Source organism: Stenotrophomonas sp. SORGH_AS_0282, assembly GCF_030818125.1.
Taxonomy (GTDB): Bacteria; Pseudomonadota; Gammaproteobacteria; order Xanthomonadales; family Xanthomonadaceae; genus Stenotrophomonas; species Stenotrophomonas rhizophila_A.
Map to the genome: position 1 here is coordinate 173,923 of NZ_JAUTAB010000001.1, position 230,686 is coordinate 404,608.

Genomic DNA, 230,686 nt, shown 5'->3' on the forward strand with positions numbered 1-230,686 from the left:
TCCCGACGTTTTCCCCCAACCAAGGGACCCGTCAGACAGCGCGACCGATTCCGAGGCCGCCCCCAGCCGCCTGCGTTAGGATGTCCGCCTGCCGTCGCCGGACCCTTCCATGCGCCACTTTGTTGCCTCGCTCGCCCTCATGCTCGCCTCGACCACCATCGCCCACGCCGAAAAGCTCACCCTGGATGCCATCACCGGCCCGCTGCCGCTGTCCGGCCCGACCCTGATGAAGCCCAAGGTGGCGCCGGATGGCTCGCGCGTGAGCTTCCTGCGCGGCAAGGAGGCCGACCGCAACCAGCTGGACCTGTGGGCGTATGACATCGCCAGCGGCCAGACCCGCCTGCTGGTCGATTCGAAGGTGGTGCTGCCCGGCGATGAAACCCTGAGCGATGCCGAAAAGGCCCGCCGCGAGCGCCAGCGCATTGCCGCCATGACCGGCATCGTGGATTACCAGTGGTCGCCCGACGCGCGCACCCTGCTGTTCCCGCTGGGCGGCGAACTGTATCTGTACGACCTGGACAAGCAGGGCAAGGCCGCGGTGCGCCAGCTCACCCACGGCGAGGGCTTCGCCACCGATGCCAAGCTGTCGCCCAAGGGCGGCTTCGTCAGCTTCGTGCGCGACCGCAACCTGTGGGTGATCGACCTGGCCAGCGGTCGCCAACTGCAGCTCACCCGCGATGGCAGCGAGACCATCGGCAACGGCGTGGCCGAATTCGTCGCCGACGAGGAAATGGACCGCCACACCGGTTACTGGTGGGCGCCGGACGACTCGGCCATCGCCTTCGCCCGGATCGACGAATCGCCGGTGCCGGTGCAGAAGCGCTATGAGATGTACGCCGACCGCACCGAGATGATCGAACAGCGCTACCCGGCCGCTGGCGACCACAACGTCACCGTCAAGCTGGGCGTGATCGCCCCGCGCGCCGATGCCGCCGCGCGCTGGGTCGATCTGGGCCGCAACGCGGACATCTACCTGGCCCGCGTCGATTGGCGCGACCCGCAGCACCTCACCTTCCAGCGCCAGTCGCGCGACCAGAAGACCCTGGAACTGATCCAGGCCGACCTGGAAAGCGGCAAGCAGCGCACCCTGGTCACTGAAACGTCGCCGACCTGGGTGCCGCTGCACAACAGCCTGCATTTCCTCAAGCAGGGCGGTTTCCTGTGGTCGTCCGAGCGCAGCGGTTTCCAGCACCTGTACCGCGTGTCCGATGACGGCAAGACCGTGACCGCACTCACCAGCGGCAACTGGCCGGTGGACGAACTGCTGGCCGTGGACGAAGACGCCGGCAAGGTCTACTTCCGCGCCGGGGTGGATTCCTCGCGCGAAAGCCAGCTCTACGCCGTGCCGCTGCAGGGCGGGGCGCTGCAGCGCCTGTCCAGCGAACCGGGCATGCACAGCGCCAGTTTCGCGAAGAACGCCAGCGTGTACGTGGACAGCTGGTCCAACACCACCACGCCGCCGCAGATCGCGCTGCACCGCGCCAATGGCGAAAAGATCGCCACGCTGGTGGAGAACAACCTGGAAGATCCCAGCCACCCGTACGCGCGCTACCTGGATGCGCAGCGCCCGGTGGAGTTCGGCACCCTCACCGCGGCCGACGGCCGCACCGCGCTGAACTACAGCCTGATCAAGCCCGCTGGCTTCGACCCGGCCAAGCGCTATCCGGTGGTGGTGTACGTGTATGGCGGCCCGGCCAGCCAGACCGTCACCGACAGCTGGCCCGGCCGTGGCGACCACCTGTTCAACCAGTACCTGGCCCAGCAGGGCTATCTGGTGTTCTCGCTGGACAACCGCGGCACCCCGCGCCGTGGCCGCGATTTCGGCGGTGCGCTGTACGGCGTGCAGGGCACGGTCGAAGTGGCCGACCAGCTCAAGGGCGTGGAATGGCTCAAGCAGCAGCCGTGGGTGGACCCGGCGCGCATCGGCGTACAGGGCTGGTCCAACGGCGGCTACATGACCCTGATGCTGCTGGCCAAGGCGTCGGACCAGTACGCCTGCGGCGTGGCCGGCGCGCCGGTTACCGACTGGGGCCTGTACGACACCCATTACACCGAACGCTACATGGACCTGCCGGCGCGCAACGCCAAGGGCTATGAAGAAGCGCGGGTGCTGGCCCACATCGACGGCCTGCGCTCGCGCCTGCTGCTGATCCACGGCATGGCCGACGACAACGTGCTGTTCACCAATTCCACCGAATTGATGAGCGCGCTGCAGAAGCGTGGCCAGCCCTTTGAGTTGATGACCTACCCGGGCGCCAAGCACGGCCTGTCCGGCAGCAACGCGCTGCACCGCTACCGCCTGGCCGAGGATTTCCTGGGCCGCTGCCTCAAGCCGTAACGCACGCTTCCGGGAGCCCCACCTGGCGCCGTCCGTGCCGGTGGGGCGCGGGCGGGGGCCCGCCGGGCGGCGGCCATGACCTCCGGCCGATTGCCGCTGCCTCCCCGAGTGCGTAGGGTCGCAGGCACCCGCTCACTGGAGTCCTGCATGAAGCCGCTTGCCCTTGCCGTCGCGTTGGCCCTTTCCGTCCCCGCCGCGCTCAGTGCGCCGCCGGCCTTCGCTGCCGCTCCTGCCGCCACCAAGGCCCCGGCCAGTGCGGCCTGGGTGACCCGCAGCAACGAGCTGGCGCAGATCCTGCTCGATGCGCAGGGACCGTTCCAGCCGGAAGAGACCGGCTTCTTCGGCGTGCCCGGCTACGACGACAAGGTGGCCGATTTCGGGCCGGACAACGCCAAGCGCTACCGCGCCGCGATGGCCAAGGCGCGCGACCAGCTCAAGGCCAAGCTGGCCACCGAGCGCGACCCGAACGTGCGCCAGGACCTGGCGATCATGATCGCCGCCGCCGACGAGAACATCGAAGGCAGCGAACTCAACGAAAAGTACCTGCTGCCGTGGAGCGACACCCCGCAGACGGTGTTCAGCGGCATCAACCTGCTGCTGTCCGACCAGGTGCCGGCCGAGCGCCGCGCCAAGGCGCTGGACCGCCTGAAGGCGTATGCCGGCCTGGCCCCGGGCACCACCGCCATCACCACGCTGTCGCGCCAGCGCTATGAAGAGCGCCTGGCCGACAAGACCCTGCTGCAGCCGACGAAGATCGAGGTCGAGCAGTCGCTGGCCAACGTCGATACCTACATCACCGGCATCGAAAAGCTGTTCGACAAGTACAAGGTCGCCGGCGCCGACGAGGCGCTGAAGACCATCGCCACCCAGCTGCGCGAGTACCGCGACTGGACGAAGAGCGAGGTGCTGCCCAAGGCGCGCGCCGATGCGCGCCTGCCCGAGCCGCTGTACGCCTTCCAGCTCAAGCGCGTGGGCATCGACATCGACCCCAAGCTGCTGATGCAGCGGGCGCAGCTGGAGTTCATGGAAACCCGTTCGGCGATGCGCCAGCTGGCGCCGCTGGTGGTGAAGGCCAAGGGCCTGAAGGTGGCCGACCCGACCGACCCGGTGGCCGTGATCCGCGCGCTGAAGGGTGACAAGATCGCCAACGACCAGCTGGAACACCACTACCGCGGCGTGATCGATGCGATCGACCCGATCATCCGCGCCCAGAAGATCGTGGACGTGCCGCAGCGCCCGATGCAGATGCGGCTGGGCTCGGCCGCCGAAAGCGCTGCCTCGCCGGCCCCGCACTTCCTGCCGGCGCCGCTGGTGGGCAACACCGGCCAGCAGGGCACCTTCGTGTTGCCGCTGGGCAACCCGGCCGCCGGCGACAAGGCCGCGCAGTATGACGACTTCAACTTCGGCTCGGCCGCGTGGACGCTGAGCGCGCACGAAGGTCGCCCGGGCCATGAGCTGCAGTTCACCGCGATGGTGGAGCGCGGCGTGTCGCTGGCGCGCACGATGTTCGCGTTCAATTCGGTCAACGTGGAAGGCTGGGCGCTGTATGCCGAAGCCGAAATGGTGCCGTATGAGCCACTGGACGGGCAGTTGATCGCCCTGCAGTTCCGCCTGCTGCGCGCCGCGCGCGCGATGCTTGATCCGATGCTCAACCTGGGGCTTATCGACCGGGCCAAGGCCGAGCGCGTGCTGATCGACGAAGTGGGCCTGTCGCAGGCCATGGCCACCCAGGAACTGGACCGTTACATGGTGCGGTCGCCGGGCCAGGCGGGCAGCTACTTCTACGGCTACACCCGGATCCTGGAACTGCGCATGCAGACCGAACTGGCGCTGGGCGCGAAGTTCGACCGCCTGGCCTTCAACAACTTCCTGCTCGACCAGGGCCTGCTCCCGCCGGACCAGCTGGCCAAGGCGGTCAACGAGGTCTTCATCCCGCGGTACACGGCAAAGTAATCAACTCCGCGTGGGCCACGACCAACGGTCGTGGCCTACCGACCATTCGAACCGACCATTCGAACCGACCATTCGATCGGCTATCGGGTAGGTCACGACCGTTGGTCGTGACCCGCTTTCACCGGGTCGGCGTGATCGTCTGCACCGGCAGGCGCTCCGCCGGTGGCGGGTTGGGAACCCAGATTGCCACGCCGGCCGCGCGCTTCTGCGTGGTCGGAATGCCGATGCCCACGCCGCCGCCACTGTGCGAACCGTAGCTGCCGCCGCCTACGGACAGGCCGCCGCCTGAGCTGCTGGACTCCACGCCCATCAGGATCACCCCGTTGGCGCCGAGCGCGGCCGCTTCCTTCTTCAGCCGCATCACCGCCGCATCGGTCTGGCCTTGGGTGCCGAAGCCTGCCGCGCTGGTGGACTCCAACTGGGCGATTTCAATCGAACCCGGCGGTGGAGTGGAATAGATCTGCACCAGCGCCGGATCGGTGGGTGCACGGGTCTGGCCCAGCATCACCTTGGAAGTGCTGGCGCAGCCGGTCACGGCCAGCAGCACGCCGAGCAGCGGAAGGAGTCGAATGTTCATGGGTTCACCCTTGTTCGGCCTGGTCGGCCTGCGCCTGGATCATCCGGGCCGGCCACTGAATCGGCGCCAACCCCGTTCTGGCGAACGTTAACACCGCCGGGGTGAGCCTGCCGCATCCCGGTCTTGCCGCCGCCATCACGCGCCACTGGCGCGGGGGTCGCTACGCTGCCGCCAGCATTTTCAGGTTAGGGGAGCGGGGCATGGGATTGATCAGTTTGTTGTGGGGCGTGGTAGCCCTGTTGTGGATGATCCTCGCCCTGATCCCGCTGCTGGGCTGGGGCAACTGGTTCCTGATCCCGTTCGCCGCAGTCGGTGCGGTCATCGGCGCGCTCGGCATCCTGTTCACCCACCCGACCAAACGCGGCCGCGCGTGGACCGGCCTGCTGCTCAACGCGGTCGTGGTGGTGGTGGGCATCGTCCGCCTGTCCATCGGCGGCGGGATCGTCTGACTGCGACACCCCGTCGCACCTGCCGGGATGTCGCATCCGAGGGCGTAGAATGACCGCCCCATGATCATTCGTCCCCGCCCACACGGCTGGCAGCTGCTGTACATCCTGCGCGGCTCCATCGTGCCTGCCATCGCGCCCAAGGTGGCCGCCATCTTCGTGCTGGCCGTCGCGGTGGCCACCTTCGCCGAACTGGCCCACCCGCCGGGCATCGAGCGCGTGTCGGTGGCGCCGTTCACGCTGCTGGGCCTGGTGCTGTCCATCTTCCTGAGCTTCCGCAACAACGCCTGCTTCGACCGCTGGTGGGAAGGGCGCAAGCTGTGGGGCCAGCTCATCTATGAATCGCGCAGCCTGGCGCGGCTGTGCAGCACGCTGCTGGCCGGACAGCCGGCGCGCGCCGACCGCATCTGCCGCCTGGCCATCGCCTTCGCACATGCACTGGCCGCACGCCTGCGCGGGCAGGACGCCGCGCTGGCCGGGCTGCCCTGGGTAACCGAGGCCGACCGCGAGCGCTACGCGCAACGCCAGAACGTGCCGGACCAGCTGCTGGCGATGATCGCGGTGGAAACCACCGCCGCGCTGCATGCCGGCGAGATCGACAGCATCCTGTATGCCCAGTTCGAAACCCGCCTGCATGCGTTGTCCAGCATCCAGGCCGGCTGCGAGCGCATCCTGCTGACCCCGCTGCCGTTCGCCTACACCCTGCTGCTGCACCGCTGCGCGTGGATGTTCTGCGTGCTGCTGCCGTTCGGCCTGGCCAGTTCGCTGGGCTGGGCCACCCCAGTGGTGTCGGCGGTGCTGGCCTATGCCTTCTTCGGGCTGGACCAGTTGGGCGAGGAAATGGAAGAACCGTTCGGGCTGGAACCCAACGACCTGCCGCTGGATGCGATGGTCCGCACCATCGAAATCGACCTGCTCGACAGCCTGGGCGTGCGCCCGCTGCCGGAACCCCTGCAACCGCAGCGCTACCTGCTGCAGTAACCGAATACCGTCTGGAGCATCCCATGGCCCACCCCGACTATCGCCCCCGCCGCATGCGCCACGACGAGTTCTCGCGCCGGCTGATGCGCGAAAACACGCTGACCACCGACGACCTGATCTACCCGGTGTTCGTGCACGAGCTGGCCGGCCGAGCGCCGGTCGCTTCGATGCCGGGCGTGGAACGGCTGTCGATCGATGAGCTGCTGAAGGTGGCCGAGGAAGCCTTGGAACTTGGCATCCCGGTGATCGACCTGTTCCCGGTGATCGACCCGGCCGGCAAGAGCCTGGATGCGGCCGCCGCGTGGGACGAGAACGGCCTGGCACAGCGGGCGATCCGCGCGCTGAAATCGCGCTTCCCCGAGCTGGGGGTGATGACCGACGTAGCGCTGGATCCGTACACCACCCACGGCCAGGACGGAATCATCGACGACAAGGGCTACGTGCTCAACGACATCACCGTGGCCGCGCTGGTCAAGCAGTCGCTGTCGCACGCCGAAGCCGGCGTGGACATCATTTCGCCGTCGGACATGATGGACGGCCGCATCGGCGCGATCCGCCGCGCGCTGGACGCCCAGAACCACGTCAACGTGCGCATCATGGCGTACTCGGCGAAGTATGCCTCGGCGTTCTACGGCCCGTTCCGCGACGCGGTGGGCAGCTCGGCCAGCCTCGGCAAGGCCGACAAGAAGACCTACCAGATGGACCCGGCCAACGGCGACGAGGCCATGCGCGAAATCGCGCTGGACCTGGAGGAAGGCGCGGACATGGTGATGGTCAAGCCGGGCATGCCCTACCTGGACCTGGTGCGCCGGGTGAAGCAGCAGTTCGGCGTGCCGACGTTCGCGTACCAGGTCAGTGGCGAGTACGCGATGATGAAAGCGGCCTTCGCCAACGGCTGGCTGGACGAACGCGCCTGCGTGCTGGAGTCGCTGATCGGCTTCAAGCGGGCCGGTGCCGATGGCGTGCTGACCTATTTCGCACCGCAGGTGGCGCGTTGGCTGCGCGAACGCTGACAATACGCGTCAACACGCAGACAGGAGCAGGATGATGCAGACGATGGGATGGGTGCAGTGGCTGACCTGGGGCACCGGCGTGCTGGTGTTCGCGGTGGTGATCGGCCTGGTCATCCGTGGCGTGCTGCGTGCCGCCCGCCGCGCGCCCGAGCAACCCTCGGCCGCCGCCCGCCTGGCCCGCGAAGCCAACCTGCCGCCGGCCGTGCAGGCCCAGCTGGCTGCGCTGAACCAGCGCAAGGACAACGGCGAGATCAGCGAAACCGAGTACGAAGAGCAGCGCGCCGCCTTGCTGCGCGCGTACTGAAGGAAAAGCGTACCGACCAACGGTCGGTACCTACCATCCTTACCCGCAGCCAGCCACCGCTGGTGTGCGCAACCTGTACAGATCCAACCCGCCGGCCTTCGGCGACTTTGCCTGCCCAGCCACCACCATCTCGCTGGGCTTGGACGCATCCACCACCGGCGCACCGGTCTGCCCGTCGGCGGTATTGAACGACAACGCCAGCGGCACCGCCGCCGCGCCGTAGTCGCAGCCCACCTGCCACACCTGCGAATGCCCACCCGCCACGCGGGTGAACACAAGCGCCCCGCCATTGCCCAGCCAATCGCCGCCCAGCTCGTCGGCCGCGCTGTTGAGCGGCGCCGGCAACGGTGTTGCCGCGTTGAACCCGCGGCCCTGCGCGGTCGCCACGAACAGGTCGAACCCGCCCTGGGTGCCCTTGCCATTGCGGGCGAACAGCAGCACCTGCCCATCCGCACGCACCGCCGGGCGGCGCTCGTCGGCGGCCGTGTTGACCGTCACCGGCATCGCCAGCACGGTGCCGAAGCTGCCGTCCTCGCGGATCATCACCCCATACAGGTCGAACCCACCGCGCCCGCTGCCGCCGTTGGAGGCGAAGTACAGCCAGGCCCCGTCGTGGCTGAAGAACGGATCCACCTCATCCCCGGCAGTGTTGAACGCCAGCGGCGCCGGGTCCTGCCAGCGCCCGTCGCGCAGCGTGGCCTGCCACAGGTCCCAGCCGCCGGCTCCGCCGGGCCGGTCGCTGGCCCAGATGATGCGCTTGCCATCCGGCGCGATGGTCGCCTGGGCCTCGTTGGCCTTGGTCGACACCACCCCCATGCCTTCAATGCCGAACTCGGAAAGCGCCATCGCGCCCGGTGCGGAGAGTAAACTCAGGCTCAGCGCGAGCAGAGACAAGGGAGTGCGCATAGTCGCTTCCATTGGGGTTTGCGTTTCAATCCAGGCCCGGAGTTTAAGACACCCATGACCGCCCGTTACGCCGTATTCGGCCAGCCCATCGCCCACTCGCAGTCGCCGCACATCCATGCCGCGTTCGCCCGCCAGGAAGGCATCGCGCTGGATTACCGCGCCATTGAAGCGGCACCGGCCGATTTCCCGGGGGCGCTGGAGGCGTTCGCCGCCGACGGTGGCGTCGGTGCCAATGTCACCGCGCCGCTGAAGGAAATCGCCTTCGGTCTGTGCAAGACCTTTACCTCCCGCGCCATGCTGGCCCAGTCGGTCAACACGCTGCTGCGCAAGGGTGACGGCTGGCACGGCGACACCACCGATGGCGTGGGCCTGGTGCGCGACCTCACCGACCGCCACAGCCTGGACCTGCGCGGCCGCCGCGTGCTGCTGCTGGGTGCCGGTGGTTCGGCGCGCAGCGTAGCCCCGGCGCTGCTGGATGCCGGCATCCGCGAACTGGTGGTGGTCAACCGTACGCCCGAGCGTGCCGACGAGCTGAGCGATGCGATCGGCGAGCCCGGCCGCGTGCTGACACAGTACTGGGACCGCATGGACGAACTCGGCGACTTCGAGCTGATCGTCAACGCCACCTCTGCGGGCCGTGATCGCAATGAAGAGTTCAAGCTGCCGCTGTCACTGGTCAACAGCATGACCACCGCCGTGGACCTGAACTATGGCGAGGCCTCCTTCGCGTTCCTGGCCTGGGCCCGCGCGGCACAGTGCCGCAACATCGTCGACGGCCTTGGCATGCTGGTCGAGCAGGCCGCCACCAGCTTCCAGCAATGGCACGAAGTGCGCCCGGAAACCGATCCGGTCTACGCCGAACTGCGCGCCCGCAACGCCCTGGCAGGTGAAGAGTGAGCAGCAGCATGGACCTGCTGCTCAGCCTGCTGGGCATGGCCGCGATGCGCCTGCCGGTGCTGATCGCGCTGGCGGTGTCGCTGGTGTGGGTGGTGGATACCCCGCGCGGCGCCATCCGCAGTGTCGCCCTGTGGGCGCTGGGCCTGCTGCTGGCCGGCACCCTGGGCGGGCTGGCGCTGAACATCGTCCCGACCTGGCTGGTCCAGACCGGCGACTACGGCAACGTGCAGATGCTGTCGTACTGGCTGCGCGGCGGCCACTTCGCGCTGGGCCTGGTGGATGCCCTGGCCACGGTGCTGCTGGTGTGGGCGATGACCCGAGCGCTGCGCAACCGCGCCACCCCGGCCGCCTGACCGGGCGACCCCGGTCACGGAACTGAACCGGCGCGGAAAAATCCGCGCCGGGCACGGGCCCCGGGCATGAGAAAATACCCGCCTGATCCAGGCAGGACCCCCGGCGTGACCGAAAAAGTTGAAGCCCCGCGCGCGCTGAACGACGAGCTCAAGACCGTCATCCGCGATGCCTACGCCAAGCTGCAGGCCAATACCCCCGGCTTCAGCACGCGGCGTTCGCAGAGCCAGATGATCGGCGTGGTTTCGCGTGCGCTGTCGCAGAGCGGCGGGGTAGGGGTGGTCGAGGCGCCCACCGGCGTGGGTAAGAGCCTGGGTTACCTCACCGCCGGCGTGCCGATTGCGCTGGCCACGAAGAAAAAGCTGGTGATCAGCACCGGCACCGTGGCGCTGCAGTCGCAGCTGGTCGAGCGCGACATCCCGAACTTCCTCAAGGCCACCGGCCTGGAGGCCACCGTGGCGCTGGCCAAGGGCCGCACCCGCTACCTGTGCACGCGCAATGCCGCCGAAGCGCATGGCGATGGCGCGCAGGAAGGCATGTTCGAGGACGAACAGCCGCTGTTCGACCGCCCGCTGGCGCCGATTGAAATGGACCTGGCGCAGAAGCTGAGCAAGGACTTCGTCGAAGGCCGCTGGAATGGCGACCTGGACAACGCGCCAGATACCATCAGCCCCTCGCTGCGCTCGCGCATCACCACCCCGGCGTCGGGCTGCGCGGGCCGCAAGTGCGCCTACTCGGCGCAGTGTGCGGTGCTGCGCGCACGCAACACCGTGCGTGATGCGCAGATCGTGGTGACCAACCACGCGTTGCTGCTGTCGGCGCTCTCCATTGGCGAAAGCGACAACGGCCAGCCGCTGATCGCCCCTCCCTCGGACATGCTGCTGGTGCTCGACGAAGGCCACCACATCGGCAACGTAGCCATCGACCAGGGCTCGGCCAGCCTGGCCCTGGATGAGATGGCCAAGCGCACCGGCCGCCTGCAGATCCTGATCGCCGCCGCCTACCGCGCGGTGGACAAGGACAAGCTGGGCAACCTGCTGCCCAACGAAGCCATCGACGTGGCCGCGCGGGTCAGCAAGCAGCTGCGCGCGTTCCGCGACGTGATCGACCGCAGCTGGCAACCGGACCCGACCGCGCAGGAACCGATGTGGCGCGCGCCGAACGGGCGCCTGCCGGATATCTGGATGGCCGACATCGAGGCGCTGGCCGACGATACCCGCGCGCTGTTCAACTGGGCCCACGCCGCGCAGTCGCAGGTGGCCAAGGGCAAGCCCGAAGATGCCGCGCGCGAGCGCCTGCAGCGCACGCTCGGCATGGCGCTGGAAATGATCGAACAGCAGCACAACCTGTGGACCGCCTGGCGCCGCGAGGACAAGGAAGGCCAGCCGCCGTTCGCGCGCTGGGTGACGCTGTCGCGCGATGGCGACCTGATCCTGCACGGCTCGCCCGTGTCGGCCGCCAACGTGCTGCGCAAGCTGTTGTGGGATGAAGTGGATTCAGTGGTGATGACCTCGGCCACGCTCACCGGCGGTGGCGATTTCCAGGCGCTGGCGATCGACAACGGCATTCCCAACGACGCCGAGATGGTCTCGCTGGCTTCCCCGTTCGACCTGCCCAACCAGGCCGAGCTGATCGTGCCCAACTTCCCGGTCACCCCGGACGACCGCGACCGGCACCCGAAGGAAGTAGCCAAGTACCTGGTAAAGGAACTGGACTGGAGCAAGGGCAGCATCGTGCTGTTCACCTCGCGCTGGAAGATGGAGAAGGTGGCCGAGCTGATGCCGGCCGCGCAGCGCAAGCAGGTGCTGGTGCAGGGTGAGACCGCCAAACAGAAGATGATCGACGAGCACCTGCGGCGCACCTCGGCAGGCGAGGGGTCGGTGCTGTTCGGGCTGAACTCGTTCGGCGAAGGCCTCGATCTGCCTGGCGAAGCCTGCACCACGGTGGTGATCACCCAGGTACCGTTCGCGGTGCCGACCGATCCGCAGACCTCCACGTTGAGCGAATGGTTCGAGAGCCGTGGGTTGAACGCCTTCAACCTGATCGCCATCCCGCACGCGCTGCGCACGCTGACCCAGTTCGCCGGTCGTCTGATCCGCACCTCCACCGACACCGGCCGCGTCATCATCCTCGACTCGCGGCTGATCAGCCGCCGTTACGGCAAGCGCATCATCGATGCGTTGCCGCCGTTCAAGCGGGTCATCGGCTGACGAGCACGCTCTACGTGCGTCGCATCGGCAGCCGCTGCCCATCGCTCAGGCTGCGCCACAGCCACTCCGCCGGGCCGAAGTAATACCGTCGCAGCCACCAGGCACTCAGCCACACCTGCAGCGGAAACACGATGGCCGCTACCAGCAGTACCGGCCACAGGCCGTGCGAGGGCCCGATACCGAGCCCGAATCCGGCAAACAGCGGCACGCACACCAGGCTCTGCAGCAGGTAGTTGCTCAACGTCATGCGCCCGGCCGGCACCAGCACGCGCAACCCGCGCTCGGCCCACGGCCGCAGGTACAGCAGCGCGAATCCGCAGGCGATGGCGATGCCCAGCGCCAGCGGTGCCACCCGGTAGCTCACCCGCAGCAGATAGCCCGGTACCCCATCGCGCAGCAGCGGCCATTGCGCCTTCAGCGCGGGCGCAGCGGCCTCGATGCACAGGAACACCACCCCAACCACCGCGCCGCCGACGCACAGGCCCCACAGCAGCGACAGGTGCTGTTCGGGCCGCTGCAACAGCCCCCGGCGCCCCGCCCAGTAGCCCAGCAGGAAGCGGCCCAGCACGAACAGCAGCAGGGCCCAGTTGGTCAGCCGCACCCAGCCGCCCAGCACCAGGTTCTGCCACCACGCCTGCCAGAGCGTGCCGCTGGACAGCGCATCCAGCGCATTCCCATACATCTGCGTGCGCGGCGTCAGCGTCAGCACCCACTCGCGCATCCACGGCGACAGCAGCGGTGGCAGGAACAGCGCCGCCACCAGGCCGGCCACCAGCAACCCGCGGTTGCCCAGGTGCCGGAACAGCGGCAGCAGCAGGCCGACGACGGCATAGGTCAGCAGGATGTCGCCCCACCACAGCACCGTGGCATGCAGCAGCCCGATCAGGGCCAACGCCCCCATCCGGCGCAGATGCGGAACCAGCCCGGGCTGTCTCTCCATCTGCATGGCAAAGCCCATGCCGAACAGCAGCGAGAAGATCGTCACCGCCTTCATATCCAGCAGCCACCCCATCCCGGTGCGCACCACATGATCCAGCGTGGCACTCCGCAGCGCCTGCTGCGCGGCCTCATCCAGCAAGGCATCCAGCGAATAGAACCGCAGGTTGACCAGGAACACGCCCAGCAGCGCGAAGCCGCGCAGCGCATCGATCAGCGGTTGGCGCGGGGGTCGCGGCGGCGCATCGGTCAACAATTGGCGGGGTGGCCCCATGGCGTAGAGCCACGCCATGCGTGGCTGCGTATCAACAGGCACCCAGTAGAGCCGGGCCCAGCCCGGCTGTCCAGCTACAGCTTGCCCAGATCCCGCACCGCGCCCTTGTCCGCGCTGGTCGCCAACAACGCATAGGCCTTGAGCGCCCCGGTCACCTTGCGCGGACGCGCCTCCCGTGGCTTCCACCCCAACGCATCCTGCTCCGCACGCCGCGTCGCCAAGGTAGCGGCATCCACCAGCACATCAATCCGCCGCGCCGGAATATCGATCCGGATCCGGTCGCCATCCCGCACCAATCCAATCGTGCCGCCCGCCGCCGCTTCCGGTGACGCATGCCCGATCGACAGCCCGGACGTACCACCCGAGAACCGCCCATCGGTCAGCAGCGCACACTGTTTGCCCAGTCCCTTCGATTTCAGGTAGCTGGTCGGGTACAGCATCTCCTGCATGCCAGGCCCGCCACGCGGGCCCTCATAGCGGATCACCACCACGTCGCCGGCCCGCACCTCGTCGGCCAGGATGCCCTGCACGGCCGCGTCCTGGCTTTCGAACACCTTCGCATTGCCCTCGAACACGTGGATGGACTCATCCACGCCGGCGGTCTTCACCACGCAGCCATCCTCGGCCAGGTTGCCGCGCAGCACCGCCAGCCCACCTTCGGCCGAATACGCGTTTGCTACATCGCGGATACACCCCTCGGCGCGGTCCAGGTCCAACGAAGGCCAGCGCGTCGCCTGGCTGAAAGCCACCTGGGTCGGAATGCCGGCCGGGCCGGCACTGAAGAATTCATGCACGCCCGCATCGTCGGTCACCGCTACATCCCAGCGCGCAATGGCATCGGCCAGGGTGCGGCTGTGCACGGTCGGCACATCTACATGCAGCAGCCCGCCGCGTGCCAGTGACCCGAGGATTGCGAACACGCCACCGGCGCGGTGCACATCCTCCATGTGGTACTTCGGCGTATTCGGCGCCACCTTGCACAACTGCGGCACCCGTCGCGACAGCGCGTCGATGGCGTGCAGGTCGAAGTCCACCTCCGCTTCCTGCGCGGCCGCCAGCAGATGCAGGATGGTGTTGGTGGAACCGCCCATGGCGATATCCAGCGTCATCGCATTCTCGAATGCCGCACGCGTGGCGATCCCGCGCGGCAGCGCGCTGGCATCTTCGCCGCCATACCAGCGGTGGCACAGCTCCACCACCAGCCGACCGGCACGGCGGAACAGCTGCTCGCGGTCGGCGTGGGTGGCCAGGGTCGACCCGTTGCCTGGCAGCGACAGGCCCAGCGCTTCGGTCAGGCAGTTCATCGAGTTCGCGGTGAACATGCCCGAACACGACCCGCAGGTAGGACAGGCGCTGCGTTCGTACTCGGCCACCTTTTCATCGGAGGCGCTGGCATCGGCGGCGATCACCATTGCATCCACCAGGTCCAGCTTGTGCTCGGCCAGCCGGGTCTTGCCCGCTTCCATCGGCCCACCGGAAACGAACACCACCGGGATGTTCAACCGCAGGGCGGCCATCAGCATGCCGGGGGTGATCTTGTCGCAGTTGGAAATGCACACCAGCGCATCGGCGCAGTGCGCGTTGACCATGTACTCCACCGAGTCGGCGATGATCTCGCGGCTGGGCAGCGAATACAGCATGCCGTCGTGGCCCATGGCGATGCCGTCATCCACCGCGATGGTGTTGAACTCCTTGGCCACCCCGCCGACCTGTTCGATCTCGCGCGCCACCAATTGGCCCAGGTCCTTGAGGTGCACGTGGCCGGGCACGAACTGGGTAAATGAATTGGCGATGGCGATGATCGGCTTGTGGAAGTCCGCATCGGTCATGCCGGTGGCGCGCCACAGGGCGCGGGCGCCGGCCATGTTGCGGCCGGCGGTGGAGGTACGGGAGCGGTATTCAGGCATGGGGGCTGGCAGGATCTGGCGGGCCGTGGGGGCGCGTTGCTACTCGATTCTGCCCAAAAATTCCGGTTGCTGTTGCAACCGTCCGGACGGGCGATCCTGAAACGCCGTTCATCTTTTTCACTTTGCCGGTTTTGGTTGTTGGCGGCGATCAGGCATGATTGAGGCGATAACCGTACACAGGGGGCATGCCGCCATGAAACGTTCCAGGACCACCGCACTGCTGCTGATGAGCGCCGCGCCGCTGCTGTTCACCGCGTGCCAGAAGGATGAGGCCGTGCAGGTGCAGGAGGGGCTGTACACCTCGGTGCAGGCCTGTACCGACGCCACCGGTGACCCGTCCGCCTGCCGCACGGCGTTCGCCGAAGCGCAGAAGCAGTCCGCTGATGCGGCCCCCAAGTACGCCTCGCGTGCCGAATGCGAAGCCGAGTACAACGCCGAGCAGTGCGTGGAACAGAAGACCTCCACCGGCCATTCGTTCATCGGCCCGATGATGATGGGCTTCTTCATGTCGCAGATGCTCAGCAACCGTGGCGGCGCCGGCCTGGCGCAGGCCCCGGCGGCCAGCCCGGCCTACCAGGACAAGGCCAAGGGCTGGGCGCGCCCGGCCCCGGGCGGCAGCGGCGGCCTCAACACCGCCAGCGGCATCGGCGCCGGCAAGGCGGGCCTCGCCCCGGTGAACGCCACCCCGAACCGCGCCGTCACCGCCAGTCGTGGCGGCTTTGGCAACACCAGCAGCAGCCGCAGCAGCTACGGCGGTTGATGCAATGAAGCGTGTGCGAATCGACGAGCGCAGCCAGTGGCGCGCGCGTGCCGCCGAGTCCGGTTTCCGCTTCCACACCATCGACGGCCTGCCGTACTGGGATGAAACCGCGTACTACGCCTTCACCCTGCGCCAGATCGAGCAGGAGATCGAAGACCCCAGCGCCGAGCTGCATGCGATGGCGATGGAACTGGTGGACGAGGTGGTGCGCAGCGAACAGCTGATGGACCAGCTGGCGATTCCGCCCGCGTTCCGCGACTGGATCGCCAACAGCTGGCGCCGCGGCGAACCGCACCTGTACGGCCGGTTGGACTTCGCCTATGACGGCACCGGTCCGGCCAAGCTCTACGAGCTCAATTACGACACGCCGACCTCGCTGTTCGAGGCCTCGTTCTTCCAATGGCAGTGGCTGGAAGACCAGCGCAACCAGAATCGCCTGCCGCCGCACGCCGACCAGTTCAACGCCATCCACGAGGCGCTGGTGGAGCGCTTCGGGCAGCTGTCGGCGCAGTTGCCGCCGCCACTGTACTTCAGTGCCGTGGGCAGTTCCGAAGAAGACCAGGGCACCGTGGCCTACCTGCGCGACTGCGCGGCCCAGGCCGGGCTGCGTGGCGAGGCGATCGCAATCGAAGACATCGGCCTGTCCGAAGACGGGCGCTTCACCGCGCTCGACGACACGGTGATCGGCAGCCTGTTCAAGCTGTACCCGCTGGAAGACCTGATGACCGAATCGTTCGGGCAGGCGCTGCCCACCTCGGGCGTGCAGCTGCTGGAACCCGCGTGGAAGGCGATCCTGAGCAACAAGGGCGTGCTGCCGCTGCTGTGGCAGCGCCACCGTGGCCACCCGAACCTGCTGGCGGCCGAGTTCGATGACGGCAGCGCGCTGCCGGCCGGCTGGGTGCGCAAGCCGCTGTTCTCGCGCGAAGGTGCCAACGTGGCCATGCATCTGGCCGACGGCAGCTGGCAGGAGAGCGAAGGTCCGTACAACGGCCCGGCGATCCGCCAGGCCGCGCATCCGCTCACGTCGTTCGACGGCGGTTACCCGCTGATCGGCAGCTGGATCGTGGGCGACCAGGCCTGTGGCATGGGCATCCGCGAAGATGACAGCCGGATCACCCGCGACAGCGCCCGGTTCGTCCCGCACGCCATCATCGACGAAGCACCAACGCGGATTTACGTCTGATGGGTTACCGGCGTCACGACCAACGGTCGTGACCTACCGGCGAAGCGGCCGTTTGCCGGATCAAACCGGCGCTGCGGCCGGTCCGGCCGACCGCACCAAACCCCGCCGGTAGGTATCGACCGTTGGTCGATACGTGCCTACAGCAACCCATCACGCTTGACGGCGAGGTAGCGCTCCACCAGCGCCCCGGGCAGCGCATCGGCCGTCACGTCCAGGACCATCACCCGGTGGCTGCGCAGTGCTTCATGTGCATCGTTGCGCTGCTGCAGGTAGCGCGCGATGGCGCCGGCCTGGGTCGCATCCTGCAGCGTCTCCACTTCCTGCTCCAGCGCCACGTCCAGCTCGCGCTCGCGCAGGCTGGCCACGCACACGAGGTGCTGTCGCTGCAGCAGGCGCACCGCCACCAGGAGGTCTTCGATGTCCTCATCGCGCACGTTGGTGACCAGCATCACCAGCGAGCGCCGGCGCTGGCGCACGCTCAGCTCGGTGGCGGCAGCCAGGTAATCAGTTGCCACCGGCTGCGCCTGCAGGTCGTAGCTGGCGCGCAGCAGCGCATCGATCGCGCCCATGCCGCGCTGTGGTGCCACCCAGCGGCTCTCGCCACCGGTGGCGAACAGGCCCACGCCATCGCCCTGGCGCAGCGCCAGGTAGGACACCACCAGCGCCGCGTTGAGCACATGGTCGAAGTGCGACAGCCCGCCTTCGCTGGCCATCATGCGGCGGCCGGTGTCGATCATCAGCACCAGCTGCTGGTTCTTTTCATCCTGGTACTCACGCGAGATCAGCTTGCGTGCGCGCGAGGTGGCTTTCCAGTCGATCTGGCGCAGGCTGTCGCCGATGCGGTATTCGCGCATCTGGTGGAAATCGGTACCCTCGCCACGGCGGCGCTTGAGGTGCGCACCGACCAGGCGCGAGGCCTGTTCGGCACTGAACAACGCGAAGCGGGTGAGCGGGGCGAAGTTGGGGTACACGCGCACGGTCAGCGCCGGCGGCAGCAGGCGGCGCTGGCGCCACATCCGCCACGGTGAATGCAGGCGCAGGTGCACGCCGTCGAACACGAAGCGGCCGCGCGCGGTCGGGGTCAACGTGTACTCCACGCTGCTGGCCACCAGCGGCTTGAGCGTCAACGCACGCGGCAGGCCCTGCAGCGACCACGCTCCCGGCACCAGGTCGAACACCTCCACGCGCTGGCGGCGGCTGGATTCGAAGCGCAGCGTGGTGCGCCGCTCGACGTTCAACGCCAGCGCCTCCGGCAGTTCGCGCTGCACCGTGGGCGAGGGCTGTGCGCGCAGCCGCAGCAGATCCACCAGTGCCAGCACCGCGATCGCCGCTGCGGACGCCCACCACGCCGACACCGGCAGCAGCCCGAACGCCACCGGCAGCCCGAGCAGCGCCCAGCCGACCAGCAGTATCAGCAGCAGCGGGCCTGGCCTCATTTGCGCGGCGCTTCCACCTTGGCCAGCAACGCGGTCAACGCATCGTCGGCCGACTGGCCTTCGATCTGCAGTTCCGGGGCCAGCGCAATACGGTGGCGCAGTGCCGGACGGGCGATCTCGCGCACGTCATCGGGGGTGACGAAGTCGCGGCCGGCCAGCACCGCCTGCGCACGCGCCGCACGCACCAGCGCGATGCTGCCGCGCGGGCCGGCGCCGAGCGCGATGCCCGGGAACTGGCGGGTGGCCGCCACGATGCGCACCGCGTAGTCCACCACTTCCGGATCCACCGTGATCGCCGCGGTCGCCTGCTGCAATGCGATCACCTCGGCGGCGTTGAGCACGCGCGGTACCTGCGACAGGTCAAAGTCGGCCGCGCTGCGGCCGGTGGTGATTGCATCCACCATCCGCTTCTCATCCTCCAGCGCCGGGTAATCGATGATGACCTTGAGCAGGAACCGGTCCAGCTGGGCTTCGGGAAGCGGGTAGGTGCCTTCCTGTTCAACCGGGTTCTGCGTGGCCAGCGCCAGGAACGGCGGGGTCAGTGCGAACGACTTGCCTTCGATGGTGACCTGGCCTTCCTGCATCACTTCCAGCAGGGCCGACTGGGTCTTGGCCGGGGCGCGGTTGATTTCATCGGCCAGCAGCAGGTTGGTGAATACCGGGCCGCGGCGGATCTTGAAGCTTTCCGACTTCGGGTCGTACACGGCGTGGCCGCTGACGTCGCTGGGCATCAGGTCCGGGGTGAACTGCACGCGGCCGTAGTCCAGCTCCAGTGCCTGCGCCAGGGCGCGCACCAGCAGGGTCTTGCCCAGCCCGGGCACGCCTTCGATCAGCACATGGCCACCGGCCAGCAGCGCGATCAGGATCTGGTCGAGCACCTCGGGCTGGCCGATGAAGGCGCGGCCGACGGCGTCGCGCACGGCATCGACGCGTTCAACCAGGCTCTGCCCGGTCAGCACGGGCGGGGACAACGGCGGCGGAGCGGAGTGGTCGGTCATAGCAGGTTTCTCATCTGGATCAGCAGGCGGATGCGCTCACGCAGGGCCACCACATCCTTCGATGGCGGCACCTGCAAAGCGGTCTGGACACGGGAATGCGGCCACTGCAGCAGGCTGGCGATGGCGTGCACCTGCGCCTCGCCGCTGAGCGCGGCAGCGGTGGGTGCGCGCCGCCGCAGCCGGGCCAGGAAGGCGCGGCGGGTGGCGTCGTACAACAGCGGTGCCTTGCCATAGCGCAGCAGGTGCTCGCCGCTGGCACGAACGTGTTCCAGCAGCGAGCGGCGCTCGGTGGCCGGGGCCGGCAGCAGGCTGCCCAGCCGCTGCGCGCGCTGCCACAGCCATGCCAGCAGGGCCAGCAGCAAGGGCACCCACACCGGCCAGCCCTGGTAGAAGATGCGTGACCACAGCGTGGGCGGGCGCGAGCCGTAGATCAGCCACACCGTGCCTTCGGCGTAGTTCGGGTCGAGCACGTGGCGGGTCAGGTCGCGGTGCGCGAGGTCGTGCAGGCCGTCGGCCAGGCTGCCCTTGGGATCCTCGGCGTCGAAGATCCTCGGCGTGCCCTTGAGGAACTCCATGTCCGACAGCACGTCCACGCTGCCTTCGCCCTTGCGCAGCCGCGCGAACACCAGCCCTTCGTCATCGCCCCATTCGCGCGCCACGCGGATGCCGTCGGGCACGTCCACGCCGAAACGGCGGCCACTGCAGAACTCGGAATGGCCGGGGTCGTCGGCAATGTGGAAGGCCTTGCAGTTGCTCTCGTAGTACCCGGTATCCACGCCCAGCGCGTCCAGCAGTGGCCCCTGCGCGGCGTCTTCGTCCTTGAACGGCGGCGGCGTGCGCAGCAGCAGGTGGCCGCCGCGTTCCACCCACGCCAGCAGCGCCTGCGCGGTGGGGGCGGGCACATCGGCGGTGTCCTGCAGCAACAGCACGGTATCGGCCGGCTTGAGCTGCATGCGCGGAAGGTCGAGGCGCGGGCTGGAATGCACGGTGATGCCGTCGGCACGCAGCGCCTGGCCCAGCACGTACAGCGGGTTGTAGCTGGCCTCGCCCTGCGGCGGCAGGCGCTCGGTATGGACCACGCGTTCATGGCTGCGCAGGAACAGGATCGCCAATGGCACGCCCACCACCAGCAGCACGCCCAGCACCACCAACCAGCGCAGACGGGCACTCATGCGCGCCACCGGAACTGGGTCTGCAGGGTGGTGGCCAGATCGTCGAACTCGTCCGGCTCGGGCAGGCGGCCGGCGTACGCGGCGTACTGCCAGACCCGCACGATGCGGGCGAACAGGGTGCGGTCAGCCTCGACCGGCATGCGCCGCGACGCGCGCAGGCACTGTGCTTCGGTCGCGCCCGGTGGCAGCACCACCTCGGCGCGTTCGCTCATCGATTCCACGCTGGCCCGGTACAGCAGCGCCAGCGCCTGGCGCGGCCGGCCCTGCTGCCACAGGTCGCGTGCGCGCGCGGCCGGATCTGGCGGAATCACCTCGGGCAGTTCCACCGCTTCCTCGACCACCGGATCGGTGGCCTTGCGCCGCCTCGCGCCGGTGCCGCGCAGCCAGCGCAGCCACCACGGCGCGGTGGCGATCAGCCCCAGCACCAGCAGGCCGACCAGGCCCCACAGGATCCATTCGGCAATCTGCGCGGGCAGGCGCGGGCCGCGCCCGAGCGGATTGCGGTTGTTGTCCGCATCGTCCTTCTTCTTGTTCTTCTCGGCCTCGCTCAGGGTGCGCTCCCAGCGTTTCACTTCGCGGGTGGGCGCCACCAGGGGATCTTCGTACGCGCGCTGCACGGCCTGGCGGAAGCCGGCGGTGTCGGGCGTGCCACCGAAGATCACGGACGGGGTGTTCGACGGATCGTCGGCGGGCACTGCGTCAGACGCTTCTTCTTCCTCATCCCCAGCATCGTCATCCATGCCAGTGGGTGCAGCGCAGCTCGGCGCCTGCGCAGGTTCTTCCGCATGCAGCCCACCCATCGGCCAGCACAGCACCAGCGCCAGTACCAGCAGCGGCGCGGCCCGCTGCAGCCGATCACGCATGCGCCGGAACGCGATCTCCACGTCCCAGGCTTCCATTTCCGTTCGGCGATTGAGATACAGCGCGAAGCCGGCGCCGGCGTAGAACGGCCCGATCAGCGTGGCGGCGAGCCAGAACAGCGCATTCACCCCCAGCTGTGCCCACGCCGGCATGGTTTCGCTGACCATTTCCCACGCTGTGCGCCAGGAATCGGACAGCAGCTCCAGCGGCACGAACAGGAAGATCGCCGCGATGCAGCCGCTGACAATCACCAGCTCGAACACCATGCACATCAGGGTGAGCAGCACGGCATGCCCGAACGTGCCGCTGAGCACGGCGCGGCGGCGCACGCTGCGCTGCGAGGCATCGCTGCCTTCCAGCAGGTTCACCGGCAGCAGCAGCGAGCGGAACGGGCTGAAGCGGCGCCAGCCCAGGTAGCCCCAGAAACCGCTCCAGCCCCACTGTCGCTGCGCGCGCAGGGTCTGCAACGGACGTGGTTCGTCGCCGAACACGCCGCGCGAGATCACATACAGCGCGATCCGGTCCGATATCGGCTTGAGCCACCACATCAGCAGCCAGGCCCAGCCGAACGCATCGGCCCACCATGCAGCGGCATTGATCACGGTGAACAACGGCAGCGACACCGCGATCAGCGGCAGCCAGATCGCCCGCGCGTGCCGGCGCACCAAGGCGGTGCCCAGCTCCATCGCTTCCCATTCGGAGCGCGCGCGCAGGGCGACGTTGAGCTGGTCAATCCGCATGACCGCTCCCGCGCCCACCGCGCCACAGCCACACGAACACCAGCGTCCACAGCACCGCAGCCATGCTGTACTTGCCCCAGGCCGGGATCGCGGCGATGGACGACCAGAACGCTTCGATGAAGGCGGCGATCAGCAGCATCGCGGCGATGCCCAGGCAGAGTTTTGCACCAATCACCCCGCCCTCGACGAGTGCATCGATGCGCCTGCGCCGGCCGGGCGCCAGCAGCTTCATGCCCAGCTGCAGGCCGGCACCGCCGGCGATGACGATCGCGGTGAGCTCGAACGCGCCATGGCCGCAGACGAAACGCCAGAACGGGTCGCCATGGCCGATGTGCTGCAGGTGGCCGGCCGCCGCACCGATGGTGAGCCCGTTGAACAGCAGCACCAGCACCGTGCCCAGGCCGGCCAGCAGCCCGCTGGCGAACGTACGCAGGCCGATGCTGATGTTGTTCATGATGTAGTAGCCGAACATCATCCAGTCCGTGCCGCTGTCGCGGCCCAGGTTCGGCGAGGCCGGGTTGTACATGCGCTCCAGCGAGGCGATCGCGCCGTTGTCCATCAGCATGTGGATCACGTCCGGGTGCCACTGGATCACCGCGAAGCTGCCCACCAGCGGCAGCACGAACAGCGCGGTGGCCACCCACATGCTGCGCGCCTGGCTGCGCACCAGCTGCGGGAAATCGGCCAGCAGGAATTCCAGCGCGCGGCGCCAGCGCGGCGGCGGCGTGCGGTACAGCAGGCCATGGCCCTGCTGCATCAGCAGCTGCAGGCGTGCCACCAGCTGCGGGCTGTAGCCGCGCTTGCGCGCAAGCGCGAGCTGCTGGCACAGCCGGCGGTAGTGCTGTGGAATGTCTTCATCGTTGAGCGCGGACGCATCGGGCGAACGGCCCGCATGCCGCGGCCGGTCGCCGCGCAGCGCCAGCCAACGTTCCAGCGCCTGCCATTCGGCCTGGTAGCGGGCAACGAACTGTTCCTGCCTCATCGGCGCCCCAGCAGCCAGTTGGCCATGGCATACAGGCGCAGCACTCCCACCTGGCCCTGGCCACCGCTGATTGGCGCGGCCACTGCGGCGAGCTCCTGCTGGCGGGGGCCGGACAGGCGCGGCGCGCGTTCGGCGAAGGCAATGATCGCCGCCTGTTCGGCCGGCTGCAGCGGCTGCGGCGGGGCCAGCACGGTATCGATGGCCACGCTGGCCGACCACGGCCGGCCGCTGTCATGCACCACCACGGTGCCGGCCACCAGGTCGCCCAGGCGCCGGCCATTGCGGTCGAACAGGCTCGACAGCAGCCCCAGCGCATAGCCGAACGGCAGCATGTCCACGGTGCGCAGCAGGTTGCGGGTGATGGAGGCCATCCAGCCGATCGGCGCGCCGTCCTGGGCCACCACGCGCAGGCTCATCACCCGCTTGCCCAGGGTGCGGCCCCAGCAGGCCTCCTGCACGATGGTGTACGCCCACATCAGCAGGAACATCAGGCCCAGGTAGAGGCCCTGGCCGAATTCGCCCAGCAGGGTGAGCGGAATGCTCAGCAGCATCAGCGCCGCCACGCGGATCATGAAGTCGATGGCCCAGGCCAGCGCACGCGGCACCGGCCCGGCCGCCGGCAGGTGCAGCGGCACGCCTTCGGGCGTGATCACTTCACGGTAGGTGTCCAGCATGGGTGCGCTCATGCGCACGCGTCCCTCCGGACGGCTGCCAACGGCATGCGGTTCTCGACTGCTTCCTGGGTCGGAGACCGACTTTACCGTGTGCGGGGTCACATCCCCAAGTACTTGTCCTTCAACCGCACGTAGTGGTCGGCCGAGTAATGCAGCGACTCGATCTCCTGGTCGCTGAGCGTACGCACCGGTCGGGCCGGGTTGCCCACCCACAACTCCCCTTCGCCCACCAACTTGCCCGGCCCGATCACCGCACCGGCGCCGACGAAGCTGTGCCGGCTCACGGTGGCGCCATCGAGGATGCACGCCCCCATCCCGATCAGGCTGTACTCGCCGATCGTGCAGGCATGGATGATGGTGCCGTGGCCGACGGTGACGCCCTCACCGATCAGTGTCGGGTAGCCGCCCTTGTTGTAGGGGCTGTGGTGGCTGACATGGATGATGGTGCCATCCTGGATGTTGCTGCGCGCGCCGATCCGCACATGGTTGACGTCGCCGCGGATCACCGTGCCCGGCCACACCGACACATCGTCCCCGAGCACCACGTCACCGATGATCGTGCAGCCCGGGTCGATCCAGGCGCGCTCGCCAACGACGGGGAAGGTATCGAGGAAGGGACGAAGGGGGGACATGGTGACGCTCCACGAGGCAGGCCACCATGATACCGCCGTGGTTACGCCACCCGGCTGCGCCGGGCGCGTTCCAGGTGCACCAGCAGCAGCGAGATCGCCGCCGGGGTCATGCCCGGGATGCGCTGGGCCTGGCCGATGGTCTGCGGGCGTACCCGCTCCAGCTTCTGCTGCACTTCGGCCGACAACCCGCGCACGCCGGTGTAATCGAACGCCGCATCGATGGCGGTGTTCTCATGGCGCTGCTGGCGTTCGATCTCCTCGCGCTGGCGGTCCAGGTAGCCGGCGTACTTCACCCCGATCTCGACCTGCTCGGCCACCTTCGCATCCGCCACGCCTGGGCCCAGCGAGGGCACCTGCATCAGCTTGGCGTAATCCAGTTCCGGGCGCTTGATCAGGTCCAGCACATTGGTTTCGCGGCTGACCGCCACGCCCAGCGCGGCTTCCACTTCGCGGCCCAGCGCGTTGGCCGGGGTCGCCCACAGTGCACGCAGGCGCGCCGATTCCTGCGCCACCGCCTCCTGCTTGACCTGGAAGGCGGCCCAGCGCCGGTCGTCGACCACGCCCAGCCCACGGCCGATGCCGGTCAGGCGCACGTCGGCGTTGTCTTCGCGCAGCTGCAGCCGGTACTCGGCGCGGCTGGTGAACATGCGGTACGGCTCGGTGGTGCCATGGGTGATCAGGTCATCCACCAGCACGCCCAGGTAGGCCTCGTCGCGGCGCGGGCACCAGCCGGCCTCGTCGCGCACGCGGCGGGCGGCGTTGAGGCCGGCCAGCAGGCCCTGCGCGGCCGCCTCTTCATAGCCGGTGGTGCCGTTGATCTGCCCGGCGAAGAACAGCCCGGACACCGACTTGGTTTCCAGCGTGTTGTTCAACCCGCGCGGGTCGAAGAAGTCGTACTCGATGGCGTAGCCCGGCCGCGTGATGTGCGCGTTCTCGAAGCCACGGATGCTGCGCACCAGCGCCAGCTGCACATCGAACGGCAGCGAGGTGGAAATGCCGTTGGGGTAGATCTCCACCACGTCCAGCCCTTCGGGCTCGACGAAGATCTGGTGGCTGGCCTTCTCGGCAAAGCGCACCACCTTGTCTTCGATGGACGGGCAGTAGCGCGGGCCGATGCCTTCGATCTGGCCGCTGTACAGCGGCGAGCGGTGCAGCGCGCTGCGGATGATCTCGTGGGTGTGCTCGCTGGTGTGGGTGATCCAGCAGCTCACCTGCGGCGGGTGCTCGGCCACGCTGCCCAGGAAGGACATCACCGGGCGCGGGTCGTCGCCGGGCTGCTCGTCCATCACGCTGTAGTCCAGCGAGCGGCCATCGATGCGCGGCGGGGTGCCGGTCTTGAGCCGGTCGATCGCGAACGGGCGCTCGCGCAGGCGCGCGGCCAGCGTGGTGGCCGGCGGGTCGCCCATGCGGCCGGCGGCGTACTGGGTCTGGCCGACATGGATCTTACCGGCCAGGAAGGTGCCGGCGGTAAGCACCACGGCCGGGGCGTTGAACTGCAGCCCGGTCTGGGTGATCACGCCACGCACGGCGTCACCTTCGATGACCAGGTCATCCACGGCGGCCTGGAACACGGTCAGGTTGGGCTGCGCCTCGACCATCGCCCGGATGGCCATCCGGTACAGGTTGCGGTCGGCCTGGCAGCGGGTCGCGCGCACGGCCGGGCCCTTGGAGGCATTGAGCGTGCGCCACTGGATGCCGGCGCGGTCGGCGGCATGCGCCATGGCGCCGCCCAGGGCGTCGATTTCCTTGACCAGATGACCCTTGCCGATCCCGCCGATGGCCGGGTTGCAGCTCATCGCGCCGATGGTTTCCACGTTGTGGGTCAGCAGCAGGGTGCGTACGCCGCTGCGGGCAGCTGCCAGCGCGGCTTCGGTGCCGGCATGGCCGCCGCCGATCACGATGACGTCGTAGCCGTAGAAAGAATCGGTCATGGGGTGCTCAAGGGCAGGGCCGGTACGGCCCGGAACCGCCCTGGGACAGGGCGCGGTGGTCATTTTAGCGCCGTTCGCGCCGGGTCCGTGAACGGGGGCCTGCAAAAAAATTCGCAATCAACCCTAAAGTTGGCACGTTCTCTGCAGATAACCCAATAGCACCCAGGATGGCAGGCGCCGAAAGGCGCTACGGATCGGAATTGGAACAGGGGCCGATCCATGCGCATCCCGGGGAAGCAGAAGGGCCGGCAGTCGGGGGACTGTCGGCCCTGTTTTTTATCCCCATAGAACAAAAGGCCCCGCCATTGGCGGGGCCTTCTGCGTTGTAGGTGCCGACATCCGACAGGGCCGGAACAGGGGGGATCCAGATGTTCCTGTCGGATATCGACATAGAGCTCAATGTGACGCCGTATGTCGTTTTTGTCACTTTTCGACCGAGGCCGTCACTGCCCGGCTAGATTGACCTGCCAGGCAGGTGAAAATCAAGCGGTCTTAGTTCTCATGTGTGCGCTGGTTGAACTTATTCATATTTCGCCAGGGAGAGCCATTGCTGCGCTGGGCCGGCTGGCTGGGTCGGGACTGCGGCGCGCTCACCGGACGCTGTTGCTGCTGCGATTGGGGGCGCTGCTGCGGCGGGCGGTCCGGACGCGGTGGGCGCCCCACCGAATCCATGTTCCGCCACGGCGAACCGCCGTTGTAAGGCGGGCGCGGTCGGTCCGGCGGGCGCACCTGGCCACCATTGCCGTTGCCCGGGCGGGGCGGCGGGCGGTGATTGTGCGGCGGGCGGTAGTTCGGGTACGGCCGGTAGATCGGGTAGTTGCTGTAACCACCGTAGCCGCCATAACCGTAATAGCCACCGCCACCGTAGTAGCCGCTGCCATAGCCGTATGGGTAGCCGGCCGGGTAGCGGTACTCCACCGACGGCGCGCCGTGGTAGTAACCGTTGCCACCACCACCGCCGCCCACGTAGTCGTAAGTCGCGCAGCCAGACAGCGTCAGCAACAGGCTGCCGGCAAGCATGAGGCGCATTTTCATGGAAGGGTCCCCCTGGGGTATGGCCCAGCTTCAGGCCGCCGCATTGAATCGGCCCTTAACTTTGCCCAGGCCGGATGAACGGTTGCCATCGTGGCACGTTAATCTTGTGTCATGACCGATTCATCCTTGCCCTGCGTCGATGACCTTTTGGCCGCCGCCGCGCGCATCGCGCCGCATGCCAGCGTCACCCCGGTGCTGCAGTCGCAGGTGCTGGGCGCGTTGAGCGGGGCTCGGCTGGCGTTCAAGGCCGAGCATCTGCAGCGCGGCGGTGCCTTCAAGTTCCGCGGCGCCTGCAACGCGGTCTGGGCGCTGCCCGAGGCCGTCGCCGCACGCGGGGTGGTCACCCATTCGTCGGGCAACCACGGTGCGGCGCTGGCGCTCGCCGCGCGCACCCGTGGCATTGCCTGCCATGTGGTGGTGCCGGAAGGCGCGGTAGCGGCCAAGCTGGCCAACATCGTGCGTCATGGCGCCACCCTGTGGCGCTGCGACTCGACCATCGCCGCGCGCGAGGCGATGTGCGCCCAGGTCGAGGCCGAGACCGGCGCCACCCTGGTCCATCCCTATGCCGATTCCCACGTCATTGCCGGGCAGGGCACGGCGGCGCTGGAGCTGCTGGGCAGCCACGGTCCGTTCGATACGCTGGTGGTCCCGGTGGGCGGCGGTGGCCTGGCGGCTGGAACCCGGCTGGCGCTGCAGGCGGTGAGTCCGGTCACGCGGCTGGTACTGGCCGAACCGGAGGGCGCCGCCGATACGGCCCGTTCGCTGCACGCCGGCGAGCGCCGGCTGGACTTCACCCCCGACACGATCTGCGATGGCCTGCGAGGCACGCTCGGCGCGCCGAACTTCGCGCTGCTGCAGGGCGCGGCCGAGGTGATCACCGTGGACGATGCGGCCACCGTCGCGGCCATGCGCCTGCTGTGGCAGGTGCTCAAGCAGGTGGTGGAACCGTCCTCGGCGATTGCGCTGGCCGCGATCCTGTCCCAGCCCGCGCGGTTTGCCGGGCAGCGGGTGGGCGTGGTGCTGTCCGGCGGCAACGTCGACCTGGACGCCCTGCCCTGGGCCGCAGCATGACCCGGCGCGCACGGGTCGGGCTGGTGGGCTGGCTGTGGCGGCTGTGCATGCTGTTGGCGGCCTGGCTGCTGTGTGTCACCGCGTGGATCGTCTGGGTCGGTGAGCGCGACCAGGCGGCCAAGGCCGATGCGATCATCGTGCTGGGCGCGGCGGCCTACGACGCCAAGCCGTCGCCGGTGTTCGAAGAGCGCATCCGGCATGGGCTGGATCTGTACCGCCAGGGCTACGCGCCATTGCTGATCTTCACCGGCGGCTACGGCGGCACCGGCGCGCGCTTTTCCGAATCGCAGGTCGCGCGCCGTTACGCCTTGAAACAGGGCGTGCCGGACGACGCGATCCTGATTGAAACCGCCTCGCGCACCACCCGCCAGAACCTGGCCGAAGCGCGGCTGTTGATGGACCAGCACAAGCTGCACCGGGTGATCATCGTCAGCGACCCGCTGCACATGGCGCGCGCGCTGCGCCTGGCCCGCGAACTGGGCATCGATGCACTGGCCTCGTCAACGCCGAGCACGCGGTTCCGCAGCTTCCACACCAGCTGGAAGTTCCTGGCGCAGGAAATCTATTTCTTCCATCGGGACATGTTCCCGTCCGCGAACGGTTCCTGACCGATATTTCTGGTTGGTCAGGTGGTCTTGCGCCGGATCGGAATCGCCGACACGGGGACGCTGGCCACATCCTGCCCGCGCTCGCGGATCGGCGCGCCCGCATCCGGCGCCCACGCGTGCGCGTAAATCACTTCCCAGCTGCTGGGCAGCGTGCCGTCCTCGCGACGCAGCGGTTCATAGGCGGCGCGCGCTGCAGCGAACCTGCCGCGCCCGGTCAACGTATGCCGGCGATCCTGGCGTGCATTGGTTGCGCCAATGGCGCGCAGCTCGCGCATCAGTGCATCCATGTCGGAATAGGTGAGCGTGAACAGGTCGCGGTCCAGCACCGGGTCGCGGAAGCCGGACATCATCAGCGCGTCGCCGAACTGCGCAATCGGCGGGAACCGGCTCACGTGCGAGGTGTCATCGGCGCTGGCGAACGCGTCGCGCAGCTCGATCAGCGTTTCCGGGCCGAACGTGGAACACACCAGCAGCCCGCCCGGCTTGAGCACGCGGCGGAAACCGGCGAACACCGCGGGCAGGTCCTCCACCCACTGCAGGCACAGGTTGCTGTAGATCACATCCACGCTCTGATCGCGCAGAGGCAACGCCTGCGCATCACCGCACACCCGGGTGAAGGGCTTCCACCAGCCGGCCTGCTTCTTCGCTTCGCGCAGCATCGGCTCGGCCATGTCCAGCGCGATCACCTGCGCCTTGGGCCAGCGCTTCTTCATCGCCGCACTGGCGTGGCCGGTGCCGCTGCCCACGTCCAGCACCACCTCCGGCTGCCGGCTTTCGAGATAGTCCAGCGATTCGAGCAGCCGCTTCTCCACCTCGCGCTGCAGGGCAGCGGCGGCGTCGTAACTGCTGGCGGCGCGCGAAAACGCGCGGCGGACGTGCTGGGGATCAAAGCTGGCGGTCATGTAAGGCTCACTATGCGGTAGCGCACGACCGTTGGTCGTGCGCCGGAAACTCAGAACGTACCGGGGTAAGCCCCGCCATCAATCAACAGGTTCTGCCCGGTGATGTAACCCGACTGCGCACTGCACAGGAACGCGCACGCCGCGCCGAACTCATCGGCGGTGCCGAAGCGCCCGGCCGGAATGTGGGTGCGCTTGCGCTCGGCGATCTGCCCCGCATCCACGCCCTGCTGCTGCGCCATGTAGGCAAAGTTGCCGCGCAGCCGGTCGGTGTCGAACTGGCCGGGCAGCAGGTTGTTGAGCGTGACGTTGTGGGCCACGGTGCGGCGCGCCAGCCCGGCGACGAAGCCGGTCAGGCCCGAGCGCGCGCCATTGGACAGGCCCAGGATGTCGATGGGTGCCTTCACCGACGAGGAGGTGATGTTGACCACGCGCCCGAAGCCACGTTCGATCATGCCATCCACGGTGGCACGGATCAGCGCGATCGGCGCCAGCATGTTCGCGTCCAGCGCAGCGATCCAGTCCTCGCGCTCGAACTGGCGGAAGTCGCCCGCCGGCGGCCCACCGGCGTTGTTGACCAGGATGTCCACCTGCGGGCAGGCGGCCAGCGCCGCCGCGCGGCCGGCCTCGGTGGTGACATCGGCGACCACCGTGATTACTTTGCCGGCACCCGGCAGCGCCCGGAGTTCTTCACCGGCGTGGGCGAGGGCTTCCTCACCGCGGGCGGCGATCACCACGTTCACGCCCTCGCGCGCCAGCGCGCGGGCGCAGCCCAGTCCCAGGCCTTTGCTGGCAGCGCAGACGAGGGCCCAGCGGCCGGCGATTCCAAGGTCCATGCATCAGTTCCGTAGTGGGGGACAGGCGTACATGATCGGCGATGCGCGCGCGGGTGGGTCAGGAAAGCGAGGCAACGAAGTGTTGCAGCTGCGCCGCCACCTCGTCGGTGTGGCCTAGGAACGGCGCGTGTCCGCCATGGGCCACTACATGCACGCTGGAACGCGGTGCGAGCGCGGCAGCGGCCTGCATCGCCCGCGCCGACACCAGCCGGTCGCGTTGACCGGCCAACCACAGGCTGGGCACGGGCAGGCGGGGCAGGGCGCCACGCAGGTCAGCGCTTTCCAGCAGGCGAAGGCCTTCCTGCAGGGCACGCGGGGCGGGCTCACCGCGCGCTACCAGCGCCGCGCGCAGGCTGCGCAGTTCCTGCCGGGCGTGTTCGGAGCCCATCGCATCCAGGGCCAGGAAGCGCTCCAGCGTGCCGCGATAGTCCTGCGCCAGGTCCTGGCCGAACTGTTCGAAGACCGCAGTTTCCACTGCGTATGGCCAGTCCTCGCCACGCACGAAGCGCGGTGTGGCCGCGATCATCGCCAGCCCACGCACCTTGGGCAGCGTGGCCGCCGCATGCAGCGCGAACAGCCCACCCAGCGACCAACCACACCACACGGCCGGCGGGGTCGCGGCGGCAATCGCACCGACCACGAACGGCAGGCGCAGCGGGGTGGCATCGTCGCGGCTGTTGCCGTGCCCGGGCAGGTCGACCAGATGCAGCTCGAACTGCGCCGACAACCGCTCCACCAGCGGCGCGAACACACCGCCATGCAGGGCCCAGCCGTGGATCAGTACCAGCGCCGGCCCGCTGCCGACCACCTCGATATGCATGCTCACACCCAACCGCCGTGCATCACGCGCTCAGCGCATCCAGTGCCTGCTGGCGCAGCACCTGGTCGCGTGCGTGGGCGATGGCATCGGTGAGCGCACGTACTTCCGGCACCGTGTGCAGCGCCGACAGGGTCACGCGCAGGCGTGCCTTGCCCTCGGGCACGGTCGGCGGACGGATCGCGCTGACCAGGAAACCAGCCGCTTCAAGCGCGGCCGACAGGCCCATCACGGTCGACTCGGCCCCGCACAGCAGCGGCTGGATCGGCGTATCGGAGGGCATCAGTTCCAGCCCATGCTGGCGCGCGCCGGCACGGAACACGCCGACCAGTTCGGCCAGCTTCTCGCGGCGCCAGTCGTCGCGGCGGGCCAGCTTCACGGCGGCCAATGCCGCCGCCGCCTGCGCCGGCGGCACCGCCGTGGTGTAGATGTAGGGGCGTGCGGTTTCGGCCAGGTGTTGGATCATCGCCTCGTCGCCCACCACCAGCGCGCCGCTGCCACCCAAGGCCTTGCCCAGCGTGACCAGCTGCAGCGGCACATCGGCCACGCCCAGCCCGGCGTCGGCCACGCAGCCGCGGCCGTGCTCGCCGATCACGCCCACGCCGTGTGCGTCGTCCACGTACAACACCGCTTCCTGCATGCGCGCCACCAGCGAGAGTGAGCGCAGCGGGGCGATGTCGCCATCCATGCTGAAGACACCATCGGTGACCAGCATCGCCGCGCCGTCGGGCGCGTGCTTGAGCTGGCGCAGCGCGCCTTCGGTATCGAGGTGCGGGTAGCGGCGCAGGCGGCAGCCGGCCAGGCGCGTGGCATCGAGCAGGCTGGCGTGGTTGAGCCGGTCCTGCACGCACACATCGTCTTCTTCGCTGAGCAGTGCCTGCTGCACCGCCAGGTTGGCGGCAAAGCCGCTGCCAAACAGCAGCGCACGCGGGTAGCCCAACCAGTCGGCCACTTCCTGTTCCAGCGCTTCATGCAGCGCATGATGGCCGCAGATCAGGTGTGAAGCGCCCGCCCCGGCACCTTCGCGCGCGGCGGCATCCTGCAGCGCGCTGACCACGCCGAATTGCTGGGACAGGCCCAGATAATCATTGCTGCAGAAGCCGGTGAGCCACTGGCCATTGACCTCCAGGCGCACGCCATCGCGCCGGGTTACCGTGCGGCGCACGCGGATACGGCCCTGCGCTTCGCGAAGCTTGCGCTGGGACTGGATGCGGTCGTGCAGGTCGGTACGGGCCATGGTCGTCAATGTCATGGGCAGGCAGGGCAGCTAGCGTACCCGGTTGCCGGGCGCTGCGCTGCACCGCCCGGGGCAGGGCTCAGGCCGCTTGTCCGCAACCACCGCCACAGGTGATGTCGGCATGCACGGTGCCGGGGTGGTCATGCCCGGCCGCATCCACCTGCACCGCCATCGGGCGCAGACCCAGCCGGCTGAACAGGGCCAGGTCGCGCTCGGTATCCGGGTTGCCGGTGGTCAGCAGTTTTTCGCCGTAAAAGATCGAGTTGGCCCCGGCCAGGAAGCACAGCGCCTGCAGCTCATCGCTCATTGCTTCGCGCCCGGCCGACAGCCGCACCATTGCCCTGGGCATCACGATGCGGGCCACCGCGATCATCCGCACGAACTCGAACGCGTCCAGTTCGGCACTCCCATGCAGCGGCGTGCCGGCCACCTGCACCAGCCGGTTGATCGGCACCGAATCGGGGTGCGCCGGCAGGTTGGCCAGCGCCAGCAGCAGCCCGGCGCGGTGCGCGCGGGTTTCGCCCATGCCGACGATGCCGCCGCAGCAGGTCTTCAGCCCGGCCTCGCGCACGTGTTCGAGCGTATCCAGCCGGTCCTGGTACTGGCGGGTGTGGATGATCGAGTCGTAGTAATCCGGCGCGGTGTCCAGGTTGTGGTTGTAGTAGTCCAGCCCGGCCTCGCGCAGCGCCACGGCCTGCGCGCCGTCGAGCATGCCCAGCGTGGCGCAGGTTTCCAGCCCCAGTGCCTTCACCTCGCGGATCATCGCCGCCACCTTGGGGATGTCGCGGTCCTTGGGCGACCGCCACGCCGCGCCCATGCAGAACCGCGACGCCCCGGCCGCCTTGGCCTGGCGGGCCTTGGCGACCACGTCGTCGGTGGCCATCAGCTTCTGTGCGCTCACCCCGGTGTCGTAGCGCTGCGCCTGCGGGCAATACGCGCAGTCCTCCGGGCAGCCGCCGGTCTTGACCGAGAGCAGGGTCGAGACCTGCACCTCGGTGGGATCAAAGTGCTCCCGGTGCACGCCCGCCGCCCGGTGCAGCAGCTCCGGGAAGGGCAGCTCGAACAGCGCCAGCAGCTCCTGGGGGTGCCAGTCGTGGCGGATGACAGAAGCCATGGGAGTGTCCTGACAGATTGGGGAGCGAAGGGGCGGCAGTCTGGTGAGGTTGAAGGAGGCTGTCAACCATATGGACTTTCGCAAAGTTTACGATCTGCTGGGCTGGTTGGGGCATCACTGCCTGCCGCTGCGCTGTCTGGTCTGCGCCAATCCGGGAAATGATGGGCTGGATCTGTGTGCCGCCTGCTACGCCGAGCTTCCGTGGAACGACCATGCCTGCCCGCTGTGCGCGCTGCCGCTGCCGCCGGATGAACCGGCCAAGGTGTGCGGTGGCTGCCTGGCCGAGCCGCCGCGGCAGGCCGGGGCGGCGGCGACCTTCCTGTACGCGCCGCCGATCGACCGGCTGGTGCTGCGCTTCAAGTTCCACCAGGACCTGGCCGCAGGGCGGCTGCTCTCGCAGCTGATGCTGCACGCCGTGCCGGACTTCGCGGAGTACCCGCTGCTGCCAATGCCGCTGCATGGGCGCCGCCTTCGCGAGCGGGGCTACGACCAGGCCCGGGAACTGGCCCGCCCGTTGGCGCGGGAGCTCCAGTTGCCGCTCTGGACCGGGCTGTGCCGCAGCCGGGCGACCCTGGCCCAGTCCACGCTGGACGCGGACGCACGTCGCCAGAACCTCAAAGGCGCCTTCGCCGTGCGGGCCACCCCGCCGTCCCGGCTGACCCTCGTGGACGATGTGATGACCACCGGCGCCACCCTGGACGCGGCCGTGAGGGCGCTGCGCCGGTCTGGCCTGCAGGAGGCCACGCTGTGGGTCTGCGCCCGGGCGCCGTGACACCTTGCCATGGCCTGCACAGGGGCTGGGCCTAGCATCGCGGTTGACTCTCCTCCCAGGAACACCGTCATGAGCCAGGCTCCGGAACTGCGCACTACGTCGCTGTTGTCGCTGGTGGGCCGCAGCTGGTGGGTGGTGCTGCTGTATGGCTTGATTGCGATCGGCTTCGGCCTGATCGCCATCGTCCGGCCGCTGTCCGCCGCCGCCGGGCTGGCCTGGGCCATCGGCGTGATGGCGCTGGTGGAAGGCCTGGTCAGCCTGTTCGCGGTATTCAGCGGCAACAGCGGTGCGCCGCGCGGCTGGGCACTGGTCTACGCGCTGGCCTCGATCGGTTTTGGCGCGCTGGCAGTGATCAACCCCCTGGTGACGGCCAAGGTGCTGGTGCTGCTGCTGGCGATCTGGCTGATCCTGGCCGGTGTGTACCGCATCGTGTTCGCCATCCGCGTACGCAGGCAGATAGAAGGCGAATGGCTGCTGATCGTCAGCGGCCTGCTGGCCATCGTGCTGGGCGTCATGATGTTCGGCAACCCGCTCGGCGGGGTGGCGGTGACCACGCTGTGGATCGGCATCGGCAGCCTGATCTACGGCGTACTGCAGGTCGTGGTGGCGTTCCGGCTCAGGAAGTTGCGCTGACGGCTCCGGTTCGGGCCACAATGCTTCAAACAATGGGAGTACGGCAATGCGCAACGGATGGCGATGGAGCCTGGCGGCAGCGAGCCTGCTGCTGGTCACGGCATGCAACCAGCACAACGGCGCGGCGTTGAACCCTGCAGCGCAGGGCAACCCGCCGCTCGCCGATGTACGCATCGAAATGCGCCCGGTCGCGGAGGTCGGCGAGCCGGGCGTCGAGGTCCGCTTCGCACACGGGGAGACCGTCAAGCTGGCCAACCCGCCCGTGTTCACGACCGGCGCAATTGCCAGCGTGCGCCAAGTGGTCAACGAGGACGGAAAGGCCAACGTGTACTACGCGTTCACCGACGCCGCCGCGCCCCGCATCCACAGCGCCACCGAGCGCCTGGTCGGACGGACGATGGTGCTCACCGTCGATGGCGAACCGATCTCCCGGGCGAACCTCAGCGGCCCCTTCGGCGAGAGCATGATGACCTCGGGCCTTGAGGCGGACGAAGCCACCGCGCTGGTTACCCGGATCACCGGGCGACCGTAGCGCTGTCTAGCGGAACCGCGCTTCGATCTCCTCCAGCGTCTTGCCCTTGGTTTCCGGCAGCAGGAACGCGGCCACCAGGAAGTACAGCAGCGTGCAGCCGGCCCAGAAGAAGAACATGCTGGCGTAGCCGTGGTGGCCCACCGTGGGCAGGAAGATCGCCGCGATCACCGTGGATACGAACTGGTTGATCAGCAGCGCGATGCTCATGCCGTTGGAGCGGATGCGGGTAGGCATCAGCTCCGACAGCGCAAGCCACACGCAGACGCCCGGGCCCACCGCGAAGAACGCCACGAACAGCAGGATGCAGCCGGCCACCAGCCAGCCGTGCGTGGGCGAGGGCACCGGGCCGATGACCGCGCGCTCGATCACCAGCGGTGCCTGGACGGCGGCGGCCGGATCCGGGAACGGGTTGAGGTTGAGGCGGCGGAAGAACGCGCCGATCACGCTGTCAGCCGACACCGCGTCTTCGCGGCGGATCTGCAGCGTGGCGTCGATGGGGTTGTCGCTGCGCAGCGAACGCACGTTGCTGAAGCCGCCGTAGGCGTAGGACACCGTGAGCTGCAGCGGCTGACCGTCGGCGTTGCCATCCAGCCGCCGCCACTGCGCGGCATCCATTGGCAGTGACAGCGACTGCCCATACACCTGCTGCTGTAGCGCGGGCTGTACATCCAACCGCCCGTGTTCGCTGCGAACGAACAGCAGCGCGGCGCCCAGCAGCGCGATGGTGATGCCGCCGGTGCCCAGCATCAACAGGAACTTGCGGCCTTTGCGATCCACCAGCACCAGCGCGACGATGGTCATCAGCGCATTGAGCAGCTTGATGGAGACATCGGCCCAGTTGGCCACCGCGCCGGGCAGCCCCGCCTGGTGGAGGATGTTCACCGCATAGGCCAGTACCGAGTTGATGCCGGTCGCCTGGGTGAAGGCCAGCACCAGGCAGGCCAGCACGAAGGGCCACACATAGCGGCGGCTCAGCAGCGGATCGCGCCTGGCCGGGCTGCCATCGCTGGCCGGTGCATCGGGCGCCTGCATGCGCGCCAGCGTGGCTTCCACCTCCGCCGGCGCCACCGTGCGCTGCAGGGCGCTGCGTGCTTTCTCAATGCGGCCGCGCCGCACCAGCCAACGGGGCGATTCGCTGATCAGCAACGCGCCGCCGGTGAACACCAACCCGGGCAGCAGGCAACTCCAGAAGATGGTGCGCCAGGCGTGATCCTTCACCGCGAACAACATGCGCTGCTGCTCCTCGCCCGGCAGGTGGCGCACGGCGGCAGTGGCGGCGTCCACGCTGTGGGCGTGATACAGCCCGATCACCGCCGCCAGTACCAGTCCGATGGTGAGCAGCAGCTGGAACATCGCCGCGCCACGCCCGCGTCGTTCGGGACTCAACACTTCGGCGAGGTACAGCGGCACCACCACGCCGATCAGGCCGCCGCTGATGCCCTGCAGCAGGCGCCCCATCAACAGCGGTCCATAGCCTTCGGACAGCGCCATCACCGGAATGCTGGCGGTGAACAGCACGCCGGCCAGCACCATCGCGCCGCGCCGGCCGATCAGGTCGGCCACGGCGCCGGCAAACAGCGAGGACAGCACGCTGCCCAGCAGCACCGCAGCCACCACGAAGCCAAGCTGCTGGGTGGTCAGGTGCCAGCTGGCGGTGGCCGTGGCCTCGAGGTAAGGCAGGGCGCCGGCGATGATGCCGATGTCGATGCCGTAGAGCAGGCCGCCCATGCCGCCGATGAAGAGCAGATAGCGCACCGGCCAACGCGGCGCATTGGCGGAAGCGGGCACGGGCATCACGGCGGAAGCGTCGTTCATGGTGCGGTCCTGTCTACGTTGGAACGCGCCGCACGGGGCGCGGAATCACTCAGTCAAGCGTGATGCGTTCGCCTTCCACCACTACCTGCTGCACGCGCAGGTCATGGTCGAGCACGACCAGGTCCGCCCACGCGCCCGGTTGCAGGCGGCCGCGGTCATCCAGGCCCAGATAGTCGGCGGGGTAGCGTGAAACGCGGTTGGATGCGTCATCCAACGCCAGACCCAGCGCAACCAGGTTGCGCAGTGCCTGGTCCATGGTCAGCGCGCTGCCGGCCAGCGAGCCGCTTTCCAGGCGCACGCAGCCCAGGCACTTGTGCACGCGCTGCACGCCCAGCGCGTATTCGCCATCGGGCATGCCGGTGGCCGCGGTGGCGTCGGTCACGCAGTACAGGCGCGGAATCGCGCGCAGCGCGGTGCGGATCGCGCCGGGGTGCACGTGCTGGAGGTCGGGAATGAGTTCGGCGTACTCGGCATGCGCCAGCGCCGCCGTGGCGATGCCGGGGTGGTAGTGGTCCACGCCGGTCATGCCGTTGAACAGATGGGTGAAGCCGGCGGCACCTGCCTCCAGCGCGGCCACGCCCTGCTCGTAACTGCCTGCGCTGTGTCCCAGCTGCACGCGGATTCCGAGCGCGTTCAATGCGGGGATCAATGCAAGGTGCTGGCCGATTTCCGGTGCCAGGGTCAGCACCTTGATCGGTGCGATGGCGTGCAGGCGGCGCACATCCTCCAGCGTGGCTTCCACCACCAGCGGCGGCTGCGCACCCAGGCGCTCGGCGCTGATGAACGGACCTTCCAGATGCACGCCCAGCACGCGCGCCATGCCGCTATCACGCTGGGAAATCGCGATGGACAGGCCCTGCAGCGCACGCACGATGTCGCCTGCCTCGGCGGTCATGGTGGTGCCCAGCAGCGCGGTGGTGCCATGCCGCGCGTGCGCGCGTGCCACCGTCTGCGCGGTATTTCCGCCCTGCATGATGTCCACCCCGGCACCGCCATGCACATGCAGGTCGATGAAGCCTGGCAGGATCAGCGGCACCTCGTCATCGCCACGCGGGTCAGCGTGGTCGCTGCTGATCGACACGATGCGCTGGTCAAAGGCGATGTCGCCGCGCACCCACCCGGACGGGGTCAGGATGCGGCCATGCAGGGTGGAAACCGGGTTCAAGGCGGCGACTCGGCAATGATCACTTCGATGCCCAGCTTCTGCAGCCCTTCCAGGTACTCCGCATCGATGCTGGCATCGGTGATGATGGTATGGACCTGGTCCAGGCGGGCGATGCGGTGCAGGCTGACGTGGCCGAACTTGGAGGCGTCGGTGAGCACCACCACGCGCCGTGCGCGCTCCACCATGCGGTGGTTGAGGCGGGCCTCGGCTTCATGGTGGGTGGTGAGCCCGAACTGCAGGTCCAGCCCGTCCACGCCCAGGAACAGGGTGTCGAAGCTGTAGGTATTGAGGCTGGCCTCGGCCTGGCTGCCCTGCAGCGACAGTGACTGCTTGCGCAGCAGGCCCCCGGTGAGCAGCAGTTCCACGCCCGGTGCATTGGCCAGCTCCCAGGCGATGTTCAGCCCGTTGGTCATCACCGTCACGTCGCGGTGTTCGCGCAGGTGGCGCGCCAGCGTCATGGTGGTGGAACCCGAATCGATGATGATGTTGTCGCCGGCGCGCACCAGCCGCGCGGCATGCGCGCCGATGCTGTCTTTCAGCGGCAGGTTCAGCGTGTCCTTTTCATGGATGTCCTGCTCCAGCGGTGGCTTGCGCACCAGGTTGGCGCCGCCGTGGGTACGCGTGGCCAGGCCCTGCGCTTCGATGTGGGTCAGGTCGGCGCGAATGGTCACTGCCGAAACGCCGAAGCGCTCCACCAGTTCGCTGACCTGCACGTTGCCGTGTTCGACCAGCAACTGCAGGATCTGTTGGCGGCGCTGCCGTGTGTTGCGCATGGGCGATTCCATTCGGAAGGAAAGCCGAAGCTTACCGTTCCGAAAGCTCCGTGGCAGAAAAAGCTTCGTTATCCGCGCCGAACGCATTGCGAGCGCAAGCCCGGGCGTATTCCGCCAGGCGCAGCCCCACCTTGTGCCGGATCAGCGCCAGCGGTTCGGCCGCCAGCTCACCGGCCTGCACCGCGCGCAGCTGTTCGGGCAGGTACTGGCTGAGCAGCATGAGCGGGGGGGCATGGCGGGTGAGGTTGTCGACCAGGGTGGCCAGCGCGGCCTGCACGGCCGGTTCGCCCCAGTAGTAGCGGCTGCGGTCGCTCAGCGAATAGGCGCGCAGCAGGCGCTGTTCGTGCGCGTCGCCCTGGTAGTAGCTGGCCCAGCTGGACGGCTTGTCGAGCATGCAGCGGTCCAGGACCTCGATGATCCGTGACGCTTCCTCACCGGGAAGGAGCTCGCGTTCGATCATCGCCAGCGCGAACACCGCCTCGCGGAACGCGTAGGTCGCCGCCGGGCCCACCTTGAGGATGGCGAAGTGGTCGCGCACCAGCGCATGCAGGCCGGCTTCGGTCTGGTAATCGGTGGAATGGGCTTCGAACACGATGCGCGGCTGGGTTTCCACGAACGCCGAGAGCTCGCGGGCGGCGGCCGGGTCGTAGTGGTGCACGCTGCTGTGGTCGAAATCCACGCCGGGCTGCACCACCATGGCGATCACCCGCTCCCAGGCCGGCACCAGGTCCGGTGCGGAAAATGCCTCGCGGTGAATCGCCAGCGTGACGGCGGCAGCGGTGGGCGTGGTCACGGCCAAGCCACCTTCCAGGGAGGCTTCGCCACCGGGAACAGGCACTTCGGTACCGATCACGTAGACCGGTGGCGGCAGCCCGTTCTCCGCGGCCGTGCGTTCGGCAATGCGCGCCAGTTCGGCCGAGCGCGCGGCCACGACCGCATCCGGCAGCGGGGTCGGGTCATCGGCGCAGGACATGCTGCAGTCCAGGTGGATCTTGTGGAAGCCGGCGGCCACGTAGGCGGCAACCAGGGTGCGCGCGTTGGCCATCGCGACGTCGGCCGGCCCCTTCTGCCAGGCGTTCGGGCCGAGATGGTCGCCGCCCAGGATCAGCCGCTCCGCCGGGAAGCCCTGGCTGCGCGCCAGCTGCAGCACGTAATCGCGGTACTGCGGCGGGGTCATGCCGGTGTAGCCGCCGAACTGGTCCACCTGGTTGGAGGTAGCTTCGATCAGCAGCACGGTGTCGTGTTCGCGCGCGACCTGCATGGCGGCCAGCAGCACCTGCTCGTTGCTGCAGCACACGCTGTACAGGCCAACGGGCTGGCCCTGGCGATGGGCGGCGATCAACGATTGGACGGCAGACATGGCAACACTCCCGGTGCAGCGGAACGGAAAGAAGGGATTCAGGGCGCGGGATGGTGCTGGCGCGCCAGCAGCGCCGCGCCGCGTGCACCGCCGGCATCGCCGAAGGCTGGCGGCAGGATCGGCGGCACGCGCACCCCGTTGAACAGGTAGGGCGCAATGGCGGCAGGCAGGTCGCGGTACAGCTGCTCCAGTTTCGACAGCCCGCCCCCCAGCACGATCACGTGCGGGTCCAGCGCCAGGATCAGGCTGGCGAAGCTGTAGCCGAGAAGGTCGCGGTGGATGGCCAGTGCCTGCAGCGCGATCGGATCGCCGGCCTGCGCCTGCTCCACCACGGCGGTGGCGTCGCAGGCCAGGCCGCCATGGCGTTCGTGGATCATCGCCAGGCCGCTGCCGGAGACATAGCGCTCCAGGCAGCCGCGCAGGCCACAGCCGCAGTCCAGCAGCGGCAGGTCATGGCGCAGCTGCAGCGTGGCCGGCAGGCTCCAGTGGCCCCACTCACCGGCAATGCCGTTGTTGCCCGCGACGAGCTTTCCGTCCAGGCAGTAGCCACCGCCCGCGCCGGTGCCCAGGATCACCCCGAACATGCTGGGGTAGCCGGCGGCGGCGCCGTCGTGCGCTTCGGACAGGGCGAAACACTGCAGGTCGTTACCCAGTGCCAGCGGGCGCTGCAACCGTGCTTCCAGGTCATGCCCCACCGTGTGGCCGCTCAACGCGGGCACGTTGGCGCTCAACTGGCGGCCGCTGTCCCGATCGCGCACACCGGGCAGGCCCAGCCCTACCGCGACGGCATGCGTGCCAACGGCTGCATCGGCGTCATCCACCAGCTGGCCGACCGCCGCCACGAAGGCGGCGTAGTCATTCGTGGGCGTCGCCACGCGCTGGCGATAATGCACGTTCAACGCAGCGTCGCAGGCCACCAGTTCAATCTTGGTGCCGCCGATATCGATGCCGTACCAGGTCTGCATGCGCTGCTCAGCCATGGTCGTGGATCGTCACGCCCTGCACCACGCGGTTGACCGTGCCATCCGGGAACGGGTTGTCCGGGGTCAGGCCGAGCGCGGCCGAACGCTGCAGCGCGAAGCACTGCGCCATCACCAGCCACAGCGGGGCCAGCCACGGATCGGGCAGGGCAGGTACCTGCAGCAGGAAATCGCCGTCGGCACTGTCGCTGCCGGCCGGGCCGACCGAGATCACGCGGGCGGCGATGCCATCGCGGCGCAGCTCTTCCAGCAGGTCCTGCTCGTAGCGTCGCGCCAGCGGCTGCGCGCTGCGCAGCACCACCACCAGCGTGGTGCCGTTGAGCGTGGATTTCGGCCCGTGGCGGAACCCGAGCGGGGTGTTGGCCAGCGCCAGCACCCGGCCGGCAGTGAGTTCCAGCACTTTCAGCGCCGCTTCGCGCGCGGTCGCTTCGAGCGGGCCACTGCCCAGGTAGATCACCCGCGAGATATCGGTGCGCGCGAGCGCTGCTACCGGGGCGTCCCAGTTGCTTACCGCCTGCGTACCGCGCTCGGCCAGGGTGCGCAGGCGCGCGATGCGCTCGGCCCACGGCGCGCCATCGAACACACTCAACGCGGCCAGCAGCATGCAGCTCAGGCTGCTGGTCATGGCAAAGGCGCGGTCGCAGCTGGCCGGCGGCATCAGCAGCGACAGCGTGTCGCTGCGGCCTTGGCCGCGCTGTGCCAACGCGCCATCGGCATTGCAGGTGATGTCCAGGAAGCGCGCGTCGTCCACCTGCGCCCGCACCAGGTCCACCGCCGCCACGCTTTCCGGGCTGGAGCCGCTGCGCCCGAACGACACCAGCAGGGTCGGGCGGTCGCGCTGCAGGTACAGCGCCGGGTGGGTGAGCAGGCTGGTGGTGTGGATGGCACGGACGTCCGCCGGCCACTGCGCATTGATCTGGTCGGCGACCATCTCGGCGATGAAGCCCGAACTGCCGGCGCCGGTGAAGATGACCCGCTGGCCCGGCTGGCGCAGCGCGTCACCCAGGAACGCATCGATGCGCTCGCGGGCGACCTCCAGCACGTCGGCCAATGCCGACCACAGGGCGGGTTGCTGCGCGATCTCTTCTGCGGTTTGCGCGCCACCCAGGCGCTGCCAGGCGGGCATATCGGGGAGCAGAGTGACGTCCATTCGCTATTCCTGTTGGGCGACCGCACGATCAGCGTTTTCTTTCGAAATGTCAAATATCGAAAGATTAAAATAAGATATTCGGGTCACAGTCTTCACTATCGATGTCGGTTCTTGCGCAATTGATCGCGTCTATCTGCGCGGACTGCAACGAAAAAATTAGCGCATTCAGCTGGCAGAAGGAAAGTGGTGCTTTGCATCATCTTTCGTTTTGATAGAATTCCTAATCTTTTTTCTTTTCAATTTCTTGACATCTTTCGATAGCCTGCCCCATAGTCGGCCGCACTGGTTTCGGACACCCGCCGAACGCGGGCTTTGGGGGCGAAGTGGTTACCCGTTGTCGACGCACCGTACTGGCCATCTCTCTTCTGTCACTGCTGGCGGCCACACCGGCGCTGGCAGCGCCGGTGGGCAACCTGAGCGCACTACGTGCCGAGCCGGCCGCGTCGGCCACTGCCTGGACGCTGACCACCGATAACGGCATGACCGTGCGCGTGGACCTGCTGCGCCCCGACCTGCTGCGCGTGCAGGCCAGCCGCACCGGCAAACTGCTGCCGGCCGGCGACAAGGCCGCCCCCATCGTGCTGCCGCAGGCCACTGCGGCCGTGCCATTCCAGCTGGAAGAAGACGGCAACGAGGTGCGCATCTGCACCGACGCGCTGGTGCTGCACATCCAGCGCCACCCGCTGCGCCTGGCACTGGACCGGCGCGAGGCCGGCAAGGACGTGCCGCTGTGGCGCGAACTGCAGCCGCTGGACCTGGATACCGCACAGAGCGTGCAGGTGCTGAGCAGCCAGGCCGACGAACAGTTCGTCGGCGGTGGCCAGCAGAACGGACGCTTCGCTTTCAAGGGGCGTGAGCTGGAGGTGTCGTATTCCGGTGGCTGGGAAGAGGGCGACCGCCCCAACCCGGCGCCGATGCTGCTCAGCTCGCGCGGATGGGGCATGCTGCGCAACACCTGGAGCGATGGCAGCTACGATCTGCGCCAGGCCGACCAGGCCACGCTGCTGCACCGCGAAGACCGCTTCGACGCCTACTACTTCGTCGGCGCCGGCCTGCCCGCGCTGCTGGACCGCTACACCGCACTGACCGGGCGCGCCGCATTGCTGCCGCGCTGGGCGTTCTCGTACGGCGATGCCGACTGCTACAACGATGGCGACAACATCAAGAAGCCCGGCAGCGTGCCCGAAGGCTGGAGCGATGGCCCCACCGGCACCACCCCGGACGTGGTCGAAAGCGTGGCAAAACAGTACCGCGAACACGACATGCCCGGCGGCTGGATCCTGCCCAACGACGGCTACGGCTGCGGCTACAAGGCCCTGCCGGAAACGGTGAAGGGGCTGGCTGGCTACGGCTTCAAGACCGGGCTGTGGACCGAGAACGGCGTGGACAAGATCGCCTGGGAAGTGGGCACCGCCGGCAGCCGCGTGCAGAAGCTGGACGTGGCCTGGACCGGCAAGGGCTACCAGTTCGCGATGGATGCCAACCAGTCCGCGTTCAACGGCATCCTGCACAACTCCGATTCGCGCCCGTTCCTGTGGACGGTGATGGGCTGGGCCGGCATCCAGCGCTATGCGGTCGCCTGGACCGGCGACCAGAGCAGCAGTTGGGATTACATCCGCTGGCACATTCCCACCCTGGTCGGATCGGGCCTTTCGGGCATGGCCTACGCCAGTGGCGATGTGGATGCGATCTTCGGCGGCAGCGCCGAAACCTTCACCCGCGACCTGCAGTGGAAGAGCTTCACCCCGGTGCTGATGGGCATGTCGGGCTGGTCGGGCAGTGCGCGCAAGCACCCGTGGTGGTTCGACGAGCCCTACCGCAGCGTCAACCGCGATTACCTCAAGCTGAAAATGCGCATGACCCCGTACGTGTACGGGCTGGCACACGACGCGGCGACGACCGGCGCGCCGATCCTGCGCGCGCTGATGTGGGACTACCCGCAGGACCCCAACGCCTGGAACGAAACCTGGAAGTACCAGTTCCTGCTCGGCCGCGACCTGCTCGTGGCGCCGGTGTACCGCAGCCAGGCCGCCAGCCGTGGCTGGCGCCGCGACATCCACCTGCCGCAGGGCCGCTGGATCGATTACTGGGATGGCCGCGCGCTGCTGGCCGGTGCGGAAGGCCGTCAGCTGGACCGCCCGGTCGATCTGGCAACAATCCCCGTGTTCGTGCGGGCCGGTGCCATCGTGCCGATGTATCCGGAGATGCTGTACGACGGCCAGAAACCGCTGGATGAGGTCACCTTCGACCTCTACCCGCAGGGCAGCTCGCAGTACACGCTGTACGAAGACGACGGCAACACGCGCCGCTACGAGAAGGGCGAATCCAGCCAGCAGCAGGTCACCATGCAGGCCCCGGCGCAGGGCAGTGGCCGGGTGCAGGTGAACATCGATGGCGTGCGCGGTCAGTACCAGGGGCAGCTGGCACAGCGCCGCTACGCGCTGCGCCTACTGAGCCGGCAGAAGCCGGCAGCGGTAAGTCTTGATGGCCGCGCGCTGCCGATGCTCACAGATGCCGCCGCGTGGCAGGCCGCGCCGGAAGGCTGGTACTTCGATGCAGGTGAACGCCGTGGCACCGTGCATGTGCGTACCGTACCCACCGATATCCGCCAGCCGCTGGCCTTCCAGCTCGATATCGCGCAGGCACCGGCAGCTGCCGATGATGTGTTCCCCGCCGCACCGGTGTTGGGCCGCGCATTGCCGGCCGACAGCCTGCTGGTGGTCAACCGCCCGGCGGAAGAGCGCGGCTACGAACTGGAAAAGGCATTTGACGACGACCCGGCCACCTGGTTCCGCACCGTGCGCAACCAGGCCGTGCGCACCGGCGCCCACGAATGGGTGATCGGCTTCGGCGAGCGCCGCCTGATCGACGGCATCGCACTGGCACCCCGCAATGACCAGCACTGGAAGAGCGGGCAGATCCGCGACTACGAGATCTACCTGGCCGACACCAATGGCGAATGGGGCGAGCCGATCAAGCGCGGCCGCCTGGCGCTGAAGCAGGACCTGCAGCAGATCGACTTCCCCGCCCGTGCCGGCCGCCTGCTGCGCTTCCGCGTGCTCAGCGTGCAGAACCCGGACGGTGATGTGGCCGCTGGCAGCGACCCGATGGTCACTGCGGCGCAGGGCAACGTCGCGCGTGCGGTGGATGCACTGCAACCGCGTGATGTCGGTCCGATCACCCTGTCCACGTTCCAGATCCTGGAACACCAGGTTGCAGAGCGCCCGGCGCAGCAGCGCTACCTGTCCGAACTGACCTTGCCGGCCGCGGCCAACGCACAGGTGCGCGCCGACCTCGCCTTCCAGGGCGGGCAACCCATGCGCATGAACGGCCTGCTGTTCCGCCGAGGCTTGGGCGTGGGCCCAGCCAGCCGCATCGACCTGCAGCTGCAGGGTCAGTGGCGCCTGCTGCGCGCGGACCTGGGCATCGACGATGCGTGCCGCAGCGCCGGCGGCATGCAGTTCCAAGTCTGGGGCGATGACCGCCTGCTCTACGACAGCGGCTTGGTGAAGGCACCGGGCGTGGTCAAGCCCGAACTGGATATCCGTGGCCTGCAGCGCCTGAGCCTGCGCACGCTGGGCGCACAAGGCACGCAGCCCGCACAGGTGTGTGGCAACTGGGCCAACGCCGCACTGATCGGACAGGAGGGCGATACCGCCACCATCGTGTCGCCGTAACCCAGGGACGTACCGAAAAACAGAATTCCCCACCGTTTCCCGACTACGGCCCGCCGGCCGTGGTGAGGGTGACTGTTGCCCGAAAAAACCCACCCAGGCAGCCCCACGCTGCGGAATGCACAAGGAGCCAAAGATGTTGAACGAACGCCATCGCCATCGCCGCATCCCCGCTACACCCTTGTCCGTCGCGCTGGGGCTTGCCCTGGCCGTCACCGGTCCGGCGTTTGCCCAGGACGACGACACGGCCGTTGATGCCAAGGCAAAAGCCAACGCCACCGAACTTGCGCGCGTGCAGGTCACCGGCTCCAACATCCGCCGCAGCGATGTGGAAACCTCCTCGCCGGTGCAGGTGATCAGCAAGCAGGACATCGAGAACATGGGCGCGCGCACGCTGCTGCAGGTGCTCGACAACCTGCCCGCCGCGCGCCCGGGCCAGCAGGATTCGCGCTCGCTGTTCACCGGTTCCGACGGCGCTTCGCAGGCGAACCTGCGCGGCCTCGGCGCGCAGGGCACGCTGGTGCTGCTCAACGGCCGGCGGCTGTCGTACTACGGTGCGCCGGCCGGCTTCCAGACCCAGTTCGTCAACATCGACGCCATTCCGGCCGCTGCCATCGAACGCATGGAAGTGCTGACCGACGGCGCCTCGGCCGTGTACGGCACCGACGCCGTGGCCGGCGTGATCAACGTGATCACCAAGCGCTCCTACCAGGGCGCGGAGATCAACATCACTGCCGACAAGTCCTCGCGCATCGATTCCTACGGCGAGCAGCAGGGCAGCATCACTGCCGGCTTCGGCGACCTCGACGAAGACCGCTACAACGTCTACGCCTCGGTGAACCTGTATCGCCGCAACGCGATTCCGATCAGCGACTTCTACGACAAGCGGCCCAGCCAGTTCTACGTCAACAACCCCAATTACATCAGCAACTTCCGCCTTGGCGTCGGCAGCCGACCGGGTGAGTTCAACCCGGGCACCTACTTCGCGTTCGATCCGGTGACCAACGCGCGCCGCCAGGAAGCGGCGCCCGGCTGCACCACTCCCATCACCCAGGCCGCCGGCACGAGCTGCGCGTGGGAACAATGGATGAACCGCGAAGTCGATGCGGGTGCAAAGACCGAGCGCGCCACGGCGTACATCAGCTCGCACTTCCTGATCGGCGACAGCACCGAAGCTTTCGCCGAGGTCACTTACACCGACATCGACCTGACTGCCAACGGTGGTACGCCCTCTGCCTACAACACCACGACCGGCAATCCGTCCAGTTGGTACTCGCGCAACACCGGCAACGTGGTCAACCAGTTCCGCACCCCGTATCTGGGACCGAACAACGTCTACAACCTGGCCAGCCCGGAACTGAAGGCGCTCATGGGCGGCGTGGTGGGCCTGAACTACCTGATGCAGGATGTAGGCGATGGCCACTTCGGCCAGCGCAACACCGACCAGAGCTACCGGGTGCTCGCCGGCCTGCGCGGTGCCCTGGGCGACGACTGGAACTGGGAAACCGCGTTCGCCACCGCCGGAAGCCATTCGGTCACCTACCAGACCGTCAACGTGAACCTGGAAGGCTTCGAGCGCGCGTTTGGACCCTACACCATCGACCCGGGCACCGGCCGGGTGATCATCTCCGACAATCCGGCCTACCAGTTCGGCGTCATCAGTGACGCCAACGCCAAGCTGATCCGCGAGGCCTACCCCACCTTCGACATCCAGTCGTGGACGCGCCTGCATACGTTGGACGGCAAGATCGAAGGCCCGCTCTTCAGCATGCCGGCCGGCGACGTGCGCGCCGCGTTCGGCTTCAATGCCACCCGCGAAACCTTCTACACCCCGGGCAACGAAGACGCCGCCAACGGCCTGATCACCCAGCAGGGTGGTTCGTGGTTCGACGGCAAGCGCAACACCTACGCGCTGTTTGCCGAAGCCGTGGCCCCGCTCACCGACAAACTGGAACTGGATGCCGCGCTGCGCGTGGACAAGTACCCCAACTTCAGCGCCAACCTGGCCCCGAAGATCGGCCTGAAGTACCAGGTGCTGCCGCAACTGCTGCTGCGCGGCACCTATTCCGAAGGCTTCCGCGCACCCAGCCTGGCCGAAGCGGGCACCGGCGGCGTGTTCGCCCAGCTCGGTGGCTTCGAGGACGACATCCGCTGCGATGAAACCAATGCCATCGCCAACCTGCTGCGCCAGTCCAACCGCCCGGGCGACGTGGACCTAGGCAACTCGCTGCTCAACGCCGACTGCAGCCGTACCGTGGCGCGCATGACCCAGCCCAACCAGGACCTGAAGCCGGAGAAGGCCAAGATATCCACGCTGGGTTTCGTCTATGAGCCGGCGAGCTGGATGTCGATCTCGGCCGACTACTGGTTCATCTACCGCCGCAACGAGATCGCCGCGCCGGACTACAGCAAGGAACAGGACATCCTGTCGATGACCCGCAACCCAATCAGCGACTCTGATCGGGCGGCCGAGGCTGCGCTTGCGCAGATGTGCGCCGACCCGGCCAGCGGCGTGAGCTGCCCGGGCGCGTTGCCCGGCTACAGCGTGGGCAACGTGGCCGCCGTGGTGGGCCAGTACAAGAACCAGGGCCGCACCCTGGTGGACGGTTTCGACATCGACGCGCGCGGTCGCTTCATGCTCGGTGAGTGGGGCGCGCTGAACATCGGCGTGGCCGCCACCATCGCGCGCCGCAAGGAGGCCTACATCGACGACACCGATCGCTGGTACTACGGCAACACCATCGGTTACTACGGCAACCCGCGCATGCGTGCCACGTTCAACGCGGACTGGTCCTACAAGCAGGTCACCACCAGCTTCTTCGTCAACTATGTGGGCGGCACCAAGTGGGCGTGGGACCGCGTCGATGCCGAAGACAACAACCCGGACACCTGCACCGCCGGCTCGCTGCCGGTGAATCCGGCCCAGTGCGATGGCGTGCCGTCGTGGTGGACCGCCAACCTGAGCGTGGGCTGGCGCCCGGATGACCACTGGAGCCTGGGCTTCACGGTCAAGAATCTGTTCAACCGCCTGCCGTTCTACGACCCGAACAGTTTCCTGGGTGACTCCAGTGACTATGCCAGCATCTTCGGCCGCAGCTACAGTCTGCAGGTCGGCTACAAGTTCTGATTGTTCCAGCGCGCCGGTCCCGGCCGGCGCGCTTCCAAAGGGAGTAACGTTTCATGAAGCGTAGGGAATTCATTGCCGCCGGTGCGGCCCTGGCCGCCACCAGCCTGCTGCCGGAAACGCCGGCCTGGGCACGCGGGCGCACGCTGCGCCTGGGCCTGATCGGCACCGGCATGCGCGGCCAGGTGCTGCTGAAGGAGCTGGTCCGCCGCGACGACGTTGAAGTGGTCGCGCTGTGCGACATTGAACCGATCATGCTCAAGCGCGGCATGGACATGGTGGCCAAGGCCGGCAGGAAGGCGCCAACCGCCTACGGCCAGGACGGCGACCGCAACGCGTGGAAACGCCTGCTCGAACAGCGCGGCCTGGATGGCGTGATCATCGCCACGCCGTGGGAGTATCACGCCCCGATGGCGATTGCCGCCATGCAGGCCAAAATCGCGGTGGGTTGTGAAGTGGTCGCCGGCATCACCCTGCAGGACCACTGGGACGTCCTCAAGACCCAGCTTTCCACGGGCACCCCGTACATGCTGCTGGAGAACGTCTGCTACCGCCGCGACGTGATGGCGACCCTGCAGATGGTGCGCAACGGCCTGTTCGGTGAACTGGTGCACCTGCAGGCCGGCTACCAGCACGACCTGCGCGGGGTGAAGTTCAACTCCGGCGATCCCGCCCAGCCGTATGACAGCGGCGTGGAATTCGGCCCGCACGCGTGGTCCGAAGCGCGCTGGCGCACCCAGCATTCGGTGGACCGCAACGGCGAGCTGTACCCCAGCCACGGCATCGGCCCGTGCGCCATGTATACCGGCATCAACCGCGGAAACCGTTTCACCCATATCAACGCGTTCGCCAGCAAGGCGCGCGGCCTGCACGAATACACCTTGGCCAAGAGTGGCGGCACCACCCACCCCAGCACCAAGGTGAACTTCAAACTGGGTGACATCGTCACCACCACGCTGGCGTGCGAGAACGGCGAAACCATCCTGCTGCAGCACGACACCTCGTTGCCGCGCCCTTACTCGATGGGCTTCCGCGTGCAGGGCACCAAGGGGTTGTGGATGGACGTGAACCAGTCCATCCACATCGAAGGCCGCAGCCCGCCGCACAAGTGGGAAGCGTTCAAGGCCTACCAGGACCAGTACGAACACCCGCTGTGGAAGCAGCACGCCGACACCGCAGCCAGCGCGGGCCACGGCGGCATGGACTGGTTCGTGATCCACGCCTTCGTCGAAGCCCTGAAGGCCAAGGCCCCGATGCCGATCGACATCTACGACGCCATCACCTGGAGCGCGATCACCCCGCTGTCGGAGCAGTCCATCGCCAACAGCTTCCAGACCCTGGAGTTCCCGGACTTCACCGCAGGCCTGTGGAAGCAGCGCAAGCCGATCTTTGCGTTTGACGGGACCTACTGACGGGAAAGCAAAGAAGATGGTGCGCCCGGAGGGATTCGAACCCCCGACCAATGGCTTCGGAAGCCACTACTCTATCCGGCTGAGCTACGGGCGCATCTTTTAGAACCGCCGCACCACCGGCGGGCCGGGGCGGGCATCGCAGCGCCATGAGGCGGTGCGGGACGGGCATTCTATCCGTAAACGCGGCGCAGGTCTGCCCCCTTGGACGAAACAGCGCTTCCGGCGCCGGGGCGGGGGCCTTGGCGGTATCCTTTACGCATGGCTTACGAACGTTTTGACGCCCCCGCGGGCGCACCGCCCTCGCGCTGGGGCCAGTACTGGAAACTGATGCGCGCCGATCGCCCGATCGGCACCCTGCTGCTGCTGTGGCCCACCTGGTGGGCGCTGTGGCTGGCCGCCGGCGGGCTGCCGCCGCTGTGGATCCTGTTCGTGTTCACCGCCGGGGTATGGCTGACGCGTTCGGCCGGCTGTGTGATCAACGACTACGCCGACCGCTGGCTGGACCCGCACGTGAAGCGCACCAAGGACCGCCCCCTGGCCAGCGGCCGGGTGTCCGGCCGCGAGGCGCTGCTGCTGTTCGCCGGGCTGATGCTGGTCGCCTTCGCGCTGGTGCTGACCCTGAACGCGCTGACCATCGGCATGAGCTTCATCGGCATCTTCCTGGCCGCCAGCTACCCCTACCTCAAGCGCTACACCCACTTGCCGCAGGTGTACCTGGGCATGGCGTTCGGCTGGGGCATCCCGATGGCGTTCGCCGCCATCCAGGGCGAAGTGCCGGTGATCGGCTGGCTGCTGTATGGCGCCAACATCCTGTGGTCCACCGCGTACGACACCTGGTACGCCATGGTCGATCGCGACGACGACCTGAAGATGGGCTCGCATTCCACCGCCATCCTGTTCGGGGATCTGGACCTGGTCATCCAGGGAATCCTGTACACGCTGTTCCTCGGCACGATGGCGCTGGTGGGCGTGCGCGGCGGGCTGGGTCTTTACTACTGGCTGGGCGTGGCGGTGGCTGCCGGGCTGATTGCGTACGAATTCTGGATCGCGCGAAAGCGTGAGCGCGACCCCTGCTTCAAGGCGTTCCTGCACAACAACTGGGTGGGCGCGGCGTTGTTTGCGGGGATCGCAGCAGCGTTGGCTGCTGCCTGAGAGCCCCCCGACCAACGGTCGGGTGCTACCCGATCCGTGCGCGCTGGCGCCTGCCGGTAGGTCACGACCGTTGGTCGTGACGCCGCGGTCCGGCCGCGTTCGTGACATCGGGTTGCTACCAATAGGTGACTGACAGCCTTGTCCCCCTCCCGCACACTGCCTCCAATGAACCTGGGAGGGTAGGCATGGCCAGCACCACATCAGCGCCGGCACGGGACGGCTGGATGGCACGCGCAGCGCTGCGGTCGGCGGCCTGGGCGGAAAAATGGTTCCCCGACGCGTATGTGTTCGCGGTGCTCGGCGTGGTGATCGTGGCCGTGGCCGCCATGGGCTTCGGCGCCACCCCGCAGGCCACCGCCAAAGCGTTCGGCGACGGCTTCTGGAGCCTGATTCCCTTCACCATGCAGATGGCCTTCGTGGTCATCGGCGGATATGCCGTGGCCACCGCCCCGGTGGTGGCGCGCTTCATCGAACTGCTGGCGCGGGTGCCGCGCACCGGCCGGGGCGCGGTGGTGTACGTCGGCCTGATCAGCATGCTGGCCTCGCTGCTGAGCTGGGGCTTTTCGCTGGTGTTCGGCGGGCTGCTGGTACGTGCACTGGCGCGCCGCCAGGAACTGCAGATGGATTACCGCGCCGCCGGCGCCTCGGCCTACCTGGGCCTGGGCGCGGTGTGGGCGATGGGCCTGAGTTCCTCGGCCGCCCAGCTGCAGGCCAACCCGGCCAGCATGCCGCCCGGCCTGGTGGAAATCACCGGGGTGCTGCCTTTCACCGAAACCATCTTCCTGTGGCAGTCCATCGCGCTTACCGCCGCGTTGATCCTGGTCTCGCTGCTGATCGCGTGGCTGACCGCCCCCGGCCCAGCCACCGCACGCACCGCCAGCGATTTCGCCGGGGCCGCGCAGGCCGAACCGGAACCGCTGCCGCCGCGCACGCGCGCCGGCGAATGGCTGGAGTACAGCCCGCTGTTGACCGTGCTGCTGTCGCTGCTGGCCTTCGGCTGGTTGTTCAGCGAATTCGCCAGCAAGCCGGTGGTGACCGCCATCGCCAACCTCAACACCTACAACTTCCTGTTTATTTCGCTGGGCCTGCTGCTGCACTGGCGACCGCGCAGCTTTCTCAACGCGGTAGCCAAGGCCGTGCCCAGCACCACCGGGGTGCTGATCCAGTTCCCGCTGTACGGCGGCATCGCGATGATCCTCACCCATGCCGTTGGCAGTGGCGGAGAAACGTTGGCGCATCGACTCTCCACCGTGTTCGTGCACATCGCCACCACCGACACCTTCGCGCTGGTGATGGGCATCTATTCGGCGGTGCTGGGCTTCTTCGTGCCCTCCGGTGGCGGCAAGTGGATCATCGAAGCGCCCTACGTGATGCAGGCGGCCAACGAACTGCATGCGCACCTGGGCTGGGCCGTACAGGTCTACAACGCCGCCGAAGCCCTGCCCAACCTGATCAACCCGTTCTGGATGCTGCCGCTGCTGGGCGTGTTGGGGCTGAAGGCGCGGGATATTGTCGGCTTCACCTTCATCCAGTTGCTGGTCCACATCCCGCTGGTGCTGGGCCTGCTGTGGCTGCTTGGCATGACCCTGACCTACGTGCCCCCTGTCATGCCGTGACACGGCCAATGCGGTCCGCACAGCACCACCGCGTGCACCACGGCCGCCAGCTGCGGGTCCCGCAGGTGGCCGCGCAGCATCTGCTCCAGCCGGTCCCGAACGTACGCATCGAACTGGTGCAGCGGTTGTTGCTGCCCGATGGCGACCAACGCGTCGATCCGGCGACCCAGCTGCTCGTACATTTCCGCGTTCAGCGTGGTGTCGAACAGGCTGCGCAGCACCAACAGGCCGCGCGAGGACGGCGCCTCCGTGTCACTGGCCTGCAGTGGGTTCTCCAGCGCTGGCTCCAGCGCCTGCAACGCGGCAAACCGCGCCTGTGCGGTGCCGAAATCCACCAGCACCTGGCGCAACGTGGTGCGGCCACGTTCCACGGCATCAGCGTCCAGCCCACCTGCCTCCAGGCGCTGGCGCAGGCGGGTGTACAGCTGGTTGGCGCTCTGCGCCGCCGTTGGTTCGACCGGCTCGAGGGGACCCAGCAGCTGGTAATCGATCGGCTGCTCACACACTTGCGCGGCCTGCTCGCGCGCCCAGTGGCGCACCCTTCGGTCTTCGGCGTTGAAACGATCGTCCTCCAGTGCCAGCCGGCTCACCGCATCGCGCAGTAGTGAGAACCGGTGCAGCAGGGCGCGGTACTGTCCGCCCAGCAGCGATGGCTTGCCGGTCAGTGCGGTCTCGGCCGAGATGGCCACCTGCAGCCGCTGCCCGAATGCAGTGACCCGGCCATGCAGCAGGTCGCGCCGGTGCCGGTGCAGGTCGATGTCATCACCATGCGGGCCGATGTCCCAGTCGGGCACGAGGTAATCACGACAGGCGTGGAAGTCCTCGGCGGCATCGGCCGGCAGCAGGCTGTGCAGGCGTTGGCGCTGTATGCCCAATGCCGGATGATTGTCCTGCACCGGTAGCGGCAGCCACTCGGGTGGTGCTGCCGCCGGGCGGTCGTCGGTGTGGAAATCCACCAGCATCGCGGTGCGCTTGTCGGGATGCGGCGCGTTGATCATGCCCACCGCGCGCAGCCGCTCTGGTGCAGTGAGGGCGCGATCCACATACAGCACGGCCCATCGCGCATCCTGGGTTGCCGGCAGCTCACCATGCACGATCACCAGTTCCACCTCCGGCGGGATGCGCTCCGAGCCGCGGTCCATGGGCAGGCCGCGGTTGTCGAAGCCCGCCACATGGGTCTTCAACCGCCCATCCACCGCGAGCGCGCGCTGGTAGTCCAACGCCTGGTGGACCGTTCTCACCAGAAGCGTGGCGCGCAGGCCGCGTTCCGCCAGCCGGACCAGATCGTGGAAATGCTGGCTGATGGCGGTGGCGACCTGGGCCACGCGTCGGGAGGGCGAATCCCCCTCGGGCTTCGGGCCGACGTCGCGCCATGCCTGCACCACCACGCCATCGGCGACGGCATGCTCGGGCGGATACTCGTACAGCCTCGGGCCAGGGTCCAGACCGGACACCGGTGCGGTAACCGGTGCGGCCACCAGCGTCAGCCAGGTCGCCTGCGGCAGGCAACGGCGCAGACGACGCAGAAGGACGGGATCGCTGTCCCAGAAATCGGCATCCACCAGCAGCACGATGTCGTCCTCGGTGGCGGCCATTTCATCATCGGCGCCGGGCAGCCTGGTCCTGCGCGCCCAACCACGCAGGATGCGCAGCGGCACCTCATGCAGCGAGGGACCCCTGCCGGCCAGGAACTCGGTGAGCTGGTCAGCAGGCAGTGGACCAGGCCGCTGGCGCCGGTCCTCGGGGGGCGGTGTGAGCCGGGTCAGTGGCTGCAGCACGCGAATCGGCCTGAACGCCGCATCGGCACGCATGGCCTGCAACAGCCACTGCCGCGTCCGCTGCAGCCCGCTGCCGGTTGCCAGGCACAGCTGCCCGCCGGTACGACGGCCGCTGGCGTCGCGGGTGCTTAGTGCCTGCAGCGCACACTGCACCGCAAAGAACTGGTGGGACCGGACCAGACAGCGTCGGCCACTTCGGCCCTCTCGCAGGAAATGCCGTATCAGCTGCAGGAACCGGGGCGGCGACAGCACGCCATGCAGCAGTTCGGCATGCGTGGCCCACGGTGGGTCCAGCGGGACATCGGAGAAGGGCAACGCGGCATCGCGCAGATGGGTCTGCGCGGCCGGGCTCCAGCCATGCTCCCGCCATTTCACCCACGCATGTGAAGGGGTGCCAACAGCGGCATGGCGGCCGCCACGACGGTCCAGGCTCAGCAGCAGCTGCGCGTGCTGCACCGGCGGATTGATCGGCATGCTGCCCAGGCCGCGCAACAGGTGCCGGATGCCATCCTCCACGGTTCCCCATCGCTTGTACGCATCGCGCTCCACGCAGGCCAGCACCACCAGGGGAATGCCGTTGACGTAACCGACCAGCTCGCGAACGTGGCCGTCGGACGGATCTCCGGGCGCTGCCAAGCGCAGGTCGGTACGCATCGCGTCAGCGACATCCCAATGGTTGCGTTGCACATGCTCCCAATCAATCAACGGAACCGGGACCGAGGTCCGGCACCCATTGGGCAATTCCAGTTCGGTATGAACGCCGTGGACCAGCAGCCGGTGCACAGCGCTGCTCGACGCTACCCAATCCAGGCTGTGGCAGCACGTTTCGGCCTCGGCAATGATCCGGTCGAATGAAGTGGGCGAAAGCGCCACGCGCTCGCCTTCCCACTCGTACCGATAGCGACGCAGCCACGGCAGCAGCCGCTTCTCCAGCAATGCGCTGTGATGTTCGCCGCGTAACGCCGCCACCGCACCCTCATCAAGAGGGTTCCAGCCCAGCCGCCGCAGCCAACCCAGTACGGAATCACGCACACCGAACCTGCTGTGGGGGGTGTTCATGCGTGCCCTCCATCGGGTGAGCGGAAGGCAAGCACGCAGGTGGCGTCGAATTTCTGGCGAATGATGTTCATGGCAACAGTGTGGCGATCGGAAGCCGTCGCCGCTGTGTGCATCATTCCGTTTCATGCGTTCGGCGAGCGCGGCGCGTAACGCATTCTCGATGCATATTCCAATCGAGATAGCTTCGGTCAATTGATGAGAGGTTGAAGCGGCGGCGTCAGGTCAAATCCGACAGTTCCCGCTCCAGCGCATCCAGCTCGGCATTCAACGCCGCCTGGAGGGCCACGAACCGCGCGGACAGCTCGGCGCGCTGCGCGCGCAATGTCGCAAGATCCGCAGCGGGGCAGCGGGCCACCGGCTGCACGTAGCGAGCAACACTCAGGTTACCGGCATTGCGGGCCAGCTCCTCGGAACTGGCCAGATACGCCACGCCGGGTACGGTTCTGCGCTCGCTGCAGAGGCGGTGCAGGGTGCGCGCCGCCTGATCACCGAGGCGCGGGCCGCGCTTCCCACGCGTCGCAAGGCCGCGCGCATCCACAAACAGCACGGCGTCCTGCCGGCGCACCTTGCGCAACACCAGCAACGCGGTCGCAACCGACGCACCGGCGAACAGCCGGTCAGGCAGGCCGATCACCATGTCCACCAGGTTCGCGTCCAACCAGCACTGCCGGATGCGCGCTTCCTCGCCATCGCGGAACAGCACGCCATGCGGCACCACGATCGCCATGCGCCCACGTACCGGTTCCAGCGTGGCCAACATGTGCTGGATGAGCGCGGTGTGCGCCCACTGCCGGGAGGGGACGCCCTGCAGGAAGCGGAAGTAGGGGTCGTGGCTGGCCTGCGCTGGCGCCCACTTCAGCGAAAGCGGCGGGCACGCCAGTGCCACATGGAAGCGCTGCAGCTCGCCGTCCTGCAGCAGCGGTTCCTCCAGCGGGTCGCGGACAAAGAGGCGCGGGGTGTCCGTGCCCTGCAGCAGCAGGCGCAGCCGAGCGACCGCGCACTGCATGGCGTCCGCCTCCTGGCCATACAGTGGGTAGCGGGCCGGGCCTGCCGGGCCAATCGAACTTTCCTCATCGCGCATCTAGCTGGCCGCTGCCCGCAGGACGGCCCCCTGCCGGCAGCTGGGATCGTAGACCGCCTCATCCGCGCAGGGGTGGGTGAGCGCAGCCATCAGCCAACTCACCCCTGCGGGCACCTGCGCGGGAAGCAGGGCGTCCACCGCGTCGCCAACGTCCGGACGGGGTACCCCGCGCTGCTGGCGGAAGTCCAATGCCGGCAGTGCAAGCCGCTCCAGCACCTGCAGCAGCACGGCATCGCGCACCAGCGGGTCGTCGGGCAGCGCATCTTCCAGCTTCAACGTCGGGAACAGGCCACCCAGCTTGCGCGGATTGGCCAGGGTGAACACCCGCAGCGCGTTCATCACCCTCAGGCCATTGCCTTCCGCATGGCGTTGCCGGAACAGCGTGTCGAAGCGGGCCTGGAGCGGAACGCTGTAAGGCACGCAGCGCGGCGGCTCGCCCGGCGAGTACGGAATGTCGGGGTTGCCGTAGTACGTGGCGTCGCTGGCCACTTTCAGCAACAGCAACGAGAGGATCAGGCAGGTATCGGCGTCGGGCCGTTTGCCCCCATCGAGCGCGTCGCGGGCGTGGACGAGGGCGGCGAGCGTGGCGGGAACATCTGGCCGCAGCCGGCACGTGACATTGGTTCGAGGAGCAGGAAGGTCAGAACTGTGGATCGTGTGGGTCATGGCCGCGTACAGATTGAGAGCGGACACCAACAGTATGTCCACGGTTCGGATATCCAAAATTCAGATAATCAGCGGAAGCCCTTACGCACGCGGTCATCGTGGCCGCTCGTCCAGAATGTGCGCCGCATAGCGGGCAACCTCCTGATGCCTTGCGGCGATCATCTGCTCGCAGTGAAGCTTCTCAAGCTGCGCTGCCCGCGCGATGGACACGATGCGTTGCTGGAGGAGCAGGGGCGGCAGCTGCACGCGCAACTCCTCGATGGCTGCCTTGCGGAGGCTCTGCTGACGTGATCCCGCAGATTGCCGGCGCAGGTACTCCTGTGCGCCTTCCTGGTTGAGCTGCCACGCGAGGAAGGCGGGCATGATCCGTTCGTGGTCGCTCACACGGATGACATACAGGTGGGGGCTGCAGACCGTGTCGGCGGGTGGGTTGCACAGCAGCACCGCGAGTGGATGGGCGCCGCGTGCGGCGAGCAGGACGTCGCCCTCCTGGACCCAGTCCGGCGCCTTACGCGGGTGCAGCCGCGTACGCAGCAGATCGCACGGATCGTGCACGCCCGATGCGCTCAGGTTCTTCAACTGGATCACGCGGACCGGCCCATCCGGGAAGGCGGTGATTGCACCCCGGAACGGATGTCCCTGGCGGATGCTGGCGATGTCCGAGAGCTTCGTACTGCGACGATGATTGTTCATGGGGCGAACCATGCGCGGCAGGAATTCGCACGTCAAATGTGCGTTTTGCACCATTCGGAATGATGCAGCGGGACCCCTGAAAAGTGATACCTGCACCGCAAACTTCCAGAGGCGCAGCGTTTGATTCCACGCATATGGGTAGGCCGGATCAATCGCGAAAAACAGGTTGCGCACATCATCGCGTCTGGGGTCGTCGCAACGGCCCACATTCATCGTGCTGACTACGCTTTCCTCCACGTCGGGAATATCAGGATTCCGTCTTCGCATAAGCAATGTGGTGGCGGCAGAAAGCATTGAAATACAAGCGGATTCCCGCAGTCCACGCGCGCGGATTGACAAGTCCGTCTGCAAATTGCCACATGGTTTTAACGAGCCGCTGCACACGATTGCCTCGACCGCGGCATACCGCTCGCGGCATCCGGAGACCCGTCATGGCCCAGCAGCGCAATCAGAGTTCCCAGAACCAGCGTGGTGAGCAGCAGGAGCGCGGACGCGAGCAGCAGCAGCAACAGCAGCAGGAACAGCAGCAGCGCAACCAGAATCAGCAGCAGGGCTGGAAGGACGAGGAAGAGTGACGGCTGGCTGTACTGCCGAACCATAAGGGCCCCGCTTCGGCGGGGCCTTTCTATTGCGCGTCAGCGAGTGCAGCGCCGGCCATCAGTTCATCCTCCACCGCGGAGAACCGCTGCAGGTCGAACGTATCCAGCCGCATCGCCTGCGCGGCCGTGGAGAACGCCAGCGTCGCCAGCACCCGCTCGGGGTGCTGTGCCCACGGCGGTACATAGCGTGGCGCTGCAATCAGCCCACTCTCGCGGTAGGGCGCCAAGGTCACCAGGTCGCCCAGATCAACCCGCCCACAGAACAGCAGCCGCAGCGTATCGCCCCGGTTCTCATGCAGGGCGCGCTTGATGAAGGCGGTCACCAGCAGCAGCCCTTCCAGGTAGGCGCCATCCTTGGTGAAGCACACCCGCCCGCGTACGTCGCCGCCCCGGAAGATGCGGGCCGCGCTGCGGTAGCTGTCCACCTCCGATTGCCCGGCAGCGAGGAACGCGCGGAACACCTCGATGAAGTCCGCGCCCTCCAGGGCTTCCTGCAACCGCACCACCCGCAATGCCAGCCGGCGCAGGCGGTTGATGTCCATCGCCCCGGTGATGATCTCCGAGAACGTGGCCAGCCCCTCCTGCGTGCGCGTGGTGCGGGGCGCACCCGCGCCGAGGCAGCGCAGCCACGGCTGGTGCTTGCCGTTGAGCAGGGTGGCCGAGTGGATGAAGGCCTCATGCTCGACCAGCTGGTCCAGATCCAGCTGCGAGAACAACGCATCGGCGCGCAGGCGGATCACCTTGCTGCCGGCGGCGGCCTTGGAGGCCAGCTCGGTATCCAGCACCACTTTCACTTCGTCGTCGGTGAAGAACGGCTCGATGCGCTGGCGCAGCAGCACGGAGAAGTCCGGCGCTGGAATGTCGTACTGGATGCGCGGCACGTACTGCGAGCCGATCAGCTGGTCGGTGATGGCCAGCATCTGCGCGGCCGACTGCGCGGTGGTGGTGGTCTGCGAGCGGTACCGGGTGCTGGGCTGGCCGTACAGCAGCGTGGAGCACGCGGTGAAGCGGGGGTTGCCGATGTTGGCCAGCATGCTGGCGGCCACGCGGTAGCTCCACGCGGTGCGGTACAGCCAGTCGCCCACGGGATGGCCTCGGTCCAGGTGCTGCAGGATGTCGTCCAGCGCCGCAATGGTGTCGGTGTGGTCAACCGGCTGGGTCGGCGGGGCCGGCATCTCCGGCGCTCCGGCGCGCCAGGAGGCCAGGAAGCGGGTTTCCATCTCGATCGGCCACGCCAGCCCGGACAGCACGCGGATCCTGTTGCCAAGCTTGGCCAGCCGCGCATCCACTTCCAGTAAAGGCGCAAGCGCAGGGTCCGCCTGGGTGGGGTCGGGGCAGGAGGGGGACGTGACCTTTTCCACGGCGGTACCCTGGCTTGAGCACCCTCCCACTGTGTTGGGAGCGGAATGCCCCGGCAACCGCGCTTCTACCTGCCGGAAGGCAGCAAATGTACTGGGCGCAGGTGAATGGGGCGATCAGGCTGGCGCACGCGCGCGCAGGTGCCAGCCCTGCGCGGGGTCGTCCAGCGCGCCCGCCGCCACGTCGCCCAGCGTCACCACGATGCCCCGTGCGTTGGGCAGCACCTTCTCCTCCGGAAACCAGCGGCGGGTGGCATCCACCACGATCAGCAGGCCCTCGTCATCGCCCAGCGCAGCGAAGTGCGGCACGGGTGGGCTGAGGTAGCCCAGCCCGAATGCCGCTTCGGCGCGGGCAGACAGCGCGGCCACGTCGGCCGTAGGCAGCCCGACCTCGCTCACGCAGGTCAGCTCGCTGCCGTGGAACGCCCCGACCCGCCCGGACGCAGGCAGCCGGCGCCGCCCGATCAGTTCCAGGATCAGCCCATCGGGGCCATCGAAGTAGATGGATTCCGACTCCCAGCGCCCGCCAAAGGTGAAGTGCGCCTCGCCCTTGGCATTGCGCTGCAGAGGCGTGCGCGCCAGCAGCCAGGCGGTGGAGGCCTCGAAACGATCCGCCGGCACATTGAAGGCCAGATGCACGCCGCCGATCGGGTCGCTGCCTGCCGGGCGCAGTTGCACGCCGGTCCAGCCGATCCGCACCACGTCGTCCTGCACCGGCAGCTGCAGCACTTCTGCGAAGTAGGCGCTCACCTGTGCAACGTCGGAAACGGGAAGCTGGAGCGTATGGATGCGCATGGAACCAGGCACCGAAAGGAGGAGGTGATGTCAAAAGGCTGACATCGCCGGTTGGGAGAATGGATCCTTGGCCCTTACAATGTGATGAGCTTCACGTTAACTACGTGCGTTTCATCACGCATGTCGTCACCGCCCGGGTCCGTGGGCGGGATGTGAACGCCATGGCATTGGCGCGCAGCTATCCTACGCCCCCCGGCGTAGTGTGATGCGCGCCACGACACGAATCAGGAGGATCCGTTGTCCCATCATCGTCCCATGACGCTGCTCGCCCTGTCGCTGAGCATCCTGCTGGCCGCGTGCAAGCCCGACGCCGCCCCGACCGCTCCGGCGGATGCCACCACACCCGTCGCCGCAGCACCTGCTGCCGCCCCGGCCGCCGCACCCGCCACTGCCGAGCCCACGGCACCGGCCACTGCCGCCGATGCCTCCGCCACCTGCGAACTGGCCGACTTCGATGCGTTCCTGCCGGAGTTCGGCAAGAAGATCGCCCTGCAGGAGAAGTCGGTAGCCGACCCGCTGTTGAGCGAACGCTACGACACCGAAGGGCAGGGCGAGCCCACTCTGGTCACCGAGAAGGTCGCGCTCAGCGAGGTCACCTGGCCGGTCATGCCCAACCCCTCGGGCCTGAAGGCCGTGGGCCGCGAGATGCAGGTAACCAAAGAGGCCGATGGCAGCATGAAGGTGCTGATCCGCACGCCCGATACCAGCAACCAGCAGTCGTACTACTTCGCCCAGCGCCCGTGCTGGCAGCTGGTGCGCATGGCCGATGAGTCGATCTGATCCAGGGAGCGGGTGATGTCCACACTGCGTTTCGTTCCGACTGCCGCACTGGTGCTGTTGATGGCCGCGTGCAATGCACCCACCGGGGAGCGCGGCACCGCCGCCACTCCGGAAACCGCCGCCGCGCCTGCGGTCGCAGCGGCGACTACCCCTTCACCCACACCGCAGGAAGAGAAAGGCATGCACAAGGAATGCCCAGGTGCCACGCTGCACCTGACCGCGTTGCCGACCAAGGACGGCGACACCACCCGCACCCGCCTGGAGATCGAAAAGGACGGCCAGCGCCGTACCATCGAGACCCCGGCAGAGCTGGGTGACTACACCGCTGTTGGCCTGGCCTGCGCTGAAGACAAGCAGGGCGCTTCGTATTTCGTGGTGCAGTACGGCGAACTGCCGTTCGGCTGCGCGTTCTGCGAATGGTTCACGCTGTACGACGCCGATGGCAGGCAGCTGACCCACAACACCCCGCCCCTGCGCGGCGAAGCCGATGCGCAGTCGCCCAACAACGACGAGTATTCGCAGCTGATCGCCAAGCTCGGCATCACTCACCCGGAGGTGGACTACATCGAAGACTGAGCAGTACATCGACAAGACGTCGATGCGCGTTGCCCGGACACGATGTCCGGTAGGTATCGACCGTTGGTCGATACACCCCTTTAAGGAAAGCCCCTTTCTCATAGAATGGATAGCACAGACATGCCTAATGACATCTACACCAACATGGTGCAGCCGCCTGGCGCGGCATACCGCAGCAACCAGATCGAATCGTGGAGCCACTACCGCGAACCGATCGACGAAAGCCGCGCGCTGCACGGCCAATCGCGCCGCTGGGGCGATGCCTCCCCCGAAGTACAGTCGCGCGTGATCGACTCGCTGATCGAGTCCTCGCGCGAAGCCGGCCTGACCCCGCGCGAAACCGCGTATGTGCTGGCCATCGCCCGCGTCGAATCCGGCTTCAACCCGGATGCCGCCGCCGGCACCACCTCGGCCTCCGGCCTGGGCCAGTTCATCGACCGCACCGGCAAGCACTACGGCCTGAACAACGCCAACCGCTTCGACGTCGACGCGCAGTCCGACGCGCTGGTGGCGCACTTCGTCGACAACCGCAACCTGGCACGCGACCGTGGCCAGGGCGAAGACTACATCTACAAGTACCACCACGATGGCCCGACCAAGGACTACGGCGGCCTCGGCCTGTCGCAGCGCAAGGTCGCGCCGCATCTGGATGAGTACGAACAGTTCGTCAACCAGCGCCTGAGCCAGACCCAGGCGCAGGCTCCGGCCCAGCAGCATGCCGTTGCGGGCGCCGCCGCTGCCGTGGCCGGCGCTGCTGCGGTTGGCGCCGCCGCCACCCAGGTGCGCTCCTACGAGCACACCATGCAGGTGATGCTGCCGCCGCAGAACGGCGTCAAGCCGCACATCACCGGCCACTTCGGTGAGCACCGTGGCGAGAAGAGCCATGGCGGCAGCGACTTCAACTACGTCGGTGGCCAGACCGGCCGCAACCTGCAGCACCCGACCATCCACGCGCCGATCGCCGGCACCGTGACCTCGGTGGGCGGCAAGTACGGCACGGTGATGATCCAGGACGCGCAGGGCAACTCGCACCAGATCCTGCACATGCAGGACACCAAGGTGAAGGTCGGGCAGCACGTGGAGCCGGGCGACCCGATCGGCACCATGGGCGGCCGCGGCCCGCAGGGCGCCAACCAGTACGCCCAGCACGTGCACTACCAGATGAAGGATCCGGCCGGGAAGCTGATCAACCCGGAGACCTACTGGAACAAGGGCATCCAGCAGGAAGCGGGCAAGCACGGGCATGCGCACGACCATGACCACGCGCCGGCCGGCACCCTGCGCAAGGGCGACCGCAGCGATGAAGTGACCAAGCTGCAGGAAGAGCTGAACCGCCTGGGGGTGCGCGATGCCAACGGCAACCGCCTTTCCGAAGACGGCAAGTTCGGCGACAACACCCGTGAAGCGGTGCAGGCCTTCCAGAAGCAGCAGGGCCTGAAGGACGACGGCATCGTGGGCCGGGAGACCTTCGGCAAGCTGGCCGCCACCCAGGCGCAGGGGGCGGAAACCCGCACCGCCACTGGCCCGCAGCTGGGCGAGAAGGGACACGCGGACACGCCGCTGCACAACGCGATCCGTGGCCAGCTGCCGGCCGCCATCTCCAACGAAGCGGCGGCCAACGTCACCCTGCAGGCCAAGCAGGCCGGCATTGATTCGCCGGAGAAGCTGCAGAGCGTGACCGTGCAGGACGGCAAGGCGTTCGTGATGGGCACCACCCCGGGCTACCGCACCGCGGTGGACCTGAGCGAGGCGCCGTCGCTGGAGCACACCAACGCCCAGCTGCAAAGCAACAACGCCAGCCAGCAGCAACAGGTGCAGGAAGAGCAGCAGAAGGTGGCGATGGGCCGCTGAGCCCGCCGTCGATCTGCGCAACAGCGTGTGTGGTATGGAGGCCAGCCGGGGCAACCCGGCTGGCCTTTTCTTTGCCGGGGCGCCCCTGGCTTAAACTACCCTGCGGCTGCATCGCAGCGTTTCTGGCAGTGAACGAGGTTGATCGAGATGGAGATGGGACGCCGCCAGCCGGCCATTGAACTGGTGGCCATCGATATGGATGGCACGCTGCTGGACCCGGCGCACAAGCTCACCCCGCGCGTGAAGCAGGCCATCGCCCGCGCACGGGCGCAGGGTGTGCGGATCGTGTTGACCAGCGGGCGACCGGTGTCCGGCCTTGCCCCGTTCCTGGAGGAACTGGACATCAATGGCGCGGACGACTACTGCATCGCCTGCAATGGCGGGCTGGTCACCCGCGTTGCCAGTGGCGAGGTGGTGGTGGAATACCCGCTCAGCTTCGCTGATTTCCTGTTCTGCGAGCAGGTGGCGCGCGAGCTGGGCGTGCACTTCCAGGCGCTGGATGGCGAACGGCTGTACACGCCCAACCGCGACATCAGCATCTACACCGTGGCCGATTCGCACCTGTCACGCGTGCCGTTGTCCTATCGCAGCGTGGAAGAAATGGACCCGGCGATGTCCTTCATCAAACTGATGATGGTCGACGAACCGCAGGTCCTGGACGCTGTCATCCCGCGCCTGCCATCGGCGCTGACCGAACGCTTCGCCGTGCTCAAGAGCGCGGCGTTCTTCCTCGAAGTGTTCGACCACCGCGCTGGCAAGGGCCCAAGCCTGCAGAAGCTGGCCGAGCACCTGGGCATCGACCGCATGCAGGTGATGGCCATCGGCGACCAGGAAAACGACCTGACCATGCTTCAGTACGCCGGCACCAGCGTGGCGATGGGCAACGCGGTGGACATCGTCAAGTCGACCGCGCTGCATCAGACCACCACCAATTCCGAAGACGGCGTGGCCCGGGCAATCGAGCGTTTCGTGCTGGGTGACTAGAGCAGTGGCGGTCCTTCAATGTCAATGATGAATCAAACCGCAAATCGATGAAGATCGAAGTCGGCACGAGCTTGCCGTCGGCTCGTGCTCTGGGTGAACTGGTCGAAGTACGCGGAGCGCCCAAACGGCCGCCGACATCATTCCCTTCTTTCTGAGGATCAATTGTGCATGTAGGAACATTGAGATCAGTCATCGTGGCGATTGCATTACTTTCCGTAACGGCACAGGTAGAGGCCAAGAACGCTAAGATTGACCTCGTGTCAAAGGTGTTCCGTGAGGGCGAGTACACCCCCCATGTCTATCTTGAATCTGACATTCTTCGCCGTTACGGCGAAGGAGACTTGACCACGGACAATGCGGGCTTGCTGCGCCGCAGATACTGGGATCCATCCACCGAGTGGGAGATAGTGATCGTATCCAACCCTGACATTGGGCCGAAATACCGAACTATTGATGAGATTCGGGTGTCACCGGTCCTTACAGGAAAGCAGGCACCCAGCATTACCGAGAGCTTGAAGGGACTGAAGCTGAAAGGGGTTGGAATAGGCGATCCGGCATCGTCCGCAGAGAGCGCTACTCGTCGCTACGGCCAGACACACAGATCCAAAGAGAGACTCGGCCGGTTTGATGTCGAGCGCATCTGCGGCTACCTCGATGGCACTAGCATCTGCTTCGATATTCGAGAAGAGAAAGTAGTCGCAATGGCGGTGGGCGCTGGTCCTTGACATGGAAAGCCATACTCCCACCAATGCTGTGAGGCATCACTGAGCTGACCGCGCAAGGCCAGCCCCGGAGCCGGATTCCAAAGACGGCGTGGCCTTGGCCATCGAGCGTTTCGTGCTACGGGATCAAGCGCCGCGCGCACCATTACCCTGCTGCGCAACATAAGCCTCCCACAGCGCGGCCAGGTCTTCGCCGGTGTGCGCCTTCCACAACGCCGGCGTATAGGTGCCCTTGCGCAGCGCCGCATCCAGCGCCTTCACCAACCCCGGATGCCCGGCTTCGCTCCACTTCAGGAACGCACCGGTAACGCGGTAGCCGGTGTCCACCTTGTGCTCCGGCTTGACCTGCGAAGGCAGCGCCCAGCCGCCAGCAGCGTTGTCCACGCCGTAATGGTCGCGGGCATAGTCGGCGATGCCCTCTACCAACCATGACGGCGCCTGTTCGCTGGCATAGCCCGGGTAGCCCTGCACGATGTGCATGGCCTCATGGGTTACCAGGTCGGTGTCGTTGGGATGTTTCTCCAACCAGCGCGGGTTGATGGTGATGGTGGCCGACTTCTCCTTCTCACCTACATACGCAACCCCGTCGTACGACGGGTCCATGACGATACGCACGCTGGACGGCGCAGCGGGATGGTAATCGCGGCGTTCGCGCGGATACGTGGCGAAGAAGGTGGCGATGATGCGGTCGCGCACGGCAGCAACCGTTGATCCGCTCTGGTCCTGGTAAGTCAGGGTGACGCCATCGCGCGTCTGTTGGATTTCCGCGGCGTGTGCGGCGGGAAACGCGAGGGTTGCAGCAACGACAGGGACGATCAGGCAACGGCGCAGACGCATACGCGGCACTCCAGGACGTGATGGGCAACCGCGCTGATCCTGCAACACGGCAGCGGCCGCCCGCAAGTGCCATTTCGTTCGATCTAAGCGCTTGGAAATGGTTTCATTTCAAATTGTTGACAATTCATTTAGATCGATCTAGAAAAGCTGCACCCCACGCCCCACGGAAGCCCCTGCACCCCCAACTCTCCTGCGCCGATGCGGTGCCGGGAGACCTTGTACTGGAGATCTGCAAGATGAAGCGCACGTTGCTGTCGTTGCTGGTGTCATCCGTACTGCTCCACCCCCTGGCCGCACAGGCACAGGCGTCCCCCTCCGACGAAGAAGGCGCCACGCCGGCTACCCGTCAGCTGGATACGGTGAACGTCACCGGCTCGCTGATTCCCCGCGCGCAGATCGAAGGGCCTTCGCCGGTGACCACCATCACGGCCGAGGAAATCGAGGCACAGGGCTTCACCACGGTGTTCGATGCGCTGCGCTCGCTGCCGATGGCCAACGGCTCGGTGCAGGACTCGCAGGGCACCGGCTTCTACACCCCGGGCGCAAAGACCGTCAGCCTGTTCGGGCTGGACCCGAGCTACACGCTCACCCTGCTCAACGGGCGGCCGCTCAACAGCTATCCGCTTGCCTACAACGGCAACACCAGCATCGTGGACATCGCCAACATTCCGCTGGGCATGGTGGAACGCATCGACGTGCTCACCGGTGGGCAGTCGTCGGTGTACGGCTCGTCGGCCGTGGCGGGCGTGATCAACATCGTGCTGAAGGACAAGGTGGAGGGCACCCACTTCCGCTACCGCGCTGGCGGCTACAGCGATGGCGGCGGCTCCAGCCAGCGCTTCATCTTCAGCAGCGGCCATTCCTTCGGCAACCTGGACCTCAGCTACGGGCTGGAATACACCAAGCAGAAGCCCATCTTCGCTTCCGACCGCAGCTACATCGACAGCGTCAACGACAGCCCGACCGGGCCGCAGGACCCCTCGCGTACCTTCCTGCGCATGCAGATGTCCCCCAACGGCTACATCGACCCCGGCCAGGCCACCTGCGCCCCCCTGTCCTACCTGTTCGGTGGCAGCACCACCTACGCGCATCGCAACGCGGCCGGCACCGGCTACTACTGCGGCAGCCCGGACAACGTCGGCACCGCCACGCTCTACAACAAGAGCGAGGACGTCAACGCCACCACCTTCCTGCGCTACCACCTCAGCGAAACCACCGAGCTGTACTCGGACATTCTCTTCAGCTTCGGCCGGCCCACCTATTCCGGGGGAAGCCCGTTCTGGAACAAGACCTTCTACAACCAGACCACTGGAAACTATGAGCAGTGGCAGCGCATCTACGCGCCCGAAGAAGTCGGCATGGACGCGAAGGACCAGCGCGTCTATACCCGCTCGTGGAACATCACCGCCGGCGCACGCGGCGGGCTGGGCGACACCGGCTTCGATTACGACGTTTACGTGAACCGCTCCAGCACCGACGTCACCCGCAAGTCCACCGACTTCCTGGCCAGGGGCGGTATTGACGATTATTACCTTGGCCCGCAGCTGGGCACGGTCAACGGCTACGAAGCCTATGCGCCGAACCTGGACGTGCTGTACCAGCCCCTCACCCGCGCGCAGTACGACCAGTTCAGCGGCACCAACCGCGCCGCGTCTTCGGCGTCGCGTACCGGTGTGACCGCGCTGGTGACCAATACGTCGTTGTTCGGCCTGCCGGCGGGCGATGTCGGCTTTGCGATGATCCTGCAGGGCACCCGCGAGAAGTTCTTCAACCAGTCGGCCGATCCCAATGCCGCCGTGCTGTTCCGTGGCCAGACCGCAGGGACCTCGGCCGAAGGCCAGCGTGACCTCTATGCGGTGGGCGCCGAACTTCAGGTGCCGATCTTCGACACGTTCAGCGCGAACTTGTCGGGGCGCTATGACAAGTACTCCCTGCAGGGCGGCGGTGGCAACGGCAAGGCGACCTGGAAGCTCGGCCTGGAATATCGCCCGATCGATTCCCTGCTGCTGCGTGGCAGCTATGCCACCGCCTTCCGCTCGCCGGACATGTTCTACCTGTATTCGCGCGAGAGCAGCGGCTACACCACCAACGTGGACACCTTCCTGTGCCGCAGCGCAGGCTACACCTCCGAAAACTTCGACGAGTGCCCGCAGGCATCGCTGTCGGTGCTGTCCTCCAGCACCGGCAACCGCGACCTCAAGGACATCACGGCGGAAACCTTCACCTATGGCGTGGTCTGGTCGGCGCTGGACAATGCCCTGAACCTGTCGCTGGACTACAACTCGGTGAAGATCGAGAACGAAGTGTCCATCCTGGGCACCGACAGCATCCTCGCCACCGAGGCCAACTGCCGCCTGGGGACGTCCGAGAATGGCGATGTGGCATTCGACATCAACTCGCCAACCTGTCGCCAGGTCCTGGCCCAGGTGCAGCGCCTGCCGGCCACCGACCCGCTCAATCCCAACGGCGTATCCAAGGTCTTCTCGTATCCGATCAACCTGGCCAAGCAGCGCCAGACCGGCATCCAGGCATCGGGCGACTACCGCTGGAGCGCCGGGCGCGCTGGTGATTTCGGCGTGACCGCAGGCTACTACCGGCCGCTGAAGCACGAACTGCAGCAGCAGGAAGGCGACCCGGTCTACGACATGCTCTGCTGTGGCTATTCCAACGAGCTGCAGTACCGCGCAACGCTGGGCGTGAACTGGAACATCGGTGCCTTCAGCACCAACGTGTACGGCGTGCGCAATGCCCGGACCTGGAATGCCACCGGCGAGGAACGCAACATCGGCCCGTGGACGACCTGGAACGCCACGCTCAACTACCGCATCAACAAGCTGGCCAGCGTGCTGCTCACGGCCAACAACCTCACCAACGAGCGGCCGCCGGTGGACAGCACCAACGGCAACTGGCCGTACTACGACCAGGGCGTCTACAACGCCTTCGGCCGTTCGATGTTCGTCGAGCTGTCGCTGGACTTCCAGTAAGCAGGAGCGGATCCAACCCTGCCGCCAAGGTATCGCGACGGCACACGCGCCGCGCGCCACTGGCGGTAGGGTTGGTTCCCAAACAACCGCCGACAACGGCGCAACCCCCGGTAACGCATGACCAGCAACGGAGCAGAACCCCCCACCACCTGAACGCCAACACCATTCCAAAGGCTGCTTTGAAAGTACTTGCATGGCCCGGGCGGGACGCGCCCTACACCCTGCTCTGATGCGGCAGTAGCAGCGTTGATCGGGTGGAGCAGTACGTGTCGGCAATTGCAGGAAGTTGGATAGCCCACAGGGAGGTGTGGGGCAACGCGTTGAGTACCACGGCACGGCGCTTGGCCCATTCCCTGGCGCACCGTGGCCGGCATTCGGAGGTAGTGGAGCGACCCGGCGCTGGCCTTGCACTGGCCACCGTATCGGCGCTCGATGAAGCACGCTGCCTGGCCTCCAGCCCGGATGGCCGATACCTCGTGGCCACCGGCGGATCCGGCGTGGCAGCAGGTCCCACCTCTGCGTCGCGGTCCATTGCCAACCTGCTTGCGTCGGTGGGCGTCGTTGATGCCCTGCGCCGCGTGCAGGAGCCGGTGAGCGTGGCCATCTGGGACGAGCGCGCTCGAACGCTGACCCTGGCCCGGGATCGCATGGGCCAATCCGATCTTTACTTCATGCGCACCCGCTTCGGGCTGGTCTTCTCCTCCGAGCTGAAGACGCTCCGGCAGGAAAGCGACGGGTGCCTGGAGGTTGCTCCGCACGCGGTCGCCCAGCTGTTCCGCCATGGATACATCCCGGCACCGCTGACAGCCTATCGTGGCATCTACAAACTGCCCGCCGGCGCCTTGCGGGTGTTCCACCTGCCCGACGTGCCCGAACACGATGCAGCCTGCGATGCGGCAGGCTCATTCGAACCTTACTGGGCCCTCCGTCAGGAAGCAGAAGCGCAGATCGCCTCGCGCGGGCGGGCAACGCTGAGCGGTTCAGTGGACAGGGTGGTCGCCAGCCTGGAACGTGCCGTCTGCGCGTCACGTGCCGGCGCTACGGCAACCCTGCTGTCCGGTGGCGTCGATTCGAGCCTGATTGCAGCGTTGCTGCAGCGACGCAGCGCAGACGCCGTGGAGACGATTTCCGTCGGCTTCGATGTGTCGGGCCATGACGAATCGGAGTGGGCCGCCGACGTGGCCAGGTTGCTCGGCACCCGACACACACGCCTGCTCATGGACGACGCGAATGCGATCCGCCTGGTCGAGATGATGCCCCGCGTCTTCTGCGAGCCCTATGCCGACTCGTCCGCCATTCCAACACTGCTTGCGGCGGAGGCGGCCGGCGCATCGTGCAGCACGATCCTCACTGGCGATGGCGGCGATGAGCTCTTCTTTGGCCACGGGTCGTACGTGAAGGCGCTGCGGAACCATGGGCTGGTCCGGCACCTGCCCGGGCCACTACGCAACGCGTGCAGGGCCTATGCCTCGCGTGCGCCGGAACGAGCGCGGCTGGGCGGCATTGCGGCGCTGATCGCGGAAGCCACGTCGGGATCCCTTGCCGAAACCTATCTGGCGCGTGTCTCGCGCTGGCGTGATCCGTCGCGTGTGCTGAAGGCGGCGACTGAACCGCCGCATCCGTTCCTGGACACTACCCTGCATCCCGCCGGCCACCCGGGTGAGCTGCTGCTCTACCTGGATCAGACCAACGAGCTGAGCGAGGGGCTGATGACCAAGTCGGACCGTGCGTTCGGCGCATTCGGTGTACAGGCGAGAAGCCCCTTCCTCGACCATGAGGTGCTGTGCGCGGCATGGGGCACTCCGTTCGAGCACAAGCTGCACCGTGGCGAGACCAAGGCTGTGCTGAAGCGCGCGCTTGAGCGCTTCCTTCCCGAGCACCACACCCGGCGCCCGAAGAAGGGCTTTGGTGCCCCGGTGGCACAGTGGCTCAACGGGCCACTGCGGGACTGGGCCGAGGAACTGCTGGACCCGGTTGCCATGCGCAACCGCGGCATCCTCGATGAGCGGGTTGTGTCGGCACTATGGAAATCGTTCCTCGGCGGCAACCGGAAGTACCACACCCACCTCTGGCCGGTGCTGATGTTCCAGGCATGGGACCGGGAGTGGAACGGGAAAGACGGGCGATGACCGCGCAGGCACGCACTGCGAAGGCCGTGAAGCGGCCATGGCGGCCAAGGTGGTGCGTGGCAGCACTGTACCGTCGGCTCCGCAGGCGCTTCCGAAAGGTGCCGGGCCTCAACGAAGGGTTCGTCATCAAGGATTGAGGTCGATGGTGAATCAGCCCGCTCCGCCCCGGTCGACCTGCCGGTACCCGATGGCCTCGGCCAGATGGGCGGTGGTGATTTTGTCGCAACTGGCCAGGTCCGCCACCGTGCGCGCCACGCGCAGGATGCGGTGCATCGAGCGGGCCGAGAGCTGCAGCTGTTCCACGGCTGTTTCCAGCAGGTGCTGGTCGTTGTCCTCCAGGCGGCAGTGCGCATCCAGCTCGGAAGGCAGGAGTTGTGCGTTGGCCTTGCCGCTGCGCTCGAGCTGGACGTTGCGCGCCATGACCACGCGACTGCGTACCGTAGCGCTGTCTTCGCCGCACGGTGCATCGCTGCGCAGCTCACCCGGCTCCAGCCTTGGCACCACCACATGCAGGTCGATGCGGTCCAGCAACGGCCCGGAGATTCGCCCGCGGTAGCGCTGGATGGCATCGCCGCTGCAGCGGCAGCGACCGCTGCGGTCGCCGGCCCAGCCGCACGGGCAGGGATTCATCGCCGCCACCAGCTGGAAGCGTGAGGGGAAGGCGTGGGTGCGTGCGGCGCGGGCCACCATGACCGTTCCCGATTCCAGCGGTTCGCGTAGTACTTCGAGGGTGTGCCGGCTCCATTCGGGCAGCTCATCCAGAAACAGCACGCCGTTGTGCGCCAGCGAGATCTCACCGGGCCGGGGATACGAGCCGCCGCCGACCAGCGACACGGCGCTGGCGGTGTGGTGGGGCGCGCGGTACGGGCGGTGACGCCAGCGGGCGGTGTCGATGCCAGCCCCACTGCACGAGGCGATGGTGGCCGTTTCCAGCGCTTCGGCTTCGCTGGCATCGGGCAGGATGCCGGGCAGGCGCGAGGCCAGCAGGGTCTTTCCGCAGCCTGGTGTGCCGAGCAACAACAGGTGGTGCCCACCAGCAGCGGCCACTTCCAGTGCGCGGCGCGCCTGCTGCTGGCCACGCACGTCGCGCAGGTCGGGCACCGCCAGCGTGATCACCGGCGCCGGCACGGCCCGTGGCAGCGAGCGGCTTTCCAGCGAGGCGCACACCTCCAACAAGGTGCGGGCTACGCGGACATCCGCATGCTGGGCGAGCGCCGCCTCGGTGCCGTTGGCGCTGGCGACAATCAGTGTCCGGCCCAGCTCCGCTGCCGCGATGGCCGCGGGCAGTGCACCGTCCACGCCACGCAGCTCGCCGGTCAGGGCGAGCTCGCCCAGGAATTCGTAGTTGGCCAGCAGCTGTCGGTCGATCTGGTCGCTGGCCGCAAGAATGCCCAGCGCGATGGCGAGGTCGAAGCGGCCGCCTTCCTTGGGCAGGTCGGCCGGTGCCAGGTTGATCAGGATGCGCCGCTGCGGGTATTCGAACTGGGCACAGACCAGCGCGGCGCGCACCCGGTCGCGCGACTCGCGCACTGCCGCTTCGGGCAGGCCGACGATCTGGGTATGCGGCAAACCGCCGGAGAGGAGGACTTCGATCCGGACCGCGGGCGCGTGGACGCCGGCGCGGGCACGGCTGTGCACCAGCGCCAGGCTCATCGGGTTTCCTTTTTACGGGGCCGGGCGCTCGGCCCGCGGTTGGGCGGCGGCTTCCAGCGCGGCCACGGTCTTCTCCAGCGCTTCCAGCTTCTCGCGGGTGCGCAGCAGCACGGCGCGCTGTACGTCGAATTCTTCGCGGGTCACCAGGTCCAGCTTGCCCAGGCCGGCCTGGAGCGCGCTCTTGAAGGTGGCCTGCAGTTCTTCGCGCGACTGGCGCAGCCCCGGTGGGACCATGTCGCTCAGGCGGCGCGCCAGATCATCGAGTTGGTTGAGGTCAATCATGGGGTCTCCGCGTGTGGGGAAATTCTCGGCGTGGCAGGCCGCAACCACCATCAGGCGGGCCAGGCTTCACGGGTAAGGATAATCCGCACTGCAGGGAGCGGTGCGAAGCGGGTGCATCGCGTTCACCGGGGGACAGGCGTTATCCTCTGCCGCGAAGACAGGAGCCAACAGATGAAGATGGTCATGGCGGTGCTCAAGCCGTTCAAACTGGATGACGTGCGCGAAGCGCTGGCCGAACGGGGTGTCACCGGGATCACGGTGACCGAGGTCAAGGGTTTCGGGCGCCAGAAGGGGCACACCGAGCTGTACCGGGGCGCCGAGTACGTGGTGGATTTCCTGCCGAAGGTGAAGATCGAGGTGGCAGTCACCGACGGTCAGGTCGACGAGGTGGTGGAAGCCATCGTCAAGGCCGCCGGCACCGGCAAGATCGGCGACGGCAAGGTGTTCGTCTACGACCTGGGCAGCGTGGTGCGGATCCGCACCGGCGAACTGGACGCCGACGCGCTTTAACCCTTGAACCACCGGTAGAAACGCTTCCAGGCCACCCGCACGCTGGCCACCCAGCGCGGGTCGGCCACCTGGGCCGCTTCGGCGGCGCTGGGGCGGGTGCCGGTCAGGCGCTGGCGCATCTTCAGCAGGTTCTTGCGGTCGCTGCGGCGCAGCTGCCGCGATACCGGGTGCACCGGCAGCCAGCGCGGGCTGCGCCAGGCCGAGGTGAAATCCACCAGCACGGGCACGTTTCCGTTCACCATCACGTTGGTGCCGTGCAGGTCGTTATGGGTGATGCCGGCCGCGTGCAGGCGCTCGAGCGCGAACTGCAGCTGCTCGAACACTTCGATGCCCACCGACTGGGCCGCGCTCAGGGTCTGCCCGGGAATGAACTCCATGCCCAGTGCGAGGCCACCGATGGTGCCGAGCAGGGCCGGCGCGTGCTTCCAGCCGGCCAGGCGCTGCAGGATGCGCGCTTCGCGACGGACCAGCAGGCGCGCAATGGGCGACAGCGGGGTGCCGCGATAGCGGGTGTAGTCCTTGACCACGGCCGGCTGCCCGTTGAGGCAGGTGCGGTAGACATCGGGTTCAAGCAGGCGTTCGCCGCGCTTGAGCAGCTCGGCGGGGGCGGTGTCGTCGACACACGAAGCAACGATTGTATTCATGACGTTCTGGGGCGACCCGGCGGTCGGCGCAAAGCGTCAGGCGTACCGGTGCTGCTGAATGGGGGAGGGTGATGATTTCGTTAATTTTAGTACTCGCGAGTACACCAAACCACCCTTTGTCGGAAAAATGTCATAACCGGGGGTGGAACAGTTTGTCGCGTTCACGCGGCGCGCAGCGCCTGGTTCCATGGATAAACATTCAAAATCAATGACTTGCATATGGCTGCCCGCTGCCTGAGACGATGCCTCGTTCCCACGGCCGTAATGAGGCGCTTCGACAGGTGGGCATGAACGTCCCGTCCGACCGGCTTGACCGGGACAGAAAGGGTGCGGACCATAGCGGTGTTGAACACGGCCTGCGCGGCAGCACCGCACCTGACGGCACGTCTCCGCCGCGCCCGGCTCTCCCCCTCTTTTGGCCCGTATGGGCGTCCGGCAGCGGCCGGTGGATGCTTGATGATCAAGATTATTGTGGTGGCCCTGTTCGTGGCATGCGTGCTGTACGTGCACTACCGCGGCAAGGTACGCGCGCGCTGGTCGCGCCAGCTGCTCGACCATTCCAGCTTCATGGCCCCGATCAACGTGGTCATGTACTTTTTCTCGAAGGTGCCGACCACGCCGTTCCTGGATCCGGGCCAGTCGTTCCCGCAGCTGCAGCCGCTGCGCGACAACTGGCAGATGATCCGCGATGAGGCGCTGGCGCTGCGCGATGCGGAAAAGATCGCCGCGTCGAGCAGTTACAACGATGCGGGCTTCAACTCGTTCTTCCGCCGCGGCTGGAAGCGCTTCTACCTGAAGTGGTACGGCCCGTCGCACCCGTCGGCGAAGCAGCTGTGCCCGAAGACCACCGCGTTGCTGGAGTCGATCCCGGACGTGCGCGCGGCGATGTTCGCCCAGTTGCCGCCGGGCAGCGAGCTGCGCCCGCACCGCGACCCGTTCGCCGGTTCGCTGCGCCTGCACCTGGGCCTGGCCACGCCGAACGATGACCGCTGCTACATCGAGGTGGACGGCATCCGCAAGAGCTGGCGCGATGGCGAGTGGATGATGTTCGACGAAACCTACATCCACCACGCGCACAACGAGACCGATGCGGACCGGGTGATCCTGTTCTGCGACATCGCCCGCCCGCTGCGATTCGGCCTGCCGGGCCTGTTCAACCGCGCGGTGGCATCGACGCTGCTGGCCGGCGGCGCCTCGCCGAACTTCCCCGGCGACCCTACCGGCGGAGTGAACAAGGCCTTCGGTGGCCTGTACAAGGTGCGGCTGAAGGCCAAGGCGCTGCGCGCCAAGAGCGCGTTCGCCTACCACGCGATCAAGTGGGGGTTGGTGCTGCTGGTGATTGCGGGAATCTGGGCCCTTTGAGGCCTGTATCGACCAACGGTCGATACCTGCCGGAATGAAAAACCCGCGCTGGCGACAGCGCGGGTTTTTTTCTCTTCCTGCGGTTCGATCAGCCCTTCAGTGCAGCCTGCACGAACGGCGGGGTGACCAGCACGCCGGTGTGCAGCGCGGCGGTGTAGTACAGGGTGTCGAAGCTCTTCGAGGCCGAATCGGACTGGCGGAAGTCGAAGCTGCTCTTGCCCTTGCGCGCCAGGGTCACGCTCCACCAGCCGGTGGGGTAGCACGGCTGCGGGAACGGCAGGGTCTTGAACGACTGGAAGCCGGCCTTGCCCATCTCGGTGCGCATTTCGTTGATCAGGTCCAGCTGCATCAGCGGCGATTCGGACTGCTGCACCAGGATGCCGTCTTCCTTCAGCGCCTTGAAGCAGCTCTCGTAGAAGGCCTTGTTGAACAGGCCCTCACCCGGGCCGACCGGATCGGTGGAATCGACGATCACCACGTCCACGCTGCCGGCCGGGCAGTTGGCCATGTAGGCCACGCCGTCGTCGAACATCAGTTCGGCGCGCGGGTCATCGTTGGAGTCGCACAGTTCCGGGAAGTGCTTCTCGGCCATGCGGGTGACCTGCTCGTCGATGTCGCACTGGGTCACGCTCTCCACGCCCGGGTGCTTGAGCACCTCGCGCAGGGTGCCGCAGTCGCCGCCGCCGATGATCACCACGCGCTTGGGGGCGGCGTGGGTGAACAGCACCGGGTGGCTGATCATCTCGTGATAGAAGAAGTTGTCCTTGCTGGTCAACATGATGGCGCCATCGATGGTCATCAGGTTGCCCCAGTCGGTGGTGGCGAAGATCTCGATCTTCTGGAACGGCGACTGCACTTCATCCAGCTTGCCCTTCAGGCGGTAGCCGATGGCCGAGCCGGTGCGCTCGAAATGCTCGATGTACCAGTTGTTGTTGTCAGTCATGGGATAACGGTCCTGTTCGGAGGGGGATGGAGCCGGGCAGGCCCGTTCAGGTTTCAACCTGGGCACGGGCGCGGGCGCGCATGATAACGGAGCTGTCGCCATATAGGCGTTATCATGCACCCCCTTTTTTACCAACCAGGCCGACTGCAATGACCGATTGGTCCCTCGACCAAGCCCGCAAGACCTACTCGATTCCGCATTGGGCGGATGGCTACTTCGACGTGGATCAGGCAGGACACATGGTGGTGAGACCGACTGGCCAGGACGGCCCGGTGGTGTCCCTGCCCAAGGTGGTGGACGCCGCGCGCGCGGCCGGGGCCAAGCTGCCGCTGCTGGTGCGCTTCCCGGACATCCTGGGCCAGCGCCTGGGCAAGCTGCAGGCCGCCTTCGGCCAGGCCCAGGCCGACTGGGACTACGCCGGCGGCTATACGGCGGTGTACCCGATCAAGGTCAACCAGCACCGTGGCGTGGCCGGCACCCTCGCCAGCCACCACGGTGAAGGCTTTGGCCTGGAAGCAGGCAGCAAGCCGGAGCTGATGGCGGTGCTGGCGCTGTCGCGTCCGGGCGGGCTGATCGTCTGCAACGGCTACAAGGACCGCGAGTACATCCGCCTGGCCCTGATCGGCCGCAAGCTTGGCCTGCAGACCTTCATCGTCATCGAAAAGCCCTCCGAGCTGAAGCTGGTGCTGGAGGAGGCCAAGGCCCTGGACGTGAAGCCGGGCCTGGGCGTGCGCATGCGCCTGGCCTCGCTGGGCGCGGGCAAGTGGCAGAACAGCGGCGGCGACAAGGCCAAGTTCGGCCTGTCCCCGCGCCAGCTGCTGGACCTGTGGAAGGCGCTGCGCGACACCGAGTACGCCGACTGCCTGAGCCTGCTGCACTTCCACATGGGCTCGCAGATCTCCAACGTGCGCGACATCGCCAACGGCATGCGCGAAGCCACCCGCTACTTCGTGGAGCTGTCGCGCCTGGGCGCGAAGATCACCCACGTGGACGTGGGCGGCGGGCTGGGCGTGGATTACGAAGGCACCCGTTCGCGCAGCTTCTGCTCGATCAACTACGGGCTGGATTCGTATGCTGGCAACATCGTGCAGCCGCTGGCCAATGCCTGCGAAGAGCACGGCCTGACCCCGCCGCGGATCGTCACCGAGTGCGGCCGCGCGATGACCGCGCACCACGCGGTGCTGATCGCCAACGTGTCCGAGGTCGAAGAAGCGCAGGAAGGCCGCGTGCCTGACCAGCACGACGACGAGCCAGCCGCGATCCGCCACCTGCGCGAAATCCATGACGACCTGGACCAGCGCCCGGCGGTGGAGCTGTTCCAGGAAGCGCAGCATTTCCATGCCGAAGGCCTGTCCAGCTATGCGCTGGGCCAGATCGACCTGCCGCAGCGGGCGCGCATCGATGACCTGTTCTACGCCATCGCCCATGCCGTGCGTGCACGCCTGAGCTATGACGAGAAGAGCCACCGCCCGGCACTGGATGAGTTGAACGAGCGGCTGGTGGACAAGTACTTCGTCAACTTCAGCGTGTTCGAGTCGATTCCCGATGCCTGGGCGATCGACCAGGTGTTCCCGATCGTACCGATCGAGCGCCTGGACGAGCAGCCGCAGCGCCGCGGCATCATCGCCGACATGACCTGCGATTCGGACGGCATGGTCAAGACCTATGTCGAGAACGAGAGCCTGGATACCTCGCTGCCGCTGCATGCGGTACGGCCGGGCGAAAGCTACCGTATCGGCTTCTTCATGGTCGGTGCCTACCAGGAAATCCTGGGCGACATCCACAACCTGTTCGGCGATACCGACGCGGTCGAAGTGCGGGCCGACGCCGATGGTTACGCGATCACCCAGCAGCGGCGCGGCGACACCACCGATGTGATGCTGGACTACGTGGGCTACAGCCTGGCCGACCTGCGCGCCAGCTATGCCGAGCGGGTGGCGGCGGCCAGACTGTCGCCGGAACGCGCGCAGGAGCTGTCCGAGGCGCTGGAGGCGGGCCTGACCGGCTACACCTACCTGTCCGACGAGCCGCTGCTCTGATCGGCGCGCGCCGCGTGAAGGCGCATGGCGCGGCTGTTCGATGAGCAGCCGCGCTCTTTTCCATCTGTTCCTGCACGCGGCCGTGCCGGCCCTGCTGGCGTGGATGTTCTGGCGCAAGCGGTTCCTGTCGGCCTGGGCGCTGCTGCTGCTGGGCTGGATCATCGACCTGGACCATCTGCTGGCAGACCCGATCTATGCGCCGAACCGCTGCAGCATCGGTTTCCATCCGTTGCATACCGCCCCGGCCATCGCGGTGTATGCGGGACTGTGTGTACCGAAGAAGACGCGGCTGTTTGGAATCGGGTTGATCATCCACATCGTGCTGGATGCAATCGATTGTTGGTGGATGCACTCAGCCCGGTAGCGCTCAACCCGATAACGCTCAGCCCGGTAGTGCCGACTGTTAGTCGGCCGCCGCGCGAAGCGCGGGATCCGGGCGTTGGTTGTCTGTCGCCAAAGGCAGCCGACTAACAGTCGGCGCTACCCGTCGGGCCGCCAACCCGCTTGCAACGTCAACATCGCCCGTCGGGCCGCCAACCCGCTGGCAACGTCAACATCACCCGTCGGGTCGTCAACCCGCTGGCAACGTCAACATCACCCGTCGGGCCGCCAACCCGCTCGCAACATCAACATCGACCGTCGGGTCGTCAACCCGCTGGCAACGTCAACATCGCCTGCAACCCCGGCGCGCCATTGCGCAGCACCAGGCTGCCGCCGTAACTCTCGGCAATGTCCGCCACGATCGCCAGGCCCAGGCCGCTGCCGGGCGAGCGCTGGTCCAGTCGTACGCCGCGGCCGAGCACGCGCTCCAGATCGGCGTCCGGCAGGCCACTGCCATCGTCGCTGACCTCGATGCGCAGGCGGTTTCCAGCGTGCGCTACCGTAACCTCCACCCGCTGCGCGGCCCACTTGCCTGCGTTGTCGAGCAGGTTGCCCAGCATCTCTTCCAGGTCCTCGCGTGCACCGGCGAACACGCCGACCGCTTCCGCGTCGCAGGCGAACACCACTTCGCGCTCGGCATAAACACGCTGCATCAGCGAACACAGCGCCGAGATGACCGGTGCCACCGGGGTGCGCTGCTGGTGATCGGCGGCGACACCCACGGCAAGATAGCGGTCGATGCTGGTCTGCATCCGTGCGGTTTCGCTGCGCAGCGTGCTGCGCCAGTCTGCGCCGTCGCCCGCCGCCTCGGTGGTCAGCACCGTGAGGGGGGTCTTCAACGCATGCGCCAGGTCTTCAGCACTGCGCCGTGCACGCAGCACCATGCGGCCGTGGTGGTCCAGCAGCGCATTGAGCTCGCCGGCCAACGGCGCGACTTCCTTCACCAGGCCCTGCTGCGGAAACCGCACGTTCTCGCCATTACGCACCTGCTCGGCGATGCGCCCCAGTTCCGCGAGAGGACGCAGCCCGTAATGCACCTGGGTGACCAGCACCGCGAACCACAGCGCGATCAGCACGATCAGCGCCAGCGCGGTGCGTTGGCGGAACGCCGTCACCTGCGCGTCGAGCTGGCTGCGGTCGGTGGCCACCACCACCTGCAACGGGGTGCCTGCGCGGGGCAGGGTGACCTGCTGGGCCAGCGCACGCAGCGGCTGCTGCAGCGGGCCGGTGATGTCGAACGCTTGGGCCGGCCCGGTGCGCAGCGTGGCCGGCACCGCGAGCGTCTCATCCCACAGCGAGCGCGATTGCCCAAGCGCGAGGCCCTGCGCGTCCTGCAGCTGCCAGTAGGCGCCGGAGAACACGCGGCGGTAGTGTTCGTCGCCCAGCTCGCCGCGCACCTGCATGCCTCCCTGGGCATCGGTTTCCACCAGCGCAAGCACCGCGATCAGGTCCTTGCCCAACTGCTGGTCCATCGCGGTACGCGCTGAACGCTCGTACATGGCACCCAGCCACCACGTGGCCAATGCCGAAACCAGCACCATGCCCAGGCCACCGGCCAGCAGCAGGCGGCTGCGCAGCGAGCGGGTGTTCATGGCTGCGCCGACAGCCGGAAGCCCTGGCCGCGATGGGTATGGATGAGGGTACTGCCGAGTTTGCGGCGGATGCGCCCGATCAACACATCCAGCGTGTTGGAATCCGGGTCGAACCCCGCCTCGTACACGTGCTCACCCAGGCGCGAGCGGCTTATCACCACGTCCGGGTGGTGCATGAAGTAGCTCAGGATGCGGTGTTCCTGCGGGCTCAACGGCAGCAGCACGCCGTCCAGTTCGAAGCGGCCGGCGTTGACGTCCAGGCGCAGCGGTCCGCATTGCAGGCGCGGGCTGGCGTGGCCGGCGCTGCGGCGGATCAACGCGCGCAGCCGCAGCAGCAGTTCTTCGGGCTGGAACGGTTTGGTCAGGAAGTCATCGGCGCCCGCGTCGAAGCCGGCCAGCTTGTCGTGCCAGCGCGTGCGTGCGGTCAACACCAGCACCGGGAAATCGCGCCCAGCCTCGCGCCAGCGCTCGATCACGCTCAGGCCGTCCAGGCCGGGCAGGCCAAGGTCGACGATCGCCGCGGCGATGTCCTCCACCTGGCCCTGGTACTCCGCATCGATGCCCTCGCTGCTGTGGACCACCACGTAGCCGGCATCCTCGAGCAGCAGCTGAAGCTGGCTGGCGAGCAGGGCATCGTCCTCGGCAAGCAGGAGTCGCATCAGTCCTCTTCCATCTTGAGCAGGCGGCCGCTGGTCGCATCATAGTCCAGCTCCATCACCACACCATTGGCACCGAGGATCTCGATCTCGTACCTGCCGTCATCCAGCTCCACCTCCAGCAGCTGGCCGGGATAGCGGCGCAGGGCGTCCTGGACCACGGACTTCAGGGGCACGTAGCGACCCTGCTCGACCGCCTGGCGCACGGCCTGCTGCTGGCGCGCGCCGCCATCGAGGACCCGCATGGGGTCCTGCGCGGTGGCGGTCAACAGCAGGGGAAGCAGCAACGACAGGGCGGTCATGGCAAGCCGGTCAGGAAAAGGGCTGCCTACGGTATACGCGGGGCGCTTAAACGTTTCCTGACAGGCGGGCTCATGCTTCGCTTAAGTGCGCTTGCCAGACTGGCGGCGCCGGGATGGTCCGGTGCCTCTTTCAGGAACTCCCCCCATGAACAAGCTGATCCTTGCCGCCGCCCTGGCGACGGCCTTCACCACCGCCCCGGCCTTCGCTGCCGATCTGTCCGCTGCCGACGTGCAGGCCAAGCTGCGCGCTGCCGGTTACACCCAGGTGCACGAACTGGAGCGCGACGACGGCGTGTGGGAAGCCGATGTCACCCGTGCCGACGGCAGTGTCGACGATGTGATCATCGACCCGGCCACGGGCGAGATCTTCGACCCGCGTGATGGCCGCGCCGTGCTCGATGCCGGGAAGATCCTCACCCTGGCCGGCAAGGCCGGGCTGACCCACATCGAATCGGTGGAGCGTGACGGCGCCACCTGGACGCTGGAAGCACGCAACGCCCGCAACCAGCGCGTGGACGTTCGCATGAGCGGTCACGATGGCCGGGTGCTGAGCAGCCGCCGCGACGGCTGGTTCGACTGAGCCTCGCCTGCAAGACACAGAATGCAGACGGCCGGGTTTCCCCGGCCGTGGTGGCGTTGCGTGGGCAGCCGGTTACCAGCCCACCGGACCGGGACCAGCGGCGTCCCAGTAGCCGCGGCCGTACCCGTAACCGCCCCCATACGGTCCATAGAAGCCAGGGCCCTTGCCCTCGCTGATCTGGATGTTGAGGTTCATGTTGCGGGTCTTGCCGTCGTCGTTGGTGTAATTCTTGTTGAGGTTCAACTCGGCCGCGTTGTAGTGCGTGTTGCCAAAGCCCTTGGCGTAGCCGATGCCGGTGGTGATGCTGCCGTTGACCCGCAGCTTGTCGTCGGCGATCTCGGCGATGCCGTTGCCCGCGCCATCGCGCGGGAGCGCGCGGCGGCCGCTCTTGTCGCCATAGAAGGTGCCGGGCGGGTCACCGCGCAGGGTGGGATCGTTGAGGTACTGCATTGGCTTCTGCGGCACCGACAGGTCCAGATCGGTCGCCGACTGCGGGCCGGTGGCACCGGCAGCGGACTGCGCCAGCGCGACACCAGGGGCCAACAGGCACAGCAGCAGGGAAAGCGGGCGGATCATGGGAAGCTCCGGGGCAGGCAAGGCGGCCGACAGCGCTGACGCTAGCAGCCGTTGCTTGAATGATGCCTGTCGTGGCCCTGCATGCAAGGGGAACCATCGTGGGAACGGTGGGTCGCCGCATTCAACCCAGCCGTTCAAACCCGAACAGGCCCGCCAGCGGGTGCTTTCGGCGCTCGATCCGGGCCCGCAGCAGGCCCGCGCCGATCATCGAGTAGGTGATGCCGTTGCCGCCGTAGGCCATCGCGAACAGCACCCGGGGCCCCCATTGCGGGTGCGGGCCGAAGAACGGAAGTCCGTCTTCGGTTTCGGCAAAGGTGCCGCCCCAGGAGAACGCCGGCTGCAGCGGCAGGTGCGGGAACAGCCTGGCCACCTGCTTGAGCAGGGTGCCGGTCTTGCCGGCCACCCGGCTGTCGCGCCGCGCCGGGATATCCACTGCGTCGTCCTCACCGCCGACCAGCAGCCGGTGGTCGCCGGTGCTGCGCATGTACAGGTAGGGCCGCGCGGACTCCCACACCATGGTGTCCACCAGTGGGCCGAGTGCCGCCGCATCGATCGGGTCGGTGATGAAGGCGTAGCTGCTGCGGTTGCGGGCCACCTTCTGCTTCAGCCAGCGCTGGCCGGCATAGCCGGTGGCCAGCACCACGTGGCGCGCACGGATGCGCAGGCCCTCGGGTGTGGTAGCGGTCACCCCGCGCGCGGTGGGCTGCAGCGTGTGCAACACGGTGCGGTCGTGCACCGCGCAGCCGGCCTTGGCCAGCCGCATCAGCAGGCGGTAGGTGAGCTGGTAGGGGTCCACGCGCGCCGCCAGCGCGCTGAGGATCGCCCCCGGCGCGGCGATGCCATATTCCGCACGGACGGCGTCGGCATCCAGCCAGCGCACGTCGAAACCATGTTTGTGGCGCAGCGCGTACTCGTCCTGCAGGGGCGAACGGTGGCGGCGCTTGCTGGCGTAGTAGAGGCTCTGCATGGGGTGGCAATCCACCCCGCGGAAACCGGCGGCCACCTCGCGCAGCGCCGGGATCGCCTCGGCGCAGGCGCGGTAGGCCAGCACCGCATCGCGCTCTCCGTACTGCTTGGCCAGGTCGACCAGGTGCGTATCGATTTCGTACTGCAGCAGTGCGGTGCTGGCGGCGGTACTGCCCCAGCCGATGTCGCGCTGCTCGACCAGCACCACGTCGTGGCCGTGCGCGCACAGCTCGTTGGCGATCAGCGCGCCGCTGATGCCGCCGCCCACCACCAGCACGTCGCAGCTTCGGTCCTCGCGCAGCGGTGGGAAGGCGTGCATCAGCCCGTTGCTGACCGCCCAGAAGGGATACCCGCTTTTGAGGTCCATTGGCGATCAGGCAGTCGGGTGGCCGGTCTGCGGGGTGTGGATCAGCGGGGTCAGGTCGAAGCCCTGCTGTCGAGCCTGCGCCAGGTAATGCTCCTGGGTGGTGGCATCCAGGTGCGGCTCGCGTGCCAGCAGCCACAGGTACTTGCGGTCCGGGCTGCCGACCAGCGCCACGCTGTAGTCCGGGGCGACCTGGATGATCCAGTAGTCGCCCTTGGTGAACGGAAGCCAGCGCAGCCCCTTGGGCAGGAAGGTGACCTGCAGCCGGGCGGGATCCTTGTCTACCGGGCAGGCCTCGCCTACGGCTTCTTCGATCTCACCGTCCACGCGGCATTTGTTGACCACGGCCACGTGGCCATCGTCGTTGAGGGTGTAGTTCGCCGTTACATCGGTACAGTCGACCGGCTCGTGGCTCATGGGCAGGCGGGCGATTTCGTACCAGGTGCCCAGGTAGCGCGGCAGCTTGAGGTCGGCAACGGTCTTCAGGTCGGGGTGGCTGGTCATGTGGGCATCGTCGAAGCGGTGGTGGCCAACATGCCCCGGCCGCCGCCATGGCGGAGTGAAGCCGCGACGCGCGCTGGAACGGTACGTTGTGGCGGCGTCATGCCGGGCGCGGCGCCGCGGCGCTATGCTGGCCCGGACCCGTTCAATGGAGGTGCGGATGTACCAGGTGATCCTGCTCAAGAGCGACAGCGGCTTCGCCCGCGCACAGTGGGAAACGGTGGACGATGTGGTGGACCACGAGGGCGTGAGCTACTCGCTGCGGGCCGGACCGCGCCAACCGCTGCCGACCGACCATGCGTGGGACGAGATCGCGGTGTATGCGCCGGAGGAGATCAGCGAGGAAGAGTTCCAGGACTGGTATGCGGCCCTGCAGCCGCAGGTCGAGGAACTGCGCCTGAAGTACTGAGTTGCATACCCGATGTGAACGAGGCCCGGTTTATAGTCCCCGCCAAGTCCGCGTGAACCCTGGGTGCTGGTTTGTCCTTCCGTCATCGTTTCCCCCTGCTGCGGCCGCTGGCCGGTCTGTTGTTGTTCACCTGGCTGTGCCTGGCCCCCGGGGCTTGGGCGCAGGCGCCTGACGATCCGGCGGCCGAGGCCAAGACCCAGCTCAACCAGGCCGACAAAGAGCTCAAGGCGATCCGTACCGCATTGCCGGACGCGGAGACCCGCGAGACGCTCACGCCGTTGTTCGAACGGGCCATGGCCGTGCAGCGCGATGCCGACGATGCGCAGGCCGCCCTGCAGCCGGAGCTGGACCAGCTCGATACCCGCCTGACCCAGTTGGGCACGGTGCCGGAAGGCACCGTGGAAGCGCGCGAAGTGGCCCAGCAGCGCAGGTCGCTGACCCAGCAGCGTGCCGATATCGCCGCTGCCGTTGCGCGGGCCAAGCTGCTCGCGGTGGATGCCAAGCAGCTGGGCGCGGATATCGAGAAAATGCGCGTCACCCAGCTCAGCGAGGACCTGGCCCGAAAGGTCAACTCACCGCTGTCGCCCTCGCTGTGGCGCAAATTCGCCCGTGACGTGCCGGCCGACCTGCAGGAGCTGGGGCAGATTTACCGGCAGGCCGAAACCACGGCCCGCAAGGCGATCGCGCAGCATGGCTGGACCGCGCCGCTGACCGGCCTGGCAGTGGCGCTGCTGCTGTTCTTCCCGCTGCGCCTGTGGCTGCGTGCGGCCGGGCGCCGCTATGCGCAGTCCGAGCGGGCCCCGGACGGTCGCCTGCGCCGCTCCGGCCTGGCGGTGTGGCTGCTGGTGGTGGGCACGATGCTGCCGGGCTTGGCCTGCGTGGTGTTCTTCGGCGCGCTGGATGCCATCGGAGCGATTCCACCGCGGCTGGAAAAAGTGGTGTTCAGCATCCAGGTGGCCACCTATATCGCGGCTTTCATCACCGCGCTGAGTGCGGCGCTGCTGGTGCCCAAGCGCCCGTCGTGGCGCCTGCTCAACCTGGATGACGCCGCCGCGTGGCGCCTGCGCAAGTACGCGTGGGGCGCCGCCGCGCTGACCTGGATCAGCATCGTGCTGATGGCGCTCAACCGCGCCGCGCGCACCAGTGCAATCACCACGGTGGCGGTGGACGGGCTGATCGCCATCACCTACATGGCGCTCATCATCGCCATCCTGGTCTCGCTGGCGCGCCTGCACCGGCGCCAGACCGACGAGGCGGAGGCAAAACTCGAAGCACAGGCGCAATCGGACGGCAAGGCCAAGGGCCCGCCGCGTCGCAGCGGCTGGATCGTGGTCGCCCGGCTGGCCGGGCACATCGTGGTGGCCGCTGCGGTGATCGCCACGCTGCTGGGCTACCTCAACCTGGCGCTGTTCGTGGCCCAGCAGCTGGTCTGGGGCGCGGTGGTGCTGCTGGCGGCGTCGCTGCTGATGAAGTTCGCCGACGATCTGGCCACGTGGCTGCTGTGCCCGACCAGCAGCGTCGGCCGCACCGTGCTGCTGACCACCGGGCTGAGCGAATCGCGGGTGGTGCAGGCCGGCGTGCTGCTCTCGGCCGGGCTGCGCATCTGCGTGATCCTGCTTGCGGTGATGGCACTGACGGCGCCGTTGGGCAATCTCAGCGCGCTGTATGGCGGACTGGACACCTTGTCCAAGGGCATCAGCCTCGGCGACAACCTGGTGCTCAAGCCCAGCAGCGTGCTGTACGCGGTGCTGGCCTTCCTGCTGGTGTGGGCGGTGATGCAAGCGTTCCAGCGCTGGCTCACCGACACCTACCTGCCCAAGACCGAGCTGGATGCGGGCGCGCGCAATTCGATCAGCACCGTGACCCGCTACCTGGGCATCATCGCAGCGGTGCTGTGGAGCCTGACCGCGCTCGGCATCGGCTTCGAAAAACTGGCGCTGGTCGTGAGCGCGCTGTCGGTGGGTATTGGTTTCGGCCTGCAGGCGATCACCCAGAACTTCGTCTCCGGGCTGATCCTGCTGGCCGAGCGACCGGTGAAGATCGGTGACTGGGTGAAGCTCGGTGACCAGGAAGGCGACATCAGGCGCATCAACGTGCGTTCCACCGAGATCCAGGTGGGCGACAAATCCACGCTGATCGTGCCCAACTCCGAACTGATCACCAAGACCATCCGCAACATGACGATGGGCAACGCGCAGGGGCGCATCCAGATCCAGTTCACCGTGCCGCTCAGTACCGATGTGGCGATGGTGCGGCAGACCCTGCTGGATGCATACACCGACCATGTGGGCGTACTGGCCGACCCGGCGCCGTCGGTGTTCATCGATTCCATTGCCAACGGCCAGGTGGCGATCAACAGCTTCGCCTATACCTCCGGCCCGCGCGCGGTGTATGGGGTGCGCAGCGACCTGTACTTCACGATGCTGCAGAAGTTTGCCGCCGCCGGTATCGCGCTGTCGTCGCCGACCGACATCCACCTGGTGCGCGATCCGGCCCCGCCCCAGGCACCGTGATGCCACGCCGCAGCCCGCCTCATGGGCGGGCCGCGGGCACGCCCAGGGGGCCCTGATCGGGCAGCAGGACGACGGGAGGCTGCAGCGGTGCCAGCTCGTCGCCGTCGTCTTCGTCGGACGCTTTGGGTCCCTGTTTGATCGGTTTGAGCGCCTTGCCGGGTGAGACATGCGGGGTACGCGGGCTGCCGCCGACCTTGATCAGCATGCCAGCGGCACCGCCGCCTTCGCCCAGCCGCTCCTGCAGCGCCGGGCCATACAGGGTGAGCGTGGCCGGGTCGACCAGGTGCAGGGTGCGGCTGCCGCTGGCCACCGGCGGCGGGGACACCATGGCGCCGGGAATGCCGTCCACCGTGCGTACCTTGATCTCGTACAGCGGCGATGCCAGCGAGCTGCCTTCCTTGGCAATGGCCATGCCTTCGCGCATGGCCCAGCGCACGCCCGCAGCGCGTGCCGGGGGGCGGTTGGGGTCCAGGAACGACCACAGGAAGCGCAGGTTGCCGCGCGCAGTGCGTTGCACGACGCTGACGCCCACCCGCACCAGTGCCACGCTGCCCGCGGCAGGATTGAGTGCATCCAGCGTGCCCCGGCCCAGCACCCGCGACAGCTCCGCGAAGCGCGGCATCGTCATCTTCAGGCCGGGCCGCATCAGCACCTTGGCCACGCCGCCGATCACCGGCCCGACCACGATGATCCATTCGAGGTACAACCCGAAGGCGGCCATCGCGAATTCGTTGCGGTTCTTCGAGGAGATGCGGCGCACGTTTTCGACGAACGGCACGACGAAGTCCACTGTCTTCAGCCACAGCGGCGCGTCTTCCAGGTGGTCCTCGAAACTGGTGGGTGCCCAGCCTTCGCGACGGAAGGCAGCAGCGTCCAGCCAGAAAAACCCCTCCTGCACCGGGTGGACCAGGGCATGGAACGGCGAGCGCGGCGCGCTGCCGCCGCCCAGCGGCGGCGCCAGCAGCGGCTCGACGATCACGTCCGAGGAGCGCCCCGCTTCCGGTGCCCTGTCCGAGGCGTAGGCGTCCCAGTCCACCGGCAACGAGGTGCCACGACGCACCTGCACCGTGGCGACGTTGCCGCTGCGCAGCCGCACCTTGCGGTTCTGCAGCGCACCGCCGAGCGGCAGCGCGCCCTCCAGCTGCAGGGGAAGTATCCGGCTCTGCAGCGGGAACAGCTGGAAGTGGCGCGGCTGCCCCGCCAGCATCAGCGTGTACACCACGCCGAAACGGCCCCGGTAGGGATCGGTGTCGTTGCGGGTTTCCTGCCCGGCCTCCAGCTCCGGTTCGTGGGTGCGCAGGGTGAACACCTGCACATCTCCGCGCAGGAGGGCCGCGCGTTCTTCCTCGGGGCGCTGGTACAACGCCTCCTCGATCAGCACCCCGTAGCCGCGTCGGGCCTTGCGGAAGTAAGCATCGAAGCGCTTCTGGTAACGCGCGTTGATATCAGCCAGCCGGGCCAGGCCCGGCTTCATACGCGCGTAAGCGGTCTGCAGCGCCGCTTCGTAGCGGGGGTTGCCCTGGGCCTGGTTGAGCGGGGAGTCGGGAACGAAGGTGCGGCACGGCCGCCACGCCGCGGCCCCGCCGCGCAGTACACCGGCCGCGACGATTTCATGGAACGGGAAGCTGCGTCCGAAATGGTTGTCGTCATTGCACAGGCGGAACTCCGTGGAGTTCCACGGCTCGTCGGCGAGCACCCCAGGGAAGCGTGGGAATACCCGGCGGATTTCGGCTTCCACCAGCGGCATGCGGTATGGCAGCGGCGCCAGTACATCGCCTATGGCCTGTTCGATGTCGCTCACCCGCTGGTCGAACGCACGCAGCGCGGCCTCGATGCGTGCGCTCGGCGACAGCGGCGAGGAAAGCGCGGCGTGCTGTTCCAGTTGCCGGTACACATACCAGTCCAGCGTGGGCAGGCGGCGTGCGTCGAGGGTCAGCTGCCTGACCACGTCGGGTATCGCGCCGTCCCCGGCAAGCTCGGCCGAGAGGGTGATCAGCTCACTGAACCGCATCTGCTGCGAGAGGCCGCGACGCAGGCGCTCGGCCAGGTGCACGCCACTGACGAAGTTGATCGAAGCGATGGTGTTTCCATACACCAGGTTGGCGGGCACGTCGTCGGCCAGCAGCTCCGGCGCGTGGTCCTGCAGGGCCAGCGTGCCTGCCATGTCCAGAAGCGAGGCGGGAATGCGGCCCATGCTTCGCAGGTAGTCGTGGAAATCGAGCCGTATCTGGGCAAAGGTGCGCCCCCAGTTGGGGTACTTGTGCAGGCGGTAGCCCAGCAGCACGCGCGCATCGCGATCCGACGGCGGCCCCAGGTCGAGCACGATCGCCACGCGTGTCAGGCTGGCCAGCAGCGTCGGCGAGGTCGGTGCCCCATGGCTACCCGTGTACCAGCCCAGGTCCCGCAGCAACGCCGCCTGCAGGGCGAGCGCACGCGGGGTGCGGGCCATGGCGGCCAGGTAGTGGCTGGCGCGGTGCAACTGGTCCACGGCCATCTCGCCCTGCTGCAGCAGGGGCCGGGCCAGGTACTCCAGCAGGGTCTGTTCGCCAGGCGCGCGCTGGGCGAGGAATCGGGTGGTGGTTTGCCTTACCTGATCCAGGTCGGCTGCGTCCAACGCGTCCGCCGCGTGCAGCAGGTCGGCGCGCATGCCCAGCCTCAGTTCGCCGAGCAGGCGTTCCACGCATCGCGCAGGGCCATCAAGGTGGCCGGCCTCGCGTGGCCCACAGCCACCATGGACGGCAAGTATGTCGGAGACGTTGGCCCGGCCATCGGAACGGACCACGCCGCCCAGCTGGCTGGCCACCTCGCGCAGTGCGCCCCAGGGTGCGACGGGCAGCGCGTCCAGTGCCTGGGTCTGGTTGAACAGGTGCAGCGTACCTGCCGCGTCCTGCACCCGCAGGGATCCGTCCGCATCCACCGACATCCACCGTGGAGCGAGACGCTCGCGTTGGAGCAGTTCGAGCGTCGCCGGGTCCGCGATGAGGCGCGCGAACGCCGGCAGGGCCGCCTGCAGCGTGGTCGCCGTGGCGGTGCCCAGCGCAGGGCGATGGACGACCGTGGCCGCATCGGCGCGCCGCGCAAGCAAGCGGCCCAGGTCCTGGAGTTCGTTGCTGGCCTGCCGCCACGGCGGCAGGGGGCCGGCGCGGCGCTGCCAGCTTGCGTGGACACGGGCGATGGCCTCCAGCAGCTGCGCCTGGGTGCACGCTACCGGGGCTGGGCACGGCAGCTGGGCAGGCGCGGGAAGCGCGCCATGGAACTGCAGCGCGTTGATCAGGGGCACGGCTGTGCCGGGAGAGAAGCGTCCCAGGCGATCTGTGATCCGGTACAAAGCGTCGAGCTGGTCCAACAGCAGCCCGGGTAGCGGGTCGGTCAGGCCGTCGGCGATCACCACGCTGCGCCCGGAGCCACGCACGCGGGCGGTGATGCCGTCGGCGCCAACGCGCAGGGAATGGAACGTCGCATTGGCCTGTCGCATCGCCAGCCACACCCCGGGTTGCTCGAACACCTGCTGCAGCCGTCGCTGCCCGGCCTGCCATGCGGCATGCAGTGGCGACCCGTCGGCGGGTACCAGGCCCTGGTGCGCGAGCGCGTCGTCCCATGTCGCCGGTGCGCTGTCGAAGCGCTCCCACAACCGATCCAGCAGGCGCTGGTGATCCTGCTGTGGCGGGGAGTCGCTGCGGTCGTCCCACTCGACCTCCAGCCGCGCGCCTGCGGGGACGCCTGGACGCGCGGGTGCGAGCTGCCGGTCGAGCGCGGCCAGGCACTCGTCGAACTGCGCATCGTCCATCGGCACCGCAGGCAGCGGCGCGGCGTAGTAGGCCAGCATTTCCGGCACCCGAAGCCGACCGTCCGAGCGCACCGGCGCGTGCAGCAGCGTGGCGATGCCGCGCAGCATCGTGTCGAGCGGGGCCAGCACTGCCGGTGGCTGGCCGGCCTCGAACAACGTCGCCATGCGCGTGCCCGGGAGGGCACGGGCGCGCACCGGGCCGTGCGCGGGATACTCCAGCTGGGTGGGATCCACATGGTGATGCCAGCACAGCGCGATCACCTCCGGGTGCTGCGACAGCTGCAGCAGCAGGCTGCGTGCCAGCGCGGCGTTGTGGCCCAGGTGTGAGCGGGGATCCGGTCGCCAGCTGGACCATGTGGGTTCCATGCCGCGGATCGGGATCGCCTGCAGCGCGTGGACCTGCTGCTTCAGCCGCAACAGCGTGCTGGTTTCGTTGGTCGCGCGGATGTGTCCGTCCGGCTGCTGCTGCAGGCGGTGCTCAAGGCGCTGGATGAGCGGATCGAGCAGGGCGGGCGCGTACTCGGCTTCGTGCATGTCCTGGTCGAGATAGAAGCCCAGTGCACAGGCCAGGCGCGCGCTGACGGCGTTGTCGAAGCAGCCGCCCGCCTCGCGCACGGTGCGCTGCAGGTCGTTCAACATCGTATTGGTGGGAGGGGACCAGAGGATGCGCTCTGGCGCATCCGGCTGCCCATGCAGCACGACCCGCATGCCGGAGGTGGCACGCGTTCCGCTCAGGCTGCCATTGGCGACCACGAGCGAAGAAGGAGGCGTGCGTTCGTCATACAGGGTCTGCAGGAAATCGTCCTGCCGGTAAAGCCACATCAACTGCTGGCGGACCGCGCGCACGGCCAACGCAAACGGCGAGCCCTCGACGGGTGCGAACGCGCGCTCCGGGAGGATCGCGGTCCCGGCCGCCGAAGCGGTATCGCGCAGCGTCCATAGCGCCTCCAGCAGCATTGCCTGGTCCTGCAGGCCTGCATCGTCGCGTAGCCCGGTGTTGGACCCGCTCGACGCGGGGCGGGAGTGCGCAACCGCGCGTGGCGTCGTGTCCGCCGTCGCGACGGCAGGCGACGGATTCCGCGACCATGCCAACAGGCCGCCCCCCAGTGCCGCCGCCGCCAGCGTACCGAGGACGGCCACCGTGCGTCGCTGCGGGTGCGCAGCGGCGATGGCAGGAAGCACCGCCGCCGCAGCGACCGCAACCGGCAGGGTCGGTGCCAGCAGGCGCGTGGTGTCCGCCCGCGACGCGGCAGCGCGCTCGGGCTGTATCGCCGCCGCCGGTGGCGCCAGCGCCGTGGCGTCAGCCACGGGCGTACAGAGACGACGTGCGCCGGTGCCGAGCAGGTCGAGCTGTTCCAGCACGGCTGGAAGCGTGGCAATCCGTTGCCCGGTGCGCGTGCCGGGCCGGTCGCCCGGGCGCTGCTGGAACCACAGTGCCCACGCGGTAGCGAGCAGCGCCAGGCGCAGGGGCGAGGCGGGCAACTGCAGCCGAGCGTGGAGGGACGCGTGCGCGGCATCGGCCTGCTGCAGCAGTGCCTCCAGCCAAGCGGGAAACGCCGCGATCAACGGCTCCACCCAGGCACCGCCGCGCAACGTCGGCAGCGGAAGCTGGCTGAGCCAGCACAGCCAGGGCAGCGCGGTTCCTTCCTGCAGCAGGCGGGGCAGCGCACTGGCCTGCTGGGTCCAGGCCAGCAGCTGGGCGCCCTGCGGCCCGAGTGCCAGGTTGGCGATGCCGTGCAGGGCGATGCCCGCAGCACGCCGGCACTGCAGGCGGCCCAGGCCGCTGACGATGGCAGCGACCACCTGCGTGCATTCCCGGGTGCCACGCATCCTGCGCAGGCGAGGGTGCGGCTTGCCAACCGGCCATGGCCTGCAACAGCGCAGGCCGGCGCGCTGCCACGGGTGTGTCCCGTACGGCCTGCGCAAGGTGCGCAGCAAGCTCATCCGGCGTTGCGTCGACCAGCAGGGCCAGCAGACGGGCCTCCAGCAGGGCGAGCTCCGACGGCAACAGTGGGCATCGGCGCAGGAGCCGCGTCAACGTGTGCGGCAGCGGGGCATCCGGTCGGCAGCGATCCGTCGCAGGGTGCGATGTCGTGTTGTACAGCTGGACGGGAACGCAGCGGTGCTGCGTTGCGTCCGGTGCGCCGGCGGCAGCGAAGGTCGCGGTCGCCAGGCGACCTGCGGCCTGCAATGGCAGCAGAATGAGGGCCTCCCCGGATCGACATCGGCCGGCGCACGATTGTGCCGACCTGACTGGACCCGCGGTGTGCGTGGCATCGCAGAATCAGGCAGCCGAGAGGTCCGCGCTGCCGCGATCAGCCGCGGTTGCCGCGACGTGACGGGATCAGCGCGAAGTTGTCCACGGCCAGCTTCTCCGCGTGGTTCAACCACGCGCGGATCTCCAGATCATCCACTTCATGGTCCAGGCCGAACGGAACGCTGATACGCCCTTCCGCATCGGGCTGCACCCACTGCTGGGCCACCACCACCTTGCGCTTGGACGACACCGCTTCGATCCAGAAGCCGCGATCAGGCGACTGTTTGGCGACGAACTGCAGCATGTACTGGCCGGCACGGGTGCGACGGCCCTTCTGCGTGATCATGTGTGCCTGGCGGATGCTCGGGCGCGGGCCGTTGAACGGGTCCAGCGGTGCATCGACGGCGAAGCCCTCGCGCAGCTGGTCGTCGCGGTAGAGCTTGATGCCCTTGTCGCGGTTGACCAGCATGGCGCACCAGTCGCCATCGGCCGAACCGTCTTCGAAGGCGGTGCAGCGGTCCACGTAGGCCAGCGTATTGTCCGGATCGGCCAGGTCGAACTGCTTGGACGTGTTTTCCAGATAGACCGATTTCAGGTCCCATTGCTTGTCGTATTCGAGCAGCACCGGCGGTTGCACATGCTGCAGGCCGATCACCACCTGGTTCTCTTCGTCGATACGCAGCTGGCGGGTCTTGTCGCCCAGCCACAGCGAGCGCGAGAAGGCCAGGTAGCGCGGGAAGTCCCTGCCGTCATCGCGGAACACCGCCGCGCTGGCGCTGGCGGGGCGCTCGGGCTGCAGCAGCGAGCGGCCAAACCCGATTTCGCCGATCTCCGGCTCGATCAGGCTGAGCAGCGTGGCGCCCGAATCCAGCGTGGAGCCGTGCTGCGCGTCCAGCTGGCGCGGGGCGATATCCTTGCCCAGGAACAGCAGCATGTTTTCGCGTTTCTGCTTGGCCAGGATGTGGCTCAGGTCGTTGGGCATGGCCAGGTGGTCGGATGCGATCACGATCAAGGTGTCGTCGCCGTACGGGCTGGCCTGGATGCGGTCGACCAGCTTGGAAATCAGCCCATCGGTGCACTTGAGCGCATTGAGCAGGCCAATATCGCCGTAGTCGCTCGCGTAGCGGGTTCGCTTGCACGCCACCGGCAGGTGCCCGGCAGGGTGGTGGGTATCCATCGTCAGCGTGGTCAGCATGAACGGCTGGCCAGCCTTGGACAGCTGCATGAAGCGGTCATACGCCTTGTCCAGCAGCACATCGTCATGCACGCCCCAGGTGGAGAAGTGCGACCGCGCGATCTTCTGCTGCTTGAACCAGGCCAGGTCGTCCACCGCGTCGAAGCCGTGCGTGGCCAGGAACTGGCCCTTGCCGGCGAAGAGGCCATTGGCACCGCCCATGTAATGGTTGGTGTAGCCCTGCTGCTTGAGGTAATCACCCAGGCACACCGCTTCCGGAAGGAAGCTGCCCATGCGGTCCATGCTGTTCTCATCGCCCTGCGCGGTGGTCAGCGGTACGCCGCACATCGACGACACCAGCCCGGCGATGGTCCAGCCACCGCCTTCGGCCGAGACCAGTCCGCGCACATCCAGCGCCTGGCCGGCAAGGCGGTTGAGGTTCGGCATCAGGCCGGGGAAGGTGGCTTCATCCAGATAGGTGCGTTCCAGGCTTTCGCCGTAGATCCACACGATGTTGCGTGGCTTGCGCAGCGGCTGCTGCGGCACACGGTATTCGGGCGCCACCATGCTGTAGTCCACCGGCCGCATCTGCTGGTACAGGCGCTGGCCGTCGCGGTACAGCGGGCTCACGCCGATCGCCAGCACCCACACCGCGAGGAAACCGGCGAACACGCCCCGACCATGCGCGGTGTGGTGCCAACGCTTGATGCGTGGAGTGAGAAGGGGCAGCAGTGACAGCAGCGCCAGCGCGATGAAGCCGGCGATGTAACCCTTGAAGTCCGAGACGCCGGCGCCTTCCATGTCGGCGCCCAGGTGGTACAGCGTTGCCGCATTCAGGCCATCGCCGGAGAGTTTGTTGATCAACCACCATGCACTGAGCGCCAGCAGCAGCAGCGACATCAGACCTGCCTTCCACCATGCCCAGCGACCTGAAGCGAGCAGCAACCAGGTGAGCAGCAACAGCGACAGCAGCAGGATCCAGAGCATGGGCATCATCGGCAGCGGAGACAGGTGCGATCGGCTGCCCAAACACACCCACATGACAGGCCGATGACCCGATCATGCCTGCACGAACCTGACTGAAATGTTTGTTGGAAACACGCTGTTCGCGCCTACACCGCATTGCATTGGAAAGGGTAAAACGCACGTGAAGACGGCACGCTTTCGCGTGCCGTCCTCATCACCTGGCATGGGCGCGCTGGCGTCTACCGATGCCCGCGTTCTTCCCTTGAACGTGCGCGCCGATCAAACAGCAATGCACTGAGGATGATGCCCAGGCCAAGGAATACACCGATCAGCATCAACGTGAATGCGATGGCCGGATACCCGAACAGGTGCCACCCGGTATCGACCTTCATCATCATCGCTGCAGCAAGAATCAAGGCTGCAGTGACAATGCCCGCCGACACGCGGTTGGCGATCTTCTGCAGGTTTTCCATCAGCCGGGATTCTTCCAGCCCGGTCACTTTCATCTGCAGGCGGTTCTCGGCCAGCAGCGCGAGGATGTCCGACATCTTGCGCGGGCCCTCGCGAAGCAGCTGCTGCACTTCCATTGCTTCACTGGCCAGGTTGGCGGCCGACAGCGACTTCTTCAGGCGCGCACGCATGACGTGCTGCAGTTGGCGCTCGACGATGCGGCGCGTATCCAGGTCCGGCGACAGCAGCCGGCACACCGTCTCCAGATTCAGCAGCGCCTTGCCCAGCAGGCTCAGCTCCGGCGGCGTGCGCAGCCCGCTGGCGGTGGCGATGCGTACCAGATCCAGCACCACGCGGCCTTCCGAGAACGTGCCGCTGGCGGCATAGCGCGCGATGACCTGGCCGGTTTCGCGCAGGTAGCGCTCTTCGTCGAAGGCTTCCAGTCGCGTGCTGATGCCGATGATCTCGTCGGCCACTTCTTCGCCGCGCCCGTCCACGGCGGCGAACAGCAGTTTCAACAGCCGCTCGCGCAGGCGCGGCGGCATGTGCGCCACCATGCCCAGGTCGAAGATTGCCAACCGGCCTTCGGGTGTGACCCGCAGGTTGCCCGGATGGGGATCGGCATGGATCTCACCATGCACGAAGATCTGGTCGATATAGCCACGGATCAGCGCCGCCGCCAGCGGTGCCATCGGCTCTTCGGTGCGGCGCACGTCGGGAATCATGTCCACGCGCACGCCCTGCGCCAGCTCCATGGTCAGCACGCGGTGGCTGCAGTAATCCCAGATCGGCTGCGGCACCCACAGCGGCTTGAACGGGCGCAGGTGCTGGCCGAAGCGCTGCAGGTTCTCGGCTTCGGCCTGGTAGTCCAGTTCCTGCATGAGCGTCTTGGCGAACTCGTTCAGCCAGTCGCGCAGGCGTACCCGGCGTCCCACCTGGGTGAGGTGGTCGGCGGCCAATGCGAAGCTGCGCAGTACTTCCAGGTCCGAGCGCAGCTGCGCTGCCACTTCCGGCTTCTGTACCTTTACTGCCACTTCGCGCCCATCATGCAGCTGCGCGCGGTGCACCTGCGCGATGGACGCGCAGCCCAGCGGCACCGGGTCGAAGCTGGAAAACAGCTTGGACACCGGCGCGCCCAGCTCCTGTTCGATGATGGTGTAGATGCGCTCGACCGGGATCGGCGCGACCTTCTCCTGCATCCGCTCCAGCGCGGTGGCGAATTCCACCGGCACCATGTCCGGGCGGGTGGAGAGCATCTGGCCGAGCTTGACGAAGGTCGGGCCGAGCGATTCCAGGTCGGTGACGAACTGCTCGGGGTTGCCCTCCGGCGGCAGGTCGTGGACCGCGCGCGAATCCAGGTTCATCCCGGAAAACACCCCGGAATGGCGGTAGCGCAGCAGCAGGCGCAGGATCTGGCTGCGGCGGTTCATGCCTTTGACCAGCGACGGCGAGCCGGGAACAACGGGCGTGGTATTCAAGCAGGGCTCCGGGGCAGGACAGATCGGCAGTGTCGCTGCAGGGCGGTGGTGGGGCGGTGAATCCGGCCGATCTTCCACGAACGTGCCCGGATCGGTCAGAATCGGCGCCACCCTCTGATTTCTGGATTGCCATGGCCGGTGCCAGCCTGTTTGCGTTGCTCGACGATATTGCCGCCCTGCTGGACGACGTTTCGATATTGACCAAGGTGGCGGCCAAGAAGACCGCCGGCGTGCTGGGCGACGACCTGGCGCTGAACGCGCAGCAGGTGACCGGGGTCAATGCCAACCGGGAACTGCCGGTGGTGTGGGCGGTGGCCAAGGGCTCGCTGGTGAACAAGGCGATCCTGGTGCCGGCGGCGCTGGCGATCAGCGCGCTGGAAGCCTGGCTCAAGGGCAAGGGCTTCCCGATCCCGATCGTGGTGCCGTTGATGATGATCGGTGGCGCGTTCCTCTGCTACGAAGGCGTGGAAAAGCTGGCGCACCGTTTCCTGCATTCGCAGGAGGAAGACGAGCAGCAGAAGGCGGCGCGGCTCAAGGCGCTGGCCGACGAGAAGGTCGACATGGTGGCGTGGGAGAAGGACAAGGTGAAGGGGGCGATCCGCACCGACTTCATCCTGTCGGCCGAGATCATCGTGTTGTCGCTGGGCGTGGTATCGGCGGCGCCGTTCCTCAACCAGGTCACCGCGCTGGTGGTGATCGCGCTGGGCATGACGGTGTTCGTCTACGGGCTGGTGGCCGGCATCGTGAAATTGGACGACGCGGGCCTGTATCTGTCGAAGAAAGGCGGCGCGCTGGCCGCGTTCGGTCGCGGCCTGCTGGTGTCCGCGCCGTGGCTGATGAAGTTCCTCTCGGTGGCCGGCACCCTGGCCATGTTCCTGGTCGGCGGTGGCATCCTGGTGCACAACGTGCCGGCGGTGCATCACCTCGTGCTGGGCATCGCCGGCAAGGTCGCGCCGTGGGGCTGGCTGGTGGAGGCGGGCGCGAACCTGGTAGTGGGTGTGGTGGCCGGTGCGATCGTGCTGGCGGCGGTGACCGCGTTCCAGAAGATGCGTGGGAAGACGCCGGCGCATTGACCACGCAACACAATGACACCCCAACGGTACCATCGGTCCACGGTCACCGGTCACCATCCAGTTGCGTGGTGGTATTCACCCAGCCTGGACGCGGTTCTTGCCTACGCGTTTGGCCGCATACAGCGCCGCGTCCGCGCGCTTCAAGAGGGCCTCGCCGGTTTCGCCGGGCTGCCACTGGCTCAGGCCCGCGCTGAAATGCACCAGCACCCGGTGCCCGTCGAGCTCCACCGGCCGCTGCGCCAGCGAGCGCTGCAGGCGCAGCACGGTGGACATGCTGTCGGCGCCCGGGGTTTCCGGCATCAGCAGCACGAACTCGTCACCACCGATACGCGCAATGGTGTCGGTACTGCGTAGCAGCAGCTGGCAGACCGTGACCAGGTGGCGCAGGATCGCGTCGCCACCGGGATGCCCGTAGCTGCTGTTGGTCTGGTGGAAATCGTCCAGGTCCAGCAGCGCCAGCGCCAGCGGATGTGAGTGCCGCTCCGCGCGGGCCAGCTCACGTTCCAGCAGCTCGTCAAAGCCGCGCCGGTTTAGCGCGCCGGTCAGCGGATCGGTGCGCACCAGCCCGGACACATCGCGCAGTTCCTGTTCGAGTTCGGCAATGCGTGCCTCGGCCTGCTCGACCTCGCGGCGCGCGTTGCCCAGATGGTCGCGCGCCTGCAAGGCCTGCTCCTGCACACGCCCGGTGTCCTGCAGCACGTCCTGCAGCAGCTGGTTGAGATCGGCGATGCTGCGCGCCTCCTTCAGCGCGAGCGCATAGCTGCTGATCCGGTCGTGGTACTCGCCGGTGCTGACCGCCATGCCGTCCAGGCGTTCGATGAAGCCGCCCATCAGGCTCTTCATGGCCGCCTTGGATTCGACGATGCCCTGCTTGAGCAGGCCCTGCTTGTAGATCACCTCGCGCAGGTTGGCGCGCGCCTGTTCGACCGAGTCGCGGTCCAGTGGCCCGCTGATCAGCGCGCGCACCGCATGCACCTGGCCGTGCAGCCAGCTGCTGTCGTCGAGCAGCTCGCCAATGTTGTCCAGCAGCAGGTCGAACAGGCTCAGCAGCAGTTCCTGCTGCTCCTGCCAGCCATCACTGCGCACCCCGATCTGGTGGGTCAGTTCGCGCAGCCGCAGCTCCAGGGGCTGCAGTGGCTGGCCGGGATGCCATTGGCGCAGGTCGGCGGCCAGCTGCACCGGCTCGTCCTTCAGCTCGGGCATGTTCTGCAGCAGGCTGGCCACGGTCACGCCCAGCGTCAGGCGCAGCAGCTCGCGCAGGCGCAGGCTGTCGGGCTGGCCGTCGGGGCTGTCCTGTTCGATGGTGCGGATGTACTTGTCGATCAGCTGGCGCATGGCGCGGCCATAACTGACCCAGTCGGCACTGCGCTGCGCCGACTGCAGGCGCAGGCCCATGTCACCCAGCTCGCCGGGCAGGGTGGACATGCCGTGGGCGAACGCTTCTAGCAGTGGTTCGGGCTGGTCGGCCCCGGCGAACAGGCGCTGCAGCATCGCGCTGCCTCCGCCCTTGAGCGCGGGGGCGTCCGCTGCCGCGCCGGCCGCGCTGTCTTTCGCCTGCCGGCGCAACAGCAGCCGACCCACGGCGGTGCCGGGGCTGGGGCTGGGAAGAGCGTCCTGCGGGTCCTTCATGCGGCGGGTCCTGGTGGGTCACCGGCTGCGGGCGCCGGACGGGGGGAGACGTTGGAACAGTATCGGCGGCGGTGTCGCGGGCTTGAACCCGGCGCTGTGCCACGATGGTAGGGAATCGGACGGCAGGAGTATGCGATGAAGGTGATGCTGGTGGGCGCGACCGGGCTGGTCGGCGGGCAGGTGCTGCAACACCTCCTGGACGACGGGCGCTGCGACGCGGTGGTGGCGCCGACACGGCGTGCGCTGGGGATATCCAGCCCCGCGCTGCTCAACCCGGTGGTGGACTTCGAGCAGCTGCCGCTGGATGCGGACTGGTGGGCGGTGGACGCGGTGATCTGCGCCTTGGGCAGCACGATCCGGCAGGCCGGCAGCCGCGAGGTGTTTGCCCGGATCGACCATGACTACCCGCTCCAGGTGGCGACGCATGCGCGGGCACGTGGCGCGCATGCCTTCGTGTTGAATTCGGCGATGGGGGCGGACCCGGGCTCGCGGATCTTCTACAACCAGGTGAAAGGAAGGCTGGAGCAGGACCTGCGCGGTCTCGGCTACCCGTCGCTGACCCTGGTGCGACCGGGGCTGATCGGCGGCGAGCGCAGCGAACGCCGCTCCGGCGAGCACCTGGCCAGCCTGGTACTGGGCGCGCTGGGGCCGGTGCTGCCCCGCGCATGGCGGATCAATCCCGCCGAGCGCATCGCCGCTGCGATGGTCGAAGCGGCACTGCAACCACAGCCTGGCGTCCATGTGGTCGGATCCGCCCAACTGGCGTGATCCGCCATGCGCGAAAACGATGACGTCCACCCTGGGGTGGCCGTCATCGCATCAGACACATCCGGGCGGATGGATCAGTTCGCCAGGGCCAGGTCGTCCAGCATCGCGCGCAGGAAGCGCGCCGCTTCACCGCCGGTGGCAGCGCGGTGGTCGAACGTGACCGACAGCGGGATCACCTTGTGCGCTTCCACACCGCCCATCACCGGGGTCATCTGGTGGCGGGCGCGCCCGGCACCGACGATGGCCACGCACGGCGGCACCACGACCGGGGTCGCGTAGCGGCCGGCGAACATGCCGAAGTTGGACAGCGAGATGGTGTAACCGCTCAGCTCGGAGGCCGCGATCGAACGCGCTTCCACCTGCTCGCGCAGGCGGTTCACGCCTTCGCGGATGCCACGCGCATCCAGCACGTCGGCATTGCGCAGGGCGGGCACGAACAGGCCATCGTCGGTGTCCACCGCGATGCCCACGTCCACGTGCGCATGCAGGGTGCGGGTCAGCGCATCGCCATCGAACCAGGCATTGAGCGCCGGCACCTTCTGGCAGCCGACGACGATTGCGCGCACCAGGCGGGCGGTGACGTCGTTACCCGGCACCCAGGCGTGGATGTCGGCATCGTCGTTCAGCGTGGTCGGCACGACCTTGCTGTGCGCGTCGGCCATCACCCGCGCCATGTTGCGGCGCACGCCCTTCAGCGGTTCCGGCTGGCCCTTGGCCACCACGCCCGGCGGCTGGGTGCGCATCGGCTTGCCCGCAGCCGACAACGGGGCGCGGGCATCGGCAGCGCGGGAGACCGGTGCGGCAGCGGCCACCGGAGCAGCGGCTGCAACAGGTGCAGCGGCCGCTGCCGCCGGCGCGGCGCCGACCTTGGCGCTGCCGTCGGCGGCGGCCTGCTTGACGTCGGCCATGGTCACCGCGCCATCGGCACCGGTGGCGCGCACGCGGCCCAGGTCCACGCCCAGCTTGCGCGCGGTGGCACGCACCGCCGGCACGGCCTTGACCCCGCCGACCGCCACCGCCTGTTCGGCGTGCACGGCATTGGAGCTCTGCATCGCGCCGACCACGGTGCCCGCGTCATCGCGCTCGGCGCCGGGCTTGGCGATCTCGCCACCCTCATCGGACGCCACCACCTTGTCCGGCTGGGCCGGGGCGGGCTGGCCGGTGCTCGGCGTGGCCGCCGGGGCAGCGTGGCCATGGCTGTGGCCGGTGTCCTGGCCATCGGCGCGCTGCGGCAGGTTCGGGTCCAGTTCGAACTGGGCCAGCACGCTGCCGGTGGGAATGATGTCGCCGGCGCCGCCGGCCAGCTTCAGCACCTTGCCGGAGAACGGCGAGGGCACTTCAACCACGGCCTTGGCGGTCTCCATGGAGACCAGCGGCTCGTCGAGCGTGATCACGTCGCCTTCCTTGACGAACCACTCGACGATGGTGGCGTCGGGCAGGCCTTCGCCGAGGTCGGGCAGGTGGAAATTCTTGTTCTCACTCATGTGCAGTTCTCTTCCAGCAGTTCGAGATCGCGGGCCGGCAGCCAGCCCGTCGCGCCGTTCGCGCGTTCGGACCACCACCAGCCGCCGTGTTCATGATGCAGCTTGACCATTTCACCGCTGTCCACGTCCAGTTCGCGGGCGTCATAGTCGCGCAGGGCCTCTGCGCGGCCATCGTCCAGCAACTGCAACCACGCCACCGGTGCCCAGCCGGCACGCCCGTCATCGGTGCGTACCCAGGCAAACGCCGGCCATTCCTCGTCACGAACACCCAGTTCGACGATCTGGCCGGTGCGGAACCGGAGCGGGTTGGGGTACTGGCTGCGGTACGGGCCCAGAAGTCTGGCCCGCATGTCAGCCCGCCGCCACCGCGCGTTTGGCCGCGCTCACGATCCGGTCCACGCTGGGCAGGTACTTCATTTCCAGGCGGAACAGCGGAATGTGGGTGTCGTAGCCGGTGACACGTTCGACCGGTGCCAGCAGGTCGTACAGCGATTCCTCGGCCAGGCGCGCGGCGATCTCCGCGCCGAAGCCCGCGGTCTTGGGGGCCTCCTGCACGATCACGCAGCGGCCGGTCTTGGCCACCGATTCGGCGATGGTGGCGAAGTCGAGCGGGCGCAGCGTGGCCACGTCGATCACTTCGGCACTGATGCCTTCGCCGGCCAGCTTGTCGGCAGCTTCCAGTGCTTCCTTCACCTGCGCGCCCCAGGTCACCAGGGTCACGTCGGTGCCGTCGCGCAGCACGAAGCAGACGTCCAGCGGCAGCGCTTCGCCATCGTTGACCACCACTTCCTTGTACTGGCGGTAGATGCGCTTGGGTTCCATGTAGATCACCGGATCCGGTTCGCGGATCGCGGCCAGCAGCAGGCCATAGGCGCGCTGCGGCGAGGACGGCAGCACCACGCGCAGGCCCGGCACGTTGGTGAAGATCGCCTCGTTGGCTTCGCTGTGGTGTTCCGGCGCGCGGATGCCGCCGCCCCACGGCACGCGCAGCACCATCGGGCAGTGCAGGCGGCCACGGGTGCGGTAACGCAGGCGCGCGGCGTGGCAGATGATGTGGTCCACCATCGGGTACATGAAGCCATCGAACTGGGCTTCGGCCACCGGCTTCATGCCCTGCGCGGCCAGGCCGATGGTCAGGCCGGCGATGGTGGTTTCGTCCAGCGGGGTGTCCAGGATGCGGTCGGCGCCGAAGCGCTGCTGCAGGCCGGCGGTGGCGCGGAACACGCCGCCGTTGACGCCGACGTCCTCACCCAGCACCAGCACCGATTTGTCGTGTTCCAGCTCCCACGCCAGCGCCTGGGTGATGGCTTCGATGAGGGTGATGGGCGTGGTGGTCATGCTTTCTTCTCCGCGCGCGATGGCAGCGCTGTCGGCGGCGTTGGTCTGCGCGCCGGGCGCGCCGTTCTTGATCTCATCCATGGCGCTGCTCCAAAGCAATCGCCTGTGCGCGCTGGGCCAGCAGGTCCTGCGGCGGATCGGCATACAGGAAGTCGAACATCGCCTCGACGGGCTGCACCGGGGTGTTGAGGTACAGGTTCACCTCTTCATCCACGCGCTTGCCGCACTCCACGGTCCAGGCCTGTTCCTCTTCCTCGCTCCACACGCCGGCACCGATCAGGTACTTGCGCAGGCGCAGCATCGGCTCGCGCTGCCAGGCATCCTTGACCTCGGCATCGTCGCGGTAGCGGCGCGCGTCATCGGCGGTGGTGTGGTCGGACAGGCGGTAGGTCATCAGTTCCAGCACGGTGCCGCCATCGCCGGCCAGCGCGCGCTCGCGCGCCTGCAGCATGGCGGCCATCACCGCGATCAGGTCGTTGCCGTCCACCTGCAGGCAGTGCAGGCCACCGGCCAGGCCCTTCTGCGCCAGCGTTTCGGCACCGGTCTGGGCCGAACGCGGAACCGAGATGGCCCAGCCGTTGTTGACGATGCACAGGATCAGCGGGAGCTTGTAGGCACCGGCCGAGTTCAGTGCGGCATAGAAGTCGGTCTTGGAGCTGCCACCGTCACCGCAGACAGCCACGGCGATCTGCTTTTCCTGGTTGAGCTTGAACTTCAGCGCCGCGCCGGCGGCGTGCAGGCACTGGGTGGAAATCGGCACGCAGAACGGGAAGTCCTTGGCCGCGTTGCCGCCGTAGTCGTTGCCACGCTCGTCGCCGCCCCAGTACATCAGGACGTCGCGCGGGCGCACGCCACGCATGAACATCGCGCCGTACTCGCGGTAGGACGGGGCAAACACGTCGTCCTTCTGCATGGAAGCGCCGATGCCGACATGCGCGGCTTCGTGGCCCAGGCAGGCGGCGTAGGTGCCCAGCTTGCCGGTGCGCTGCAACGCGATCGACTTGCCGTCGAACACGCGCACGAACAGCATCTGCTTGAACATCGGCAGCAGCGCGCGCGGGTCGCGCAGGGCTTCGGGCAGGTCATCGCGGACGAGCGTGCCGTCCGTGTCCAGGTACTGCAGGTATTCGATCTTGAACTCAGCGGCAACCGTCATTGCGTACTGCACCTTCGACAGGAAGTTACAAATGATATGAATTGCCATGTTAAGGAAGGCGTACGAAAAAGCCGTCCTGCGGCGCAGCAACTGTCCCGGGGGACATCGGCCCGGTATACCCCATCAGGGGCCCGGAAGGCCAATGGCTTCAACGTATTCAGTTGTATCAACGGGGCATGAGCGGACCGTGCCGGAGGGGGGTCGGGGGCAGGGCCCCACCGGCCTGCCGCGCAGAATCCGGTCCCCGCCCGCCCACCACACGCCTGCGCATGGCATGCACCCCCCGCAGGTGCAGGCGGTGCGCTACCCTTTTGGCCCCCTCCAGCGGCCCCCGCCATGTCTGTCGACAAGAACCAACGCGACCTTGAAGCCGGTATCCACACCGACCTGGAGGGGCGCCTGACCTACGGCGGCTACCTGCGGCTGGACCAGCTGCTCTCGGCGCAGCAGCCGCTGTCCAACCCGCCGCACCACGACGAGATGCTCTTCATCATCCAGCACCAGACCTCGGAGCTGTGGCTGAAGCTGCTGGGGCATGAGCTGCGTGCGGCGATCGGGTTCCTGCAGCGCGACCAGGTCTGGCAGTGCCAGAAGGTGCTGGCGCGCAGCAAGCTGGTGTGCTGCGCCAGCTGACCGAACAGTGGTCGGTGCTGGAAACGCTGACCCCGTCGGAATACATGGGCTTCCGCGACGTGCTGGGCCCGTCGTCGGGGTTCCAGTCGCTGCAGTACCGCTACATCGAGTTCCTGCTGGGCAACAAGAACGCGCAGATGCTGCAGGTGTTCTCGCACGACCCGGAAGGACAGGCGCAGCTGCAGCAGGTGCTGGACGCGCCCAGCCTGTACGAGGAATTCCTGCGCTACCTGGCGCGCTTCGGGCATGCGATTCCGGCCGGCTACATCGACCGCGACTGGCGGCAGCCGCACGTGGCCGACGATGCGCTGCACCCGGTGTTCGAGCGCATCTACCAGAACACCGACCGCTACTGGCGCGAGTACGCGCTGTGCGAGGACCTGGTGGACCTGGAAACCGCCTTCCAGCTCTGGCGCTTCCGCCACATGCGCACCGTGATGCGAGTGATCGGCTTCAAGCGCGGCACCGGTGGTTCCAGCGGGGTGGGGTTCCTGCGCCAGGCGCTGGAGCTGACCTTCTTCCCGGAACTGTTCCAGGTGCGCACCACGATCCGCAACGACGACCCGATGCCGCCGGACGCCTGAGCCGGCGGGCCGGTTCCCGGGCCTATTCATGTATTCCCTTGGCATCCACCGTACGGTGCGGGAAGCCCCGCCGTTGCTGCGCTGGCGGCTGCGGGGCGGTAGTTGCAGATGCAAGTTCAGCGACCATGCGGCCAGCTGCATACATCGGTGTGTATTTGACGTGAACGCCGTTGTTCTGGGATTCTCCCGCGTTGTTTCGCACATCGGACGTGCATGTCTTCCACCGAACCCAGGAATCCCGCATGAGCGTAGACGCCGCCGCGAAATCCGTTCCCGAACCGGCGTTGCCGGAGTTCAAGACCACGCTGGGCCACCCGCGCCCGCTGTGGATGCTGTTCATGACCGAGTTCTGGGAGCGCTTCGCGTTCTACGGGATCCGCTGGGCGCTGGTGCTGTACATCGTGGCCCAGTTCTTCGACGGCGACGCGGCCGGGCAGGCTGCGGCCAGCCGTACCTACGGTGCCTACCTGGCCCTGGTGTATGCCGCGGCCATCTTCGGTGGCTACGTGGCCGACCGCGTGCTGGGGTACCAGCGCTCGATCCTGACCGGCGCGGTGATCATGGCCGCCGGCCTGTTCATGGTGGCCATGCCCAACAAGGAAGTGTTCGAGTTCGGCCTGGCCACGATCATCATCGGCAACGGCCTGTTCAAGCCGAACATCTCCACCATGGTCGGCAAGCTGTACGGCCTGAAGGATGAGCGCCGCGATTCGGGCTTCACCATCTTCTACATGGGCATCAACGTCGGCGCGATGATCGCCCCGGTGCTTACCCAGTTCCTTGCCGAGAAGGTCTTCGGTACCGAAGCGATGCCGTCCTACAAGATGGTGTTCATCGCCTCGGGCATCGGCATGCTGCTCAGCCTGGTGTGGTTCTACGTCGGCCGCGCCGGCCTGAAGGGAATCGGTGCGCCGCCGGTCGGTGCCGAAGGCATGGGCCGCGTGGTGATGGTGTTCGTCGGTTCACTGGTCGCCATTCCGGTCGCCTACTTCCTGCTGTCCACCGGCGCTACCGCGCTGGCCTGGATCCTCGGGGTGCTGTTCGTGGCGCTGGCGGTGCTGCTGCTGGTGGAAGGCATCCGCGAGGGCAAGGTGCAGCGCGACCGCGTGATCGCGATGCTGATCATCTTCGCCTTCAACGTCATGTTCTGGATGTTCTTCGAACAGGCCGGCAGCTCCTTCACCTTCCTGGCCGACAACATCGTCAACCGCAACCTGGGTGGCTGGACCTTCCCGACGGCGTGGTTCCAGTCGGTCAACTCGGTGGCGATCATCACCCTGGCCCCGATCGTGGCCTGGACCTGGATCAAGCTGGGCCGTGCCAATCCGTCCATTCCGCGCAAGTTCGGCCTGGGCCTGCTGTTCAACGGCGCGGCCTTCGCGCTGCTGATGCTGGCACTGTCGTCGATGGTCGTGGACGGCAAGATCCCGTTCTGGACGCTGTTCATGGTCTACGTCATCCAGTCGGTCGGTGAGCTGTGCCTGTCGCCGATCGGTCTGTCGATGGTGACCAAGCTGGCACCGGTGCGCCTGGTCGGCTTCGGCATGGGCGGCTGGTTCCTGTCCACCGGCATCGGCAACAACCTGTCGGGCATCTTTGCCGGCGCGGTGAGCGGCGAAGGCGGCATGACCGTCGAGTCCGCGCTGAAGGGCTACACCTTCGGTTTCTGGGCGTTGATTGGTTCGGGCGCGGTGCTGTTCCTGATCGCCCCGCTGATCAACAAGCTGATGCACGGCGTCAAGTGAGGCCTGCCATGCGCATGAACACGTGGTGGTCCCCGATGATCGTGGCCGGCCTGCTGGCCGCCTGCTCGCCGTCGGCACCCACCGCCGCGCCTGCGCAGCCGCTGGACACCACCGAACAGACGCCGCCGGTGGCCGATCCCAGCCAGCCGGTGGCGTCGGGCAACACCCCGGCCGCGGCGGATGTCGCCGCGGTCGCCGGGCTCAACGCGCAGTTCGATCCGGCCCGCGACCCGGTCGCCGACCTGGCCACGGCCAAGGTCGAGGCCCAGCGTGGCGGCAAGCGGATCGTGCTGGACGTGGGTGGGGAGTGGTGCTCGTGGTGCCACCTGCTGGACGCGTTCATCGAGGGCGATGCGGAGATCCGCAGCTTCCGCGACGCCAACTACGTCTGGATGAAGGTCAACTACAGCGAAGACAACGAGAACGCCGCGTTCCTGTCGCAGTTCCCGCAGATCAAGGGCTACCCGCACCTGTTCGTGCTGGATGCGCAGGGCACGCTGCTGCATTCGCAGTTCACCGGCGAGCTGGAGGCCGACAAGGGCCAGCCGAAGGGATACAACCGCGAACGCTTCTTCGCCTTCATGAAGGAGTGGGCGCCGCCGACGGCGCCCTGAAAAAACGTACCCTGCAGACCACGCCGGTAGAGCGGACTGTCAGTCCGCTGCGCTTGGCGCAACGGATGAGTCAACGCCAGCGGACCACCGGTCCGCTCTACAGTTGCCCGGTCTCCTGCCGCTATTTCCAAGGACCTCATGGATCGAAGCGCATGCAGCCTGGAACTTCCGATAGCACCGTAGACGCACCGACCGGCGTGAGCCTGCCGCCAGCGGAGGTGCTGCTGGACGACGCGTTGGCCCATGCTGGCGAAACCGACATCCCGGACGTTGCCGCCACCCTGTACCGCCTGCCGCAGGTGTCGGTTCCCGACAACGTGCTGCTCAAGGCGGCAGTGCAGAAGCTGGTCGAACAGAAGACCCAGCTCGACCAGCTGGCCCGCAACCCGGCGCTGGTGGGCCTGCTGCCCAGCGAATGGCAGGGCACCGGCACGCGCGGGGTGGACCTGCAGAGCTTCGTGCTCTCGGTGCTGCCTTACCTGCACAACGCCACCAAGGCCGAAACCGCGCCCGCGCGGCTGCCGCTCAAACACGTGCTGGGCGACAGCGGCCGCTGGGGCCAGGCCGATGTGGCCGAACCGAAATCGCTGGCGTTCTTCCTGGCCAGCGACGACCGCGCCACGGCAGGCGTGAAGGATCCGGCGGAGGCCTACCTGGTCGCGCCGCTGGGCCTGGCCTGGGCGCACGAGGGCCGGACCCGGCCCGGCTTCCTGCGGGATATGGGCTACACCAGCATGGCTGCGCGGGTACATGTGCTGCCGTACCCGGAGCCGGGCCAGTTGGCCCTGTACAGCGTGGTGGCCAATGGCATCGCCCAGGTCTGGTGCGTGCTGGACCGGCGCAAGCTGCGGCCGCTGCTGGCGCCGTGGCTGAGCGTGCCGCTGCTGACCGCCTATGGGGTCGCTGCGCCGGTGGCGTGGCCGACGTCGTATCCGTCGGTCGACGAGGTCGCGCGCGCGCTGGCCACCGCCCGCACCGGCAAGGGCCCGGTGGAAGTGGACCTGCCCAAGGTGGTCGCCAAGATCGCCGAAGATGCCTCGGGCGAAACCTGGATGCCGGTCAGCCTGCTCCAGGTCGGGACCTGGGCGCCGCGCTGGCGCTATTTCCTGGCCACCTTCATCGCGCTGCCAGCCGCGCTGCTGGTGATCGCCGCGCTGGCCCTTCCCGGCGCGCTGGAAGCCGCTGCGGTGGCGGCATCACTGGGCCTGGCCGCCGGCGCCATCGGCGCGTTGGCCGCCCCCTGGGTACACGCAAGGCGCAAGCACCTCAGCTGACGGCGTGACGACCAACGGTCGTCACCTACCGAACGGCATGACCGCCGTCGGCAAGCCCTCGGTAGGTACCGACCGTTGGTCGGTACGCGCATCCGTCAGCCTTCATCCATCCGCTGCAGGCCTTCGCCGGCCAGGCGCAGGATCAGCTTCTCCAGCATCTGCTCCTCGTCTTCGCTCAGCACCGACATCAGCTTGCGGGTGATCTCGATCACCAGCGGGGCGATGGTCTCGTAGACCTCGAACCCGGCCGCCGACAGCGCCAGCACCGAACGACGGCGGTCATCACCGTGGGTTTCACGCTTGATGAAGCCGCGTTCGAGCAGTCTGGCCACGGCCCGGCTGACCGCCACCTTGTCCATCGCGGTGCGGTCGGAGACCTCGCTCGCCGATGAGCCCGGGTACAGCGCCAGGATGGTGATCACCCGCCATTCGGGAATCGCCAGGCCGTAACGGTCCCCATACAGCTTGGCAATGTTGCCGCTGACCCGGTTGGACAAAACGCTCAGCCGGTACGGCAGGAACTGCTCCAGGTCGAGCAGGGCGTGCGTGGCACGGATGGTCTGGCTGCTGGGATCGGGTGGGCTCATGCTGCGGTGCACCTTGATGGTGGTTTCATGTGAAACTATAACCTTCTTTCCGGACTCCGCATTCTCGCGGGTCTGCCTTCCGCCCGCACCTGGTTTTTTTCCGGGGGTGGGCCGCTTTGGAGCCACGTCATGAGCAGCCAGCCCGCAACCGCGTCGCACGCCCCCAACCCGGGCATGCAGGTCACCACCTTCGAGAACCCGATGGGCATCGACGGGTTCGAATTCGTTGAATTCGCCGCGCCGGCCGGTCGTGGCGCCGAGCTCCACGAGTACTTCCGCAAGATGGGCTTCACTGCCGTGCTGCGCCACAAGCAGCGCGCCATCACCGTGTACCGCCAGGGCGGAGTGAACTTCCTGGTCAACGAAGAGCCCGATTCGTTCGCCTCGGACTTCGCCGAGAAGCACGGCCCGTGCGCCTGTGGCTTCGCCATCCGCTTCCAGAAGCCGGGCGATGAGGTGTTCCAGATGGCGCTCGGCAACGGTGCCGAAGCGATCGACTTCAAGCCGGACACCAAGGCGGTGCCGGCCCCGGTCATCAAGGGCATCGGCGACTGCATGCTGTACCTGGTGGACCGTTATGGCGCCGCCGGCAGCATGTTCGATACCGACTACGCACCGATCGACGGCGTGGACCAGAACCCGGTCGGTTTCGGCCTGACCTTCATCGACCACCTGACCCACAACCTGTACTTCGGCAACATGCAGCAGTGGTCGGACTACTACGAGCGCCTGTTCAACTTCCGCGAGATCCGCTACTTCGACATCAAGGGCCTCAAGACCGGCCTGGTGTCCAAGGCGATGACCGCACCGGATGGCATCGTGCGCATTCCGCTCAATGAATCGTCCGACCCGAAGAGCCAGATCAACGAATACCTGGACGCCTACAAGGGTGAGGGCATCCAGCACATCGCCTGCTTCACCGAAAACATCTACGACACCGTCGAGGCGATGCGTGCGCAGGGCGTGGCGTTCCTGGATACGCCGGAAACGTATTTCGAGGTCATCGACATGCGCGTGCCCGGCCATGGTGAAGACGTGGCGCGGCTGGCGAAGAACAAGATCCTGATCGATGCGGATCCGGAGACCAAGCAGCGCAAACTGCTGCAGATCTTCACCACCAACTGCATCGGCCCGATCTTCTTCGAGATCATCCAGCGCAAGGGCAATGAAGGGTTTGGCGAAGGCAACTTCACCGCGCTGTTCGAAAGCATCGAGCGCGACCAGATCAAGCGCGGCGTGCTGTAATCCACGAAAACGGACCTCCGACCATGCCCACCTCCCTCGAATCGCGCGGTTACCAGACCGGTTTCGGCAACGAGTTCGCCAGTGAAGCGGTTCCCGGCGCGCTGCCGGTGGGCCGCAACTCGCCGCAGCGGGTGGCGCATGGCCTGTACGCCGAACAGCTGTCGGGCACGGCGTTCACCGCGCCGCGCGGCAGCAACCGGCGCAGCTGGGTGTACCGGATCCGCCCGGCGGTCACGCATGGGGAATTCCAGCCCTATGCGCAGCCGCGCCTGCACGGCGATTTCGCGCAGGGGGCGGTATCGCCCAACCAGCTGCGCTGGGATCCGCTGCCGCTGCCCACCGCGCCGACCGACTTCGTCGACGGCCTGTACACCATGGGCGGCAATGGTTCGCCCGACGCGCATGGCGGCGTCGGCATCCACCTGTATGCCGCCACTGCGGACATGCAGGGGCGCTACTTCTACGACGCCGATGGCGAACTGCTGATCGTGCCGGAACTGGGACGCCTGCGATTGCTGACCGAGCTGGGCGTGATCGAGATCGAACCGCAGCAGATCGCGGTGATCCCTCGCGGGGTGCGCTTCCGCGTGGAACTGCCGGATGGGCAGGCGCGCGGTTACGTCTGCGAAAACTTCGGTGCGCTGCTGAAACTGCCGGACCTCGGCCCGATCGGGTCGAACGGACTGGCCAACCCGCGCGATTTCGAAACGCCGCACGCGGCCTACGAAGACGTCGAAGGCGCCTTCGAGTTGATCGCCAAGTTCCAGGGCCAGCTGTGGCGTGCGGACATCGATCACTCACCGCTGGACGTGGTGGCCTGGCACGGCAACTACGCGCCGTACCGCTATGACCTGCGCCGCTTCAACACCATCGGCTCGATCAGCCACGACCACCCGGACCCGTCGATCTTCCTGGTGCTGCATTCGCCCAGCGATACCCCGGGCACCAGCAATATGGATTTCGCGATCTTCCCGCCGCGCTGGCTGGTGGCCCAGGACACCTTCCGGCCGCCGTGGTTCCATCGCAACATCGCCAGCGAGTTCATGGGGCTGATCCACGGCGCCTACGACGCCAAGGCCGAAGGTTTCGTGCCCGGTGGCGCCTCCCTGCATAACAGCATGAGCGGCCACGGCCCGGATGCTGCCACGTTCGAGAAAGCGTCCGCTGCCGACCTGAGCCGGCCCGACGTGATCAAGGACACCATGGCCTTCATGTTCGAAACGCGTGGCGTGATTCGCCCCACCGCGCAGGCCATGGACGCGGCGCACCGCCAGCGTGGCTACCAGCACTGCTGGCAGGGCCTGAAGAAGAACTTCCAGGCGTAACCACGCACGCGACCGCGGCGATCAGCCGGCGACCGCGCCGGCCTGCTCCAGCTGTGGCAGATGTGTCTCCGGCAGCACCTCGAACAGGCGCTGGCGTACGCGCTCGCAATAGCCTGCGGAGGTCAGCGCGGGCAGCGCGTCGAGGGCACTGCCCAGCGCGGCCACCACCTGCTCGTCGCTGCGCGCCTGCTGCAGGGTGTGCAACAACGCGGCGGCCTGCGGGTGCCGCTGCAGTTCTAGAATGCCCAGCAGGTAGATGCGCGCGGCTACCAGCGAGCGGCGGCGCTCGGTGACGGGCGCAGCACTGGCCGGGGCCGGGCCCGCAGCGGTCGGTGCAACCGGCACCGGCGCTGGCATTGGCTCGGGCGGCGCGGTGGACATCAGATAGCCAGCCTGGATCAGCTGGATCACCATGGCCGATGCTTCCGGGCCGATCATCGCGGTGAGCTGGGACAGGTCGCGCTGGCCATCGCACAGGATCAGCAGGCGCCGCTGGCGCATGTCCAGGGGCGCGCGGTGGGCCTGCAGGGCGTCACGGGCGAGGTCGGTCTTGCGCGGTTGCATGGGCGTGGGGTCGAAGCGGTGCAGGCCGAGCCTGAACGCCACAGGTGTAACTGTGATGACAAGCACGATATGTATGCACGCGCTGCACGTCCCCCACGCTAGCCTGCGAGCCACTGACAGGAGGGCGTGCATATGAAGCAGCTGGCAAGCGTGTTGGCATTCGGTATCGCAATCGCATTGGCGGGCTGCGACCGCCATCCAGAGCCCCCGTCGGCCGACGCCGAAGCAGCGGTGGTGGAGCCGGCCGCAGACGCGACGGCACCTGCGGCACCCGCCACCACGGCCAGTAAACCCGCCGCAGATGCCGCGGCGCAGGGTCCTGCGCGCCTGGATGGGTATGGCCCACTGACCCTGGGTGCCAGCCTGGACGAGGTCCGCACCGCCTGGAAGGAGCCCTTGCAGGGTGACGTTCCCGATGACTATTGCCACGCGCTGCGCCCGCAGGGCAGCCAGGCCGATGACGTGATCCTGATGCTCGAGGGCAAGCGGCTGGTGCGTTACGACGTGCGCAACGACCGCATCGTGGCACCGGGCGGTGGCAAGGTCGGCATGTCGCTGGGCCAGCTGCAGACGCTGTACCCCGATCGCGGCGACCTGACCCCGCACAAGTACGACGAGAAGGGCCACAACCTGCGCGTGCGCCCGGCCGCCGAGGGCGGAGCGATCGTCAACTTCGAGATCAACGGCGACGGCAACGTCACCGCCTGGCGGGTCGGGAAGACCCCGCAGGTGGATTACGTGGAAGGCTGCTCCTGAGCCACGGCACGGGGCCGGGTTGTACGCCGCGCCATGACTGGCCCTAGAATCGGGCCACGCCACCTGGGGATCCACTGATGATCGCTGCCACTGCCTGGTTCCTGTTGGGCCTGCTGCTGCTTGCACTCGGGGGTGACTCCATCGTCAAGGCCGCCTCCGGGCTGGCCCAGCGCTTCGGTGCTTCTCCTTTCGTGGCAGGGTTGCTGCTGGTGACCTTCGGTACCTCCCTGCCCGAGCTGGTGGTCAACGCCCGCGCGTTCGTGGTCGGCGCCGAGGAGCTGGCGCTGGGCAATGCGGTGGGCAGCAACATCGTCAATGTGGGCCTGACCCTGGCGCTGGCGGCACTCGCCGCGCCGCTGCTGGTGCGGGCACGCCTGCTCTCGCCGTTGCTGGTGCTGCTGGCGGTCGCCAGCCTGGCGCTGATCGTATTCGGGTTGGACGGGGTGATCGCGCGCTGGGAAGGCGGCTTGCTGCTGCTCGGCTTCGTTGGGCTGCTGGCCTTCGTGCTGCGGTACGGTCGGCGCGAATCCGAGCCGGTACGCGAAGCGATTGCCGGCTATGCCATGACCCGCACCGGCCTGTTCCTCAATGTGCTGCGGGTGGTGTTCGCCGCCGTGTGCCTCTACTACGGCGCGCGCTGGGTCGTGGGTGCCGCGCCGGTGATGGGCGCCAGCCTGGGCTGGTCGCCGCTGCTGGTGGGCCTGTTGCCGGTAGCCATCGGTACCGCGCTGCCGGAAGTCGCTGCCGCGATCATCGCCGCGCGTCGTGGCCAGGGTGACATGGTGCTGGGCCACGTGATCGGCTCCAGCCTGTTCAACCTGCTGGTCGTGGTCGGCGGCATGGCCGCGCTGCGCCCGCTGGCGCTGCCCGAATCGTTCGTGAAGCTGGAGTTGCCGGCCGCGATCGCCTTCGTGCTGGTGCTGTACCCGATGCTCAAGGGCGACCTGACCATCAGCCGGCGCGAGGGCGGGATCCTGCTGGTGGCGTTCGTGGCGTGGATCGCGCTGGAGCTTGCGCTGATCGGGTAAGGACACGCATGGCGCGCCCCTACGACTCCGGGGGCGCGCCAGGATCCGTGCGCGTGGCGACGCGTTCGTCGTCATCGCGCCCCTCTGTCACGTTGCGCGGCAACGGCGGCGGCAACTGCTCTTCCTTCGCGGTCTCGTGCCCGGGCAGGCTCGGCCGCTTTTCCATCATCAGCGACAGCGCCGCCTTGGCCATCATGTGCGCGCTGATCGGTGCGGTGATGAACAGGAACACGGTGATCAGCAGCTCGCGCGGCTGCGGGTCCTCACCCAGGAAGATGTGGTACAGCACCGAACCGGCCAGCACGCAGCCAACGCCCAAGGTGCTTGCCTTGGTCGGTGCATGCAGGCGCTTGAAGAACGTGGACAGCTTCACCAGTCCCAGCGCGCCGACCAGGATGAAGAAGCAGCCAAACAGCAGCAGCAGCGACAGCGCGACCTGGATGAAGGTGATCATTCGACGATGTCCCGGCGCAGCACGAACTTGCTGAGCACCACGGTGCTGCCAAAGCCCAGCATCGCGATCACCAGCGCCGCTTCGAAATACACCGCCGAATTGAGGTACATGCCGAACAGCATCAGCTCGGCGATGGCGGTCACCGACAGCGTGTCCAGCGCCAGGATGCGGTCGGGCACGGTCGGGCCGCGCAGCAGGCGCCAGGTGGCCAGCAGCATGGCCAGCCCGACCACGTGCATGCACACGGCCATGGTGGTCTGGATGAAGGTGAAACCGGTCATGGGAAAATCTCCATCAGCGGGGCTTCGTAACGGTGCTTGATCTGCCGGATCAGTTCGTCGGGATCGTCCAGGTGCAGCACATGCACCAGCAGGTAGCGGCGATCATCGGACAACGCGGCCGACACCGTACCCGGGGTCAGGGTGATCATGCTGGTGAGCGCGGCGATGCCGTGGATGTTGGCGATGTCCAGCGGCAGCCAGATGAAGCCCGGGTGGATGCGGCGCTCCGGGCCCAGTACCTGCACCGCCACGCGGATGTTGGAGACCAGGATGTCCCACAGCGTCACGCAGATCAGCTTGGGCAACGGTCGCAGCGAGCCGATGCGCGCGAACTCGCGGTCCAGCCGCGCGGCGAACAGCGGCACCACAACGCCCAGCAGCATGCCGAGCAGGATCTGGCCCAGGGTGAAGCTGTCGGACATCAGCACCCAGAAGCCGGTGACCATCACGCTCAGCGAGGTCGAGGGGAACAGGCGGCGAACGAACGGGCGGCGGCTCATGGCTGGCGGATCTCCGGCGTGGTCGCACGCAGTCCGCCCACGTAATCCTGCGGCGTGAGCAGCTGCGTGGCCATGGCGTCGGTGTACTGCATCAACGGGTTGGCGAACACGCTCATGCCGATGCCGTAGCAGAGCAGCAGCGCGGCGGCGAACAGCTCCACGGTGCGGGTGGGCGCCTTGCGCGGCGGGGGTACGCCCTCCTCCAGCACCGGCACCCGCCAGAACAGGCGGATGCCGCCGCGGGTGATGCCCACGATCACCATCAGGCTGCTGCCCAGCACCGCCGCCCAGACCACGCCCGTGTAGGCGGCCGGCATGCCGGCCAGCAGCGCCGCCTTGGCCAGGAAGCCGGACAGCGGCGGCAGGCCGGCCACCGACACCGCGGCGATCAGGAACAGCACCGCCGGGGTTTCCTTGCCGGGCATCGGCGCGATGATTTCCTTGCGGTCACTGGCGCCACCGCGGCGGCGGCGGATCAGGTCGGCGATGAGGAACAGGGCGGCCGCCACGAACGTGCTGTGCGGCAGGTAGTACAACCCGGCCGACAGCACCTGCGGGGTGCGGATCGAGAAGGCGATGAACAGCGTGGCCGCCGATACCACCACCAGATAGGAGATCAGCACGCGCAGGCGCGCGGCGGCAAGCACGCCCAGTCCACCCAGGATCAGCGTGGCCACGCCGGCCCAGAACAGCCACTGGGAGCCATAGCCGGCCATGGCACCTGCGTCTTCGCCGAACCACAGCGAGCTCACCCGCAGCATCGCGTACAGGCCGACCTTGGTCATGATGGCAAACAGCGCCGCCACCGCTGCCGGTGCGCGTGCGTAGGCTTCAGGCAGCCACAGGTACAGTGGCATCAGTGCGGCCTTGCTGCAGAACACCAGCAGCAGCAGGCCGAGCGTTGCCTTCACCAGGGTCAGGTGGGTGGGCGGCACCTCGGCGATGCGCTGGGACAACTCGGCCATGTTGAGCGAGCCCAGGGAGGCATACAGAAGGCCCAGCGCGATCAGGAACAGGGTCGAGGCGGTGACGTTGAACACCACGTAGTGCAGGCCGATGCGCATGCGCAGCCCGCGCCCGCCACTGAGCAGCAGGCCGTAGGAGGCGATCAGCATCACCTCGAAGAACACGAACAGGTTGAAGATGTCGCCGGTGAGGAAGGCACCGTTGAGGCCCACCAGCTGGAACTGGAACAGCGCATGGAAGTGCGGTGCGCGCCGGTCCCAGCCGGAGCAGGCGTGCAGCAGGCACGGGATGGCCAGCAGCAGCGTGGTCAGCAGCATCCAGCTGGACAGGCGGTCGGCCACCAGCGCGATGCCCAGCCGCGAGGGCCAGTCGCCCAGCAGGTACACCGCGATGGTCCCATCGGCGGTCTGCGCGAACAGCAGGGCCACCGACGCCGCAAGCGCGGCCAGCGTGGTCCAGGCCACCGTGCGCTGCACCTTGGGGCCGTAGCGGCGGTGTTCGACGAACAGCGAACAGGCTGCACCGAACAGTGGAATCAGGATGGGCAGGATCACCGCATGGTTCACGGGCCACCCTCCCGGCCGGGCGCGGTATCGGCCAGCTCTGCAGCCTCATCCTCGTGCGCGTCGACGTGGTCGCTGTGGTTGTCGCTGCGGCTGCGCATGGCCAGCACGATGCTCACGGCAGTCATCGCAAAGGCGATGACGATCGCGGTCAGCACCAGTGCCTGCGGCAGCGGATCGGTGTAGTTGCCCAGCGTGCTGTCCACGCCTTCCTTCAGCACCGGCGCCTTCCCGGTCACCAGGCGGCCGCCGGAGAAGATCAGCAGGTTGGTCGCGTAGGACAGGAAGGTCATGCCGAGGATGACGTCGAAGCTGCGCGCGCGCAGCAGCAGGTAGATGCCGATCGCAGCCAGTACGCCGATCGCGCTTGCCAGGGCCAGTTCCATCAGTGGGTCTCCCCGGTACGTGCCGAACGGTTGTTGGGATCGATCTCGCCCTTGCGCGAGTTGCGGGTGCGCGACGGTTTCACCGTGCCCATCATCGACAGGATCAGCATCGCCCCGCCGAACACCACCAGGTACACGCCGGTATCGAAGCCGACCGCGCTGGCCAACGGCACCGTGCCGATCAACGGCAGCTCCAGGTCCAGGTGCCCGCTGGTCAGGAACGGCACCCCGAACAGCATCGAGGCACAGCCGCTGACGATGGCGATGAGCAGGCCCGCGCCGATGCAACGGATGTAATCGAAGCCGAAGCGCGATTCCACCGAGGTGGTGCCCTGGATGACGTACTGGATCAGCAGCGGCACCGCCAGCACCAGGCCGGCGATGAAACCGCCGCCGGGCGCGTTGTGGCCGCGCAGGAACAGGAAGATCGATACCGTCAGCGTCAACGGGAACATCACCTGGGCCAGGTCGGCCGGTACCGGCAGCTTGATCGGCGGGCCCGGCATGATCTGCTCCGGCGCCATCCGCGAACGCCGCAGCATGGCGTGCACCACCAGGGCGGCGATGCCGAACACGGTGATCTCACCGAAAGTATCGAAGCCACGGAAGTCCACCAGGATCACGTTGACCACGTTTTCGCCGTACGCTTCGGGCAGCGCACGCGCCAGCAGTTCGCCGGCCATGGTGTTGGGCGGCAGGGTCATCGCGCTGTAGGCCATGGCGGCCAGGCCGCCACCACCGATCACCGCGATCAATGCGTCCCGGCGCTTGCGCCAGCGCGACTTCTCCGGCGGCGACTGCGCCGGCAAGTAGTTCATGCCCAGCAGCATCAGCACCAGCGTCACCATCTCCACCAGCAGCTGGGTCAACGCCAGGTCCGGCGCGGACAGGAACACGAAGGTCAGCGACACCATCAGGCCCACGCCACCGGCGACCAGCACTGCCAGCAGGCGCTGCCGATAGACGAACAGCGCGCCCAGCGCGCAGGCCATCATCACTGCCCACAGCGCCCAGCCCAGCAACGGAATCGGCTGCGGCGAAGGCCAGTTGGGCGACACCGGATTGGCCACGAACGGGGCGGCGGCCACGATGATCGCCACCACCACCAGCGCCATCAGCATGCGCTGCAGGCTGCCGTTGGCCAGGCCCTGGGTGAGCCGGTGGGCGAAGCCGAACACCAGGTCCAGCTGCTTGTGGAACAGGTTGCGCCCGATGGCATGGCTGACCACCGCATGCAGGTTGATCAGCCGGCGCAGACCGAAGTACAGGGCGATGCCGCCCAGTACACCGGCGATGCTCATCATCAGCGGCATGTTGAAGCCGTGCCAGACCGACAGGCTGTAGGCCGGCATGGCCGGGCCCAGGATCGAGGAGGCTGCCGCGTGCAGGATCGGGGCCACAGTGATCGCCGGGGCTACGCCCACCGCCACGCACAGCACCACCAGGACCTCCACCGGCACCTTCATGAAGCGCGGCGGCTCGTGCGGCACCCGGTCCAGGTCATGCGGGCCTTGGCCGAAGAAGGTGTCATGCACGAAGCGCAGGCTGTAGGCCACGCCCAGCACGCCGGCCAGCAGCGCGGCGATCGACACGGCGATGCGCATGGGTTCCGGTCCCTGCGCGGTGATGGCCTCGGCGAACAGCATTTCCTTGGACAGGAAGCCGTTGAGCAGCGGAATGCCGGCCATGGCCAGCGAGGCGATGATCGCCAGCGCGCTGGTGAACGGCATCAACCGGCGCAGGCCACCCAGCTTGCGCATGTCGCGGGTGCCGGTTTCATGGTCGATGATGCCGGCGGCCATGAACAGCGAGGCTTTGAAGGTGGCGTGGTTGAGGATGTGGAACACGCCGGCCACCACCGCCATCGGCGTGGACAGGCCGAACAGCAGGGTGATCAGGCCCAGGTGCGAGATCGTCGAATAGGCCAGCAGCCCTTTCAGGTCGTGCTGGAAGATCGCGTTCCAGGCGCCGATCAGCAGGGTCAGCGCGCCGATCCCGCTGACCGTATAGAAGAACAGGTCGGTACCGGCCAGCGCCGGGTGCAGCCGGGCCAGCAGGAACACGCCGGCCTTCACCATGGTGGCCGAATGCAGGTAGGCCGACACCGGGGTCGGCGCGGCCATGGCATGCGGCAGCCAGAAGTGGAACGGGAACTGCGCGCTCTTGGTGAAGATGCCCGCCAGCACCAGGAACAGGGCCCACGGGTACAGCGGGCTGGCACGGATCACATCGCCGGCGGCCAGCACCGCGTCCAGTTCAAAACTGCCGACGATGCGGCCGATCAGCAGCACGCCACCGAGCAGGGCCAGGCCGCCGCCGCCGGTCACCACCAGCGCCATCCGCGCGCCCTCGCGGGCATCCTGGCGGTGCGACCAGAAGCCGATCAGCAGGAACGAGCTGATGCTGGTCATTTCCCAGAACACCATCAGCAGCAACAGGTTGCCTGACAGCACCATGCCCAGCATGGCGCCCATGAACAGCAGCAGGTAGCAGTAGAAGCGGTGCGCGTTGTCCTTCGCGCTTAGGTAATAGTGCGCGTACATCACCACCAGCGCGCCGATGGCCAGCACCATGCCGGCGAACATCCAGGCCAGCCCATCCAGCCGCACCGAGAAGGCCAGCCCGATCTGCGGCAGCCAGTCCCCGAAACTGCGCACCACCCCGCCATCAAGGATCGCGGGGGTCATCGTCGCGAGCAGCGCCAGCCCGCCCACGGGGGCGGCCGCGGCCAGCCAGGCGGCCGTGGCACGGGAACTGTGGCGGAACACAATGACCGCCACCGCCAGCAGGAAGGGCAGGGCGAGCAGCAGGAGAAGGCTGGGATTCATGCAGGGAATGCGGGATTCACGAGCAGGCCTTTCAGTCTAACAGGCAGGGATTTGTCGCCGATATACCCGATTACGCCATCAACTGCAGGCAACGTGCGTGATTCATCTTTTTGCTGTCGGCAGGGTGGTCCATTCGGGGTTGTTCAGCGCCGTATGGAAACCTTGCCGGCACTTTGCGCCATGAGTGATCTCGCTACCGTTCAGCCCAGCAACGACAGGGCCTCCGCCCGCGCGCCAACTTCCGCGCAGATGAACGAAACACGCTCCCCGGATCTCGTCCACAGCCATGCTGGACCCGCTGCCGTGCAGCAGGAGTGAGCATCCATTTCGTTCAGGTTGGGCCGGTCAATACGCCAGGTCGAACTTCCGGTACGCCTTGGCCATCACCCAGGCCGGCCCGATCAGCAGATAGGTCAGGTCGGTCAGGAAGCTGGGCTTGCGCCCCTCGAACTTGTGGCCGATGAACTGCGCGACCCAGGCCACCACGAACACGCCCAGCCCCAGCCAGGCCAGGTTGGCCAGCCCGATCTCGGCTTCCAGCAGCCGGCAGGTGCAGCCGCATACAAAGAAGAAGGCGAGCATGCCCAGGCCCAACCGGCGCGACAGGCGGTTATAGAAGCACCACGCGGTAAACATCGCCAGGCCGGCCCAGACCCCGTACTGGAACCAGGTGATCAGCGGCGGCAGGCACCAGAGCAGGGCAATGACCGACCACAGGATTGCCGGCACCGCCACCACATGGATGCGCTGGTTCAGCGTATTGCGGTGGTCGTCTGAATAGCTGGCGAAATAGCGGTCGATGGGCCGCACAAGCTGGGTCGTCGTGGACATTGAGCCTCCGGAGTAACCACAGAATACTCCCGACAGCGGACGGGTAGGGCGGGGCGGGTAGAGCGGAGCGGGTAGAGCGGACTGTTAGTCCGCTGCTCCACCGCAGCCGACTAACAGTCGGCTCTACCGCCGCAGCCGACTAACAGTCGGCTCTACCGCCCAAGCCGGACTCTACCGGCGGCATCAATCCACCGAGATACCTGCCAGGCGCTGCAGCGCCTCGGCGTACTTGGCGCGGGTGCGTTCGATGATGTCCGCCGGGATGCTCGGGCCCGGGGCGGTCTTGCCCCAGTCCAGCGTCTCCAGGTAATCGCGGACGAACTGCTTGTCGTAGCTCGGCGGGCTGGTGCCCACTTCGTACTCGTCGGCCGGCCAGTAGCGCGAGGAATCCGGGGTCAGCATCTCGTCCATGATGTACAGGCGGCCATCGGCATCGGTACCGAACTCGAACTTGGTGTCGGCCAGGATGATGCCGTGCTCGCGGGCGTAATCGGCGGCGAACTTGTAGATGCGCAGGGTGGCATCGCGCACGCGCTCGGCCAGGTCCGCGCCGACCGCCTTCACCATCGCATCGAAATCGATGTTCTCGTCATGGTCGCCCACGGCGGCCTTGGTCGAGGGGGTGAAGATCGGCTCGGGCAGCTGCTCGGCCTGGCGCAGGCCATCGGGCAGCTCGATGCCGCTGACCTTGCCGGTGCGCTGGTAGTCCTTCCAGCCGCTGCCGATGAGGTAGCCGCGGGCGATGGCTTCCACCGGTACGGGCTTGAGCTTGCGGGTCACGACCGCGCGCTTGGCGTACAGCGCCGCGTCCACGCCCTCGGGCAGCACGCTGGCCACGTCGATGCCGGTGAGGTGGTTGGGCATCAGGTGCGCGGTCTTGGCGAACCAGAAGTTGGAGACCTGGCAGAGCATTTCGCCCTTGCCGGGAATCGGATCGGGAAGCACCACGTCGAAGGCCGACAGACGGTCGGTCGCGACCATCAGCAGGTAGTCCCCCGGCGGAGTGCCGGCGGGCAGCCGTTCGCGCGGAATGTCGAAAACATCACGCACCTTGCCGCGATGGCGCAAGGGCAGGCCGGGGAGATCGGATTGCAACAACGTGGTCGGCACGGGCACTCCTGGGGCTTCGTCGAGACGGCTGTCCAGGGCACCCGGAGGGCCCGCAGGGACAGCGGGCGGCCTAGTGTAAAGCGGGTTGGGGCCGCTGTGACGTAAAATGAGGTTCCTTTGTTGCCCCGGCCGCCCCGACGACCATGCGCTGGTACGGAAAACTGCTTGGATTCATCGCCGGCGCCCTGCTTTTCAGGCCCAATCCGCTGTTTGGTGCCGTGGTCGGCCTGCTGATCGGCCATGCCTTCGATGCCGACTGGTTCCGGCTGAACAGGGAGAACCCGTACCGGGAGCTGGGGCTGACCTCCGAGGCCACCGATGCCGAGATCGACCTGGCCTACCGGCGGCTGATGTCCCAGTACCACCCCGACAAGGTCGTCGGCGCCGCCCCCGAGCTGCGCCAGCAGGCCGAGCGCAAGTCGCGCCAGCTCAATGCCGCCTACGACCGCATCAAGACCCTGCGCAAGCGCTGAGCGCGCGCGGCCCCCTCTCTACGTCCTGAAGGCCCCGGCCATGTCCAACTGCATCATTGCCCCCTCCATCCTGTCCGCCAACTTCGCCCGCCTCGGCGAAGAGGTGGACAACGTGCTCGCCGCCGGTGCCGACTGGGTGCATTTCGACGTGATGGACAACCATTACGTGCCGAACCTGACCATCGGCCCGATGGTCTGCCAGGCGCTGCGCAAGCATGGCGTGACCGCCCCGATCGACGTGCACCTGATGGTGGAACCGGTGGACCGCATCATTCCGGACTTCGCCGAGGCCGGCGCGACCTATATCAGCTTCCACCCCGAGGCCAGCCGCCACGTGCACCGCACCATCCAGCTGATCCGCTCGCTGGGCTGCAAGCCGGGCCTGGTGCTCAACCCGGGCACCCCGGTGGACATCCTGGACTGGGTGCTGGACGACCTGGACCTCGTGCTGCTGATGTCGGTCAACCCCGGTTTCGGCGGCCAGGCCTTCATTCCCTCTGCGCTGGACAAGCTGCGCGTGGTGCGCCAGAAGATCGATGCGAGCGGCCGCGATGTGCGCCTGGAGATCGACGGCGGGGTGAAGGCCGACAACATCGGCGCGATTGCCGCGGCCGGCGCCGACGCCTTCGTGGCTGGCTCGGCCATCTTCAACGCGCCGATCAGCTACAAGGACGTGATTGACCAGATGCGCCACAACGTAGCCAAGGCACGGGGCTGAGCATGGGGGCGCCGGCGCTGCAGATCCGCGAGGCCACCGCTGCCGATGCCGCGCTGATCCTGCGCTTCATCCGCGAGCTGGCGATCTACGAAAAGGCCGAATCGTCGGTGCAGACCGACGAGGCGGGCATCGTCGCCAGCCTGTTCGGCGAGGGCGCCAAGGCGCGCGCGCTGATCTGTGAAGCCGGTGGCGAGGCGATCGGCTACGCGGTGTATTTCTACAACTACTCCACCTGGCTGGGCCGCAACGGCGTTTACCTGGAAGACCTGTACGTGAGTCCGGCGCAGCGCGGCAGTGGCGCCGGCAAGGCGCTGCTCAAGCACATCGCCCGCATCGCAGTGGCCGAAGGCTGCGGCCGCTTCGAGTGGTCGGTGCTGGACTGGAACGAACCGGCGATCCGGTTCTATGAGGCGGCCGGCGCCAAGCCGCAGAGCGAGTGGACGGTGTACCGCCTCGAGGGCGAAGCCCTGAAGGCATTCGCCGGCGGAGATTGAACGCATATGCGGGGAAGGCCATCATCGGGGCTATCAATGTTCGAGCTGTAGCCGATAGGCAGAAATGCCTTGCCACGCAGATGTTCCCGTAACAGAATCGATCCATCCAGCCCTCCAAGTACGCCCCCCTACTGATCGCGGGACGGCCGAAACGGGGGCTTTTTTCTGCGACTCGGCCACTTGACCGACTTCAATGCGTGGTCTGCCAGTCCGGGCGTACTTGATGATCTTCTGAAGGGGCGTCGTCGTTTTGCCGATCTTGCGGCTGAAGATGTCCATCCAGTGATAAGGCAGAAGGGGGTCGACATGCGAATAGGCATCGACATCTCTTCCCTCGCCCTGAAGCGGCAGGTTCGGCAGATCGTTCTGATGGCCGGTGACGCTGATTTCGTACCCGCGGCGAAGTTGGCGGGGCGCGAAGGCGTCGACTTCGTACTGGACCCCATGTGGTCCGCCATTCCGCAAGGCCTGGTCGAGCATATAGATGGGATGCGCTCGGTCTGCCCCCGGCCCCAAAAAAAAGACCGCACCCTTGCGAATGCGGCCCTGGGAATAGCGGGAGGCTGATCCTGCCTCCATCCATCGTCCCTGCTATGGACTTCCATTCTCCGGGCGATCAGTGACCGTTTGATGACGTTCACTGCCCCTGAGCCACCGGGCTGATAGCCTGCGCCTCCCCCTCCCATGGAAGTGCGGTATGCGTGGTCCTCGCTGGCGTCTGATCCTCAATGGCAAGTCCACGGGCAACGTCGAGCTGCGCGAGGCGGTGCATGCGCTTCGCGAGCAGGGGGTGACGATCGAGGCCCGGGTCACCTGGGAAGACGGCGACGCCGAGCGTTACGTGGCCGAAGCCATCGAGCACGGCGTGGATACCATCATCGCCGCCGGTGGCGACGGCACCCTGAGCGAAGTGGCCGAAACCCTGGCCCACCGCGATGAGGCGGCGGACGCGCTGCCGACCTTGGGCCTGGTCCCGCTGGGTACCGCCAATGATTTCGCGACCGCCGCCGGCATTCCCGAGGAACCGATCCAGGCGCTGCACATGATCCTGGCCCAGCCGGCGTGCCCGCTGGACCTGCTGCGCATCGACGCCGATGGTGACCTGTGGTGGTGCGCCAACGTGGCCAGTGGCGGCTTCGGCACCGAAGTGACGGTGGAGACCGACGAGGGCCTGAAGAAGGTGCTCGGCGGGCTGGCCTACCTGGTGACGGGCATCTCCCGGCTGGGCCGGATCGAACCGATCCAGGCCCGGCTGCGCACCCCGGATTTCAGCTGGGAGGGCGGCTTCATCGCACTGGGCATCGGCAACGGCCGCCAGGCCGGCGGTGGCCAGGTGCTGTGCCCCGAAGCGCTGGTCAATGACGGCCTGCTCGATCTCACCGTGATTCCGGAGCTGAGTGGCGAAGTCGCCTCGACGCTGGGCGCATTGATCCGTGGCGGCAAGCAGGGCGCGCTCGAGCAGGTGGCCGAGCGCACCCGCGCGCCGTGGGTGGAAATAGACGCCGACGAGCCGATGACCCTCAACCTGGACGGCGAACCGGTTCGCGCGCGCCGCTTCCGCATCGACTGCGTGGCAGCACGCGTGCGCATGCACCTCCCGCTCGACAGCGCGCTCCTGCAGTAGGCTGTTGCCGCACCGCTCGCGGTAGAGCCGGCCCCTTCCGGGCTGCTCAGAGCAGCGGAATATCCTCTTCCCTGGTCGGGAAGCCAAACGCCTCCCGCTTCTTGCGAATGTGCTCAGGCATCGGCGGACGCGGGATGTTGCGCGCGATCAGCCATTGCTGACATTTCTTCTGCCACGGCAGAAGATCTGGCGTGGTGATTTCCCAATAGATTGCGTCGACCATTCGCATAGGCGGCGCTTCTCCGGAGCCGGTCAGAATCTTGGTCTTTATGGTTGGGTCTGCGCCGTGCTCCAGAAGCCAGTAGGCGGAGTTGAAGCCCCCCCGTCCGGTGTACAGGCTCAAGATGGTATCTGCGGATCCAAGATTGGCCTGGTTTACGTCAGCGCCATTCTCGACCAGTAGCTGCACGTTCTTCCACTGGTTTCCGCTAAGAAACGCCTGGTACATCAGCGTTTCGTTGTTGGAGTTGCGTGTGTTGGGATCTCCGCCATGTTTCAGAAGGAGCTCGAGGAATCGGGGGTCCTCCATCTTGGCGGCGTAGACCATCGCGTTATTGAAGCCAAGCCTGCGCCCATCAATCTCCTTGAACATCCGCGCATTGGGGTCGGCGCCATTCTCCAGCAACGCGCGCAGCCCCTCCAGGCTTTGTGCACGCAATGGCCAGGCAATCAGAGGAATGCCGTCGCGCCGGGCAAAGGTTTTGTCGGGATCGACCCCTTCATCCTTGATCAAGCGGCGGACGGCTTCCGTGTCACCCGTCTCGGTTGCGACGGCGAGCTGCAACGCCTTGCCGTTGAAATAGTCGTCAGCGCCATACGAAGACGATGCCGCGCAGCCACTGACCAGAAGCAAAGCCAGAAGCGCCATTACAGCAAGTGCAATTTTCACGGAAACGGTCGACAGAGGGTGTGGAAGTAGTCTCAACTCTGGTGCTCGGAAGGATCAGGATGGCCAAAATCTTCAGAGAAGAGGGACGTCCTCTTCTTTGGTTGGGAACCCAAAGGCTTCGCGCTTCTTGCGGATGTGCTCAGGCATCGGTGGACGCGGGATGCCTCGTGCGACCAGCCAATGCTGACACTTCTTCTGCCACGGAAGCAGATCGGGTGTTGTGATTTCCCAGTAGATGTCTTCGACCATCTTCTGCCTGGCGGTGCCATCCGATCTACTGGCCGACTGGTTCGAAATCGTGGGGTCCGCGCCATGCTCAAGCAGCCAGTAGGCAGAATCGAATCCCCCTCGTCTTGTGTACCAGCTCAGAACCGTGTCATCGCCCATGCTCAGGCTGGATTCGTTGATGTTCGCGCCGTTCTCAATCAGCGTCTGGATGTTCTTCCACTGGTTCCCACTAAGGAATGCCTGAAGCAGGAGGGTCTCATTGTTGATGTTGCGTGTGTTCGGGTCGCCGCCATGTTTGAGCAGAAGCTCAAGGTAGCTTGGATCGTCCATTTTGGCTGCGTAGACCATGGCATTGTTGAAGTGAATCATCTCTCCATTCATGTGCTTGGACTCACGCACATTAGGATCAGCGCCCGCCTCAAGTAGCGCCCTTAGCCCCGGCAGGCTGCGGGCGCGTAGTGGCCACGCAATCAGTGGTATGCCATCGCGGCGAGCGAATATCTTGTCGGGATCGACTCCTTCTTCCTTGACCAAGCGCTCAATGGTTTCAGAGTCACCTCTTTCAGAAGCCACCGCGAGCTTCAGTGCTTTTCCGTCGAAATAGTCGTCGGCCCCTTGTGCAGAAGAGCTGGAGCAGCCGGTAGCCAGTGAGAGTGTGACCCATGCCGCAATTACGAGCGTTTTTGTCATCAAGGTGTGAAGACTTGGGCGCATGATCGTCCTGATGTGAAAACGCTGGTTGGGTGACATTAGCAAACTCTTCTGCTATTCGATAAGCCTAGCGGACCAGTGCCGCGTCCTTCACTGAGCAATAGAGCTTGCCATGAGTGGTGCGGATATCGAGGCGCGTGCGCGTGCCATCCAGGAACAGAATCAGCTGGTCCAACAGCTGCGGGACAGCGGCAATCGCAAGGAAGCAGATCGCCTTCAGGAAACCTATCATTCCCGTGAGATGTCTGTGCTGGCCGCTGACGTCTATCTTTCCGTCAAGGAAGACGGGCATGCCCCTGCTGGCTGGCAACGAGCCAGTAGCAATCCGGCGGCATTGCGTGCTGCGGGACTGAACATTCCTGACACCGATCTCAAGGAGCTGTTGCAGCCGAAGGGCTCGGGCTTCCGCGCGGAAATCTACGTTCCAGACAAGAGCGTCTTTGGCGAGAGTGCGAAACCGGTCATTGTTTACAAGGGATCCACCGGAGAAATCTTGGATCCGTCGGCTCCAGGGGGGAGGCGAGAATCTGGAGGGGAAGATTTCCTCAACAATGGCCAGCAAGGTATTGGCATGCGCAGCGATTACTATGATCGTGCCATGCAGCTTGCCTCTGTCGTCAACCAGGAGTTACCGGGCGGCTTCGAAATCGCCGGCCACTCCCTCGGCGGCGGCATGGCCTCCGCCGCCTCCGCCGTCACCGGTGCCCGCGCTACTACCTTCAATGCGGCCGGTCTGCACCCGGATACGCCGGCGCGCTATGCCAAAGACAACGGCCTGCCCACCTTCAACCCGCAGCAGACCGTACACACCTACCAGACCAGCGGTGAGGTGCTCAACGATGTGCAGAACGGGATGCAGCGCCTCAACGAACAACAGCGACACGCCTACGGGCTGCTGGCCAACGAAGCCAGCATGCTGATGCGCGAGCCGCTGATGCAGGCCAAGGTGGCCGAGAAGATGCGCGAGATGCTGCCGCCCGGTGCGCAGACCGCAGCCGCGCAATTCGTCGAACAGTTGGCCACCAAACCGGGCTACGAGGCCCTTCGCGATATCCCGGTCGCGGCGGGGCGCATGGAATTGGTGCTCGATCCCAAGACCCGCGATGCGCAGGAGCGGCTGGTGGATCGCGCGCGTACCGATGCCCCCAGCCAGGTAGCCGAGCTGGCCGGACCGTTGTCCAAGGTGCTGCACTCGGCCGCGCATGGCATGCACAACGGCCGGGTAGTGGGCGAAGTGGTGGAGAAGGGCGGGGCAACCGCCGCCCACGTCCTTGACCGCACCGGCGACGCCGTGGAGCAGGTCGCCCGCGTGCAGGGCATGGTGGTGGGCAAGGTAGTCGACATGGGCTCGACCACGCTGCAGGTGAGCGCCAAAGCCACCACCACCGTGTACGCCCAGGGCCGCGAACTGACCGGGATGATCGAGTCCACGGCGCATCGCGTGGAATCGCGCGCGCAGTCCGGCATTCTGTCGGTGGCCTCATGGGGCGCCGGCAAGCTGGGGTTCGACAACGTCGCCAGGGATCTCGACAGCCGCGCCGATGCTGTACACGCCGCCGGCCAGGCGCGCGCCACTGCCGCAACTCGCGATGCCCGGGAGGACGCCGATGCGGCCCGCGCCGCCGGCCAGCGCACCGCCGAGAGCATCGACCGTGACGGCCAATGGGTGGCCGGTAAGCTTCAGAATGGGTATGCCACGGCCGGCGCCTATGTCGACCAGGGCTATGACTTTGCGGCGCACCACATCAAGAACACCACGGCGCAGGCGCCGGCGGTGTTTGCCTCGGTTGGCGGGGCAGTGGCGGGCCTTCGCGGCGCGGCCGCTACCTACGTACCCACGGCGCTGACGCCGCAGAACATCGGCAACATCATCGAGACCAAGCGCCTGGTCGAAAACATCGGCCCGGCATTTGGCGAGGCTGTGCAGCGCCACGGGATGAAGGAAACGGTCATTCCCAGCCTGGACGCCGAGCTCATCAAGCAGGAAGCGCAGGCCCGCGTGCTGCTGGAACAACACGAACGCATCCAGCACCCGGCGGAAAAGCACGCCGCCGTCGCCCCCGAGCCCTCCACGCTGGTGGTCGGCATCAATGATCCCGGCCACAGGCAGTACCACATGTTCCAGGGTGCCCAGTCAGGCGTGCACGGCATTGATGCCGCCCACAACCGCGTGCCCGACCTGCAGAGCGACCAGCTGGCCGGTGCGTTGGCGGCGAAGGCCACGCAGGAAGGCCTTGAACGCATCGAGCGGGTCGTGCTCAGCGAGGACCGCACCCGCGTGTTCGCGGTAGATACCCAGGACCTCACCTCCGTGCACCGCCACCTGGCCCAGGTGGACGTGGTGGCTGGCCGGCAGCAGCCGCTCAGCGTGAGCACCGAGCAGGTGGCCGAGGTCAACCGCCAGCAGGAACGTGCCGCTGCTGCCCCGGTGCTGGTGGCTGACCTGGGCGCCGAACAGCAGCGCGAGCAGGAGCAGCAGGCCGCGCGGCGGATGGGATGAGGCGGGACGGGTGGGTGCTGGAACCGGCGGCGGCCGCTGGAACGGCGGGACCGGCGGGAACGCCTGAACGGCTGAAGCGACTGGAACGGCTGAAACGACTGGAACGGCTGGAACGGCTGGAACGAGGGTAGCGCCGACTGTTAGTCGGCTGCTTGACCGGGCAGCCGACTAACAGTCGGCGCTACCTCCGCCACCTCCGCCTGAGGCCTTTGTCCATCCGGCCGCGCCACGGCCCGGGTTCCATCCGGTGCCGCCAATGCGGTACAGTCCCCGGGTGTCCATTCTGACGACCCCGCATACCCTTTCTTCCGCTCGCCGTTGGTGGCGATGGTGGCCTGTTGCCGTCGTCCGTCCCGCCACCGCCGTTTCCCGGAAGGAAAGTCGTCTTGATCACGCTCGAGCAGTTCCAGCAGCAGGCCGCTGAAGGCCACACCCGCATCCCCGTCGTCCGCGAAGTGCTGTCCGACCTGGACACGCCGCTTTCGGTCTATCTGAAGCTCGCCGACGGCCCGCATACCTACCTGTTCGAATCGGTCGAAGGCGGCGAACGCTTCGGGCGCTATTCCATCATCGGCCTGCCGGCCCGCCGCGTGTACGCCTTCCACGGCCACACCCTGACCGTCAGCGAAGCTGGCCAGGTGGTGGAAACCCGCGAGGTCGCCGACCCGTTCACCGAAGTGGAGGCGCTGCGCAGCGCCCATTCGGTGCCCAAGCTGGCCGGCCTGCCGGGCTTCACCGGCGGCCTGGTGGGCTGGTTCGGGTTCGAGTGCATCGGCTACATCGAACCGCGCCTGGCCCCGCCGCGCGGCCGCGACGAGCTCGGCACCCCGGACATCCTGCTGCTGCACTCCGAAGAACTGGCGGTGTTCGACAACCTCAAGGGCCGTCTCTATCTGATCGTGCACGCCGACCCCGGCCAGCCCGGTGCGTGGGACGAGGCGCAGGCGCGGCTGGACGGCCTGGTGGCCAAGCTGCGCGCCCCGGGCGCGGGCTACCCGGTGCCGATCACCCGCGACGTGCTGGACGAAAACGACTTCGTGTCCGGCTTCACCCGCGAAGGCTTCATTGCCGCCGTGGACAAATCCAAGGAATACATCCGTGCCGGCGACATCTTCCAGGTGGTGCTCAGCCAGCGCCTGAGCGTGCCGTTCAAGGCGCGCCCGGTGGATGTGTACCGTGCGCTGCGCGCGCTGAACCCCTCCCCGTACATGTACTTCCTCGACACCGGCGACGTGCAGGTGGTCGGCTCTTCGCCGGAAATCCTCGTGCGCCTGCAGGACGGGGAAGTGACCGTGCGCCCGATCGCCGGTACCCGCCCGCGCGGCGCCACGGTGGAGGAAGACAACGCGCTGGAAGCCGAACTGCTGGCCGATCCGAAGGAACGCGCCGAGCACCTGATGCTGATCGACCTGGGCCGCAACGACGCCGGCCGCGTGTCCAAGGCCGGCACGGTGGAAGTGGGCGAGCAGTTCGTGATTGAACGCTACAGCCACGTGATGCACATCGTCAGCGAAGTGACCGGGCAGCTGCAGCCGGGCCTGAGCTACGCCGATGTGCTGCGCGCCACGTTCCCGGCCGGCACGGTCAGCGGCGCGCCAAAGATCCGCGCGCTGGAAGTGATCCGCGAGCTGGAGCCGATCAAGCGCAATGTCTACGCCGGCAGCATCGGTTACATCGGCTGGCACGGCGATGCCGACACCGCCATTGCGATCCGCACCGCGGTGATCAAGGACGGTCGCCTGCACGTGCAGGCCGGCGCCGGCATCGTCTACGACTCGGACCCGGGCAAGGAATGGGACGAGACCATGAACAAGGGCCGCGCACTGTTCCGCGCCGTCGCCCAGGCCGCCAAGGGCCTTTGATATTCGCGGTGTGCCGGCCAACGGCTGGCGCCACCGATTCCCCATTGCATCCTTGATTCCAGGAATTTGCCATGTTGTTGATGCTCGACAACTACGACAGCTTCACCTACAACCTCGTGCAGTACCTGCAGACGCTGGGTGCCGATGTAAAGGTGGTGCGCAACGACGCCCTGAGCGTTGACGAGATCGCGGCGCTCGCGCCCGAACGCATCGTGATCTCACCCGGCCCGTGCACGCCCAACGAAGCGGGCGTGTCGCTGGAGCTGATCCGGCGGCTGGGTCCGACCACTCCCATCCTGGGCGTGTGTCTTGGCCACCAGGGTATCGGCCAGGTGTACGGCGGCGATGTCATCCGCGCCGGCACCATCATGCATGGCAAGACCTCGCCGATCCGCCACCTGGGCAAGGGCGTGTTTGCCGGCCTTCCGGACCGCTACCAGGCCACCCGCTACCACTCGCTGGTGGTGGACAAGACCACGCTGCCCGACTGCCTGGAAGTGACCGCCTGGACCGAGAACGAGGACGGCACCATGGAAGAGATCATGGGCCTGCGCCACCGCGAACACCCGGTGGAGGGCGTGCAGTTCCACCCCGAATCGATCCTCACCGAGCACGGCCATGCCCTGCTGAAGAACTTCCTGCAAAGGACACCCACATGACCTTCTCCCCCCAGGAAGCCCTGCAACGCACCATCGAGCACCGCGAAATCTTCTTCGACGAGATGGTCGACCTGATGCGCCAGGTGATGCGCGGTGAGGTGTCGCCGGTGATGACCGCCGCGATCCTCACCGGCCTGCGGGTCAAGAAGGAGACCGTGGGCGAGATCGCCGGTGCTGCCACGGTGATGCGCGAGCTGGCGCTGGCGGTGCCGGTCGAAGACCGCACGCACCTGATCGACATCGTCGGTACCGGTGGCGACGGCTCGCATACCTTCAACATCTCCACCTGCGCGATGTTCGTGGTGGCGGCGGCGGGCGCGAAGGTCGCCAAGCATGGCAACCGCAGCGTCTCGTCCAAGTCCGGCAGTGCCGATGCGGTTGAAGCACTGGGTGCGATCATCGAGCTGCGTCCGGATGAGGTGGCCCGCGCGATCAGTGAAACCGGCATCGGCTTCATGTTCGCCCCGATGCACCACCCCGCCATGAAGGTGGTGGCCCCGGTGCGGCGCGAAATGGGCGTGCGCACCATCTTCAACATCCTCGGCCCGCTGACCAACCCGGTTGGCGCCACCAACGTGCTGATGGGCGTGTTCCATCCCGACCTGGTCGGCATCCAGGCACGCGTGCTGCGCGAGCTGGGCGCCGAGCGCGCCATGGTGGTGTGGGGCCGCGACAACATGGACGAGATCTCGCTCGGCGCCGGTACCCTGGTCGGCGAGCTGCGCGACGGCAAGGTGCGCGAATACGAGATCCACCCCGAAGACTTCGGCATTGCCATGTCGGCCAGCCGCAACCTCAAGGTGAGCGGGCCGGAAGAATCCATCGCGATGCTGCGTGGGGTGCTCGACGACCAGCCCGGCCCGGCGCTGGACATCGTGGCGCTCAATGCCGGCGCGGCGCTGTACGTGGCCGGCGTGGCCAGCAGCATCGCCGACGGCCTGGCCCGTGCCCGCGCGGCCATCGCCGACGGCAGCGCACGCCAGCGCATGCAGGATTACGTGGATGCGACCCAGCGCATCCGACGCGCGGGCTGAGCCCGATTTCACGCTTTGCTGCAGGCTGGCCGATAATGGCCGGCCTGAAGGACCCTGAACGACATGAGCGACAAGAGCGACATCCTCGAGACCATCCTGGCCCGCAAGGCCGTTGAAGTGGCCGAGCGCCGTGCACGGGTCCCCCTGGAAGCGCTGCAGGCACGCCTGGCCGGCGCCCCGCCGGTGCGCGGCTTCGCCGATGCACTGCGCGCCTCGATTGCCGGCGGCAACCCGGCGGTGATCGCCGAGGTGAAGAAGGCCAGCCCGTCCAAGGGCGTGATCCGCCCGGATTTCCACCCGGCCGATATTGCGGTGAGCTACGAGTTCGGGGGTGCCAGCTGCCTGTCGGTGCTGACCGACGTGGATTTCTTCCAGGGCGACGATGCCTACCTGCAGCAGGCCCGCGACGCCTGCACGCTGCCGGTGCTGCGCAAGGACTTCGTGATCGATGCGTACCAGGTCTACGAGGCCCGCGTGCTGGGTGCCGACTGCATCCTGCTGATCGTGGCCGCGTTGGAAGACCGCCAGCTGGCTGAGCTGTCCGACCTGGCCATGCAGCTGGGCATGGACGTGCTGGTGGAAGTGCACGACATTGATGAACTCGAACGCGCCATCCAGGTGCCGGTGCCGCTGATCGGCATCAACAACCGCAACCTGCGCACCTTCGAGGTGTCGCTGCAGACCACGCTGGACATGCGCCAGGCCGTGCCGCGCGACCGCCTGCTGGTGACCGAGAGCGGCATCCTGGGCGCTGACGACGTGGGCCTGATGCGCAACGCCGGCGTGCATGCGTTCCTGGTGGGCGAGGCCTTCATGCGGGTCGAAGAGCCCGGCGAGGGCCTGCGTCAGCTATTCTTCAGCGCATGACTGCGATCTACCCGACTCCGCGTGACGACGCGCCGCTGGTGGTCTTCGACTTCGACCACACCCTTTATGACGGCGATTCCGGCAGCCACCTGTTTGCCTCGCTGATCAAGCGCAACCCGCTGCGGCTGCTGGCCGCGCTGCTGGTGACGCCGGTAGCGGGGCCACTGGTGGCGATGTTGCCGACCCGGCGTACCGGTATTTCGGTCTATGTCTGGATCGCCACGTTCGGGTTGCACCGCGCGCGCGAGTTCAACCGCGTGATCGATGCCTACGTGCTCAAGCACGAGGGGCAACTGCGCGCCAAGCTGCTGCCGGAGGCGCTGGCGGTATTCGCCGCGCACCGGGCGCAGGGCGACCGCGTGGTGGTGGCGACCGGCGCGCCGCCGGAACTGGCCCGCGCCATCCTGGCGTTTGTCGCCCATCAGGGCGTGCCGGTGATCGGCAGTGAAGTGGGCCCGCGCTTCGGTGCGGTTGGTGCCACGCGCCATTGCCACAACGAAGAGAAGATGCGCATGCTGCGCGAGCGCGGCTATGGCGACATCGATGTGGCCTATTCGGACAGCACCGCGGACCTGCCGTTGCTGCTGGCAGCCAAGGAGCCGGTGGTGGTGAACCCGAAGGTGTCCAAGGTCGCGTATTTCCGGCAGGTGCTGAAGCCCGGTACGCGGATCCTCAACTGGGGTTGCGTGGATCGCGGCGGCGACCGCTGAGGCGTATCGACCAACGGTCGATACCTACCGTTGGCGCGCCACACGCCGGTAGCGCCCTACCGTTGGTAGGGCGGCGGCGCACAGCGCCGCGCTTTACCCCGCCAGCCAGCCGCGCACCGCGCCGCTGATCTGGAACAGGCTGATCGACAGCACCAGCACGCCCACGGCCACCAGCACCCAGCGTTCCTTGACCCGCTTCACCAGCACTGCGGCCAGCGGTGCGGCCATCATGCCGCCGATCAGCAGGCCGGCGACGATGTTCATGTACTGCAGGCCCATCGAGAGCAGGAAGGTGATCGATACCGCCAGGGTCACCACGAACTCGGCCGCGTTGACCGTGCCGATGGTGGTCCGGGCCTGGCCGCCCCGGGCGAGCAGGGTGGAGGTGGCCACCGGGCCCCAGCCGCCGCCCCCGCTGGCGTCCAGCAGCCCGGCGAAGAAGCCCAGCACCGGCACCCGCTTCACTTCCTGGCGCGGCACCAGCTTTCCGGCCGCGCGCAGCAGGATGAAGACCGCCAGGATCAGCAGGTAGCCGTAGATGAAGGGACGGATCGCATCACCGGGCAGCTGGGTCAGCACATAGGCGCCCAGCACGCCGCCGACCGCGCCGGGCAGGGCCAGGCGCAGGAACAACCGCTTGTCCACGTTGCCGGCCACGAGGTGCGAAACGCCCGAGGCGCCTGTCGTGAACACCTCGGCGGTGTGCACGCTTGCGCTGACCGCCGCCGGTGGCAGGCCCATGCTGAGCATGACCGACGACGAGACGAGCCCGAAGGCCATGCCGAGCGCGCCGTCCACCAGCTGCGCGCCAAGCCCGATCAGGATGAACCAGTAGAATTCGCTGCCAGGTGCCATGCCGTCAGCCTAGCGGCAGCGCGTGAAAGGCGCTGTCATGCCGACGTTGGCGCCGGCCGGCGGCCGGCATCCGGCGTCATCGGGTGCCGTACAGGACGACCGTCTTGCCCCGCGCATGCAGCAGCCCATCGCTCTGCAGCTTCTTCAGCACGCGGCCGGCCATTTCACGCGAGCAGCCGACCAGGCGGGCCAGCTCCTGGCGCGACACGCGCAGCTGGGTGCCCTGCGGGTGGCTCATGGCCTCCGGTTCGCGGGACAGGTCATGCAGGGTGCGCACGATGCGGTCGGTGACATCCAGGAACGCCAGGCGGCTGGCCTTGCGGCTGGTATCGAGCAGGCGCTTGGAGACCTGCTGGCCCAGTGCGTACAACAGGCGCGGGGCATCGGTGGACAGCGGGCCAAGGAACAGCTGGTGCAGCCGCTCGTAGCTGATCTCGGCCAGCTCGCAGGGGGTCCGGGTGCGCAGGATCACTTCGCGGCGGTCGGTTTCCACGAACAGGCCCATCTCGCCGACGAACTCCCCGGAGCCGAAGTAGCCCAGGACCAGTTCGCGATCGTCTTCCTCTTCAGCAATTATGGAAACCGAGCCGCTGATCACGTAATACAGGGTGCCGGCGGGGTCACCGGGGCGGAAAACGTCCGTGCGGGCCGGGTAGCGGCGTCGGTGGCTGTGGGCCAGAAAGCGGTCAATGGTGGCGATGTCCAGGGCCAATGGACTTGTGGCAAGGCGCACAGATGACACGTTGAGGCGCTCCCTTTGCTCATGAACAATTCACGGCTATGTGCCGCGAGCTTAACGATCAGGGTTGTGAAGGGCAAACCCCAACACAGCAACTTGTTTCAATGCAAGTTTCGCCCCCGATCACTTTGCCCCATAATTGATCCTTTCCCACCACACACAGGATCGACCGCCGTGGTCAAGCCGTTGCCTCGCCTGAGGTTGCAGGGTTTCAACAACCTCACCAAGGCGCTGAGCTTCAACATCTATGACGTGTGTTACGCCCGCACCGAAGAGGAGCGTCAGCGTTACATTGAATACATCGATGAAGAGTACAACGCCGATAGGCTGACTCAAATCTTGACCGATGTCGCCGAGATCATCGGCGCCAACATCCTCAATGTCGCGCGCCAGGATTACGATCCGCAGGGCGCGTCGGTGACGATCCTGATCTCCGAAGAGCCGGTGATCGACAAGAAGCTGGCGGGCAAGGAGTTGATCTCCGATGCCGTGGTAGCGCACATGGACAAGAGCCACATCACCGTCCATACCTACCCCGAGACCCACCCGCAGGAAGGCATCGCGACGTTCCGTGCGGACATCGATGTGGCTACCTGTGGCGTGATTTCGCCGCTGAAGGCACTGAACTACCTGATCGAGAGCCTGGAATCGGACATCGTGATCATGGACTACCGCGTCCGTGGCTTCACCCGTGACGTGAAGGGCAAGAAGCACTACATCGATCACAAGATCAACTCGATCCAGAACTTCCTGGCCAAGAACATCAAGTCGCGTTACGAGATGTTCGACGTCAACGTCTACCAGGAAAACATCTTCCACACGAAGATGCACCTGAAGGATTTCGACCTGGACCAGTACCTGTTCGAGGAAAAGGCCAAGAACATCTCGTTCAAGGAACGCATGAAGATTGAAGCGCTGCTCAAGCGCGAGATCGAAGAGCTGTTCCACGGCCGCAACCTGTCCGAGTAACACCACGCGACACCCGCCCGGGCCTTGGCCCGGGTGGTGCTGCACAAGGCGGGACGCCCCGCCCTGTGGAACATCTGTTTTGCGCAGAAGTAATGTTCCACGGCAAGCTACCGACGACGGTCCGGTGTGAAGACACCGGGCCGTTTTGTTTTTGTTTAGGAGGCACCCATGCCCTGGATCTACCTGCTGCTGGCCGGCATCTTTGAAATCGGCTTCGCGATCGGAATGAAATATTCGGACGGCTTCAGCAAGCCGCTGCCCACGCTCGCCACGGTCGGCGCGGCACTGATCAGCCTGTACCTGATGAGCCAGGCGATGAAATCCATCCCGGTGGGCACCGCCTACGCGATCTGGACCGGCATCGGCGCCCTGGGCGTGGCCACGCTGGGCATCTTCCTGTTCGGCGACAGCGCTTCGGCGCCGCGCCTGGCCTGCATCGGGCTGATCGTGGCCGGGGTGATCGGCCTCAAACTCGTTTCGGGCTGACCTTAAAGCCGGTACGCGATGGTCTTCATGACCTTGGAGGCCAGCGCCATCACGCCCGGAATCGGCGGCGGCAGCTTCCGCGCGCCGGCATGTTCGGCGTGGTCGGCGTGGCGGGCTTCGTCGATCTTCATCACCTTGAGGATCTCGCGGCTGCGCTGGTCGACCGGGGGCAGGGTGTCCAGGTGCTCGTCCAGGTGGGCTTCCACCTGGCGCTCGGTTTCCACCACGAAGCCCAGGTTCCAGCCATCCCCGCGCAGCCCGGCCAAGGTGCCGATGGTGTAGCTGCCGGCGTACCAGATCGGGTTGAACAGGCTGGGTCGGCTGTCCAGCTCGCGCAGGCGCTGGGCGCACCAGGCCAGGTGGTCGGTCTCTTCCTGGGCCGCCTCGAGCAGGTGGGCACGGGTTTCCGGCTCGCGGGCCACCGCGGCCTGGCCGAAGTACAGGCCCTGCGCGCAGACCTCGCCGACATGGTTGATCCGCATCAGGCCGGCGGCATGGCGGCGGGCCGGGGCGGGCATCGGTGCGTCCGGGGTCGCCTCGGCCGGGTACGGGCGGCTGGCCGGCGGGTTGCCGAACACCGTGTCCAGGGCGCGCTGGGCCTCGGTCAGCAGGTGGTCGAGCGGGGTGATCTGGCGGAGCGCGGTCATGCGGTCGGGCATCGCGGCGGGGGATCATCGATTCTCGCCCCCCGGCGCCGGTCTGCCAAGCCATGCCGCCGGTCGATTTGCATGTGGGCCTAATGGCCAGTACAATCCCGCCTCTTCACAACGCGTGGCAGAGTTCCGGCCGCTCCATGGCCGCAATGAGCCCGACCTACCTGAGTTCTTTCATGAGCACTTTCACTGCAAAGTCCGAGACCGTCCAGCGCGACTGGTATCTCGTCGACGCCTCCGGCAAGACGCTGGGCCGTCTGTCCACCGAGCTGGCCCGCCGTCTGCGCGGCAAGCACAAGCCGGTCTACACCCCTCACGTTGATACCGGTGATTACCTGGTTGTCATCAATGCAGAAAAGATTGCCGTCACCGGCAACAAGCTGCAGGACAAGCTGTACCACCGCTTCACTGGCTACATCGGCAACCTGAAGACCGAAACTCTGGCCCAGGCGCTGGAGCGCCACCCGGAGCGCGTCATCGAAACCGCCGTCAAGGGCATGCTGCCGAAGGGCCCGCTGGGCCGCGCCATGTACCGCAAGCTCAAGGTGTACTCGGGTTCCGAGCACCCGCACGCCGCTCAGCAGCCCCAGGTTCTGGATATCTAATCATGGCTATCACTCAAAACTACGGCACCGGCCGCCGCAAGTCCTCCACCGCCCGCGTGTTCCTGCGCAAGGGCGCCGGCAACATCACTGTCAATGGCCGTCCGCTGGACGAGTTCTTTGGCCGTGAAACCGCACGCATGATCGTGCGTCAGCCGCTGGAACTGACCAAGAACACCGAATCGTTCGACATCATGGTCACCGCCGCTGGCGGCGGCACCACCGGCCAGGCCGGTGCGATCCGCCTGGGCATCGCCCGCGCGCTGGTCGAGTACGACGAAACCCTGAAGTCCGAGCTGCGCAAGGCTGGCTTCATGACCCGTGACGCCCGTGAAGTCGAGCGTAAGAAGGTCGGCCTGCACAAGGCACGTCGCGCCACCCAGTTCTCCAAGCGCTGATCCATCGCGCCTGGCGTGGGATCCTTCGGGATCCCGCTGGGAGGAAAGCAAAAGCCCGGCTTTGGCCGGGCTTTTGTCGTTTCAGCGGGGCAGGTTACGGTTACACCGCCCCCGGCTCACCCTTGGCCTTGCTGCGCGGCCAGTACCCGCCGCCGCGCTTGGGTGCCGGCGCGCGCTTGCGCGGGCGGTCATGGCCCGCCGCGTGCCCCGGCATCCAGGCCTCCTGGGCGGACTTGGGCATCGACTCCACGCCGGTGCCGGCCACGCCCCGGGCCAACGGCGCCAAGTGACGCAGCGCCCGCGCATAGACCCCGCGCTTGAACATCACCACGTGCTCGACCGGATACCAGAAATCCACCCAGCGCCACTGGTCGAACTCGGGGCTGTCGGTATGGTCCAGCTTCACGTGCGATTCGTCGCCCGACAGGCGCAGCAGGAACCAGACCTGCTTCTGTCCGATGCAGACCTGCTTCTCGTTGCGACGGATGGCACGGGCGGGCAGGCGATAGCGCAGCCAGCCCGGTGTCGCACCCAGCACTTCGACGTGCTCTGGCAACAGCCCGGTTTCTTCATGCAACTCGCGATACATGGCTTCGACAGGCGTCTCGTCGGTGTTCATGCCACCCTGCGGGAACTGCCAGCCATCCCGGCGCACACGTCGTGCCCAGAACACCTGCCCGTCCTGCCGCATCAGCACGATGCCGACGTTCGGTCGATAGCCGTCCGGATCGATCACGATGCGGACTCCTAGAAAAATCTACTGGTCAGGACTGTGACACGCCCGCTGCCCACTCACAAGCGCGGTGAAAAGGTGTTGACAGATTCCGTTTACATGTCCAGAATTGCCGGCTCACTAAGGCTATGTAGCTCAGCCGGTTAGAGCACAGCACTCATAATGCTGGGGTCGGTGGTTCGAGTCCACCCATAGCCACCAAGTCCGCTTGGTTTTCCAGTGAGAAAGTGCAACAATTGCACGCACGTTTTGCCCCGTCGCCAAGCGGTAAGGCACCTGACTCTGACTCAGGCATTCGGTGGTTCGAATCCATCCGGGGCAGCCAAATACGAAAGAGACCGATCGAAAGATCGGTCTTTTTTTTTGCTCCGCGCCGGGCCGGCTGAACGGGCACGCTGAACCGTATCGAGAATGATTCAGTTGCGAAATTGACAACCATTCTCGTTTCGATTGGAATATGCACAGGCCGATCCGGGCCTGCCTGCCGAGTCCGCACGTGTACGTCTGCATCTGTAACGGGGTAACCGACCACCAGATCCGCGAAGCCGCCCAGAGCGGCGTCGCCAGCGTGTCCGAGCTGACCATGCGCACCGGCTGCGGCGCTACCTGCGGTTCCTGCCTGGACATGGCGGCCGACCTGCTGGCCAAGGCCCGCAACACCCACGACCTGGCGTTGCCTGTCCTGGGGTTGGCGCAGGTCGCCTGAGGTTCTACTGCATGTACAGGCGTTCGAAGGTGGACGGAAGGTCCGCCAGCTCACGCTTCAGGTAATCCACGCGGCCTATTGATTCCAGCCAGGCCAGGAATACTTCGTCGGTAACGCACGTGCGAACCTCATCGAGCAGGTGCGTACGGACCTGCTGTGGCAGCCAGTCGGCGATGGGGATGGTCTCGCCGCTTTCGGTTGTGGTCGAGGGTCGCAGGAGATGTGACCAGCCCCACGTGATCGCGGGATAGGCATCAAATTGCAGTTCAGACGGAGCGCGCTTCAGGCCGGTAAGCAGGTCGTGGGCGCCGATGAGCCACACGATCATCTGTGCCCGCCAATGCGGCGACTCGATGGCCAGTACGGAGCGGAACCAGCCCCTCACCTGCGATGGGGGCAGATACTTCGCGCACAGCAAAAGGCATGCGCTGAGGTCGCCGCTGGCGTCCCACCACCGCCACACCTGGTTCGGGTTCCGATTCGAGCGATGCAGCAGCTGCCCGACCACGATGTCGCCCTGCTGCCAACAGCGCGGTTCCATCAGGCTGCGTCCGAGCGTCGCAAGGATATCCTGCTGGAACCCCGGATACACGGAGTCCGTGGTGCCGTCGGGGTAATGCGCCATGAACCCGGTGACCAGAAGCTCTGTCAGTGTCTCGCCCACCCATTCGCGGCCATCGGTCACGCGCTGTGCAAGCAGGTAGTGGAACCAGTTGCGCCACTCCTGCCGCTGGCCGAACGACACGACGCCCGACGCGATCTCTGCGAGTGGCGCCAGGATGTCGCGGGCCGGCAGTGCGTCCAGGTCGCCCATCAGCTCAGGGAAGTGGCGGCGATCATCTCCCATGAACCAGGCCTCGCCCATGGGAGTCTTCGGCATGGGGTAATGGTCACGAAGCCGAGCGAGCGCCGCAGGGTCGATGCCTGTACCCCGGTCGCCACACGTATCCTTTGTTCATGCGCCTCCCATCCGGTGGATTTCACGTTACGTGAATAAAACGACTTCTGGCGGGATTGCGCAACTAAGGTTGATTCGCGTTCCTTCATCGGTCAGCGCAACGCGCTACAGTGCCGGCGTTTTCACGCTGCAGGAGCACGCTCATGAAAGGCGACACGAAGGTCATCGAATTCCTCAACAAGGTCCTCTACAACGAGCTGACCGCGATCAACCAGTACTTCCTGCATGCCAAGATGCTGAAGAACTGGGGTCTGAAGGAACTGGCCGACCACGAATACAAGGAATCGATCGAGGAGATGAAGCACGCTGACGTGCTCTCCGATCGCATCCTGTTCCTTGAAGGCCTGCCGAACTTCCAGGCGCTGGGCAAGCTGCGCATCGGCGAAAACCCCACCGAGATCCTGCAGTGCGACCTGGCGCTGGAGCGCGAAGGCACCGTCACCCTGCGCGAAGCGGTGGCTTATGCCGATTCGGTCGGCGACTACGTCAGCCGCCAGCTGTTCGTGAAGATCCTCGACAACGAGGAAGAGCATATCGACTGGCTGGAAACCCAGCTGGAACTGATCGAGCGCATCGGCGAGCCGAACTACCTGCTCACCAAGCTGGAAGACTGAGTCAGCGCGCGGCCGTGGCGCCGATGCCGGCCTGGTAGCCGGCCAGCGCCAGCCGTGCACGCGCGTATTCGGCAATCAGCAGCGCCACGGCCACGGCCGGGCGCTCCAGCGTGCCGGCGCGGGCGTCGTGTTCAATCCGACGTGCCGCCACCGACAACGCCATCGCCCCCACGTTCGCACTGGCCGACTTCAGGCTGTGCGCCAGCGCGCGCAGCGTTTCCAGGTCGGCGGCCACCGACGCGTCCTGCAGCTGCCGGATCAAGGGCGGGGTGTCTTCCAGGAACACGGCGATGATGGTGGCGGTCTCCGCACCAATCACCTCCTGCAGCTCATCCAGCACACCGGTGTCGAGCACCCCGGGCGAGACGTCGTCATTGCCGTTGTCTGCAACCAGCGGCGGCAGCGGCGGCGGCAATGGGGTGGGTGTATTGCGCGCGTCGGCGGCGTTGTCTTCCATCGTGAGCTGCCAGCGCAGCAGGCACGCCTGCAGCGATTCGCGGTTGACCGGCTTGGACAGGTAATCGTCCATGCCCGCCTGCAGGCAGCGCTCGCGGTCGCCGGCCATCGCGTTGGCGGTCATCGCCACGATCGGCAGCCGGGTGCGGCCTTCCGCCGCTTCCCGCTCACGCCAGCGACGGGTGGCGCTGTAGCCATCCAGGACCGGCATCTGGCAATCCATCAGCACCAGGTCGAAGGCGCGGGTCTGCAGCTGCTGCAGGCCCTGTTCGCCATCGGTGGCGGTGGTGACGGTGCAGCCCAGCACCTGCAGCAGGCGCTGGGCGACCAGCAGGTTGACGCTGTTGTCTTCCACCAGCAGCAGGCGCAGGCCCAGCTGCGGCGCGTCCACCGGACCGCTGTAGGGCTCCACGCTGGCCAGCAGGGGTGCCGGGCGCGCGCTGGCCACTGCCGGGCGCAGCACCGCATGCAGGTCCACGTCACCGGCCTCGCGCGGTAACACGCAGGTGTTCTCGCGCAGCAGCGCGGCCAGCTGCTCGTCGCCCTGCAGCCAGAGCAGGCGCGGAGTGGGCGTGCGGGCATCGTGCAGCACCGCGCGGTGCAGGGCGGTGGCGCCGTGGCGTAGTGCATGGGTGTCGGCGATCACCCAGGCAAGGTCCGGCTCGATCCCCGGGCGTACCGGCGCGCGCAGGATGTCCAGCGCGGCGGATGCGCTGTCCACCGTGTGCAGGCGGATGTCGTGGTGCTGCAGCACGCGCTGCAGGCGCTGCACCAGCAGCGGGTCTTCGCTGACCAGCAGGGCGCGCGTGGTGAGCGGCGCGGCCGGCAGGTCGCCGACGACCTTCAGCAGCGGAATCTCGAACCAGAACGTGGCGCCGTGGCGCGGGGTCGAACTCACCCCGATGTTGCCGTGCATGAGGTCGATGATGCGCTTGCAGATGGCCAGGCCCAGGCCGGTGCCGCCGTAGATGCGCGTGGTGGAGGCATCGGCCTGGCTGAAGGACTGGAACAGGCGCGCCTGCAGGGTGCCGTCGATGCCGATGCCGGTGTCGATGACTTCGAAGCGCAGCTGGTGCTGGCTGGCGGTCTCGCCCTGGCGGGTCACGCGCAGGCGGATCTGGCCGCGCTCGGTGAACTTGATGGCGTTCACCATCAGGTTGCCCAGCACCTGGCGCAGCCGCACCGGGTCGCCGCGCACCGACAGGCGCACGGCGGGGTCCAGTTCCAGCGACACCGCCAGGCCCTTGGCTTCAGCGCTGCGCTGCATGAGCTGGACGATGCCTTCCAGCAGCTCGCGCAGGTTGAACGTGGTGATTTCCAGGTCCAGGCCTTTGGCCTCCAGCCGGGAGTAATCCAGGATGTCATCGACGATGCGCAGCAGCTGCTGCGAACTGACCGTGGCGGTCTGCAGCATCTGCCGCTGGTCGGTGCCCAGCTGGCCGCGCGCGATCAGGTCCAGCATCGGCAGGATGCCGTTGAGCGGAGTGCGGATCTCGTGGCTCATGGTCGCCAGGAACTCGCCCTTGGCCAGCGCGGCGGCCTCGGCCGCCTGCTTGGCCTGCAGCAGCTCCTGTTCCAGCATGTCCTGCTGCTGCATGGCGCGCTGCAGGTGGTCGCGCTCAACGGCCAGCGCCTCGTGGCGGCGCTGCCCCAGGGCCAGCTGCGCCTGCACCTCGCGCCAGCGGCTCACGCCGACCAGCGCGGCGATCAGCGCCACTGCGGCGGTGGTAGCGGCAATGACCGGCCATGGGCCGTTGGCGCCGGCGGCGGCCATGCCGCTGGCGGTAGCGGCAAGGGCGGCCGCGATCGCCGCCAGCCACAGTGCGAAGGGAACCCGTCCTTGGGCCGTCATGGTCAGAGCACCGCGGTGTGGAAGTCGAAGTTCAGCTCGCTCCCGGCCGACTGCACCATGTTGCCCTGGATGAAATCGACCCCGCCCATCCACATCGCCGCTGCGGCCTGCGGGTCTTCGATCTGCTGGCCGATGATCTGTGCCCCGGCACGGTGCGCGGCATCGATCGCGCCACGCAGTTCATCGCGGGTCTGCTGGTTGGCATGGCTGCTGGAGAAACGGGCGGCCATGCGCACGAATGCGAGCGGCAGCTGGCCAAGCAGGGCATTGGCTTCACCGCTGGGCTCGAACTGGCTCAGGCAGAAGCGCACCCCGGCCGCGCTCATGCGCGAGCAGAACTGCTGCAGGGTGACGGTGTGGATCAGTGCGTCGGGCAGGCGCACGTCAATGACCAGCGCGCTGCCGGGCAGCCCACGCTGCTGCAGCGTTTCCAGCAACCAGTCGGCGAAAGCATCGCGGGCCAGGGTGCGCAGCGACTGCGACACGAACAGGCTCAGTGGCTGGGTGGCGTGCCGGTACAGATCGAGCAGGCCCAGCGCATGGTCCAGCACCTGCTGGTCGAGGTCGGCGATGCGCCCGGCCGCTTCCGCAGCGGGGATCACCTGGCCCGCGTTGAGTACGCTGCCATCGGCCTGGCGCAGGCGCAGCAGCACCTGGTACTGGGCGGTATTGCCACCGGCCACCGCCACGATCGGCTGGTAGGCCGGTTCGAGCTGGCCTTCGAGCATGGCCAGGTGTTCCTGCGCGGCGACGTCCTCGCGGCGCACGTGCGCGGCCACGCCGGAGGGCAGCAGCCGCGCCTGCAGCGTGGTGCGCTCCACCGCTTCCAGCGCCGTGCCGGCATCGCCAAAGCCACCGGAGAGTTGTGCATGCCCGACCACGCCGCGCAGGTGCACCGATTCCTCATCGCGGATCACGAACGAGCGCGCGGACAGTTCATCGCGCAGCTGGTGCGCCATCGCGTCCAGTGATTCTTCGTCCAGGCCACGCGCCACGACCAGGAAGCTGTTGTCGTTCAGGCGCGCCAGCAGGTGCGGGTGCGCGTTGTCGGCCAGCCGCTGCGCGGCCTGCACCATCAATCTTTCGAACGCGGCATAGCCATAGCGCTCGCGCAGGCCCAGGGCACTGGCTACTTCGATGAAGAACAGGCCGCCATGCTCGCCGTGCGCCAGCGCCGCGCCGAGCTGATGCATCACGTGGTGGCGGGTCGGCAGGCCGGTCTCCGGGTTGTTCATGGCCGGCGCGCCCTGCGCACCCGGCTGCAGCGCCGCCTGCGCGCGGGCGCGGCGGATGCGGTTGGAGACGGCGGCGATCAAGTGGCGCGGTCGGATCGGCTTGCTCAGGAAATCATCGGCCCCGCTGTCGAGCACTTCGAACTGGCGCTCCGGGTCCGGGTCGCCGCTGAGGAATACGATCGGCAGCAGCTGCTGGCCGGGCTGCTGGCGGATCAGCGCGGTCAGGCGCATGCCATCCAGGCCGGGCAGGTGCAGGTCCATCAGGATCAGGTCCGGGCGCTGTTCGTTGATCACCTGCTGCACGCCTTCGGCGTCGCTGTGCACGATCGCTTCCATGCCGGCGCCATGCAGCACGCTCTGTGCGAACAGGGCCTGCGAGCGGTCGTCTTCGACGATCAGCACACGGTAGGGCGCCTCGCTGCCCAGCGGCGGCGTAGTGGCATCGTCCTGCTGCCACTGCGATGGCGGCAGCACCGGCGGGGTGGACACGGCAGCGGCGGCGGCAGCGTTGAGCGGCACCACGTTGCTGGGCGCGGGCGCCACGGCGGGCGCGTCGGCGCTGGCCCAGCGCTGCCAATGATCGGCGGGCGGGGTTTCGGCGCGGGTGGCGCGGGTGGATGCAACAGCGTTGTCTTGGACGGCCATCAGTACTCCCAGTCTGCGGCGCGATTATGCGGCATCGCGGTCGGCCAGTGCCCCGGGCTTGCCCGCCGGTTGCCGCAGCAGCCAGCGCATGCCCTTCCAGAGGGTGCGCCAGACCAGCCAGACCACCAGCGCGCCCACCAGGCTGCAGGCCACCACGACGATCAATGCCAGCCACGGGTGCGCCAGCGCCAACGCCAGGCCGCCCACCACCACCGTGTCTTCCGCGGCCGAGGCGACCCAGTTGCTGGCCGGTTCGGGCGAGGTATTGAGCAGGGCGCGGGTACCCGATTTCAGGCCATGGCTGGCCAAGGCCACGCCGGCACCTGCGGCCAGCGCCGTGGTGCTGAGTTCGCCCGTGGGCGAGAGCGTGGCTGCAGCCAGGAAGGCACCCGCCGGTACCCGGGCCAGGGTCTGCACCAGGTCCCAGGCCGAGTCCACCCCGGGGATCTTGTCGGCGAAGAATTCGGTGATGGCCAGCGCGGCCGAGGTGCCCAGCACCCACCAGGACTCGGTCGCCTGCAGCGCCGGCGGCAGCTCGACCCAGCCCAGCATGCCGGCCAGGCCCACCCCGAACACCGTGAGGTACACGCGGATGCCGGCCAGCCAGGCCAGCAGGATGCCGATCACGAACAGGTGGGCCTCGGTCATGGCAGGCGCTCCGGCGAAAGTGTGCACAGGCCCACACTATCGGGGATGACGTCCCTGAACGCTACTGTCCCGCAGGGGGTCAGGGGCGAAAAATGTGCCAACCCTGACTTACACTAAGCAGTCGCTCTTCCCGACAGGGGCCGTGTCGGTATCGCCCAAGCTGCGGTGCCGCCGTATTCGCCATGAACAACCCGACACCTTCCCGCATCCAGATCCGCCGCCCCGGAACCCCGGTGGCGCCCGATCGCCGCCGGCTGCTGATCCTGGCCGGCATCTGGCTGGCCAGCCTGGTCCTGGCCGCGCTGCTGGGGCGCTGGACGGCCGGCCCCGGCGGTGACGCCGGCCGCCAGCTGGACGCCGCCCAAGCGCGTGCCGAAACGCTGCAGAAGCAGGTGGTGGAACTGCAGCAGACCCAGGCCACCCTGCAGGCGTCGGACCGGATCAGCCGCGCGGCGAACAATGAGGTGCAGACCTCGCTGGGCGAGCGCGACGAGGAAATCGCCGGCCTGCGTGCCGACGTGGCCTTTTACGAACGCCTGGTCGGGTCCACCAGCCAGCGCAAGGGCCTGAACACCCATTCCATTGAATTTTCGCCGGAAACGGCGGGCACCTGGCAGTACGCCGTAGTGCTGACCCAGAACCTCAACCGTGGCGCGATCAGCCAGGGCCAGATGCGGTTTACGGTTGAAGGCGTCAAGGACGGCAAGTTGACCTCGGTCAGCTGGGACGAGCTGCACCAGCGCACCAAGGTGCCGGGCCAGGAATATTCCTTCCGGTACTTCCAGCAGCTCACCGGCAGCGTCATGTTGCCCAAGGACTTCACCCCGCAACGCGTGCGGGTCACGCTGGGAAGCGGCGCAGGGGGCGCCACCCAGGTATTCGACTGGAAGCAGTCCGGAGCACCGGCTGCAGCAACGGCAAAAGAAGGGGAGTAAGCCCATGTTTGGCAGCAACAAATCCAACCGCGACGGGCATCTGGTCGTGGACGCGCTGATCGGCGCGCAGGTGGTGATCCGGGGAGACGTGGAATTCAGCGGTGGCCTGTATGTGGAAGGCACCATCCTGGGCAAGGTGATCGCCCAGGAAGGCGCGACCACGGCCACCCTCACGCTGGCCGAGCAGGGCAGCATCGAAGGCGAGATCCGCGCCCACGTGGTGGTGCTCAGTGGCCGCCTGGATGGCGACGTGCATGCCAGCGAGCGGGTCGAGCTGACCCCCAGCGCCCGGGTCACCGGCAATGTCCACTACCAGGTGGTGGAAATGAACGCAGGTGCCCAGCTGACCGGGCGTCTCATCCATGGTGGCGCCCAGATGGCGCTGCCGCCGCCGGCCGACGACAGTGCCGACCGCAAGGACGGCAAGGACGGCAACGCGCGCAGGAAGCTGGCCGAAGCCATGGCCTGAACGGCCGGTGCTTGAAAGCGTGCCCATGCACCCCCATGCTGGGTGCATGAGCACGCTAGTTTCCCTGCCCGGCGCCCCCACCCCCGCCGCTGCGCCGAATTACCAGTCGCTGGACCGTCCCCTGAACTTCACCGAAGCCGCTGCGGCCAAGGTCAAGGAACTGATCCAGGACGAGGCCAGCGATGCATTGGCCCTGCGCGTCTACATCCAGGGCGGCGGCTGTTCCGGTTTCCAGTACGGCTTCGAGTTCGACGAGAACCGCGCCGAGGATGACCTGGCCGTGGACACCAACGGCGTCACCCTGCTGGTCGATCCGCTCAGCCTGCAGTACCTGATGGGCGCCGAGGTGGATTACACCGAAAGCCTGACCGGCGCGCAGTTCGTGATCCGCAATCCGAATGCGAAGACCACCTGCGGCTGCGGCAGCAGTTTCAGCATGTGATCGCCACCGCGGTGCCGCACGGCACCGCTTGCTGTTCCGGTTGAATCGCGGCAGGCTTCAGGGATGTCCAATGTCTCTTTGCCGCTTGCCGGTTTTGCTTTCACCACCGACCCCCTTGAACGCGCCGATACCTTGCGCGACGACGCCGATGCGTTGTTGCGGCTGTGGCCGCAGGCGCACGTGCTGGTGCTGGATCCCGATGGCCGCGCGCTGGCCGGTGACGACGGCCAGCCGCTGGCGCTGACCGGCGCCAAGGTCGGGGGCGGCCCCGGCACGGCCATCTTCCTCGGCCTGCGCGGCGAGCAGGCGTGGTTCTCGGTCGAATCGGCCGCCGTCGATATCGCGGCGCCCCAGCGCGTGGACCTGCGCGAATCGGCCACCACCTGGTCGGCCGCCGATGCCAGCGCCTTCTGTTACGCCCGCGGCATGTCGTACTGGCGGTCCCGCACCCGCTTCTGCGGCGTGTGCGGTGGCGCCGTGGCCTTCACCCGGGGTGGCTTCATCGGCCGCTGCGTTGCGTGCAGCACCGAACACTACCCGCGCGTGGACCCGGCGGTGATCGTGGCGGTGGAAAGCAACGGGCGCCTGCTGCTCGGCCGCCAGGCCAACTGGGCCCCGCGCCGTTACTCGGTGCTGGCCGGGTTCGTGGAGCCCGGCGAATCGCTGGAACAGACCGTGGTCCGCGAGGTCTATGAGGAAAGCAAGGTACGGGTGCGCAGCTGTCGCTACCTCGGTACCCAGCCATGGCCGTTCCCGGGCGCGCTGATGCTCGGCTTCAGCGCCACGGCCGAAGACGACGTGCCCACCGTGGATGGCGAGCTGGAAGACGCGCGCTGGTTCACTGCCGAGGAAGTGGGCGCGGCGCTGGCCCGTGACATCGAGGACGATGGGGCGGGCATCCGCCTGTCGCCGCCGATCTCGATTTCACGCAGCCTGATCGAGCACTGGTACCGCAGCCAGGTGAGCTGACCCGGGCACCACGTTGCCGCTGCCTGAACACGGGGCGGCATACATTACCTGTGACCCGGGGAATTGCCGGGTCCCAAGGCATAGTAGCGCCCAGAAACCGAACGGAGGCCGCCATGTTCACCACCCTGGTCGCAGTACTGGTCGCCTTGGCCCTGGGCCACGTCGCGCCGGCCGCGGCCGTGTCGCTGCGTCGATTCGGCTGGTACCGGCGCTGGCTGCAGTGGTTGGACGCTCACGCGGCCGAAACCGGCTTCTGGCGTGGGCGCCACGGCTGGCTGGTGGCGGTGGTTCCGTTCGTGCTGGTGCTGGCCCTGCTGCAATGGGCGCTGCATGACCGCCTGTTCGGGTTGCCGTCGCTGCTGCTGGGCATCGCCACGCTGGTGATGTGCTGGGGTCCGCGCGACCTGGACCGCGACGTGGAAGCGGTGATCGACGCCGATGACGCGCACGCCCGGCATTCGGCCATCGGCCAGCTGCAGTCCGGCGGCGGCAGCCTGCACGAGGACGTGCCCTCGCTGGTGGAAGCCACCGTGCTCAACGCACTGCGGCGCTGGTTCGCGGTGCTGTTCTGGTTCCTGCTGCTGGGCCCGGCAGGCGCGCTGGCGTACCGCCTGCTCGCGCTGCTGGCCGTGGGGCCGATGCGCTCGTTGGCCGACGTGGAGACGGTGGTGGGCGCACGCCAGGTGCTGTCGTGGCTGGAGTGGCCGGTGGCGCAGCTGATGTCGCTGTCGATGGCGCTGGTGGGCAACTTCGACACGGCCTTCAAGGCCTGGCGCGAGGCGCACGGCAGCAGTTGGGCCGCGTCCACCGATTTTCTCGGCGCCGTGGCGCGCGCCAGTGTCAGTGCCGAACTGCGCGAAGACGCGCACGATTACAGCGATGCGGGCATGGTGCCGGTGTGGCGCCGCCTGCCGGAGCTGCGCGATGCGATGAGCCTGGTCTGGCGCATGCTGTTGTTGTGGATGGCAGCGCTTGCGTTGCTGGTCATCGCCGGTTGGGTAACCTAGGGCGCCAACAGCGCGAACGGCATCCATGGCAGGTTGCGCAGCACTGCATAGCCGACCAGCAGCACCAGCCAGAAGGTGGGATTGGCCAGCACCCGCATCAGCGGGTCCAGTGCGCGCATGCGCACGCCTGCGTTGTTGAGCAGCATCAACAGCAGGAAGGGCAGCGAGATCACCAGCAGCGGATTCATCGCCATCGCCCCGGACCAGTCGAAGTGGACCAGCGAATACAGGCAGCGGGTGCTGCCACAGCCGGGACAGTACAACCCGGTCAACGCATACAGCGGGCAACCCGGCAGCGGACTGTTGCCGGCATACGGGCTGACATGACGCAGCACCGCCGTCGCGCCCACGGCCAGCCCGGCCGTGACGGCCAGCGGCGCCCAACGCGACAGGGTGGAACGGGAAGGCAGGCTCATGACGGCAGAACGGCCCGAGCCGGGCACCCTGCGCGGGCGCCGGACCGGGCCGTCCAGGGGGCGATCAGTAGTTGCCGCCGCTCATTGCGCCGCCAACGCCCATCACCACCACCAGGATGATGTAGAGCACGATGGCCACGACGCCGATGATGGCCGACCACATGGCCCACTTCTTGGCGTTGTTCGACGATTCCTGCGCGCCGGCGATGTCACCCGAGGCCAGCTTGCCATTGACCTGGGCGGCATACACGATCGAGACGATGCCGGCCGGCAGGCAGCAGAACAGGGTGGTCAGGATGGCCCAGACCAGGTGGTTGGGGACTTGCGGGGCAGTGGCGTTCATCAGTGAAGCTCCATTTTCTTGGGTGGGTTGAACGAAGGGTGTTTCACAGGTCGGAAAGAGCGCCCAGCGCGGCCATGCCGCCAAACAGGCCAAACCACAACAGCAGCAGTACCGGCAGGGCCAGCGCCGATGCCAATGCCCATCCACCGGCCTTGCGCGATGCGTCGTAGGCACCGGCCAGGTCGCCGGCCGCGCGGCGGCCATCGACCTGGGCCGCGTACACGATCGACACCACTCCCAACGGAAGGCAGCAGAACAATGTTGTCAGGATCGCCCAGACCAGATGGTTGGGGACGACAACGCCCGACGGGGTCGGTGGCGGCAGATGATTCAAGTACGACTCCATTCCATTGGTTGTCCCTTGGCATCTCCCAACGCCAAGCGACACCCCCTATGGGCGGTAATCTACCCGATGTTCCCGCCGATGTATGCGTTTACATGAGGGCCGCAATGGATTTCTTTGCGGAATACCCTGATCTGGTCGCTTTCAGCCTTGATCGCCGCGCAGTGTTCGGACCTGCGCTTCCAGCCCCTCGGCGGTGGCCGCTGCGCCGTCGACTGGCGGGCCGGCCATGACCTCGACGTGGGCGCGCAGGCGGCGCGGCACCCGCATGCGCCCCAGGCGCGTATCGCGGCGGCTCCACATGCTGGTCCACATGCCGCGCAACGCCATCGGCACCACCGGCACCGGCCGGCGCTCGAGGATTTTCTCCACGCCGGATTTGAAGGCGGCCATTTCGCCATCGCGGGTCAGCGCACCTTCGGGGAAGATGCAGACCAGCTCACCTTCGGCCAGCGCCTTGTCCACTTCATCGAACGCGGCCTGCATCAGCGCCGGGTTCTCGCGCGCGCCGGCAATCGGAATGGCCTTGGCGGTGCGGAAGATCCAGCGCATCACCGGGATGTTGAAGATCTTGTAATACATGACGAAGCGCACCGGGCGCGGGATCGTTGCCGACAGGATCAGCGCGTCCATGTAGCTGACATGGTTGCAGACGATCAGCGCGGCGCCTTCATCCGGCACGTTGGCTTCAATGCCATGCGGGCGCAGGCGGTACAGGAAGCGCACCATCACCCAGCTGAGGAACCGCATCAGGAATTCGGGCACGATGGTGAAGATGTAGACCGCCACCACCGCATTGGCGATCGCCAGAGCCAGGAACAGCTGCGGGATCGTCCAGTGCAGGAATTTCTGCGTGGCCAGCGCAATCATCGCCGCGGCGACGATGAAGCCGGAATTCTGGATGTTGAGCGCGGCGAACACGCGCGACATTTCCGACTTGGGCGTGCGGCTCTGGATCAGCGCGAACAACGGCACCACGAAAAAGCCGGTGAACAGACCGATGCCCACCAGGTCGACGATGATGCGCACGCTGCCCGGCGCGGCCACGAAGGCGGCCACGCCCAGGCCCGCCGTGGTGGCGGTGCCGGCGCGCGCGAAGTACAGGTCCAGCATGAAGGCGGTCATGCCGAAGGCGCCCAACGGCACCAGGCCGATTTCCACGGTGCGGCCGGACAGCTTTTCGCACAGCAGCGAGCCCACGCCGGTGCCGATCGAAAACAGCGCCAGCGCGAAGATGTACAGGGTCGGTTCGCCGCCCAGGTTGACCACCGCGTAGGTGGGAAGCTGCGAGGTGAGCATGGTGCCCACGAACCAGAACCACGACACGCCCAGGATGGCATTGGCCACGGCCTTCTGCTTCTTGGCCAGGCGCAGCACCGCCAGCGATTCCGGGATGGGGTTCCAGTTGATCTTCAGGTCGGGCGCGCCGGCATCGACCTTGGGGATCATGCGCGCGGTGATGTTGCCGGCAATGGCCAGCGCGATCACTGCCGTTGCCGCCACGATCGGACCGAAACTGCCGGCCAGGGTGAAGATGATGCCGCCGCTGATCATGCCGGTCAGGATCGACATGGAGGTGCCCATCTCGACCAGGCCGTTGCCGCCGGTGAGCTCTTCGGGCTTGAGCACCGAGGGCAGCACCGAGTACTTCACCGGGCCGAACAGCGTGGACTGCAGGCCGGTACAGAACAGGGCAACGAGCAGGATCGGCATGCTCTGGGTGAGGAAGCCGACCGCGGCCAGGGTCATGATCCCGATCTCCATCGTGGTGGTGATCACGATCAGCCGCGATTTCTCCAGCTTCTCGGCGATCTGCCCGGCCAGGGCGGAGAACAGGAAGTAGGGCAGGATGAAGATGGCCGGCGCCAGCGTGGTGTACAGCGACTGCTCGGCCTGGCTCACGCCGAGGTAGAACAGCAGGCCGATGATGGCCTGGCGGTATACGTTGTCGTTGAACGCCCCCAGCGACTGCACGATGAAGAAGGGCAGGAAGCGGCGCTGGCGGAGCAGGGCGAACTGACTGTGGCCGGACATGGAATCTCCTTGCGAACCGGCGCAGCCTATCACGCGGTCCCGGTCCCTATTTCGTTCGCGGCGGCGCGCAGCTTGGGCAGCAGGCGCAGCATCAGGCCGATCTGGGTGCGGATCAGCTGCAGCTTCGGCGGCATCTCATCATTGAGCTGCTCCAGCTGCTCGGCCAGGGCCCGGTCGCCCTCGTTGGCGGCCTCGTCCACCGGTTCGCGCCGTTCCAGCGCACCGGCGATCTGCTGCATGGCCTGCTGCACGCGTTCGCCGCTGGAACGGGCCAGGGGGTCCTGCGCATAGCTGTCCAGCTGCGCGCGGTGGGCGCCGAGCGCGGACAGGTGGCCGAGCAGGGTGTTGGACAGCGCCAGGAAGCGGAAGCCGGCGTCCAGGTTGCCGCGCACGTGGCCCGGTTCGCGCAGCATGTTGGACAGCGCGGTAGACAGGGCGACGTCTGCGTTGTGCATGTCGCGGCGGGCGATGCGGTAGGCCAGGTCGTCCTGCATGCCGCTGCCGTACTGGCCCAGCACCGCCTGCAGGTAGCCGGCGCAGCGTTCAAGCACGCGCGCCATGACCAGGTCGAGGCGGCGGCCCTGCCAGTCGGGCAGGATCAGGAACGCGGCGGCGGCGGCGATCGCGCAGCCCAGCAGGGTATCGACCAGCCGCGGCCAGATCAGCAGGAAGCCATCGCCGATGAGGTTGAAGCAGGTCAGTGCCATCACGGTGATCGCGGCCGAGGCGACCAGGTAGCGGTCGCTGCGGGTAAAGAAGAACAGCAGCGCGGAAAGCAGGGCGATCAACAATTCGATGCGCAGGTCCTGGAACAGCTGCATCAGCGCCCAGGTGAGCACCAGCCCGATCAGGGTGCCGGCGATGCGCTGGGCCAGCCGCTGGCGGGTGGCGCCGAAGTTGGGGCGGCACACGAACACGATGGTGAGCAGCACCCAGGAGCCGTTCTGGGCATTGAACAGGCGGATGGCGGCAAAGCCCACGATCAGCGCCAGCGCCATGCGCAGGCCGTGGCGGAACAGCAGCGAGCCGGGAGTGAGCTGCTGGCGGATGCGCACGCCCATTTCGCGCAGGGTATGCGGGTTGGTGTCGCGCAGGCGGGTGTCGACGTTGTCCAGGGTGGATTCGGACTTGGCCGCTTCGGACAGGCGGCGTTCGATGCTCTGCAGGTTGTGGCCAAGCAGTTCCAGCGAGGAGAGCAGGCGCTGCCATTGGGGGTTGTGCTGGGCGCGCAGCCAGGCGAGGGAATCGGTGAGGTCGGCGGTGGCCTGGCGGGTCCGGTCGCCGTACTGGAACGGCCGGCGCATGCGGATGGCGGTGCCCAGGTTGGCACACGCTTCGCCCTGCAGGGCGAGCAGGCGCTGGCAGCGGTAGAGCACGTCGCTGTGGAAGAAGGCGTCGGTGAGCGCGCCATAGGGGTAGTGCGAGGAACTGGCGCGTTCGTGGAAGTCCTGGGCCATGTAGTACAGGCGCAGGTACAGGCCGGATTGCACGCCCGGGCGGCCGGAGCGGCCGAACCGGGCCAGGATGGCGGTCTTGGCGATATTGAGCGCTTCGACGACGCGGCGGTTCTGTTCGGCCAAGGCCAGCTGGCGCTTCTGCACGTCGGCATCGCGCACCGGTTCGAACAGGTCGGCCTTGAGCTGAAGATAGCGGCCGAGTTCAAGGTAGAGGCGGGCGAGGCGTTCGCGCACGGGGCGGTTGGCGAACAGGGCGGTCCACAGGATGGACAGCAGGCCGTACCAGAGGGCGCCGGCCAGCAGGTGGCTGACGGCGCTGATGGCCTGGGCGCGGTCGTCGGCGCCGTGCTGTTCGAGGCCGATCATCGTGTAGATGGCCAGGGTGACGGTGGCCTGGGCGATGGAGGCATAGCGTTCGCCAAGCGCGCCGAGCAGGGTCAGGCTGAAGGTGGACAGGGCCAGCGCCGCAATGAACAGCCACGGCCAGGCGAACAGTTCGACCACGGCGGCGGCGGCCACCACGAAGCACAGCAGGGAGAGGGCGACGGATTTGGTGCGGCCCCACCAGTTGTCGTCGGTTTCGGCAATGGCGCTGGCGATGATGCCGAGGAATACGCCGGGCAGCGCAGGCAGCTGGTCCAGGTGCCAGCACACGCCCATGGCCACGGACAACGCAATGAACACCCGCAGCCCGTAGCTGGCCTTCTCATGCGCCCACAGGCGACTCAGGCGGGATTCTCGGGCGGACATGCGGACTCGTCGGGCGGTGGCGCCTCATTATTGCGTCATCGCGGTGAAGCCGACATAGCCGGTTGGTAGGTACCCCCCCCGCCGGCCTCACCGCTCGCAAAGAATGAAACGACGGGCTGTTACGCCCTTCGCTTACAGATCAAACCTGACGCTCACCGCGAACGTGCGCGGCAGGCCGATGCCGGCGTTGGACCAGTACTTCCTGTTGGTGAGGTTTTCGACGCTGGCGCGCCAGGTAACCGGGTGACCGTTGGCATGCATGCGATAACCGATGCCGGCGTTGACCAGGGTGTAGTCGGGCAGCTTGAGGGTGTTGTCGGCGTCGTAGTACACGTCGCCGTAGTAGCGGGCCAGGGCGTAGAGGCTCAGGCCTTCCACCTGCGGCACGCTGTAGTCGGCGTGCACCACGCCGTTCCAGCGCGCTGCGCCGGCGGTGCGGTTGCCTTCCTGGGTGCTGCTGTCGGGCGAGAGCTTGTCGTAGGTCGGGTCCAGCCAGGTAACGCCGCCGCCGAGGGTGAAGGCATCGGTCAGGCGGACGTCGCCGCTGACTTCCACGCCTTCGTACAGGGTGATGCCGTCCTGCACCAGCAGTTTGCCGCCGCTGGTCAGGCGGTCGATGTTGGCACCGCGCTCCAGGCGGAACGCAGCCGCGTTGGCGTTCCAGCGTGGGTACTCGATCTTGGCGCCGATCTCGAACTGCTTGCTGATGGTTGGATCGAGCACGTCGCCGGCGTTGATGTAGTCGCTGCCCACCCGGCTGCCCGCTTCCAGCGATTCGACGTAGCTGGTGTAGAGCGTAACTGCATCGGCCGGCTTGAACATCACCGCGTAGGTCGGGGTGACCGGATAGGTGTGGTAGGCGCCCTTGGTCTCGAAGTCGTTGTAGCGCGCACCGGCGAGCACCGACCAGCCGTGGCCGAAATCCACCGTATCGCTGACAAACACCGCCTGCTGTACGGTTTCGCTGCCGCGGGTGAGCTCCTGCGAACCGACGGCGTCATGGCGCAGGGTGGGGCGCTGGTAGAGGTTGCCACGGCCGATGGTGTTCCATTCGTACGGGCGGTCCCAGCCCAGCCCGGTCTGGCGCGAGACGCCGGCGACGACCTGGTGCGACAGCGGGCCGGTCTGGAAGCGGCCCTGCACGATGGCCTGGGCCAGCTTCCACTCGCTCTTGCCGCCGAGCTCGTAGACGTTGACGTCGTAGTCGCCGTTGACGTCGTCGATGTAGGCGAAGATCTTGTTCACGTCGTTCCACGACGAGGTGTAGCCATAGCTCAGGCTGGCCTTCCAGTCGTCGTTGATCTGCCAGTTCAGTGCAGTGGAGAGCAGGCTGGAGCGGGTGTCGTAGAAGGTGCCCGGAATGGCGTTGTTGACATCGCCGGCGATCGGGCGCGGCAGTTCGGTCAGGCCGATGAAGTAGTACTGCGGCGACTCCTCGCTGAGGTCGCGCTCCTGGAACACGCCATCGAAGGTCCAGGTGAGCGAGTCGCTCAGGCGTGCATCCAGCGACAGCGCGCCGACCTTGCGGTTCACTTCGCCACCGTTGAAGGTTTCGCCCTTCTCCTGGTAGGCGTTGAAGCGGTAGCCGAACATGTCTTCGTTGCCGAAGCGGCCGCCGACATCGACCTGGCCGCTGACGATGCCCTGTTCGCGCCAGCCGAGCTGCGTGGAGAAGGTGGGGGTATCGGTAGGCTTCTTCGTGACGTAGTTGATGATGCCGCCGGGCTGGCCGAAGCCGTACATGAAGCCACCCGGGCCCTTGAGCAGTTCCACCTGTTCCATCACTTCCAGCGGCCACTCGGTACCCCACGAGGACACCTGCAGGCCGTTGACGCGGTAGCTGTCGTAGCTGAGATCGATGCCGCGGTTGCGGATCGGCGAGCTCCAGCCGCTGGCATAGGCACTGACCTGGGTGACCACCGACGGGTCGGTCAGGAACGCTTCGCCCAGCGAGACCACCTGGCGCTTCTCGATATCGTCGCGACCGATGACGGAGATCGCGAACGGCGTATCGCGCACCGGGCGGTCGCCCAGGGCGCCGGTGTCGGTGTGGGTGCGTTCGGCGGTGACTTTCACCGCGTCCAGCTCGGTGGCCGAGCGGGACTGCGCGTGGGCCGCGCAGGCCAGCGACAGCGACAGGGCAAGCAGGGCCGGGCGCAGGGCGCGGCGCGGAAGTACGGAAGCAGGCATCGAGGGGGGTCCTCTGCGGACAGCAGCACACCGTCCGCGATCAGTTGAAAGCGGAAGAAGAGGGCGTGGCTGAGTCGGGGCACTGCCCGCGAAGGCGGAAACAGCGCGGTGCGCGAGGCGCGGCAGGACCGTGGCTGATGCGAATTGTTCTCTTTTGAGTGGTCCGCGTCAAATGATCGTCATGAACGCGGTAGCGCACGACCGTTGGTCGTGCGGCGCCGCGCAGCGGCGGACGTTACGCGCGTGCTGCCCGCCTTACCAAGGCCTTCTCGCGCCGGCGTGCGCGCCAGCCGCGCCAGTGCTGCTGCAGGCACGAGAAGATCACATACAGCGCCGGGGTGCTCAGCAGGGTCAGGCTCTGCGAGAACAGCAACCCGCCGATCATCGCGATGCCCAGCGGGCGACGCAGCTCGGACCCTTCGCCCAGGCCGATCGCCAGCGGCACCGCCGCCAGGATTGCCACCATGGTGGTCATCATGATCGGGCGGAAGCGCACGATGCTGGCTTCGCGCACCGCTTCCAGCGGGCTCTTGCCGTGCTCACGCTGGGCCACCACGGCGAAGTCGATCATCATGATCGCGTTCTTCTTGACGATGCCGATCAGCAGCACCAGCGCAATCATCGAGATCACCGACAACTCGGTATTGGTCACGAACAGCGCCAGCAGCGCGCCCACGCCCGCCGCCGGCAGGGTGGACAGGATCGTCACCGGGTGCACCAGGCTTTCGTACAGCATGCCCAGCACCAGGTACACGGTGATGATGGCGGCCAGCACCAGGATCAGCATCGAATTGGGGTTGAGCTGCACGTTGAAGCCGCCGCCATCGCTGATGCGGATGTCGCCGGGCAGGCGCAGCCCGTCCACGGTGGCCTTGATGATCGCCTCGCCTTCGCCGGTGCTCACGCCCGGGGCCAGGTTGTAGCTCAGGTCCATCGTGGTGTACTGGTTCTGGTGGGTGATCTGCGGCGGGGCCAGCCCGGGGACCTGGCGCGCCACGGCGGTGATCGGGATCATCTCGCCGTTGCCGGCGCGCACGTGGATCTCATCCAGGGCGCGCGGGGTGGCGGTCTGCTCCGGCAGTGCGTTGACCACCACGCTGTACTGGTTGATGTCCGAGTAGATCGTCGAAATCTGCCGCTGGCCGAACGCGCCGTACAGCGCGCCATCGATCGCGCCGACCGACACGCCCAGGCGCGCGGCCTTGGCCCGGTCGATCTCGATGTTCTGGCGCAGCCCGGCGGTATCCACGTCGGTGCCGACGTCGCGCAGCATGGGGTTCTTCTTCAGTGCGGCCTGCACCTTGGGCAGCCATTCCTGCAGCTGGGCCAGGTCGTTGCCCTGCAGCGACACGCGGTACTGCGCGCCCTGGCTGTTGCCGCCGCCGCCGTCGCTGGGAAGATCCTGGATCGCGCGCAGGCGCAGCTCCAGGTCGGGGTAGCGGTCGGCCTTGGCGCTCAGCCGTGCCAGCGCCTGCGCGGTGGTTTCGCGGCGGCCTTCCTTGCGGGTCTTCAGCTCGATGTTGAACTGCGCGCTGGACCCCTGGCGGCCGCTGCCCAAGCGCACGCCCACGGTTTTCACCGCCGGGTCGGCCATCAGCATGTCGGTGATGCGGCGCTGGCGGTTGACCATGTCTTCGAAGGACACCGTCGCGCTGGAGTTGGCACGGCCCCAGATAAGGCCGGTGTCCTGCGGCGGGAACGAGCCCTTCTTGACCGCGCCGGCCAGCATCACCGTGGCCACGATCAGCAGGATCGGGGTCAATGACAGCAGCAGCGCGTGGCGCAGCGAGAAGTCCAGGCAGACGGTGTACACGCGCAGCATGCGGTCGTGGGTGGCATCCAGGAAGCGGCCGATCCGCGAGGGCTTGTCCGGCTCCGTGTGGGCGCTGAGGAAGCGGCTGCACAGCGCCGGGGTGAGCGTGAGCGAGACGATCATCGAGACCACGATGGCGGCCACCAGGGTCACGGTGAACTCGCGGAAGAACGCACCGACCATGCCGCTGGCAAACAGCAGCGGAATGAACACGGCCACCAGCGAGGCGGTGATGGAGACGATGGTGAAGCCGATCTCGCGGGCGCCGGTCAAGGCCGCCTGCATGCGCGGCATGCCTTCGTCGAGGTGGCGCATGATGTTTTCGATCACCACGATCGCGTCATCGACCACGAAGCCGATCGCGATCACCAGCGCCAGCAGGCTCAGGTTGTTCAGGGTGAACCCGAACACGTACATCACCAGTGCCGCACCGGCCAGCGACAGCGGCACGGTGATCGCCGCGATCAGGGTCGGTGCCAGCCGGCGCAGGAACAGCGCCATGGTCAGGATCACCATCGCCAGGCTGATCAGCAGGGTGATCTGCACTTCGTGCAGCGACGAGCGGATGGTCGGGGTGCGGTCGAAATACGGGGTGAGCGTGGTGCCCGGCTGCAGGTAGTCGCGCAGCATCGGGATCTGCGCCTTGACCCGGTCCACCGTCTCCACGATGTTGGCCCCGGCGCGGGTGAACACGTACATCACCACCGCCGGTTTGTGGTCGAACCACGCGGCCTGGTAGGCATCCTGCTGGCCGTCGTAGACGTTGGCCACGTCCTTCAGGCGGATCACCCGGCCATCATCCTGGGTCTTGATCACCAGGTTGGCGAAGTCGGCCGCGCGCGCGACTGAATCGTTGGCGATGATCGCCGTAGTGGTGTTGCCATCGGTCAGGAAGCCGGTGGGCGAGGTCACATTGGCGGCACGCACCGCATTGCGCAGGTCATCCGGGGTGAGGTTGAGCGCATTGAGCAGGCGCAGGTTGACGTCCACCCGCACCGCCGGGGTGGAGGCGCCGGCGATATCGACCGACGACACCCCGCTGATCTGGCGGATGCGCTGGGCCAGCAGCGAATCGGCCACGTTGTACAGCTCATCGGCCGACTGCGTCTGCGAGGTCAACGCAATGGCGATCACCGGATCGTCGTTCGGGTTCGCCTTCTGGAACATCGGCGAACCCAGCCCGGACGGCAGGTCGGCCTGGGCCGAGTTGATCGCGGTCTGCACGTCCAGCGCGGCCGAATCGATGTCGACCCCGCTCTGGAAGATCATGAAGACCAGCGAGCTGCCTTCGGAGCTGGACGAGCGCATCTGGTCCACGCCGGGCAGCTGGCCCAGGTGGCGCTCCAGCGGCGCGGTGACCGTGGAGGCCATCGTGGTGGCGTCCGCGCCGGACTGGCTGGCGTGCACGAAGATCACCGGGATCTGGATGTTCGGCAGTGCCGACACCCCCAGCTTCAGGTAGCACATCAACCCGACCACGAACAGGCCGATGGCCAGCAGCGCGGTGCCGATCGGGCGGCGGATGAACGGGCCGGAGATGTTCACGCGCGGTCCTGTGCGGTGGCGTTGCGCAGCGCGCGCTGTTCACGGCGCTGGCGCAGCCATTCGGAGTAGCGCTCCATGTACAGGTAGATCACCGGCGTGGTGTACAGCGTGACCAGCTGCGAGATCAGCAGGCCGCCGACGATGGCGATGCCCAGCGGGCGGCGCAGCTCCGAACCGATGCCGGTGCCCAGCGCCAGCGGCAACGCGCCCAGCATGGCCGCGGCGGTGGTCATCATGATCGGGCGGAAGCGCAGCAGGCAGGCGCGGCGGATCGCTTCGTGCGCGTTGGCACCGGCGCGGCGCGCCTCGATGGCGAAGTCCACCATCATGATGCCGTTCTTCTTGACGATGCCGATCAGCAGCACGATGCCGACAATGCCATCCACCGACAGGCTCAGCCCGCACACCATCAGTGCCAGCAGCGCGCCCACGCCGGCCGGCGGCAGGGTGGAGATGATCGTGATCGGGTGGATGTAGCTCTCGTACAGCACGCCCAGCACGATGTAGATCACCACCAGCGAGGCCAGCAGCAGCCACACCACGTCGGTCTGGCTGCCGGTGAACTCGGCGGCCTTGCCGATGAACTGCGCGTGCACCTGCGCCGGCATGTCCAGGCTGGCGCGGGTTTCCTCGATCGCCTTGACCGCATCGGACAGCGAATAGCCCGGGGCGATGTTGAACGAGACCGTCACCGCCGGCAGCTGCTGCTGGTGGCTGACCACCAGCGGGGTGCTGGTGACCTTGCCTTCGGCCAGCGCCGCCAGCGGAATGATGTTGCCCGCACCCACCGGAATGCCGGTGTTCTGCGCGCCGATGCCGGTGGCGGTGGACGAGTTGGACGAGGTGACCTGGCCGAAGTTGGTGGCATTGCTCCCGGTCAGCGCGCCGGCGCCGTTGGAGGCCACCGCCAGCTGGTTCATCAGGGCGGTACTGGTGCGGAACTCCGGCGCCACTTCCAGCACCACGCGGTACTGGTTGAGCTCGGTGAAGATGGTCGAGATCTGGCGCTGGCCGAAGGCGTCGTACAGTGTGTCGTCGATGGTCTGCATCGGCACGCCCAGCACGCTGGCCTTGTCGCGGTCGATGTTCAGCTCCAGCGCACGGCCCTGGTTGGACAGGTTGTTGTCCACATCCGCCAGTTCCGGGCGCTGGCGCAGCGCCTCGGTCAGGCGGGTGGCCTGCAGCGCGACCTGCGCGCTGTCCACGTCCGACAGCGAGTACTGGTACTCGGTGGCGGCCACGCGGGTATCCAGGGTCACGTCCTGGACCGGCTTGAGGTACAGCGCCACCCCGGGGATGCCGGCCACGGCTTTCTGCAGGCGCGGCAGGATGTCTTCCAGCCCGTCGCGGTCGCCGCGCTCCTTCAGCACGATCGACAGCTGGCCCTGGTTGAGCGTGGGGTTCATGCTGCCGGCGCCGATGAAGGCGGCCACGCCGGTCACTGCCGGGTCCCTGCGCAGCGCTTCGGCCACGGCCTTGGTGCGCTGCTCCATCTGCGGGAACGCGATGTTCTGGTCGGCCTGGACCACGCCGGTGATCAGTCCGGTGTCCTGCTCGGGCAGCAGGCCCTTGGGAATGACGATGTACAGCACCACGGTCAACACCAGCGCGCCGGCGGCCACCGCCAGGGTCATGCGCTGGTGGTCCAGCACCCAGTCCAGGCTGCGTTCGTACAGGCCGACGGTACGGCTCCACACGGTCTGCTTGCCGGCCGCATGCGCACGCTCGTGCGCATCCTCGCCCTCCGGGAGCGCGTCGGGCTTGAGCAGGTAGGCGCACATCATCGGGGTGAGCGTCAGCGAGATCAGCATCGACAGCACCACCGCGATGCTCAGCACCCACGCGAACTCGTGGAACAGGCGGCCGGTGACGCCAGGCATCAGCAGCAGCGGCAGGAACACCGCCACCAGCGACACGGTGAGCGAGAGCACGGTGAAGCCGATCTGGCGCGCGCCGATCTCGGCCGCTTCCGGGCCGCTCTTGCCCTGTTCGATATAGCGCACGATGTTCTCGATCATCACGATCGCATCGTCGACCACGAAGCCGGTGGCCACCACCAGCGCCATCAGCGACAGGTTGTCCAGCGACATGCCAGCAAACGCCATTACCCCGAACGTGCCCGCCAGCGACAGCGGCACCGCCACCGAGGGAATGATCGTGGCCCACAGGCGGCGCAGGAACACGAAGATCACCGCCACCACCAGCCCGATGGTCAGGATCAGGGTGAACTGCACTTCATGCACGGAGGCGCGGATGGTCTCGGTACGGTCGGAGAACACTTCCAGGTGCACGTCGGCCGGCAGCACGTTCTGCAGCTGCGGCATCAATGCGCGGATGCGCTCCACCGTCTGCACGATATTGGCACCGGGCTGGCGGCGGATTTCCAGCAGTACCGCCGGCTTGCCATCGGCCCAGGCGGCGAGCTGGTCGTTCTCCACGCCGTCGACCACCTCGGCCACGTCCGCCAGCCGCACCGGCGCGCCGTTCTTGTAGCTGATGATGGTCTCGCGGTACTCCGCCGCGCTGGTCAGCTGATCGTTGGTGCCGATGCTGTAGGACTGGGTCTTGCCGTTGAGCGAGCCCTTGGGCGCATTGACGTTGGCCTGGGTCAGCGCGCTGCGCAGGTCTTCCAGGGTCAGGCCCATGTTGGACAGCTGCGCCGGGTTGACCTGGATCCGCACGGCCGGGCGCACGTTGCCGGCGATCGACACCAGGCCCACGCCCTGCACCTGCGACAGGCGCTGGGCCAGGATCGAGTCGGCGTAGTTGTTCACATCGCGCAGCGGCCGCGTGTCGGAGGTGAGCTTGAGGGTGATGATCGCCGCGTCGGCCGGGTTTACCCGGTTGTAGACCGGCTGGTACGGCAGCGATGACGGCAGGGTGGCCTGGCGGATCGCGGCCTGCACGTCCTGTGCGGCGATATCGATGTCCCGGTCCATCGAGAACTGCAGGATGATCGTGGACAGGCCTGCCGACGAATCGGAGGTCATCAGCTCCAGCCCGGAGATCTGCCCGAACTGGCGCTCCAGCGGCGTGGTGACCAGCGAGGCCATGGTGGTCGCATTGGCACCCGGGTACTGGGTGGTGACCACCAGGCTGGGCGCGTCGATTTCCGGCAGCGCCGACACCGGCAGCTGGCGGTAGCCGAGGATGCCGAGCAGCAGCAGGCCCGCCATCAGCAGCGAGGTGGCGATGGGGCGGCGGATGAAGATCGTCGAAAAGCCCACGGGCGGATCCTTGCTGTTACGTCAGACGGCGATGCGGGAGGCGAACGCCGGCCACCTGGCCGGCGTTGGGGACACGGCGTGCGCGGTCAGCGCGGGCCGCCGCCACGACGCCCACCGGGGCCCTGTTTCTGCGCGGCGGCCTTGAGTTCGGCCTCGGTCGGCGCGGCCGGCGTCTCGCCCGGCTTCAGCGCGGTGACCTTGCTGCCCGGCTTGAGCCGGAACTGGCCTTCGCTGACCACGCGCTCACCGCCCTTGAGGCCTTCGGTGATCTGGATGTTGCTGTCGCCCACTTCCACGCCGCTCTTCACGGTCTGCATGGCCACCGTGTTGTCCGGCTTGACGATATAGACGTACTCGCCATCGGGGCCGCGCATGACGGCCTGAGTGGGAATGACCACGCCGCCGGCAATGGTGCGCAGCTGCATGCGCACGTTGACGAACTGGCCCGGCCACAGGGTGTTGTCTTGATTATCGAACAGGGCGCGCGCGCGGAAGGTGCCGCTGTCGCTGCTGATCTGGTTGTCCACCACGTCCAGCTTTCCGCCATCGGTGAGTACGTGCGAGTCGTTGCGGTCCAGCGCGGCGATGGTCACCGGGCCGGCCTGCTGGGCCTGGCGCACGTCCGGCAGCTGGCGTTCGGGCAGGTTGAACACCACGTGGATCGGATGGATCTGGGTCAGGGTGACCAGCGCGGTACCGGCGCTGACCACGTTGCCTGCATCCACCGCACGGATGCCGGCAATACCGGAAATGGGCGCGGTCACGCGGGTGTACTGCAGCTGCACCTGGGCCGCGCGCATGCTGGCCTCATTGGCCGCCACCGCGCTTTCGTACTGGGCCACCTGGTTGCGCTGGGTGTCCAGGTCGGTCTTGGCGACGTACTGGCGGTATTCGGGCGAATTGGAGCGCTGGTAGTTCGAGCGCGCCGTGGCCAGCTGGGCCTGGTTCTGCTTCTTGGCCGCCGCCGCTTCGTCATAGCTGGCCTGCAGCGTGCGAGGATCGATCTGCGCCAGCAGGTCGCCCTGCTTCACTTCCTGGCCTTCCTTGAAGTTCAGGCTGATCAGCTGGCCGCCCACCTGCGGGCTTACGGTCACGGTGTTCATCGCGCTCACCGTGCCCAGCGCGCTGGCGTAGACCGGCACATCCTGGCGGGCCGCGTCGATCACCGTCACCGGTACCGGGCCGGTATCGCGTTCGCCGTCCTTGCCGGCCTCGGCCTGCGCCCCTGGCTTGGCATCCTTGCCCTTGCCACCGTTGAGCAGGTGCATGCCGACCAGCCCCACCACCAGCACTGCGATCACCAGCAGCACGATCTTCCAGAAACGCGACATTCAAAACTCCTGAGGCTGGCGAAGGGCGGGGCCCGGTTGGCAGTGGCAAAGCATACCCGCCACCCGTGTCCTTTAATGCATGACAAATGGGACGGGCGGTCAGACCCGCAAGCGCCGACAAGGTTCAACCGACGACGGTTGCTTTTCCGGACAACGTTCCCGGGCGCCGAAAGTTACAGCGAAAACCACCCTGATGCCCTACATTCAGGTTCAAGCCCCTGGAACCCCGTCGGAGACCCGAATGCCCCGTCTGTCGCTGCTGCTGTCCGCCCTGCTGCTCGCCTCGCCCGCGCTGGCCGCTACCGCCCCGGCAGAACGCCCGGAAGTCACCGCCGCCGCCGCTCGTCTGCAGGCCCAGGTAGTGCAGTGGCGCCGCGACTTCCACCAGCACCCGGAGCTGTCCAACCGCGAAGAGCGCACCTCGGCCAAGGTGGCCGAACAGCTGCGTGCGATGGGCCTGAAGCCCAGGACCGGCATCGCCCATCACGGCGTGGTGGCCATCATCAAGGGCGGCAAGCCCGGCCCGCGCATCGCCCTGCGCGCGGACATGGACGCGCTGCCGGTGACCGAACAGACCGGCCTGCCGTTTGCCTCCAAGGCCACCAGCACCTATCGCGGCGAACCGGTGGGCGTGATGCACGCCTGCGGGCATGACGCCCATACCGCCACCCTGCTTGGCGTGGCCGACGCGCTGGTGAAGATGCGCGAGAACCTGCCCGGCGAAGTGATGCTGATCTTCCAGCCTTCCGAAGAAGGCGCGCCGCCGCCGGAAGAGGGCGGTGCCGCGTTGATGCTCAAGGAAGGCCTGTTTGCCGACTTCAAGCCGGATGCCGTGTTCGGCCTGCACGTGTTCTCCAGCGTCCAGGCCGGGCAGATCGCCGTCCGCGGTGGCCCGCTGATGGCGGCCTCGGACCGTTTCGGGATCAAGGTGATCGGCCGCCAGACCCATGGCTCGGCGCCGTGGAACGGGGTCGATCCGATCGTGGCCACCGCTGACCTGGTGGGCACCGCGCAGACCATCGTCAGCCGCCGCTCCAACATCTCCAAGCAGCCGGCGGTGGTGTCCTTCGGCGCGATCAAGGGCGGCATCCGCTACAACATCATTCCCGACGAAGTGGAGATGGTGGGCACCATCCGCACCTTCGACGAAGGCATGCGCCAGCAGATCTTCGCCGACCTGCGCAACGTGGCCGAGCACACCGCCGCCGCGCATGGCGCCAAGGCGGAGACGGAAATCTTCGAAGCCGAAGGCAACCCGGCCACGGTCAACGACCCGGGCCTTACCGCGCGCATGCTGCCCAGCCTGCAGGCCGTGGTCGGCGAAGCCAACGTCTACGAGCCGCCGCTGCAGATGGGCGCCGAAGACTTCTCGCTGTACGCCCAGCAGGTGCCGGGCATGTTCTTCTTCGTCGGCTCCACCAGCGAAGGGATTGACCCGGCCAAGGCCCCGGCCAACCACTCCCCGAAGTTCCTGCTCGATGAGAAAGCGCTGGATGTAGGCCTGCGGGCGTTGTTGCAGGTGAGCCTGGATTTCCTCAACGCGCCGAAGCCGGGCTGAGGTCGCACGACCAACGGTCGTGCGCTACTGGCGCAGGTCGCGGACCGTCCGCGCCGGCTGCTCGATGCCGGCGCTGGCCCGCCACGGGTTGATGTCCAACCCGCCGCGGCGGGTGTAGCGCGCCTCTACTTCCAGCCACTCCGGCTGGCAGCGCAGGGTGAGCTCGTTGAAGATGCGCTCCACGCACTGCTCGTGGAATTCGGCATGCTCGCGGTAGCTCACCAGGTAGCGCAGCAGGCCTTCGCGGTCGATGCGCGGGCCGCGGTAGCGCACGCTCACGCTGGCCCAGTCCGGCTGGCCGGTGACCGGGCAGTTGGACTTGAGCAGCGCCGAACTCAGGGTCTCGGTCACCACCTGGCCGGCATTGGCCGACAGGTACTCCGGCGCCGGCGGGCCGTAGCGCTCGATCGCCACATCCAGCTCATCCAGTGATTCGCCTTCGGCCGCTTCCACCAGCAGCGGCACCCCGAACACCACGTTCACCACCGCCCCGGCGCAGGCCGACAGGTCACCGGCAATGCGCTGGCGGGCCTGCTCGTCATCGTCAAAGCGCGTGCTGTTGAGCGAGTTGAGGTAGAGCTTGAACGACTTGGATTCGATCAGGTTCGGCGAGGTGCACGGCACGCTGATGGTGGCCACTGCGACGCGTGGCTTGCCGCGCCGGTCCAGCCAGCTCAGCTCATAGGCCTGCCAGCGGTCATGGCCGACGAACGGCAGGTTGGCCTCGTCCACGCCGATCTCCTCGCGCGCGGCGCGGCGCGGGATCGGGAAGAGCAGGGCGGGATCGTACTGGGAGGGGTAAGCAACCTCGCGACCGAGGCTGGAGTCCTGGGGGGTATTCATGGCGCCATTTTAGCGTGGCCGGCGGCCCCTCCAGCGCCCCGTTCAGAAATACGTCCAGCGTCTTCACGCCTGCGCCATGCCCCATTAACAAGGCCTGTGACACCGTGCGATCCAGGTCGTTCTATTCAAGACGGGAGCGTGTGGATGAGTACCGACAAGAAGGCCGATTTCTCCGGCGTCACCTCCAGCGTGGATACCACCGCGCAGAAGGTGGAAAAGGCAGATTTCTCCGGCGTGACCGCTTCGGTGGATACCACCGCCGAAAAGGTGGGGGGTAGCACCTACACCGTAAAGAGTGGTGACTCGCTGTCGAAGATTGCCAAGAACGAGCTGGGCGATGGCAACGCCTGGAAGAAGATTTTCGAGGCCAACCGTGACGTGCTGGATGACCCCGACAAGATCTTCCCGGGCCAGACGCTCAAACTGCCGCCTAAAGACTAAGCCCGCTCCGCCTGCTGTCCATTATTGATTCCCAGGGAGGAATTCCATGAAGAAGACGTCCATCAGTACCGCCGTACTTGCTGCCCTGCTGGCCACCGTTGCCCTGGCCGGCTGCAAGAAGAAAGAAGAAACCGTCGACAACAACGCGCAGCCGGCTGCCCCGGTAGCGACGACGCCGGTCGAACCCGCCGCACCGCAGCCGATGACGGCCGCCGCGCCGGTCAACGTTTCCGGCGTAACTGTCGGCAAGACCGCCGCAGCCGACAAGACCGTCGCGTCAGCAGCACTGTTTGCTCCGAAAGACGTGATCATCATTTCGGTCCGCACCGCAGGCACGGCCACCAACGCCAACGTTGGCGCCAAGCTGACCTATCAGGACGGCCAGGTGGCGGGCGAACAGAGCCAGGTGCTGAACACCACCGGCGATGAGACCACCAACATAAGCTTCACGAATGCCAATGGCTGGCCGGCGGGCAAGTACCGCGCGGAGGTCACGGTAGATGGTAAGGCGGCCGGAACGCCGCAGGAGTTCGAGGTCAAGTAAGTCCCGCCGACTCTCTCCCGGCACGGGCTCACGATGGACGCAGCCGCGAGGCTGCGTCTTTTTTTTGCCACACAGCGTTCCAATACCACCGCGTATGGCCCCGCTTTGCTCCCCGGGGCTGAAACCGCGACAATGCGGGGGTTACCCGGAGAGCACTGTCCCCCATGTCGAACACGCCCAAGATTCTGTACACGCTTACCGATGAAGCCCCGTTCCTGGCCACCCAGTCGCTGCTGCCGATCGTCGAGGCCTACACTGCCACCGCCGGCATCGCAGTCGAAACCCGTGACATCTCGCTGTCCGGCCGCATCCTGGCGCTGTTCCCGGATTTCCTGAAGGACGACCAGAAGGAAGCCGACCACCTGGCCGAACTGGGCCAGCTGGCGACCACCCCGGACGCCAACATCATCAAACTGCCCAACATCAGCGCCTCGGTGCCGCAGCTCAAGGCGGCCATCAAGGAGCTGCAGGACCAGGGCTATGCCCTGCCCAACTACCCGGACGTGCCCACTGACGACGTCTCGCGCGACATCAAGGCGCGCTATGACAAGGTCAAGGGCAGTGCGGTGAACCCGGTGCTGCGCGAAGGCAACTCCGACCGCCGCGCGCCGCTGTCGGTCAAGAACTACGCCCGCAAGCACCCGCACCGCATGGGCAAGTGGTCCAACGAATCGAAGTCGCACGTCTCGCACATGGACGGCGGCGATTTCTACGGCAGCGAAAAGTCGACCACCCTGGCCGCCGCCGGCAACCTGAAGATCGAACTGCAGCAGGCCGACGGCACCACCGTCGTGCTGAAGGAAAAGACCGCCGTTAAAGCTGGTGAGATCGTCGATGCCGCGGTAATGAGCCGCAACGCGCTGGCCGCGTTCGTGCAGGCGCAGATCGCCGATGCCAAGGCCAAGGGCGTCCTGTTCTCGCTGCACCTGAAGGCCACCATGATGAAGGTGTCCGACCCGATCATGTTCGGCGTGGTCGTCGAAGAGTTCTACAAGGACGTGCTGGCCAAGCACGCCGACGTGCTCAAGCAGGCCGGCTTCGACCCCAACAACGGCATCGGCGACCTGTACGCGCGCCTGCCGCAGCTGCCTGAAGCCACCCAGGAAGCGATCAAGGCCGATCTGGCTGCCGAATACGGCAAGCGCCCGGGCCTGGCCATGGTCAATTCCGACAAGGGGATCACCAACCTGCACGTGCCCAGCGACGTCATCGTCGATGCCTCGATGCCGGCCATGATCCGCGACTCCGGTGGCATGTGGAATGCCGATGGCAAGCTGCAGGACACCAAGGCTGTCATTCCTGACCGCTGCTACGCCGGCGTATACCAGGCCGTGATCGACGACTGCATCGCCCACGGCGCGTTCGACCCGGCCACCATGGGCTCGGTGCCGAACGTCGGCCTGATGGCGCAGAAGGCCGAAGAATACGGCTCGCACGACAAGACCTTCCAGATTCCGGCCGACGGCACCGTGCGCGTCACCGACGATGCCGGCAACGTGGTGTTCGAACACGCCGTGCAGACCGGCGACATCTGGCGCATGTGCCAGACCAAGGACGCCCCGATCCAGGACTGGGTCAAGCTGGCCGTCAACCGCGCCCGCCTGAGCAGCACCCCGGCCGTGTTCTGGCTGGATGCCTCGCGCGCGCACGATGCGCAGGTGATCGCCAAGGTCGAAACCTACCTCAAGGACCACGATACCAACGGCCTGGACATCCGCATCCTGGCTCCGGTGGAAGCGACCGCGTTCTCGCTGGACCGCATCCGCAAGGGTGAAGACACCATCTCGGTGACCGGCAACGTGCTGCGCGATTACCTCACCGACCTGTTCCCGATCATGGAACTGGGCACCAGCGCCAAGATGCTCTCCATCGTGCCGCTGATGGCCGGTGGTGGCCTGTTCGAAACCGGCGCCGGTGGTTCGGCTCCCAAGCACGTGCAGCAGTTCGTGGAAGAGGACTACCTGCGCTGGGATTCGCTGGGTGAATTCCTGGCCCTGGCTGCCTCGCTCGAGCACCTGGGCAACCGCTACGACAATGCCGGTGCGACGGTGCTCGCCAAGACCCTGGACCAGGCCAATGGCCAGTTCCTGGACAACGACAAGTCGCCCTCGCGCAAGCTCGGTGGCATCGACAACCGTGGCAGCCACTTCTACATCGCGCTGTACTGGGCCCAGGCCCTGGCCGCGCAGGACGACGATGCCGCGCTGAAGGCCCGCTTCGCCCCGCTGGCCAAGGCGCTGTCGGACAATGAAGCGGCCATCGTCGGTGAGCTGATCGCCGCGCAGGGCAAGCCGGTCGACATCGGCGGTTACTACCGCCCGGACGTGGCCAAGGCCAGCAAGGCGATGCGCCCGAGCAGCACGTTCAACGACGCACTGGCCGCGCTGTAAGCCTTCAGCCACCGGCACCAAGGCAGTAACCGAGGAACCCGCGCCTGGCGCGGGTTCCTTTTTTTTTGCCCGCAAATACGTGACACCCGTCCGGGTGGTTCTGGCACTCTCTCGCCAGCCGCAACAGGTAAAGAAGGCATGAAACCTGCATGCTGCCAAGGCGCGCATACCGGAAGGATCCGACCGTTTCGCCAACGCGAAGTGAGCAATCCGTCACCGATCTGCGCGAGATCCTTGGCATAGGCTATCGGCGAGCGTTCCGCAGTAGCTGTGATCTCTCACAAGCCAGGGGAAGGGCATGGCCAGGGTGCTGGTGGTCGGATCGGATGTCCAGGGAGAACGGGCGTTGCTGCAGCGCCTGCGCGTGGCCGCCTCGTTGCCGGCCGATACGGTACGCAGCTGTCGCGACCTCGACGAGTGCGACCTGCTGGTGATCAAGGACACGCCGGCACTGCGCAACGCCGCGCTGCGCATGGTGCGCGAGCGACCGCGCATCCAGGTCTGGGTGGAAGACCAGAACGGGCAGTTGCACCAGGGACAGGGCGATGATTACGGCGTACTCGACGACCACGCCATCGAAGACGCCTTGCGGCAGATGCCTGGTGCGCCGCTGCGGATCGACGAACCGTGCACGGCGCAGGGCGCCAAGGCGATCACCCGCGCGCTGCGCGAGCGCCTGCCCGCGCGGCAGGGCCACGCGGTGCTGGTGCTCAACGAAGTGCCCACCTTGCTGTTGGATTTCGCGCAGGACCAGATGGTGGTGCTGCCCGGTACCGACCCCTGCAGCCTTGCCCAGCTTCTGTCAGATCAGTTTGAAGCGCTGTCACTGCACGGGCTTTCCGAACGCCGCTACCAGGAACTGGGCGGCGCGCTGCCGCGCCAGCCGCTGCGCCCGCTGCTGTGGCAATGGGGCCAACGCCCCGCGCATTGGCATGACCTGGATGCCCGGCTGCAACGCGGTGCGCGGGTGAAGCTGCTGCGCTGGCCCGACTTCCGCGTGCTCGGCCACCAGCACGACAGCTTCCGGCTGTGTTCGCTGCTGCTCAAGCGCGCGTGCAGCGTGGACGAGTGCGCCACCCTGCTGGACGTGGCATCGGATGCGGTACGCAGCTTCGTGCACCCGGCGTACCTGTGTGGCTACGCCGCGCTGGAAGATGCGCCAGCCAGCAGCGTACCGCTGCGCGCAGGGGAGGGCGGCGGCACCCTGCTGGCCCGGATGTGGCGCAGCGTTCGCCAGCGTGGCGGGGGCTGAGCGTGCGCGAACACAAGATCGTGGTGCTGGGAGGCATGGGGTGCGGGAAGTCGACCCTGGTGCGCGCCATCGCCGCAGGCGCGGTGGTGGATACCGACGTGCACAACAGCGACCGCGCCGGCGCCGACAAGGCCTCTACCACGGTGGCGATGGACTACGCCGATATCGACCTGCCCAACGGCGACCGCCTGCGACTCTACGGCACGCCCGGGCAGCAGCGCTTCGACTTCATCTGGCCGATCCTGCTGAAGGGCGCCAGTGGCGTGGTGCTGCTGCTTGATGCCACCCGTCACACGGCAGTGGAAGAACTGCAGGGCTATCTGGGTGTGCTGCGCGAGCATGCCACGCAGGTGCCGGCCGTGATTGGCGTTTCGCGCATGGACCTCGCCCCGGACTTCGACCTCGATTCCTGCGCGACGGTCGCGGGTTGGGATGACCGCCTGCTGCCGGTGATGCCGGTGGACGCACGCGAACGCGAACAAGGACTTTTCCTTATGGACGTGCTGATGAGCGAGATGGAAACCCGCGACCTGGTGCTGGCCCATGGCTGACGGACAGGATGTGCGCCGGCTCGATCCGGCCGTGCGCGACCGTGTTGCCCGGCACCTTCAGGCGTTCGCCGACACGCTCAATGGGGTGCGCAGCGCGGTACTGGCCAGCGTGGATGGCTTCGCACTGGTGCCGGCCGCCGGCAGCCACGGTAACGGCGAGCGCCTGGCGGCAATGACCAGCGCGATGCTGGCACTGGCCGCCGCCGTGGGCCGCGAGCTGTCGCTGGGCGAACTGGAAGTGCTGATGCTGGAAGCCGGCGAGGGCAAGGTGCTGATGCTGGCGCTGCCGTGCGCGCCCGCACCGCTGTTGCTGATGGCCGCCTGCGACACGCGCTGCGTGACCGGCAAGGTGCTTTGGAGTGCAAAGGAATGTGGCCGCAACATCATGGCCGAACTCAGCGGATCACGAGCCGATCCGCAGGGGAACTAGGGGCTCGATAACCAAATGGGGTGCAACATGGCAGGTGTGAGCGAAACCTTGAGCGCGCTGATGACCATCGACGGCGCGCAGGCGGTGGCACTGGTGGACTATGAAAGCGGCATGCTGCTGGGCGAAGCCGGCTCGGGCATGGACATGGAAGTGGCGGCAGCGGGCAACACCGAAGTGATCCGGGCGAAGATGAAGACCGCCGCGTCGCTGAACCTCAACGACACCATCGAGGACATCCTGATCTCGCTGGGCAAGGCGTACCACATCATGCGCCCGGTGGCCTCCAGGAAGGGCCTGTTCCTCTACCTGGTACTGGACCGCAACAAGTCCAACCTGGCACTGGCACGGCGCCGGGTGCAGGACGTGGAGGCCTCCCTGGCGCTGTGAGACCTGACGCTGCTGCCGGCCACCCCGGGTGGTCGGTGGCAGCCCGGGATGGGATCGCTTGCCGGCCATGGGCCGGCCCCACTATGGTTGGGGTGGTCTTCCCGGTTGCCCTGCATGCCTGTTGCCCCATCCCCTGATGACGAAGCGCTCGCCACGCGGTTGGCGGCACTGATCCGTGATGCCTTCGAGGATTACCACGCGCGTTTCGCCGGGGTGACGCGCCGCGCGCGGGTACGCTTCGAGACCCGCGACTGGAACGGGGCGCGGCAGGATGCGGTGGAACGCATCGGGCTGTATGACCGCTGCATTGCCGAAACGGTGGATGTGCTGCGGCGGGCAGCGCGTGAGGCCGTGGGTGAGCGCGCGCTGTGGCTGCAGATCCGCAGGGCCTACGCAGGCCTGGTGGGTGGGTTGATCGACGCAGAACTGTACAAAACCTTCTACAACACGCTGGCCCGGCGCCTGTTCGCTACTGAAGGCGTGGATGCCGCAGTGGAGTTCATGGCGATGGATGTGGAGCCATCCGACGCAATCACCCATCCGGTCGCGCGGCATACCTACGCGCTGTCGGCGACGCGGCCGGCCGAGGCCTTCATGCGGGTGCTGGGTGACTATCGCTTCGATGTGCCCTATGCGCACCAGTTGCGCTGTGCGGCGGCCATTGCCGTGCGCCTGCAGGACGACCTGCAGCATTGGGGTACCCAGCCCGTGCGCAGCATCGAGCTGCTGGATACCGTGTTCTACCGCGAGCGTCGCGCCTACCTGGTGGGGCGGGTGTTCGGCGAACACCGCTTCTCACCGTGCGTAATCGCGCTGGTCAACGACGACAACGGCCTGCGTGCCGAAGCCGTGCTGACCCGGCGTCGCGATGTGGCGCACCTGTTCGGCGTGTCACGCAGCTACTTCCAGGCCGACCTGGCCACGGTGGGAGATGCGGTGGTGTTCCTGCGCAGCCTGCTGCCGGCCAAGCCGATCGATGAGATCTACACCGTGCTGGGCCGCGCCAAGCAGGGCAAGACAGAGCGCTACCGGACCTTCTTCCGCCACTTCCAGGACCATCCCGACGAACAGCTGGTGCATGCCGATGGCACACCGGGCATGGTCATGGCCGTGTTCACGCTGCCCAGTTACCCGCTGGTGTTCAAGCTGATCCGCGACCGCTTCGCCTGGCCCAAGACCATGACCCGGCACCAGGTCGAAGAAAAGTACGCGCTGGTGTTCAACCTGGATCGCGTCGGGCGTCTGCTGGACGCGCAACCCTACCGCCACCTGCGCTTTCCCAAGGCCCGCTTCTCGCCGGCGCTGCGCGAAGAACTACTGAGCCAGTGCGCGGCCAGCGTGCGTGAGGACGGCGATTCGCTGGTGATCGCGCTGTGCTATGTGCAGCGTCGTTTCCGCCCGCTCAACCTGTACCTGCGCGAGCAGACGGCCGAAGCCCGCCGTGCCGCCGGGTTGGATTACGCGCAGGCCATCACCGACATGGCACGCAACAACATTTTCCCCGGTGACATGCTGCCCAAGAACTTTGGTGTATCGCGGCATGGGCGCGCGGTGTTCTATGACTACGACGAGCTGTGCCTCGTCAGCGACTGCGTGTTCCGCGCCTGGCCGACACCGCGCAATGCGGACGAAGCCATGGCCGATGAGCCGTGGTTCCACGTGGGCCCACGCGATGTGTTCCCGGAGCGCTTCGCACCCTTCATGGGGTTGCCCGCCGACGAGCTTGCCGCCGTGCGCGAACACCATGCGCATCTGTTCGACCCGCACTGGTGGCAAGGGTTGCAGGCGCGTTTCGCGGCCGGCGACTATCCCGATACGCCGCCCTATGCAGCCCATCATCGCCTGGCCTGATTTCCCCCTGACACATCACTGGGCTATCCTCGGGGTTCATCCACAAGGAGCAGGTGAGATGCGTTATCCCCATATTCTGGCGTTGGCCCTCGCATTGGGCGGCACCGGGCTGGTCGCGACAACCGATACCGCTGCACAGACCGCGCGTTCGGTGCGTGAGACCGCCGAAGCCAGCATGACGCTGACCGGCAAGATCGATATCGGTACCGACGGGCACGTCACCGGCTTCCAGCTGGACCACGCCGACACGCTGCCTCCCGATCTGGCGGCATTCGTGCAGCGCCAGGTGCAGGCATGGCAGTTCCAGCCGATCGTGGACAACGGCACGGCGGTCGCCACACAGACGCCGGTGACCCTGCGCCTGCTCTCCCAGCCCGGTCCGGGCGGCGCGGGCGACACCGTGCGCGTGGCGGGTGCGAGCTTCAGCAAGTACGACCCGGAAAACACCAGCCGGGTGACCTCCAGCGAGCTCCGCTTGCCGGCCTATCCCAGGAATCTCGCTGCCATGCGCGCCAAGGGCGAAGTGCTGCTGCTGGTGAAGGTCGGCCGCGACGGTACCGTGGACGATGTGGTCGCCGAGCAGGTGAACCTGCGCGTGGTGGGCAAGGAAAACCAGATGCGGCAGGTGCGCAACGAGTTTGCCCGTGCATCGGTGTCCGCGGCGCGCAGCTGGACCTTCCGCCCGCCGACCACCGGCAGGCTCAAGGACGCCGAGTCGTGGACCGTGCGGATCCCGGTCCGCTACATGATGGGCGAACGCACACCTTACGGCACGTGGGAAGCCTATATTCCCGGCCCGCGCGAGCGCGCGCCGTGGCGCAACTCGCAGGCCGGCGAGGACGCCGCACCGGACCTGCTGACTGCGGGCGGCATCTACATGGCCGACCTGGATGACGGTCCGCGCCTGCTCACCCCGTTGGGCATCTGATCACAAGGAGTCGTGCAATGCGTAGCTCCCTTTACCTGGCACTGGCCCTGGCACTTGGCGGCAGCATCGTCGCCGCCGCACCGGACGCCGCCGCACAGACACGCAGCGAAATGCGCAGGACCGCCGAAGGCAGCATGGTGCTGACCGGGCAGGTCAACATTGGTACCGAAGGGCAGGTGGAAGGCTTCGTGCTGGACCAGCGCGAAAAGGTGCCGGCTGAACTGGCCAGCTTCGTTGACCGCTCCGTGCAGACCTGGCGCTTCGAGCCGATCGTGCGCGATGGCAAGCCCGTGCGTGCGCGCACCCAGGTGTCCATCCGCCTGGTCGCCAACATCGGGCCCGACGGCAAGGACATGGTCACGCTCGACGCCGCGACCTTCGGCGGGTACGACGCCACAAGCACCGACCAGGTCACCTCGATCACGCTGGCGCCGCCGCGGTTTCCCTCGGTCGCACTGAACATGGGTGGAAGTGGCGATGTGATGTTGATCGTGAAAGTCGGCCGTGACGGCAAGGTCATGGATGTGATCGCCGAACAGGTCAACCTGCGCGTGCTCGGTGACGCGCGTCGCATGGAGCGGCTGCGCGAGGCGTTCGCGAAGCAGAGCGTGGACGCCGCACATCGCTGGAGCTTCCGCGCCCCCAGCACGGGTGACGAGAAGGACAAGCCGTTCTGGTCCGTGCGCGTGCCGGTCAGCTTCGACTTCGGCGAAGTCACGCGCGGCTACGGCCAGTGGAACGTCTACATTCCGGGCCCGCGCGCGCATGCGCCCTGGCGGGAGGTCGGACCCGGCGAACAGGATGTGGCTGGCCTGCTGGCGGTCGGCGGCGTGTACATGACCGACGTCAGCAATGGCCCGCGCCTGCTGACCCCGCTGGGCGGGTAAGCAGCTGAAACACCGGATCGGCGCCGCGCGTCGATCCGGTTTCAGCATCAGCTTCCGGCCGGGCCGTCTGGCGCTGGATACACCACGGTCCGGTTGCGACCCTGTTCCTTGGCCATGTACAGCGCCTTGTCGGCCAGACGCAGCGCCTGCTGCGGGTCCTCGTGGTAGGACGGGTAGTGGGCCACGCCCAGCGACACCGTTACCGTGCCGACCTGTTCGAACACTTCTGCTTCCACCTGCAGGCGCAGGCGCTCGGCGATGCCTGCGCTGGCGGTGACGTCGATGCCGGGCAGCAGGATCAGGAACTCCTCGCCGCCATTGCGGCACAGCAGGTCGGTGTCGCGCGAATCGTCGCGCATCAGCTGGGCGATGCGCAGGATCACCGCATCGCCGACCGCATGGCCGAAGCGGTCGTTGATGGTCTTGAACCGGTCGATATCCAGCGCGATGATTCCGAACGGCTGCCCGCGTGCCTGCCAGTCTTCCAGCCCTTCCTGCAGGCCGCGCCGGTTCTGCAGGCCGGTGAGCGGGTCGGTCATGCTGGCGCGGTTGAGTTTGCCGATACGGTCCTGCAGCAGGTTGAAGCTGTACAGCAGCGCCTGCTTGAGGTGCGCGGCCTCGTAGTACCACGCCTTGATGCCGGTCACGTGGCGGATGGCGATGCCGGTGTCGCGGTTCTGCACGTTGCGCGCCATCTGCCACAGCGGCAGCGAAATGCGCCGGGCGAACCACCAGGTAACCAGCAGCGACAGCACGCCCAGCGGAATGGCATTCCAGATCACCGCTTTCATCAAGCGCGACAGCGGCGCCAGTGTGGCCTCCGTCGGGCGCTGTGCCACCACGCCCCAGCCCACGCTGGGCACCGGCGCGTAGCCGGCCAGCATCAGCACGCCGTGGCTGTTGCGCACTTCCTGCGCGCCCGAGTGGCCCTGGCTCACCGCCTTCACCGCCGGGTTCTCCAGGGCGAACTGGCCAACCCGGGTGGGTTCGATGTGGTACAGGATCCGGCCATTGCGGTCGACCACGTAAAGATACGAGCCGTCGCGGTAGTAGTGCTTGCCCAGCAGGCTCTGCAGGATGCTGCGCTGGCGCAGGTAGATGGTGCCGCTCACATAGCCTTTGTACTGGCCCTGCGGGTCGAAGATCGGGTGCGAGATGGCGACCAGCAGCCGGCCGGTGGCCGACTGGTAGGGATCGCTGATGTACGGCTCGCGGCGCTTGAGCGCCTCGCTGTTGCCCTGGCTGTTGAGCACCACCCCCTGCAGGGACAGGCTCAGCGGCGAGGTGGCCAGCACCGTGCCGGCCGGGTCCACGATCAGTACCGAGTTGAAGCTGTTGGTCTGCAGCTGCAGGCGCGCCGCTTCGGCTTCCAGCTCGGAGCGGGCATGCGCCCGCTGGCCCAGGCCGGTGGCGGCATAGGCCAGCTGCTGCTGCGCCGACAGCACGAAGTTCTGGGTGCTCTCGGCCAGCTTGCTGGCGTACACCCGGTTGGATTCGAGCGTGGTGCCGATCAGCTGTTCGCGCTGCACGCGGTAGCTGGCATGCAGGGTGTTGGCCAGGGCGACCAGCGCGCTGAGCAGGGCAAGCGCCAGGATCAGCTTGCCCAGGTTGAGGCGGGAGGACAGCAGGGGCATGGCAGAGTGACCGGCAGGATGCTGCGCCAACCGGTCCTACCGATGAGGCTGCAACGGGGCGGATGAGGGGGTCCCGGCGCGGATTATCACGGATTCACCCCCCAAAGGGGGAGGTCCGGACTCAGCGTTCCATCCGCTTGCGCAGCACGCTGCGCACATTGGCCGCCATGCCCTCATCCAGCGGACCCAGCACGCCGCGCTTGCTGTCGGGGATATGTGCGTTGGCTTCGCCATCGGCGCCGAACACGTAGTGGTCGAACAGTGCCCGCCAGTGCCTGCGCTGGGCCGGCGGCAGCCCGCGCAGCGCGAGCAGCGACAGCATCAGGGCATTCATCGGCGGGTCCATCCAGGCCGGCACCGGACGCCACCAGTAGTTCACCAGCACGTTGAAATCATCCAGCCCTTCCATGTGGTGCCACCACAGGGAAGGAATGAACACGGCATCACCGGGGCCCAGCTCGGCCACCTGGGCGCTGGCCATGGCCCGGGCAAAGCGCGGGAAGCGGTCCAGGTCCGGTTCGGCGAAGTCCACCAGGCTCACTGCCTGGCCGGCCGGGGTGAAATCCAGCGGACCGACATACAGGTTGCCGATCTGATCGGGCGGAAACAGGGTGACCCGGCGGCGGCCGGCGGCGACGCAGGCCAGGTTGTCGGGCACGTCGTGGTGGGCGGCGATGCGCGAGCGGTTGCCGATCCAGATGCTGGCCAGCGGTCCGTCCACGCCCAGCGCCAGCGGATTGTCCTGGCGGAAGCCGGGCAGGAAGCTGTCCAGCGTGGTCGAGGCCACGTAGATGGTGGGCGGTTCGGGCGTGCTGCGGTACTTGAGCAGCGTATCGAGCACCACTTTCAGCGCGATCTGCTCGCGGCGGAAGTTGAAGCCGCTCATGTCCGCGTTGTAGAAGATCCGCCCCTTTGCTGCGGGCGGCGCGGTCGTGGCGGTAACCGGCAGGGTGCCGTGGTCGTACTGCTTCAGGTGGGCGACCGCCGCATCGGCCGAGTCGCGCGCGGCGCCGACCATCGGCCAGTCCGCCACCAGCCCGCGGATCACCTTGGGCGTGGTCCAGCCCGGGAGAACCTCGGCCAGCCGGTGGCGGTCGAGGTCGCGCACTTCGTCGATCGGACCGGGCGTGGCAGGCATGGCAGGGTCGCTTGCAGGCGGTGGCGGTGTGGCGAGTGTAGACCCGCCACACCGCTGCTGCTCAGAACTTGTAGCGGACGCCGAACATGTAGCGCGGGCCGGTCTGGGTGGCGTAGCGCAGCATGTTGGTATGCCGTGCGTAGGTACGCATGGTCTCGTCGGTGAGGTTGATCGCCTCCAGGCTCAGCGACAGCTGCTCGCTGACCGCGTAGCTGATGTTGAGGTCGAGCTGGCCGTAATCATCGGTGTAGTTCGGGTTGGGACCCTGGCCGCCGATGCCGTTGAGGAACTTGTCGCGCCAGTTGTAGGCCGCACGGATCTGCCAGTTGTGCTTGTCGTAGAACGCCACCAGGTTGGCCGAATCGCTCAGGCCCACCATCGGGTACTGGTCGCCCAGGCTCTGGTTGTCGAAGGTCAGCCCCGACTTCACCTTGGTGTAGTTCGCCGCCAGGCCGAAGCCGGACTGGCCGAACAGGTGCTGCACCGCCACTTCCCAGCCATCGAGATGGTCCGAACGCTGGTTGGCCGGCAGGGTGATGTCGAAGCCGGCGATCGGATCGCCAGGCTGCCCGACGATGGTGCCGGTGAGCTGGCCGGCCGAGTTGGTGCCGGTGGCGGTCACGCCCGGCTGGCCGTTGAAGTTGGTGAAGATGTAATCGCGGATGCAGGGCATGTCGCTCACCCCGCAACCGGCCGCCAGCGCTGCGTTCCAGTAGGCGCCACCCACCGGGGTGTGCAGGTTGCCGGTGTTCTCGCGGACGATGGTGTTGCTGATGAAGTTCTTGATGTTCTTGCGGAAGAAGCCGACCGAGGCGTAGCTGGATTCGCCGTAGTACCACTCCAGCGACAGGTCGAAGTTGTCCGACAGCAGCGGCTCCAGCGCCGGGTTGCCGCGCGACCCGCTGCCACCCTGGGTGCGCACGATGTCGGCCAGCGACTGCCCGCTCTGGATCTGGTCCCACCCCGCGCGGCCCAGGCTGCGGCTGTAGCTGCCGCGCAGCGCCAGCGTATCGCTGATGTCCAGCTTCAGGTCCAGGTTGGGCAGCACATAGTCGTACTTGCCGCTGTCGCTGATGAAGCCGCTTTCGCTGGCGTATTCGATGTTGAGCTCGTTGGCCGAACTCCAGCTGATCCCGTTGGGCACGCGCACCATCGCGGTGGAATCCACGTCGGTCTGCTCATAGCGCACGCCGACGGCCACGTTCAGCGGCATCGACCAGTCGAACGTGGTGCGGTACTGCAGGAACGCGCTCTTGGACGTTTCGTTGGTGCGGATGTCCTGCGAATACTCGGTGGGAGCCACGTAGCAGGTCGGGCAGGCCGGGTCGGACGCGGTGCCGACCTGGGCGGCGCGGTTGATCAGCCTGTCGAAGTCGAACACCAGGAACTGGCCGGTCAGGCGCGGATCGTTGTGCCCCGAGAACGCATCGAAGTACCTGGCCATGTCGTCGGCGTACCAGATGCTGTCATCGTAGTCGGCCGGCGTGCCGAGGCCGCCCCAGCTGTTGCGCTGCATGATCGCCGAGGCCGAGCGGTTCTTGACGTCGGTGTAGCCCACGCCGAAGTCCAACGCGGAGTAGTCGGCGAACGTGAAGGTACCGCGGCCCTGGTACTGTTCCACCTCGGACTTGTTATAGCTGTTCTGGAACACAGAGCCTGTGACCAGGGCATCGGCCGCCTGCACACCGCCTGGCGGCAGTGCGATGTTGATGATCGGCAGGTCGCCGCTGTAGTCGACCGTGGTCTTGCCGCGCACGAACGCGGCAACCCCGAGCACGCCAGCCGAACCATACGGGCTGTCGGGCTGCGATTCGCCGGTGGAATGGTGGGCGTCGAAGTTCAGGGTCAACGCATCGTTGACTTCCCACTCCACGTTGAAGCCCAGCGAGTCCAGCGTGTTCTTCGTGGCCAGCTGCGCACCACCCATCGACACGTCCGAATTGACCATGTCTTCGCTGTAGATGATCGGCGCGGCGACCGGGCCGTTGGTCCAGATGCTGTCGCCCGGGCCATAGTTGAACCACACCGACAGCTCACTGCGCTGCTGCTGCACCTTGTTTTCCACATAGGTGTAATCGAGCGTGGTGGTCACGTTGTCGACCGGCTTCCACTGCAGGGTGGCCTGGCCGTTGGTGCGCTGGCGCTGCACGCCGTTGACGTTGTAGGCGGTGTTCTGCGGGCGGCCGTACACGTCATCGGGGCCGGGACGATTCTGGATGCGGTCCGCGTAGCCCTGGCCCGGCTGCGGCAGCACGCGCCAGTCAGTGGTGTTGTCGCCTTCGAACGTGGCCCAACCTTCGGCCACCGTGGCCTGGTTGAAGCCGGAATCGCGCTCCTGGTAGCTGCCGCTCAGCATCACGCCCACGCGACCATCGGCATAGGTGTCACTGAAGATGCCGGAGATCTCACCTGTGTACTTCGAACCCTGCAGCGTGCTGGGCAGGTTGTCGTTGGAGGTGTCGTTGACGGCCTTCAGGCCGACGCTCACCACCGGCGCCGATTCGAGCGGGCGCAGGGTCTTGACGTTGATCGTGGCACCGATGCCACCGGTCGGGTTGTCGGCACGGGTGGTCTTGAACACTTCCACCGCCGAGATCGACTCGGAGGCGATGTTGGCGAAATCGAACGAGCGCGAGCCGGACAGGCCGGCGCCGCCGTTGCCCAGATTGGAGGCCGGCATCTGGCGGCCGTTGAGCAGCACCAGGTTGAAGTCCGGGCCGATGCCGCGAACGGTCACCTTGGAGCCTTCGCCGCTGGAGGTGCGGTCGATCGACACGCCGCTGATGCGCTGCAGCGATTCGGCCAGGTTGGTATCGGGGAACTTGCCGATGTCCTCGGCCACGATGCCGTCCACCACACCCTGGCTGTCGCGCTTGAGGTTCATGGACGAAGTGAGGCTGCCACGGATACCGGTGACCTGCACCGTATCAAGCGTGGCCGGATCCAGCCCTTCCGACGACGACGCAGCGCCGTCGCGGGTGGTGTCCTGGGCCCACGCCGGCCCGGCCAACACGGCGAGCAGCGCGGAAGTGAGCATTGCCTTGCGGGGTACGGCCTTGTACGTCTTCATTGCAGCTCCCTCCCCAGGGAAATCGGTAATGGCAGTCCTACGGCGTCTGACACGATTCAACAACGATGTGGGCGGATTGGGCCGATGCCTGACAGCGTTGTCAACAAACTGCCATGAAGCGCATCGTTCGCGGTGTCGCGCGTGGGTGTCCCTGCGTGTCCCGGGGCGGGTCGCTGTATACGCGCCAAACCCTGCAATGCGGGCCTTTCAGCCCTGTTTTGCCGGGACGTCAAGCGCCCGATTCAGTCGGGTCTGCTCGTTGTGCAGTGCAGAACGAAACTGCGCGAAACCCGTTTTCGGGCAGGTGACGGTGACTGTCGCGTGTTCTGACCGGTTGTCTGACAGCGCTGGACAACAGGACGCCAAGCAGGTTCCATGTCTGGCCGCCGCATGGCTGGCATTCCCATCAGAAGGACAGGCAATGGACACTTCCACCGTGGTTCGCGGGCAGCACGTACAGAGCACACGCATGGCACTGGCCGTGGTGACGGCGATCTTCTTCATGTGGGGCTTCATCACCTGCCTCAACGACATCCTGATTCCGCACCTCAAGTCCGCGTTCTCGCTGACCTGGGTGCAGGCGATGCTCATCCAGTTCACCTTCTTCGGCGCGTACTTCCTGATGTCGCTGCCGGCGGGCCGGCTGGTGGCTGCGGTGGGCTACAAGCGCGGCATCGTGGCCGGTCTTGCGATCGCCGGGGTCGGCGCGCTGCTGTTCTGGCCCGCGGCCGCGCTGCATGTATACGGGCTGTTCCTGGGCGCGCTGTTCGTGCTGGCCACCGGCATCACCGTGCTGCAGGTCGCGGCCAACCCGTATGTGGCGCTGCTGGGGCCGGAGCAGACCAGCTCCAGCCGGCTCACCCTGGCCCAGTCGATGAACGCGCTGGGCACCACCATTGCCCCGCTGTTCGGTGGCCTGCTGATCCTGGCGGCCGAACCGCGCAGCGCCGAGCAGCTCGCGCTGCTGCCGCAGGCCGAAGCGCTGGCTTACCGCGCCGCTGAAGCACAATCAGTGCAGGTACCGTACTTCGGCCTGGCCACCGCATTGTTCGTGCTGGCCGCGGCGATCTGGATGTTCCGCCTGCCCAGCATTGCCGGGGTGGAAGACAGCAAGGAGCAGGGCACGCTCGGTGCGGCGCTGCGCCACAAGCACCTGGCCTTCGGCGTGCTGGCGATCTTCTTCTACGTGGGTGCGGAAGTGTCCATCGGCAGCGTGCTGGTCAACTTCCTGTCCATGCCGGGCATCGGCGAAGGCCTGACCGAGCAGGAGGCCACGCGCTATGTGTCGCTGTACTGGGGCGGTGCGCTGGTCGGCCGCCTGGTCGGTACGTTCCTGCTGGCGCGCTTTGATCCGCGTCGCCTGCTCGGACTGTTCGCGCTGGTGGTGATGGGGCTGCTGGCGGTGACCATGCTCGGCACCGGCGAGCTGGCCAAGTGGAGCGTGGTCAGCGTGGGTCTGTTCAATTCGATCATGTTCCCGACCATCTTCGCGCTCGCCATCGGCGGCCTGGGCCCGCTCACCGGGCAGGGCTCCAGCCTGCTGGTGATGGCGATCGTGGGCGGCGCGGTGGTTCCGCTGGCGGTGGGCTGGTTGGCCGACCACTACGGGCTGCAGGCTTCGTTCCTGCTGCCGATGCTGTGCTACCTGTTCATCGTGTTCTATGCATGGCGCGGGTCGCGCCGCTACGCCTGACCCCTCAACGGCGCCGGGGTGCGTGGGTGGATTCACGCACCAGCACCGCATGGTCCACGGTGACCATGCGGCCGGCCTTCGGCGAGCGGATGCGTTCGATCAGCTGTTCGGTGGCCAGCCGGCCCATCGTGTCGGTGGGCTGGCGCACGGTGGTCAGGGCCGGGTAGATGTGCCCGGCAATGGGCGTGTCATCGAAGCCGCACACGGAAAGATCGCGCGGCACGCGCAGGCCGCGCTGGCCAGCCACCCGGAACACCGCGGCGGCCATGTCGTCGTTGGCCGCGAAGATCGCGGTGGGCGGCTCGGGCAGGTCCAGCAGCGCATTGGCCGCGTCGATGCCCGATTCGAAAGAGAACTGGCCGTTCACCACCAGCGCCGGGTCGTACTCAATGCCCGCGTCGCGAAGTGCCTGGCGGTAGCCGGCGAGGCGCCACTGGCACGCGCCATGCGCGCGCGGGCCTTTGATATGGGCGATGCGACGGTGGCCCTGCGCGACCAGATGGCCGATCAGTTCCACCACTGCGGTGGTTTCGTCCATGCGTACGCCGATGCGCCCTTCGGGATGGCGCGGTGCGATGCTGGAAAACGGAATCTCGTTGTCTTCCAGGTACGCCAGCACCACCGCATCGTCGGTCAGCGGCGGGATCAGCACCACGCCATCGGGCCTCGAGTTCTCGAACAGTGCGGCGAGGTCGGGCAGGGTGCGCCGGCCGATGCCGACCGGCCCCAGGATCAGGTTGTAGTGGTTGGCATGACAGGCTTCCAGCATGCCGTTCTGGATTTCCATCAGGTAGTTGCGCGAGGGGTTGTTGTAGACCAGCGCCAGTGCATACGAGCGCTGCCCGGCCAGGCTGCGCGCCGACAGGTTCGGTTTGTATCCCAGCCGGGAGACCGCAGCGAGCACGCGGTCGCGCGTTTCCACCCGTACGTTCGGCTCGTTGTTGAGCACGCGCGACACGGTCTTGATCGAAACGCCCGCAATGGCGGCGACATCCTCGATACGACTACGCATGGTGCGATGGATCCTCCTGGAGAGCCCGGCCGGCCGCTGCCGATGGTAATGCGCCTGTGTCGTTTCGGGATTACCGAAGCAGGCGGATGGTGCCACGTTGCGGGGTATTCGTGCACGGTCTGGATTTCCATGCGGCGCTGCAACAGCAACTGCGGATTCTCTTCCCCTTCGAAAACCTCAGGCCCAGCAATCACGGGGATGCCAGGACAACGCGCTCGCCAAACAGTTGACAGGGCCACGCCCGGCTTATATGACAGCGCTGTCACCGGAAGCGCTGAAGCAGACCGCGCCCGGTCCATCATCCGCACATTTTCTTGGAGGTAGATGCACGTGAGCAGCGCCCGGAAGACTCTTCTTACCGTCTGTGTCCTGACGGCATTGGCCGCCCAGGCGCATGCCTCACCCGCCGCCGAGCGCCTGCAGGACTGGCCGCAGGTGACCAGTGCGATCGCCTCCGACCCGGCCATCGAAAGCCGCGTGCGCAGCATCCTTGCGCAGATGACCCTGGCCCAGAAGATCGGGCAGATGACCCAGCCGGAGATCAAGCAGATCACCCCGGAGCAGGTGCGTACCTACTACATCGGCTCGGTGCTCAATGGCGGTGGCTCGTGGCCGGGCATGGACAAGCACGCCAGCGTGGCCGACTGGGTCAAGCTGGCCGATGCCTATCACGCCGCATCGCTGGCCACCGACGCGCGTACCCCGGTGCCGGTGATCTGGGGCACCGATGCCGTGCACGGCCACAGCAATGTGTTCGGCGCCACGCTGTTCCCGCACAACATCGGCCTGGGCGCCACCCGCGATGCCGCCCTGATCGAGCGCATCGGTGCCGCCACCGGCAGCGCCACCCGTGCCACCGGCATCGGCTGGGTGTTCGCGCCCACCCTGGCCGTGGCACATGACCCGCGCTGGGGCCGGACCTACGAAAGCTTCTCGTCCGACCCGTCCATCGTGCGCGAATACGCCACCGCCTACGTCAAGGGCGCGCAGGGCCGCTTCACCGGCGACGGCAACGTGGTGGCCACGGCCAAGCACTACGTCGGCGATGGGGCCACCGACAACGGCCGCGACCAGGGCGAGGCCACGGTGGACAAGGCCACCATGATCAACGTGCACGGCCAGGGTTACTTCGGTGCGCTGGGCGAAGGCGTGCAGACGGTGATGGCCTCGTTCAACAGCTGGAACGACCGTGCCGGCGGCGTGGACTACGGCAAGATGCACGGCAGCCAGGCGCTGCTTACCGGCGCGCTGAAGGAAAATATGGGTTTCGACGGCTTCGTCGTCTCCGACTGGAACGGCATCGCCCAGGTACCCGGCTGCCGCAACGACAGCTGCGCCCAGGCGATCAACGCCGGTAGCGACATGGTGATGGTGCCCGACGACTGGAAGGCCTTCATTACCAACACCATGGCCCAGGTGGAGAGCGGCGAGATTCCGATGGCGCGCATCGACGATGCGGTGACCCGCATCCTGCGCGTGAAGCTTCGTGCGGGCTTGTTCGAGCACAAGCCGTCCGACAGCCGCTTCGCGGGCGACGCCAACGCCGTGCAGCACCGCGAGCTGGCGCGTGAAGCCGTGCGCGAATCGCTGGTGCTGCTGAAGAACCAGGACAAAGTGCTGCCGCTCAAGCGCGATGCGCGCGTGCTGGTGGTGGGCAAAAGTGCCGACAGCCTGTCCGACCAGGCCGGGGGCTGGTCGCTGACCTGGCAGGGCACCGAGAACACGAACGCCGATTTCCCCAATGCCGATTCGGTGCTGGGTGCGCTGCGCGCCGAACTGGGCACGCAGCAGGTGACCTACAGCGCCGATGCCAAGGGCATCGATGCGTCGGCGTTCGACGTGGTGGTCGCGGTGATCGGCGAAACGCCGTACGCCGAAACCAACGGCGACATCCTCGCCTCGGACACGGTCAGCCACAGCCGTGCGCAGCCGCAGGACCTGGCCGTGCTCAAGGCCGCCGCCGCCACCGGCAAGCCGCTGGTCACCGTGTACTTCTCCGGCCGCCCGATGTACACCAACGACCTGCTCAACCTGTCGCAGGCGTTCGTTGCCGCGTGGCTGCCGGGCACCGAAGGCAAGGGCATCACCGACGTGCTGGTGGCTGGCAAGGACGGCAGGCCCGCGCACGACTTCCACGGCCGGCTCAGCTTCCCGTGGCCGGGCGTGCCGTGCCCGGCACCGATCGACCGCCCAGACCCGAAGCGCCCGGACCTGTTCAAATTCGGCTATGGCCTGAGCTATGCCAAGCCCGCGCAGGTCGCGCGCCTGCCCGAAACCAACCCGGATCATTGCGGCGAAGTGACCACGCTGCCGATCTTCAACCGCGTGGATACCGCGCCGTTCTCGCTGCACATCGCGGCCGGCGGTGCCACCCAGCCACTGGGCAACGATCTCAACGCCAGCCTGCGCTGGCCCACCGCCACGCCGGTGGCCGAGGTGCGCACGGTGCAGATCAACACGCAGCAGGACGCCCGCGAAGTGACCTGGCTGGCCCCGGCGCAGCTGATCGCGCGCAGCACCTCGCGGCGCAACCTGGGCGCGCTGGCGCGCAGCAACGGCGCGTTGCAGTTCGACGTGATGGTGCAGCACCCGCCCGCCTCGCCGGTAATGGTGACCATGCAGTGCGGCACCGGCTGCGAGGGCGGCGTGGATATCGCCCCGGCGCTGGCAACGCTCACCCCGGGCCAGAAGCGCACGGTGACCATTCCGCTGGCCTGCTTTGCCAGCAAGGGCGTGGACCTGGGCGCGGTGGAAGCCCCGTTCGTGGTCAGCGCGGACAAGCCGTTCGCCGCGGCCTTCACCCAGGTGCGGGTGGCGACGAAGGCGGACAAGGCCGAGGGGGTGGTGGAGTGCAGGTGACGTGCGGGTCAGCCGGGCATTGCCCGGCTCTACCGCTGAGCTGATCGGCGCCGAGCTGCTACGGCCTTGCTGTCAGCGTCGGTGTCTGCTTGTTCCAGCAACAGGATTCGGATGCGGTTGCGGCGGCACTGAATGGTTCCGCCGTAGGCCAGCGGTCTTCCCGTCAGTCGTTCGATGGCTGCGGCCAGCGTCTCGCTGGAAAGGCTGTGGTGAGGGTCCTGTATGGCAACCGACACGACGATTCCCCTGATATCGGCCGATGCCCCGCAGCGTGCGCGGATCTGTATCTGGCCCGGCTCGCGGTCCAGCAGCAGGGAAACTGCATCGATAATGGTGCGGTACGCGGCAAGCTGAAGGCCGACACTCAGCCTGCATGGGTCCCCCGTCAGTCGATGCGGTGCCACGCGCTCCGTTGCCTTCCATGCTTCATCAATACCGCCAATCTGGAGGGCGAGGTAGAGCCCTACGTGTTCCAGCGACGTTGGGTAGACCATCGTGACCTGCTCGCGGAATTTTCGGGAGTGGAGAGCGGTAACCTTCAAGAGGCCGCCTGCGAGATCCTGGTGGCCTTTGGTCTTGAGCCACTCAGCAACGTCGCTCAGTGAGGCATCGAAACCCTCGCTGAGCTGCCGTATGTCCAGCACCCGCGAGCGGAGTTCCTTCTCAGTGGCGGTATGAGCCGCTCTGGAGTGGCAAAGGGCTCGCTCTTTCTCAAGCTTGTGGAGTCTGAGCTCTTGGTAATAGTGGGAGAAGCATGTGCCAACGGCCAGAAGCGCTATCCCAACCAGCGCCAGGCTCTGTTGGGCCGAAAAGGCCGCGGGATCGAAGGAGTCCGCCGTACCCGACGCAGGCATGGTCAGGCGCACGATCAAGCTCCAGATGGGCACGCTGACGGCAGCTCCCCTCCAGCCATGCATGCAGGTCAAGGCGATGGCAGGCAGGGCGAGCAATAGAAGAATGTTGGTTTTGGCCGGGCCAGGAGCCGCCGGGATCCATAGCGCCGCGAATCCAACGAAGGCCATCAGAACGAGGCAGATGACTGTCGGCACCATCAGTCCGGTCTGCAGGACAAACGCCTCTTTCCGATGCGTCCAAAGCAGCGCCAGCGGCGCGATCGTGAGGATCCCTATGAAATCGCCCACCAGGAAGCGAACCGCGTCCGTACCAAAACCCGCCGCTGGAGGGTTGGGCCAGAGCAGGTATGGGATCAAAAGGTTCAATGTCGTCACCGTGACAGTCGACACGGCGGCTACACAAATGAGCCAAACCCCTGCTCGTGAACTCATGATCCGCCGATGCAGGTGGGTGATCAACATGACCGCAGGCATCAGCACGGCCGAGCTGACGACGAACCACGTCCATCCGTAGCGGTCGATCAAGGGATATCGGGCAAACGCGAAGTAGCAGTACTCGCCGACGAGAAGGTAGGGCCAAAGTCGCAGCGGAGTGAGAAGGAGTGCTGCGATTCGTATGCCGGCGGGAAGATAGAACTGATCCATCGACACCTCGCGTGCTACCCAGTACGCAAATGCGTAGACAAGCGCGATGGCAAGGCCCAGTGGGCGAATGCGAAAGTTCAGATGCAGTCCGTTCTTCAGCCACTCCGTTTGCATGCGATTCTCCGTTTGCCGAAGACGACACCCTGAGGATGCAGGTGGTCGTCGGGTGCGGACGGTATCGGCGAAATAAGCGCGATGCAATGGTTGTCTTGAATTATAGGAAAGATACGAGACTTGCAGAAATCGTGTGTTCTTGCGGGACGTCACACGCTGTTGGTGATGCTCGTTCGATCTTCAATCTGGGCGGGAAGATCTCCAGGCGTCTGTATCGCAGGGGCATCGTGCATATGAATCAGAGGATCTTCAGGGGAACACTCTGCTGAAGGAACTACGCTTCGCTCGGCACTTTTGCCACTCACCCAATGGAGGTCAACGTGAGGTTTTTGTCCATCTGCAGCGCGACGTCCGTGCTGCTTCTCGCCATGGCGCCGATGTCGGCCACGGCTCAGTTGAGTGACCATCATGGGAACGAGTTGGCATCCCATGGATTGGGGCAATCTCACCCGATGGCCAGTAACGCGAGCCAGGATCCGAACTGGCAGGTGTACGGCTTTGAGCGCGATGGAATCTCGTACTTTCAGGTGAATGATCTTGCCGGTCGGGTTCACGTGATCATCGGGCGAGCCGGCGACACGTTCTGGACGTTGCCTGCTGGCGACGTGCCATTCCGTGCGTCTGTCCCGACGCGTCGTGAGTCCGTGCCAGAGGGCGCTGACAGCGCCGTGGTATTCCGGCATAAGGACTTCTCGATCGTGCGCTATGGAGTTGGAAAAGAGGTAGTGTGGTCGGTGGAGGTTCCCTGAGCCGCCTTGGAAAAAGCAACCTTGGAGAATGGTGTGGCTGCTCGGGTTGATGCGTGGATCAGGGGCGTCACACGGCCGGCCAACGGCGCGCGCGACCGGGATCGAGCTGACCGGTCTCTGTCGGAGAGGTGACGCTTTAGGAACAGATTCAAAGAAAGCCTGCCGGGTCGTGGGTAGTGTGCGGGTCATACGCACGCGGGGAACCGGCTATGACACTTGTTCACGTCCTGGGTGGGGCATCGCTGCTGATCCTGGTGGCGGTGTCCACGGTGATCAGAGCCGGGATCGGGTTGGATTGGGGGAGTCCGGAACCAGCGGCTCCGGACGCTGCGGAAGAAACCGCTGCGGACGCGGTGGAGGCTGTGGAAGAGCCGGTAGCAGGGTTGGTTGCGCCACACTTCGGGCCATTGTTGGATCGGATGCGGCCTTGAGGTGTACCGACCAACGGCCGTTACCTACCGGTTTGCATGAAAAAGGCCCCGCAGTGCGGGGCCTTTTTCTGTTTCGATCTTGGCGCCGATCAGCGCTTCATCGAACCGAAGAACTCGTCGTTGGACTTGGTGTTCTTCATCTTGTCGAGCAGGAACTCCATCGCGGCGATTTCGTCCATCGGGTGCAGCAGCTTGCGCAGGATCCAGATCTTCTGCAGCAGCTCCGGTTCGATCAACAGGTCTTCGCGGCGGGTGCCCGAACGGTTGATGTCGATGGCCGGGTACACGCGCTTTTCGGCGATACGACGGTTCAGATGCACTTCGCTGTTGCCGGTGCCCTTGAACTCTTCGTAGATCACCTCGTCCATCTTGCTGCCGGTGTCGACCAGCGCGGTGGCGATGATGGTCAGGCTGCCGCCTTCTTCAACGTTACGCGCGGCACCGAAGAAGCGCTTCGGGCGGTGCAGGGCGTTGGCGTCCACACCACCGGTGAGCACCTTGCCGGAGCTGGGAACCACGTTGTTGTAGGCGCGTGCCAGGCGGGTGATCGAGTCGAGCAGGATCACCACGTCCTTCTTGTGTTCCACCAGGCGCTTGGCGCGCTCGATCACCATTTCGGCAACCTGCACGTGGCGCGCGGCCGGTTCGTCGAAGGTGGAGCTGATGACTTCGCCGCGCACGGTGCGCTGCATTTCGGTCACTTCTTCCGGACGCTCGTCGATGAGCAGCACGATCATGTGCACGTCCGGGTGGTTGGTGGTGATCGCCGTCGCCACCTGCTGCATCAGCATGGTCTTACCGGCCTTGGGCGGGGAGACGATCAGCGCACGCTGACCCTTACCCTGCGGTGCCATCAGATCCATGATGCGGCCGGTAATGTCTTCGGACGAACCGTTGCCACGTTCCAGAGTGAAGCGCTTGCGCGGGAACAGCGGGGTGAGGTTCTCGAACAGCACCTTGTTCTTGGACGCTTCCAGCGGCTCACCGTTGATGGTGTCCACGATCGACAGCGCGAAGTAACGCTCGCCGTCCTTCGGGAAGCGGATGCGGCCGGACAGGTGGTCGCCGGTGCGCAGGTTGAAGCGGCGGATCTGGCTGGGCGAAATGTAGGTATCGTCCGGCCCGGCCAGGTAGCTGGCTTCAGCCGCGCGCAGGAAGCCGAAGCCGTCCGGCAGGATTTCCAGCACGCCGTCGGCGGCCACGCCGTCGCCATGGCGGGTGAGCACCTTGAGCAGGGCGAAGATCACGTCCTGCTTGCGGGCGCGGGCGACGCCTTCGGAGATCTGCAGCTGCTCGGCGATTTCCAGCAGCTTCTGGGCCGGCATGCGCTTGAGGTCGCTCAGCGAATAGACCGGGAAGCCCTCAGGCACGTTGGCCTGCTGGCTGCGCACGAACGGCTGCTGTTCGCCATTGTCCTGCGGCATGCCGTCGTCGCGGAAGCCGCCACCACCACCGCCGCGATTGCGGTCGCGGTCACGGCGATTGCGGAAACGGTCACGGCGGTTGCCCTGACCTTGGTTCTGGCCCTGGCCCTGGTTCTGACCCTGCTGGTACGGGTTCTGGCCGCCCTGCGGGTTGTTGTTGTTGTTGCGCTGACCGCCGTCGGCGGCGTCCTGGCCACCGCCCTGCGGGGCCGGGGCATCGCCGCCGGAAGCGGCCGGTGCCTGGGAGGCCTGCTGCGGCGCTGCCGGTGCAGCCGGCGCCGGCGCGGCGGGCGCGGCAGCCAGGGGCAGGGCGTTCTGTTCGGGAGAAGACCCGGTGTCGGCGCTGCTGGCAGCGGCCTTGGCGACGCGCGGCTTGCGCACGCGCTTCTCGGCGGGCGCGTCGGCGCTCCCGGGTTCGGAAGTAGTGATATCGGACAAGTGCTGAATTCCTCGCTGGAAGGTGCGAGCGCCCGGCAGGGGCGGCGAACGTTGGGAAGGGATTCTGGAAAGAAACGTCGTCCAGAAGATGCGGCGCGCGAATGCGGCCGGATATGCCGACACTAACACCGGCTCGCGGCAGCGCGCAAGCCGGGTGGGGCAGGGTCATTCATGCGGGCGTGGGGCCCGCGGGGCAGCCGGGGTGGCCGGCTGCCGGGTGGCTCAGGCCAGGGCCTTGTCGAGCAGGCCGGCCAGCTGGGCCTTGCCGACGGCACCGATCTGCTCGCCAACCTTCTCACCGCCCTTGAACACCACCAGGTACGGGATCGAGCGCACATGGTACTTGGCCGCCAGTGCGCGGTTGTTGTCCACGTTGACCTTCACGACCTTGGCGCGGCCCTGGTAGGCGTCGGCCAGCTCGTCGAGGGCCGGGGCGATCATCTTGCAGGGACCACACCATTCGGCCCAGAAATCGACCAGGACCGGTTCCTTGGAATTCAGCACGGCGCTATCGAAGTCGGCATCGCCGACATGTACAACCTTGTCGCTCATCTTGGTCTCTCGTTTTGGAGTGCACCCGGCAGGGCCGGAGGGGTTGAACCTGGACAGGGCTGGGGGCCTGGTCCGCGTCTGCTGCCTCGTGGCCGCGGGTGCGGCCAGCGGTGCGTCCGATGGATGCCTGGACGCTCACGGCCGGCAGTGTACCCCTATCGTCGCGGGGCGACAGACACCGGTTGGAAAGAATCATCCTGTGACCGTCATCGCGCTTTGCCGGGGCTGGCGGGAACGATATGCGGGTGGGGCTCTGGCGGTTCCAGCCCCTTGGATCCGTCCGTTCAACTGGGGGTGGGGGCCGTGAAAGGCCGCCACGCAGGGCGTGGCGCTACGGCTGGGCGGTCCGTCGCATGGGGGTCTGCGACGGCCTCCCCCGGTTTGCCGGCCGCTTTGCGTTAAACTGGCCCACTGTGCGGCGCCCCGGGACCGGTTCGGTCCGGCCTCCGCCTTCCCAGGCGCAGGGCCCAATGGCGACGGTGCCCCCCAAGATTGCAAGCCACCCGCATCTCTGTCGGCTGGCCTTACCAAGACGGACTCATGAGCGACAAACCGCTGACCGATTTGACCTTCTCCTCCTTCGAGCTGCATCCGGCCCTGCAGGCTGGCCTTGAAGGCGCTGGTTTTACCCGCTGCACCCCGATCCAGGCGCTGACCCTGCCCGTGGCACTGCCCGGCGGCGATGTCGCCGGCCAGGCCCAGACCGGTACCGGCAAGACGCTGGCGTTCCTGGTGGCCGTGGTGAACCGCCTGCTGACCCGCCCGGCGCTGGCCGACCGCAAGCCGGAAGACCCGCGCGCGCTGATCCTGGCGCCCACCCGCGAACTGGCCATCCAGATCCACAAGGATGCGGTGAAGTTCGGCTCGGACCTCGGCCTGCGCTTTGCGCTGGTCTACGGCGGCGTGGATTACGACAAGCAGCGCGAACTGCTGCAGCAGGGCGTGGACGTGATCATCGCCACCCCGGGCCGCCTGATCGATTACGTCAAGCAGCACAAGGTGGTCTCGCTGCACGCCTGCGAAATCTGCGTGCTCGACGAAGCCGACCGCATGTTCGACCTGGGCTTCATCAAGGACATCCGCTTCCTGCTGCGCCGCATGCCCGAGCGCACCACCCGGCAGACCCTGCTGTTCAGCGCCACGCTCAGCCACCGCGTACTGGAGCTGGCCTATGAGCACATGAACGAGCCGCAGAAGCTGGTGGTGGAAAGCGAATCGATCACCGCCGCGCGCGTGCGCCAGCGCATCTACTTCCCGGCCGACGAAGAGAAGATCCCGCTGCTGCTGGGCCTGCTCTCGCGCAGCGAAGGCGCGCGCACCATGGTGTTCGTCAACACCAAGGTGTTCGTGGAACGCGTGGCGCGCTCGCTTGAGAAGGCCGGCTACCGCGTCGGCGTGCTCTCGGGCGATGTGCCGCAGAAGAAGCGCGAGAGCCTGCTCAACCGATTCCAGAAGGGCCAGCTGGAAATCCTGGTGGCCACCGATGTTGCCGCGCGCGGCCTGCACATCGACGGCATCAAGTACGTTTACAACTACGACCTGCCGTTCGACGCCGAAGACTACGTGCACCGCATCGGCCGTACCGCCCGCCTGGGCGAGGAAGGCGATGCGATCAGCTTCGCCTGCGAACGCTACGCGATGGGCCTGCCGGACATCGAGGCCTACATCGAGCAGAAGATCCCGGTGGAAGCGGTCACCAGCGAAATCCTGACCGCGCTGCCGCGTCCGGAACGCGCACCGGCCGCGCCGGGCGAGGAAGGCGACGAGAACGAAAGCGTGGGCCAGATCTTCCGCGAAGCGCGCGAAGCCCGCGCCGCCGAGGAAGAGCGTCGCGGAGGCGGTCGGTCGTCCAGCGGCAGCCGTTCCGGCGGTGGCCGTGGCGAGCGCAGTGGTGAGCGCAGCGGCGAACGCCGTCCGCGTGGCCCGCGCAAGCCGCGCGTGGAAGGCGAGCAGCCCGCCGTGGCCGTGGAAGGCGCTGCACCGGTGGAGGCTGCAACGCCTGCCCAGGCACCGCGCCCGCCGCGCGCCGAAGGTGCGCCGGAAGGTGCAGCCGAGGGCGAGCGTGCACCGCGCAAGCGCCGCCGCCGTCGCCACGGTCGTCCGGTGGAAGGTGCCGAGGGTGCCGCGCAGTCGGTCACCCCGGTGCAGGTCACCGCCAAGCCGATGCGCAACACCGCGCCGGCCGCCGACCCGGGTGCAGGCTTCCTGACCCGCATCGGCCGCAAGATCCGCCGGATGCTTTCAGGGGCGTAACGACCAACGGTCGTTACCTACCGCGTAGCGCCCCACCGTTGGTGGGGCGGCATTCCAAAACCGATCAACGGTAGCGCCCGGCCGGTGGCCGGGCGACACGCCGTTCCCACGCCGCCATCCTCCTCCTGCATAATCGGAGGAATGAGCGTCCTGCGTTTTGACAATGTCAGCAAACACTATGCGGGCGGCCACCAGGCTCTGGTGGACGTCAGCTTCGATGTCGCGCCCGGTGAAATGCTGTTCGTCACCGGGCACTCCGGCGCCGGCAAGAGCACCCTGCTCAAGTTGATCCACCTCGACGAACGGCCCAGCCGTGGCGCGGTGGTGTTCGACGAGCGCAACCTGCTCAAGGTGCGCGGCGGCGATATCCCGCACCACCGTCGCGCGGTGGGTGCGGTCTACCAGGACCACCGCCTGCTGATGGACCGCAGCATTGCCGAAAACGTGGCCCTGCCGCTGATCCTGCGCGGTACCCGGCGGGGCGATATCGGCAAGCGCGTGCGTTCGGTGCTCGAGCGCATGGGCCTTGGCCATCGGGAAAAGGCGCTGCCGTCGCAGCTGTCGGCGGGTGAGCAGCAGCGCGTGGGCATCGCCCGTGCGATCGTCGGCGAGCCCAAGCTGCTGGTGGCCGACGAACCCACCGGCAACCTCGATCCGACCCTGGCCGCTGAAATCATGGCGCTGTTCGCCGAACTGCCCGAGCGCGGCACCAGCGTGCTGGTGGTCAGCCACGACCTGGCGCTGCTGCGCGCCATGCGCAAGCGCGTGCTGATCCTGGACCACGGCAAGCTCATTGACGACATCTCGCCGCAGGACCTGGCCGAATGAGTACCGCCACCAACAAGGAAGCCGCGGCGCCGTCGCGCCTGGGCGTGTGGCTGCACCACCACGGCCACAGCGTGGTGTTCAGCCTGGGCCGTGCCTGGCGCAAGCCGTGGGCCACGCTGCTGACCGTGATGGTGATGGCGCTCGCCCTGGCCCTGCCGCTGGGCCTGTCGATCGCGTTGGACAACCTCAAGCATTTCGCCGGCAGCGTGCAGCAGTCGCGCGACATCAACCTGTTCCTGAAGACCGACGTCGACGCCGCCGCCGCCCGTCAGGTCGCCGACACGCTGCGCGGTCGCGCCGATGTGGCCGGGGTGACCCTGCGCTCGCCGGACGAAGGCCTGGCCGAGCTGCGCGACAGCGCCGGGCTGGGCGAAGCCATCGATGCGCTGCACGACAACCCGTTGCCATCGCTGCTGATCATCACCCCGGCCAACGGTACGGACGACGCACGCCTGGCGCAGTCGCTGGAAGGCATGCCGCAGGCCGATCTGGTCCAGCACGATGCGCTGTGGCGCAAGCGCCTGGATGCCTGGCTGGGCTTCGGCACGCGCCTGGTGCAGGTGCTGTCGGTGCTGCTCGGCCTGGGCGCGGCGCTGGTGGTCGGCAACACGGTGCGGCTGGATATCCAGGCGCGCCGCGATGAAATCGGCGTGCTGCAGCTGCTGGGCGCCAGCGATGGGTTCATCCGCCGCCCGTTCCTTTACCTGGGCGCGTGGTACGGGCTGGGCGCCGGTGCGCTGGCCCTGGCGCTAGTCGGTGGGGCAGGGCTCGCGCTGCGCCCGCCACTGGCCGCGCTGTCGCAGAGCTATGCCAGCCCCTTCGTGCTGCATGGGCTGGACCTGTTGCATTCTTCGCTCGTGCTGGTCGGCACTGTCGTGCTGGGCTGGCTGGGCGCGTGGCTGGTGACGGGGCATTTCCTGCGCCAGACCCGTCCGACCGAAACCTGAGGCCTGCCCTGCATGCGTCCGCAAGTACTGAAGCACCTGGTCGACGACGCACCTCGCGTCATGGTGGTCGATGGTTCCAAGCTGGTCCGCAAGCTCATCGCCGACGTGTTGCAGCGCGAGCTGCCGGCGGTCGAGGTGGTGGGCTGCGCCAGCATTGAAGACGCGCGCATGGCGTTGGCCGCCGGTCCGGTGAACCTGGTCACCACCTCGCTGACGCTCAGTGATGGCGACGGCCTGGACCTGGCCCGGCTGGTACGCGAAACCGCCGGGCAGGCCTACGTGCCGGTGATCGTGGTTTCCGGTGATGCCCAGCAGCACCTTGAGCAGCGCCGTTTCACCGATTACGTCACCGATTATTTCGACAAGGCGCTGGGCCATGAAGCCCTGGCGACGTTCATCCGTGGCTATGTGCAGCCGGAAACCATTCCCGGCGCCACCATCCTGTACGTGGAAGACAGCCGCGTGGTCGCCGAAGCGACCAAGCGCATGCTCGAACGGCAGAGCCTGAACGTGCTGCACGTGATGACCGCCGAAGAGGCGTTCGCACTGCTCACTGCCGAATCGCTGGGGCGCAGCAGCCACCGCATCGACCTGGTGCTCACCGACGTCACCCTGAAGGGCGAGCTGAGTGGGCTGGATGTGGTCGAGCGCGTGCGCGTGGACTTCGGCTACGGCAAGCGGCGCCTGCCGGTGCTGGTGATGACCGGCGACGGCAACCCGCTCAACCAGTCCGGGCTGCTGCAGGCCGGGGCCAACGACCTGGTGCAGAAGCCGATCGAAGAACGCCTGCTGGTCACCAAGGTGCTGTTCCAGCTGCGCCTGTCACGCCTCAACGACAAACCCCTGGTGCGATGAACGACGACGTGCACCCGACCATCCAGCTTGAACCAAGCTGGAAGGCACGTATTGGCGATTACCTGCTGCGCCCCGAGATGCGCGACCTGGCGGCCTTCCTGCGCCAGCGAAAGGCGGCCGGCGCGCACGTATTTCCGCCAGGCCCGCAGATCTTTGCCGCGTTCGACGCCACCCCGTTCGACCAGGTCAAGGTGGTCATCCTGGGCCAGGATCCCTACCACGGTGCGGGCCAGGCCCATGGCCTGAGCTTCTCGGTGATGCCGGGCGTGCCGGTGCCGCCATCGCTGTTGAACATGTACAAGGAACTGGAAGCCGACCTCGGCCTGCCACGCCCGGACCATGGCTGCCTGCTGCCGTGGGCCCGCCGTGGCGTGCTGCTGCTCAACGCGGTGCTGACCGTCGAAGAGGGGCAGGCCGGCTCCCACCAGAAACGCGGCTGGGAAGGGTTCACCGACCACGTCGTGGACACCCTCAACCGCGAGCGCGAGGGCCTGGTGTTCCTGCTGTGGGGCAGCTACGCCCAGCAGAAGGGCAAGGTGATCGATACCGGCCGCCACCGCGTGCTCAAGGCACCGCATCCGTCGCCGTTGTCGGCGCACCGCGGTTTCCTGGGATGCCGACACTTCTCGTCGGCCAACCAGTATCTGGAGCGACGCGGCCTGGGCGGCATCGACTGGTCGTTGCCGCCGATGTCGGCGTAACGACCAACAGTCGTTACCTACCGTCGTTACCTACACACCCAGCATTTCGATGATGGATTGCGCCACCTGCCGCTTACGCGGCGGCAGGCGCCGGAACAGCGACAGGATGTTGCCCTCCAGGTCGTTGCGCGCGTAATCGGCGGTGGGCGCCGCGGCGCTCAACTCGCCGCCATCGGCCTTGCCGCAGCCCCGCCCGGTGGCCAGCCACTCGAAACGCACCTGCGTCACCACCGCAATGCGGGCCAGGTGCTCCACGCTCGGATGCGTGCCCTCCTTTCTTTCCCATTGCGCTACCGCACTTCTTTTCACGCCAGTCTCATTCGCGAGTTGCGATTGCGACAGCCCTGCACTGGTCCGCGCGCCACGGATCCGGTCTGACATCGTGAGCATGGCAATCCCCTTCCCATTCCTTGAGTGGTGGATGGTTATCGATACTAACGAGACAGCAATTCTTTCAACAGAATGTACAGAATCGCTGTCCGTCGTTGGCACCGCAGGGTTACCCATCCGTAAAACCCGCAGCGACAGCCAAACTTCCCTCAGTAAATCTACTGGCCGGTTTGACGATTGTCGCCCGTCCACGTAGTTAATCCTCCATGCCGGCCAGAAAGTCCGCCGGCAGAATCTGAACGAGACAGGCCAGCATCTGGTCACACATGGTAGGTATTTTCCTACCCGTGATGGAGTGCTGCGGCCACGACCGGGGGATGGCCGATGGATAATGTTTCAGGTGTGAAAAGGGTGTTAGTGCGGTTCAGGATTGTCAGTATGTCCGCATTAATTGTGATGGGGCTCGCGTTATCCAGCATTTTCACTGTCGCAAATGCCCAGGATGCGTGCACGGCGAATGGCGCGTGTGTTTCTGCTGGTCCGCGACTTGCGCAGGTGGACAGCACCCAGAGTCCCGTCCTGAACCTGCTTTTCACGACGCTTTTGCCCGGAACGAATATCAATATCACCGCAGTGGACTGGAACCACATCGCCGGTGCCGATGTGAATCTCAATGCCCTGCTGACCCGCCTCAACGGGGGTGTCGCGGTCAGCGACCCCAGCCAGGTGCTCAACGCCAACATCACCCTGGGCCAGCTGCAGGCCGCGCTGGTTTCGGTGCTCCAGGCTGACGGCAACACGCTGGCCGCCAACGCACTCAACCTGCTTACGCCATCGCTCAGCGGCCTGACCGGCAACATCCGCCTGGCCGACCTGCTGCAGGTGAGCCTGCCGCCCGGCTCGCTGGCCAACGTCAACCTGGACGTGCTGGACCTGATCACCGGTGGCGTGCAGCTGTACAACTTCCGCAACGTGGTCACCACGCCCACCCCGATCACCCTGACCACCGCGCAGCTCGCGCCGCTCGGCCTGGGGGGCCTGGCCAATGTGCGCATCTGGGCGCAGGTGATCGAGCCGCCGGTGTACAACTGCGGCCCGGTCGGCACCGGCTTCCACAGCGCCGCGATCCGCCTGAAGTTCGACTTCGATATCGCCCAGGGCCTGACCATCGCGCCGCTGGTGAATGCACTCAATGGGCTGAACATTGCCGGGCTGGTGTCGCTGTCCGGCACCACCATCACCGCTTCGCTGCTGCACCTGTCGGTCTATGCCGACATCGCCCGCGCCGAAGGCACCATCAATGCCGTCAACCTGGCGAGCAGTGCGGTGACCCTGCAGGCCCGTCCGGGCCTGGTCAACCTGTACATCGGCACCATCAGCGATGCCGTGTTCTTCAACCGCACCGCAGTGCTGACCCCCGCCAGCGTCACCCCGATCAATGCGACCACGCTCAACGTAACCGTCGCGGTAAGCCTGCTTTCCGCGCTGAAGGTGGCCGACGTCGACGTGCCGCTGACGGTGTCGCTGCGGGCGGTTGCCACGGGGACGCCGTCGACGCAGTCGGTGGTGTTCACCGGACCCTACCCACAGACGCGCACGCTTTCGGCCGGCACCGTCAGTGCCACCGCACTGGTCACCAGCCTGGTCAACAGCCTGGACATCAGCATTACCAGTGGCACGCCGGTGGTGCGGTTGGTCAACAACCTCGTGCAGCTGCCGCTGCCCGTGAACAGCATCGTCAATGCGGTGGTGCAGACACTCCTGCCGGTCCTGCGGCCGGTCGTAAACACGGTGGTGGCGCCGGTGCTGAGCGCGGTGCTGGGCGGCGTGGTGGACAACCTGCTGGGCCTGCTCGGCATCCGCATCGGCCAGGCCGTGTTCACGGTGGAAAGCATCTCGCAGAGCTGCGCGGCCACCGTGCAGCTGGTCAAGACGCTGGCGCCGACCACCGACCCGGGGCTGTTCAACCTCAGTGTGGCGCAGGGCGCCACGGTACTGGCCAGCGTGGCCAATGTCGGCAACAACGGGGCCACCACGGCAGTGGTCACCACGCCGGGTTCGGTCTACACGCTGGCCGAAACCGCGGGCACCGCTACCGTCCTGGCGCGCTACGCCAGCACCTGGGAGTGCAAGGACCAGGCCGGCACTACGCTGACCAGCGGTACCGGGCAGAACTTCAACTTCACCTCGCCGGCCCTGTCGGCGCAGCCGCTCAACGTGGTCTGCCGCATCACCAACCGCACGCGCCAGGCCGATCTGTCGATCACCAAGTCCGATGGCAGCGGTTCCTATACCCCCGGCGGAACCGCCAGCTACGTCATCACCGTCAGCAATGCCGGGCCCGATCCGGTCACGGCGGCGCAGGTGACCGACACCTTGCCGGCCGGCGCCACGCTGAGCGCGCCATGGAGCTGCATCGCGTCGGCGGGAAGCGTCTGCAGCGCCGCCAGTGGCGGTGCGGCGGGAACCAATGGGGTGAGCCTGGGTGTGGACCTGATCAACGGCGGGCAGGCAACGATCACCGTGCCGGTGATCTTCAGCGCCGACCCTGCCGCGTACTAGCCGTATCCACCCGGCGCGCCCGGTGGCGCGCCGACAGCAACGTCGCAACACGTGGTGCGCGGCCGAATGCCTGCGCGCTGCTTTCGAGGATTCCTGCATGTCGACCGCCAGCGCCCGACGCTTCCTTTCCCAGCTCGCTGAAAGCTGCCTGCGCGCCCGCGCGCTGCCGCTGGCCGGCATCCTGCTGATGACCCTGGCCGCGAGCGGTGCGCAGGCGCAGGCCTACCGCAATCCGCTGGTGAACACCGCCACGGTCGCCGCACCGGCCGACATCTCCGATCCCACCCCGGGCAACAACACCAGCAGCGACAGCAACACGCTGGCCGCCAGCGCGCAGCTGAGCGTGTCCAAGACCATCACCACGCCCACGCCGGTCGCCGCCGGCGGCGCGGTGCAGTACCGCATCGAGCTGCGCAACCAGGGGCCGTCGCAGGCGGTGGGGGCCACGCTGGTGGACAGCGTGCCGGCGCAGCTGACCGCTGTCAGCTGGACCTGCGCGGTGGTCTCGCCCAGCACGCAATGTGCGGCGGCATCGGGCACCGGCAACGTCAACATCGGCGTCAACGTCGGCGTCGGTGAAGTCCTGGTGGTGCTGGTCAACGGCACCGCGCCGACCACAACGCCGGCCACCATCGCCGCCAACGTGGCCACCATCACCCCCCCGCTGGGCACCACCGACCCGACCCCGGGCGACAACACCGCCACCACCCCCACCATTCCCGTGCAGGCCGCAGCGCTGCTTGCCAACGACGACGACTTCCGCGCCGCGCCGTTGGCGCCGGGTGCCGGTGGCACCACCGCCAGCGTGTTGACCAACGACACCCTCAACGGCGTCCCGGTCGTGGCCGCCAACATGGTGCTGTCGCTGACCAGTGCGCCGTCGGGCTACAGCATTGCCGCCGATGGTACCGTCAACGTGCCGGCCACCGCCGCCGCCGGCCCGGTGACCTTGACCTACCAACTGTGCGAACAGGCATCGCCGGCCAACTGCGATACCGCCAACGTGCTGCTGGTGGTCGGGCCCAATGCCGTGGACGACAGCTACGCCGTGCAGGCTGGCGCGCAGCTGGTCGCCAACGTGCGCGACAACGACAACTACGTGGTCGACTCCACCTTCACCCAGACCGGCACCGCGCCCACCCAGGGCACCCTGCAGCTGCTCGGCGATGGCAGCTTCACCTACACCGCCAATGCAGGCGCGACCGGCACCGACACCTTCAGCTACCAGTTGTGCCTGCCCGCGCCCAATGGCGCCGCGTGCGATACCGCCACGGTCACGCTGAACATCAACGCCAGCGTCATCGACGCGGTGGCCGATGACTTCACCTCAACCCCGGTGCCGGCACAGAGCGGCGGCACGCTGGCCACCAGCGTGCTGGCCAACGACACCTTCGACGGCAATCCGGTCGTCGCGGCCAATCTGACCACTACGCTCATCACCGCTCCGGCCGGCTACGTGATGGACGCCGGCGGCTTCATCACCGTGCCTGCAGGCACCGCTGCCGGCGCGGTGACCCTGGCCTACCGCATCTGCCTCACCAGCGCGCCGACCCTCTGCGATACCGCCAACGTGCAGCTGGTGGTCGGGCCCGATGCGGTGGACGATGCCGTGACCACGCCCGGTGCAGGGCAACCGGCGCTGGGTAACGTGGGCACCAACGACATTGCCGCGCCCGGCGCAGCGTTCTCGCTGGTCACCCCGGCCACCCAGGGCACTGCCGTCATCGGCGGCGATGGCGCCTTCACCTACACCCCCAACGCGGGTGCTGCCGGCACCGACACCTTCAGCTACCAGGTCTGCCTGCCGGCACCCAATGGCACTGTCTGCGATACCGCGACCGTCACCGTCACTCTCGGCGCGAACGCGCTGCTGGCCAACGATGACACCTTCGCCACCGCCATTCCGGGCGCCGGCGGCACCACGCCCAGCGTGCTGGGCAATGACACCCTCAATGGCAGTGCGGTGGTGCCGGGTACGGTGACCGCAACCCTGCTGTCGACCACGCCGGGATACACCCTGGACCCGACCTCCGGCACCATCGCCGTGGCCGCCAACATTCCGGCCGGCCTGGTCACGCTCAGCTACCGCCTGTGCGAAGTCGCCGTGCCGACCAACTGTGACGACGCCGACGTCCAGTTGGTGGTGTCGCCCACTGCGCTGGCCGACACCTTCAACGTGCAGGCCGGGCAGTCGGTGAACGGTTCGATCGCGACCAATGACAACGCACCGGTCGGTTCGGAGTATTTCGCCATTACCGCGCCCACGCTGGGCACCATCGATCTTGCCGGCAACGGCACGCTCACCTACACCGCCAACCCGGGAACCAGCGGCACCGACACCTTCGACTACCGCGTCTGCCTGCCGGCGCCGAACGGTGCCACCTGCGCGACGGCCACGGTGAGCGTGATCATCGCGGCCAATACGATCGACGCGGTCGACGATGTGTTCACCGCCCCCGTGATTTCGCCGGTCACCGGCGGAAGCACCGCGAGCGTGCTGGGCAACGACACCTTCAATGCCGCCCCGGTCACCGCCGCCCAGGTCACCCTGAGCCTGGTCAACGCGCCGCCACCGGGCTTCACCATCACCAGCGCCGGTGTCATCAACGTGCCCGCCGGCGCCGCCGCCGGTGCAGTCAGCCTCACCTACGAGCTGTGCGAAGCCGGCGCGGGCAGCAACTGCGATACCGCGCAGGTGGCCCTGCTGATTGCCCCCGCGGCTGCAGACGACACCTACACCACGCCGGCCGGTCAGCCGCTGGTCGGCGACGTCAGCATCAACGACAACGCACCGGCCGGCGCCAGCTACACCCTGGTCACGCCGCCCGCCGCAGGCAGCTTCACCCTGCAGCCCAACGGCAGCTTCACTTACACGCCGGCTGCCGCCGGCCCGCAGACCGTGCAGTACCAGGTCTGCCTGCCCGCCCCGGACGCCGCGACCTGCGACACCGGCACCGTGAACATCACCGTGGTCGCCAACACCCTCAACGCGCTCGACGACAACTTCCGCGCACCGGTGTTTGCGCCGGGCGTTGGTGGCAGCACGCCCAGCGTGCTGGGCAACGACACCTTCAATGGTGCCGCGGTCAATCCGCTGCAGGTCACCGTGAACCTGGTGGGCGCACCCGCCGGCTTCAGCATCGATGGCGCCGGTGTCATCACCGTGGCCGGGTTCGCACCGGCCGGCGCCACCACGCTCAGCTATGCCCTGTGCGAACTGGGCTCCACGACCAACTGCGACACGGCCGACGTACAGGTGCTGATCGCGCCGGATGCGGCCGACGACACCGCCAGTGTCACCGGCACCCAGCCGGGCAGCTTCAACCTGGCCGCCAATGACAATGCGCCGGCCGGTGCCACCTTCACGGTGACCCAGCTGCCGACCAAGGGCGTTGCCGTGCTCGCGGCCGATGGCACCCTGGAGTACACCGCCAACGCCGGGCAGAGCGGCGCGGACACGCTCACCTACCAGGTGTGCCTGCCGGCACCGGACGGCGCCACCTGCGATACCGCACAGGTCGCGATCACCATCGCCGCGGGGGCCCTGGTCGCGGTCAACGACGACTACAGCGCCAGCCCGATCCCGCCCACGGGCGGCAGCACGCCCAGCGTGCTGCTCAACGACACCTTCAATGGCGCGGCCATCGTGCCGGGCACCACCCCGGTCACCGCCTCCCTCACCACGCTGGCCTCGGGCTACAGCATGGCTGCCAACGGCGTGATCTCCGTGGCGGCCGGCACGCTGCCGGGTTCCATCGCCCTGAACTACCAGGTCTGCGAAACCGCGCTGCCCAGCAACTGCGCCACGGCCACCGCCGTGGTCGTGATGAGCCCCGACGCGGTCAATGACGTGCTGCCGGCGGCCGCCGGCGCCACCACCGTGCTCAACGTGCTGGCCAACGACGTGGCGCCGCTCACCCCCGTCCTCAGCGTGATTGCGGTGCCGGCAAACGGCAACGTGGTCGTCAACGGCGACGGTACGCTCAGCTATACGCCCACCGGTGCGTTTGTCGGACCCGATACTTTCACCTACCAACTGTGCCTGCCGGCCCCGCATGGCAGCGTGTGCGATACCGCCACGGTGGCGCTCACGGTGACGGCGACCACGGTGACCGCGACAAACGACGACTTCACCGCGTCGCCGATCCCGCCGGCGGCGGGCGGCAGCACCGCCAGCGTGCTGCTCAACGACACGTTCAATGGCGCGCCGATCGTGCCGGGCACCACCCCGGTGACCGCCACGCTGATCAGTCCGGTTACCGGCTACACGATGGCCGCCAATGGCGTGGTCAGCGTGGCGCCAGGCACCACGCCTGCCGCGGTGACCCTGAGCTACCAGGTGTGCGAGACCGCCCTGCCGACCAACTGCGCAGCCGCCACCGCGCTCGTTGCGGTCAGCCCGGACGCGACCGATGACACGCTGCCGGCTACCGCCGGCACCGCCAACGTGCTCAACGTGCTCGCCAACGACAGCGCACCGCTGAACCCGGTGGTCACCGTTGTCGGCGCGCCCGCGAACGGCACGGCCGTGGCCAACGGCGACGGCAGCATCACCTACACCCCGACCGGCGCCTACACCGGTGCTGACAGCTTCACCTACCAAGTGTGCCTCCCGGCGCCGGGCGCCGGGGTGTGTGACACCGCCACGGTGTCGCTGACCGTGAGCGCCACCACGCTCACCGCGACCAACGATGACTTCACGGCCACGCCCATCGCGCCGGCGACCGGTGGCAGCACCACCAGCGTGCTGCTGAACGACTCCTTCAATGGTGTCGCGATCATTCCCGGTACCACGGCGGTGACCGCCTCGCTGTCCTCCCCGGTCACCGGCTACAGCATGGCGGCCAATGGCGTGATCACCGTGGCCGCCGGCACCACGCCGGCGGCGGTAACGCTGAATTACCAGGTCTGCGAGAACGCGGTGCCGACCAACTGCGCCGGTGCCACGGCGGTGGTCGCGGTCAGCCCGGACGCGGTGGACGACGCGCTGCCGGCCACCGCCGGCGCCACCACCGTGCTCAACGTGCTGGCCAACGACACCGCCCCGCTGGCACCGACCGTGACCATCGCTGCCGCGCCGACCAACGGCACGGCGCTCGTCAACGGCGACGGCACCGTCAGCTACACGCCCACGGCCGGCTTCACCGGCGGGGACAGCTTCACCTACCAGGTCTGCCTGCCCGCGCCAGCAGCCGGTGTCTGCGACACCGCCACGGTCGCCGTGACCGTGGGGGTGACCTCGCTCACCGCTGCGGCCGATGACTTCACCGCCACGCCGATCGCCCCGGCTGCCGGTGGCAGCACCGCCAGCGTGCTGCTCAACGACACGTTCAATGGTGCACCCATCGTGCCGGGCACCACCCCGGTGACCGCCACCCTGCTGACCGTGGAAACCGGCTACAGCATGGCCGCCGACGGTGTGATCAGCGTGGCCCCGGGCACCACGCCTGCCGCGGTCACCCTGAACTACCAGGTCTGCGAGACCGCCGTCCCGACCAACTGCGCCGCGGCTGCCGCCGTGGTGGCGGTCAGCCCGGACGCGGTGGACGACACCCTGCCGGCCACGGCGGGTACCGCCACCGTGCTCAATGTCGGCGCCAATGACACCCTGCCGGCCAACCCGTCGATCACGATCGCGGTTGCGCCCGCCAACGGCGTCGCCGTGGTCAATGGCGACGGCACCATCACCTATACGCCCACGGCCGGCTTCACCGGCGCGGACACTTTCTCCTATCAGGTGTGCCTGCCTGCACCGGGGGCGTCCGTCTGCGATACCGCCTCGGTGGCGGTCACCGTCAGCCTGACCGGCCTTGCCGCGGTCAACGACGACTTCACCAACGCGCCCATCACGCCGGCGACCGGCGGCAGTACCGCCAGCGTGCTGCTCAACGACACCTTCAACGGTGCGCCGATCGTGCCGGGTACCACCCCGGTGACTGCCACCCTGCTCACCGTCGAGCCCGGTTACAGCATGGCCGGCAACGGTGTCGTCACCGTTGCGGCCGGCACCACGCCCGCCGCCGTGACGCTGAACTACCAGGTGTGCGAGAACGCGGTGCCGACCAACTGCGCCGGCGCCACCGTCGTGGTCGCGGTCAGCCCGGATGCGGTGGCCGATGCACTGCCGGCCACCGCCGGCACCACCACCGTGCTCAACGTCCTGGCCAACGATGCGGCGCCGCTGAACCCGGTGGTCACCCTTCCGGTCGCACCGACCAACGGCAGCGCCGTGGTCAATGGGGACGGCACCATCAGCTACACCCCGACCGCCGGCTACACTGGCCCGGACAGCTTCACCTACCAGCTGTGCCTGCCCGCACCGGGCGGCAGTGTCTGCGATACCGCCACGGTGACCCTCACCGTCAACGCCACCACGCTCACCGCGGTGGCCGATGACTTCACCGCGGCACCGATCGCACCGGCGACCGGCGGCAGCACCGCCAGCGTGCTGCTCAACGACACCTTCAACGGTGCGGCCATCGTGCCCGGTACCACGGCGGTGACCGCATCGCTGCTGACCACGGCGCCCGGCTACAGCATGGCTGGCAACGGCGTCGTCACCGTTGCGGCCGGCACCACACCCGCCGCGGTGACGCTGAACTACCAGGTGTGCGAGAACGCGGTGCCGACCAACTGCGCCGCGACCACCGTGCTCGTGGCGGTGAGCCCGGATGCGGTGGCCGACACACTGCCGGCCACCGCCGGCACCACTACCGTGCTCAACGTCCTGGCTAATGACGCCGCGCCGCTGAACCCGGTGGTCACCCTTCCGGTGGCACCGACCAACGGCACCGCCGTGGTCAATGGCGACGGCACCATCAGCTACACCCCGACCGCCGGCTACACCGGCCCGGACAGCTTCACCTACCAGCTGTGCCTGCCCGCACCGGGCGGCAGTGTGTGCGATACCGCCACCGTGACCCTCACTGTCAGCGCCACCACGCTCACTGCGGTGGCCGATGACTTCACCGCGGCACCGATCGCACCGGCGACCGGCGGCAGCACCGCCAGCGTGCTGCTCAACGACACCTTCAACGGCGCTGCCATCGTGCCCGGGACCACTCCGGTCGCGGCATCGCTCGTGACCCCGGTGACCGGGTACAGCATGGCCACCAACGGTGTGGTCAGCGTGGCCCCCGGCACCACGCCGGCGGCGGTGACGCTCAGCTACCAGGTGTGCGAAGTGGCCGTGCCCACCAACTGCGCGCAGTCCACCGCCGTGGTTGCGGTCAGCCCGGTCGTGGTTGATGACACGCTGACCGCAGCGGCGGGTACCACCACGGTGCTCAACGTCATCGCCAACGACACCCTGCCGGTCAATCCGACCATTACCGTATCGGCCGGCCCGGCCAACGGCAGCGTCATCGTCAACGGCGACGGCACCATCAGTTACACGCCCAACCCCGGCTACACCGGCCCGGACAGCTTCACCTACCAGGCCTGCCTGCCCGCCCCGGGTGCCGGTGTGTGCGACAGCGCGACGGTCTCGATCACCGTCGCCGTCACCACGGTCACCGCCGTGGCCGATGACTTCAGCAGCACCCCGATCGCACCGGCTGCCGGTGGCAGCACGCCCAGCGTGCTGCTCAACGACACCTTCAATGGCACCCCCATCGTGCCTGGCACGACCCCGGTGACCGCGTCGTTGCTGGGCCCCGTGCCGGGCTACAGCATGGCCGCCAACGGTGTCGTCGCCGTTGCGGCCGGCACCACGCCCGCTGCAGTGACGCTGACCTACCAGGTCTGCGAGACCGCCGTGCCGACCAACTGTGCGCAGTCCACCGCGCTGGTGGCGGTCAGCCCGGCCGCTGCGGACGACACGCTGTCTGCCGCGGCAGGCACCACCACGGTGCTTGCGGTGACCGCCAACGACACGCTGCCGCTCAACCCGACGATCACCATTCCGGTCGCGCCGGCCAACGGCACCGCCGTGGTCAATCCCGATGGCAGCATCAGCTACACGCCAACCGCAGGCTTCACCGGCGCGGACAGCTTCACCTACCAGGTGTGCCTGCCCGCACCGAATGGCAGCGTGTGCGATACCGCGTCGGTGAGCCTGACGGTGACGGCCAGCGCCCTGGTCGCGCAGGCCGATGACTTCAGCGGCGCGCCGGTTGCGCCGACCGGTGGCACCACCGCCAGCGTGCTGCTCAACGACACCTTCAACGGCGCCCCGATCGTTCCGGGGACCACGCCGGTGACCGCCTCGCTGGTCGGCACGGTGCCGGGTTACAGCATGGCCGCCAACGGCGTGGTGACCGTGGCACCGGGCACGCTGCCGGCAGCGACCACGCTCACCTACCAGGTGTGCGAGAACGCACAGCCGGGCAACTGCGCCCAGGCCACCGCGCTGGTCGCGGTGCGCCCCGATGCGGCCGACGACGCGCTGCCCGCCGGGACCGGCACCACGGTATTGGCCGTGGCCGCCAACGACACCTTGCCGGTCGGCGCGGTGTTCACCGTGCCGGTGCCGCCGGCCAACGGCACCGCCGTGGTCAACGGCGACAACACCATCAGCTACACCCCCAACGCAGGCTTCACCGGTACCGACACCTTCACCTACCAGGCGTGCCTGCCCGCGCCCAACCTCAACGTGTGCGACACCGCCACGGTCAGCGTGACTGTCACGGCCGCGCTGCTGGACGCTGTGGACGACACCGCCAGCAACGTGCCGGCAACCGGTGCGCTCGGCCTGCTCAATGTGTTCGCCAACGACACCTTCAACGGCGCCGCGCTCGACCCGGCCACGGTGGTGCTGACCCCGAACAACACCACCGCGCTGACCATCCAGCCCAACGGCAGCCTGGACGTGGCGGCCGGTACCCCGGGTGTCACCTACACCACCACCTACCGCCTCTGCCTGGTGGCACAGCCGACGGTGTGCGACATCGGCACGGTGTCGGTCACCCTGGCCACCACGCCGGGCCTGCTCGACGCGGTGGACGACACAGTGACCAATGTGCCGGCCGCCGGCGCCAACGGTGTGGCCAACGTGTTGGCCAACGACACCTACAACAGTGCCGCGCTGGACCCGGCCACCGTGGTGCTGACCCCGGTCAACACCGCCGCCATCACCATCCAGCCCAACGGCAGTGTCAACGTCGCGGCGGGCACGCCCGGCACCACCTACACCACCACCTACCAGATCTGCCTGGTGGCCCAGCCGGCGGTGTGCGATATCGGCACGGTGTCGGTGACGCTGGCCAGCGCGGGTGTCCTGGTGGCCAATGACGACAGCGTGCCCGGCGTCCCCCCGGGCGGCGCCACCGGCGTGACCAACGTGCTGACCAACGACACGTTGAACGGCACGCCCGTGGACCCGAGCACGGTGGTGCTGACCCCGACCAACACCCCGGCGCTGACCATCCAGCCTGACGGCAGCGTCGATGTCACTGCCGGTACGCCCGGGACGACCTACACCACCACCTACCAGATCTGCCTGGTGGCGCAGCCCACGATATGCGCGGTGGGTACGGTGTCGGTGACCCTGGCGGCAGCGCCGAACAGCGTGCCGGTGGCCAACAACGACCAGGCCAGCACGCCGCAGGACACGGCCGTCGATGTGCCGGTGCTGGCCAACGACCTGGTCAATGGCGCGCCGGTCGACCCGGGCACGGTGGCGGTGACCATCACCACCGCGCCGACCATGGGCACGGCGGTGGTGCTGCCTGACGGCAGCGTGCGCTACACCCCGATGACCCACTTCAGCGGTGCCGACAGCTTCACCTACAGCCTCTGCAACCAGGCCTCGCCGGCGGTCTGCAGCAGTGCCACGGTCAACGTGCAGACCCAGGTCAACGACGTGGACGTGGTGGACGAGAACATCACCGTGCTCAGTGGGACCACCACCACCGTACCGCTGCTGGACAACCTCACCACCAGCGGTGCGCGCATCAACCCGGCGTCGATGCGGCTGGGCCGGGCGGCGGGCAACGGGCGCGCAACCTGCGGCAACGGCGAATGCATCTACACCGCCTTCGTCGGCTACAGCGGCCTGGACAACTTCAGCTACAACATCTGCGATGCCTCGATGCCCACCCCGGTGTGCGTGGAAGGCTGGGTCAACGTGGTGGTCACCGCCGATGCGGTGGTGCTGCGCCTGACCAAGCAGGCCACCCAGCGCAGCGTGAAGGTGGGTGACGTGGTGCGCTACGTGGTCACCGTGGAGAACATGGGCGACTTCGACGCGCTGGGCGTCACCCTGTTCGACACCCTGCCCAGCGGCTTCACCTTCATCCCGGGCGGGTTCGAAGCGCAGGACATCGACAACGCCGCACGTGCCAGCGGCGTGGCACCGCTGCGCATCGACGGCCTGGACATTCGCGCCGGTGGTTCGGCCACGCTGGTGTACTACCTGCGGGTGGGGGCGGGCGTGGGGCTGGGTGTGCATACCAACCGCATCACCGCCAATGACGTGCTGGGCACCACCATCAGCAACGTGGCCTCGGCCGACGTGGAGGTGATCGGCGACCCGCTGCTGGACGAAAGCCTGGTCATCGGCAGCGTGTTCAACGATCGCAACGGCAACGGCGTGCAGGACGCAGGCGAACGTGGCATCCCCGGTGTCCGCGTGGCATCGGTGGAAGGCCTGGTGATCGAAACCGATGCGTACGGGCGCTACCACCTGGTCGGTATCAACGGTGGCCAGGCGCGCGGACGCAACTTCATCCTCAAGGTCGATCCAACCACGTTGCCAGCCGACGCACGCTTCACGACCCGCAATCCGCTGCTGCGCCGGATCACCCCGGGGTTGCCGGTGCGCTTCGACTTCGGCGTGGCATTGCCCGAAGGCAGGTTCAACGCCGGGCCACCGCAATCGGTGCTGGAGGTCGGGGAAGGGCTGTTCGTTCCCGGCCAGGCCACGCTGGGCGCCGCTGCCGAGACGGTGCTGGCGCATGCAGCACGCACGCTGGAGGCGCAGGGTGGGGGGCAGGTCAACGTAGCCGCCGGGCAGGCCACGCCCGCACTGGCCGGGCAGCGCGCCGAGGTATTGCGCAAGGCCCTGCTGCCACGGCTGCCTGCCGATGTTGCCGCCCGTGTGCAGGTCCAGGTGCAGCCCGCTGCGCCGGCCCGCCCCGCCGACCGTGCGGACCGCTGAGGAGATGACCATGAACCGCAAGACCTCACTCAGCCCCCTGATGCTCCTGTTGGCGCTGTGGTTGCCGATCACCCACGCACAGGCGCCGCAACCGCTGCCCGAAGTGCCCACCACCCTGTGCGGGGTGGACGGCTGCCGGCAGGGCAATGACCTGCTGCTGCAGGTGCATCCGGCTGCGGATGCTCCCGTCGGTCCCGCAGAACCCGGCGCGGTGGTGCCGGCACCCAATGGTGCGTCGGCCGCCGAGCTCCCCGATGGCGCCGTGGTCTGGGCTACCGAAGATCCGGCGCTGTCGGCGCCGGTGCTCAATGTGCAGACCGGCTCCATGGCCCCCTTCGAGAACGGCCGGCTGACCAAGCCGCTGCGCTTCCACGGCTACAACAACTACGCCTCGTTCATCGAGCGCCTGGAAGTGGTGATCTACCGCGGCAGCGACACCGACCTGGTCACGCCGCTGGCGCGCATCGAGATGCCGGTGGACTACGTCGGCAACACCGAGTGGGACGGGCAGCTGCCGGAAAACCTCAACCTGCGCGTTGGCGACGACCTGCAGTACATCGCCCGCGCCTACGGCCGGGATGGTTCCTTCGATGAAACCAACGCGCAGCGCTTCCAGCTGGTACTGCCCACCGACTACGAACGCGGCACCCAGCTGGTGCGGGACAACGTGCAGCGCACCTTGGGTCGCGTGCTGGATGGCGACGATGCGCAGGCCCAGCAGCTGAGCAATGCCATCTACGGGCAGAACGCGCTGCGCCAGCAGAACATTCCGATCCATGGCTCGCGGGTGAGGATCTACGGGCGTGGGTTGAGCCCCAATGCACGGGTGATGATCAACGGGCAGAGCTTCCCGGTGGACCTGGAGCAGAAGTTCGCCGCCGAGTTCCTGGAGCCGATCGGCGAGCACCGGTACACCGTGCAGGTGGAGGCCATGGACGCGCCGACGCTGACCCGCACGCTCGACGTGGAAGTGACCGGCAGCTACCGCTTCCTGGTGGCGCTGGCCGATGTGACGCTGTCGCGCAATACCGCCAGCGGCAACCTGGATCCACTCGCCGCCGACCGCGACCAGGACGACAGCTTCCTCAGCGAAGGTCGGCTGGCGTTCTACCTGAAGAGCAAGCTTCGCGGGAAGTACCTGGTCACCGCGCAGGCCGACACCTACGACCGCGAGCTGAAGCGGCTGTTCGACGGCTTCCTGGACGCCGACGCGCGCGATGTGTTCCGCCGCCTCGATCCGGACCAGTACTACCCGGTATACGGTGACGACTCCACCACGTATCGCGACATCGACACGCAGGGCAAGCTGTACGTGCGCGTGGACTGGGACCAGAACCAGGCGCTGTGGGGCAACTTCGCCACTGGCTTCACCGGCACCGAGTACGGCCAGTACGTGCGTTCGCTGTACGGCGCGGCGGTGAGCTGGCGCTCGCGCGCAACCACCCCGCTGGGCGACCCGCGTTCGCTGCTCAAGGCCTTCGGTTCCGAGGCGCAGTCCGCGCTCGGCCACACCGAGTTCCTCGGCACCGGCGGCAGCCTCTACTACCTGCGCCACACCGACCTGCTGCCCGGCTCGGAGCAGGTGGTGATGGAAGTGCGCGATCGCACCACCGGGCGCACCGAGACACGCACCACCCTGCAGCGCGGTCGGGATTACGAGATCAACGAGATCCAGGGCCGCCTGTTCCTGACCCGCGCGCTGTCGCAGATCACGCGCGAGAACGTACGCACGCTGACCCGTGATACGCCGCTGGATGGCTATGACCAGCTGCTGCTGGTGGACTACGAGTACATCCCGCTGGGCTTCAGCACCGACGACGTGAGCGCCGGCCTGCGCGGCAAGCAGTGGTTCGGCGACCACGTGGCGGTGGGCGGCACCTACGTCGACGAGAACCGCAGTGGCGACGACTACAGCCTGATGGGCGCCGACCTGACCCTGCAGGCCGGGCGTGGCACCTACCTCAAGCTGGAGCAGACCCGTACCGAAGCCACCGCAGCGCCGATCTTCTACTCCGACAACGGCGGCCTGAGCTTCATCCAGCGCAACCCGGTCAGCGGCGACCGCAAGGGCGATGCCCGCGCGGTGGAAGCGCGCGCCAACCTGCGCGAGCTGGGCTGGACCAAGCAGGATTGGAGCATGGGCGCCTGGTGGCGCGACGTGGACGCCGGCTTCTCGGTCTCGCGCATGGACAGTGGGCTGGCGCTGGAGGAATACGGTGCCGAATTCCTGGGCTACTTCACCGACAACCTGAGCCTGTATGGCCGGCACAGCCGCGCCGAGCGCGGTGAGGTGGCGGTGGAGCAGTCGCAGCTGACCATGGACTGGCGGCTGGGCAACGACGGCCAGCTCGGGGCCGAACTGCGCCGGGTACGCGAGGAGAACGCCGGTACCGACGTGGACGGCACCCTGGCGGCGCTGAGTTACCGGCAGCGCTTCGGTGCAAAGTGGGAGCTGTACGGGGTAGGGCAGCTGACCGTGGATGACGACAGCGGCGCCTACGAGAAGAACGACCTGGCCACGCTCGGCGCACGCTACCTGTTCGGCGACCGCTCCAGCCTGGGGGCGGAAGTGAGCAGCGGCAGCCGCGGCGATGGCGCCAAGCTCGAAGGCGAATACTGGATGACGCCCGAGCACAGCTTCTATGGCAACTACAGCTACAGCACCGACCGCACCACCACCGACCCGCTCTACGACACCGGGCTGCAGTCGGGCTGGACACTCGGCCAGCGCTGGCGCCTGAGCAACCAGGTCAACGTGTTCAACGAAAGCCAGTACCTGAAGGACCGTCGCGACGACAGCGCCGGGCTGGTGCATACCTTCGGCATGGACTTCTACCCCGCGCAGGGCTGGACGCTGGGCTTCAGCGTGATGGACGGCGAACTGGACGCGACGACCGGGCGCGTCGATCGCCGCGCCTACAGCGTCAGCGGTGGCCGCACCGATGCCGATACGCAGTGGACGAGCAAGCTCGAATACCGCCGCGACGAAGGCGCTGAAGATCGTCGGCAGTGGGTGACCACCAACCGGCTGCTGTACAAGGTCAACGAGGACTGGCGCATCGCGCTGCGCGCCAACTACGCCGACACCGATGACAAGCGCAATCCGCTGGCTGATGCCAAGCTGGTGGAGTCCAACCTGGGCTTTGCCTGGCGTCCGCACGACAACACGCGCTGGGCGGCCTTCGGCAAATACACGTATCTCTACGACGTGGCGTCGCTGGGCCAGGAAGGCGGCAACGTGTACGACCAGAAATCGCAGATCGTCTCGTTTGAAGGGGTGATGCAACTCAGCGACCGTTGGGAGCTGGCCGGGAAGCTGGCCGGGCGCTGGGGCGATTACCGCACCGGGCGCGGCGAGGGCGCGTGGCTGGACAGCCGGGTCAACTTCTCCGCCTTGCAGTTGCGCTACCGGTTGTTCGCGCAGTGGGAGGCGATGGGCGAGTACCGCTGGCTGGACGTGCGCGAGGGCGGCGACAAGAAAGGCTGGCTGGTGGGCGTGGACCGCCAGGTGGGACAGAACTTCAAGATCGGGGCGGGGTACAACTTCACCGAGTTCAGTGATGACCTGACCGAGTTGCGGTACGAGGCGAAGGGGTTCTTCCTGAATTTGTCCGGGTATTACTAGGCTTCGGCATTGTCTGGCCTGCCACCGTTCATCTCCCTTGGACGCTTCGGCTGAATGCCTGGCAACGTTTCCATCCTGAATGGGCTGATCTAGGTGGGATTGTCCTGCCCAAAACGACGTGGTGGTGACGTTTTTCTCCTTATCTTATTGATTTGTATTGAAATTGCGCCGAGTGGCGGCCACTCGCAACTGTCAACATTTCGCGGTACGTTAGGGGCCTGATCTGCGTCAGCGTTTCACCTGCGGAACGCTGGAACTTTTTGAACTGTCAGCAGTCCAAATACAGGACTGATAAGATGACCCCTATGAGCCAGAACATGTCTACTGCCCTTGTGGCAAACAATCTTCCGATTCCCAGTGCGCTCGGTTCGCTGGACGCCTACATCGGCGCCGTGCACCAGATCCCGGTGTTGACGGTCGATGACGAGCAGGACCTGGCCCGCCGCTTCCGCGACGAGCAGGACCTGGACGCCGCGCGCGAGCTGGTCCATTCCCACCTGCGCTTCGTGGTGCACGTGGCCCGTGGCTACAACGGCTACGGCCTGCAGCTGGGCGACCTGATCCAGGAAGGCAACATCGGCCTGATGAAGGCCGTGAAGCGCTTCGACCCGGACATGGGCGTTCGTCTGGTGTCCTTCGCGGTGCACTGGATCCGTGCCGAAATGCACGAGTTCATCCTGAAGAACTGGCGCATCGTCAAGGTCGCCACGACCAAGGCGCAGCGCAAGCTGTTCTTCAACCTGCGCAAGTCCAAGACCCGCCTGGGCTGGTTGAACGCGGCGGAAGTCACCGCTGTCGCCAAGGACCTCAACGTGTCCGAACGCGAAGTGCTGGAAATGGAATCGCGCCTCTCGGGTCGCGATATCGGTTTCGATGCGCCCAGCGATGACGACAACGAACATGCGCCGCCGTCGCCGGCTGCGTTCCTGGTCGCCAACGATGAAGATCCGTCGATGGCCTATGAGCGCGCCGACAGCGAGGACAACCAGTTGCAGCTGCTGCGCGAAGGCCTGGCCGAACTCGACGCCCGCTCGCGCGACATCATCCGTCGCCGCTGGTTGGACGCCGACAGCAAGGTGACGCTGCAGGAGCTGGCCGATGAGTACGGCGTGTCCGCCGAACGCATCCGCCAGGTCGAGGCGAACGCGCTGAAGAAGATGAAGGCGCTGTTCACCGCCTGACTCGATGGTGCAACTGTCAAATAAAAGCCCGGCCTCGCCGGGTTTTTTTGTTGGGCACTGTCGAAGTTTGGCCTGCCGTGATGATGAGAGATTATGGAAAGCGCCGTATCGACGCTTTGCAATAGGCTTTCTGTCCCCACGAAATGCGACAAGATAATGATTGGACCCACCGCACCCACCTCACCCGGCGCAGCACGCTTCGCTTCGCCGATGGCGCACGGAAGCAACTCCAATAGCGTCCTGGTTGATCAAGCGCAACCCGATGCCATCGCATTGTGCGGACAGGCGAGCTACCGCTCGATGGATATCAATGCGCGTGGCTACGAGGGCAGGAGCCGACTGCATGAAGCGGCTGAAGCGGGGGACATCACCCGCGTCACGGAGCTTTTGCAGGGTGGAGCGGACGTCTTCATGAGGGACGAGAACGGCGCGACTCCCCGCTGGTTGGCAGACCAGAATCAGCGGTCGGACGTGGTTGCCGCCATCGATGTCTGGAAAGGCAGGCTGCTCGACCGCTTTGTTGAAGTTGCCGGGCGCGGCGACGCGGTCGCTGTGCAGCACTTCTGCGACAACACCAGCATTACCTACAGCGAGCGCGTGCAGGTGCTGAACGCTGCCGTCCAAGGCAAGTGCGCGCCGGCGGTAGAATGTTTGCTCGAAACCTATGGCTATGCCGAACGGGACATCGACAGCCTTGTCCAAGCTGGCGTTGGCGACAATAGCGTTGAGCAACTGCTGCTCAGTAAAATGCTGTTCGCTCGCGTCAATCACTGGGAACCGCACGAGATCCATGCGTTTCTTGAACGGCACCCCAGCCTGGACGTGAATCACATATGGAACGGCAGTTCAGCCCTGCACCAGGTTGTTCAGTACGGGCAGTTCCCGCAGGACTTCGGCAAGATACGCGCATTGCTTAATTCTGGCGCAATGCCCAACGTGGTGAATGACGCGGGTTACACGGTGGGAGCACTGGCGAACTTCAAGGGATTGAACAAGGGATTGAACAACGTGGCAGCACTCTTCAAGCAGTAGCTTGCGCCCAACGCATCCGCCCGTTGAGGGCGGACGCACCCCGAATATGCGCATCACACAAAGAAACCGGCATCGCCGGGCTTTTTTGTTGCGCCAAGGACGTGCCCACCAACGGTGGGCGCCTACCGAGGGTAGAGCCGACTGTTAGTCGGCTGCTGTTACGCCCTCTCGCGCGCGATAGCCCGCCAGCCAATGTCATTGCGGTGGAATTCGTTTTCCCACGTCACCTTCGCCACGCCCGCATAAGCATTGGCCTGCGCATCGCCCACGCTGTCGCCCAGTGCGGCCACGCACAGCACGCGGCCGCCAGCGCTGAGCACCTGGCCCTGTGCGTCCAGCGTGGTACCGGCGTGGAACACCTTGGCCGTAGACGGCACCTGGTCCAGACCGTGAATCACATCACCGGTGATCGGCGTTTCCGGATACGGCGCCGCCGCCATCACCACGCCCAAGGAAGGACGCGGGTCCCACTGCGCTTCCACTTCATGCAGGCGTGCATCGATCGCCGCTTCCACCAGTTCCACCAGATCCGACTGCAGGCGCAGCATTACCGGCTGGGTTTCCGGGTCGCCGAAGCGCACGTTGAATTCAATCACCTTCGGCGCGCCACTGGCATCGATCATCAGCCCCGCATAGAGGAAGCCGGTGAACGGGATGCCGTCGGCGATCATGCCCTGCACGGTGGGATTGACCACTTCGCGCATCACCCGTGCATGCACTTCATCGGTGACCACAGGCGCGGGCGAGTACGCGCCCATGCCGCCGGTGTTTGGACCCGTATCGCCATCGCCAACGCGCTTGTGGTCCTGCGAGGTGGCCATCGGCAGGGCCGTGGTGCCATCGACCATCGAGATGAAGCTGGCTTCCTCGCCATCGAGGAATTCCTCGATCACGACGCGCGCGCCGGCATCGCCGAACGCGTTGCCCGACAGCATGTCGCGCACCGCGTCTTCGGCCTCCTGCTGCGTCATCGCCACGATCACGCCCTTGCCCGCGGCCAGGCCATCGGCCTTGACCACGATCGGTGCGCCCTTCTCTCGGACGTAGGCCAGCGCAGCATCCACCTCGGTATGCACAGCGTAGAACGCGGTGGGAATGTTGTGACGGGCGAGGAAGTCCTTGGCGTAGGCCTTGCTGCCTTCCAGCTGCGCCGCCGCAGCGGTGGGGCCGAAGATGCGATGGCCCGCAGCGCGGAAGCGGTCGACCACGCCGGCCACCAGCGGTACTTCCGGGCCAACCACGGTCAGCTCGACACCTTCTGCCTGCACAAGTGCCAGCAGCCCGTCCAGGTCCGTGACTTTCACCGGGACATTGCGGCAGCCGGCCTCGGTGGCGGTGCCCGCATTGCCCGGTGCAACCAGCACCTCGGTGACACGGGACGACTGGGCCAGCTTCCAGGCCAGGGCATGTTCACGGCCGCCGGAGCCGATGACGAGGATCTTCAAGGCTGTTCTCGCAACAAGGGGGGGGGAAGAAAAAGGGATCCGGCAGCAACCGGATCCCTGTGACAATCAATGGCGGAAGTGACGCACGCCGGTAAACACCATCGCCAGGCCGTGTTCGTCAGCCGCGGCAATCACCTCGGCGTCGCGCATCGAACCACCCGGCTGGATCACCGCCTTGATGCCGGCGGCGGCAGCGGCGTCGATGCCGTCGCGGAACGGGAAGAACGCGTCGGACGCCATCACCGAACCTTCGACCACCAGGTTCGCGTCGGCGGCCTTGATGCCGGCGATGCGCGCCGAATACACGCGGCTCATCTGGCCGGCGCCGACGCCGATGGTGCGGTTGTCCTTGGCGTAGACGATCGCGTTCGACTTCACGAACTTGGCCACGCTCCAGGCGAACAGCAGGTCGGTGAACTGCTTCTCGGTCGGGGCCAGCTTGCTGACCACGGTCAGTTCGTCACGGCGCATGCCACGGTTGTCCGCGCTCTGCACCAGCAGGCCCGAGCCAATGCGCTTGGTGTCGTAATTGTTGCGGCCTTCGCCGTGCGGAATGCGCAGCACGCGCACGTTCGCCTTCTTCTGCGCGTACTCCAGCGCAGCCGGTTCGTAATCCGGGGCGATCAGCACTTCCACGAACTGGCGGTCCAGGATGACCTTGGCGGTGGCCGCGTCGAGCGGCTTGTTGAAGGCGATGATGCCGCCGAAGGCGCTGGTCGGGTCAGTGGCGTACGCCAATTCGTAGGCATCGCCGTTGCCGGCGCCCACGGCCACGCCACACGGGTTGGCATGCTTGACGATCACACAGGCCGGCGCGTCGAACTGGCGCACGCATTCCCATGCGGCATCGGCATCGGCCAGGTTGTTGTAGCTCAGTTCCTTGCCCTGCAGCTGCTGGAACGTGGCCAGCGTGCCGGCCACCGGCGACAGGTCGCGGTAGAACGCGCCGGCCTGGTGCGGGTTCTCGCCGTAGCGCAGGTCCATGACTTTCACGAAGCTGGAATTCATCTGCGCCGGGAACTCGGTCCGCATCGGCACGGCCGCATCGGTGGCGGTTACCGCCGACAGGTAGTTGCTGATCGCCGCGTCGTACTGCGCCACGCGGTTGAACGCGGCCACCGACAGCGCGAAGCGTTTGGCGGCCGACAGCCTGCCATCATTGGCATCCAGCTCGGCGAGCAATTCGGCGTATTGCGACGGATCGGTGGCCACTGCAACACGGGCGAAGTTCTTCGCCGCCGAACGCAGCATGGCCGGGCCGCCGATGTCGATGTTTTCCACCGCATCGGCCAGCGTGCAGTCCGCGTTGGCGGTGACGCGCTCGAACGGGTACAGGTTCAGCACCAGCAGGTCGATCGCCGCGATGCCATGTTCGGCCATCACCGCCTCATCCTGGCCGGCACGGCCAAGCAGGCCGCCGTGCACCAGCGGGTGCAGGGTCTTGACCCGGCCATCCATCATTTCCGGGAAGCCGGTGACGTCGGCCACATCCTTGACCGGCAGGCCGGCGTCGCGGATTGCCTTGGCGGTACCGCCAGTGGAAAGCAGCTCGACGTTGCGCGCGGCGAGGGCGCGGGCCAGGTCGATCAGACCGGTCTTGTCGGAAACGGAAAGCAGGGCCCGGCGCACGGGCAGCAGATCGGAACTCATGGGGGCAGGAGATCGAAGCGGAGCGGGCCCATATTGTAGGCCGTCCCGCACCCCCACCGGGGCCTCAGGTGGCGATGCCGTACTCTTTCAGCTTCTTGCGCAGGGTGGCGCGGTGGATGCCCAGCATCGACGCCGCGCGGCTCTGGTTGCCCTCGCAGTGGTTGAGCACTTCCACGAACAGCGGGATTTCCATTTCACGCAGGACGATCTCGTACACGTCATCCGCATCGCAGCCGTCCAGGTCGCGCAGGTAACGCCGGACCGACTGGGCCACGTGTTCGCGCAGCGGCGGCTTCGGCGCGCCACGACTATTGTCAGGACGAGAAAGGACAGCGTTCAAGAAGGATCCCGGTGCGAAGCCAGGGCGGACCACAACCCTGGCGGAGAATTTGGAGGGGGCCAGTCTAGCGCGTGCGTGGCCGTGCCGCCACGCTCGTTGGCAGGACGCCGGGTTACAGGAACTCGAAGGTGAATGCGACGGTGGACGCCGCCGGTTCGCGCACCCGGAACGCGATCTGCGCGCTCTGGCCCGGTTCCAGTACGGAAGCGGCATCGGCCGTAGGGTCCAGGTAGTCGTGCGGCGCGAACACGCGGGTACCGATCACGCGGCCATCGGCGTCGGACAGCGACAGCCGCAGCGATGGCCAGGCCTGTGCCCAGCGGGCATCGTTACGGAAACTGGCCTGCACCTGCAGCGCGCCGGGCTGGCCGGGCACCGGCCGCACATCGCGGCTGATCATGCTGAAGGCGGTCGGTTCCTGCCAGGCCGGCAGGCTGCAGCGCAGCACGCTGCACAGCCCGGCAATCCACGGCCGGCTTCCAGCATCGGCGGCCAGCCGCGCGCGGTCGGCGACGGCGATCTGCAGCGACAGCAGCACGACCAGGCCACCGACCAGCGCCCACTGCCAACGCGGCGTGGGCGCTGCACGTTCGGGGGCGCGCATGAAACTGGGTGCGGGCGTGGCAGCAACGTTGGGCGCGATGGCCTCCGCCGCCGCGACCGGAGCGGGGTCGATATCCGCTTCGGTCTGCTCGATGTCCTCCACATACGCCTCGGCAACAACGGGACTGTCCTCGTTGTTGTCCACCTCGCTGTCCGGGGCGACCGCGTCGACCGCCTCGGGCGTGGGTTCAGTGGACGCACGCAGGAACGTGGCCAGGGGACGTCGCGGTGGCGGAGTCGGTTCGCTCATCGGGTCATTCAAGCACGGCGCACGCCGGTGATGCGCATCCAGTCGTCGTCGCGCGCCACTTCAAGCTGCTCGAACCAGGGCGCATACCGCACCAGCAGTTCGTCTTCCTGCCCATGCAGGATGCCCGACAGCGCGATGCGGCCGCCGGGTGCCACGCGTGCGGCCAGCACATCGGCCAGCGCATCCAGCGCCGAGGCCAGGATATTGGCTACCACCACCGGGTAGGTGGCCTGCGGTTCGTCGGCCGGCAGGTAGACCTGCATGCGGTCCTGCAGCGCGTTGCGCTCGGCGTTGTCGCCCGTGGCGAGTACCGCCTGCGGGTCGTTGTCCACGCCCACGGCCCCGGCCGCGCCGAGCTTGAGCGCAGCCAGCGCCAGGATGCCCGAGCCGCAGCCGAAATCCAGTACCGTCTGCCCGGCCAACGCGCCTTCGGCGGCCAGCCCGTCCAGCCAGCGCAGGCACAGCGAGGTGGTGGGGTGGGTGCCCGAACCGAACGCCAGGCCCGGGTCCAGCCTTACCACGGCAGCGTCAGTGGCTTGCGCAGCCTCGGGCAGCTCGTGGTTCCACGGCACGATCCAGGTGCGGTCGCCGAAGGCCATCGGCTGGAACTGGTCCAGCCAGGCGCGTTCCCAATCCTCGTCCTGCACTGCGCGGAAGCTGACATCGCTCCATGCCAGGCCCGGGTCGAACGCCTCCAGCGCGGCCAGCAGCGCCAGGGCATTGGAATCGGCGGGGAACAGGGCGCTGAGCACCAGGTCATTCCACAACGGGGTTTCGCCCACGCCCGGTTCCAGGATGGCGCGCTCGTTGCTGGTGTCGGCATCGGCGTCGAGCAGGGTCACCGCCAGCGCGCCCACGTCGTCCAGCGCATTCTCATAGCGCGGCTGGGTGGCTTCGGTGCAGTGGAGGGTGAGTTCCAGGAACGGCATGGGCGATAAGGACCTGCGGAAAACGGTGAATGCTAGACGATTGCGGACGGTCGCGGCGACGACCGTCTCAGGCGATGGTGAGAAACGACGCGACGGCCTGTTCAGACAACAGGGTACGCCATTGCTAAACTCCGCATCCTGCTGTCTGTCTCCTTTGAACCGGTTCCGCCGAATGGCCCTCGCGCCCACGCTCAAAACCTGGCTGCTGGTGGTACCGGCCCTGGCGTTGCTGGGGGTGGTGGGCTACCGCGCGGGCGGCCGTGCGCTGCAGGCCGACCATGCGTCGGCTGCCGTGAGTGAGCTGCAGGTCGGCACGGGGTCGGCTGCGCCGCTGCAGGCCCAGCAGTTGGCGCGCCAGTTGCTGGCCAGCGAGCGCAGCACAGCGGTGCCGTCGGGATTGCCGCTGGACATCCGCGCCGATATCGAGGGCGACACCGACCTGTTCGCCTACGCCCAGCGCCTGCGCCTGCAGGCGGCCAACGGCAATGCCGAGGCAGGCTGGATGGTCAGCCGCGTGTATGACTACTGCGCGATCTATGCGATGGACCCGGGCGGTTACCAGCTCGACAACAACGTGCTTACCGGGCTGGGCATGAACGCATCTTCGCCGATGGTGCAGGCACGCGAGCGTGTAGCGCGCCGTTGCGCGGGATTCGTCTCCAGCGACGGCCTTGGCCGCTCGTTGATTGTCACCCAGCGCGTGCTGGCTGCGCGTGCGGGCAACCTGGCGGCCGAAGCGGCGCTGTTCGCCGATGGCCAGCCATTGAAAGACACCCCCGAGTACCGCCGTGGCCTGGTGGAGCGTGTGATGGATTCGCGTGATCCAGAAGCGTACATGGCCATTTCCACCGCCATGGGCCAGCGTGCCAGTGGCGATGGCGCCCTGCAGGGCCTGGTGGCCGGCGACCAGTTCAGTGAACTGGCCTGGCGCCTGGCGGCGTGCGAGCTGGGCATGGCCTGCGGGCCGGACAGTGTGTTGATGAACAATTTCTGCGCGAACGGAGGGATCTGTTCGCAGGACGGTGGGCAGGACTTCGCCACTTTTGTGTATGACGCTGCGGTTTCGCGGCAAGGTGCGGGGAAAATGAAAACGTTGGTTGAGCAGTTGATCAAGCGGAGTGACCGGTCATGAATTACCGTCGATTCCTGCATGGTGCCAAGTTCTGGTTCTGGGTGGCATTGTTCGTGGCCTACTCGGCCGGTGCCGTGGGCCTGGTCATGATCGACACCTACGATGACCGCTACCGGAAGTTGTCGAAGGTGACCCTGACCTCGGTGAAGGCACACGAAGACGTGCGCCGCGCCGGTGCCAGCCAGGTGGCTGCGGTGTACCGCGCGCAGAGCGGCATGCCCTTCGCTTCGTTGCCGGCGGGCAGCACGTTCCAGGTGGTCTGGCCGGACGGCTCGACCGAAACCATGGTCATCGTCGACCCGACGTCGTCGCTGGGCGTGGCGCCGGTCAAGGACACCCAGATCACGGCCGCCGACGCCAGCCGCTGATGCAGTTGCCTGGCACTTTGTCGCCGGGCGTGCCACATCTGGTGATACTGCCGGGGC

At 67.1% G+C, this 230,686-nt stretch carries 185 protein-coding genes, 3 tRNA genes and 3 pseudogenes (1 of these 191 cut by a window edge); 97 read left to right on the forward strand and 94 right to left on the reverse strand.

Translation table 11 applies throughout. The features are described from left to right. Positions 1-109: 109 nt before the first annotated feature. Together QE395_RS00725 and QE395_RS00730 are read left to right on the forward strand one after the other, a co-directional pair. Entirely contained in the window at positions 110-2,338 is a 2,229-nt protein-coding gene (locus QE395_RS00725; protein ID WP_306987289.1) for a S9 family peptidase, read from the forward strand. A gap of 147 nt (positions 2,339-2,485) precedes the next feature. Then, a complete protein-coding gene (locus QE395_RS00730) occupies positions 2,486-4,291 on the forward strand; it encodes a DUF885 domain-containing protein (protein ID WP_184125977.1) in 1,806 nt (601 codons plus the stop codon). Between the two features lie 118 nt (positions 4,292-4,409). Here the strand turns inward: QE395_RS00730 and QE395_RS00735 are convergent, their stop codons facing one another. Beyond that, positions 4,410-4,868 (reverse strand): hypothetical protein, encoded by a 459-nt coding sequence (locus tag QE395_RS00735; RefSeq protein ID WP_068854381.1) that lies wholly within the window; start codon positions 4,866-4,868, stop codon positions 4,410-4,412. A gap of 200 nt (positions 4,869-5,068) precedes the next feature. Between QE395_RS00735 and QE395_RS00740 the strand changes: the two genes are divergently transcribed. Genes QE395_RS00740 through QE395_RS00755 form a run of 4 tightly spaced genes read left to right on the forward strand, consistent with a single transcriptional unit; the run spans position 5,069 to position 7,612 of the window. Next, the gene (locus QE395_RS00740) at positions 5,069-5,317 is read left to right on the forward strand and encodes a hypothetical protein (RefSeq protein ID WP_093532685.1); all 249 of its coding nucleotides are present in this window, start codon (positions 5,069-5,071) and stop codon (positions 5,315-5,317) included. 60 nt (positions 5,318-5,377) lie between these two features. Next, the gene (locus tag QE395_RS00745) at positions 5,378-6,295 is read left to right on the forward strand and encodes a bestrophin family protein (protein WP_068854379.1); all 918 of its coding nucleotides are present in this window, start codon (positions 5,378-5,380) and stop codon (positions 6,293-6,295) included. Between the two features lie 23 nt (positions 6,296-6,318). Then, the gene (gene hemB / locus QE395_RS00750) at positions 6,319-7,308 is read left to right on the forward strand and encodes a porphobilinogen synthase (RefSeq protein ID WP_068854378.1); all 990 of its coding nucleotides are present in this window, start codon (positions 6,319-6,321) and stop codon (positions 7,306-7,308) included. Positions 7,309-7,339: 31 nt separating this feature from the next. Continuing rightward, positions 7,340-7,612, forward strand: coding sequence for an SHOCT domain-containing protein (locus QE395_RS00755; protein ID WP_093532686.1), 273 nt, complete (start codon positions 7,340-7,342; stop codon positions 7,610-7,612). Positions 7,613-7,651: 39 nt separating this feature from the next. Here the strand turns inward: QE395_RS00755 and QE395_RS00760 are convergent, their stop codons facing one another. Continuing rightward, complete coding sequence (locus QE395_RS00760; protein WP_306987290.1) at positions 7,652-8,518, reverse strand: TolB-like protein; 867 nt, start codon at positions 8,516-8,518, stop codon at positions 7,652-7,654. A gap of 54 nt (positions 8,519-8,572) precedes the next feature. Between QE395_RS00760 and aroE the strand changes: the two genes are divergently transcribed. The 3 genes from aroE to dinG all read left to right on the forward strand — a co-directional run bounded on the left by aroE (position 8,573) and on the right by dinG (position 11,976). Continuing rightward, positions 8,573-9,415: a shikimate dehydrogenase gene (gene aroE, locus QE395_RS00765; protein ID WP_306987291.1), complete on the forward strand. Its 843-nt coding sequence runs from the start codon at positions 8,573-8,575 to the stop codon at positions 9,413-9,415. A gap of 8 nt (positions 9,416-9,423) precedes the next feature. After that, positions 9,424-9,768: a hypothetical protein gene (locus QE395_RS00770; protein WP_306987293.1), complete on the forward strand. Its 345-nt coding sequence runs from the start codon at positions 9,424-9,426 to the stop codon at positions 9,766-9,768. Between the two features lie 105 nt (positions 9,769-9,873). Then, positions 9,874-11,976: an ATP-dependent DNA helicase DinG gene (dinG, locus tag QE395_RS00775; RefSeq protein ID WP_095363204.1), complete on the forward strand. Its 2,103-nt coding sequence runs from the start codon at positions 9,874-9,876 to the stop codon at positions 11,974-11,976. 10 nt (positions 11,977-11,986) lie between these two features. Here dinG and QE395_RS00780 read toward each other — a convergent pair whose 3' ends face one another. Continuing rightward, complete coding sequence (locus QE395_RS00780) at positions 11,987-13,204, reverse strand: DUF418 domain-containing protein (RefSeq protein WP_306987294.1); 1,218 nt, start codon at positions 13,202-13,204, stop codon at positions 11,987-11,989. Positions 13,205-13,260: 56 nt separating this feature from the next. Then, positions 13,261-15,093, reverse strand: a complete 1,833-nt coding sequence (ilvD, locus tag QE395_RS00785) for a dihydroxy-acid dehydratase (RefSeq protein WP_095363202.1) — start codon at positions 15,091-15,093, stop codon at positions 13,261-13,263. A gap of 193 nt (positions 15,094-15,286) precedes the next feature. Between ilvD and QE395_RS00790 the strand changes: the two genes are divergently transcribed. Beyond that, positions 15,287-15,853: a DUF1190 domain-containing protein gene (locus QE395_RS00790; RefSeq protein WP_095363201.1), complete on the forward strand. Its 567-nt coding sequence runs from the start codon at positions 15,287-15,289 to the stop codon at positions 15,851-15,853. Positions 15,854-15,857: 4 nt separating this feature from the next. Then, a complete protein-coding gene (locus tag QE395_RS00795; protein WP_095363200.1) occupies positions 15,858-17,036 on the forward strand; it encodes a glutathionylspermidine synthase family protein in 1,179 nt (392 codons plus the stop codon). Between the two features lie 137 nt (positions 17,037-17,173). Here QE395_RS00795 and QE395_RS00800 read toward each other — a convergent pair whose 3' ends face one another. From QE395_RS00800 to QE395_RS00840, 9 genes are all read right to left on the reverse strand, one after another. Beyond that, complete coding sequence (locus tag QE395_RS00800; RefSeq protein ID WP_306987295.1) at positions 17,174-18,472, reverse strand: DUF58 domain-containing protein; 1,299 nt, start codon at positions 18,470-18,472, stop codon at positions 17,174-17,176. Next, positions 18,469-19,470 (reverse strand): MoxR family ATPase, encoded by a 1,002-nt coding sequence (locus tag QE395_RS00805; RefSeq protein WP_306987296.1) that lies wholly within the window; start codon positions 19,468-19,470, stop codon positions 18,469-18,471. Before QE395_RS00805 ends, QE395_RS00800 begins: the two co-directional genes overlap by 4 nt. After that, positions 19,467-20,642 (reverse strand): DUF4350 domain-containing protein, encoded by a 1,176-nt coding sequence (locus QE395_RS00810; RefSeq protein WP_095363198.1) that lies wholly within the window; start codon positions 20,640-20,642, stop codon positions 19,467-19,469. Before QE395_RS00810 ends, QE395_RS00805 begins: the two co-directional genes overlap by 4 nt. Next, on the reverse strand, positions 20,639-22,243 hold the full coding sequence (locus tag QE395_RS00815) for a DUF4129 domain-containing protein (protein ID WP_306987297.1): 1,605 nt from the start codon (positions 22,241-22,243) through the stop codon (positions 20,639-20,641). The genes QE395_RS00810 and QE395_RS00815 overlap by 4 nt, the downstream gene beginning before the upstream one ends. After that, positions 22,233-23,225, reverse strand: coding sequence for a stage II sporulation protein M (locus tag QE395_RS00820; RefSeq protein WP_306987298.1), 993 nt, complete (start codon positions 23,223-23,225; stop codon positions 22,233-22,235). Before QE395_RS00820 ends, QE395_RS00815 begins: the two co-directional genes overlap by 11 nt. Further along, complete coding sequence (locus tag QE395_RS00825; protein ID WP_068854364.1) at positions 23,222-23,911, reverse strand: RDD family protein; 690 nt, start codon at positions 23,909-23,911, stop codon at positions 23,222-23,224. The genes QE395_RS00820 and QE395_RS00825 overlap by 4 nt, the downstream gene beginning before the upstream one ends. Before the next feature lie 86 nt (positions 23,912-23,997). Continuing rightward, on the reverse strand, positions 23,998-24,531 hold the full coding sequence (locus QE395_RS00830; RefSeq protein WP_306987299.1) for a gamma carbonic anhydrase family protein: 534 nt from the start codon (positions 24,529-24,531) through the stop codon (positions 23,998-24,000). Positions 24,532-24,572: 41 nt separating this feature from the next. After that, positions 24,573-26,462, reverse strand: coding sequence for a tRNA uridine-5-carboxymethylaminomethyl(34) synthesis enzyme MnmG (gene mnmG, locus QE395_RS00835; protein ID WP_249833289.1), 1,890 nt, complete (start codon positions 26,460-26,462; stop codon positions 24,573-24,575). A gap of 492 nt (positions 26,463-26,954) precedes the next feature. After that, a complete protein-coding gene (locus tag QE395_RS00840) occupies positions 26,955-27,497 on the reverse strand; it encodes a hypothetical protein (RefSeq protein ID WP_306987300.1) in 543 nt (180 codons plus the stop codon). Between the two features lie 111 nt (positions 27,498-27,608). Between QE395_RS00840 and QE395_RS00845 the strand changes: the two genes are divergently transcribed. Both QE395_RS00845 and QE395_RS00850 read left to right on the forward strand, forming a co-directional pair. Next, complete coding sequence (locus QE395_RS00845) at positions 27,609-28,568, forward strand: pyridoxal-phosphate dependent enzyme (protein ID WP_306987302.1); 960 nt, start codon at positions 27,609-27,611, stop codon at positions 28,566-28,568. Further along, positions 28,553-29,176, forward strand: coding sequence for a YdcF family protein (locus QE395_RS00850; protein ID WP_306990385.1), 624 nt, complete (start codon positions 28,553-28,555; stop codon positions 29,174-29,176). Before QE395_RS00845 ends, QE395_RS00850 begins: the two co-directional genes overlap by 16 nt. 17 nt (positions 29,177-29,193) lie before the next feature. Here the strand turns inward: QE395_RS00850 and bioC are convergent, their stop codons facing one another. The 5 genes from bioC to bioB all read right to left on the reverse strand — a co-directional run bounded on the left by bioC (position 29,194) and on the right by bioB (position 34,079). Then, a complete protein-coding gene (bioC, locus tag QE395_RS00855) occupies positions 29,194-30,078 on the reverse strand; it encodes a malonyl-ACP O-methyltransferase BioC (RefSeq protein WP_068854359.1) in 885 nt (294 codons plus the stop codon). A 50-nt stretch (positions 30,079-30,128) separates the two neighbouring features. After that, on the reverse strand, positions 30,129-30,911 hold the full coding sequence (locus QE395_RS00860; RefSeq protein WP_068854358.1) for an SDR family oxidoreductase: 783 nt from the start codon (positions 30,909-30,911) through the stop codon (positions 30,129-30,131). 58 nt (positions 30,912-30,969) lie between these two features. Continuing rightward, entirely contained in the window at positions 30,970-31,731 is a 762-nt protein-coding gene (gene bioH / locus QE395_RS00865; protein WP_210131449.1) for a pimeloyl-ACP methyl ester esterase BioH, read from the reverse strand. Positions 31,732-31,753: 22 nt separating this feature from the next. Further along, a complete protein-coding gene (gene bioF / locus QE395_RS00870) occupies positions 31,754-32,965 on the reverse strand; it encodes an 8-amino-7-oxononanoate synthase (RefSeq protein ID WP_068854356.1) in 1,212 nt (403 codons plus the stop codon). Between the two features lie 79 nt (positions 32,966-33,044). Continuing rightward, positions 33,045-34,079, reverse strand: coding sequence for a biotin synthase BioB (gene bioB / locus QE395_RS00875; RefSeq protein ID WP_306987304.1), 1,035 nt, complete (start codon positions 34,077-34,079; stop codon positions 33,045-33,047). 70 nt (positions 34,080-34,149) lie between these two features. Between bioB and QE395_RS00880 the strand changes: the two genes are divergently transcribed. From QE395_RS00880 to QE395_RS00890, 3 genes are all read left to right on the forward strand, one after another. Then, positions 34,150-34,851: a ComF family protein gene (locus tag QE395_RS00880; RefSeq protein ID WP_306987305.1), complete on the forward strand. Its 702-nt coding sequence runs from the start codon at positions 34,150-34,152 to the stop codon at positions 34,849-34,851. A gap of 69 nt (positions 34,852-34,920) precedes the next feature. Then, positions 34,921-35,484, forward strand: coding sequence for a DUF308 domain-containing protein (locus QE395_RS00885; RefSeq protein ID WP_068854353.1), 564 nt, complete (start codon positions 34,921-34,923; stop codon positions 35,482-35,484). 46 nt (positions 35,485-35,530) lie between these two features. Then, positions 35,531-36,016 (forward strand): hypothetical protein, encoded by a 486-nt coding sequence (locus QE395_RS00890; protein WP_068854352.1) that lies wholly within the window; start codon positions 35,531-35,533, stop codon positions 36,014-36,016. A gap of 6 nt (positions 36,017-36,022) precedes the next feature. Here the strand turns inward: QE395_RS00890 and QE395_RS00895 are convergent, their stop codons facing one another. Genes QE395_RS00895 through QE395_RS00920 form a run of 6 tightly spaced genes read right to left on the reverse strand, consistent with a single transcriptional unit; the run spans position 36,023 to position 43,259 of the window. After that, positions 36,023-37,831: an MFS transporter gene (locus tag QE395_RS00895; protein WP_306987306.1), complete on the reverse strand. Its 1,809-nt coding sequence runs from the start codon at positions 37,829-37,831 to the stop codon at positions 36,023-36,025. A 49-nt stretch (positions 37,832-37,880) separates the two neighbouring features. Continuing rightward, complete coding sequence (gene nagA / locus QE395_RS00900) at positions 37,881-38,996, reverse strand: N-acetylglucosamine-6-phosphate deacetylase (protein ID WP_095363185.1); 1,116 nt, start codon at positions 38,994-38,996, stop codon at positions 37,881-37,883. After that, a complete protein-coding gene (locus tag QE395_RS00905) occupies positions 38,993-39,769 on the reverse strand; it encodes a DeoR family transcriptional regulator (RefSeq protein ID WP_095363184.1) in 777 nt (258 codons plus the stop codon). Before QE395_RS00905 ends, nagA begins: the two co-directional genes overlap by 4 nt. Before the next feature lie 31 nt (positions 39,770-39,800). Then, positions 39,801-41,129 (reverse strand): D-tagatose-bisphosphate aldolase, class II, non-catalytic subunit, encoded by a 1,329-nt coding sequence (locus tag QE395_RS00910; RefSeq protein WP_095363183.1) that lies wholly within the window; start codon positions 41,127-41,129, stop codon positions 39,801-39,803. A gap of 38 nt (positions 41,130-41,167) precedes the next feature. Next, positions 41,168-42,109, reverse strand: a complete 942-nt coding sequence (locus QE395_RS00915) for an ROK family protein (protein WP_255220473.1) — start codon at positions 42,107-42,109, stop codon at positions 41,168-41,170. Further along, a complete protein-coding gene (locus QE395_RS00920) occupies positions 42,102-43,259 on the reverse strand; it encodes an SIS domain-containing protein (protein ID WP_095363182.1) in 1,158 nt (385 codons plus the stop codon). Before QE395_RS00920 ends, QE395_RS00915 begins: the two co-directional genes overlap by 8 nt. 323 nt (positions 43,260-43,582) lie before the next feature. On the opposite strand from QE395_RS00920, the gene QE395_RS00925 reads away from it, so the two are divergent. The 3 genes from QE395_RS00925 (at position 43,583) to QE395_RS00935 (ending at position 51,469) form a co-directional block, all read left to right on the forward strand. Then, the gene (locus QE395_RS00925; protein WP_306987307.1) at positions 43,583-46,936 is read left to right on the forward strand and encodes a TIM-barrel domain-containing protein; all 3,354 of its coding nucleotides are present in this window, start codon (positions 43,583-43,585) and stop codon (positions 46,934-46,936) included. A gap of 133 nt (positions 46,937-47,069) precedes the next feature. Beyond that, positions 47,070-50,060 carry a TonB-dependent receptor gene (locus QE395_RS00930; protein ID WP_249833278.1) on the forward strand — a complete coding sequence of 997 codons (2,991 nt, stop codon included), beginning with the start codon at positions 47,070-47,072 and terminating at the stop codon, positions 50,058-50,060. Between the two features lie 53 nt (positions 50,061-50,113). Beyond that, entirely contained in the window at positions 50,114-51,469 is a 1,356-nt protein-coding gene (locus tag QE395_RS00935) for a Gfo/Idh/MocA family oxidoreductase (RefSeq protein WP_095363179.1), read from the forward strand. A 17-nt stretch (positions 51,470-51,486) separates the two neighbouring features. Here the strand turns inward: QE395_RS00935 and QE395_RS00940 are convergent. Continuing rightward, a tRNA-Arg gene (locus tag QE395_RS00940) sits at positions 51,487-51,563 on the reverse strand. A 164-nt stretch (positions 51,564-51,727) separates the two neighbouring features. Between QE395_RS00940 and ubiA the strand changes: the two genes are divergently transcribed. Beyond that, entirely contained in the window at positions 51,728-52,621 is an 894-nt protein-coding gene (gene ubiA / locus QE395_RS00945; protein ID WP_095363178.1) for a 4-hydroxybenzoate octaprenyltransferase, read from the forward strand. Between the two features lie 185 nt (positions 52,622-52,806). Next, complete coding sequence (locus tag QE395_RS00950; protein ID WP_176472613.1) at positions 52,807-54,237, forward strand: TIGR00366 family protein; 1,431 nt, start codon at positions 52,807-52,809, stop codon at positions 54,235-54,237. Here the strand turns inward: QE395_RS00950 and QE395_RS00955 are convergent. The 4 genes from QE395_RS00955 to QE395_RS00970 all read right to left on the reverse strand — a co-directional run bounded on the left by QE395_RS00955 (position 54,213) and on the right by QE395_RS00970 (position 59,808). Next, positions 54,213-57,074: a type I restriction endonuclease gene (locus tag QE395_RS00955; protein ID WP_095363176.1), complete on the reverse strand. Its 2,862-nt coding sequence runs from the start codon at positions 57,072-57,074 to the stop codon at positions 54,213-54,215. The two genes, QE395_RS00950 and QE395_RS00955, sit on opposite strands and share 25 nt — an antisense overlap. A gap of 217 nt (positions 57,075-57,291) precedes the next feature. Continuing rightward, positions 57,292-58,155: an N-6 DNA methylase gene (locus QE395_RS00960; protein ID WP_306987308.1), complete on the reverse strand. Its 864-nt coding sequence runs from the start codon at positions 58,153-58,155 to the stop codon at positions 57,292-57,294. After that, on the reverse strand, positions 58,156-58,848 hold the full coding sequence (locus QE395_RS00965; RefSeq protein WP_306987310.1) for a hypothetical protein: 693 nt from the start codon (positions 58,846-58,848) through the stop codon (positions 58,156-58,158). A gap of 66 nt (positions 58,849-58,914) precedes the next feature. After that, positions 58,915-59,808, reverse strand: coding sequence for a restriction endonuclease subunit S (locus tag QE395_RS00970; RefSeq protein WP_306987311.1), 894 nt, complete (start codon positions 59,806-59,808; stop codon positions 58,915-58,917). A 137-nt stretch (positions 59,809-59,945) separates the two neighbouring features. Between QE395_RS00970 and QE395_RS00975 the strand changes: the two genes are divergently transcribed. After that, complete coding sequence (locus QE395_RS00975) at positions 59,946-60,089, forward strand: hypothetical protein (RefSeq protein WP_176472611.1); 144 nt, start codon at positions 59,946-59,948, stop codon at positions 60,087-60,089. Positions 60,090-60,139: 50 nt separating this feature from the next. Here the strand turns inward: QE395_RS00975 and QE395_RS00980 are convergent, their stop codons facing one another. Both QE395_RS00980 and QE395_RS00985 read right to left on the reverse strand, forming a co-directional pair. Next, on the reverse strand, positions 60,140-61,474 hold the full coding sequence (locus tag QE395_RS00980) for a flavohemoglobin expression-modulating QEGLA motif protein (protein ID WP_306987312.1): 1,335 nt from the start codon (positions 61,472-61,474) through the stop codon (positions 60,140-60,142). 114 nt (positions 61,475-61,588) lie between these two features. Next, positions 61,589-62,266 carry a VOC family protein gene (locus QE395_RS00985; RefSeq protein WP_306987313.1) on the reverse strand — a complete coding sequence of 226 codons (678 nt, stop codon included), beginning with the start codon at positions 62,264-62,266 and terminating at the stop codon, positions 61,589-61,591. Between the two features lie 255 nt (positions 62,267-62,521). Between QE395_RS00985 and QE395_RS00990 the strand changes: the two genes are divergently transcribed. The 5 genes from QE395_RS00990 (at position 62,522) to QE395_RS01010 (ending at position 67,182) form a co-directional block, all read left to right on the forward strand. After that, on the forward strand, positions 62,522-63,046 hold the full coding sequence (locus QE395_RS00990; RefSeq protein WP_306987314.1) for a hypothetical protein: 525 nt from the start codon (positions 62,522-62,524) through the stop codon (positions 63,044-63,046). A gap of 15 nt (positions 63,047-63,061) precedes the next feature. After that, entirely contained in the window at positions 63,062-63,622 is a 561-nt protein-coding gene (locus tag QE395_RS00995; protein ID WP_306987315.1) for a hypothetical protein, read from the forward strand. A gap of 120 nt (positions 63,623-63,742) precedes the next feature. Then, positions 63,743-65,473 (forward strand): peptidoglycan-binding protein, encoded by a 1,731-nt coding sequence (locus tag QE395_RS01000; protein WP_306987316.1) that lies wholly within the window; start codon positions 63,743-63,745, stop codon positions 65,471-65,473. Between the two features lie 147 nt (positions 65,474-65,620). Next, positions 65,621-66,457, forward strand: a complete 837-nt coding sequence (gene yidA, locus QE395_RS01005) for a sugar-phosphatase (RefSeq protein ID WP_095363310.1) — start codon at positions 65,621-65,623, stop codon at positions 66,455-66,457. A gap of 194 nt (positions 66,458-66,651) precedes the next feature. Continuing rightward, entirely contained in the window at positions 66,652-67,182 is a 531-nt protein-coding gene (locus QE395_RS01010) for a hypothetical protein (RefSeq protein WP_141236209.1), read from the forward strand. A 123-nt stretch (positions 67,183-67,305) separates the two neighbouring features. Here QE395_RS01010 and QE395_RS01015 read toward each other — a convergent pair whose 3' ends face one another. Beyond that, entirely contained in the window at positions 67,306-68,016 is a 711-nt protein-coding gene (locus tag QE395_RS01015) for a basic secretory protein-like protein (protein WP_068854334.1), read from the reverse strand. 236 nt (positions 68,017-68,252) lie between these two features. On the opposite strand from QE395_RS01015, the gene QE395_RS01020 reads away from it, so the two are divergent. Beyond that, positions 68,253-71,000 (forward strand): TonB-dependent receptor, encoded by a 2,748-nt coding sequence (locus QE395_RS01020; protein ID WP_176472609.1) that lies wholly within the window; start codon positions 68,253-68,255, stop codon positions 70,998-71,000. A 341-nt stretch (positions 71,001-71,341) separates the two neighbouring features. Then, entirely contained in the window at positions 71,342-73,129 is a 1,788-nt protein-coding gene (locus QE395_RS01025) for an asparagine synthase-related protein (RefSeq protein WP_176472608.1), read from the forward strand. Between the two features lie 150 nt (positions 73,130-73,279). Here QE395_RS01025 and QE395_RS01030 read toward each other — a convergent pair whose 3' ends face one another. Further along, positions 73,280-74,782 (reverse strand): YifB family Mg chelatase-like AAA ATPase, encoded by a 1,503-nt coding sequence (locus QE395_RS01030; RefSeq protein WP_306987317.1) that lies wholly within the window; start codon positions 74,780-74,782, stop codon positions 73,280-73,282. A 12-nt stretch (positions 74,783-74,794) separates the two neighbouring features. Beyond that, positions 74,795-75,064, reverse strand: coding sequence for an accessory factor UbiK family protein (locus QE395_RS01035; protein WP_306987318.1), 270 nt, complete (start codon positions 75,062-75,064; stop codon positions 74,795-74,797). A gap of 171 nt (positions 75,065-75,235) precedes the next feature. Between QE395_RS01035 and QE395_RS01040 the strand changes: the two genes are divergently transcribed. Beyond that, positions 75,236-75,574 (forward strand): P-II family nitrogen regulator, encoded by a 339-nt coding sequence (locus QE395_RS01040; protein WP_068854331.1) that lies wholly within the window; start codon positions 75,236-75,238, stop codon positions 75,572-75,574. Here QE395_RS01040 and QE395_RS01045 read toward each other — a convergent pair. Continuing rightward, positions 75,571-76,218 (reverse strand): RIO1 family regulatory kinase/ATPase, encoded by a 648-nt coding sequence (locus QE395_RS01045; RefSeq protein ID WP_184125935.1) that lies wholly within the window; start codon positions 76,216-76,218, stop codon positions 75,571-75,573. The two genes, QE395_RS01040 and QE395_RS01045, sit on opposite strands and share 4 nt — an antisense overlap. Positions 76,219-76,674: 456 nt before the next feature. On the opposite strand from QE395_RS01045, the gene QE395_RS01050 reads away from it, so the two are divergent. Next, positions 76,675-77,580, forward strand: a complete 906-nt coding sequence (locus QE395_RS01050; protein WP_176472607.1) for an aspartyl/asparaginyl beta-hydroxylase domain-containing protein — start codon at positions 76,675-76,677, stop codon at positions 77,578-77,580. Positions 77,581-77,668: 88 nt separating this feature from the next. Here the strand turns inward: QE395_RS01050 and speE are convergent, their stop codons facing one another. Continuing rightward, a complete protein-coding gene (speE, locus tag QE395_RS01055) occupies positions 77,669-78,523 on the reverse strand; it encodes a polyamine aminopropyltransferase (RefSeq protein WP_306987320.1) in 855 nt (284 codons plus the stop codon). A gap of 149 nt (positions 78,524-78,672) precedes the next feature. Between speE and speA the strand changes: the two genes are divergently transcribed. Together speA and QE395_RS01065 are read left to right on the forward strand one after the other, a co-directional pair. After that, positions 78,673-80,562: an arginine decarboxylase gene (gene speA, locus QE395_RS01060; RefSeq protein ID WP_306987321.1), complete on the forward strand. Its 1,890-nt coding sequence runs from the start codon at positions 78,673-78,675 to the stop codon at positions 80,560-80,562. Positions 80,563-80,602: 40 nt separating this feature from the next. Beyond that, positions 80,603-80,926 (forward strand): DUF6122 family protein, encoded by a 324-nt coding sequence (locus QE395_RS01065; protein WP_093532734.1) that lies wholly within the window; start codon positions 80,603-80,605, stop codon positions 80,924-80,926. Positions 80,927-81,209: 283 nt separating this feature from the next. On the opposite strand, the gene QE395_RS01070 is transcribed toward QE395_RS01065, so the two are convergent. From QE395_RS01070 to QE395_RS01080, 3 genes are read right to left on the reverse strand one after another with little or no spacing between them, the layout of a single operon-like run. Beyond that, positions 81,210-82,535 (reverse strand): ATP-binding protein, encoded by a 1,326-nt coding sequence (locus tag QE395_RS01070; protein ID WP_306987323.1) that lies wholly within the window; start codon positions 82,533-82,535, stop codon positions 81,210-81,212. Further along, positions 82,532-83,194 carry a response regulator transcription factor gene (locus QE395_RS01075; protein WP_068854324.1) on the reverse strand — a complete coding sequence of 221 codons (663 nt, stop codon included), beginning with the start codon at positions 83,192-83,194 and terminating at the stop codon, positions 82,532-82,534. Before QE395_RS01075 ends, QE395_RS01070 begins: the two co-directional genes overlap by 4 nt. Further along, entirely contained in the window at positions 83,194-83,436 is a 243-nt protein-coding gene (locus QE395_RS01080; RefSeq protein ID WP_306990387.1) for a PepSY domain-containing protein, read from the reverse strand. Before QE395_RS01080 ends, QE395_RS01075 begins: the two co-directional genes overlap by 1 nt. 202 nt (positions 83,437-83,638) lie before the next feature. Here QE395_RS01080 and QE395_RS01085 point away from each other — a divergent pair, with 202 nt between their 5' ends. Further along, entirely contained in the window at positions 83,639-84,073 is a 435-nt protein-coding gene (locus QE395_RS01085; RefSeq protein WP_249833263.1) for a PepSY domain-containing protein, read from the forward strand. A gap of 72 nt (positions 84,074-84,145) precedes the next feature. Here the strand turns inward: QE395_RS01085 and QE395_RS01090 are convergent, their stop codons facing one another. The 3 genes from QE395_RS01090 to QE395_RS01100 all read right to left on the reverse strand — a co-directional run bounded on the left by QE395_RS01090 (position 84,146) and on the right by QE395_RS01100 (position 86,483). Beyond that, positions 84,146-84,649, reverse strand: coding sequence for a hypothetical protein (locus QE395_RS01090; protein WP_068854323.1), 504 nt, complete (start codon positions 84,647-84,649; stop codon positions 84,146-84,148). 121 nt (positions 84,650-84,770) lie between these two features. Next, the gene (locus tag QE395_RS01095) at positions 84,771-85,982 is read right to left on the reverse strand and encodes an FAD-dependent oxidoreductase (RefSeq protein WP_306987324.1); all 1,212 of its coding nucleotides are present in this window, start codon (positions 85,980-85,982) and stop codon (positions 84,771-84,773) included. 6 nt (positions 85,983-85,988) lie between these two features. Then, the gene (locus tag QE395_RS01100) at positions 85,989-86,483 is read right to left on the reverse strand and encodes a lipocalin family protein (RefSeq protein WP_306987325.1); all 495 of its coding nucleotides are present in this window, start codon (positions 86,481-86,483) and stop codon (positions 85,989-85,991) included. 157 nt (positions 86,484-86,640) lie between these two features. On the opposite strand from QE395_RS01100, the gene QE395_RS01105 reads away from it, so the two are divergent. Further along, the gene (locus QE395_RS01105; protein WP_306987327.1) at positions 86,641-86,889 is read left to right on the forward strand and encodes a hypothetical protein; all 249 of its coding nucleotides are present in this window, start codon (positions 86,641-86,643) and stop codon (positions 86,887-86,889) included. A gap of 71 nt (positions 86,890-86,960) precedes the next feature. Beyond that, positions 86,961-89,402 (forward strand): DUF3772 domain-containing protein, encoded by a 2,442-nt coding sequence (locus tag QE395_RS01110; protein WP_306987329.1) that lies wholly within the window; start codon positions 86,961-86,963, stop codon positions 89,400-89,402. Positions 89,403-89,421: 19 nt separating this feature from the next. Here QE395_RS01110 and QE395_RS01115 read toward each other — a convergent pair whose 3' ends face one another. The 3 genes and pseudogenes from QE395_RS01115 to QE395_RS01125 all read right to left on the reverse strand — a co-directional run. Next, a complete protein-coding gene (locus tag QE395_RS01115) occupies positions 89,422-94,992 on the reverse strand; it encodes a hypothetical protein (protein WP_306987330.1) in 5,571 nt (1,856 codons plus the stop codon). A gap of 512 nt (positions 94,993-95,504) precedes the next feature. Further along, entirely contained in the window at positions 95,505-97,607 is a 2,103-nt protein-coding gene (locus QE395_RS01120; RefSeq protein ID WP_306987331.1) for a phosphoglycerol transferase I, read from the reverse strand. 218 nt (positions 97,608-97,825) lie between these two features. Next, positions 97,826-99,481, reverse strand: a pseudogene (locus tag QE395_RS01125) (AarF/UbiB family protein); the annotation flags it as partial. Positions 99,482-99,645: 164 nt separating this feature from the next. Between QE395_RS01125 and QE395_RS01130 the strand changes: the two are divergent. Then, entirely contained in the window at positions 99,646-100,587 is a 942-nt protein-coding gene (locus QE395_RS01130; protein ID WP_093532744.1) for a DUF808 domain-containing protein, read from the forward strand. A 75-nt stretch (positions 100,588-100,662) separates the two neighbouring features. Here QE395_RS01130 and QE395_RS01135 read toward each other — a convergent pair whose 3' ends face one another. Next, positions 100,663-102,216, reverse strand: coding sequence for a GGDEF domain-containing protein (locus QE395_RS01135; protein WP_306987332.1), 1,554 nt, complete (start codon positions 102,214-102,216; stop codon positions 100,663-100,665). 135 nt (positions 102,217-102,351) lie between these two features. Between QE395_RS01135 and QE395_RS01140 the strand changes: the two genes are divergently transcribed. After that, on the forward strand, positions 102,352-102,984 hold the full coding sequence (locus QE395_RS01140; protein ID WP_306987333.1) for an NAD-dependent dehydratase: 633 nt from the start codon (positions 102,352-102,354) through the stop codon (positions 102,982-102,984). A gap of 74 nt (positions 102,985-103,058) precedes the next feature. On the opposite strand, the gene QE395_RS01145 is transcribed toward QE395_RS01140, so the two are convergent. Genes QE395_RS01145 through pdhA form a run of 4 tightly spaced genes read right to left on the reverse strand, consistent with a single transcriptional unit; the run spans position 103,059 to position 106,962 of the window. After that, the gene (locus QE395_RS01145) at positions 103,059-104,468 is read right to left on the reverse strand and encodes a dihydrolipoamide acetyltransferase family protein (RefSeq protein ID WP_306987334.1); all 1,410 of its coding nucleotides are present in this window, start codon (positions 104,466-104,468) and stop codon (positions 103,059-103,061) included. Further along, positions 104,465-104,818: an SH3 domain-containing protein gene (locus QE395_RS01150; RefSeq protein WP_068854313.1), complete on the reverse strand. Its 354-nt coding sequence runs from the start codon at positions 104,816-104,818 to the stop codon at positions 104,465-104,467. Before QE395_RS01150 ends, QE395_RS01145 begins: the two co-directional genes overlap by 4 nt. Position 104,819: 1 nt before the next feature. After that, positions 104,820-105,887, reverse strand: coding sequence for an alpha-ketoacid dehydrogenase subunit beta (locus QE395_RS01155; protein ID WP_068854312.1), 1,068 nt, complete (start codon positions 105,885-105,887; stop codon positions 104,820-104,822). Next, a complete protein-coding gene (gene pdhA, locus QE395_RS01160; RefSeq protein ID WP_068854311.1) occupies positions 105,880-106,962 on the reverse strand; it encodes a pyruvate dehydrogenase (acetyl-transferring) E1 component subunit alpha in 1,083 nt (360 codons plus the stop codon). The genes QE395_RS01155 and pdhA overlap by 8 nt, the downstream gene beginning before the upstream one ends. Before the next feature lie 336 nt (positions 106,963-107,298). On the opposite strand from pdhA, the pseudogene QE395_RS01165 reads away from it, so the two are divergent. The 4 genes and pseudogenes from QE395_RS01165 (at position 107,299) to QE395_RS01180 (ending at position 111,812) form a co-directional block, all read left to right on the forward strand. Next, positions 107,299-108,179: pseudogene (locus QE395_RS01165) on the forward strand (tryptophan 2,3-dioxygenase family protein). A 242-nt stretch (positions 108,180-108,421) separates the two neighbouring features. Continuing rightward, positions 108,422-109,924, forward strand: coding sequence for an oligopeptide:H+ symporter (locus QE395_RS01170; protein WP_306987335.1), 1,503 nt, complete (start codon positions 108,422-108,424; stop codon positions 109,922-109,924). A gap of 8 nt (positions 109,925-109,932) precedes the next feature. Next, positions 109,933-110,538: a thioredoxin family protein gene (locus QE395_RS01175; protein ID WP_306987336.1), complete on the forward strand. Its 606-nt coding sequence runs from the start codon at positions 109,933-109,935 to the stop codon at positions 110,536-110,538. A gap of 152 nt (positions 110,539-110,690) precedes the next feature. After that, the gene (locus tag QE395_RS01180; protein ID WP_093532751.1) at positions 110,691-111,812 is read left to right on the forward strand and encodes a hypothetical protein; all 1,122 of its coding nucleotides are present in this window, start codon (positions 110,691-110,693) and stop codon (positions 111,810-111,812) included. Positions 111,813-111,907: 95 nt separating this feature from the next. On the opposite strand, the gene QE395_RS01185 is transcribed toward QE395_RS01180, so the two are convergent. Continuing rightward, entirely contained in the window at positions 111,908-112,399 is a 492-nt protein-coding gene (locus QE395_RS01185) for a MarR family winged helix-turn-helix transcriptional regulator (RefSeq protein ID WP_068854306.1), read from the reverse strand. Between the two features lie 129 nt (positions 112,400-112,528). On the opposite strand from QE395_RS01185, the gene hppD reads away from it, so the two are divergent. Then, on the forward strand, positions 112,529-113,644 hold the full coding sequence (gene hppD / locus QE395_RS01190; protein ID WP_176472606.1) for a 4-hydroxyphenylpyruvate dioxygenase: 1,116 nt from the start codon (positions 112,529-112,531) through the stop codon (positions 113,642-113,644). A 23-nt stretch (positions 113,645-113,667) separates the two neighbouring features. Further along, entirely contained in the window at positions 113,668-114,969 is a 1,302-nt protein-coding gene (gene hmgA / locus QE395_RS01195) for a homogentisate 1,2-dioxygenase (protein ID WP_095363158.1), read from the forward strand. Between the two features lie 21 nt (positions 114,970-114,990). Here hmgA and QE395_RS01200 read toward each other — a convergent pair whose 3' ends face one another. Further along, entirely contained in the window at positions 114,991-115,533 is a 543-nt protein-coding gene (locus QE395_RS01200; RefSeq protein WP_095363307.1) for a hypothetical protein, read from the reverse strand. Positions 115,534-115,665: 132 nt separating this feature from the next. On the opposite strand from QE395_RS01200, the gene QE395_RS01205 reads away from it, so the two are divergent. Continuing rightward, positions 115,666-116,289, forward strand: a complete 624-nt coding sequence (locus QE395_RS01205) for a hypothetical protein (RefSeq protein ID WP_095363157.1) — start codon at positions 115,666-115,668, stop codon at positions 116,287-116,289. A gap of 77 nt (positions 116,290-116,366) precedes the next feature. Then, positions 116,367-117,317, forward strand: coding sequence for a sodium:calcium antiporter (locus QE395_RS01210; RefSeq protein ID WP_217538307.1), 951 nt, complete (start codon positions 116,367-116,369; stop codon positions 117,315-117,317). A gap of 19 nt (positions 117,318-117,336) precedes the next feature. Here the strand turns inward: QE395_RS01210 and QE395_RS01215 are convergent, their stop codons facing one another. From QE395_RS01215 to QE395_RS01250, 8 genes are all read right to left on the reverse strand, one after another. Further along, entirely contained in the window at positions 117,337-117,771 is a 435-nt protein-coding gene (locus tag QE395_RS01215) for a Na+/H+ antiporter subunit G (protein ID WP_210131225.1), read from the reverse strand. Next, entirely contained in the window at positions 117,768-118,052 is a 285-nt protein-coding gene (locus tag QE395_RS01220; protein WP_068854300.1) for a K+/H+ antiporter subunit F, read from the reverse strand. Before QE395_RS01220 ends, QE395_RS01215 begins: the two co-directional genes overlap by 4 nt. Beyond that, positions 118,049-118,552: a Na+/H+ antiporter subunit E gene (locus tag QE395_RS01225; RefSeq protein ID WP_095363155.1), complete on the reverse strand. Its 504-nt coding sequence runs from the start codon at positions 118,550-118,552 to the stop codon at positions 118,049-118,051. Before QE395_RS01225 ends, QE395_RS01220 begins: the two co-directional genes overlap by 4 nt. Further along, entirely contained in the window at positions 118,549-120,084 is a 1,536-nt protein-coding gene (locus tag QE395_RS01230; protein ID WP_068854298.1) for a monovalent cation/H+ antiporter subunit D, read from the reverse strand. Before QE395_RS01230 ends, QE395_RS01225 begins: the two co-directional genes overlap by 4 nt. Continuing rightward, a complete protein-coding gene (locus QE395_RS01235; RefSeq protein ID WP_068854297.1) occupies positions 120,081-120,467 on the reverse strand; it encodes a Na+/H+ antiporter subunit C in 387 nt (128 codons plus the stop codon). Before QE395_RS01235 ends, QE395_RS01230 begins: the two co-directional genes overlap by 4 nt. After that, positions 120,467-123,295: a monovalent cation/H+ antiporter subunit A gene (locus QE395_RS01240; protein WP_093532757.1), complete on the reverse strand. Its 2,829-nt coding sequence runs from the start codon at positions 123,293-123,295 to the stop codon at positions 120,467-120,469. Before QE395_RS01240 ends, QE395_RS01235 begins: the two co-directional genes overlap by 1 nt. 345 nt (positions 123,296-123,640) lie before the next feature. Then, complete coding sequence (locus QE395_RS01245; protein WP_095363152.1) at positions 123,641-124,126, reverse strand: Mpo1-like protein; 486 nt, start codon at positions 124,124-124,126, stop codon at positions 123,641-123,643. A 183-nt stretch (positions 124,127-124,309) separates the two neighbouring features. Then, positions 124,310-125,236: a phosphoribosylaminoimidazolesuccinocarboxamide synthase gene (locus tag QE395_RS01250; protein WP_176472605.1), complete on the reverse strand. Its 927-nt coding sequence runs from the start codon at positions 125,234-125,236 to the stop codon at positions 124,310-124,312. 143 nt (positions 125,237-125,379) lie between these two features. Here QE395_RS01250 and QE395_RS01255 point away from each other — a divergent pair, with 143 nt between their 5' ends. The 5 genes and pseudogenes from QE395_RS01255 to yegS all read left to right on the forward strand — a co-directional run bounded on the left by QE395_RS01255 (position 125,380) and on the right by yegS (position 128,545). Further along, positions 125,380-125,709, forward strand: coding sequence for a DnaJ domain-containing protein (locus QE395_RS01255; protein WP_095363151.1), 330 nt, complete (start codon positions 125,380-125,382; stop codon positions 125,707-125,709). A 40-nt stretch (positions 125,710-125,749) separates the two neighbouring features. Beyond that, entirely contained in the window at positions 125,750-126,427 is a 678-nt protein-coding gene (gene rpe, locus QE395_RS01260; protein WP_068854293.1) for a ribulose-phosphate 3-epimerase, read from the forward strand. Positions 126,428-126,429: 2 nt separating this feature from the next. Continuing rightward, positions 126,430-126,921, forward strand: coding sequence for a GNAT family N-acetyltransferase (locus QE395_RS01265; protein WP_095363150.1), 492 nt, complete (start codon positions 126,430-126,432; stop codon positions 126,919-126,921). 165 nt (positions 126,922-127,086) lie between these two features. After that, positions 127,087-127,488 (forward strand): annotated as a pseudogene (locus QE395_RS01270) (NYN domain-containing protein); the annotation flags it as partial. A 130-nt stretch (positions 127,489-127,618) separates the two neighbouring features. Next, a complete protein-coding gene (yegS, locus tag QE395_RS01275) occupies positions 127,619-128,545 on the forward strand; it encodes a lipid kinase YegS (RefSeq protein ID WP_249833248.1) in 927 nt (308 codons plus the stop codon). A 46-nt stretch (positions 128,546-128,591) separates the two neighbouring features. On the opposite strand, the gene QE395_RS01280 is transcribed toward yegS, so the two are convergent. The 3 genes from QE395_RS01280 to QE395_RS01290 all read right to left on the reverse strand — a co-directional run bounded on the left by QE395_RS01280 (position 128,592) and on the right by QE395_RS01290 (position 130,935). Then, a complete protein-coding gene (locus QE395_RS01280) occupies positions 128,592-129,434 on the reverse strand; it encodes an ankyrin repeat domain-containing protein (RefSeq protein WP_249833247.1) in 843 nt (280 codons plus the stop codon). A gap of 72 nt (positions 129,435-129,506) precedes the next feature. Then, positions 129,507-130,412, reverse strand: coding sequence for an ankyrin repeat domain-containing protein (locus QE395_RS01285; RefSeq protein WP_249833246.1), 906 nt, complete (start codon positions 130,410-130,412; stop codon positions 129,507-129,509). A 28-nt stretch (positions 130,413-130,440) separates the two neighbouring features. Beyond that, positions 130,441-130,935 (reverse strand): hypothetical protein, encoded by a 495-nt coding sequence (locus tag QE395_RS01290; RefSeq protein WP_306987339.1) that lies wholly within the window; start codon positions 130,933-130,935, stop codon positions 130,441-130,443. A 36-nt stretch (positions 130,936-130,971) separates the two neighbouring features. On the opposite strand from QE395_RS01290, the gene QE395_RS01295 reads away from it, so the two are divergent. The 6 genes from QE395_RS01295 (at position 130,972) to QE395_RS01320 (ending at position 138,005) form a co-directional block, all read left to right on the forward strand. After that, the gene (locus tag QE395_RS01295; protein WP_306987340.1) at positions 130,972-132,873 is read left to right on the forward strand and encodes an XVIPCD domain-containing protein; all 1,902 of its coding nucleotides are present in this window, start codon (positions 130,972-130,974) and stop codon (positions 132,871-132,873) included. Between the two features lie 386 nt (positions 132,874-133,259). Beyond that, positions 133,260-134,735, forward strand: coding sequence for an anthranilate synthase component I (gene trpE, locus QE395_RS01300; RefSeq protein WP_093534930.1), 1,476 nt, complete (start codon positions 133,260-133,262; stop codon positions 134,733-134,735). Between the two features lie 71 nt (positions 134,736-134,806). Beyond that, positions 134,807-135,394 carry an aminodeoxychorismate/anthranilate synthase component II gene (locus QE395_RS01305; RefSeq protein ID WP_095363146.1) on the forward strand — a complete coding sequence of 196 codons (588 nt, stop codon included), beginning with the start codon at positions 134,807-134,809 and terminating at the stop codon, positions 135,392-135,394. Next, positions 135,391-136,428, forward strand: a complete 1,038-nt coding sequence (gene trpD, locus QE395_RS01310; protein WP_306987341.1) for an anthranilate phosphoribosyltransferase — start codon at positions 135,391-135,393, stop codon at positions 136,426-136,428. The genes QE395_RS01305 and trpD overlap by 4 nt, the downstream gene beginning before the upstream one ends. Positions 136,429-136,491: 63 nt before the next feature. Continuing rightward, positions 136,492-137,295, forward strand: a complete 804-nt coding sequence (trpC, locus tag QE395_RS01315; RefSeq protein ID WP_306987342.1) for an indole-3-glycerol phosphate synthase TrpC — start codon at positions 136,492-136,494, stop codon at positions 137,293-137,295. Further along, on the forward strand, positions 137,292-138,005 hold the full coding sequence (locus QE395_RS01320) for a haloacid dehalogenase-like hydrolase (RefSeq protein ID WP_306987343.1): 714 nt from the start codon (positions 137,292-137,294) through the stop codon (positions 138,003-138,005). Before trpC ends, QE395_RS01320 begins: the two co-directional genes overlap by 4 nt. A gap of 93 nt (positions 138,006-138,098) precedes the next feature. Here the strand turns inward: QE395_RS01320 and QE395_RS01325 are convergent, their stop codons facing one another. Together QE395_RS01325 and crp are read right to left on the reverse strand one after the other, a co-directional pair. Further along, positions 138,099-138,860: a sulfite exporter TauE/SafE family protein gene (locus QE395_RS01325; protein WP_306987344.1), complete on the reverse strand. Its 762-nt coding sequence runs from the start codon at positions 138,858-138,860 to the stop codon at positions 138,099-138,101. Between the two features lie 76 nt (positions 138,861-138,936). Next, complete coding sequence (crp, locus tag QE395_RS01330) at positions 138,937-139,602, reverse strand: cAMP-activated global transcriptional regulator CRP (protein ID WP_068854282.1); 666 nt, start codon at positions 139,600-139,602, stop codon at positions 138,937-138,939. Positions 139,603-139,773: 171 nt separating this feature from the next. Between crp and speD the strand changes: the two genes are divergently transcribed. Together speD and sugE are read left to right on the forward strand one after the other, a co-directional pair. After that, positions 139,774-140,568, forward strand: a complete 795-nt coding sequence (gene speD / locus QE395_RS01335) for an adenosylmethionine decarboxylase (protein ID WP_017354544.1) — start codon at positions 139,774-139,776, stop codon at positions 140,566-140,568. Positions 140,569-140,736: 168 nt separating this feature from the next. Beyond that, positions 140,737-141,054: a quaternary ammonium compound efflux SMR transporter SugE gene (gene sugE, locus QE395_RS01340; RefSeq protein WP_306987345.1), complete on the forward strand. Its 318-nt coding sequence runs from the start codon at positions 140,737-140,739 to the stop codon at positions 141,052-141,054. Between the two features lie 2 nt (positions 141,055-141,056). On the opposite strand, the gene coq7 is transcribed toward sugE, so the two are convergent. Then, complete coding sequence (coq7, locus tag QE395_RS01345; protein ID WP_306987346.1) at positions 141,057-141,701, reverse strand: 2-polyprenyl-3-methyl-6-methoxy-1,4-benzoquinone monooxygenase; 645 nt, start codon at positions 141,699-141,701, stop codon at positions 141,057-141,059. Positions 141,702-141,883: 182 nt separating this feature from the next. Between coq7 and rplM the strand changes: the two genes are divergently transcribed. Further along, positions 141,884-142,312: a 50S ribosomal protein L13 gene (rplM, locus tag QE395_RS01350; protein ID WP_017354548.1), complete on the forward strand. Its 429-nt coding sequence runs from the start codon at positions 141,884-141,886 to the stop codon at positions 142,310-142,312. Positions 142,313-142,314: 2 nt separating this feature from the next. After that, the gene (gene rpsI / locus QE395_RS01355) at positions 142,315-142,707 is read left to right on the forward strand and encodes a 30S ribosomal protein S9 (RefSeq protein ID WP_017354549.1); all 393 of its coding nucleotides are present in this window, start codon (positions 142,315-142,317) and stop codon (positions 142,705-142,707) included. Between the two features lie 100 nt (positions 142,708-142,807). Here rpsI and QE395_RS01360 read toward each other — a convergent pair whose 3' ends face one another. Further along, positions 142,808-143,443 (reverse strand): RNA pyrophosphohydrolase, encoded by a 636-nt coding sequence (locus tag QE395_RS01360; RefSeq protein WP_068854280.1) that lies wholly within the window; start codon positions 143,441-143,443, stop codon positions 142,808-142,810. 121 nt (positions 143,444-143,564) lie between these two features. On the opposite strand from QE395_RS01360, the gene QE395_RS01365 reads away from it, so the two are divergent. From QE395_RS01365 to QE395_RS01375, 3 genes are all read left to right on the forward strand, one after another. Continuing rightward, positions 143,565-143,641 (forward strand) — tRNA-Met (locus QE395_RS01365). Between the two features lie 49 nt (positions 143,642-143,690). Next, positions 143,691-143,765 (forward strand) — tRNA-Gln (locus QE395_RS01370). Between the two features lie 171 nt (positions 143,766-143,936). Continuing rightward, a complete protein-coding gene (locus tag QE395_RS01375; protein WP_095363144.1) occupies positions 143,937-144,146 on the forward strand; it encodes a bacterioferritin-associated ferredoxin in 210 nt (69 codons plus the stop codon). 4 nt (positions 144,147-144,150) lie between these two features. Here the strand turns inward: QE395_RS01375 and QE395_RS01380 are convergent, their stop codons facing one another. Continuing rightward, a complete protein-coding gene (locus tag QE395_RS01380) occupies positions 144,151-145,011 on the reverse strand; it encodes a hypothetical protein (protein ID WP_249833243.1) in 861 nt (286 codons plus the stop codon). 236 nt (positions 145,012-145,247) lie between these two features. On the opposite strand from QE395_RS01380, the gene bfr reads away from it, so the two are divergent. Further along, a complete protein-coding gene (bfr, locus tag QE395_RS01385) occupies positions 145,248-145,718 on the forward strand; it encodes a bacterioferritin (RefSeq protein WP_068854278.1) in 471 nt (156 codons plus the stop codon). Position 145,719: 1 nt separating this feature from the next. Here bfr and QE395_RS01390 read toward each other — a convergent pair whose 3' ends face one another. Genes QE395_RS01390 through QE395_RS01400 form a run of 3 tightly spaced genes read right to left on the reverse strand, consistent with a single transcriptional unit; the run spans position 145,720 to position 150,554 of the window. Then, on the reverse strand, positions 145,720-147,990 hold the full coding sequence (locus QE395_RS01390) for a hybrid sensor histidine kinase/response regulator (protein ID WP_306990391.1): 2,271 nt from the start codon (positions 147,988-147,990) through the stop codon (positions 145,720-145,722). A 38-nt stretch (positions 147,991-148,028) separates the two neighbouring features. Beyond that, positions 148,029-149,906, reverse strand: a complete 1,878-nt coding sequence (locus QE395_RS01395) for an EAL domain-containing response regulator (RefSeq protein ID WP_217537779.1) — start codon at positions 149,904-149,906, stop codon at positions 148,029-148,031. 24 nt (positions 149,907-149,930) lie between these two features. After that, positions 149,931-150,554: a DUF4126 domain-containing protein gene (locus tag QE395_RS01400; RefSeq protein WP_068854276.1), complete on the reverse strand. Its 624-nt coding sequence runs from the start codon at positions 150,552-150,554 to the stop codon at positions 149,931-149,933. Positions 150,555-150,736: 182 nt separating this feature from the next. Between QE395_RS01400 and QE395_RS01405 the strand changes: the two genes are divergently transcribed. The 5 genes from QE395_RS01405 (at position 150,737) to ampE (ending at position 154,376) form a co-directional block, all read left to right on the forward strand. Further along, positions 150,737-151,489, forward strand: a complete 753-nt coding sequence (locus QE395_RS01405; RefSeq protein WP_068854275.1) for a DUF6776 family protein — start codon at positions 150,737-150,739, stop codon at positions 151,487-151,489. Between the two features lie 4 nt (positions 151,490-151,493). Then, positions 151,494-151,958, forward strand: a complete 465-nt coding sequence (locus QE395_RS01410) for a polymer-forming cytoskeletal protein (protein ID WP_093534912.1) — start codon at positions 151,494-151,496, stop codon at positions 151,956-151,958. 46 nt (positions 151,959-152,004) lie between these two features. After that, positions 152,005-152,400, forward strand: coding sequence for an iron-sulfur cluster insertion protein ErpA (gene erpA, locus QE395_RS01415; protein WP_068854273.1), 396 nt, complete (start codon positions 152,005-152,007; stop codon positions 152,398-152,400). A gap of 63 nt (positions 152,401-152,463) precedes the next feature. Next, on the forward strand, positions 152,464-153,369 hold the full coding sequence (gene nudC, locus QE395_RS01420) for an NAD(+) diphosphatase (protein ID WP_306987350.1): 906 nt from the start codon (positions 152,464-152,466) through the stop codon (positions 153,367-153,369). Between the two features lie 113 nt (positions 153,370-153,482). Then, on the forward strand, positions 153,483-154,376 hold the full coding sequence (gene ampE / locus QE395_RS01425) for a regulatory signaling modulator protein AmpE (protein WP_093534908.1): 894 nt from the start codon (positions 153,483-153,485) through the stop codon (positions 154,374-154,376). On the opposite strand, the gene QE395_RS01430 is transcribed toward ampE, so the two are convergent. The 9 genes from QE395_RS01430 to QE395_RS01470 all read right to left on the reverse strand — a co-directional run bounded on the left by QE395_RS01430 (position 154,373) and on the right by QE395_RS01470 (position 169,825). Then, entirely contained in the window at positions 154,373-154,792 is a 420-nt protein-coding gene (locus QE395_RS01430) for a DUF2752 domain-containing protein (RefSeq protein ID WP_093534906.1), read from the reverse strand. The genes ampE and QE395_RS01430 overlap by 4 nt on opposite strands. Positions 154,793-154,856: 64 nt before the next feature. Further along, entirely contained in the window at positions 154,857-155,135 is a 279-nt protein-coding gene (locus QE395_RS01435; protein WP_068854269.1) for a CD225/dispanin family protein, read from the reverse strand. A 43-nt stretch (positions 155,136-155,178) separates the two neighbouring features. Beyond that, on the reverse strand, positions 155,179-155,460 hold the full coding sequence (locus QE395_RS01440; protein WP_237334373.1) for a CD225/dispanin family protein: 282 nt from the start codon (positions 155,458-155,460) through the stop codon (positions 155,179-155,181). Between the two features lie 162 nt (positions 155,461-155,622). After that, entirely contained in the window at positions 155,623-157,512 is a 1,890-nt protein-coding gene (locus QE395_RS01445; RefSeq protein WP_306987351.1) for an MFS transporter, read from the reverse strand. A gap of 29 nt (positions 157,513-157,541) precedes the next feature. Further along, entirely contained in the window at positions 157,542-159,719 is a 2,178-nt protein-coding gene (yccS, locus tag QE395_RS01450) for a YccS family putative transporter (RefSeq protein ID WP_068854266.1), read from the reverse strand. A 132-nt stretch (positions 159,720-159,851) separates the two neighbouring features. After that, entirely contained in the window at positions 159,852-161,909 is a 2,058-nt protein-coding gene (locus tag QE395_RS01455; RefSeq protein WP_306987352.1) for a TonB-dependent receptor, read from the reverse strand. A 235-nt stretch (positions 161,910-162,144) separates the two neighbouring features. Next, on the reverse strand, positions 162,145-165,267 hold the full coding sequence (locus tag QE395_RS01460) for an efflux RND transporter permease subunit (RefSeq protein WP_184125902.1): 3,123 nt from the start codon (positions 165,265-165,267) through the stop codon (positions 162,145-162,147). Beyond that, positions 165,264-168,494, reverse strand: a complete 3,231-nt coding sequence (locus QE395_RS01465; RefSeq protein ID WP_093534898.1) for an efflux RND transporter permease subunit — start codon at positions 168,492-168,494, stop codon at positions 165,264-165,266. Before QE395_RS01465 ends, QE395_RS01460 begins: the two co-directional genes overlap by 4 nt. Before the next feature lie 86 nt (positions 168,495-168,580). Beyond that, positions 168,581-169,825: an efflux RND transporter periplasmic adaptor subunit gene (locus QE395_RS01470; RefSeq protein ID WP_306987353.1), complete on the reverse strand. Its 1,245-nt coding sequence runs from the start codon at positions 169,823-169,825 to the stop codon at positions 168,581-168,583. A gap of 241 nt (positions 169,826-170,066) precedes the next feature. Between QE395_RS01470 and QE395_RS01475 the strand changes: the two genes are divergently transcribed. After that, complete coding sequence (locus tag QE395_RS01475; RefSeq protein WP_093534894.1) at positions 170,067-171,383, forward strand: M20 family metallopeptidase; 1,317 nt, start codon at positions 170,067-170,069, stop codon at positions 171,381-171,383. Positions 171,384-171,407: 24 nt separating this feature from the next. Here the strand turns inward: QE395_RS01475 and queF are convergent, their stop codons facing one another. Next, positions 171,408-172,226 (reverse strand): NADPH-dependent 7-cyano-7-deazaguanine reductase QueF, encoded by an 819-nt coding sequence (queF, locus tag QE395_RS01480; protein ID WP_095363132.1) that lies wholly within the window; start codon positions 172,224-172,226, stop codon positions 171,408-171,410. 144 nt (positions 172,227-172,370) lie between these two features. Between queF and QE395_RS01485 the strand changes: the two genes are divergently transcribed. The 10 genes from QE395_RS01485 (at position 172,371) to QE395_RS01530 (ending at position 181,887) form a co-directional block, all read left to right on the forward strand. Beyond that, positions 172,371-172,667: a LysM peptidoglycan-binding domain-containing protein gene (locus QE395_RS01485; protein ID WP_068854260.1), complete on the forward strand. Its 297-nt coding sequence runs from the start codon at positions 172,371-172,373 to the stop codon at positions 172,665-172,667. 46 nt (positions 172,668-172,713) lie between these two features. After that, a complete protein-coding gene (locus QE395_RS01490) occupies positions 172,714-173,211 on the forward strand; it encodes a hypothetical protein (protein WP_093534890.1) in 498 nt (165 codons plus the stop codon). 164 nt (positions 173,212-173,375) lie between these two features. Further along, the gene (locus QE395_RS01495; protein WP_306987354.1) at positions 173,376-175,601 is read left to right on the forward strand and encodes an NADP-dependent isocitrate dehydrogenase; all 2,226 of its coding nucleotides are present in this window, start codon (positions 173,376-173,378) and stop codon (positions 175,599-175,601) included. A 298-nt stretch (positions 175,602-175,899) separates the two neighbouring features. Next, positions 175,900-176,853: a hypothetical protein gene (locus QE395_RS01500; protein ID WP_306987355.1), complete on the forward strand. Its 954-nt coding sequence runs from the start codon at positions 175,900-175,902 to the stop codon at positions 176,851-176,853. A gap of 2 nt (positions 176,854-176,855) precedes the next feature. Further along, positions 176,856-177,404 (forward strand): ATP/GTP-binding protein, encoded by a 549-nt coding sequence (locus QE395_RS01505; RefSeq protein WP_068854255.1) that lies wholly within the window; start codon positions 176,856-176,858, stop codon positions 177,402-177,404. Next, positions 177,397-177,834, forward strand: a complete 438-nt coding sequence (locus tag QE395_RS01510; protein ID WP_093534882.1) for a roadblock/LC7 domain-containing protein — start codon at positions 177,397-177,399, stop codon at positions 177,832-177,834. The genes QE395_RS01505 and QE395_RS01510 overlap by 8 nt, the downstream gene beginning before the upstream one ends. A gap of 27 nt (positions 177,835-177,861) precedes the next feature. Next, on the forward strand, positions 177,862-178,221 hold the full coding sequence (locus QE395_RS01515; RefSeq protein ID WP_068854836.1) for a hypothetical protein: 360 nt from the start codon (positions 177,862-177,864) through the stop codon (positions 178,219-178,221). Between the two features lie 114 nt (positions 178,222-178,335). After that, positions 178,336-180,072, forward strand: a complete 1,737-nt coding sequence (gene aceK, locus QE395_RS01520) for a bifunctional isocitrate dehydrogenase kinase/phosphatase (protein ID WP_306987356.1) — start codon at positions 178,336-178,338, stop codon at positions 180,070-180,072. A 58-nt stretch (positions 180,073-180,130) separates the two neighbouring features. Continuing rightward, the gene (locus tag QE395_RS01525) at positions 180,131-181,000 is read left to right on the forward strand and encodes an energy transducer TonB (RefSeq protein WP_306987357.1); all 870 of its coding nucleotides are present in this window, start codon (positions 180,131-180,133) and stop codon (positions 180,998-181,000) included. Between the two features lie 17 nt (positions 181,001-181,017). Then, positions 181,018-181,887, forward strand: coding sequence for an energy transducer TonB (locus QE395_RS01530; protein ID WP_306987358.1), 870 nt, complete (start codon positions 181,018-181,020; stop codon positions 181,885-181,887). A 47-nt stretch (positions 181,888-181,934) separates the two neighbouring features. Here the strand turns inward: QE395_RS01530 and QE395_RS01535 are convergent, their stop codons facing one another. From QE395_RS01535 to QE395_RS01545, 3 genes are all read right to left on the reverse strand, one after another. Further along, positions 181,935-183,521, reverse strand: a complete 1,587-nt coding sequence (locus tag QE395_RS01535) for a sensor domain-containing diguanylate cyclase (RefSeq protein ID WP_306987359.1) — start codon at positions 183,519-183,521, stop codon at positions 181,935-181,937. A 121-nt stretch (positions 183,522-183,642) separates the two neighbouring features. Further along, positions 183,643-184,659 carry a cupin-like domain-containing protein gene (locus QE395_RS01540; RefSeq protein ID WP_306987360.1) on the reverse strand — a complete coding sequence of 339 codons (1,017 nt, stop codon included), beginning with the start codon at positions 184,657-184,659 and terminating at the stop codon, positions 183,643-183,645. A 61-nt stretch (positions 184,660-184,720) separates the two neighbouring features. Beyond that, entirely contained in the window at positions 184,721-187,729 is a 3,009-nt protein-coding gene (locus QE395_RS01545) for a TonB-dependent receptor (protein ID WP_306987361.1), read from the reverse strand. Between the two features lie 421 nt (positions 187,730-188,150). Between QE395_RS01545 and QE395_RS01550 the strand changes: the two genes are divergently transcribed. Then, entirely contained in the window at positions 188,151-189,422 is a 1,272-nt protein-coding gene (locus tag QE395_RS01550) for a sugar MFS transporter (RefSeq protein ID WP_306987362.1), read from the forward strand. 4 nt (positions 189,423-189,426) lie between these two features. Here the strand turns inward: QE395_RS01550 and QE395_RS01555 are convergent, their stop codons facing one another. Continuing rightward, positions 189,427-190,434 carry a LacI family DNA-binding transcriptional regulator gene (locus tag QE395_RS01555; RefSeq protein WP_093534866.1) on the reverse strand — a complete coding sequence of 336 codons (1,008 nt, stop codon included), beginning with the start codon at positions 190,432-190,434 and terminating at the stop codon, positions 189,427-189,429. A 330-nt stretch (positions 190,435-190,764) separates the two neighbouring features. Here QE395_RS01555 and QE395_RS01560 point away from each other — a divergent pair, with 330 nt between their 5' ends. Beyond that, entirely contained in the window at positions 190,765-193,293 is a 2,529-nt protein-coding gene (locus tag QE395_RS01560) for an exo 1,3/1,4-beta-D-glucan glucohydrolase (protein ID WP_306987363.1), read from the forward strand. A gap of 29 nt (positions 193,294-193,322) precedes the next feature. Here the strand turns inward: QE395_RS01560 and QE395_RS01565 are convergent, their stop codons facing one another. Beyond that, complete coding sequence (locus QE395_RS01565; protein WP_306987364.1) at positions 193,323-194,906, reverse strand: MASE1 domain-containing protein; 1,584 nt, start codon at positions 194,904-194,906, stop codon at positions 193,323-193,325. A gap of 320 nt (positions 194,907-195,226) precedes the next feature. Between QE395_RS01565 and QE395_RS01570 the strand changes: the two genes are divergently transcribed. Beyond that, positions 195,227-195,655 carry a hypothetical protein gene (locus QE395_RS01570; RefSeq protein WP_306987365.1) on the forward strand — a complete coding sequence of 143 codons (429 nt, stop codon included), beginning with the start codon at positions 195,227-195,229 and terminating at the stop codon, positions 195,653-195,655. 520 nt (positions 195,656-196,175) lie between these two features. On the opposite strand, the gene rho is transcribed toward QE395_RS01570, so the two are convergent. After that, positions 196,176-197,948, reverse strand: a complete 1,773-nt coding sequence (gene rho / locus QE395_RS01575) for a transcription termination factor Rho (RefSeq protein WP_306987366.1) — start codon at positions 197,946-197,948, stop codon at positions 196,176-196,178. A 222-nt stretch (positions 197,949-198,170) separates the two neighbouring features. Beyond that, positions 198,171-198,500 (reverse strand): thioredoxin, encoded by a 330-nt coding sequence (trxA, locus tag QE395_RS01580; RefSeq protein ID WP_068854242.1) that lies wholly within the window; start codon positions 198,498-198,500, stop codon positions 198,171-198,173. A gap of 540 nt (positions 198,501-199,040) precedes the next feature. Here trxA and rhlB point away from each other — a divergent pair. The 5 genes from rhlB (at position 199,041) to ung (ending at position 204,084) form a co-directional block, all read left to right on the forward strand. Next, positions 199,041-200,753 (forward strand): ATP-dependent RNA helicase RhlB, encoded by a 1,713-nt coding sequence (gene rhlB, locus QE395_RS01585; RefSeq protein ID WP_306987367.1) that lies wholly within the window; start codon positions 199,041-199,043, stop codon positions 200,751-200,753. Between the two features lie 141 nt (positions 200,754-200,894). Next, on the forward strand, positions 200,895-201,581 hold the full coding sequence (ftsE, locus tag QE395_RS01590; protein WP_068854240.1) for a cell division ATP-binding protein FtsE: 687 nt from the start codon (positions 200,895-200,897) through the stop codon (positions 201,579-201,581). Then, positions 201,578-202,528, forward strand: a complete 951-nt coding sequence (ftsX, locus tag QE395_RS01595) for a permease-like cell division protein FtsX (RefSeq protein ID WP_093534856.1) — start codon at positions 201,578-201,580, stop codon at positions 202,526-202,528. The genes ftsE and ftsX overlap by 4 nt, the downstream gene beginning before the upstream one ends. Positions 202,529-202,540: 12 nt before the next feature. Next, on the forward strand, positions 202,541-203,383 hold the full coding sequence (locus QE395_RS01600; RefSeq protein WP_068854238.1) for a response regulator: 843 nt from the start codon (positions 202,541-202,543) through the stop codon (positions 203,381-203,383). Continuing rightward, entirely contained in the window at positions 203,380-204,084 is a 705-nt protein-coding gene (gene ung, locus QE395_RS01605) for a uracil-DNA glycosylase (protein WP_093534854.1), read from the forward strand. The genes QE395_RS01600 and ung overlap by 4 nt, the downstream gene beginning before the upstream one ends. Positions 204,085-204,114: 30 nt before the next feature. Here ung and QE395_RS01610 read toward each other — a convergent pair whose 3' ends face one another. Next, positions 204,115-204,591, reverse strand: coding sequence for a helix-turn-helix domain-containing protein (locus QE395_RS01610; RefSeq protein ID WP_306990394.1), 477 nt, complete (start codon positions 204,589-204,591; stop codon positions 204,115-204,117). Between the two features lie 456 nt (positions 204,592-205,047). Here QE395_RS01610 and QE395_RS01615 point away from each other — a divergent pair, with 456 nt between their 5' ends. From QE395_RS01615 to QE395_RS01635, 5 genes are all read left to right on the forward strand, one after another. Next, entirely contained in the window at positions 205,048-206,976 is a 1,929-nt protein-coding gene (locus QE395_RS01615) for a DUF11 domain-containing protein (RefSeq protein WP_176472602.1), read from the forward strand. A gap of 97 nt (positions 206,977-207,073) precedes the next feature. Further along, positions 207,074-218,074, forward strand: coding sequence for an Ig-like domain-containing protein (locus QE395_RS01620; protein WP_306987368.1), 11,001 nt, complete (start codon positions 207,074-207,076; stop codon positions 218,072-218,074). A 10-nt stretch (positions 218,075-218,084) separates the two neighbouring features. Continuing rightward, the gene (locus QE395_RS01625) at positions 218,085-221,699 is read left to right on the forward strand and encodes a hypothetical protein (protein WP_306987369.1); all 3,615 of its coding nucleotides are present in this window, start codon (positions 218,085-218,087) and stop codon (positions 221,697-221,699) included. A 305-nt stretch (positions 221,700-222,004) separates the two neighbouring features. Beyond that, positions 222,005-222,880: an RNA polymerase sigma factor RpoH gene (gene rpoH / locus QE395_RS01630; protein ID WP_068854233.1), complete on the forward strand. Its 876-nt coding sequence runs from the start codon at positions 222,005-222,007 to the stop codon at positions 222,878-222,880. A 93-nt stretch (positions 222,881-222,973) separates the two neighbouring features. Continuing rightward, the gene (locus QE395_RS01635) at positions 222,974-223,912 is read left to right on the forward strand and encodes a hypothetical protein (RefSeq protein WP_249833217.1); all 939 of its coding nucleotides are present in this window, start codon (positions 222,974-222,976) and stop codon (positions 223,910-223,912) included. A 158-nt stretch (positions 223,913-224,070) separates the two neighbouring features. Here QE395_RS01635 and purD read toward each other — a convergent pair whose 3' ends face one another. The 5 genes from purD to prmA all read right to left on the reverse strand — a co-directional run bounded on the left by purD (position 224,071) and on the right by prmA (position 229,129). Then, entirely contained in the window at positions 224,071-225,357 is a 1,287-nt protein-coding gene (gene purD / locus QE395_RS01640; protein ID WP_249833216.1) for a phosphoribosylamine--glycine ligase, read from the reverse strand. Between the two features lie 66 nt (positions 225,358-225,423). Beyond that, complete coding sequence (purH, locus tag QE395_RS01645; RefSeq protein ID WP_249833215.1) at positions 225,424-227,007, reverse strand: bifunctional phosphoribosylaminoimidazolecarboxamide formyltransferase/IMP cyclohydrolase; 1,584 nt, start codon at positions 227,005-227,007, stop codon at positions 225,424-225,426. Positions 227,008-227,071: 64 nt separating this feature from the next. Next, a complete protein-coding gene (gene fis, locus QE395_RS01650) occupies positions 227,072-227,347 on the reverse strand; it encodes a DNA-binding transcriptional regulator Fis (protein WP_068854228.1) in 276 nt (91 codons plus the stop codon). A 112-nt stretch (positions 227,348-227,459) separates the two neighbouring features. Then, the gene (locus QE395_RS01655) at positions 227,460-228,200 is read right to left on the reverse strand and encodes a DUF3426 domain-containing protein (RefSeq protein ID WP_249833214.1); all 741 of its coding nucleotides are present in this window, start codon (positions 228,198-228,200) and stop codon (positions 227,460-227,462) included. A gap of 8 nt (positions 228,201-228,208) precedes the next feature. Further along, positions 228,209-229,129 carry a 50S ribosomal protein L11 methyltransferase gene (prmA, locus tag QE395_RS01660; RefSeq protein WP_249833213.1) on the reverse strand — a complete coding sequence of 307 codons (921 nt, stop codon included), beginning with the start codon at positions 229,127-229,129 and terminating at the stop codon, positions 228,209-228,211. A gap of 172 nt (positions 229,130-229,301) precedes the next feature. Here prmA and QE395_RS01665 point away from each other — a divergent pair, with 172 nt between their 5' ends. The 3 genes in view from QE395_RS01665 to QE395_RS01675 are tightly spaced (each overlapping or abutting the next) and all read left to right on the forward strand, a layout consistent with a single transcriptional unit that may run on beyond the window. After that, complete coding sequence (locus QE395_RS01665) at positions 229,302-230,261, forward strand: hypothetical protein (RefSeq protein WP_068854225.1); 960 nt, start codon at positions 229,302-229,304, stop codon at positions 230,259-230,261. Next, on the forward strand, positions 230,258-230,629 hold the full coding sequence (locus QE395_RS01670) for a hypothetical protein (protein ID WP_068854224.1): 372 nt from the start codon (positions 230,258-230,260) through the stop codon (positions 230,627-230,629). The genes QE395_RS01665 and QE395_RS01670 overlap by 4 nt, the downstream gene beginning before the upstream one ends. After that, on the forward strand, positions 230,629-230,686 hold the 5' end (the start) of the coding sequence (locus QE395_RS01675) for an alpha/beta fold hydrolase (RefSeq protein ID WP_249833212.1). It continues 665 nt past the right edge of the window; 58 of the gene's 723 nt are visible here — the first part of the coding sequence; it begins with the start codon at positions 230,629-230,631; its stop codon lies off the right edge, out of view. Before QE395_RS01670 ends, QE395_RS01675 begins: the two co-directional genes overlap by 1 nt.

Coding starts and splice junctions, on each gene's coding strand:
- QE395_RS01625 (WP_306987369.1), top strand. CDS start 218,085: ATGAACCGCAAGACCTCACTCAGCCCCCTGATGCTCCTGTTGGCGCTG.
- QE395_RS00730 (WP_184125977.1), top strand. CDS start 2,486: ATGAAGCCGCTTGCCCTTGCCGTCGCGTTGGCCCTTTCCGTCCCCGCC.
- QE395_RS01175 (WP_306987336.1), top strand. CDS start 109,933: ATGCGCATGAACACGTGGTGGTCCCCGATGATCGTGGCCGGCCTGCTG.
- QE395_RS01620 (WP_306987368.1), top strand. CDS start 207,074: ATGTCGACCGCCAGCGCCCGACGCTTCCTTTCCCAGCTCGCTGAAAGC.
- QE395_RS01395 (WP_217537779.1), bottom strand. CDS start 149,906: ATGGCCGTCCAAGACAACGCTGTTGCATCCACCCGCGCCACCCGCGCC.
- aceK (WP_306987356.1), top strand. CDS start 178,336: ATGCCTGTTGCCCCATCCCCTGATGACGAAGCGCTCGCCACGCGGTTG.
- sugE (WP_306987345.1), top strand. CDS start 140,737: ATGCCCTGGATCTACCTGCTGCTGGCCGGCATCTTTGAAATCGGCTTC.
- bioC (WP_068854359.1), bottom strand. CDS start 30,078: ATGACCGCCAGCTTTGATCCCCAGCACGTCCGCCGCGCGTTTTCGCGC.
- bioF (WP_068854356.1), bottom strand. CDS start 32,965: ATGGCCCGTACCGACCTGCACGACCGCATCCAGTCCCAGCGCAAGCTT.
- hmgA (WP_095363158.1), top strand. CDS start 113,668: ATGCCCACCTCCCTCGAATCGCGCGGTTACCAGACCGGTTTCGGCAAC.
- hppD (WP_176472606.1), top strand. CDS start 112,529: ATGAGCAGCCAGCCCGCAACCGCGTCGCACGCCCCCAACCCGGGCATG.
- QE395_RS01045 (WP_184125935.1), bottom strand. CDS start 76,218: ATGAATACAATCGTTGCTTCGTGTGTCGACGACACCGCCCCCGCCGAG.
- QE395_RS01525 (WP_306987357.1), top strand. CDS start 180,131: ATGCGTTATCCCCATATTCTGGCGTTGGCCCTCGCATTGGGCGGCACC.
- erpA (WP_068854273.1), top strand. CDS start 152,005: ATGAGCACGCTAGTTTCCCTGCCCGGCGCCCCCACCCCCGCCGCTGCG.
- QE395_RS00995 (WP_306987315.1), top strand. CDS start 63,062: ATGTCCACACTGCGTTTCGTTCCGACTGCCGCACTGGTGCTGTTGATG.
- QE395_RS01015 (WP_068854334.1), bottom strand. CDS start 68,016: ATGCGTCTGCGCCGTTGCCTGATCGTCCCTGTCGTTGCTGCAACCCTC.
- QE395_RS01135 (WP_306987332.1), bottom strand. CDS start 102,216: ATGAAGGACCCGCAGGACGCTCTTCCCAGCCCCAGCCCCGGCACCGCC.
- ftsX (WP_093534856.1), top strand. CDS start 201,578: ATGAGTACCGCCACCAACAAGGAAGCCGCGGCGCCGTCGCGCCTGGGC.
- QE395_RS00840 (WP_306987300.1), bottom strand. CDS start 27,497: ATGAAAATGCGCCTCATGCTTGCCGGCAGCCTGTTGCTGACGCTGTCT.
- QE395_RS00780 (WP_306987294.1), bottom strand. CDS start 13,204: ATGGCGTGGCTCTACGCCATGGGGCCACCCCGCCAATTGTTGACCGAT.
- QE395_RS01320 (WP_306987343.1), top strand. CDS start 137,292: ATGACTGCGATCTACCCGACTCCGCGTGACGACGCGCCGCTGGTGGTC.
- QE395_RS01305 (WP_095363146.1), top strand. CDS start 134,807: ATGTTGTTGATGCTCGACAACTACGACAGCTTCACCTACAACCTCGTG.
- QE395_RS01455 (WP_306987352.1), bottom strand. CDS start 161,909: ATGCCTGCTTCCGTACTTCCGCGCCGCGCCCTGCGCCCGGCCCTGCTT.
- QE395_RS00815 (WP_306987297.1), bottom strand. CDS start 22,243: ATGCGGATTGACCAGCTCAACGTCGCCCTGCGCGCGCGCTCCGAATGG.
- bioH (WP_210131449.1), bottom strand. CDS start 31,731: ATGCATATCGAGGTGGTCGGCAGCGGGCCGGCGCTGGTACTGATCCAC.
- QE395_RS00975 (WP_176472611.1), top strand. CDS start 59,946: ATGGCCCAGCAGCGCAATCAGAGTTCCCAGAACCAGCGTGGTGAGCAG.
- bioB (WP_306987304.1), bottom strand. CDS start 34,079: ATGGCTTCTGTCATCCGCCACGACTGGCACCCCCAGGAGCTGCTGGCG.
- QE395_RS00920 (WP_095363182.1), bottom strand. CDS start 43,259: ATGGACGTCACTCTGCTCCCCGATATGCCCGCCTGGCAGCGCCTGGGT.
- pdhA (WP_068854311.1), bottom strand. CDS start 106,962: ATGACGGTTGCCGCTGAGTTCAAGATCGAATACCTGCAGTACCTGGAC.
- QE395_RS01670 (WP_068854224.1), top strand. CDS start 230,258: ATGAATTACCGTCGATTCCTGCATGGTGCCAAGTTCTGGTTCTGGGTG.
- QE395_RS01565 (WP_306987364.1), bottom strand. CDS start 194,906: ATGCAAACGGAGTGGCTGAAGAACGGACTGCATCTGAACTTTCGCATT.
- QE395_RS01170 (WP_306987335.1), top strand. CDS start 108,422: ATGAGCGTAGACGCCGCCGCGAAATCCGTTCCCGAACCGGCGTTGCCG.
- QE395_RS00810 (WP_095363198.1), bottom strand. CDS start 20,642: ATGAGTGCCCGTCTGCGCTGGTTGGTGGTGCTGGGCGTGCTGCTGGTG.
- QE395_RS00905 (WP_095363184.1), bottom strand. CDS start 39,769: ATGCGCAACACACGGCAGCGCCGCCAACAGATCCTGCAGTTGCTGGTC.
- QE395_RS01240 (WP_093532757.1), bottom strand. CDS start 123,295: ATGAATCCCAGCCTTCTCCTGCTGCTCGCCCTGCCCTTCCTGCTGGCG.
- QE395_RS01085 (WP_249833263.1), top strand. CDS start 83,639: ATGAACAAGCTGATCCTTGCCGCCGCCCTGGCGACGGCCTTCACCACC.
- QE395_RS01020 (WP_176472609.1), top strand. CDS start 68,253: ATGAAGCGCACGTTGCTGTCGTTGCTGGTGTCATCCGTACTGCTCCAC.
- QE395_RS00985 (WP_306987313.1), bottom strand. CDS start 62,266: ATGCGCATCCATACGCTCCAGCTTCCCGTTTCCGACGTTGCACAGGTG.
- rpsI (WP_017354549.1), top strand. CDS start 142,315: ATGGCTATCACTCAAAACTACGGCACCGGCCGCCGCAAGTCCTCCACC.
- QE395_RS01285 (WP_249833246.1), bottom strand. CDS start 130,412: ATGTCACCCAACCAGCGTTTTCACATCAGGACGATCATGCGCCCAAGT.
- nudC (WP_306987350.1), top strand. CDS start 152,464: ATGTCCAATGTCTCTTTGCCGCTTGCCGGTTTTGCTTTCACCACCGAC.
- QE395_RS01325 (WP_306987344.1), bottom strand. CDS start 138,860: ATGGCACCTGGCAGCGAATTCTACTGGTTCATCCTGATCGGGCTTGGC.
- QE395_RS00820 (WP_306987298.1), bottom strand. CDS start 23,225: ATGAGGCAGGAACAGTTCGTTGCCCGCTACCAGGCCGAATGGCAGGCG.
- ubiA (WP_095363178.1), top strand. CDS start 51,728: ATGGCTTACGAACGTTTTGACGCCCCCGCGGGCGCACCGCCCTCGCGC.
- QE395_RS01550 (WP_306987362.1), top strand. CDS start 188,151: ATGGACACTTCCACCGTGGTTCGCGGGCAGCACGTACAGAGCACACGC.
- QE395_RS01265 (WP_095363150.1), top strand. CDS start 126,430: ATGGGGGCGCCGGCGCTGCAGATCCGCGAGGCCACCGCTGCCGATGCC.
- QE395_RS01000 (WP_306987316.1), top strand. CDS start 63,743: ATGCCTAATGACATCTACACCAACATGGTGCAGCCGCCTGGCGCGGCA.
- yidA (WP_095363310.1), top strand. CDS start 65,621: ATGGAGATGGGACGCCGCCAGCCGGCCATTGAACTGGTGGCCATCGAT.
- QE395_RS01600 (WP_068854238.1), top strand. CDS start 202,541: ATGCGTCCGCAAGTACTGAAGCACCTGGTCGACGACGCACCTCGCGTC.
- QE395_RS01255 (WP_095363151.1), top strand. CDS start 125,380: ATGCGCTGGTACGGAAAACTGCTTGGATTCATCGCCGGCGCCCTGCTT.
- QE395_RS01510 (WP_093534882.1), top strand. CDS start 177,397: ATGGCTGACGGACAGGATGTGCGCCGGCTCGATCCGGCCGTGCGCGAC.
- QE395_RS01180 (WP_093532751.1), top strand. CDS start 110,691: ATGCAGCCTGGAACTTCCGATAGCACCGTAGACGCACCGACCGGCGTG.
- QE395_RS01410 (WP_093534912.1), top strand. CDS start 151,494: ATGTTTGGCAGCAACAAATCCAACCGCGACGGGCATCTGGTCGTGGAC.
- QE395_RS01540 (WP_306987360.1), bottom strand. CDS start 184,659: ATGCCTGCCACGCCCGGTCCGATCGACGAAGTGCGCGACCTCGACCGC.
- rpoH (WP_068854233.1), top strand. CDS start 222,005: ATGAGCCAGAACATGTCTACTGCCCTTGTGGCAAACAATCTTCCGATT.
- QE395_RS01515 (WP_068854836.1), top strand. CDS start 177,862: ATGGCAGGTGTGAGCGAAACCTTGAGCGCGCTGATGACCATCGACGGC.
- QE395_RS01220 (WP_068854300.1), bottom strand. CDS start 118,052: ATGACCGGTTTCACCTTCATCCAGACCACCATGGCCGTGTGCATGCAC.
- QE395_RS00735 (WP_068854381.1), bottom strand. CDS start 4,868: ATGAACATTCGACTCCTTCCGCTGCTCGGCGTGCTGCTGGCCGTGACC.
- trpC (WP_306987342.1), top strand. CDS start 136,492: ATGAGCGACAAGAGCGACATCCTCGAGACCATCCTGGCCCGCAAGGCC.
- QE395_RS01475 (WP_093534894.1), top strand. CDS start 170,067: ATGCCCCGTCTGTCGCTGCTGCTGTCCGCCCTGCTGCTCGCCTCGCCC.
- trxA (WP_068854242.1), bottom strand. CDS start 198,500: ATGAGCGACAAGGTTGTACATGTCGGCGATGCCGACTTCGATAGCGCC.
- rplM (WP_017354548.1), top strand. CDS start 141,884: ATGAGCACTTTCACTGCAAAGTCCGAGACCGTCCAGCGCGACTGGTAT.
- QE395_RS01140 (WP_306987333.1), top strand. CDS start 102,352: ATGAAGGTGATGCTGGTGGGCGCGACCGGGCTGGTCGGCGGGCAGGTG.
- QE395_RS00740 (WP_093532685.1), top strand. CDS start 5,069: ATGGGATTGATCAGTTTGTTGTGGGGCGTGGTAGCCCTGTTGTGGATG.
- QE395_RS01205 (WP_095363157.1), top strand. CDS start 115,666: ATGAAGCAGCTGGCAAGCGTGTTGGCATTCGGTATCGCAATCGCATTG.
- QE395_RS01145 (WP_306987334.1), bottom strand. CDS start 104,468: ATGAGTGAGAACAAGAATTTCCACCTGCCCGACCTCGGCGAAGGCCTG.
- aroE (WP_306987291.1), top strand. CDS start 8,573: ATGACCGCCCGTTACGCCGTATTCGGCCAGCCCATCGCCCACTCGCAG.
- ilvD (WP_095363202.1), bottom strand. CDS start 15,093: ATGCCTGAATACCGCTCCCGTACCTCCACCGCCGGCCGCAACATGGCC.
- QE395_RS01150 (WP_068854313.1), bottom strand. CDS start 104,818: ATGCGGGCCAGACTTCTGGGCCCGTACCGCAGCCAGTACCCCAACCCG.
- QE395_RS01225 (WP_095363155.1), bottom strand. CDS start 118,552: ATGAGCCGCCGCCCGTTCGTTCGCCGCCTGTTCCCCTCGACCTCGCTG.
- ftsE (WP_068854240.1), top strand. CDS start 200,895: ATGAGCGTCCTGCGTTTTGACAATGTCAGCAAACACTATGCGGGCGGC.
- QE395_RS01610 (WP_306990394.1), bottom strand. CDS start 204,591: ATGGGTAACCCTGCGGTGCCAACGACGGACAGCGATTCTGTACATTCT.
- QE395_RS00915 (WP_255220473.1), bottom strand. CDS start 42,109: ATGGCTGAGCAGCGCATGCAGACCTGGTACGGCATCGATATCGGCGGC.
- prmA (WP_249833213.1), bottom strand. CDS start 229,129: ATGCCGTTCCTGGAACTCACCCTCCACTGCACCGAAGCCACCCAGCCG.
- QE395_RS01380 (WP_249833243.1), bottom strand. CDS start 145,011: ATGGGCGAGGCCTGGTTCATGGGAGATGATCGCCGCCACTTCCCTGAG.
- QE395_RS00910 (WP_095363183.1), bottom strand. CDS start 41,129: ATGTCTGCCGTCCAATCGTTGATCGCCGCCCATCGCCAGGGCCAGCCC.
- QE395_RS01445 (WP_306987351.1), bottom strand. CDS start 157,512: ATGTCCGGCCACAGTCAGTTCGCCCTGCTCCGCCAGCGCCGCTTCCTG.
- QE395_RS00770 (WP_306987293.1), top strand. CDS start 9,424: ATGGACCTGCTGCTCAGCCTGCTGGGCATGGCCGCGATGCGCCTGCCG.
- QE395_RS00880 (WP_306987305.1), top strand. CDS start 34,150: ATGGACTTTCGCAAAGTTTACGATCTGCTGGGCTGGTTGGGGCATCAC.
- QE395_RS01130 (WP_093532744.1), top strand. CDS start 99,646: ATGGCCGGTGCCAGCCTGTTTGCGTTGCTCGACGATATTGCCGCCCTG.
- QE395_RS01500 (WP_306987355.1), top strand. CDS start 175,900: ATGGCCAGGGTGCTGGTGGTCGGATCGGATGTCCAGGGAGAACGGGCG.
- bfr (WP_068854278.1), top strand. CDS start 145,248: ATGAAAGGCGACACGAAGGTCATCGAATTCCTCAACAAGGTCCTCTAC.
- QE395_RS00745 (WP_068854379.1), top strand. CDS start 5,378: ATGATCATTCGTCCCCGCCCACACGGCTGGCAGCTGCTGTACATCCTG.
- QE395_RS00845 (WP_306987302.1), top strand. CDS start 27,609: ATGACCGATTCATCCTTGCCCTGCGTCGATGACCTTTTGGCCGCCGCC.
- QE395_RS01295 (WP_306987340.1), top strand. CDS start 130,972: ATGCAGCTTGCCTCTGTCGTCAACCAGGAGTTACCGGGCGGCTTCGAA.
- trpD (WP_306987341.1), top strand. CDS start 135,391: ATGACCTTCTCCCCCCAGGAAGCCCTGCAACGCACCATCGAGCACCGC.
- QE395_RS00760 (WP_306987290.1), bottom strand. CDS start 8,518: ATGCGCACTCCCTTGTCTCTGCTCGCGCTGAGCCTGAGTTTACTCTCC.
- QE395_RS01155 (WP_068854312.1), bottom strand. CDS start 105,887: ATGGATGAGATCAAGAACGGCGCGCCCGGCGCGCAGACCAACGCCGCC.
- QE395_RS01095 (WP_306987324.1), bottom strand. CDS start 85,982: ATGGACCTCAAAAGCGGGTATCCCTTCTGGGCGGTCAGCAACGGGCTG.
- queF (WP_095363132.1), bottom strand. CDS start 172,226: ATGAATACCCCCCAGGACTCCAGCCTCGGTCGCGAGGTTGCTTACCCC.
- QE395_RS01435 (WP_068854269.1), bottom strand. CDS start 155,135: ATGAACGCCACTGCCCCGCAAGTCCCCAACCACCTGGTCTGGGCCATC.
- QE395_RS01235 (WP_068854297.1), bottom strand. CDS start 120,467: ATGGAACTGGCCCTGGCAAGCGCGATCGGCGTACTGGCTGCGATCGGC.
- QE395_RS00895 (WP_306987306.1), bottom strand. CDS start 37,831: ATGAACGACGCTTCCGCCGTGATGCCCGTGCCCGCTTCCGCCAATGCG.
- QE395_RS00825 (WP_068854364.1), bottom strand. CDS start 23,911: ATGAGCGCACCCATGCTGGACACCTACCGTGAAGTGATCACGCCCGAA.
- QE395_RS00795 (WP_095363200.1), top strand. CDS start 15,858: ATGAAGCGTGTGCGAATCGACGAGCGCAGCCAGTGGCGCGCGCGTGCC.
- QE395_RS00960 (WP_306987308.1), bottom strand. CDS start 58,155: ATGCGCGATGAGGAAAGTTCGATTGGCCCGGCAGGCCCGGCCCGCTAC.
- QE395_RS01495 (WP_306987354.1), top strand. CDS start 173,376: ATGTCGAACACGCCCAAGATTCTGTACACGCTTACCGATGAAGCCCCG.
- QE395_RS00935 (WP_095363179.1), top strand. CDS start 50,114: ATGAAGCGTAGGGAATTCATTGCCGCCGGTGCGGCCCTGGCCGCCACC.
- QE395_RS00805 (WP_306987296.1), bottom strand. CDS start 19,470: ATGACCGACCACTCCGCTCCGCCGCCGTTGTCCCCGCCCGTGCTGACC.
- QE395_RS01030 (WP_306987317.1), bottom strand. CDS start 74,782: ATGAGCCTGGCGCTGGTGCACAGCCGTGCCCGCGCCGGCGTCCACGCG.
- QE395_RS01635 (WP_249833217.1), top strand. CDS start 222,974: ATGGAAAGCGCCGTATCGACGCTTTGCAATAGGCTTTCTGTCCCCACG.
- coq7 (WP_306987346.1), bottom strand. CDS start 141,701: ATGACCGCGCTCCGCCAGATCACCCCGCTCGACCACCTGCTGACCGAG.
- QE395_RS01200 (WP_095363307.1), bottom strand. CDS start 115,533: ATGCAACCGCGCAAGACCGACCTCGCCCGTGACGCCCTGCAGGCCCAC.
- QE395_RS01065 (WP_093532734.1), top strand. CDS start 80,603: ATGAGCAGCCGCGCTCTTTTCCATCTGTTCCTGCACGCGGCCGTGCCG.
- QE395_RS01535 (WP_306987359.1), bottom strand. CDS start 183,521: ATGCCCCTGCTGTCCTCCCGCCTCAACCTGGGCAAGCTGATCCTGGCG.
- speE (WP_306987320.1), bottom strand. CDS start 78,523: ATGACTGACAACAACAACTGGTACATCGAGCATTTCGAGCGCACCGGC.
- QE395_RS01400 (WP_068854276.1), bottom strand. CDS start 150,554: ATGACCGAGGCCCACCTGTTCGTGATCGGCATCCTGCTGGCCTGGCTG.
- QE395_RS01035 (WP_306987318.1), bottom strand. CDS start 75,064: ATGATTGACCTCAACCAACTCGATGATCTGGCGCGCCGCCTGAGCGAC.
- ampE (WP_093534908.1), top strand. CDS start 153,483: ATGTTCACCACCCTGGTCGCAGTACTGGTCGCCTTGGCCCTGGGCCAC.
- QE395_RS00890 (WP_068854352.1), top strand. CDS start 35,531: ATGCGCAACGGATGGCGATGGAGCCTGGCGGCAGCGAGCCTGCTGCTG.
- QE395_RS01405 (WP_068854275.1), top strand. CDS start 150,737: ATGAACAACCCGACACCTTCCCGCATCCAGATCCGCCGCCCCGGAACC.
- QE395_RS01210 (WP_217538307.1), top strand. CDS start 116,367: ATGATCGCTGCCACTGCCTGGTTCCTGTTGGGCCTGCTGCTGCTTGCA.
- QE395_RS01655 (WP_249833214.1), bottom strand. CDS start 228,200: ATGAGCGAACCGACTCCGCCACCGCGACGTCCCCTGGCCACGTTCCTG.
- ung (WP_093534854.1), top strand. CDS start 203,380: ATGAACGACGACGTGCACCCGACCATCCAGCTTGAACCAAGCTGGAAG.
- QE395_RS01215 (WP_210131225.1), bottom strand. CDS start 117,771: ATGATCACCTTCATCCAGGTCGCGCTGTCGCTGCTGCTGCTGTTTGGC.
- QE395_RS01555 (WP_093534866.1), bottom strand. CDS start 190,434: ATGCGTAGTCGTATCGAGGATGTCGCCGCCATTGCGGGCGTTTCGATC.
- QE395_RS00800 (WP_306987295.1), bottom strand. CDS start 18,472: ATGAGGCCAGGCCCGCTGCTGCTGATACTGCTGGTCGGCTGGGCGCTG.
- QE395_RS01430 (WP_093534906.1), bottom strand. CDS start 154,792: ATGAGCCTGCCTTCCCGTTCCACCCTGTCGCGTTGGGCGCCGCTGGCC.
- QE395_RS01470 (WP_306987353.1), bottom strand. CDS start 169,825: ATGTCGCGTTTCTGGAAGATCGTGCTGCTGGTGATCGCAGTGCTGGTG.
- QE395_RS01185 (WP_068854306.1), bottom strand. CDS start 112,399: ATGAGCCCACCCGATCCCAGCAGCCAGACCATCCGTGCCACGCACGCC.
- QE395_RS01245 (WP_095363152.1), bottom strand. CDS start 124,126: ATGTCCACGACGACCCAGCTTGTGCGGCCCATCGACCGCTATTTCGCC.
- QE395_RS01090 (WP_068854323.1), bottom strand. CDS start 84,649: ATGATCCGCCCGCTTTCCCTGCTGCTGTGCCTGTTGGCCCCTGGTGTC.
- QE395_RS00955 (WP_095363176.1), bottom strand. CDS start 57,074: ATGAACACCCCCCACAGCAGGTTCGGTGTGCGTGATTCCGTACTGGGT.
- QE395_RS01040 (WP_068854331.1), top strand. CDS start 75,236: ATGAAGATGGTCATGGCGGTGCTCAAGCCGTTCAAACTGGATGACGTG.
- rhlB (WP_306987367.1), top strand. CDS start 199,041: ATGAGCGACAAACCGCTGACCGATTTGACCTTCTCCTCCTTCGAGCTG.
- QE395_RS01050 (WP_176472607.1), top strand. CDS start 76,675: ATGATCAAGATTATTGTGGTGGCCCTGTTCGTGGCATGCGTGCTGTAC.
- QE395_RS01665 (WP_068854225.1), top strand. CDS start 229,302: ATGGCCCTCGCGCCCACGCTCAAAACCTGGCTGCTGGTGGTACCGGCC.
- yccS (WP_068854266.1), bottom strand. CDS start 159,719: ATGTCCGCCCGAGAATCCCGCCTGAGTCGCCTGTGGGCGCATGAGAAG.
- speA (WP_306987321.1), top strand. CDS start 78,673: ATGACCGATTGGTCCCTCGACCAAGCCCGCAAGACCTACTCGATTCCG.
- QE395_RS01490 (WP_093534890.1), top strand. CDS start 172,714: ATGAAGAAGACGTCCATCAGTACCGCCGTACTTGCTGCCCTGCTGGCC.
- QE395_RS01105 (WP_306987327.1), top strand. CDS start 86,641: ATGTACCAGGTGATCCTGCTCAAGAGCGACAGCGGCTTCGCCCGCGCA.
- QE395_RS01120 (WP_306987331.1), bottom strand. CDS start 97,607: ATGCTCTGGATCCTGCTGCTGTCGCTGTTGCTGCTCACCTGGTTGCTG.
- QE395_RS00970 (WP_306987311.1), bottom strand. CDS start 59,808: ATGCTTTCTGCCGCCACCACATTGCTTATGCGAAGACGGAATCCTGAT.
- hemB (WP_068854378.1), top strand. CDS start 6,319: ATGGCCCACCCCGACTATCGCCCCCGCCGCATGCGCCACGACGAGTTC.
- QE395_RS00725 (WP_306987289.1), top strand. CDS start 110: ATGCGCCACTTTGTTGCCTCGCTCGCCCTCATGCTCGCCTCGACCACC.
- QE395_RS00755 (WP_093532686.1), top strand. CDS start 7,340: ATGATGCAGACGATGGGATGGGTGCAGTGGCTGACCTGGGGCACCGGC.
- purH (WP_249833215.1), bottom strand. CDS start 227,007: ATGAGTTCCGATCTGCTGCCCGTGCGCCGGGCCCTGCTTTCCGTTTCC.
- QE395_RS00790 (WP_095363201.1), top strand. CDS start 15,287: ATGAAACGTTCCAGGACCACCGCACTGCTGCTGATGAGCGCCGCGCCG.
- mnmG (WP_249833289.1), bottom strand. CDS start 26,462: ATGACCGATTCTTTCTACGGCTACGACGTCATCGTGATCGGCGGCGGC.
- QE395_RS01100 (WP_306987325.1), bottom strand. CDS start 86,483: ATGACCAGCCACCCCGACCTGAAGACCGTTGCCGACCTCAAGCTGCCG.
- QE395_RS00830 (WP_306987299.1), bottom strand. CDS start 24,531: ATGTCCCCCCTTCGTCCCTTCCTCGATACCTTCCCCGTCGTTGGCGAG.
- yegS (WP_249833248.1), top strand. CDS start 127,619: ATGCGTGGTCCTCGCTGGCGTCTGATCCTCAATGGCAAGTCCACGGGC.
- QE395_RS01070 (WP_306987323.1), bottom strand. CDS start 82,535: ATGAACACCCGCTCGCTGCGCAGCCGCCTGCTGCTGGCCGGTGGCCTG.
- QE395_RS00990 (WP_306987314.1), top strand. CDS start 62,522: ATGACGCTGCTCGCCCTGTCGCTGAGCATCCTGCTGGCCGCGTGCAAG.
- QE395_RS00950 (WP_176472613.1), top strand. CDS start 52,807: ATGGCCAGCACCACATCAGCGCCGGCACGGGACGGCTGGATGGCACGC.
- QE395_RS00930 (WP_249833278.1), top strand. CDS start 47,070: ATGTTGAACGAACGCCATCGCCATCGCCGCATCCCCGCTACACCCTTG.
- QE395_RS00860 (WP_068854358.1), bottom strand. CDS start 30,911: ATGGACCTTGGAATCGCCGGCCGCTGGGCCCTCGTCTGCGCTGCCAGC.
- QE395_RS01530 (WP_306987358.1), top strand. CDS start 181,018: ATGCGTAGCTCCCTTTACCTGGCACTGGCCCTGGCACTTGGCGGCAGC.
- rpe (WP_068854293.1), top strand. CDS start 125,750: ATGTCCAACTGCATCATTGCCCCCTCCATCCTGTCCGCCAACTTCGCC.
- QE395_RS01075 (WP_068854324.1), bottom strand. CDS start 83,194: ATGCGACTCCTGCTTGCCGAGGACGATGCCCTGCTCGCCAGCCAGCTT.
- QE395_RS01485 (WP_068854260.1), top strand. CDS start 172,371: ATGAGTACCGACAAGAAGGCCGATTTCTCCGGCGTCACCTCCAGCGTG.
- QE395_RS00885 (WP_068854353.1), top strand. CDS start 34,921: ATGAGCCAGGCTCCGGAACTGCGCACTACGTCGCTGTTGTCGCTGGTG.
- QE395_RS01080 (WP_306990387.1), bottom strand. CDS start 83,436: ATGCGGGTCCTCGATGGCGGCGCGCGCCAGCAGCAGGCCGTGCGCCAG.
- QE395_RS01545 (WP_306987361.1), bottom strand. CDS start 187,729: ATGAAGACGTACAAGGCCGTACCCCGCAAGGCAATGCTCACTTCCGCG.